We start from the raw sequence: 220455 nt of genomic DNA, 5'->3' as shown, positions 1-220455 counted from the left end.
CGCCAGACCTTGTCAAATAATTGGTGGCTGGCACCAATTTGAACATTTGTGGCTGGCACAATATCAATTCAGTTGGTGGGTGGCACCAAATTAGATTTTGGTTTGTGTTGGGGGTTTTGGGGTGGGGGCGAGGCCGATGGCGTTTTTGATGGCGTCCAGTTCGGTTCGCAGGTGCTTTTGAAAGAGCGAGATGTCGCCGCTGTGGATCAAGAGGTTGGCGCCCAATTCGACCAGCCGGACTTGTTGAGCAACGTCGCCCCAAAAGTGGATGCCGGCACCAACGCCCGCCGCCCGTGCCTTGCTAAAGATGGATTCGCAAGCGGTCAGGAAATCCGGGTGATCGTATTGCTCGGGGATTTCGAGGCTGCAGGAAAGGTCGTGCGGGCCGATCAACACCGCATCCAACCCCGGGACCGCCAGGATCTCATCCAGGGCCTCGATCGCGGGAACACTTTCGATGTTGACGATCAATGCCCGCTGAGTGGCTCCCTGCCTGAGGTAATTGCCAAGGCCCGGCGCGGACGCTTCCCCGCGAAGCAGCCCCTGCAGCTTGGCTCCCTTGATCGGCCGGAATTTCACCGCGCCCCGCAAGGCCTGAACCTGCTCGGCCGATTCGACATAAGGAGCAATCACCCCAGCCGCTCCCCCATCGAGCACCATCGTTGCGGCGTAGGGGTCCGGTGAAGGAATGCGAACCAGCGGGGGCAATCCCATCGACGCGTAGGTCTGACACATCCAACTGAGCTCGGATCGCCCAAGAGCGACATGCTCGGTATCGATGAACACAAAATCCAACCCGCAAGTCCGGACCGCCTCGGGCCACCGGGGCGATGGCGAGACGACCAGCGTTCCAAAGACGTGACGTGATTCATGTAGGGCTTGAAGAAATTCAACGATCGTCATGGTGATTCAATTTCCATCGGATGGAATCGCACAGCGGTGGGGGTCAAAGGATTCACTGCGAGAGCAGCCGGATTGGGATGATTGCCAACTCGGCCGAATTCCGGTTGGCGCCGCGACCGCCGTTGTTGGAAAACGCAACGTACAGCTTTCCTTCGTGCTCGACCGCAGACGGGTAGGATAGAGCCGCTGTCGGATCAGATTCGCCCGGCCCGGCATGCACTGCGTCTCGGATGCGGTAAACGCGGGAAAGCTGCTTGCTCGTCGAATCGCTGACCGCGATGGTCAGTGGCCGACGGCGATTGCGATTGTCACGTGTCGTGTTTCCGATCAGATACCTTTGTCCCGTGGACAGCACGCCAGCGTCAGGCTTCGATGCGGCCATCGGCAAATTCGTTTCTCGCATCGTCGTCCATGTCCGTCCGAAGTTGTGACTCTTGGACATCAATGCGACGGGGTCGCGATAGCGGGAAATGTTGACGACGTCGGATCCGTCCACGACAACACAAGATTCTCCCCAAAGATTCAGGTCTTCTGGTTTGGGGATCGTCACGAGGTCCCATTTCAGAAAGTCGTCGCCGTGGCTGATCGCGACGGCGGCCGGATTGTTGGGCATTCCGATCCCGTCAATCACGCGCAGTCCCGCCATGATCCAGTTGCCATCGTCCATCTGACGCGGAGCTTGCATGGGCCAGAACCCGTCTTCCACAACCGTGCCGAGTTTCTTCCAGACCCCGGACGGACCGTCCCAGCGATAGGCTCGCGTGTGGACCTGTTGCATTCGCCCGCGAAATGCTCCGTGGAATGCCCAGAGCTCACCGCCTGCGCTCAGCAGGATGCCATGGCTGACGGCAAGGTCCGGCCCATCGCCGTCATCGATCAGCCGCGGCTTGGTCCACGTTTTCCCGCCGTCGCTGCTGACGGAGAAGCTCGCAATCTCAGAGGCGGTGTTTTCCTTTCCTGGATTTCGACCGTAGCTGGCGAATAGCTGGCCGCCGTGCCACGCCAGTGCAACTCCATGCATCCAGTCAAATTGGTCGACCTCGGGTTCATGCTTCTTGATCACGTGAAAGTCAACGCCATCAAGGTCACGGAGTGCTTCCGCAGATGGAACGGGAACCTCTGGGGCCCAGAGTTCTTCGACCGGTAGCAGTTGGAGGCCGTCGACGGACACGTATCCGTCTGCGAATTCATTGGACACGATGATCCGAGCCGAGTCTCCGCGTTCAAAGCGGAAAACGCCCAGCGATCGCGGCATGCCGTCTATAATCGCCGACCGTCGTTGATTGAGATCGATCGTTCGCTCTCCATCGGCGGCCCGCACGATTACCTTTGTTTTCGTCGATCGGTTCTCGTGCGACGTGTACAACAGGCGTACTTCGTAGCGTCCGGCCGAATCGATCTGCGGAGCAAACGTGGCGGTTTTACGGCCACGTTCCAGGTTGCCATCGTGGCGATAGGTCGAACCGACCCACGGCGGTTGTGCGGAACTTTTGATCCACTCGCCCTCAAATTGCGCCTGATCATCATCGAGGACCAAGCCCTGCAGTTTGAGGGCCGATCGCTTCCGCCGCGAATGGGCTTGGGGATCGAAAGTCCAGTTCAAGACCTGCCCGTCATCAACCAAACGCATGCGAAGTTGGTCGTAGTCGATCTGTTGGACGGAGACCCCGGAATCAATCGCCTGGCAAGCCGCGGTGCCGGCGGACTGGCTGAGCACCATCAACACCGGTTCCATGCGGATACTGGCAAAAGCGGTGTGGCTGGCGGAAAGGGCAAAGGTGACGAACAGGTTATCGCATTCAGACTGCTTCGGCACCACGGCCCCGTAACCGATCTGGTACGGACCGAATCCACCGCGACCACTGGCGACTTTGCCCTCGCGGGTAACCACGCCGTCCTTCACGATTCGACGAATCTCATGAACGTCGGTTCCGTAGGAGCCCAAGCCAATGCTGTTGGGGGCGATCGTTCGTCCGAAGGTGTGGTGTTCGGTCATCACAAGATCGCTGACCATTCGGCGACCCTCTCGAATGTACAACTGGTGCGGCCAGCCGCCATTGTCGGTGAACTCATCTTTGGGTAGCCCAAAGCCCTGCATTTGGCGACGGACCTTCTCCGGCACCCTTGGGTCGGTTGCAAGGAAGTGCAGCAGGCCGCGATGGTAGTCCTCGATCTCTTGGGCGATCTTCGCCCGTTGCTCGTAGCTCGCTTCAGGCCACGCCCAACTCGCACCGGGCAAATTGCCGCCGAAGGTTGCGGTATTGAAGTCCCATTTGGAATGAGGCAACGGATCGTGTTTGCTGAACCATCGCAGGTCCATGTCGTCCCCGTTGGCGATACAGGCCTGGATAAAACGGGCGACCAGTTCATATCGCGCACGGTCATAACGCTCCGGTCGGCGGAGCGGAATCCGATTTGCGGGGTCAGTGGTCAGGCAAAGTCGGAAGCAGTATGCCATCAGTCCTGGAGCCGGTTCACCGGGCGTTCCGGGAGAACCTGCGTTGACTAGCGGAAGCAGGCCACTGGCGGAGTCACCCGGGATCACATACGGATCGAGCGGAAAATCACGATCCCACACACCTTGGCCTCCGGGAACCCGGCCATTATCTCCCGGTTGCTGATGCTCGGCGCGGGGGCGGTACTTGTCGGCGTAGTGAATCCCATTGTAATGCTCCCCGTATTTTGCATTTCCTTCGCGTTGCAAAGTAAAGGTCACACCGGCGGCGGCCATCAAGTCGCCTTCGTACGTGGAGTCGATGAAGATCTTTGCGCGGATGGTTCGGCCATCCTCGGTCGTCAACTCCGCAATGCGTGCACCGACTTTGTGGACGGATTTCAAACGCGTCTCGCGCAGGACCTCCACACCGGCTTCACGGGCCATCGTGTCGAAAAGTTCTTCCGCGACGTGAGGTTCGATTGAATAAGCTCCGCCAGTCGCGGGCCCCCCTTTTCTTTCGAACGCGGCGGTCCAGTCGAGTTGCTTCCCGTAGTTCGCGACCAGACGTGTGAAGTATTCACGAGCGATTCCCCCGACACTCCGCGGGTCGCCGATGTCCACCGCGCTAAGTCCGCCGGAGGTCATCCCGCCCAGATGGCTTCCCGGTTCGACCAGCACGACTCGCTTGCCCATCCGAGCGACCTGCACGGCAGCGACGACGCCCCCGGAGGTTCCGCCGAAGACGCACACGTCCGTCTGGATCTCATCCGCCGCGGTTGGCGATCCGAGAATGCAAGGGAGAAGAACAACAATGACCGCGAACGGAGACTTCAATGGCATGGACCGAAACATCGCTTGGGTGCCGGAATGGTGCTTGATCAAGGTGTCAGTCAAAGCATCTCCGACTGATTCTCACGTTTGTTGCGCCATCGTCTTAACCGCAACAATGGACGCGCGGATTCTCAACACGACAGATGGCATTGACCGCCCTGCCAGGATGCGTCCGCTGCGCAGGGCCGCTGGCCGCTAGCGACGCTCTGTTTGGATCGGCTGCGCAGGGACCTGCGGTGAGTCGACGCCCCAGTGACCGATGGGGCGACCCGACGGCAGTCGCATCACGCCGTTCTCATCGACCCACCAACCGAAGCCATTGCGTTGTTGCGTTTGGATCGCCAGCAATTGCCGCTCGATTCGGTCTAGCCGTTTTAAGATTTCGTCCAGCCGATCGGCAATGTTCGCCGCCGCGGGAACGCCTTCGGTCGACTGCACAGCGTGGACCGGACCGAGCGTTCCGAACGCCAAAAGCAAGAGCAGAGCGAAGCGGCTTGTCATCGGGGCGTCCTACAAATTCCGAGTGGTGAATGCGGCGGAGCGAAACGACGGCATCAAATGGAACTCGGGCGGGATGATGGATCTCAATCCGTCGAGCACGAGTCGTCGCTTCGGTCACTGTATCGTAACCCAATCGTTGGCTCAACGTTTCATCGTTTCCGGTGCGCTAATGCTCGGTCACGAATCTTCTGGCTTTCACGTATTCATAGAGCAGTTCGGTCTACCACGATTCCGTCACCGCACCCCAGAGGTGAACCGACAATCCGAAGCTGACCAACCCGATCAACAGCACCAATAGCCAGATCACATCCGTTGAGTCGGATTCCTGGCCGGAAGGCGCAGTGTCAGCGGGCGCATCGCTGGAGTCGGACGGACGTTCTCGGTGATCGCCGATGGGGCGATAGGGATTCGGTGAATCGGTCATGGAAGTTTCAGGCGGAGTGTCGCCCGTTTTCTTGCTCGATGAAGAAGAGGCGTCGCTGTGGCGTTCGACGTCGCGACCGTCGGAAGGATTTGATGACGCCGCTCGGCGGCTGTCTTGCCGTCAGGCATTCAACGTTCCTCATCATACAAAGAATGGATCCGTCGACCGATTGTGGCATCCCCCACTGGATCGGGTTATCATGCGGGCCACTTCTCGCATCTTGATCGACGCTTCCCAAGCGTCCAGTTCTCCGGGGGCACTCGTTTTGCTTGATCGCACCGAACATTCGCAGGCGTCGGATGCAGAGCGTGGCGACGATGTCTCGCGTGTGGAGAATCGAGATTCCGGTGGAACGGATGAATCGAACCTGGGGCGCGATCCGACAACGAAAAGTTTCAAGAAACCTGGCAGGTTCAAGCTGCGGATGCCATCGTCGCGTACCGCCGTGTGTGCCTTGCTCGCTGTGTTTTTCGTTGTCTTGAATTGGCCGTTTCAATATCAGCCGACCAGGGGCATCGTCAGTTCACAAGAACCGGCTTACGACCTGCCAGTCGAAATCGGGGATCACGTCCTTGCCTATCCGCTGCAAGCCGGTTGGCCGCAGCGGTATCTGATTCGGCATTCGTTTGACGATGCTCCGACGCACACTCGGTGGTCGGTCCGAGCGCTTTTGGTGGACGTTTTGATCGCCGTGGGATTGTTCGCGGCTGCGTTTTGGCACCTGACACCGAAACGGGCGGGCGTATCAGACCCACCGGCCAAAAGAAACTTGTCCCTGGCAGATCTCTTGGTGTTGGTCACGATGATCGGAGCCGGCTTCGGATACTACGAATTGCAGACGCGTCGGCAGGCCGAGGATGAGGCGATCGCCGAGCAGTTACGCAGTGGCGGCGATGTTGTCCGTCAGACGATCTTGCCCGTCGCATTCAAAGACTATTTGCCAGTCGCGCTGCAGCGTCAGTGGGTGCGAATCACCGGCGTGACATTGGACAACCCGACCGAAGAACAGGTCGAAATGGCGTGCCGCTTACCCTATTTGCGGTCGCTGCGAATCGGCGGTTCCGGCTACGACCCTGAAAACCTTCGTCGCTTGCCGTCGATGCGTTATCTGCAAGACCTGCGAATCTCCGGGTGCGAACTGGATTCTCCGACCGTGTTGGCGATCTCGGCATGCCCTTTGGTGCGTCAGTTGAACTTGGCGCATACGAACAGCAACGAAAGCACGGTCGCTCAATTGGCCAAGATGCCAAGGCTGCGCCGGTTGGTGGTGTTTGGGTCGACGATCCCCGATGCGGTTTGGAATGATTGCGGTTTGAAACCGCAATTGCGTCAACTGGTGCTCTCGCGGCCGGAAACCGGTCACTCGGGAAGCGTCGCGATTTCCGGTTGGCCTGAACTGGAAAAGCTCAGCTTTCGTTCGCTCGACGGCATGGCGAATCCAAAAGCGTATTCGATTGACGTGAGCGACATGCCAAAGTTGACGGAACTGTCGGTCGACGCGTTCCAGTTAATTGACTTGAAGCTGAAGAGTTTGCCCCAGTTGGCAAGCTTGCAGCAAGAAAAGTATCACCGGCTATCTCGAAGGGCCAAAGGAGAGAAATTGCCGAGTTTGCTGTGGCTTCGAAATGTCGTGTTGGAAGACCTGCCGATCAGCAACTTCGCGTTCTACTTGGGCGGTTTCGAATCAATTCGCGTCCGCGATTGCGATCAGCTGGCGCAGATCGTTGTGTCGACGCACGAACTGTCCGAGATCGGAAAGGGCGTGCCAAACCCTGGCTTGGACCCGGATCGTCAGCAAGAGTTGTTGGATGATCTCGCTGAAGTGAAGGGGAACCTGCGAGTCTCGCTGGCCGGCATGCGTTTGACCGATCTGGACTGGACACAGTTCGCGGCCAACACGTCGGTCAGCCAGCTTGATCTGACGGATTCGGTCGTCGGGAGCAGCTTCATGCGCCAGGCGAGAACGCTGCCGTTGAAGCATTTGCAAGCGGGATCAGCCACGATGCCTGGATCCTTCATCAACGACCTGAAAGGTGCGTTTCCGGATTTGGAGTTCCTGCGCATCAACTCGGGAATCAATGCGGTGCGGATCGAGGACAAGGCTCACCTGAAATTGCTGGAATTTGACCAGCATCGAAAGTCGAACCTGACCGCATTGCGGCTCGTCAATGTGCCGGAGCTGACGTCCCCGATGGTGGTTAATCCGATGGGCAATTACGTCTTTGTTGACAACGCACCTTCGTTGGGTGGATTGGCGATCTTGTCGAGTGAGGCGCAAGTCAAGCTTGCCGGGATCACGGGAATGCGATGGTTCGTCGGCGGTGGCAAGTCGATGACCGGTGAGAACGTTCGCGAGGTTTTGCGGTCGACAGGATTGCGGAATCTGACGATCGCTTACCCCGATCCTGAGGTGGGCGCCGAATGCTTGGCTGGCCTCGCCGATTTGAATTCCCTGTCGGCGTTGCGGATTCCCGGGTCTCGATTGGACGACGACTGGGTGACGGCGTGGACCCTTCCAGACACTCTTGACCGAATCGATGTTCGTTCATGCGGGCTTTCGAGCGAATCGACAACCCATTTGATTCGTCACGGCCAGTGGAGGGAACTGATGCTCAGCGGGAACGAAATCGACCCGGCGTCACTGCATTCGCTCGGTGACCGATGTCGGCTGACACGTCTGGGATTGGGCGGCATGTCGCTCGATCTGAAAACCATTCATGCCATGGGCTCCATGGATGAGCTTTTTGGTTTGGATCTTTCCGGGGCCACGATTGCTGCGGGAGGTTTGGCGGCGCTAATCAAGCTGGCGCCGAATTTGCGAGAGCTGAATCTGCGAGGCGCGACGGTCGATTGGTCCGACGTCGGACAAGTGTTCAACAGCAATAGCAATTTGCGAATGAACATCGATCCCGCCGCGGCGCCGGTCCAACTGATGTCCATGGTACTGAATAGCGATCGGCTGCTTCGCCAGCCGGATGCGATGGAGAAATGGTTCCAACCGCAGAGCCGTCGTCTGATGGGATACTTGCCGACGGGACAACCCGTGTACGCCGACGAGGACGAGGGGCCGGACCAATTCGAGCTTCCCGACTGGTCTCCGGATTATTTCCAGGTAGCTGCGACAAGCAATCTCCTGTTTCCCATGATGTTCTCCAGCGGCCCGAATCGCCTGAACGGCGTCAACGTCTCCAGCGACCAAGCGGAGGATTCCGATGAGTAGACCATGCTGCGTTCTCGGGACCGCTGTTGTGTTGATGTTGACGGTCGGGTGCGAGCCGCAACCGGAGCTGGCGGATCTTCCCGCGATTGCATCTGGGACCGCCCTGGTTGCAGCGGATGTGAACCCACAACAACTGCGTTGGCCAGTGGAAGCCGATGAGTGGCAGGTCTCTCCACCGAGCGACTACGCGTTCTTGCGGCGGATGGAAAAAGGCGAAATCGGGAAAGTCGCGGAGCAGATCGTTCGTGAGCGTGAAGAACGGATCGCACAAGCCGATCAGTCCGACGATCCGCCTCCGTGGAGCGTCGCTCACTACGACTTTCCCGTCGAAGAGGTCATCTCGGTCAAAGCCGCCGTGGATGAATACTCGGGAGAGTTGATGAAACGGCTCCGCGTCGACATTCCGGACCACATCCGCGAGCCTCACGTGACCTTCGACCCGTCGGAGAAATACTTGGTGCTCGCGGACGAGAATCTGTGGTTCTGTCAACTTCCTTACCGCGAGCACTGGGCGACACCGGACACGCCACCCCAGCCCTCCGACATCGCTGGTTCGCCGGACAAATTCGTCCAGATCCCTTTACCCGCGGCGGAAACGGATGCCCCAGTGCACGTCGAGTTTTTTCTTGACGACGCGCGGGCGGTGGTCGCGAAAGGGGCCACGGTGTGTGTGGTGGACTTTGGGACGCAAAAGATCCTCACCAAGGCTGAGCTCGAAGGAGCCGTTCAGCACCTGAGCGTTGCGATCAACACCGGCGACGCGATTCTGGTCGACCAGCAGGGAAACCTGTATTGGTCCGACAAGTCGCTGCAGCGTTTCGTCCGTGTTGGGAAAGTGCCGACGGACTTACCTATGCCAACACTTTCTCCGGACGGCGACCGAATCGTTTCCTATCGAAACCCGGAGGTCGGTCGGGTGCAGATGATTGGACCTGGTGGGCCGGCGCACGCTTTCGACGTCGAATTAGCTAATGCCGATCAACCCTTGGCAATCTGGTGCAGTCGCGATGTTGATCTTTGGATCGAACCGAATCGCATCTACCGAAGACAGAATGATCGTGACGGCAATGAAAACCGCCGCCGGGCGGATCCGATCACGTTGTACTGGGAGTTGGAGCAGGTGTTCGCTTCGCATTGGTTCCCCAGTCGCCGGTGGCAAACATGCATTGCCAGCCGACCGTCGGCCGACGGAAAGCGTCAGCGAGTCCTCTTCGATGCCAATTTAGATAGTCGATGGCCTTATCGGCCCGTCGAGTTGCCTGATCTCGAGGGAAAAACGGTTGTCAGTGCCACGTCGGGCACCACCGTTGCGATTCACGATCACCGTCACATCGACCTGTACTACCGCGTCTCCGGACTGACGGATGACGTCCGTAACCTAACCTCACTGGCTTCAAAGTGGGTTATGGCACGCCAATTTGATGACATGGAACGACTGCATCGACTGTTGCGTGCTTTACCGGAGGACCGATTTGATCGCACGCCGGAACAACTTTACACCTCGCTGATCGACGGAGTCTCCAATGGGTGGTGGAGGACGTTGAAGCAGAGTGAATACGAGGACGGGGAAGCGGAGCAGCGCGAGGCAGCACGGGAGACGCTGGCGGCAATCGAAGCGTGGTCCGCCAAGGAGTCCACGTTGGGACTCTGCTGCCGGATTCGCCTTCATCTCAATACCGCTTGGGACGCTCGGGGAACGGGCTGGGCCAACAGCGTCTCCGCTCAAGATTGGCAAGTATTTGAAGACGAAAACATGAAAGCGGCCGCCCTGCTGCGGACCTTGTTGCAGCGGGACGATGTGCCGGTGTATTCGTATGAGGCCGCGATTCCGGTCGCGCGTGACACCGGGAAAACCTATGAGTCGGTCGCAGCGCTACTGGAATCGGGGCTGCGACGCCATCCTCGGGAATTCGCCTGGCATCAAGGCATGATGTCTTGGAAGTTGGAAAAGTGGGGCGGATCAAGAGACGGCAGCGCGATCTATGCGGCGTCCATCGCTGATGCACTCGGGGCCCCCGAAGGCGATTTCTTATACGCGCAGTGCATTCAGTCCATTCAGTTCCATTTTGGATTCCCTTTCTTTGACTACTGTGGCGTCCAGGAGAACCGAATTCTGTCGGGAGTTCGACACGGGCTCGAGACGGGGTACTACAGGTATTCGTCGGCGGCACACAGCATGTACCTGTTGCATTCTTCCCACGGGCAGCGGCCGGCTCCTCCGTCCACCGGAGCCTATGGGATCAAGGCCATCGAACTGACGCGGCGGCTGGCAGACTACTACAAGCAACGCTACCCGCTGTTGACCTACGACGAGCTACGCAATCAACGTTTTCAAGAATTGAGTTCGTATCTTCCGAATTGAACTTCTTGCAAATGGCCCCTGATTTTCGGTGCTCAAGCGACCAAATCGGTAACGGCTTATCGGGTGCCATCGGATCTGCCCGAGTCGGCGACGCGTTCGACGGGGCCGTTCGGGCCCCCGGACTTTTTCCGGAGGCCCGCCGATCGTGCACATCAGTTTCGGAACAGTTCGCTGACGCCGAAGGTGAAGAACGTTCCCAACCCGAAGTTCAGCAGTTCTTCGTGCGGCTTGAATCGCAGGATCAGCGTGTCGCCTGGCTGCACCAGAATGTTGTGATTCGAATCGTTCATTGCCTGTTGGACGTCCACCGCGATGTTGAAGGTTCGACCACAGGGCAGTTTTCGAATGATGTACAGCATGGTCGGGCTGGTTCCACCCAGGCCGCGAGCCAAGCCGCCCATTCCGCCACCACCACCGCCGCCGCGGCCGCCGGATTGCGAGTTCAGCAGGCCTTGTCCGGCGAGCGCCATGGCGCCCAGGACATCCAGGTCATAATCGCGCGGCAGCGGGAATTGGCCACCGGGCAGCAGGCCGCCGGTGTAGAAGAACTCCGTTTCACGCGACTGGACCATCACGATGTCGCCGTCATCCAGTTCGACATCGGAGGGCCGGATGTGGGGGACCTGTCCGGGTGGCAATCGCAACGGGATCCGGATCAGGAATCGCTCTTCGATCAGCCCGTCGTCCATGACGTAGGAGCCTTCTTCCAGAGGGATGTCCGATGCCGGTAGCAAGTTGTAGGGCATCTCGCCGGCGCAAGGGATCTCCCCGGCCATCAGCTGGTTCATGACTTCGTTGCGTCGCTGATAGGGGATCCGCGACGTTTTGAAGATCAGGACTTCATTCTTTTCGTTGAATCCAGGCAGACCCCCGGTCAATGTCAAAGCGTTGAGCACGTCGGACTGGTAGGTCGGCAACTTCAGGGAATAGCCTGCGGCGGTGCCGTCGGCGCCGACTGCGGCGCCCGCGTTGTAGCGGATGACGGTCACGTTGTTCTCACGCTCCTTCATCAGCGAAACGATCGGGTAGGTGTCTTCCGACCGGAGGATGTCGCGCGATTGGTATTCGTCCGCGATACGGGTGCGGGCCTCTTCGACCGTCATGCCTTCCACGCTGAACGGTTTCAACAGCGGCAGGTTGACGATGCCGTGTTCCTGAACCGCGACCGGGTAACCAAGTGACGGGGGCAGGTCACTGTTGCCATCGGGAAAGTTAACTGGGGGCGGCGTCGGAACCGAAGCGGGACTTGAGAATGGCATCACCCCTTCGATGTAAACGCCAAGAATGTCGCCTTCGGCCAGGATGTAGTCGTCGCCGGAGTGACGGGCCAGCATCACGACCGGAACCGGGACATATTCGCTGCGCCGAACGCCCAGCAATTCAGGTGGCAACCGTGAGGCCGGTGTTCCGTCGATCGGCGTCAAGATGCTGGAACAGCCGGACATCGCGGTGATCAGCATTGCCGTCGCCATCAGTGTGACTGAACGGCGCAGTCGCGGTTTTGAATTTCTGTTGAACATCCTGGCATCCCTGCCTTCGGTGAAAGTCGGCTTGCGCCGGGGGAATCGGTTGGTCCGCAACATGGGCCGATGATTTGTCAGCCTGGACGGGCGAATTCATCCGTTGAATTCGCGTCGGAACTTGGTCCGGAGACCGTTCAAGTTCCTGCCGTAAGCGGAAGTATTTTATTCAAAGGGGTTGGTCGTGATATAGGAAGGAAGCGAATCGGTGGCTTTGGTGGTATCCAGATCGCTCGGTGCTTGTGGAGCATCGATGGTTTCGGGCGCTGGCACGGGAGCGGGCACTCCTTCCGCCGGGACCGCCTCGGCCGGAATGGCTTCGATCGGGACGCCGTCACCCGGAATCGTTTCGACTTCGATCTCCGAGTAGGCGGGCAGCACGGGGTGGCCGGCCATCGGGCGGCAAGCGCACGCGGCGGCAATCAGATCGGGATCGATGGGGGCCAGACGCCATTTGTCGACTCCGTGGGCAACCGCCGATGCGTGCCCAAGGTGGTAGCCCTCGTACCACGGAACCGCGGCCGGATAGGTGTGAGTCAAGGTGTGCCGGCTGAGCAATGGGCTGGTCGGCATCGGCGGCGGGCAGCCGTTTCCTCCCAGTGCCGTTTCCGCGTAGGCAGTCACGAAGCCTTGCTTGACCTCGTCGCGACATGCGTTGTTGGCATACTGCGATGCGTAGCGAGTTGCCCACACGCGTCGCCCTTCGCGCCGGCCCTGACGTTCCAGCTTGTCCTGTTCTTTTAGCTGTTCGTAGGGCTCACAGGTGGAACGGATCATCTCTGGAATGCAGCTGCAACCTGCCGCGTGGGCCGTCAACAGGGCCAGCAGCGCGAAAGATTGAACGGATCGGAGCGATCCGGCTTTTACCGGTCGCGACGCACTACCGAGATTCGATCGATCATTGTGGGGCATGTTACCGCTCCTTCCTTGATGCTGCGGCCGGTCGAGTTGGCGTGGCGATTTGCCGGCGACACGCATCCGTTTTCGCCTAATGAACGGATGACCCCGGGAGTCCCGTCCATTCGGGTGTGTTCCGCGCCATTCCGTGACGACGGACTTGATTTACAAGACCTTCATTCGGACGACCGGGGGGCCGGGGCGCCCATTTTCGGCCGCGTCAGATTAACCCGTAGGACCAGACCGACTGCGACAACCGTTATGTCCGGTACGTCCGTTGTGACACGATCGGCGGGGCCGCGGTGCGACGACTCTCGTTGCCGGGCTCTGCCCGGGTACCCACTGTGGTCTGGCTTTGCCAGCCGGTTGGAATGGAAGCCTGGTTGGCAACGCGACGGGCAGAGCCCGTGGGGCATCGGGTTCCAAGGCGGGAGCCTTGGAACCAGGGAGGAATCTCATTTTCAGAATCTGCCAGCCGCACACGATGGAAGTTTGGGCTAGCAACGCGACGGGCAGAGCCCGTGGGGCATTGGGTTCCAAGGCGGGAGCCTTGGAACCAGAGATTGGGCCGGAAGGCTAAGGCTGTAGCGTGCGGGCGACGCGGAAGCCGTCGGCATTGGTGTGATGGCCTGCCGGATTCCAGTTCTCCGCCGACGACCCCAGGAAAACCGGGTCGGTCAGGTAGGTGCCGCCCCGCAACGCAAAATGATGGTGATTCTGGATTTCCTGCTCTTCCCACGCCCCCACCGGCTGACCGTCTTCGCTTCGGCGGTCGTGGCACCATTCCCAAACGTTTCCGTGCATGTCGAACAGTCCCCACAGGTTGGGGCGGAGCCGAGCGACGCTGCGGGAGTGGATCCCGGAGTTACGAAGCGACCACGCGTACCGATCGAGAAGTTGCTCGCTGTTGCCCAGTGCCCAGGTGGTCGTGGTGCCCGCTCGGCAGGCGAATTCCCATTCCTCCACCGTCGGCAAACGGTAACCGGACAGTTGCAGAGCGTTGCGACGAATCTTCATGCCCTGGCCGTAGTCACCGTCGGCGTTGGGCAGGTAACACCACTGATCTTGGGGCACCTTGTCCCGTTCACTCAGCCAATTGCAGAAGGCCGCCGCGTCGTACCAGGTGACCTCATGGACGGGACACTCAGCGGTTGGCGCCGCACGGCGATCACACGCCTGGTCCTTTCGGTAGTGTCGGAATTGTGTGAACGTGACCTCGGTGGCACTGATTTCGAATGGTTGGGCGATGACCAGAGATCGCGTTGCGCCGTCGGCAGCCGGGACGTCCAATTGTCCGGATGGGACAGCGACCATTTGTGGCCAGTCTGGCTTCGCGTCGGTCGCCACGTCGGCATCCCATCGACGCAGGGTCCAGGCGATTGCCTGGCGGGCTCCCTCGCTCGGTTCGCCCCGGTGGAATTGCTGCAGTCGAGGAGTCAGACGTGATTTCAAAGTCTTCGACCTCCGGTCATCGGGCAGATCACCCAACACCAGAGCGATGGCTTGGCGAACCGAGGCGTCCGGTTCCAATCCGGGATCGAGATGATCGGCCAGGCTGGAGGGAGCCACCGCATTGGCACCCAGGTTGGCAATCAGGTGCGACCGCAGCGTGGGATCGGGGCCGCCGCTCAATAGGGGCCAGATATCCGACCATTCTCCGGCAATCGCCAGGGCAGCGGCGACATTTGCGGTTTGTCGCGGATCGAGCGAAGGCGCTCCCTGCTCCTCGCCAGGCTGGTCGCTGACGGTCGAGTCGGCGTTGGGCGGTTGGAGCCGTGATTCTAATGAAGCAAAACCGTCGGGCGTTTCACCCACAAACTCCGCGTAGACTTCCGCGAGCGTCTTCAGTTCGGCCGGTTGGACGTTTTCGGCGATCAAGCCGGCGACCGCGGGCAGCAGATTTGCCCCCGCCGGGCGAAGCAGAGCGACCCATTCTTTGATCTCCAACGGATTCTCGGCTGTCATCTCCGTCAGGACGTCCTCGGCGACGGCTTTCCAGCGTTCATCTTGTGGTGCGAAGGCTGCCAACAGGCATGCGGCGCGGAGTCGTCGATCGAAGCTGGTATCCCGCTGCAGCACCTCCCACATCTGCGGCAACAATCGATCACGGTGTTGATCCAAGCGGGATCGAATCACCCGCAGTTCTTCGGGCTTGGAACGCAGCGCCCGTTCGAACAGCCAGTCGGCCTGCCCCGGTTCGGTCGGAAGCAACGCCAATCGGACGTGGAGTTCGCGCCGGTCGTCACCGGTGACTGCAAGGTCAGAGAGTTGATTGTGAAGGGCCGGTGAAACCCATCGTTGGTAGTCGGACATCTGATCGACCAGCGAGGGGACTTCACTGGTTGGAGCGTGCGCCAGGCTGTTGACCAACCGTGCTGACTGACGGTGACCATTCCACTGCCATCCGGCCCACAACAGTGCCGCCACGCCGGCGGCCAACATCAAACCGCGGGAGCTAAAGTATCGATCGGTGCGACGCATCATCAGCGTTTGCGCGTCGTTCCAGTCGCCGGGTCGCGTCAGCAGACGAAATCGGAGCCACTCCCACCAAGCCGGCAGCAAGCGGTTTTCCTGCCTGGATTTCCACAATGCCGTTCGCTCGGCAAGTCGAATTTCGGTCCGGCCGCGAAAGGTTGCTTGCTGTTTGCGCGTCAACCACTTCCTCAGTGACGGCACCAGGTAATCATGGGTCAGCTGGTAATAGGCCTGCGAGGATTCGTGCCGGGAAGCAAGGTTCTCGGCGGGCGTTTCAGCCGTGGCGGGATCGATCGAACTTGCGGGGTCGGTGGGAGCGATCAAGCGGACCTCACCGTCCAGCATTCGGATCAGTCGCTCAAAATCTTGCGGGCGGTCCTGGTAACCAGACCGCTGTTTCAGTTCCGAATAGGATTTCATTTCGCCTTTGATGTCCACCCCGGCTTCGGGAAGTAGAGCCTTCAGCAGGGCGCATGCGGCGGGCTGGTGGAAACGGTATTCGGGAGGCGCGTTGGACGATTCAAACGTTTGTTCCAGGAACGCAGCTCCCAGCCCGGTCGTCCCGCCCAGGGTTTCCAGTGAAGCGGGTGTCCAGGAACGGCTTTTCATCATTTCGGCAAAGAGCGCCAGACGCACACTGATCACCTTGCCTTCGTCGATCAATTCCGCGATTGCCAGTTCCAGGAATCGGTCCTGTTCGCTGCTGATCTCGGCGGGCTCGGGCAGTTTGCCATACGCTCTGCCGAACGCCGCCAGCACCCGCTTAGCATGATCGTGATCGAACAGGTCGACCATGCCGCTGTTGTGCCCTTCGGCCAACGGGATTTCCAACGCTCGGAAAAAGCGACTGATCGGCAGCCAGAAATCGTCCCGCACCAACAGCAGGCATTGCACGTGATTGCCATCACACTGACGCAACGCCGCAGTCAATTCGGAATGTTCCAACCGCTTGGCGGCATGCAGCCATTGCTCGAATTGGTCCAGGACGATCAGCACTTTGGGAACTCCTCCGGCAAGTTCTCCCCGCCGGATCGCCGCGACCGTTTCGGGCAATCGACGCGGATGCCCATCATCCCCGACGCGTTGGAGCAGCGCCGAAAGTAGATCGGATTCGGTTTGTCCGGGGGTCGCTTCAACAACCACCGACACGACGTTCGGCGACAGCCGGGGAAGAATGCCGGCTTTGACCAGCGACGACTTTCCGCATCCGGAAGGCCCATAAATCAAGCCCACCGGGAAACTCGGTTCATCGCCGGACACGTCCAGTCGATGTTTCCAAAATCGCACCGTCTCGGGCAGCCCCTGGCGGTCGCGGGGGCCCGGCAGCAGTCGCAGGAAAAAATCCGCGTCATGCGACTCAAACGATCGCAGGCCTTTGGGAATCACGTTGCCGCATTGGCTATCCGACCGCTCGCTGGGCGAGGTTTCTACCGTGATGGCATTGCGACTGGTATCGCTGGCGTGCGGCCCGGAGGTCACGGCCGAGTCGGCTGCCCAGGTTGCCTCGCTGGCGGAACCGCCTGTACTCAATCTGCCGGAACCCGGTTCGCCCGCGATAGAACCGCTGGGCGTTGACGCCTCGGACACGAAGTGCCGCAGATCCTGGGCCATGTCCATAGCGGTCGTGTAACGCTCCGAAGCCCGCTTTGCCAAAGCCCTCAAACAGATGCGCTCCAACTCGCGTGGAACGGCGTCGTTGATTTGTCGTGGCGGCTTGACCTCCTGCAATTTCACCTGCTCCAGGATTTCGGCTTTGGAGGTCGCCGAGACCGTCTTGCGGCCCGTCAGCAGCTCGTAGAGCACACCGCCCAGGTTGTAGATGTCGCTGCGTCCGTCGACGCGGTGACCTTCGCCGCGCGCCTGCTCCGGACTCATGTAGGCGTAGGTTCCGGCATAACAGGGGCCTTTGACGGCGTCTTGCTCCGAAAGCGCCAGGCCGAAGTCGACGACGCACGGTTCATCGCGGCCATCGATCAAGATGTTGCCCGGTTTCAGGTCACGATGGACCACGCCCTGTTTGTGCGCCGTGTGCAGGGCTTCTGCCACTTTCGCGATCAAGGTCGCCGATTGGTGAAAACCCAGGGGCGTGCGACTGATCCGGGTCCGCAAATCCATCCCCTCGATGTACTTCATGACGATGAAGCAGGGGTAATCTTCGGTCGTGCCAAAGTCGTAGACCGGGACGATGTTGGGGTGTTCCAGGTTGGCGACCGTTCTGGCCTCCCTCAGATAAACTTCCGCTGCGTGTGGCCGGGCGACCAGGTCGGCATGGGGCACCTTCAGCGCGACCCGGCGATTCAGTCGTTCGTCAAAGGCCAGGTAGACCACACCGAATCCGCCCTCGCCAAGTTGTCGCTCGATGCGGTAGCGGCCGATCGTCTCGGGGGCTTCGCCCAAGCCACGCATCCCGTAGGGTTGGGATCCGTCGCTAGATCGCGTCACGGAACCGTCGAGATAACCGGCGGAGTTGAAGCGAGTTTCGTCATTGTCATCCATCGACATTGCACTTCCGGTCGTCGGGTGATGATTAATGAATTCGGCTTCAGAAAACGCTAAATTCGGAGTCGTTCCAAAAGTCGAACTCAGAGGCTGATCCGAGCGACCGGGGCGGGCGGGGGCCCGAACTCCGAATCACGCGGTCCGGTTGATCAGCATCCGAGTTTGCAATTCAAGGGTGGTGCGTGCAGGGGGGAAATGGTTGATGCAGTCCAAGATTCTACTCAACGAGGAAGTGCGGCGCGGGTACCACAGCGGGTTATCCGGCAAAGCAAACCGGGCCGATCGAATCATCCCGCCGGCGGATCGGGGGACGCAGGACAAGCGGATCTCGTTCGAAACCTCCAAGTATCTCGGCGGTCCGTACAAGGTCACCCTGCGATCGAGCGCCAACGGCTGGACCGATCTGGAGGGCGAATTCGTCGACAACACACGCTGGGAATTCCTGCTGCCGGCCGCCACCTATTCGGACACTTTTTGGATGAAATTTGTGCTCCGCGATGTCGGTGCAGAGGTTGAGCCCGGTGATTTCTGGATGGCCGGGGACAACGTCGAAGTCCGGGCGGACGAACGGGAACGCCACTTCACCGACGCCAATGTCTTCTTCGGGTACGAAGTCAAATTTCGAACGTCCCGGTGGGTCCCCAATTTCCTGGTGACCCTGCGGAACAACGTCGACGGTTGGGGACGGGACCTGTTTGGCGTGTTCGCCGGCGACGCCTGGACGTTCTTGCTGGATCGCGATCTTTATCCCGAACAGGTGCAGACACGTTTCGCACTGGAAATGGGCAGGGAGATTTCGGACGAAACTTTTCCCCTGCAGGCCTCCCAGCAGTTCTACGAAGTCGACGACGGAGCCGTTTCATTTCCGGACCTGCCCAATAAATATCGCCACGGATACGACAATTTCGTCAGCCTGGAAAGTCGGCTGGAGCAAATGACGGTCCAGGCCATCGGACGGCCGGAGGATGAATTCGACGTGATCGTGATCGGTTCGGGGATGGGCGGAGGCTCGTTGGCCGACGCGCTGTCCGATCAAGGCGTCAAGGTGTTGGTCCTGGAGGCTGGGGGCCTGCATTTTCCCGTCCACATGAACGAATTGCCCCGCAGCGAAACCAGTTTCGTCGGCCGGGATCAACTGGGACATTTCAACAATCGCGGCGAAGCCCATTTCAATCCCGGCGTTCATTTCAACTTGGGCGGCCGGTCGGTGTACTGGTCGGGATTGATTCCTAGGATGCAGCCGTGGGAGTTCCGCGAATGCTGGCCCGTAGTGGTTCGCGACTACCTGCTGGACGGCGGCGGCAGCGAATCGGGCTACGAGAAAGCGGAAAAGTTGATGCGGAAACGCAAGACACTCGGGCGCTACCAGAACAAAGTGGTCGATCATCTCAACACCGTGTTGGGCGATTCAATGCACGCAATTGATCTGCCTCGCTCGCTGCACCAGCCCAACCTGAACGAGAACCTGTTGCTGGAGAACGTGATCGAACGCAGCACCGGAGGATTTTCCACGGCCGACTTGCTGTTGGATTCGCTGGGATTCAGTGACAAGGCCGGCAAGAACTTCTTGCGAGTCAATCTGCACCACCTGGTCACACATTTGGAAACCGAGGGCGATCGCGTGACCGGTGTGGTGTGCCAGGATTTGGTCGGAAACGTCCAGCGACGATACCGAGCTTCCTATGTCGTTCTGGCCTGCGGATCCATCGAGAGCCCCAAGCTGGCGCTGCAAAGCGAACTATCCGATCCGAATGAGAAGATCGGCCGCGGACTGACGGACCACCCAGCCTACTTCTACACGCGTCTGCACGAACTGCCGCGTTGCGGAGACCTCTGCTGGCTTGGTGATCCTCATGGCCATGCCAAAGTGATGTTGCGACACAATCACGCTTCGTCGGTGATGCACCCCTACAACATCGAACTGTTGATCAATGCCGAGTTTTGGGACACGCGTCACGCGGATGACGACCTGTGGCGACGTCTGGTGGACCGGGGCGAGACGGCGCAGGTTGAGATCAAATTCATCTTTGACAGCCCGTTGAACGAGTGCAATCAATTGACTTTCAACGGCGAAGGGAACAAGCCGGATGTATCCGTCGCATTGAACCTGCACGCGGAAGGCTACAAACAGGAAATCGTGGACATGCGGAATCAGGTGCTCGGCGCGCTCGGGGTCACCGGGCTGACGACGACCTACCAGTCGGAAGAATGGAGCGAGGGGATCCATGGCAGCGTGCATCACGCCGGAGGAACGCTGCGGATGAGCGACAACGGGACCGGTGTCGTGGACCAGAACCTGAAGTTCGAGGCCTATGACAACCTGTATTGCTGCGACGTGTCGGTCAATCCCAGCATCCCGGCGGCGAATCCGTCATTGACGCTGGTCGCGTTGTCACTGCGTTTGGCGGATAAACTTGTCGAACGTCTGGGCATCGCCAGTTAAACTGGCCCCCGCTCGAAGACTCGTCATCGGGCGACGCGACGACACGCTGCTCGATCGGGTTCTCAACGGAGCTGAACATGTCTGAACCGTCTTTGCGACCCGGTCTGGGAGCGATTCCCTACACCGGTGGAACCACGTTCCGCGTCTGGGCGCCCCACGCACCTTGGGTTCGCGTTGCGGGAACCTTCAACGGATGGGACCCCACTGCGACACCGCTTGCGCCCGAAGGCGGCGGGCATTGGTCCGCCGATGTCCCCGGTGTGGTCGTCGGAGATGAATACCGGTACGTGATCGGAGACCTGAATCACTGGCGGGTCGATCCCCGCGCGCTGGATGTGACCCACTCCGCCGGCAACGGTGTGGTCTGGAAATCGTCGTACCAATGGCAAGTCAACGACTTTGACATGCCACCCTGGAATGAACTGGTCGTGTACGAATTGCACGCCAAATCATTTCCGCCCCAACCGGTGCCGTCGGAGCAGGTTTTCCGCGCGTTGGCCCAGTCGTTGAACTATCTGCGGGAACTAGGCATCAATGCGATCGAGCTGATGCCCTCAAAGGAGTTTCCCGGGGATGATTCCTGGGGATACAACCCGACGCACGTGTTTGCCCTGGAGGACAGCTACGGCGGGCCGGATGCGTTGAAAGCTTTGATCGATGAAGCGCATCGCTTGGGCATCGCGGTGTTCTTGGACGTCGTGTACCAGCATTTTGGTGGGGATAGTTCCGGCGGCGGCGATTTAAAACATTCCCTATGGCAGTTCGACGGCTGGTTCCAACACGACAACGGCCACGAAATGGGCGGTATCTACTTTTACAACGATTGGCGGGCCCAAACGGAAGTCGGCAGTCGGCCCGACTACGGCCGCCAGGAAGTGCGCCGCTTCATCCGCGACAACGCCCTGATGTGGTTGGAAGAATACCGCATCGATGGCCTGCGGTTGGACAAGGTTTCCGGCATTCGCAACGCGCGGTGTTACGACGACGTTCCGGCAGATGATCCGACCAACTTGGGCGGGTGGGGCTGGAACCTGTTGCGGTGGATTAACGACGAAGTCGACCATCGGCAGTCCTGGAAGCCGATAATCGCCGAAGACATGCAAGATAATTCTCGGATCACCCAATCGACCTCGGAGGGTGGTGCCGGATTTGATTGCCAGTGGGACGCGAAGTTTCATCACACGTTGCGCGCTGCGCTGGTGACCGTCAATGACCAGGACCGGGACGTCGGTGCCGTCGCTGCCATGATCGGTCGTCGATTCAACGAAAACGCCCTTCATCGTGTGATTTACACCGAAAGTCATGACGAGGCCGGTGACCTGGAAGGGGATGCCGATGGCAAGCAGCGGCTTCCGGAACATATCTGGCCGGGAAACGCCGACAGTTGGCATTCAAAGAAACGGTCGACGCTGGGGGCCGCCGTCGTGTTCACAAGCCCCGGGATTCCGATGATTTTCCAAGGCCAGGAAATGCTGGAATGGATCCAGTTCTCAGGGTTCAGCCGGATGGATTGGACCAAGCGAGACCGTTTCTCGGGAATTGTCAATCTGTACCAGGACCTGATGCATCTGCGTCGCAACTGGTTTAACAACACCCGCGGACTTCGTGGGCACCATACCGACGTCTTCCACGTCAACCCGACCGACAAGGTGATTGCCTTTCGACGTCACGAATCGGATCAGGGTGGCCCGGGGGATGATGTCGTGGTCGTGTTGAACTTTGCCAATCGCGCCTACGCGGATTACCGCATCGGGTTTCCGCGCGAAGGCACCTGGCACGTCCGCTTCAACAGCGATTGGCAAGGTTACAGTCCCGATTTTGGCAATCATCACAGCGGCGCCGCCTACGCACATCCGGGTTGGCGCGACAAGCAGTCCTTCGAAGGGGGCGTCGGCATCGGGCCCTACACCGCGATCATCTTGTCTCAGTAGCCGCAAACAACCTTCACCCTCTCGCCAGGAACGTCGCGCAACTTCGTTTCACCCTTCTTTCCAAGCAGAGGCCAGCGCAGCGAGGGAGAGTTGTCCCACCTCTCGTTGAAGCGGATTGCTGTCGCCGCTTCGCGGCTGGTGTTTTAGGCAGCCGTTTCCGTCCGCTTGCGCCGACGGCAGGGAGCTGTCGTCGCTTTGCAACTGGAGTCAAAGAAAACTCCGTACTCGGAAAGCTGCACGACCTCCAAGTGGGAGGGTGAAGTTCGTTTCTGAGCGATCGCATTGGTCTCGATATCAAGGGGTTCCCGCAGACCGACGGCGAGTGCCGCGCCGCTGACGAGAGCACGCGGGCGACGACGGCATCCGACCTGTCCGACATCCTACGGTTTCCAGGACTCATCAAAGAATCCTGCACTTCGGACCTGGCCGGCGTCCCTGGCAGTCGCGCCCCGGGTGATGTCCAGGATCGCCCAATCGGGAAGCTTGGGCGTCTGTCGAGCGTTGTTCAGGTAATCGTACTCACGAAACGTGAATCCGCTGTTCAGGACGATGTAGCGATCCGGGTTCAGCGGGTTGGGATAGATCAGGACGACCGCGTGTCCCGCTTTGGGAACCTGTTGATCGCCCAAGCGAATCGCATCGTCGCTCCAACGGACCGGGAGCCGATCGGCGATCGACGCCAGCACGGTGTTGCTCTCGGCATCGCCAAACAGAATCAGGTGATTCTCCGCGATCTGCTGGGGCGAAAGATCGACATCCCGGACTTGGCGGACGTCGCCGCGGAAATGTTTTCGCCAATGGGTTTGTGCGTGCTTCAATTCGGATTGGCACCATGTTTCGAAGGCGCGGTCGCTGCTGGTCCCCGTGGGCGTGACGAACAGAAACGAATCCATGAAGGCGTCGTCGATCGGTCCCTGCAGCCCCGGGCGTTTTCGCAACGAAGTGTCTTTCGAGTCGGCAACCGCCCAGTGGCCACTGTCCAACTGCAGTCGGACTTTCCAGGAGCGATCCGAACCGACCGCGCCACCGGAAATCGTGTCGCCGTCGATCGTGATCTCCGGTCGTCCCGGAAACGCACCGCTCCATTGCCCGGCGGGGAAATTCAACGTCAGGTGGGTCACGTTGTTGGTTTGCACCGCGATTCGGCTGCCGGCGGCGTCCGAGGAAAGCGTCGCCCGCACCGTTGCCGGTTTCCAGTGTTGTTGCAAACCACGAACGTCCACCCAGTGCATCTTGTGGTACCGCAACATCGTCGTGGTGAAGTCCACGGTGGTGGGAAAGCGGGCATCGGCCGTTTGCGCCAATTGGTTCATCCGGCGTTCGATTTCAACTTTGGAATCGGGGTGGATTTTGTGCGCCGTTTGCGGACCGATGATGTGCATCAGATCGATGCCTTCATCGGCCAGCGTCGCTTCCATCACGTCAGCGGCCTGCTTCTGGCGGTCGATCTCTCCGCTGTAGGCGACCGTGGGGCACTGGATCAGGTTGCGTGCCCAGGGCGGGCAGTCATACCACTGCCACAGGGTGCGTTGGTAAGCCGGGGTTTGCGACAGGTCTTCGCCCTGAAACGATTTCAAGAACTCGGGGGTCTCCGAAAATCCCGCGCCGGGATTGGCCGCGAAGAATCGATCGGCATAGTGCGTGGCGAACTGCCAGCAGGCCGCGCCCCCCATCGAGAATCCGCGCGCACTGATTCGCGACGCATCCACCGGAAGGTGGCTGGCGACATGGTCCAACGCCTCCAGCACATCGATTTCCCCGGCGAACTTGAATGCGTTGCTGTAGCGTCCGTAGGGATGCAGGACAAAGGTGTCTTCGGGCGTGTATTGGCCGGCAGAGTTGCGGCCGCCCTGCAGGAAATTGACCTCGCTCAACGTCTCCCCGCGACCGTGAAACCACAGGTCCAATCGCCGCGGACGAACATCGGATGCGCCAAAACCGGCTGGAACGACCAGGGCGTAGGGTTGAAACGAATCGTCGATCTTGGAACGGTAGCCGCCGACGATCAATTGCCGCTGGTCACCCAATTGCTGCTGGTCCCCAGCGTCCAGGCCGACGACGTGTCGCCAATTTGCCTGCTGTGAAGCCTTCGTGATGCGCTCTTCGGCCAAGTCCAACAGCAAGTCGGCGGACGCGATGTCACGTTCGTGATGGAACTGGTCGAACTCCAGAGCCAGTTCGACCGCCCGCGGGAACACCAGGATTTCCGCGGCTAGATCGGTCAACGCTGCCAGCCGTCGCTCGTTTTCCGCTTTTTCGAATCGATTCCCCCGGCCCGCCCGGTCGTGCACTTGTTGCACTTGAGTGGACCAGGCTTCGCGAACCGACAGGCAACGTTGACGCAGATGTTCGGCTTGTTGCTTGGGAAGTTCGATGCCCGGTGGCGGGATCGGGCGGACGGAAGTCGCGTCGTTGTCCGCTGGACCATCGCCTCGGCAAACACCAACGAAGCACAAACAAATCAAGACAAAAAGGAAGCGGGTCATGGCGTGGGGGAAGGTGGGGGAAGGTGGGGGAGGAAGTGGAGAATGGACGCGGTGTTGAATGCGTCAAGGGACGTTTGGCCGGCCTGCGGGATGATCGTTTTGCCACCGTCACTGGGATGTGAACGTGCGGAGCCCACGCCACGGAATGCCGGTTGCGTTAGGGTTGTTGGCATTCAGCCAAGATGGAACGATACAGGTCCGTCGCCTGGTCGTAGGCGGCTTTGGCGGCGTCGCGTTCGCTCTCGCGGATCATCCCCTGTTTGGACTCCCAACACGTTTGCACCGCATCGATGCACCATTGGGCGCTCTTGGCGTTGGCCCGGATGGGCTGGTCAGCGACGTGCACGAAGATCGGATTGGTGTGGACCGATGGCAGGATGCGAACCGCGATCCAAGAGGATTGATCGATCTGCACGGGGATCGACAACTGGTTGATGTTGCCGTCCGCCTCGATCTCGCGCGTCGCGACGACTTCGCCGTTGACAATGACTTCCACGGGGACTGTCCGAGTGTTACCGATGCGGCACCGTTCCAAGTGCCAATAGGGTTTTTCATCCAGCCGCAGATTGCGAATCCGTTCGGTTTCATCGGTCGGTTCCGGCTTCAGCAGGGCGGCGACATCGAACGAGACGTCGATCGTTTCGGGTTGATCCAGGTCCAGGCGGCTGGGCGGCGAATCGGGCGATTGACGCTGGCCAACTTCCACACCACCGGCGGTGAAATCCAACACGTGACTCAAGCCGTCGCCACAGTAGCTGCGGCCGTCTTTCAGCCCCGCGATCCAGTTCTCGTAGTTCAGCGGAACGTCTTCGTCCAGCTTCACGTAGATCCGCCCCAATCCCACTCGATCGCCGTAGATGCAGGGGAAATCAGTTTCGCCGCTGATTCGGGAAGTCATCCCACAGTTCAACGTGTGGTACCAGATATTCAATTCCCAAATCGCCGGTGTGTCGACCGCGGAGATGAAATCACAAACGCCCGCGGCGGTGGCAACGATGTATTCGTTGGCGCCGATCCCATCAAACTTGGGCATCGCATAATCCGGCAAACTCTTCACGGCCTGGCCTTTCCATTCCGATCCGGCGCCACCCCATTTTCTTCCCGGGAATTGTCGGGATCCGTCCGGCATCCGATCCGGCAGGGCCAGCCCCCATCCGCTGTGGCTGTACCCGACCACGCCCCCTTGTTCCTGACCCCATTGCAGGACCGGAAGCGTCCAACTGGGCCAATCTTCCAGTGTTTCGGTGCCGGGATAATCGTCTTCGGACAGATTCAACAGACACAGGTGGCCGGCGTGGGAGCTCGGAAAGCCGCTGACTTCGACGTCATAACGCATCAAGTGCTGTGGGGTTGAGAGCGCCGACGTCTGGCCGTTGAAGAATTGCTTTTGCGTGTACCAGCACGGCCCCCAGCTGAGCACACAGCCGACGTTCAAGTCCTCGCCCAGCAGGTGCCGCATCATGTCTTCGGGGCCGACGCCTTCGGTGGGGCTGTCGTAGTGCGCACACCCGGCTGCGTGCACGTGGTGATCCCCGGAAAACCATCGTTGATCGGCGACGTGGATCCATCGCTCCAGTTGAAACTCGACTTCGTCTTCGCCGGCGTCGGAGACACTGATCCAAGTTTGAATGGGACGATACTCCGGACCCCGCGTGACCGTGACCTGGTATTCTCCCGGCGGCAGATAAACCGACTCACCGTCGGCGCGATACACCTGTTCGTGAAAGAAGAAGTCGGGCGCCAACCGCTTGGCCGGGTTGGGGTACACGCGACCAAAATCGTCCTTGATGATCAGCGACGCCATGGTGCCGCTGCCGTCGACGTCTTTGATTCGCAAACGCACGTCGACGGCGGGCTGACAATCGAACAGGATGGAGACGCTGTTTCGGAATCCGATGTCCTGGGTGCCTTGCCCGACGTTGAATGCCAGTTCGGCTTCACGCTTGCCAGCGTCGCGGCTGTACAGCAGGACGATCCGGTATTCCAGACTCAGCCCGCTCAGCCGCGGTTTTAGTGGACGCCGATTCAGCATGGAAACATCCAGCCAACGCTCGGCGGATTCGTCCGCATCGACCAGGTCTTGCTCGGTCCGCGGCCGCTGACGGGCGCCGCGTCCTTGCTGGTAGACCGGAGCGGCGTGTGGACTGCTGACGACCAGCTCCGGCGTGATGCCCGCTTCATTGTGAACCTTGACCAGGAAAGCTCGCCAACCCGATTGAACAAGCTGTTTCTTGACCGGTCCCTCTGCGACTTTGACGCGGCTTTCCGCATTGATGTTGATTTCGGCCAGACACAGCGGATCCAGGATTCGCTGGATTTCCAGCGAGGTTTCCTTGGGATCGGACTTCCGCCGCGCTTCGGCCAGGTCACGCAGCGTTTGTTCTTCCAACGGCGCGCCGGCAAACTCCATCGCTTCGATCAATCGGTCCGTTGCCGCGATCAGCGGCTGCTTGGGAACCCCGAAGACCGTGGTCAATTCGTCAGCTGCGTTGGAAGGCGACGGACCCGACAGGCCGATCAGACAACAGGACAGGCACACGGCGAAGATCATGCGCCGATGCGCATTCCGGACGACATTCATCACTGGCTCCGTGAGACGGCGGTGGGTTGGCGGAAGGGCGGGAATTGGGAACGCGGAGAACGAGAGCGGGCGGCCAAGCCGGCCGGTGGGATGGCTTGATTATGGTCGTTCCGATGGTCGTTGTGCGCCGGCGGCGGATGCTTCCGCCGATTTTTTCGTGCCAGCAAGCTGGCGTCTGTTGCGGAGGATCGTGCCGCGATCCTGGAACGCCGTGACGCGAAATCGGGTAGCCTAATAGTAGGACTGTGCTGCTTCTGTGGGTCAGTTGCTTGGCTGTCATGCATTCTCGGCTTCACCCTCCCGCGAGCGGGAGGGTCGCGAAGGAGCGTGCGACGACGCGGGGAGGGTTGTTGTTAAGTCATGCGTTCTAAACATTCGCTTCCGATTCTGACCCTCCCCGGAGCCTCGTTCCTCGCCTCCGACCCTTGTGAGCGGGAGGGTGAAGGTTGCGAGTGGTCACAAACGCAGAATGGAAGAACCGCTAGCTGAAGGTGGTGGGCGCGCCCGACGAGCGCACGGCGGATCGAGTTTCAATGAACGGGGAGCACGAGGGCAAATGTCTTGGGACCTGAATCAACCGACCGTTTGCCCAGTCGGGTTGCTTGCCGCGGTCGGTGGACCGAACCCGATAAAGTGGGGCTTGATCCTGTTCGGGATCTGTCTGCTGCTGGTTCTTTTGGGGATGTTCCTGTTCTTCGTGCGGCTGTTCCGTCTCTGGTTGCAAGCCTTTTTAGCGAACGCCCAGATTTCGGCACCCGAACTGGTCGGGATGATGTTTCGCCGAGCGCCCCTGGAGCAGGTGGTCCGTTGCAAGATCATGGCGGCGCAAGCCGGGCTGCCCTTGACCACGGCGCAAATTGAATCGGCCGCCCTGCAAGGTGTCGATATCGAGCGTGCAGTGTTGGCGATGATTCGCGCCAAACAAGACGACCTCGCATTGAATTGGGAAGACGTGATCGCCGAAGACACCGAGCGGCGTTATCGGTCCCGGTCGGATGGATCCTGATCCAACCAACGGCGCGCTCGCTGTGGCATCACCTGGTCTGCACCTTCGCTTGGCCGCTCATGCCGGCAGCGATTCCTCCGGGAGCGGTCCGGTGATCTCGGAGCGCATCCGCTGAAGTTCGGTGATTCGTCCCTGCAGCCGCGCGATTTCGCGATCAATCGAATCGACGTTCCGGGCATCGACGGGCATCAGCAAATCGCCTCGATTGGGATCCATCTTTCCGATGCGGTGCAGGATGGGGATCACGAATGAGATGGCTGCGACGACGATCGAATGGGCCGCGACGAATTGCCAGACGCCTTGGGAGTCAAATTCAAACACGATGATGGCCGACAGCAAGGCAGCCAATCCGTAAATGATCTGCCAGCTGATGAAGTACACCCAGCGAAACCGGCTGGGCAATTTGGCAATCGACAGCAGGCAAACATGGACCGTTGCAACGGTGAAGATGGAAACGATCCAGGTGCACTTCCAAAACTCGATCGCGTGGATCTCGACCCACATTCCCACCAGGATCAAGATTGCCGCGAGCAGTGTCAGCAACAATCCGGAACGGGGCAGCCAGTTTCGACCGCCGGGTGTTCGAGACAGGTCACACGCCAAGCCGCAAAGGCTGGCCACCGCCACGACCAGGGTGGTCAAAATCACTCGGACTTCGAACCAACCCCAATTGTTGCGCAGCACGACAATGATTCCCAGCAGCGCCGCCAGAATCACCGAGCCGATCAGGGCGTAAAGCAGGGGACGTTTCAGACGGCTGCTCGATTCCATCACAATCTCCGTGCGGCTTCTGATCCGCGAGGGTGGGCGCGGCGGGCGGAGAAAACGTCCGCGGGCGGGGTTACGACCGACGTTGGTGGCGGGCGCATTGCAAAAGAGCCTTCGTGGGGCGAAAACTTCGCCGAAACCTTCCACATTGTCGTCGATGCGTTCCAAGATTCGCAAGTTTTCTCAGAACCGTGCCTGACCGTTTCATCGCCTCCGGTCTCCAACCGCCGTCCGTCCTGGTGCCCGTCGAGTTGTTGATCGAGCGGTCTCGTTTTTTTAAGTCCCGAGCGTTTCGCGTTTTCACGCCCAAGGTCGTCGGCCTGGGAAATCATGATGTATGAACCGTCCGCGGGATCGGCTGTTGTATTTGGCACGCCTCGCCGCCAGGCTTGTCAGGAATCACGTTTGGTACTCAGTTCCGTCGGGATCCCCTCCGAGATCGTCCATCACGATGCGACGTGGTGGCTGGTTGTGGCGGCCGAGGACCGGGCCGCGGCGACGGACGAGCTGGCTGCCTACCGAAAAGAGAACGCGGCCGAAGCGGCGGAAGTGACGCCCCGGGTTCCGCAGTACGGAGGTTCCGTGATCGGTGTGGTGTTGTACGTGGCGACCGTCACGGCGATCGCGTTCCAAACGGCCCAGTGGGCATTCGGATGGGATTGGTTTCTGGCCGGTCAGATGCACGCCGGACTGACGCGAAACGGTCAATGGTGGCGGGCGGTGACGGCGTTGACGCTGCATTTGGATGCCCGGCACCTGATGTCGAACTTGGTATTCGGTGCCATTTTCGGATTCCTGGCCGGCCGGAATCTGGGCGGCGGAGTCGCTTGGCTCGCCATCCTGGTCGCGGGGGCCATCGGCAATGGGCTCAACGCGTTGGCCCAGCCTGCCGAGCACGTGTCGATCGGGGCGTCGACGGCGGTCTTTGCGGCGCTCGGATTGTTGGTGTCGCACGCAATGCGGTACTGGAGTTTGGCGCCCAAGCACCGGTGGCGGCGGTGGAGCCCGTTGATCGGAGGGACGGTGCTGTTTGCGATGACGGGCGTCGGCGGCGAACGCACCGACGTGTTGGCGCACGTGATGGGGTTCCTGGCAGGGTTGTTGATCGGCGCCGCGGTCAGCCGGCTTCCCGCCCGATGGTTGGGCAGTTCCCGCTTGCAGAGCCTTGCCGGGGGTCTGGCATTTGCGCTGCTCGCCGTCGCTTGGGCATGCGCGCTCGCTCGGGGACAGAAAGTCCGCACCCCTCGTTCCCAGGCTCCCGCCTGGGAACGCACTGTCTTGCCGGCTCTTCCGGTCGTTGTTTGCTGGTGGGCAGGCGGAGCCTGTGTTGCAGCCGGTTCCAAGGCGGGAGCCTTGGAACCAGGAAGGTTTGTTGCACCCCTCGTTCCCAGGCTCCCGCCTGGGAACGCACTGTCTTGCCGGCTCTGCCGGCCATTGTTTGCTGGTGGACAGGCAGAGCCTGTGTTGCAGTCAGTTCCAAGGCGGGAGCCTTGGAACCAGGAAGGTTTGTTGTACCCCTCGTTCCCAGGCTCCCGCCTGGGAACGCAATGTCTTGCCGGCTCTGCCGGCCCGCCAAGCACCAGCCCGATCACGGCCAGAAGATCAACACCAGCACGCCGCCGAGAAATGAGAGGCCGAACAGCACGGCAATCCGCCGGAGCAACTGACGGCTGCCCAGGAATGCCACGGCAAAGCCTTTGAAGACCAGGTTGGACATGCCGCCGACCAAGATCATTCGCCAACCCGTGTCGACGTCCAGCCGATCGGCCTTGATCATTCGCGCCGTCGATAGCGTGATGGCGTCCATGTCGGTCAATCCCGACAACGCGGCGACGCCGTACAGGGTGCGGTCACCAAAGTGCTCCTTGACGATTGCGACCGCGAACAGCACGGCGGCGTACAAGATGCCGAACAAGATCGCGGCTTTCAGGTCCGCCGGGTCTTCGGGTAACGGGATCTCACGATTCTTGTTCCGCGTGATGAAGTACAACACACCGCAGATCACGACCATGATCAACATCAGGGTTGCGATCGGCGGTACCAGCAGGCGCAACGTCTCCGGGGCCACGACGGCGATTTCTAAAATCACGCGGGCGAACACGATGGTCGAAGCGATCATGATCACCAAACTGGCCAGATTCGATGCCTCCGGTGACCGCTTCGCGTGGCGGCTGTTGCTGACGGTGGTTGCCGTGCTGGAAATCATTCCGCCGAAGATCCCGCTCAGCACGGTGCCGGCTTTGGCCCCCAAAAACTTTTGGGCCAGGTAACTGCCCACGCTGATGCCGCAGATCAGCACGACCATCAACCAGATTTCGTACGGGTTCAAGACGCCGTAGGGGCCGAACGCACGGTTGGGCAAGACCGGCAGCACGATCAGCCCGATCAGGACCAATTGAAAGATCGCCCGGATGTCCTTGTCACCGATCCGCTGGACGAACACGTGCAGCGGTTGTTTCCAGTGCAACAGCATCGCCACGCCGGCGCCCACCAGAACCGCCAGCGCGAACTGGTCGATGGCGACGGTCACACCGACGGCGTACATCACCAAGGCGGCCACCTGGGTCGTCAGCCCGTGAACCTCGTGACGTCCGGCGGATTTCATGACATTGACGACGACGATCATCGACGTCAGAGCAAGCACGCCTGCGATCACGATCCACTCTCCCAGCGAGGAGAGCAGCAGCCCCATCACGGTGCCGAACAGCGTGACCAGTGCGAAGGTGCGGATACCTGCGACGTGCGGCGCGCTCCATTCACGCTGGAAGCCGACCAGCAGGCCCAGCGCCAAGGAGATCACAAGTTTTTGAACGACCGACCATTCCACGGTCCGTCTCCGGCATGACGAAACAAAGGCAGGGGAGCAATCCAAGTTACTCGCACCGCCTATGCCGTGTGGCTCAGGCGGCGACGCGCGGAGCAATTTCCGCCGATTCTTCCTGGGCGATCACCTCTTCGGCCAGGGCTTGATAGTCGATCGATCCGTTGCTGTCGGCCGAGTAGTCGAAAATCGGTTGCCCGAAGCTGGGGGCTTCCGCCAGGCGGATGTTGCGGCGAATCCGCGTGTCGAAAAACTTCGCCTTCTGAAAGAAGTCTCGACCGCCCTGCGCCGCCTGGAAGAATTCGTCGATGTCGGTGCTGACTTCCGCGGCCAGACGCGTGTTGGAGTCGTACATGCAAAGCACGACGCCCGACAGACGCAGTCCTTCGTTCAGCCGCCGCGAGACGATTTCGATCGTCCGCAACAGCTTGCTCAATCCGTGCAACGCCAGGAAATGCGGCTGCAGCGGCAAGAAGACTTCGTTGACGGCAACCAACGCGTTGATCGTCAACACACCCAGACTGGGTGGACAGTCCAGGATCAAGTAGTCGAACGACTCCGGATCGTCGGCCAGTTTGTCGCGCAGGATCATTTCGCGTCCGACTTCACCGGCCAACTCCAGTTCGGCAGCGGCCAGGTCCAGATTGGACGGCACCACCGAAAGCTGGTCGTTGTAGTGGTGACGGGCTTCGGCGATGGTGGCGTCGCCGCACAGCACTTCGTACATGCTGGGCTGGTCCCCGACGGCGGTGATGCCCAGGTGCAGCGAGGCGTGCGCTTGGGGATCCAAGTCCATCAGGCACACGCGGCGGCCGCTACGGGCCAACGCCGCGGACAGGTTGACCGAACTGGTCGTCTTGCCGACGCCGCCTTTCTGATTGATCACTGCAATCGAACGCATGGTTTCGCTTCCTTTTCGATACGGGGGAGGCCGTGTTTCTGGATCGCCGCGGGCTGGTACGGTGTCTTTCGCGGCGGCCTGGCGCGGTGTCGCGGCGCGCTGGCGCGCGAAGCGTGCATCGCCCGCCGGCGACGTCACGCGGCTTTGCGTTGACCGTCACCGTGGCGGCGGACGCTTCGGTAGGCCAGCAAAACTTCGTGCAGGTCCGCGTCGATGACGACGGTGTCCTCCGCAAAGTCCTCCAGCCAGGTGCTGTTTCTCTCTTGGGCGTCGATCAGGAGCGGTACGATCGTCTTCAGCGGCACCGTGCGGGTCCGCCGTGGCCCCGTCCCGGCGATCAAGTCCAGTTCGCGGATCCAACGCGGATCCGGGTCGGAGCCTTGATCGGCGTGCGGAGGAAGCTCCGCTTCGGTTGCCGGGTCGGACCAAACGTTCCAGCCCGCGGGCAAAGAAGGATCGAAGTCGCTCATCCAAATCTCAGTCGAACGCATATTGATGGAGTTTCTGACGGACGCATTCAATCGCGCCCTGTGACCGTATCGACTTTGACGACTGGGGAAGTAAAGCCGAAATGGAGGATTTTGACGGTTCGTTCAGTTTCACGGGGGGCCGGCCGTTTTCCTGGCTCGGTTGACAGCCTGACATTGCGGCGCTATTCTCGCGCGGCGATTTTCGGCGTCAAACAAGCGTGAAACGACGAAACCATCGCGCGGGTGGGACTTTCCTGCCGCGGACGCCGCCACCCGGATTGGCGGGGCGCTCCACGCGGCACACGAACAATTCCTGGATCGCCGAACCAATGCCTCCGGAAGAGCGAGGCGAAGCCGGCGTCCGGACCAACATCGAGACCGACTGATCATGGCTGTCGATCTAGAAGCCATCGCTCGACGCGGGCGGTGCGACGCATCCAGTTTGAAACTCGCGATGCCTCTGCTGGAACAGGGTTACACGGCGCCTTTCTTGGCCCGCTACCGCCGCGACGAATTGGGCGGATTGGATGAGGCGACGTTGTGGAGTCTGAAAGCGGCGATGGACGCCGAGACGAGCCTCGCCGAGTTTCGCGACGAACTGTACGAAACCTGGCAGTCCACTCCGCTGGCGGATCCCTCCATCGGCGATGCGATCAAGAAAAGCGGGTCCAAGCGGACTCTGCAGCGGTTGCACAAACGATTGCGGGGTGAAACCGGGACGTCCGTGGAAAACGATGCCAGCCGCTTGGCGGTCCGTTTGTTGAATCCCGAAAAGGGAGACCCGGCGGACCCCAAGGAACTGGCCGAATCGATGCCGTCGATCTCCGACGCCGATGCCGCGGTGGAAGGCCTGCAGGAAGCACTGCCGGCACGCTTGGCCGGAGACCCGCGGGTGATCAACGCCGCTGTTCGCTGGCTCAGTCGCAATGCCAAGATCCACGTTTCCAACGTGCACGACCCCCACATCGAGGCGGGCGACGCGCAAAGCGGCGGCAAGTCCAAATCGAAGTCGGGCGGGAAGAAGAAAAAGAAATCCGCCAAGACCGACGCGACCGCTGAACCGGCGGGAGCAACCGCCGAGCAGTCGAGTGGCGAGCAGTCGACTGCCGAGCCAACGACTGCCGAGCCAACTGCCGAGCAGTCGGCGGGCCAATCACCGCCGTCGGCAGGCGAAACTGCCCAAGCCGTCGGCGAATCCTCATCGTCGTCCTCAGCGGCGCCCGGAACCGCCGACGCGGCGCCCGGTCAGCAAGCCGACTCCCAATCGGAGTCTTCGAGCGGCCCCGCGGCGGAGTCTTCGAGCGGCCCCGCGGCGGAGTCTTCGAGCAGTTCCGCGTCCGAAAGCGAACCGACCAAACCCGCATCGGATGCGTCCGGTCAGGAAACTGCGGCGCAAGATTCGGACTCGGATCGCCATCCCGGTGGCCGTCAGGAATCGGCTAATCAGGAGCCGAACGAACGACAACCGGCCGATGACGGTTCGACGTCGTCGAACACGGAGTCGTCCGATGCAGCGGCATCCGATGCGGCGGTGTCGGAATCGAGCGACACGCCCCCCGAAGCGGCTCCGACGGCAGCGTCAGCGGATCCACCGGCCAACGCTGAAGCTACTCCCGCCGAGTCGGATTCATCGGACACGGCGACTTCAACCGACGCGACTTCAACCGACGCGCGGGCCGGATCCGACAGCGAAGCCCAGTCGGAGCCAGCGTCGGAAGCCAACGCCGATCAAAAGTCCGGCGAAGACTTGCCCGGCTTCCAGCCCGATCCGGATAGCAAGCCGGCGGACAAGAAGCCCGCAGAGAAGGAAGCCGCGGGGAAGAAATCGAGTTCCAAGAAGCCGAAGAAGATTTCGCCACGTCAACGGCGGCGTCGTTGGCTGGTCAGCGTGCTCAAGCCGCTGGAGGGCAAACGTCTGCAGGCGACCAAGCTGAGTGCATTCCAGATCGTGATGCTCGGGCGCGCCCTCCGCAGCCAGGTCGCCGTCTGCGCCTTCGAATACGATGCGGCAAAGCTGGTCGCCGAGATCAAACGTTCGGTCGTCGGTCTGAACAAGAGCATCGAACCGCTGTTGGACGACATCGTGATGCGGCACGAGGCCGACATTCGCGAAGCCGCCGAAGCGGCGTGGTGGGATGAATTGCACGAACGTGCCAGCGCGCGGCTGGTTGGCATCGCGGCCGATCACCTGCGACGTCACGTTAATCGCGGGCCGGTGGACGCCAAGGTGGTGATGAGCATCGACGCGATCGGTCCCAAAACCGCCGCCACCGCGATCGTTTCGGCCGACGGACGCGTGCTGGAGGGCGAGGACTTGCCGTGCCAATTGTCCGGTGCGGTGCGTGGCCAAACCGTGGCCAAGATGGGTGAGCTGATTCACCAGCACGGGGTTGATTTGGTCGTCGTCAGCAACGGGCCGGCCCGACGCGCCTGCCTGATCGCACTGGGCGATTTGATCGCGCAATCCCCCGAAGGTTCAATTCGGTGGACGGTCGCCGATCGGACCGGCGCCGATGCCTACGCCAGCAGTGACGTGGCGAATTCCGAAATGCGTTCCACGCCGCGCCGGTTTCGTGCCGCCGCCTGGATCGCTTTCTCGATCTTGCACCCGGCCCAGGCATACGCCAAGGTCGATCCGCTGCGTCTACGTCTGGCGTCCTTCCAAAGCGAGTTGTCCGACGAGGCACTCGAGATCACGTTGGGCGACATCATGGCCAGCGGTGCCTCTCGCGGAGGTGTCGATGCGAACGCCGCTCCGCTGGGTTGGCTCCGTCAATTGCCCGGGATGAGCGACGCAACCGCGCAAGCCTTGGTGTCACGCCGTGAGCAAACGCTGCTGAAATCGCGGCAGGAACTGTTGGCACTCGAAGGCTGGGCCGGCGCCGTGGAAACCCGTCAAGCGTTGCCATTCTTGCGAATCTTTGAGAGTGATGAACCGTTGGATGCGACGCTGATTCATCCCGACGACTATTCGCTGGCCAAAAAGCTGGCGACGGCGTTGGAGATTGAACTGCCACCGGCGGCGCCTCCCGGCTATCAGGCACCCGACTACCAGCAAGCTTCGGAAGAAGCGAAAGCGGCGGAACTGAAGTTGGTCGACGCGACCACGCCCAAACCGCAACCGGCCGTCGAAGATTTTGACAAAGCCGGCGAGAAAGCCGGTGAGTTCACGTTGCCGGATGATGCCGATTCGTCCGCATCGGATTCCCAGGCCGACGCGGCGACCAGCGAGGCGTCGGCGATGGCCGCATCCGATGCCGACTCCGATGCATCGCCGCAGACGGAACCCGTCCAGCCCGCCGGCTCTGCTGACGAATCGCCAGAAGGCGAGCCGCAAGCGGCATCGGATTCGTCGGAAACATCGGACGCGGAAACGGAGGCTCCGGAAGCGGACGCCACGTCGGAGCAAGCATCCGATCAATCCGCGGGCACGCCGGAAGCGCCTGCGGAGGAAACGCCCGCCGCCGTGCAGGTGGTCAAACGGCCCCGTCCGGAACAGGCCAAGATTGATAAGTGCATCAAGGAATGGCAGGTCGGAAAACACCGCGTGCACCAGCTGGTGGGCTGGCTGTGCGATCCGTTCGGCGAGACCGCCGTCAGTGACGATCCGCCGGGCGTGTTGACCACGATGCCGACCCTGAAAACGTTGAAGACCGGCGACCAGGTGGTCGGCGTGGTCGTCGGCGTGATGGCCTTCGGCGTGTTCGTCGAATTGGCACCGGACTGCAGCGGTCTGATCCACGTCAGCCGACTGAGTGACGGGTACGTCGAAGATCTGAACGAAGCCATCCAAGTCGGTGATGTCGTGACGGCGTGGGTGACCGGGATCGATGAGAAGCGACGCCGCGTGGGACTCAGCGCACTCTCGCCGCAGCAGGAAGCCGCCGCCGAGCAGGCTCGGCAGGACCGCGGCGATTCGCGACGCGATTCTCGCCGGGGAGGAAAACCCGCTGGCGGGCGTGGTCGCGGTGGAGCCGGACGCAGCGATGACTCGGGGCGAGGCCGTGGCCGAGGTGCCGGCGCCTCCTCCGGCGGATCGGGACGTGGCGGCCGAGGCAAGGCGTCCGGCGGACCGCCGCGCGGTGGCCGGTCTCGCGATCAACGCGGCGGACGAAAGTCTCGTCAACCGGAATCCTACCGAGTGGTCGCCAAGCCCGAAGCCAAACCGATCAGCGACGCCATGCAGAAGGGCGACGAGCCGCTTCGCTCCTTCGGCGATCTGCTGCAGTTCTACTCCGGCAGCGAAAAGAAGTCCGCTGAGAAGCAGAGCGACGGGAAGCCGCAGCAAAAATCCAAGCCCAAGGCGGAAGAGTCCCAGGCAGCCGGTGATCCCCCAGCATCGGACGCGACTCCGGCCGCCAAGGAGTCACCGGCCGAATCGGCACCGTCGGCTGAAAGCAAAACGGGCGACGCAAACAGCTCGGGGGCCTCCGAATGAGTGATGATTTCAAGTCGCGTTTGGAATCGGCGATCCAACGTGGCCATCAGCGACGGGAGCAGCACGCTTCAGAGGAGAAGCGAAAGGAGCTGACCGAAGAAGAGTTGAAGCGGATGCACACCTCGTATCGGTTGGCCTTGTCCGACCGCATCGAAAAAAAGGTGCACAGCATCGTCGATGCATTTCCCGGGTTTCGTCAGGAATCGCTGTTCGGGGAAGTCGGTTGGGGAACCGCGTGTTATCGCGACGATCTGCAAATTGAAAGCGGGCGGCGGTCCAATGCTTATAGCCGGTTCGAGATGGTGATTCGCCCCTACAGTGATCTGCGGGTGCTGGATTTGAAGGGCAAGGCGACGGTCAAAAATCGCGAATTATTCAACCGCGCGTTCTTCCGCAGCATCGACGAAGTGGACGTTGCCGAGTTCGAGAGCATCATCGATGCCTGGACCATCGAATACGCCGAACAGTACGCGTCTCGATCGGCCTGATCGCTCGGGGCCAGGATCATGCAAGTACGCCAACTCAATCATGTCGCTCTGCACGTCGCCGACGTCGATCAAAGCGTCGATTTCTATCGGCGGGTCCTGTGCCTGCCTGCCTTGGATCGACCCGACTTTGATTTTCCTGGGGCTTGGTTCCGATTGGGCGTCGATCAGGAATTGCATTTGATCGGCGACCGTGACCAGGCCGTGCATTCCGGGCACCGCGGCAATCACCTGGCACTGATCGTTGATGATTTGGATCAGTGGGAAGAACATTTGGATTCCCAAAATGCCACGCGTCTGCCGCGTCGCGTGCGGCCCGATGGCGCGCATCAAGTGTTCGTCCAAGACCCGGACGGCCATTGGATCGAACTCTGCGTCCCGCCGTCGTAGGCACCACGCATTGTCCAGAATTGAGTAGCTACGCTCGCCAGAGCGTGGCTTTCAGCCGCAAACACGACGGCAGCGTCCAGGGGGATGCGAGTTTTCAGATAGGGCCTAGCTGGACAGCGCCCCTTCAATCAAAAACACCGTGATTTGCAGTGCCATGAGCGGCGAGGCGTTAGCCGCCGCTGGAGGCGCGAAAACACGCGGCGCACACAAAGAGTCGCTGTCCGGCTAGTGCGTCAACTGTCCTGCTTTATTGGTGGGCGATTCCGACGTCGCTTCGCGGCTGGAGTCGAGCAAAGTCCAGCATCCGCGTGCCGCTTCACGGGCATCAAGAATTCATCTTCATCACCACGGCGGTGATCAGACCGCCTAGCACGCCTCCCAGCAGGATGCCCCAGGCGAACCCGAACCCCCAGCGGTTTTTGCGGGCCGCGGCCATGGCCGGGTCGACCGGTTGGTCCAATAGCGGTGGCAGACGCGAATCCGACGGTGTGGTTCCGCTACCGCTGCCGATCGGCTGGGGCTGAATCACCGGCGGCGGCTCGGCGGGATTCAACGAAGCCCAACTGGTTTCTTCGCTTTCCACGCCGATCGGCGGTGCCGTCCACGCCTGGCGATTGATCGGGCGATCGACGTCGAACGAGGTCGTGCACCAGGCTTCCAGCCGTTCGGCGACTTCCGACGCGGATCCGATTCGCCGCGCCGGGTCTTTTTCCATCATGTCGGCAATCAGGTCGACAAAGTCTTCGGTCAGGTCCGGTGCAAACTTGCGGGGGTGCCACGGAGTTTGTTCGCAATGGCGCTTGCATTTGCTGCGTGAATCGCCACCCGGGAAAGGAACCTTGCCGGTCACGGTGTAATACAGCGTGCACCCGAGCGAATACAAGTCGCTGGCCGGGCCGACCGAGCGCGGGTTGCGGATCTGTTCCGGAGACAGGTAGTCGGCCGTGCCAACGATCTTTCCCGCCCGCGGATCGTCTTCCAATCCCATGGTCCAGGCCGCGAGCCCGATGTCGGAGACTTTCGCGTGTCCATCCGGAGTGACCAGGATGTTCCCCGGTTTGACGTCTCGATGGACCAGCCCCAGGTCGTGGGCGTACTGAAGTCCGCGGGCCGCTTGGGAAATCACCATCGCGGCATGATGCATCCCCAGCGGGCCGCCCCGCCGGATCAGTTTTCTCAGGTCGGTGCCGGGGACGTATTCGGTGACCAGGTAGTGCACGTTGCCGTCCTGGCCGGCGTCGAAGGCGCGGACCACGTAAGGACAGTCCATTCCGGCCTGCAGCCGGATCTCGCGGGTGAAAGACTCACGCGAAATTTCCGTCGCCTTTTCCCGCGGCAAGACCTTGATGGCGCACTGTCGACCCATGACGCTGTGAACCGCCTTGAAGACCTGGCCCATCCCACCCTGGCCGATCCAGTCGGTGATCAGGTACGGACCCAGCGTCAGCTTGGTGCGGCCGGCGTGCAGTTGCTGCGCCTGGTACTCGGTCAGGATGCCACTCTTAACCAGGGTCGCGGCGATCAACGCGTCGTCGGTGTCCGATTGGACGTTATCGATCACGGTCTTCATTTGCCGCTGGGTGACCAGCCCGCTGCGGATCGCCGATTCTTGAAACACGCTGGCCATCGTCATTTCTCGAAAGTCATCGTCTCCGTGAAGGTCGTTTTCCGGTCGCGTCTTTGTTTGTTCGCGATGTCTTGAAAGAACCGGGCCCGGCCGATCAATCGCCCCGAAACCTCGCGGCTGGCCGAAACCTCGCGGTTGGCCGGAACCCTCGCGGCTGGCCGGTGGCGGGTTCAGCTCTCGAGCGTCATTTCGCCGGCGCTGTGCACCAGTGCCACCCGCGGCAAGTCACCGACCAGTTGTTCCAACCGTTCCAGGAACTGTTCTTCTTCGCCCTCATCCGGCGTTGTCAGTCCCAAAAACACGAATGCGGCGTTGCGGCTGGTGGATTGAATGGCATCGACCGCATTGGATGATACCACCACCTTGGTCTTTCCGGTGATTCGAGCCCCTTTGAGCAACCGTTCCAGGTGCGATTTAACTTCGTCGATCCCGGATTCCTTTTGAACGACTCGCAACAACCGCAGCTGACGGCCGCGCCAGGTGGGATGCGACAGCATCAGGTGAGCGAGCAAGACCATCAATTCGCCGTTGGCTCGGCCGCGCCACCAGACATCGATCGTGCCTTCGGGAGCGGTTTGTTCGTTCCCCGCATCATCGACTTGGCGCAACACGACCACGCTTCGATCCAAGCCTTCCAGGTCGCGAAGCAGTTTTCCGAAAATCACCATCCGCTCGGCCGACAGCGGACAGCCCATCAGCACCACGTTGGGACGCAGACGGCCCAGCCCCTGGCACTGGACCAGGGCGTGAACACCGGCGACGTAATCGCTGGCGACGACCACGGCGGGAAAAGCGTCCAGCCCACGTTCCTGGATCATCGAGTGCAGAATTGCTTCCTGGTTGGCAAGCCGCTCACTCTGGTTGTCCAGACCGCCGGGGATCACCTGTCCCAGACTCAGCACGCCGGTTTCGCGCGTCAGCCAGCTTCCAAAGACGACCAGGTGCGGGCGGGAGAATCCGCTGCCGCTAAACGCCAGCACGAACGGACGCCAGTTCTTGGGGTGGTACAGGCTGTCTTCCAACTTCAGCAGATTGCGGCGCGTCCGCTCGAACAGCAGTCCGCTGTTCAGGTCGCCCCAGTCGGCGTCCAGGTTGGCGCGGGACAGATAGTAGTGCAGCGCGCCGACCAGGCCGCTGGCCACCACCGCCCATCGCCAATCGATCAGCAGCATCACAATGCCACAGCCGATCGCACCGGCCAGGGACGTCATCCAATTGCAGTAGCGGAACTGAGGCCGGTAGCTGGGGTTCTTGGTGATCGATTCGTAGAACGTCGCCAGGTTTAGCAGACCGTAGGTCAGTAGGAACGCCATCGTGATCAACGGGGCGATCGTGTTCAGATCGGCTGCCACGATCCCGGCCTGGGCGATCAACGCGGTGGCCAGGATGGCCCGTCGTGGTTCGCCGCGACCGCTGCTGGCGCCAAACGGTACCAATCGAAGAAAGACTCGGTCGCGTGCCAGCGACTGCAAGATGCGCGGCGCACCCATCATGCTGCCCAAGGCCGACGACAGGGTTGCGGCGAACACGCCCAAGCTGATCAATGCGGCCAGGGACGCCACGTCCGCGATGATCAGGTTGTTTTCGACCAACTGCCGATGGTTCGCCGCGCCGCCCAGCAAGACCGCCTGCGATGCATAAACAAAGCACGTGACGGCGATGGCCGCCAGGGTGCCGCGGGGAATCGAACGGGCCGGGTCCTGCAAGTCGCCGGACATGTTGGCACCGGCCATGATGCCCGTGACCGCCGGAAAGAACAGGGCGAACACCGTCCAGAAACTCTGGTTGCCTTCGAATTGCGGGTTCCAGTTGGCGGCGAACGTCGCCGTGCTGAAGTGCTCGATCGCTCCGGTGTAAAACGACAACAGCGACACAAAGACGGCGGCCAGGATCAGGAACTGCACCTTCAGCGTCCATCCGGCTCCGATCCATACGCAAACGCAAACGACCAGGTTGGTCAACGAGGCGACCAGGATCGGCGAACTGTCCGCCGGCAGATAAGCCATCAGAGCTTCGGTGAATCCGATCACGTACATGGCGACCGAAAGTGCCTGGGCGACAAAAAACACCAAGCCGATTGCGCCGCCAAATTCGGGCCCCAAACTGCGGCTGATCAAAAAGTAGGCCCCGCCGCCCTCGACGCGGGTGTTGGTGGCGATGGCCGACAGGGAAAGCGTTGTCAGAGTGGTGATCGTCTTGCTGGCAAGCACAATCAGCAGGGTCGCCCACACCCCGGCGTTGCCGACCACGAACCCGAATCGCAGGAACATGATCACGCCCAGGATGGTCAGCACGCACGGCGTGAAGACACCCCCAAATGTCGAAAACGAATTCCCTTTCTCGCCCTTCACGCGATTCTCCGAAAAAGCCGTCTCGTACGGCCGGTGGTTCTTACATCCGCGGTCGGCGCACTTGGCAGATCGGCGGTCACCGATTCACCTGGGCACCGACTCACCTGGGTTGCTGCCCACCTGGGCACCTGCCGGCCGGTGCGGGTGAGGGATTGGTTTTCGCGTGGGGATTGACGTTGGCCGGGACCCGCACAAATATAGGCAATCGGCCGCTAGAGCGGGACAGAGGTTGTCAACGTCCAACCGCGAAGTCGGCGTCGCGGGTTCAGTTGCCAACAGGTCCGCTTGTGGCGGGCCAGGACGCCCCTGTGGGGGTCCGGATGCATTGGATGGTCGGCATGACACTCGCACAGCGACCCGATCGCCCCCCCGAAATCGCGGCCCGACGTCAAGCGTCGATCGGTTGCGGTCGACGGCCGGGCGGCGAGACAAAAAATTCCGCGACGAACCTGTCCAGAACGGCCGGAGTCCTATTCATCAGTCGCAAGTGAATTGCTAAACTGACGCGTCCAACGACCACTACCCCGTGGTGTAATTGGCAACACTACTGATTTTGGTTCAGTCATTCTAGGTTCAAGTCCTAGCGGGGTAGCTGAAAGCCTGTTTTTGTATAAGCAAAAACAGGCTTTTCTCTTTGGGTGACCCAATCGGTTCCCCTGTGAAAACGCTTGTTCTGCATCCCACGCGGTCCCCCGATGGACAGCACGGGACAGATCGAGAAGCAACCGTCCAGGAACAGACCAGCCTTCACACAACCGGACAAGAAAACCCGGCGTCTTTTCAGCCCCAGCGAAGGGCGGCAGATCTCACGAGGGCATCAGGGCAGAGGATCCTCCCAGCTGGCTGTTTCCAAGGAATCGGCGGCACAACGTCAGTCGGTTTCAGCGAACACGATCGTCTGGTCTATTCTGAGTGAAAGGCTCGCAGTAGCTGGACGGCCAGACGGGACAGATTTTGATCCGTGTAAAATTTCTCACCGCCGTGTTTGCCCCCAGCGATTACGGTGAATTCGACCGACAGATTGTGTTTTCTGTAGACGGATTCTAGTTCAACCGATTGCTCGATTGGCATTTGTGGATCGGCGTCGCCATGGATCAACCAGAGCGGCGGGTCCGAGGGATCCACATGAATTACGGGACTGGCCAACTGAGCGAGGTCCGGAACGTCATCCGGCTGTCCCCCCAACAACAGTTGCAAGGCGGGAACGCGAACACTCAGGCCATGTTGGGTGGATTGGGAAAGAATCGACTGCAGATTAGAGGCACCGTAGAATGAAACGGTCGCGCCGACATCCGAACGGAAATCCTGGCATTGTCCTACGGTACCTTCAAGGTCCGTGACGCCATTCGACACGCCTACCAATGCGGCCAGGTGACCGCCGGCCGAAGAGCCGGCAACAGCGACGCGTTCTGAATCAATTCCGAAATCGTCTGCGCGAGAACGCAAGAAACGAATCGCTGCTTTGATGTCGTGAATCTGGGCAGGGAATTTCGCTTCACCGCTCAACCGATAATCGACACTGGCGATTGTGAAATCATGCTCAAGCCAATGCTTGACCGGAACGCTCTTTTTGGAACCGGACCTCCAGGCACCGCCATGCACCCAAACGATGAGCGGAGTTTTGTCCTGACCCGAGCGAGGCCGATAGAGATCCAGGCGCAAGGATCGATCACCGATCTTGGCATATTCGATATCTGGATGAGTCGGAGATTGCGCCAGGGACGTTTGAGTAAACGCAAAGGTGCCCAATAACGCAATCAGGCTTAAGAATCTCATGCGATCACCTCATGGACCACATTGCCATAGACGTCGGTGAGTCGGAAGTCTCGTCCAGCGTAGCGGTAGGTGAGTCGCTCGTGATCCAGGCCCAGCAGATGCAGGATGGTTGCGTGCAAGTCATGCATGTGGACCTTTTTTTCAACAGCTAGGTAGCCGAAGTCATTGGTTTCCCCGTGGCTGTAACCTGGCCTCACGCCGCCGCCCGCCATCCAGATCGTGAATCCATGGGGATTGTGATCGCGCCCGGGAGCACCACGATCAATCTGCGAGACGGGAGTGCGTCCGAATTCTCCGGCCCAAACCACCAGCGTGTCGTCCAACAGGCCGCGCCGGTCTAAATCGTTGATCAGCGCCGCGACGGGCTTATCGGTCTTAGCCGCACTTTGTGGAAGGTCTTTCTCGATATTGCCGTGGTGATCCCAGTGATAGTCGGTGGCCACTTGAATGAACCGCACGCCGGCTTCTGCCATTCGGCGAGCCAATAAACACTGACGGGCATAGCCATCACACGGCTGGTCACCAACGCCATACATTGCCAACGTTGCTTTTGATTCTTGGCCGAGATCCAAGATTTCCGGGGCGATCGATTGCATCCGGTAGGCTAGCTCGAACGATCGAATGACACCTTCGATGTTCGGGTCATGGACAGCATGTTGGCGGCTCAGTTCGACGATTGCGTCGACCTGCTCGCGCTGACGCGATTCGGAGAGCAAGTCGCTGTGAAGGTTTCTTATTTCCGCAACTTTGTCAGGCGTCGTTCTCAGCTTGATTTGCATCGCCTGGTGTTCGGCGGGTAAGAAAGAACTGCCGTAAAGCCGTACTCCACCGTGCATCGGTGGGTAGTCGAGAGCGACAAAGGCTGGCAAATTCTCGTTTTCGTTGCCAAGGCCATAGCTGACCCAAGAGCCCACGCTGGGCCGGTCGAAGGCTGCTTCACCGGTATGTAAACGCAAGACCGCCTGGCCGTGTGCTTCGCCTTCGGTGTGCATGCTTTTGATGAAGCAAAGCTTGTCAACAATTTTGGCGGTGTGCGGAAAAAGTTCCGTGACCCACTGGCCACAGTCGCCGTGCCTTTTCCACTTCCAATCGGTCCCAAAGACTTTCCCTAGTCGATCCGGCCGAATCAGCCCAGGCAATGCGTAAGGCAGCGGGTTGCCGTGTTGTTCGTTCAAGGTGGGCTTTCGGTCAAACGAATCCATTTGGCTGACGCCACCGTGCATGAACAGAAAGATCACCCGTTTTGCTTTGGGGGTGAAATGCGTTGCCCCAGCGTTCGCAACTTGGTTCGCCAAGCCCGCGGCGGCGAGCCCTCCGAATCCGCATGCCGCTGACTTCAGCATCGAGCGACGATCGCAGGGCTGATAATCATTCCTGTGTTGCTGCTTCATCTCATCAATCCAAAAACTGAAATTGCGTGCTGGCAACGATTGTTTGACACAGCTTCATCACGTCATGGTGAGAAAGGCCCCTTCGGCCGTCGGCTTGATTGACCAAGTACCTGGCCAAGATTTCTCGCTCTTCAGCATTCGGCTGCCGGCCGACGATACGATGAAACGCATCCGCAGCGATCATTCCGATCTGGACGTCATCCTGAGTTCCGACATGCGCCTGCCGGAGGAATCGCTGGGCCATGTGGTGACAAGCATCCTGAACCGCTTGACTATTCATCAGGTACAACGCTTGAGGTGCGACGATCGTCTGGGCCCGTTGCCCCGTCGCCATCGTGTTGACCGGCGCATCGAATACCTGTAGCACCGTCGGTTCGAGTGTGCGGATCACGGGCTGGTAAACCGTGCGCCGATTGTCCTCCACTGCAATTGCATCCCCGAGATTACTGACGTCACCAATCGGCAGATGATCGATCATCCCGGTGCCTTGCGACCGATCGAGTTGTCCGCTGAGACTTAACAACGTGTCTCGAAGCTCTTCCGGTTCGAGCCGCCGCCGATTTTGGTGTGAGAGCAGTCGATTCTCTGGATCCGTTTCCGAGGATATTGCTACGGAGCGTCGATACGCACGCGACAGCACAATTTCCCGGATCAGTGGTTTCAGCTTCCAGCCGCTCTCGATGAACCTTGCCGTCAGGTGTTCGAGCAACTCTGGGTGCGTCGGCACTTCGCCCATCACGCCGAAGTTGTCCACACTTCGCACGATGCCTTCGCGAAACAGGTGCTTCCACACGCGATTGACGAATACGCGAGCGGTGAGGGGATTGTCATCCGCTGCAATCCAGTCGGCGAGTTCCAATCGGCCGCTGCCGCCCGATTGGATTTTTGCTGCAGCGTCGCCGCTGCAGGTGACTTGCAGAAACCCGCGTGGAACGACATTGCCACGACTGGCGGCAACGCCACGAATCCGTATTGCTTCGTCACCTATCGAATCAGCGTCGCGGACGGCCATCACGTAATCGGGCATCTGCCGGTTGAAATCTTCAAGTTTGGAAGTCCATTCCTCCAATGACTCGCGTTCTTCTGCAATCTTCTTTTCAAGCTCGTTGACCTTCATCGCATCGTCCGCGTTCGCCAACTGCTCCTCCAAGCGACCAAGGCTCCGACGGCCGTGAAAAGTCTTTTGCGTCGCTTTGACCCACGCGTAGTTGTTCTCTTGCAAAAACTGTCGGAGCCTTTCATCTCCATCCTTTCCAAGGCCACGTCGACTCCAGTCTGACTCGTCTTCTTTGGGTCCCCCCATTCGGTCATCCAGTGTTGTCGTGCTGGTGAAGAAGCCGGCTAGTGCGTAGTAGTCACGCTGCGGAATGGGGTCAAATTTATGGTCGTGACATCGCGCGCAGGCGACCGTCAGGCCGAGCAGTGATTTGCTGATCGTGTCAATCTGCTCGTCTACGACGTCCATGAGCAACTGCTCTTTGTCAAACGTTCCCAAGACCTTTGAGCCCAGCATCAGGAATCCCGTCGCTGTCAGATTGCTGTCACGTTCTTGCTGCGTTTGATAAGGAAGCAAGTCGCCGGCGATCTGCTTGCGAATGAATTGGTTGATCGGCATGCCATCGTTGAACGCGTCGATCACCCAGTTTCTATACTTCCATGCACGGCGGAATGGAGGGTTGAACGACGATCCGTTACTGTCGGCGTAGCGTGCTAAGTCCAGCCAGTGCCGTCCCCACTTTTCGCCAAACTGCGACGAATCAAGGAGCCGATCAACAATCAGTTCGTAATCGGACTCGGTGAGCTCAGAATCTGCGACTTCAGCGACGTCGGCGTCCGGCGGCAACCCAGTCAGATCGTAGCGAAGCCGTCGTCTCAGAACGGACGCCTCCGCAAGCAGCGCGGGTTCCAATCCTTCAGCTTTCATTCTTGCTTCGATGAACGAGTCGATCGACGACGCCGGCTGGTCGACCCTTCTCTTAACAGGTTGAAATGCCCACCACTTTCGCCCCGCTTCGATATTGATTGCCAATCGAGTCGCCGCCTTTCCGTCGCGAGGGTCGTGTGCTCCATCGGAGATCCACTTTTCGATCAATTGCAACTCGTCTTCGGAAAGCTTCCCGTCAGGCGGCATCTTCAAGCCTTCTACTTCATGGTTCACGACCTGGAAAAGCAAGCTCTTTGCTGCTTCACCAGGCAGAACTGCCGGCCCCGAGTCACCACCGACGGACCAGCCGGCTTTTGAATCGAGCACGAGCCCGCCGTTGGCTTCTCCAGCATCATGACTGTGGCAGTCGAAACAATGCTGCTCAAAAATTGGCTGCACGTACTCACTGAAGAACGTGGTGTGCTGCGTGTCGTCAGAGAAGGCGGTTGAACCAAACGTGAAAAAGATCGCACAAGCGATCGCCGTACGGCGTAGAATCTCAAAGCCCATCGTAGTTCCTCGATCGAGTCAGAGTCGGAGCAACGACGAGATTCGGGTTGGCCGCCTTCAATTGATTTATCGCAGTTCGGTTTGTCGAGGCGGGATGTGATTCAATCTCAAGACGCTCGAGATGCGGCAGTTTCGTGAGTGCATCCCACCCACCCTCGAAAGGCAATTCATTGCGGAAATGCTGAGGACTGTAGATACGCAGCCGTTGGAAGTTGGACAAAGCGGCGAGATGCTCGGGCATCAGGTTTCCGCCACGGGGCTTGAACCACAACACTTCCAGTTTGGGCAACAGCTCCCCGATCTCAGCGACCTGGTCCGCTGTGATACTCGTTCGGTGCAACTGCAGATCCCTGACACACGGGCAGAGGCGTATCAGGTGCATTGTTTGCTCGGCGGTAATTGGAGTGTCGATGACCAATCGCCATGCCTTGGGGAACGGGCCCGTGAGTTTGTCGACGGCGATCTCATCCACTCGGAAGTTGTGCTTGATCTCTAAGATCTCCAACTCCTTCATGCCGTCGATCACCGTGATGAAGGCCGGTGAGACGGCAGGGGTACCACGATCGGCAGCGAACGTTGCCCGAGCCTTGCCCATGTAGTGAAACCCCATTTGCTTCATGTTCGGAAAGCGTCGCAACACCTCCAATCCTCCGTCGGTCACTGGCTGCGACTCCAGGTTCAACGCAGATAGCTTGGGGAAACTTGTCAGCTTCAAGAGATCGTCGTCATCGATCCCTGGTTTTGCACCTGCGGACTTCGTGAGGGCTTGGTGATTGATGAAGAACAGCCCGGTGACATTTCCGTCGTCGTCCGTCCACATTTCGAATCGCTGCACCTTTTCGCCAAGCTGCTCGGCAAGCCTCTGCTGGGCGAGCGGGGGATTCTTAGCCCCCAATCGCAGCGACGGCGACAGAAAAATGAGGAAGAGGAGAGTAAATCTCACGTGAGCACCTCGGCAATTCGTCCGGTGCTATCGGCAAAAGTATCCGCTTCGGCACCAACGCCTTGCAGGAGCGTCAGCCAGAGGTTTGCAAGCGGAACCTTCCCGTCGAACTTGTAGTGTGCCCCGGGGCTGATTCGCCCGCCCAATCTTCCCGCCGTGATGACAGGCAGGTTGTTGTAGTCGTGCACTCGGCCGTCCCCCATACCTGACCCGAGCGAAATGAGGCAATGGTCCAGCAAGGTGCCGTCAGCTTCTTTGATCTCGGCGAGCCGTTTCACCAGGTAGGCGTATTGTTCGACGTGAAAACGATCGATTTTGCGAAGCTTCTCTTTGGCCTCGTCGCCTTTGGTGTGGGTCAGAACATGGTGGTTTTCCGGACGGTCGAAAACACCGTGATACATACGGGGAGTGTCCCAACGTTCGGGATCGATCAGCAACGTCGCGACACGGGTTAAATCTTGCTGAAATGCGAGAGCAATTAGATCACCCATCAGCCGAATGTACTGGCCACGATCGTCGGGGATGCCTTTGCTGCTCGTCTCTTTGACCGGGAAAAACTGCGGACCGGGGTCCGAAATCCCAGAACCGGTACGTTGTTCGGCTCGCTGAATCCGCTTTTCGAGTCCTCGCACACTGTCGAGATATTCGCCCAGTTTTTCTCGATCTCCCGCGCCGAGCGTCTTACTCAGACGACTCGCATCCTCGCGGACGATGTCCAAAACACTCTTGGTTGATTGTCTCGGCTTACCGAACAGTAACTCAAAAACTTCCTTCGGATCTTTTTGTGGCCCAACCGCATATCCGGGCCCCCGCCACGAAAGGGTCTCAAAGTATCGCGTTTCTTTTTGGTTGGCGTGATCATTGCAACTCAAACCGAGCGTCGGCAGAACAGTGTCCCCGCTGATTTGCTCGGAAATCAACCAGTCGAGCGTCTTGTTCGTGGGGAACCCACCGTCGAGCGCTTCGGTCGGTGGCGAGCTTGTCAGCCAGCAGCAACCGGCTTGAGCATGGACGCCGGTGCCGCCGCGGAATTCGCGATCCAGCCCGGTAAAAAGATTCAATGAGTCGCGGACATCTTCCAATGGTTGTAACGACTCCGTCAGCTCCCAAGAGCGGCCTTCGCGGGTCGGGTGCCAGGAATCTTGAACCACGCCATTGGGAATGTACACCCACGCCAGACGCATCGGCGGACCGGCACTAGACGAAGCCAGGGCGGGTGTCATCGCATCGAGCCACGGCAAGGCAAGCGACGCACCAGCACCTCGCAACAGAGTGCGTCGCGAAAGTCGGCAACGCTTGAGGATTTCGAACCTGTTATTCAACCTTCTGTTCCTCTCGAATCATATTCCGAAATGGATGACTGGTTGCAACCTCGACGATGATCCTGCTGAGACGATAGTCGTCATCAGCCGCAGCCCGGACGATCTTGTCGATCGCGGCTTGATCGTAGTACTCCAACTCACGAGCCAACGCGTAGCTCAGGATCTGTTCAACGAAACCACGGACAAAGCGATCCTTCTCGGCAGACAACTGCCGCTTGAATTCGGTCGAAGACGCAAACGCCCCAAGACCCCGCAATGAACCAGAGGAATCAATGGGGGCGTCGCCATCTTTCTCACGCCAACGGCCGATAGCGTCAAAGTTCTCCAACGCGAATCCCGGCGGGTCGATGCGATCGTGGCAGACCGCGCAAGCGGGATTCGCGCGATGCAGTTCGACCTTCTCGCGGAGTGTCAAGTGCTCGACGTTCTCTTGATCGTCGATGTCAGCTACGGCAATCTTGGGTGGCGGCGGAGGACGATTGAAGACGGTCTCCAGCACCCAAGCACCTCGTCGGATAGGACTGGTTCGGTGCGGAAAGGATGTCAGCGTCATCACAGCACCGGTGGTCAACACGCCACCCCGGATCGCCTCCGCGTGATTCTGCCCACGAAGCTCAATCCTTTGCCAATCGCGGTCGCTACCGGCATTTGTCTCGATTCCATAGTGTTTCGCCAGCCGGTCATTAATGTAGGTGTAGTTCGAATCGATCAGATCGAGTATCGATCGATCTTCAGTGAGAATCGTTTCAAAAAACAACAGCGGCTCACAGAACATGTCGCGCGCAAGCGTGCGTTTTCCTTTCGGACCCTCGTAAAACGAGCGGAACTTTCGCTCATCCGGTTGAGCCGACCAAAGCTCGCGGAGATGTAGCCACTCAACGAAGAAATTTTCTGAAAGCTCGCTGACGCGTGGATTTCGAATCATGCGGTCAACTTGCTTCTCGATCTCTGTCGGATCGCCCAGCTGACCCCGGTCGGCAAGGCTGAGCAATTCATCGTCGGGCATGCTGCTCCACAGAAAGTAGCTCAACCGGGAGGCAAGCTCATGATCGGTCAAGCCGCAAATTGACGAGTCGCTATCCGAATCGCCGTGCTCCAGCAAATAAAGAAAGCTGGGAGACGACAAGACGCCATGAATTGCAGATCGCATCGCCAGCTCATCGTCAACGCCGCTAGAGCGAGCCTGCTCATAGAGTCTCAGGTAAAGGTCCGTCTCCGAATCTTCAACGGGCCGGCGGAAGGCACGCTGCATGAAATGGCGCAAACGCTCGCGTGGCGTCCCGTCAACGACGGTGAGATCGATCTTTTTGGCGTAAGTTTCTCGCTTGCGGTTTGTCGGATCGGGATTCGCAAGCTGGAAGAATTCGCCACGGGGCGTTTCGCGCCCGACGATATCGGCTTGCTTTGACGGGGAGTCGCGGGTGATGAAAGCCAAGTCATCAAGCAGTACATAATCGCCCGAAAAGTCACTTCCATCGACACGCAAACGCCGGATGGACCTCCCGCTGGGTGCCGCGAATGAAACGAAAACGTTGTCCGTTCCAGCTCCTTCGTTGAGCCGCACTTCGACCGTTTTTGATTCATCAGCGTCAAACTCGACGCTAACTCGAACGGTACCCGATTGACCGCGTCGACTCAGAACCACCACGCCGATCTCGGCGATTCCGCTAAACTCCTGGCCGCCGCTGCGCTGAAAGCCAAAGAAGAACTCTTTTTGATTCTTCACTTTGTTCGTGAACAACACATCACCAGAGCTTGCTTCCGCAGTCGCAAACGCGGCGTTCCAAATATCCTCGCTAGGATTCACACCGAACGAGCGATTGGCATTCTTTCCGTATGCCAGATGCAACACGCCTCCCTTGCCGGCGATCGTGGTATTCGCGTTTTCCGACACGTCATAGACACCGCCACGGTCTTCATCGAAGGCGACGGCCAGTCGTTTGCGAAAAACATCGAGTGTGAAGTCACTTCCATCACCCGTGCGTGAAACATTGTCATTGGGGGCCAGCTTTCCCGGTGAGGTCGCGACCTGGTTGACTTTCGGACTTGGCTGTGACGGCTCTGGCAGCGATCGAAACGTCGCCCCAGGAAAAATCTCCTGCAACCTTTCGGCTCGGCTCAACAACTCCGGGTGAAACGAAATCTGCTCCGCGAGGGCAACGTACACATCAAGGCTGACGGCAGTCAGATTCTGCGCATCGCCGCGGTTGGTGAAGCCGTGTTCGGCGCGGGTATCCCCGGGCAGTCCGGCGTCGGGCAGCAGCACGGGATACTTTGCACCGTACTCGCGAGCATCGATGTGCAGCTGATCCGGCATTTTTCCGCCGGCCGGGTCGAAATAGTCCTTATTGAATGGAAGCCGCTCCGAAAACATGAACACATCGGTTTCCAGGCCGAGCAGGTCACGTACCGTGTTGTTGTATTCAAGTCGAGTCAATCGCCTTGGCACCGGTTTTCCTGGATTGACTTGGCCGTCGATCTCAGGCTCAGCCAACGCGCCACGAATCCATTCCAGTAGCCGACGACGATCAATGTCGCTCAAGTCTTCGGCATCTTCCGGCGGCATCTCGTGACCCTCGACCACATCGAGGATCTTTTTCCAGTCGCGACGTGCCCCGAGAACGGACTCTCGCTTCGTGTACTTTGCGATGCTGAAGTCACCTTCAGGGAACTCGTCAGGCATGCCGTGGCAGTCTGTGCAGTGGTTCTCGATGATCGGCAGGACAAGGTCGTCAAAGTCGGCAGCGAGGACGTCAGACGAGGCAAATCCAGATACCAGCCAGAAAAACAGCATCGCTAGCTTGGCCGCCGCCACGGCAACACCGTTCGGAATTTGCGGCGAGCCTTCGGAGGCTTGTGATTGACCACAAGGCCGTTGGATGCGGGGCCAAGCATAGCTGCCCGGCTTCACGATCAGCTCCATCGATTCTCCCCCGCCGGTTTTCAACCCAACCACGCCGTCAGCAAACCAGTGGGAAACGGTAAGACGTTTCCACCCACATCGTCTTGCAAGGGTCGAGGCTGAGCGGCCGCCCTCCACCAAGAGATGGTCAATCTCCTTTTTCAGCACGAGTTCCCGGGCGATTCCGGCCATCACTGACACAACGTCATCTTGTGTGGACCGATTGTGTGAGCAATAGATTCCGACTCGATCGCCCTCCGACAGCGCAGCCCGAATCGTGTTTGCGGTGCATCTCGAATCTGCGAGATCAATCGTTTTGCTGACAAGTCTGGCATTGCCTTCATGAAGAGAGCCCGCCATCGACCCGCACACTAAAAGCGTTTTTCCAGGCTGCGTGAAATCGGCCTCGGATCGTACGGGTTGCAGCCCGAACTGGATCCGCAGCAACGAAGCAAAAAAATCGGCGCCGCCGCACAGCAATGTGCCGTTATTGAATTGGGCCGATAGCGAATCAAGATCCATCTGTTCTCGTGCATCCGCGACTTTTATCGGCACGCCCGTGTGTCCTTGCACTCCCAGCAAATCCGCTGCATCGCAAGAGAACCGCGGATGTTCTGGGTCCGCCGAAAAATGGGTTTGGTCGATCGGCACCCCATCGATCCGCAAACAACCGTTTTCAACCGTTCGCCCACGGCTCGGATTCGCGTTCGCGATCAGTACACGCTGTCGATCCAAAACTCTAGCCGTCGACTCCGCCTCAGCCAAAATGGGGCCTCGCAACACCGAGTCGACCTTCTTGAAAATGAAAGCGGGTTGGGAGTCGCGGACGTGTCGCGCAATGTCCGCTGAGTGCGATGCGGCGTCGCTTGCGGTAAGCGATCGCGTATTGCCGTCGACGACCACACAATCAACACCGACAGGTGCGAACTCAGTCTGCACCTCTGCCGACAGACCATAGCGGTGGGCGATCCCGGCAATCTCTGAAGCGCCAGAAAAGTCGTCAGCCAAAACAACGATCATCCACTTACCTCCTGCACCTGCTGTATTCGCCCCGATGCCAGTTTCGTCGCCAATCGAATCGCTTCGACCATGCTTTGCGAATCAGCAACTCCCTGCCAGGCGATGTCGAGTGCCGTGCCGTGGTCGACCGACGTACGGATGATGGGTAAGCCAAGTGTTGTATTGACGGCGACGTCAAATGCCAGCGTCTTCAGCGGAATGTGTCCCTGGTCATGGTACATGCAGACCACACAATCCGTCTCTCGGCGGCGGGCCGGCAGGAATGCTGTGTCAGGGGGCAAAGGCCCGGTAATTTCGATTCCACGACGCTGAGCAGTCTCAATCGCGGGAAGAATGAACTCTTCCTCTTCGCCCCCGCCAAACAATCCGTTCTCGCCCGCATGTGGATTCAGACCACAGATTGCGAGTCGCGGTTGTTGACCACGCACTCGTAACATCGCTTCATGACTCAACTCGATCACATCAACGATTCGATCGACGCTCAGCAACGACGGCACATCGCGATATCCAACATGTGTCGTGACAAACGAGCAAGTCAGTTCACCGCTCGTCAGCATCATGCACGCTCGGTCCGATTTGGTCCGGGCTGCAAAGATCTCCGTGTGCCCCGGGAAATCGACACCGGCTAGCCTTAACGCTTCCTTGTGAATCGGTCCCGTTGCGACGGCATCAACTTTGCCATCTAAAGCAGCATCGATCGACGCCGTGATGTAGCTGTGAGATGCTTTTCCTGTGAGAGCCGAGACCTTCCCCGGAGATACAAGCTCAGGACTTACCGCTTGCAGGTCGTAGACCACGGCAGTTTCGGGTCGACGAGAAACGTGGCCGATCGCTTGTTCCAGCGAGACCGCGACTGGCGGCATCGGCAAATCCAGCTGACGAGCAACTCGCTCAAAGATCCCCGCGTCACCGAACAGAATGAGCCGCGCATTGCCACGCAGCCCGTTCTGCGCTGCCTTCAGGCAGACTTCGGGTCCGATTCCTCCGGGGTCTCCGGCGGTCACGGCGATGAGGGGGGAGGTATTCATGAGGCTAGACTGCATGCCATCGAGCAAAACTGCATGCAGTGTAGCCGGTCGGTGTTCCACTGTCAATTTCGGCAGCTTTCATCTACGCTGACGTCTTCCATTCCGCTCCGAGGACCTCAACCGCGTGCCAACAGCTCAGCCAGCGATCAACGAAAAGCGTTTGAGTGAGTCGGTTTACGAACAGCTGATTCAGATGATCGTCAGCGGAGAGCTAGAATCGGGCCAAGCCGTGAGCGAATCGGAGCTGTCTCGCCGGCTCGATGTGAGCCGAACGCCGATCCACGAAGCAGTCGGGCAACTGGTCAAAGATGGATTGGTCATCCAAGAGCGAAATCGCAGACCGGTCGTCGCCGCTTTCAGTACCGACGACATCTTCGACGTGTACGAAATGAGACGAATTCTTGAGAGCGAAGCAGCGGCGAAGGCGGCGTCTCGAATCGACAAGTTGACTCTGGCCCAACTTGATGATGCAGCGAAGAAGTTTAAGTCCGCGAAGGGAAAACCGGCGATTCTTCGTCGGTGGGTCGAATTCGACGATCAATTTCATACGGCCATCGCCGCCGCCTGCGGCAGCTCGCGTTTAGAATCCGACATTCAGCGTTACCGTTTGCTCCACCGTGTTTTCAACCGAACCCACGATGACCCGAGTGTTTTGGAACAGGCTTACGACGAGCACGCGTTAATCTTAAAGGCGTTAAAGAAACGTGACGAATTGGCGGCGCGCAAAGCGATGAATGATCACATCGCCGAATGGCAACGATTCTTCGTCAAACATCTGGCGTAATGGCCAACATCGCGGCGTGCCACTTTTCCTGTCGCTTACTCCAACGCACCGCGACGGCGAGAACGCCAAATCAATTCGTCGAGAGGACCGACGCTGTCGCCGAAGCTGGGTAAGCTGACTCCCATCAGCTGAGCAATCGAAAGATACAGATTGCAAGCCCGCTGCTGCTCTTCCGGCTTGCTGCTGAAGTCAATCGCGCGTCCCCCGGGCAACCCGACGCCCCCGTGTCCGGCCAGCACCAACGGCAAGTTGCGTCCATCGTGGCTATCGCCATTGAACATGTTGCTACCGAAAAGAAGTATTACATTGTCCAGCATCGTCGTTCCGTTCCCTTCGTCTATTTGACTCATTTTTGACAGCAAGTAAGCGAACTGTTCGACATGGAACTGGTTGATTCGCTGGTACGAAGCGAGCTTCTCTTTGTCGTCCTTGTGATGCGAGATGCCGTGCAATTGGTCGTTGAGCACACCGTCAAGGAAGCCAAATTTCATGTGGGAAACGTCTCGATTGAAGATCAAGGTTGCCACCCGCGTCTTGTCCATCTGCCAAGCGAGAAGTAACAGGTCGAGCATCATCTTCATGTGTTCACGGACATCCTGAGGAAGCGTTTCAGGTGGACGATCCATGTTGGGCTCCGACAATGAAGGTCGCCACCCCTCGAGGCGATTCTCCGACGTCGCCCGTTCGATCCGGAGTTCGAGCTCCCGAACGCTGTTCTGAAACTCTTCCAGCTTGCGATGGTCGCGGGCACTGAGATTTCGATCGACCGTCTTCGTCTGCTCGAGCACGGCATCAAGGACGCTGTGCTGACGCAGCAAGCCGCTGGTATCAAACAGCCGGTCGAACACCGCTCGCGGGTAGACTTCCGGCGGGATCGGGGTGTTCGGCGAACTCCATGACATCGTACCGTAATAGACACTTGGCACTCCGCCACGCAGACCGCTTTCGGCCGGCTCGACCGCCAGCACCAAACTGGGCACAGGTGTCAGCTTTCCAGTATGCCGAGCGATCACCTGGTCGATCGACTCGGCTCCCCGGGGCAGCAGCGTCGGTTTGAACTGAGCGCCGCTGAGCATATTGCTGAACAGCGGCCAGTGCGGACCGCTGGTGTTGTTGAACACGTGCAATTCATTCAGCACCGTGATGTCGCGTCTAAACGGCTGCAGTGGTCGGAGCGTTCGGGAAAGCTGCAACTGATCGCCCTCGCCCTTCGCCCACCATTCGTACGGGTTCACGCCATTGGCAAAGACCAAGGTTCCAAACCGCACAGGAGCTGCCGTTGCCTCGGTGGCTCCGGCAGGCCTGCCTAGCGATTCCATCCAAGGTAGAGTCAACGATGCCCCGATCCCGGCCAGGACGGTTCGTCGTTTGAATTTTCGACGACTGGATTGTGGCATTAGTATTCTCGTTTCGTGCGAAATTGAGGGCTGAGAACGATCGTTTCCACCAGAGAACTGAATCGGTAATGCTGCTCGATAAGGTTTTGCTTCATTTGGTTCAACAAAAAGTGGTCACCGATCGATACCGCCCGGCCAAGCGCGTAGCCAAGCAGTTTGCGGTTGAAGTGATCGACAAATTCGTCAGTGTTCTGAATGAGGTATTCCTTGAGACCGGCAGCGCCGCGCAGTTCAAATCCGTCGTGAGTCGTCGCAACGGTCGAAAGCGGGCGACCCTCTCGCTCAATCTGACGCGTTCGGCCGATGGCATCGAAACCTTCCAGGCTGATTCCCAGTGGATCGATCTTGTCGTGGCAACTCGCACAGGAACGATCGGCTCGGTGACGCTCCAGCTGCAGTAAGATGCTCTCGCCAGCCGTGTTGGTGTCGTCCTCTGAGAGCGGCGGAACGTTTGCGGGAGGATTTGGCAAATGGCGACCAAGCAGACTTTCCATCACCCAAACACCACGCTGCACCGGACTGGTGCGCAGCGGCAAAGATGTCTTCGTCAAGAACAGTCCCATCGTGGCCAATCCGCCACGTTCGGCCGTTAGCTTCACGACGCGATGCGAAGATGGCTCGGAAGACAATCCGCGACGTTCGACTGCCCCAGCTGACTCGTCCGCGGATTCATATTGCGCTTCCAAGTTGTAATGCTTGGCCAATCGCTCATCAAGAATCGAATCATCCGACACCAATAGATTGGTGAGCGGTCGATTGCCTTGAAAAACATCTGCCAGAAAAAGCTCAACTTCCGCTTGCATCGATGCCCGTAAATGCTCGTCAAACTCTTTGAATCGCTCCGCATCCGGATTCACGAAGGTCACGAAGTCCGAAAAGCCCCAGAGTTGTCCGGCAAAATCGGTTGCGAGAGATTTTGCTCGCGGATCCTTCAGCATGCGACGTGCTTGCTGGACTAGGACGTCGGGATCACGCAGTCGGTCCGTTGCGGCCAGTTCCCGCAGCTCTTGATCAGGAATGCTGGCCCACAGGAAAAAAGACAACCGAGTGGCCAAGGCTTCGGTGGACAGTGGGCGACACGGATGGCCGTTTGAATCCGCAACACTGGAGAGTTCGTTGCCTTTCGTATCGCCACCAGAACGGGACAGTCCGCGAAGCAGAAAATCGGGCGAGATCATCACGGCCATCAGGGATGATTTGATGCTGCTATCAAAACTGAATCCGTTCGCACGGCTCTCCCGATACAGCTTGATCAAACGTTCGGTATCCTGGTCGCCGATCTGACGACGCCATAACGATTCGGCGAATTGTTTGATCGTGCGACGAACGAGCTGCTCTTCCGCGTTGCTCACCGCGGGGCCAGTCGACGGGTGTGACCTTGCCAGCGCTTCGAGTCGATTTTGAAAATGATTCAGTTCGGCCAGGTCGTCCCGCGTCGCATTACGCACGACTTCGTGAACAGTGAAATGATAGGGGAAGTCGGCTTCGAACTTGTCCGCTTCCTGCTCGGGCCAAGGGCCGCCAATTGCTTCCAGCGAAGTTCGCTGCCAAGCGGCGAACACGTTGCGTTCGGCGTTCAGACCGATCTTGGTCTTGTTCGCTTCCGCGATGTTGCGTTTTCGTAGCGCCCGCTCCTGCTCTTTCTTGAGCCTGGCCGCTGCGGTGACGGGACGTTTCTTACCGCCAAAAACGAAACGCCCCGGAACATAGCTTTGCGACTTCGGCTTCTGCTTCAATACCAAGGCCTGGATGCTGGCGGTTTCGGTTCTTGCTCGATCGAGGGTCAGGTCGACTTCAAAAACAATCGCGTCTTCCGGGACTTGAAACTTGAGAGCTCCCGGCGGCTTCGCCCCCAATTCATCGTCGCGGAGCGACTTAGTCTTCTCGCCATCAAAGCCAAACGGGTATTCCCTGCCGCTGTTCGCTCCCACGATCGTCACGACATCCTGCCACTGTCTGGAAGTTCCGTCGCGGAAGATAAATCGTCCCCGTCGCCAAACCGCGTATTCTCCTCGGCCTCCATCACCGGCATCCGTCACGATCAGGAACAACTCTTCCGCGTCGCCAATATCGATTCGGAATGGCCAATGTCCTTTCTCCTCCGCCGCCTGCAGAACCTCATTTTTGGCTTCGTGAAAGCTGATTTCGTAAGCCGGTGCGTAGTCTTCGGTTTCGACGACCACGTTGTCATTGCCGGAAACTATCTCGACACAGCGAGTGCGAACGTCGGCCAGGGGGACGGCCGGATCTTGGGGGAGTTGTTGCCAGGCGCTTGCCCAGTCACGGTGGACGGAATTGGAGACATCGCCGATGAGAATCTTGAACCACTTTTCTAGCGCCACCGGCGACAGTTCTATTCGCTCTCCGTCCACGTCTGTTGCATCAACCGGCACCCACGCGAATTCCGATAGTATCTGCTCTCTGCTTTCCCGAACTTGGTATCGCCATGACGATTCAAGATAGGCGGGATGGGCAAAACCTAGTTGCCGTTCGAGATCTCGACGATGTTCTTCATTCCACTTTTGTTGTTGAGCAACGTGCCACTGGATGATCTCGTCAGCGACTTCTTGACGCGCGTCGACTGGCTCGTCAGAGGCGGAACGCGGATAGGTCGTCCAAGCCGAATCAGCGGCTTCGTTGTTGTTGGCGAGCGGATAAAAGCGGACGTGCGCAAGTGTGTTCCGCGCCGCATCGACATACTTCTCGTACTGTGCCAGCGTCATCGATTGAGCAGCGCCGACGTTGGCGAATCCTTCACCGGCACCGCCTTCGTTGGGCAGGAATCGCCCAGCACCGACGAACACTCCACCACTGATGTCACGCATGATGTTGCGATACTCGTAGGGAGTCAGTCGGGTCAACTCGACACGTCCCGGATCGTCGCGCAATGCATCGGCCAAATCACTGAGTCGCTTGTCGACGTGACGAAGGATCGAACGGCGCTCTTCGTCTGAGAGGCTACTCGCATCGTCGGGGGGCATTTCGCCGGCGGCAACTCGCTCGGCAACACGTTGGTAAATTCTTGCTTGCGATTCGCCATCCACCTCAACCATTGACGCAAGGTTCAACTCCCCTTCAGTTGTACTGCCGTCATGGCAATCGAAGCAGTGATGCGACAATAACGAGACGAGCTGATCTTCGGCCATCACTTGCGGTGCCGAGAGGGTGGTGAGCAGGTAAACGATCACCCCAGTTGGAAACGGGCAACGTTGCACGCGCTTTCCAAAACTCATTCTTCGATCCTCCCGGCGACAACGCGATTGATTCCCATTTCCGTCTGCTCGTTACCAACTTGCCACGTTGCCCAGGATGGCGCGGGGTATCCTGCGAGAAATTGGGTGCGGTGCCCTGCGCGAGACTGGTAGGTATCCTTTGCAATGTTGGCTCCGCCTGGATCTACGGCTGTCGGATTTGCTGAAGTCATGTTCAATACTGATGTCCATGGGATGGGCCAGCAAGCCACTGTTCGATCTTGAAGTCTCATCGCGTGACCCAAATCCGATCGACGGTTAAACCGATTTCCTGGTTCATCGAAGTGAACTGCACCGTGAAAGCCGCCAGACCTTCGAGCTTCTGTTTGCCATTTTCAAAGTTGCCTCGCTTACCGAAGTAAGAAGTCTCTGAGAGCGGAACGGAGATCGTGTGCCACGTTTTCGAAGCAAGGTGAGCATTCCAGGAAGAATCCTCGTAGTACAAATTCACTCCCCGTCGACCGTTTCCCGGCGGATAGGCTCGCGTAACCAGCATCAGTCGCAGTGGGGCAACGCGTTGTTGCCGAAAACGAACGTGGAGTACCGAGTCATCGGACAAGTTGAACAGACCATGCTGGCCTTCCCGCCATGCGTTTTGCGTTGTCACGGCGATATTGTTCTCCCTACCGTGTCCGTCACCCGCAGCCAGCACGGCCCATCCCGTTTCGGTTTCAATCCGCTGTCCTGCCCACCACCCGGACGGCAACCCCTCTTCGAAGTCCACCGACCATGCATACGGCAACGAAGGAAACGTTTTTGAATTGAAGGGAATCCCCGAGGCTTCCGTGACGGTTGCCAGTTGGCCGGCTGCGACCTCGATCCGCTCGCCATCCGACCGACGCGTCATCGACACTAATCCGCTGGCGACTTCCAACTGCGTTGAAGAATCGTCGACGTCCACACCCAGTGACGTGCCAAGCACTTCCAACGTCGCGGTTGAGGTTCGGATCAGCAATGGCAAATCTGGTGGCTGTGGTGATACGTCTGCCTGAATGAGTCCGGATACAACGTAGATTCCTTTGGCCCCGTGTTTCGTTCGCGCGAGAGTTACAGTGGTGTCGCCCGACAATTCGACTTTCGTTCCATCTTCATAAACAATTTCAGCCGAGTCGATTGTCCGTGGAGTCTGGATCGTTTGGCCCGAAATCAGATCGGCCGTTTGCCCCGGGATTGGGAACGACAACAAGTCGCCGCCGACTCCAAAAAGCTGGACTCCGGCACCATGAACGAGAAGGCGCGCCTCGGCGCCTTGTTTGGCAGGTGGGCGCCGCCAGAGAGACATTCCCAGCACTAGGCTTGCGGCCATCACGCCGGTCACCGCGAGCCACTTCAGGTTGCTCCGGCCTTGTACCAACGGTGTCCCGGGCAACGACGGACTGGTACCTCTGGACGCGTCCTGTTGTAAACGCAGCAGCAAACGCTCAATCCGGCGATTATTTGCTTCCTCACTGTCGACCGCCAGGCTGAGCAACAAGCCGTGAACGACTCTTTCATCTGCCACTTCGCTGGCTTGATCGTAATCATCGTTCATTGGAAATCCCCCGAGGCTGAAAACACCTTTTTTCTTGTTAAGCATTCGGCAAGCAACTTTCGTGCTCGAACCAAACGCTTTTTGCAAGCGTCGACCGATGTCTCGAGCAGATCTGCTAGCTCTTCAACGCTCAGCCCTCGAAAATAGCGACCGCGAATCGCCTGCCGATGAGCTGTCGAAAGTGCTTCAACGCATTCATGAAGCGCTATGATTTTTTCTTCCCAAGTATCGCCAGCCCGGATCGAAATCGCCCGAAACTGCCCTTCGATATGAGCCAGTACTTCTTCACTCCAGAAACTGGGGAGTGCTTTTTGCTTTCGGTAATGAGCGAGGACCAGTTTTCCGGCAACTCCTCTCAACCATGGACCAAACGGCTTCGAAAGATCCACTTCCTCAAGCCGCCGCCAGGCAACGAGCATCGTTTCCTGGTACAGGTCGTCGATGGTCGCAGGATCATCGACGATCGTGCGCAAAAACGCTAACAGCATCCGCGAGTTCTCGCGTGCCAATATCTCGAATACAAATTCCGCCTTTCTTCTTGTCAAACAGACTTCTCCCAACGAGGTTTCCTAACAACGAACTGTCAGCAATCCGGCATTGGAGGACAACAATCTCGAAGATTTTTCTCGAATGTGCCGGCGCACAGGAAGCGATTTCTTCGGGCGAGCCGCTTCTAGGGAGCGGTGTGGGACCGCAAACGTTTTGAAGCCCGAGGCGATTGGCGTGGGATCTGAGGAAAACTGTGTGCCCATCGAGGTCGGATCCGAGATCGCACGTTTTCGTGAAACCATCGCTGAATTGTGGTCCAATTTCGCTTGCACGATGAGCCGGCAACCCGCAGAATTCTGCGTGCCTTCAAACCCTCCACGTGGAAATCAAGGCTGAAGCATGAGTGAGTGCCCACGCACCGACGACTTGAGTCTTCTGGCGTCAGGGAGCCTTGCGGGCGACTCGCAGCAGGAGTTGATTGCTCACGTTGAGAATTGCTCCTTGTGTGCCAGTGCGTGGACCCAGATTGGAAGCATCGCAGAGGCGGACGCCGAATCGCAGCCAGCGACGGTTTTGGAACCCGAGCGGGCGCCTGCTTCGGCTCCGCCCGGATTCCCGCTCAAGGCCGGGACAAAGATTTCCTCCTATCAAATCGTTCGTCCGGTCGGGCGGGGTGGGATGGGGGAGGTCTATGTGGCCAAACATTTGCATCTCAAGCGGACCGTCGCTCTCAAGGTTCTACCAAGAACGGCAAGTGTCTCCCCGGAGGCGGTTGCGAGATTCACACGCGAAATCGAAGCCGCCGCTCGGGTGATTCATCGCAACGTGGTCACGGCGTACGACGGAGGGGTGTCCGACGGACAGTTCTTCCTTGTGATGGAACTCATTGAAGGGCGCAACCTGGCGACCGTGTGTAAGGAAGATGGACCTCTGCGACCGGCCAAAGCAATCGAGATCGTGCGACAAGCCGCTCTGGGCCTGAAGGAACTGCACCAGCACGGGTTGGTGCACCGTGACATCAAACCGTCCAATCTGTTGATGAGCTCCGACGGAACCGTGAAGGTCGCCGACATGGGGTTGGCGAGAATTGAAGCTTTGCAGGGACTCGAGCCGGGGTTGACGGAAACAAGTCAGACGCTGGGCACCGTTGACTTCATGGCGCCCGAACAGGCGGCGGACTCGAAACGGGCCGACGTGCGTTCGGATGTGTATTCGCTCGGGGCGACCCTCTGGTTCCTGCTGTGCGGGCGGCCGATGTACCAGGCAGATTCGCTTGTCTCCAAGTTGCTGGCTCACCGCGAGGCTCCCGTTCCGGAATTGCGACACGCCAACTCCCAATGTTCGTCCGCCCTGGAACATGTTTACCAAAAGATGGTGGCAAAAGCGGCCGACGAGCGATACCAGAGTATGGAAGAGCTATTGCTGGACCTGGATCGGGTGGACGAGGAGCAATTCACCGAGCCGTCGATTCGAGAAATGCCCAAGCCGAAACGCAGACTGCTGACGCAACCCATCCCCCGATTCCTGCTCGTCTTGCTTACTGGAACCTTCTGTTTCCTCATCATGCGAAGTTTCCGTGGGGGCGGTAACGATGAATCTGCCGCTGACGACGGACGCGTAGCAACCGGAGCATCGGCGGTCATTTCGGAGACGTCAGGCGATCTGCTCTCGAATGCCCCAGAGCGCCCGATCGAAGCCGCGGCCGAACCACCGGTGCCGAGCGTCCCAAGTGGCTCTTCCATGGGCGAAACTGCCCAGTGGATTCTTTCTCGCGGGGGAAAGATTACCGGGCAAGCCGATGGCGTCTACTACTACAACGTCGACGGAGTGCCCCCGGGGCGATTCTTGCTTTGGGGGGCGCGTTGGGAAGGACAGCCAATCTTGGCGAAGGAGATCGCTTGGCTGCATCAGCACCGGGACCACGTGTCGATGGCCTACTTCCATTTCGATGCGCTGACACCCGAGCATCTTTCGGAGACCGGGAAGTTATCGAATATCGATATTCTGCATCTCCAGTCCAACCGCGAACCGACGTTCTCACCCTTTCAGCTGAAGGTCTTGCTGCACTCGTTGCCGAACCTGTGGGGGCTGCGGCTGTTTGATGTTCCCGTCTCAGGAGACGACTTGGCCGACCTTCCCAGCCTCGGGGGGCTGATTCATTTTGGATTGGGGAGCCGTCGGCAGGCGGAAACGAATCGCTGGTTGGAAATCGATGAGGGGGGCATCAACGTGATCGCAAAAATGACTTCGCTGAAGAGTCTCGATTTGAGCTTCTGTCAAATCACGGCAAAGAACCTGTTGCCGATCGTCCATAGCCCGTCGCTCAAGGAACTTGTGCTCACGGGCGCGGAAGTCGCTGACGAGTCATTCGAACTGCTCGCACAGAACGTGCAGTTTCTCGAGATCGATGAGATTCAACTTTCCAGCCAGCGGTTGGAGACGCTTTCCAGGTTGGTGAATTTGCGGAGGCTCACGATCCGCTCTTCGGGAGTCTCTCGCCAACAGGTTTCCTCGTTGGCAATGTCACTTCCCAATTGCCGCATTGTGAGCGATTTCGGAGAAACTGGACCGGATCCGCCTGAGCATCCAATCCGGGGTTCTTGGTGGAAGGGCGGCACCCTGATCAGCCGTAAGTGAATTCCGCCCGTCGGGCTCCCACCAAGCTTCTTTCGGGTTATCTGCGTTTGTGGATATTTTACGTGTCGGAATGCCGTCAAGCGTTGCCGAATAAGGACCGCCGTTGCATCGGCGATTTGAATTTGGCAATGAGGTAGTAAGGTGCATCGGCGGGCTACGTGGTGGGCCGTCGATGGTGTACACTGATTCTGGGCATAGGAATTTTACGTGGCCCTGCCAGGTGGACTGTGATGACACGTCGCTCCGTTGCTTTGCTGATCGAAACCTCCAACGGGTATTGCCGCGGGCTGCTCGAAGGCATCTGCCGATTCGCCCAGACGCGGGGAGATTGGTCGATTCAGCTCAATGAGCAGGAACGCGGCGCGTCACCGCCGGGTTGGTTGAAGGACTGGCGGGGCGACGGCATCATTGCCCGGATTGAAACCGACCAGATCGGGTTGCAGCTTCAGGAGCTGCGGCTGCCGATCGTCGATCTGAGTGCGGCCAGGCTGTTGCCCGGAATCCCCTGGGCCGATACCGAGGACCGCGCGATCAGCCGTCTGGCGGTCGAACATTTTCTGGACCGCGGCTTCGTCAATCTGAGCTTCTGCGGCGATCCCGGATTCGCCTGGTCGAATTCCCGCAGGGACTGGTTCCGGCAGTTCGCCGAGGAGGCGGGGTGTCGATATTTCGAATACCAGACCACTCACCGTTACGACGCGGAGTACCAATGGGACAAGGTGCGATCCTCACTGAGTCGCTGGTTGAAACAGCTTCCCAAACCGGTCGCGATCATGGGCTGCAACGATTACCAGGGGCAACTGCTGCTGGACGTCTGTCGTACCGCCAGCATCGAAGTCCCCGAAAAGGTCGCGGTCTTGGGAGTGGATAACGATTCGCTGATCTGCAACCTGTGCCAACCGCAATTGTCCAGCGTCATCCCGAATACCTTTTCAACCGGGTTCGAAGCGGCGGAGCTTCTGGAGCGGATGATGAACGGTGAACCAGTGGATGCCAACAAGCCCCTGGTGACGCAGCCGCGCGGTATCGAACTGCGCGCCTCGACCGATACGATCGCGATCGAAGATCCAGATGTCGCCAAGGCATTGATCTACATCCGACGACACGCTTTCGAGAATATCCGCGTTGCCGATGTGCTGCGCGAAAGTTCCATCTCGCGACGCGCGTTGGAGCATCGGTTCACGAAAGTCCTCGGACACACCCCTCACGAAGAGCTCAGTCGGATCCGCCTGCAACGAATCAAGCAACTGTTGAGCGATACCAACTATCGTGTGACCGACATCGCCAAACGGACCGGTTACGAGTATCCGGAATACATGACCGCCGCCTTTAAGCGCGCCGTCGGAGTGACGCCCAGCGAGTACCGAAATCAATCGCAGGGACAAGTTCTGATGGAGTGATGCCGCGATCGGAGGGGCGTTCGCAGAGGAGGCGTGTAGGGCATGCTGTGCATGCCGGCGTCCTTGGGTCAAACGTGAAAGCGAACCGCCGGCGAGGGGAGGGGTGCCAATCTTCTCGTTGAGGCGATGTTGCTGTCGCCGCTTCGCGGCTGGGATGTTTGAGACGCCGGTTCCGTCGGCTTACGCCGACGGCAGGGGGCTATCGCCGCTTCGCGGCTGGAGGTCTCGCCGATTCATTTGGATTTAACGGTCGACGCGCCGACGCAAGGTTGCCGTCGCCGCTTCGCGGCTGGGATGTTTGAGATGGCTGGTTCCGTCGGCTCACGCCGACGGCAGGGGGCTGTCGCCGCTTCGCGGCTGGAGGTCACTCCGATCCATTTGGAGATGCCGGTCGATGCGCTGACGCGGTGCTGCTGACGTCGCTTGACGCGTCAGGCTTTGAGCTCCCGTCGCATGATCTTTCCCGTCGGGTTGCGTGGGAGTTCTTCGATGGCACGAATTTCCTTGGGGACCTTGAACGGTGCGAGGTGTTCGCGCAAGAACGTCTTGAGTGCTTGCTCGTCCAGTTCGTACCCGTCGTTCAACTCCACAAATGCCAACGGAAGTTCGCCCCGCAGCTCGCTCTTGATACCGATGATCGCGGAGGCTTTGACCGATTCGTGTTGGTCCAACACCTCTTCGATTTCACGCGGAAACACATTCTCGCCGGACACGATCAGCATTTCCTTCTTGCGACCGGTGATGCTCAGGAAACCGTCTCGGTCCAGGTGGCCGATGTCGCCGGTTTTGAAAGCCCGCACGGGCTTTCCGTCCAGGTTGATCTGCGTGATCACGTCGTGCGTTTGCTGGTCCAGCTTGTAATAGCCTTTCATGATGTTCTTGCCAACGATCAAGATTTCGCCGTCTTGGTCGGGGCCCAGTTGATTGCCTTCGTCATCGACGATGACGTTCCGCACGCCCAGCAGCGCTTTGCCAACGGTCCCCTCCTTGATTTTTCCCGGCACGTTGCAATTGGTGACCGGGGCGGTTTCGGTCAATCCGTAGCCTTCGTAAACCTGCAGATGGAATCGCTCCTTCAAGCTGGCGGTCACCGAGCGAGGAAGGGGTTCGCCCCCGGCGACGGAAAACTTCAGGCTTTCAAAATCGGCCGGCTCGGCTTGTTTGAGCGACAGCATGGCGTTGAACATTGCCGGTACACCGAAGAACACGTTGGGGCGGTGCTGGCAGATCAGCTTGTGGAGCTTTCGCGGCACGAAGCGGGCCGAGTACACGATCTTGTTGCCCCGGCTGAGCGGCCAAAGGGTCAGTGCCGTCAGGCCGAAACTGTGGAACTGGGGAAGCACTCCCAGGAAGGTTTTGATTTCCAATCCGTGGGCGGCATCGTCGATGGCCTTGATCTCGGTCAAGAAGTTTTCCTCGGTCAACATCACCCCCTTGGGTTTTCCGCTCGTCCCCGAGGTGTACAAGATCACGCTGCCGTCCTGGGCGTCGACGGCGCGGGGAAAACGTGGCCGCGGGAGGCCCTTGAAATCCAATTCGTCGACGCAAACGACTTTGACGTGATCGGGAATCACGCCTTCGGTACCCACCACCTCCAAAAGCTTGCCGACGGTGAACAGGGTGTCGATGCCGCTGTCTTCGATCACATACCGCAATTCGTTTTTTCGCAGCAGGTAGTTCAGCGGGACGGCGGTCCGGTTGAGCAACCAGGTGCCCAGCAGCGTCATGGGAAAACTTCCGCTGGGCGGCAGCATGATGCCGACGTGCGGATTGTCGGTATGTTTCTCGATGTGGCTGGCAAGGTGCCATGTTCCCAGCAACAACTTCCCATAACTGTACTCGGCGCGATCATCCACAACCGCAGTCTGGCGTGGTCGGAACAGGCCGTGACGCAAGATGGATCCGACCAAGGTGGGCATGAACAGGCTCCGGAAAAGGGAAGAAGATCTGGTCGACGGGGGTGAGCAGCGCCTGCGAACGCAGCATCGGTGGTGGCCGATTCAGTTTAACGCTTTGGCGCAGGTCGTTGATCCCCGGCAGTACTTCGCGTCTTGGAGGCCCTGGTATCGACACCAGTTGCTTCATCTTCCCGCGAGGAGGTCGTGCCCGTCTAGTTCAGGCTCCTTGGCAAGGAGGCTCGAACACAGAGAGGGATCGCCGCTGTTCTCGCTGGCGGTGTTGCTGTCGCCGCTCCGCGGCTGGTGGCGGTTTGGGGCAGCCGTGTCCGTCGGCTGACGCCGACGGCAGGGGGCTGTCGTCGCTTGGCGACTGGAATCTCCGCGGTGTGGGCGGCTTACGCCGACGGCAGGGGGCCGTTGTCACTTCGCGACTGGAGTTCGTGCCTCGCCTTTGATCCTCGCGGAGTGCAGGTGAATTCCTGATGCACGACGGTCAGGTCACAGGGGGACTTCTCTCATGCAGCCCGCCGGGCCGCATGATCCGCGTACAGATGTTCGCGTGTCGGCGGCATCCCGGAGTGTCCTTTTTCAACGCGGTTGGAGGCCACGGTTTGAAAGATTCTGGCGGTGCCATCGGTCAACGCCATGCAGACGCCGGCCAAATACAGAATCCACATCCGGTACTTTTCTTCGCCCACCATCGCAATCGCCTGATCACGATTGGCTTGCAGACGCTCTGCCCAATGGCGGCAGGTCAGTCCATAGTGGTCACGCCAGCCCTCGACGTCATGCACTTCGAATCCGGTGGACTCCATGCAATCCAAAACGTGCCCCTGGTGGTCCAGTTCGCCGCCCGGAAAAACGTACTTAGTCAGCAAGCGGCGCTCGGCCGAATTGCGTCGAAACGCTTTTTGCGTCCGCTTCGCGGGCCGAGTGATGGCGTGGTTCAGAAACAGGCCGCCGGGGACCAGCAGCGAACGAATCTTGTTCATGTAGGCCGGCAGGTTGTCGATGCCCACGTGTTCGGCCATCCCGATCGACGAGACCTTGTCAAACTTGCCGCCGAGGTCGATGTAGTCGCGAAGCTCGGCCGTGACGCGCCCGCTGAGACCCCGTTCGGCGATTTTTTTCCGGGTGATCTCCAGTTGCGCGTCGGAGAGGGTCACGCCGTGGGCCGTCACACCGTAGTGTTCCGCCGCGTGACACAGCAGAGCGCCCCAACCACAGCCGATGTCCAACAGACGATCGCCGGGTTGCAGCCGGAGTTTGCGGCAAATCATGTCCAGCTTGTTTTGCTGGGCCTGCTCCAGGCTCTCGTTCCAGTCGCGGAAGTAAGCGCAGCTGTAGACCATCTCGTTGTCGAGAAACAACTTGTAAAAGTCGTTGCTGACGTCGTAATGAAACTGGATGAAGGCGCGATTGTCGGCCGGCTTGTTCGGGAGTCGGCGGTCCTCGCTTCCGAACCGGAGCTCGTTTGATGCTTCCGTTTTTTTCGCGAAGGCGAACCCCAGTGCGACACGGGCGATCAGGGACTTGGAAATGGAGCGTGATCGCCGCCGCGATCCCTTGACCCGGGCCAGCTCCATGAACGAGACGAGGTCCGTTCCATGAAAGTCCAGGTGGCCTTGTGCGTAATGGGCTATCAGGTTGTCAGGGGTTGGTCGACGAACCAGCGATCCGATCACGCCCGGATCGGCGATGGAGAGTTCCACGCCTGGTTGTGGGTCGTGGCCGAGCGGAACCACCGATCCGTCCCACAACCGGATCGAAATCCGACTGTCCAGCTTTTCTGCGAGTGCCGCAAACAGTTCCCGCGCCAACGCGAGTTGATTCGCTTGAGCTTTGGTTTTTCGGGACACGTCGTTTCCTGTTTGTTTGAGGACACCTGGGGCCAGCCGACAGGGTGCTTGGAGCAAAATCCGGGGGGAGGCGTCAAGTCGGATCGGTCTGGAGCCGGCAGCTGGGTGGGTGACGGAAAGACGTTTGCTGGGTTGCCGGTGTTGCTGGGGTGGCCGTGCTCCGGATTGCTGTCGCCGCTTCGCGGCTGGCGGAATTGGCAGGCGGTAACCGTCGGCTTGCGCCGACGGCAGGGAGGCTGTCGTCACTTCGTGACTGGGGGCGAAGATCGGCGATGCTGTTGCTGTGGCTGCTTCGCGGCAAGCGGGACAACGCCACTTAGATTCAAAAACACCGTGATTGGCAGTGCAAGGAGCGGCAAGGCGCTAGCCGCCGATTGAGGCGAGAAAACCCACGGCTAACGCCGAGTGGCTAACGCAGAATTGCGCAGCCAAGGTAGGAGAGACTCGTCGCTTTCTGGCCGGAGGGGAAATGTCGCTTTGCGAGACCTGATCAGACGCCAGATCCCTGCGCCGCCGGTCCGGCTGCCAGGACGGCCTTGGTGACGCCGTCGGCAAAGTTCTTGAAGTTGTCGTGGAAGAGAGTGGCCAGCTTTCGCGCCGTGGCGTCGTAGGCCGCGGGGTCCTTCCAGGTGTTCCGCGGGACCAAGATTTTGTCAGGGACCCCGGGACAGGCGGTGACCACCGACAAACCGAACCAGGCTTCCTGCTCCAGCGGGGCGTCGGCGAGTGTCCCGGAGTGGATCGCATCCAGGATGGTGCGGGTGTGTTTCAGTTCGATCCGGTGACCTTCACCGTAGGCTCCGCCGATCCATCCGGTGTTGATCAGCCACACGTTGGCGTGATGGTCGGTGATGCGTTTGGAAAGCAATTGAGCGTACTTGCCCGGATGCCAGACCAGAAAGGGACCGCCAAAGCACGGCGAAAACGTGGCTTCCGGTTCGGTGACGCCCACCTCGGTTCCGGCGACCTTCGCGGTGTAGCCGCTGATGAAGTGGTATTCGGCCTGTTCCCGCGTCAACCGACTGACCGGTGGCAGCACGCCGAACGCGTCGCAAGTCAGAAAAATGACATCGCTGGGGTGCCCCGCCGTGCAGGGAATGCGTGCGTTGGGAATGTAATTGATCGGATAGGCACCGCGCGTGTTCTCCGTGATGCTGCTGTCGTCAAAGTCGACATGGTGATCGGCTTTGTCGTACACCACGTTTTCCAAAACCGCACCGTACCGCAGGGCGTCAAAGATTTGGGGTTCCGCTTCGGCGGTCAGGTAAATCGCTTTCGCGTAGCAGCCGCCTTCGATGTTGAAGATCCCCTGGTCGGTCCAACAATGTTCGTCGTCGCCGATCAGTTCTCGTTGGGGGTCGGCCGAGAGGGTCGTCTTGCCGGTGCCGGAAAGCCCAAACAGAATCGACGATCGCTCGCTGTCGCGGGCGGCCGTGGCCGAACAGTGCATCGGCAGGACTTCCTGACGGGGCATCAGGTAGTTCATCAGCGTGAACACCGCCTTCTTCATTTCGCCGGCGTACTGCGTGCCCAGAATGACTACTTCGCGGCGTTCTAGGCTCAGGTCGACGCTGGTTTTTGACGTCATCCCGGTGGTGTATCGGTTGGCCGGAAAGGCTCCGGCATTCAGAATCACACAGTCCGGTTCACCAAAATCCTGCAGCTCTTCGTTCGTCGGTCGGATCAACATGTTGTGCATGAACAACGCGTGATAGGGCCGAGCGCAAATCACCCGGACCTTCAATCGGTAATCCGGATCCCAACCGGCGAACGCATCGACCACGTACAACCGCTCGCGGGTGTTCAGGTAATCGATGGCGCGTTCGCGATTGACAAAGAATGCCGTTTCGTCCAAACCGATGTTGATCGGACCCCACCAGACGTCGTCGGCCGAATCGGCGTGTCGGACCACGCGTTTGTCCTTGGGTGACCGCCCGGTCTTGTCGCCCGAGTAGGCGATCAAGGCGCCCGTGTCGGCCAGTGTGGCCCCTTTCTCGTAGCGGAGCGATTCTTCTACCAGCGTTGCCGGCGAGGCGTTGCGGAAGACGTTGGTCACATCGATTTTGTAATCGGCCAAATCGAACATCGTCGGCTCCATCGGGATGTCTGGCAACAGAACGCCGGCGCGCGGATCGCGCGATCGGAGAACAAGAGGGCGACCAGTTTACGCTCTCTGACGGCGTCGCCTAGCGAGGCGTCGTCGAAAAAACGTCCCGGGAGCGAAAGTCCAGATCGAGTCGGCGCGTCACAGCGTCGGCCTGGTCAGACGTCGAAACTTTCGCGGACGAAGGTCGGTTCCGGCGTCCCGCTGCCGCGCCGATCGCACTGGAAGAATTCGGAGACGTAGCGGACGGTTTGACGTTTCTCCGGGATCTTGAACCGATCGCCCTTTTGCAACACCGGACGCGTTTCGTCCATTCGTCCGAATTGTCGCGTGCCGGCGGCCTGGCAGGGAAACCAGGTGCCGTTTCCTTCGCCGTCTTCCAGATAGAACTCCGGGTAACAGTGGTCCGGGATCCAGACCACACGAGCCGGAATGTCCAGGTTGCGGCACAACGCGACGAACAAACTGGTCATTTCTTCGCAGTCCCCTTTGCCATCCTCCAACGCCTGGGACGCGTTTTTTAAATCGCCTTCGACGTATTCGACTTTGTCTCGGACGAAATCGTAGATTTGTTCGACACGCTCCCAGGCGGTGGCCGCCGGGCGTTCCTGGATCTCGGCGGCCGCCGTGCGGATCGCTCGGTGCGACGCATCGATGAAGGGGCTATTGCCGGTGTACAGCCGCAGGTCGCGCGAGATCCGGGGCGGGATCACGAACTGATCGGTGGATTCGGGGGGCAAAATCCGGGCGCGTTCGATGTCGACCTCGAACAGCATTTCGGTTTCCGATCCGGCTGGGATGCGTTGGGCTTGCAGCACGACCTGCTTGGTCCCGCCGCCCAGATCGCGGACCTGCCAGCGACTGATTTTCGGATCCACCGTCTGGTTTCGCACCGTGACCTTCTGCTCCGGCCAATCCGTCGGCACCGGAAACGTGGCCAAGACGTTGGTGCAAGTCACCGGAGTTTTCAGGACCAGCCCGATTCGCCAATGGGTCACCGGTTGCGGTTCGTACGTCAGCACCTCTGCCGACGCCGCGCGGGTCGTCAGCGCCGCGGTGGCGCTCAGGCTGGCCGCCAGGCCCTGTTTCAGGAATCCACGGCGTCGCATCGACACCGCCGGCACAGGAGACGAAGCGGGAGAGATTTGGCGAGGTTTTTGGCTAGCTGGGGCGGAGATTGGCAAGGCGACCGAGAGGGGAATTGGGGTTCGAAACAGCGATCGATGGCATGGCGGCCGGAAGCAGGTGCCGACGCGAACCGGGAGCTGCGAATAGGCCACTGACCAACTCACATTATAGATGACGACGGTGTCGATTCACCCTCCTAGACGCTCGCGCTTCGCGCGTTACGTGTTTCGAGGGCATTCGCGTCTAATTCCGCGGTACCGCAAGGAGGCCGTACATTTTGATTTCATGCACTTTTTCAAGCACGGTCGAGCGTCGGCGAGGGGAGGGGGGCCCTCTTTTCGGTGGCGGCGTTGCTGTCGCCGCTTCGCGGCTGGGGATGTTTGGATGGGCGTTTCCGTCGGCTCACGCCGACGGCACGGAGTTGTCGTCACTTCGTGACTGCAGTCAAGCAAGATTACCGCGATTCTCACTGACATGCGATTCTGCCGGCGCGTCAGGGAAGAAAACGCGTGCTTGGGGGCAGTGTCGGGAAACCGAGGATGGCTGCCAGACGAAGCGCATCCGGTGCGCGTCGTCTGGCAGCCAGTGTGCTGACCGAATTCGTGGAAGGTTGCGGTCCCGCGGACCGAGGGTCCCGGCCGCTTGGTCGCTCAGTTGACGTTCATGGCGCCCGGCGGCAGCGGTTCTTCGTGCAGAATGCGTGCGCCGTCGGAATCCACTTTGTATCCGGTATCATAGGGGTCGCCGTAATTGGCCCGATAACCTTCCGGCGTCGTCGGAGCCGGTTGCCAATTCTCGCCGTAGATCGGTTGGCCTTCCATGACCGTGCCTGATCCGCACACGCCGCCTTGATAGGGATCGTTGCGGTAACAGTTGTTCGTCGGTGCGGGGCCGTATCCGGATCCGGTGTTGCAGGAGTTATTGCAGGGAGCCGGGCTGCACCCGCAACCGGTTTGCGGCCCGCCGTAATTCGGTTGGACGTAGGTCGGCGTGTTGCAGGTCGGCGGGGCGGGGGCGGCCCGCGGCAAGAAAGGCGCCGTCGGCAGGGAGACTCGGTTGCACAGTCCGCAACGGGCACCCCGTCCGAACAGGAAGTTCTTCATCGATGTGCAGCCGGTGCTCGCTGATACGAGCAGAGCAGCCATCAGGACCGTCATCATACGATTGTTCATTGGAGATTCCACGACTTGCAAAGTGAGCGTATTCGGTGGTCTCGGCTTGAGAACCAAACAAAACTAGGACGCAGTGAATGATGTGCAAACGCAACATCGTTTTTTTTCAGCAACAATTCGTTGCCGGTCCTCAACACTGACTTTGAATTCTTGCGAGCTTCCTTGGGCTGCCGTATGACGCGGATGTTTCCATCGCTGCGAATCCTGCTAACGATCCTGTTCGCCACGGGTTTCTGTGTGCCGCTGGTCGATGATGCCGGGATGCGCTTCGCAAACGCCGTGGAATCCGCGGCGGTCGGGGCGGTGGAGAAGGAATCGAATTCCCGAGCCGCATCCGCGGAGGATGTACCGGAAGAGAATTCTGCGGCCACCGAACAGGTGGCTTTGCTGGAACGTCCGCAGAGTTCGGTCCTGGCCGCCAGCGAACCCGTGATCTCGGGGGCCGACATTGCGGTCCTGCCGACCGATACCATGGACATTGAGGCCATGGACACCGGCAGCGTGGACACCGCGACCGTGGACACCGCGACCGGCGAGTTGGCGTGTCTACCCGATCGCGTCTTTCTCATCTCCACACATCATCTGGCTCACGACGCGTGTTGTGCCTCGCTGGAGAATCCCGCGTTTCGAATTTGGAAGATGGAATGCAACCGCTTCCAAGCGATCGATCTGGCGACCTACGAATCGATGCTGACCCCCGAGCGGACGGTCGTCATCTACGTTCACGGCAACCGAATTGAGTTTGACGAATCGATCGAGCGCGGCAACAGCGTCCGCCGTCGCGTGCGGGCCTGTCGTCAGGGCGGCCCGGTGGACTGGGTGATTTTCAGCTGGCCGAGCGCGCGAGAAGGCTTGGGGCTGCGAGACTTTCGTGAGAAAGCGGATCGCTGCGACGCCCAAGGGCTGTACCTGGCGTGGTTTTTGCGCCGTCACATCACGGCTTCCTTGCCGGTGGCGATGATCGGCTACAGCTTTGGCGGACGCGTCGCGACCGGCGCGCTGCATGCGCTCGCTGGCGGTCATCTGGGCGGACGCAAGCTTCCCCAGCCCACGATCACCGGTGCCGAAGTCCGGTTGGGACTGGTCGCCCCGGCGCTTGGATCGGGCTGGTTGTCGCAGTGCGGAAAGCATCGGCTGGCCACCCAGAACATGGCCAAAATGGTGCTGATGTACAATCGACGGGATGCGGTTCTGAAGCGGTATTGGCTGGTGGAAAAAATCCGCCACGAGACCGCCTTGGGTTTTTCCGGACCGACCACGTTTGCCCCGCGGTTCGATGGCAGTCGGTTGCCGGTCAAATCCCGCGATTGTTCCCCCAGCGTTCGGATCCGTCACGTCGAATTGGATTACTACAACAGCCGATGTCGCGCCGGGCTGGATTTCGCCCAGATGATTCAAGCGACCGAACCGATGGAGTTCTGAATTGAATTCCGACGACACCGGTGCCGACGGTTCGTCGCGTTGGGCCTGGCATAGCGGATCCTGGCGGCCTTCAGATCAGTTGTCGCTGTCGATTCAGGATGCGGCCGTCACCCAGTCGGCCACGGCCGTCGAACGCATCCGCGCCTATGGTGCAACCCTGTTCCAGCGCGACCGGCATCTGCAGCGCTGGCAGCGCACGATCACGGCATTGAACATTCAGGGATTGCCGAGTAAGGATCGCTTGTGCGAGTTGCTGGATGAATTGATTCGACGTAATCGTGGCTGGGTTGATCAGAACCCGTCCTTCGGGGCACTCCTGCTGGCTTCGCCGGGCATCACTGGGGGTGACCAGCCGACACTGATTGCCGATCTGTACCCGATCAACGCCGCCGCGATGCGGGATCGAATGGAACACGGCAGCCCGGTCGTCGTGACGTCCGTCCAACAACCGTCGCCGCAATGTTGGCCCCGCGACATCAAGGTGCGATGCCGATTGCACTACTACCTGGCCGATAGCGCCGCCGCGGCGGCGGTGCCAGGAGCGTTGGGGATTCTGGTCGATCAGGACGGCAGCGTCACCGAGACGGGGATCTGCAACGTGCTGGTCGTCGATCGCGGCGCATTGATTTCCCCGCCGGCGGACCAGATTCTGCCTGGCGTTTCGTTGCAGGTGGTGCGGGAATTGGCCGCGCAACTGGACGTTCCGTTTCGCGAGTCGCGGATCACGCCGGACCAGCTGAAACAAGCCGCCGAAGTGTTGCTGACCGGGACCAGTTGCGGCGTGTGGTTCGCCAATTCGGTGGACGCCGGACCCACGCGCACGGCCGGGCCGATCTACCGCCGCCTGCGAACCGCATTCGATCAGCTGATCGGACGGCGTCCCGATTGAGACCCGCGATCGAGAATGCGGCACCTGACATTTTCCGGCGCAACGGTCCGGTGGGATCTGGGTTAAACTGAACCGTCCTTCCCGCCGCTCCCCCCACCCGCCTTTCCGGTCTGTCCATGGCTGTTCGTCTGCTGCTGTTCTCCCTGCTGGCAACGCTTTCATCGGTCGCTGGTTTCGCTGCCGACCGAGTCGACTATGCCCGCGACGTTTATCCGATCCTGGAGATGTACTGCGTCGGCTGCCACAACACCGATGACGCCCAAGGCGGATTGGTGATGGACGCGTTTGACGGTTTGATCCGGGGAGGCGATTCGGGTTCTGCCATCACGCCGGGCACCCCGGGTAGCAGTCGCTTGCTGTTGATGGCCAGCGGGAAGCTGGATCCGGTGATGCCACCCGACGATGCCGAAGGACCGGATGAGCAGGAATTGGCAACGCTGGCCGCTTGGATTGAGCAGGGGGCAAATGGGCCGGAGGGTGATCTGCCGGTCAAACGCCAGCTTCGGACTCCCAAAATCAAGCCGACCTTTGAGGGCAGTTCGCCGATCACCGCGATCGCGATCTCGCCGGACGGACGGTGGACCGCGCGGGGACGTTTTGGAGAGATCGAAGTTTCGGGTTCGGGCCAAGAGGTGACAACGATCACCGACACGGATCTGGGAAAAATCAATTCACTCGTGTTCTCGCCCGATTCGAAGCAGTTGCTGGCGGCATCTGGATTGACCGGAGCCTACGGCCGGGCGGCGATCTATGAAGTCGGCGATGGAAAGCTGGTGCGCGAATTGGTCGGACACCGGGACACGCTTTACGCGGCCACGTTCTCTCACGATCGGTCCTTGATCGCGACGGCGGGATACGACCGGGTCATCGTTCTTTGGGACGCGGCAACGGGCGAACCGCTGCGAGAGCTGAAAGGGCACAACGGTGCGATCTTTGACTTGGCGTTTTCACCGGACGACAAGATCCTGGTCAGCGCGTGCGCCGATGAAACGGCGAAGGTTTGGCGGGTCGCCGACGGGCAGCGACTGGACACGCTCAGCCAACCCGAAGGCGAGGTGTTGTCGATTGCGGTGACCGCGGACGGTCGCTTTGTGGTTGCCGGCAGCGGGGACAACCGGCTGCGAGTTTGGAGACTGGTTTCCGTGGACCGGGCAAGGATCAACCCGCTGGTCGCGACACGCTTTGTCGATGAAACGCCGATCGTCAATTTCGCCATTTCTCCAAACGGCGATGCGTTGGTCACGATTGCGCAAAGTGGCAATCTGAAAGTTATCCGCACAGCGGACTGGCAGCCGGTGGCTTCGTTGGAACCACTGGGCGAATCGGCGACCGACCTCGTGTTTTCTCCGGATGGGAAAACCGTCACGGTGTCGCTGATGAGCGGTGAAGTCGTCCGGCGGGACGTCCCGACGTTGGAAAACACGGGGACGACGGCTCCGGAGTCGGACCTGCGGACCGTGTACATGGATCTCGGCGATCCCGCGTCGCTGACCGAAACGAAGCTGCGGCAATCCATGGCCACGAACTTGCCACAGAGTTTGGATCAGGATGCCGGGGCGACAACGTCAGAGAACGCTTCTTCGCTGGTGTTGGACGTGGAGCGCCACGTGGTGATCGAGGGTGTGATCTCGGAACCCGGCGAAGTCGACGTCTATCGCTGGCCGGCCAACCGTGGCGAAGTGTGGGCCATCGACGCCGATCACGTCGATTCCGGTCGTCTGGATCCGATCGTGACGGTGACCGATGCCGCCGGCGTTCCGGTGACACGCGTCCGCTTGCAGGCGGTCCGTGATTCGTATTTCACGTTCCGCGGCAAAGACAGCACGCAAGTGGGAGACTTTCGGATCTTCAATTGGCAGGAGATGAAACTAAGCGAATACCTGTACGCCGGCGGCGAAGTCAGTCGGTTGTGGATGCATCCCCGCGGACCCGATTCGGGGTTCAACGTCTATCCGGGTGAAGGGACTCGTTGGACCTATTTCGGGACCAGCGGGACAACGCACGCGTTGGGCGAACCGGCCTACATCGTGCGTCCGTTGCCTCGCGGGGCGACGCCGCTTGCCAACGGGTTGCCGGTGTTTGACATCACCTATGAGAACGACGACGATCCGTTCCGGAAGCATGGCAAGGACAGTCGGTTGCTCTTCACCGCTCCGGAGGACGGCTTGTATCGCGTGCGAGTGACCGACACCCGTGGGGAAGGCGGTGCGGAGTATGGGTACCGGCTGGCGATTCGTCCCGCCGAACCCGGTTTCGAGCCGCGCGTTGAAAAGATCGGCAAGCCGCTGCGTCCGGCAACCGGACGTGAATGCAAGGTCACCGTCGATCGCGTCGACGGCTACCAGGGGCCGGTGACGTTTGAACTGGAAGGGTTGCCCGATCGCTTGTCCAGCAATTTTCCCGTGACCGTCCAGGAAGGCCAAGCGTACGCGGTGGGAATGATTTGGGCCGGTCCGAACGAGACCGGTTGGGATGACACGATCGAGCCACGCGTCAAAGCCTGGGCCATGATCAACGGAAAACGAGTTGAACGCAATGTCGGTACCGTCGGCGAGTTGGCCTTCGATCCTGCGACCCCATCGGTGGTCCCCAGGATCGTTCCGCTCGGAAGCGAGGTCGGGACTTATGAAAACTGGACGCTGCAGGTCCCGCGTGGTCAGACGGTTTCGGCGCGCGTCGCGATCGACCGCAAGGAAGGATTCAACAACGAGGTGTCGTTCGGCAAAGAGTTCTCCGGACGGAATGCCAGCCAGGGCGTGTACGTGGACAACATCGGGTTGAACGGATTGCTGATTCTGGCCGATGCAACCGAGCGAGAATTCTTTTTGACCGCGGACGAGACCGCCGTGCCGGGAAAACGATCCTTCTTCCTGACCGCGGGCGTCGAGGGCGGTTTGACCTCGCATCCGATCACGGTGGAAGTCTTGCCCTGAGGGACGCTACTCGCTGCCGAAGAAGCTTTCGTCGACCATCGGCAGGTCTTCGATCGATTCCAGTCCGAAGAGCGTCAGGAATCGTTCGGCGGGATAGTAGTGCGGGACTTTGCGTCCGCCATCGGCGGGCGTTTCACGTTTCATCTCCAGCAGCCGGCGGCGAACCAACTGGTTCAACAGGGTGCCGCTTTCGCGTCCCCGCTGGTCTTGAACGGTTTGAGCGGTGACGCCGGGTTGATAGGCAACCAACGCCAGGACTTCCACGGCGGCTTGGCTGAGCCGCGCCTCGCGGACCCGGCCCAGAAAGGATTGCCGAACGTTTTCAACGGCGGGGGCAATCGTCAATCGGTAGCCTTGTTCGTCTTCGACGATCCGAAACGCTTGCCGGGTCTGCTTGTAGGACGCGTTCAGGGAATCGATCATTTCGACCACTTCCTCCGCAGAGACGTTCCGCATCAGCGACGCCAAGCGGTCGGCGGTAAACGGTTCGTTCTCCGGGTGCCCCACAAAGAGCGCCGCCTCGATGATGCCTTCGGGATGGACGGCATCCGGTGCATCGTCCGGCAGGGTCTCCGATTCCGCATCCTCATCCTGTTCGGGTTGCGCCGAATCGGACTCGGGCCCTTCCTGCTGCGGCGCGGCGAAGGATTCCGGGTCGTGTGCCGCAGCGGCGCGAGCGTAGGCGGTTCCGAGATCCTCCAGCGAGAATTCGCCAAACGATTCGTCGTCCCCGGGATCGTCCTCGCGGCCTGCGGTCTGGTCTTCGTTGCGGTCCATCGATTGGCCTGTCGGGCTGCTGTCTACTTTCGATCCCGCACCCAGGCGACGAACCGACCGATCTGCTCGTGTTCCATCAGGGTCGCCACGGTGTTGTGGTAGCGTCCCAGGTCCTTCTCCCTGGGCACGAACCGATGAATCGCCTGGTGGCAATCGTGGCACAATGAAATGGTGCGCTGCATTTGAGCACGGGTGAACCGTTTTTTAAACCATTTGTTGCGGTGGCAGCGACGGGGGATCAGGTGATGTTCGGTGGTTCCCCGGCGGGTCAGGCGTCCGCACAACTCGCACGGTTTCGGTTGTTTGGGGGATCCGGGCATGTTGTTGAAAAGGTTCTGTCGGCGGGACGTCATCCGGTCGCGGAGCATCCGAGGGCGATGGGGGACCGGCGAATGCCTTGATGCCGACACGCGGAAGCTGACATCAAGTGATTGTCGGGTTAACCGTCCAGACGGGCAATGCTTCACCGCGGTCGGCGTCACGGGGCGAAACGCATGTGTGCGAAAGCTGATGCGGGCCACAACTCAGTTCACTCTCCCGCGAGCGGAGGGGACAGGTTGATTTCGAGAGTTTGAACTTGTGTCGATCCCAAGGCTTTCCAAGGGAGCGGAAGATGAGGCGACGGAGAGTGATGTCGGTGTCCAAACGACCCGCATCACACGCTATCATGTCGCCTGCCGGATCATTTCCGAATTGTCCCCGAACGCTGATTGTCGCCGATGTCCACGAAATTACGTCTGAATGTGATGATGTTCCTGGAGTTCTTCGTCTGGGGGGCATTTTTCGTCCCGATGACGAGTTACTTGCAGCAGATCTTCGCTGACGAAGAAAACCTGAACACCATCATCGGCGACGTGTATTCGACGCAAACGTGGGCCGCCATCTTCGCTCCGATCATCGTCGGCTTCGTGGCCGACCGGCTGATCAACAAGGAATACATCAACGGGGTGCTGCAGATTGTCGGTGCGGCGATGCTGTGGTGGTGCAGCACGATCACGGAATCACCGACTCAGTTCTACTGGGTCATGATGGCCTTCTTCTTGTGCTACATGCCCACGCTGGCGTTGGTCAACGCGATCACGTTCCAGAACGTGTCGAGCATTGAAGACGAATTCCCCAAGATCCGGTTGTGGGGAACGATCGGCTGGATCGTCTCCGGCCTGGTGATTTCGGAATCGCTGTTTGGGCTGCTGCCGATCCCGGTGTTGCCCGGTGTGGAGAACGCGGGAAGCACGAATTGGCCGCTCCGAATCTCAGCGGTGGTCGGATTCGTCTACGGGCTGTACAGCTTCACGCTGCCCAAATCGCCGCCGCAGGGTCGGGACGCGCCGTTCAGCCTTTCCAACATGATGGGGTTGGATGCGATCCGCCTGTTCCGCAACCCCAGCTACCTGGTGTTCGCGATCTGTTCGTTCCTGATTTGCATTCCGTTGGCGTTCTACTACGCCCGCACGTATGACTTCGTGGAGAAAATGGCCTTCGGCAGTTCCAGCGCGGGGGTGATGGCGTTGGGCCAGGTCAGCGAAATCTTTTTCATGGCCCTGGTCCCGTTCTTTCTGGTGCGATTGGGCGTGAAATGGATGTTGCTGGTCGGCATGCTGGCGTGGGCGTTGCGGTACGCACTGTTCGGCTTGATGCCGGGAACGCCGTCGATGTTGGTGCTTGGAATTTTGTTGCACGGCATCTGCTACGACTTTTTCTTTGTCACCGGCCAGCTGTATACCGACCGCAGTTCGCCACCGGAGATTCGCACCAGTGCTCAAGCCCTGTTGGGATTGTTGACCTACGGAGCGGGGATGCTGGTTGGCAACCTGTTGCACGGACCTTGGGGCGACTATATCGGGCTTAACCCGACCACAAAGGCGGGTTGGGCAGCGAGCGCGGCTGAATTCTGGTTGATGCCGGCGGGGCTGGCCTTGGCGGTCGCCGTGTTGTTCTTCGCGACGTTCTGGGATCGATCCAAGGCGGCCACTGGTGTGGCGGGAAAGACGACACCGACCGAAGATGTGACGGTAGTCGAGCCGGTTTGACCGGCGATCTGCTCGGCAATCTCCTCGGCGGCTCGATTCGCGATTTGAGTCCGCCGCGGCCGCGGTTTTCCCTCGCGAGATCGATGTCGAATGGACGTTGCGGTGGCACCGGAGGGAAAAATCTGGCGCCCCCCGTCCTACGCAACCCGGTGGTCGATCTGATATTCTTCCTGAAATTTGGAAGGTATTCCCGTTTCTAACCGGTAGTAGACGTGCCAAGACGCGACGACATCAAAAAAATTCTTCTGATTGGCAGCGGGCCGATCGTCATCGGCCAAGCGTGTGAGTTCGATTATTCGGGGACTCAGGCGTGCAAAGCGCTCCGCGAAGAGGGCTACGAGGTCGTTTTGGTCAACAGCAACCCCGCGACGATCATGACGGATCCGGCGACCGCGGATTCGACCTACATCGAGCCGCTGACGTGGCAGATGGTCGAAAAAGTGATCGAGCAGGAGAAGCCCGACGCGCTGCTGCCGACCCTGGGCGGCCAGACCGGGCTGAACGTCGCGATGGATTTGGCGTCCAACGGCGTGTTGAAAAAGCACGGCGTGGAGATGATCGCTGCCAACGAGGATGTGATCGCCAAAGCCGAGGAGCGAGACCGGTTCAAATCCGCGATGGAAAAAATCGGTCTGGACGTTTGCAAGGGGCACATCGTTCATTCGCTGGAAGAGGCCCGCGAAGCCATGGCGGACGTCGGACTTCCGACGGTCGTGCGACCGAGTTTTACGATGGGCGGAAGCGGCAGCGCGATCGCTTACAACAAGGGCGACTTTGACGCCCTGGTCAAAAGCGGATTGGACCAGTCACCGGTCCGGGAAGTGCTGATCGAAGAATCCATCATCGGTTGGAAAGAATACGAGATGGAGGTGATGCGCGATCGGGACGACAACGTCGTGATCATCTGCGCGATCGAAAATTTGGATCCGATGGGCGTGCACACGGGAGATTCGATCACCGTCGCGCCGGCGCAAACCCTAACCGACAAAGAATACCAGCGGATGCGTGATGCTTCGCTGGCGGTGATCCGCGAGATCGGCGTTGAGACCGGTGGCAGCAACATTCAGTTTGCCATCGAGCCGAAGACCGGTCGGATGATCGTGATCGAGATGAATCCGCGGGTCAGCCGCTCCAGTGCGCTGGCCAGCAAGGCAACCGGATTTCCGATCGCCAAGATTGCCGCCAAGTTGGCGGTCGGCTACCGGCTTTGGGAACTGCCCAACGATATCACCAAAGAAACCAAAGCATGCTTCGAGCCGACCATCGATTACGTGGTCACCAAGATGCCACGGTTCGCCTTCGAAAAGTTCCCCGAAGCCGACGCGACGTTGACGACGCAAATGAAGAGCGTCGGGGAGACGATGGCGATCGGTCGGTCCTTCCGGGAATCCTTGCAAAAGGCGCTGCGGGGGCTGGAAGTCGGCGCGTTCGGACTGGGCAGCGACGGCCGGGATCTTTGGGGCACCGAAGACCAGCCCGATCAAGACACGATCCTGGCAAAATTGAACACGCCTAATGCCGAACGCATTTTCTACGTCCGGTACGCGCTCAAGTCGGGCATGTCGATCGAGCAACTGCACGCCATCACGCACATCGATCCCTGGTTCCTGGATCACATTTCGCAAATCATCGAACAGGAAGACGAGATTCGGGCGCTTTCGACGGTCGACCAACTCGGCCCCGAACAGATGTTGGAAGCCAAACGAAGCGGTTTTTCCGATCGACAGCTGGCTCAGATGCTCGGGTCCACCGAATTGAAGGTCCGCAAGCACCGGCTGGATCAGGGCATTCGCCCCGTGTTCAAGAGTGTCGATACTTGTGCGGCGGAATTTGAAGCCTACACGCCGTATTACTACAGCACTTACGAAACCGAGGACGAACTGCCGCCGCGGACCGAAAAGAAGCGGGTGGTCATTTTGGGCGGCGGTCCGAACCGCATCGGTCAGGGAATCGAGTTCGATTACTGCTGCTGCCACGCCAGTTTCGCACTCCGCGAAATGGGCTATGAATCGATCATGGTCAACAGCAACCCGGAAACGGTCAGCACCGACTACGACACGTCGGACATCTTGTTCTTCGAGCCGTTGACGATCGAAGACGTTCTGAACATTTGCGATGCAACCCAGCCCGACGGCGTGATCGTGCAGTTCGGCGGCCAGACGCCGTTGAACCTGGCTCGCGGATTGAAAGACGCCGGCGTGCCGATCATCGGGACCGCGGTCGAAACGATCGAGGCGGCCGAAGACCGGGAACGGTTCCAAGCGTTGATCAATGAATTGGGTTTGCGGCAACCGCCCAGCGGCATCGCCCGCAACATGGAAGAGGCCCGCAAGGAAGTCGAGCGGATCGGGTTTCCCGCCCTGGTCCGCCCCAGTTTCGTGCTGGGCGGACGCGCGATGGAGATTTGTTACGACAAGGCACAATTCGAACGCTACGTCGCCGAGGCGTTCATCGTCGCCGACGGTCAGCCGGTGTTGATCGATCATTTCCTGGAAGATGCGATTGAGGTGGACGTCGATGCGGTGGCCGACGGCGAGCAAGCGGTCGTCATGGGCATCATGGAACACATCGAAGAGGCCGGCGTGCACAGCGGTGACTCGGCCTGTGCGATCCCGCCGTTTTCAATTTCCGAAGGCACACTGGATGAACTCCGCGAAGCCACGCTGAAACTGGCCAAAGCGCTCAACGTGGTCGGACTGATGAACATCCAATTCGCCATCAAGACCGAGAACGGGACGCCGACCGTCTACATTCTGGAGGTCAACCCGCGGGCCAGCCGGACGGTGCCGTTCGTTGCCAAGGCGACCGGGATTCCCGTCGCCAACGTGGCCACCAAAGTCATGGCCGGGATGAAGTTGTCGGAACTGGGAGTGACAGCCGAACCGCTGCCCAAACACGTCTCGATCAAGGAAAGCGTGTTCCCGTTCCGCAAGTTTGCTGGAGTCGACATCGTGCTGGGGCCGGAAATGCGTAGCACCGGTGAGGTGATGGGCATCAGCAAGAGCTTTGAGTTGGCGTTCGCTAAAAGCCAGCTCGCCGCCGGTGTCACCTTGCCGACCGAAGGCAAGATCTTTGTCAGTTTGAGCAAGCGTCACAAAAGCGCCGCGGTCAAGCTGGGCAAGGAGTTGCGTGAACTCGGGTTTGAAATCCTGGCCACCAGCGGGACCGCGCAAACGCTCGAGGACGGCGGCGTGCCAGTCACGCGGGTCAAGAAATTGGCCGAAGGACAGCCGAACTTGATCGACTATCTGAAAAATGAAGACGTCGCGCTGATCCTGAACACGCCCAACGGAAAGGGCGCCCGCACCGACGAAGGAAAGATTCGGGCCGCAGCCGTCCAGCACGGCGTGCCCTGTATCACGACCGTCGCGGCGGCCGAAGCCGCGGTGCGTGCCATGCGGGCCGAACGACAAGGCGCGATGACGGTCCAGTCGCTGCAAACCCGATATGCGGAATGATTCGGTCCGATGAATGAGGCTCCCTCCAGCAGCAAGGGTTCCGGGAAACCGGAGTACGACCCTTCGTCATTTCGGTTGTTGGTCGTCGATAACGAGGCGGCCCACGCGAGGGCGATGACCGAAAGTCTGGAAAAAGTCGGCTACAAGTGCACCGTCGCCACCAGCGGTCCCGAAGCGGCGACCCTGATCGAACGCGACACCTTCGACATCATCATCACCGACATGGTGATGAACGACGTCGACGGGATGAAGATCTTGAAGCTGGCGGGCGAGCGGCTGCCGGATTCGGAAGTCGTGATGGTGACCGGTCACGCGACGGTGCCGATCGCCGTGGAGGCGATGCAGCAGGGCGCCTTCAATTTCTTGGAAAAGCCGATCACGCCCAGCCGCTTGCGGGCGATCGTTGAAAAGGCTGTCGGTGCGGTCAGCCTGCGGCGTCAGAACACCGAGCTGATGTCGCGGCTGGACGAACGCTTCGGTTTCGAAGGCATCGTCTACGCCAGCAAGAAGATGCAGCAGGTGATCGATCGGCTGCGCCGCATCGCGCCCACCGACGCGACCGTGCTGATCACCGGCGAAAACGGGACCGGCAAGGAAGTGATCGCCCAGGCGATCCACCAGAACAGTCCGCGCCGGAACAAGAGCATCGTCGCGATCAACACCGGAGCCATCGCCGAAAACCTGGTGGAAAGTGAGCTGTTTGGGCACGTCAAAGGCGCGTTCACCGGTGCCGATGCGGATCGCGTGGGCGCCTTTGAATATGCCAACGGCGGCACCCTGTTTTTGGACGAAGTCGGCGACATGCCGGCGAGCACGCAAATCAAGTTGCTGCGCGTGTTGGAGGAGAGCCGAATCACGCGAGTCGGCGACAACAAGCCGATCAAGGTCAACGTGCGTCTGGTTTCCGCCACCAACCGTCCCTTGGAGGAAATGATCGAAGCCGGGACGTTCCGCAGCGACCTGTACTTCCGATTGAAGGTGGTGACGGTCGAAATACCGCCGGTTCGCGAGCGTCGAGAAGACGTGATTCCGCTGATGGACCACTTTCGCAAGATGTTCTTGCGGCGGCATGGAAAACCCACCGCCCATTTCACGCCCGCCGTCACCAAGCGGTTTTTTGCTTACGATTGGCCCGGCAACGTTCGCGAACTGCGAAACTTTGTCGAAATGATGGTCGTGCTGGATACCGATGGCAAGCTGGATCTGGACGATCTGCCGCCGGAACTGGTCGACGACGATCTGGATGTGGCTCCCACGGTGGAAGATCCGCCGCCGGCGATGACAGGCGGCGGAGATTCGGGGCTGATCGGGCAACCGTTGAGCGTGATCGAGCGGTGGGCGATTGAAGAGACGTTGAAGCTGACCAACGACAATCGCGAAGAAGCTGCCAAGATTCTGGGGATCGGTGCGAGGACCTTGTATCGGCGTCTGGATCAGTACAAGAACGAAGAAAAGTCGGAAGAGGCGTGACGGCGTCGCCACGCTCGCCAAAGCGTGGAAGATGCAGGCACCAGGACGTAGCCACGCTCGCCAGAGCGTGGAAAAGGTCCGAACGCTTTGACTTAGCCACGCTGACCAGAGCGTGGAAATCGCCTGGCGCCGACATCGACGCGTCTGAAATCCGGGTCAACAGAGATGGATCAGCCAAAGACTTTTTGGACCGAGCGAGTAAACTGTCTGCCTCGCCCGACAAGTCCCCCTCCCCACGCCCTCCCCGGCGACTGATCGGACCGCCTTGATGTTACGTGCCGAAGCCTATCAACCGTTCTTCCGAAAGTTTCTTTGGATCTTTCTCGGTTGCGTTGCCTACTCCCTGTGGTGCTTGTACGACGGCCTGATCGCCTATCCGCACCAGTTGACCATCGCGGAAGCCTATGAAGCGTTGCCCGAGGAAGGGCGTCGAGAGGCCTGGCAGGTATTGGCCGCGGAGAAGGGCTGGCCGACTTTGACGCCCCAGAAATCTGCCAAGGAGATCAGCAACAATATCGGCAGCCAGTTCTTCATGATTGTGCTGTGCATGTTGATCGGGGTTCCGGCGCTGCTGAAATGGATGTCCGGTCGCGGCGCCTGGGTCGAAGGCGATGCGACGCTGATTCGCAATCACAAGGGCCAGGAAGTGCCGATCGATGCGATCGAAAAAATTGACAAGCGGCGATGGGAAAGCAAAGGAATTGCCAAGTTGCAATACAAGGTCGATGGCAAGTCCAAGACGTTTGTGATGGATGACTTCAAATTCGATCGGGAAGCGATGGGCACGCTGATGCGATACGCCGAAGCCAATCTTTCCGCCGATCAAGTCGTCGGAGACGAGTTGGAGCGAGAGAAAGAGCCGGAAGACGTCCAGCTGGAATCGCAGCCGTAGCGCCCCGAGAAGAACCCATGACTCAGGGCCCTCCCCGCGTCGTCGTAAACTCCTCCGCGACCCTCCCGGACGCAGGGTGAAGTCAAATCGCGCTTGCCGGCAGGCCCGGAGGGCCGATAGCGGTCTGCCGGCGGCCTTGGCCGCCGGTTCTTCCGCCTCCGGGTGCGTCAGCCCCGAAGGGGCGACAGCGTCCGGGTGCCCGCGGCTGTTGATCGAATGCTACTGCGCCGGAAGTTCCCAATGTTCGTCAAAGAACCCCTGGGCGGCGATTCGACCGGCGAAGATCGAATCGTCTTCTTCGGTGACGTCCATCACCGCCCAATCGGGCAACATCGCGATCTGCCGCGAATTGCTAACGTTGGAAAAATCACGAAACGTCATCCCACTGTTGACCACCACGTAGCGATCCGGATTCAAAGGATTCGGATAGCACAGCACGGGCGCGTGCTTGACGGGGTCAAACGTTTGTGTGCCAACGGTGAGCGTGTCACGCGTCCATCGCACCGGCAGCGATGCCGCAATGTTGAACAGGTAGCGATTGCTGGAAAAATCGCCAAAGCAGATCAGGTGGCAGGTTTCGATTTGATCGTCGGTGAGATCGCGATCCAGGACCACGGGCGCATCACCCCGCATCAGTCTCGACCAACGATCCATCGCGTATCGGGTTTCGCGATCGATCCAGCGTTGCACACGGCCGTGCCGGGCGGGGCGGCTCGGCAGGACAAAAACGAATCGGTCGCAAAACGCGTCGTCGATTGGGCCTTGCAGCCCGGGCCGTTTGCGCAGCCGCGTCGCGTCTTCCTGATGTTGCGACCAGTGGCCGTCGGAATCGCGGGCCAGACTGCACTGGAACCCGCCAACGTTTCCGGTGTCGTCGAATTCCGACGTCACGCCGTCGATCGTGATCTGAACGGCCCCGCGACGATGGGGCCAACCCGATTCGGAGAAATCGATCTCCAGATGCGTGACGCCGTCGGTCTCCAGGGTCACCGACTCCGCAGCGTCGTCCAGCACCGCATCCACCGAAGCGGCTGTCCATTGTTCGCGCATGCCGGTGACACGCACCCAATCGGCGGAGTCGTAGTGCAACGTGTAGGTCACGAAATGAATCTCTTTCCGCGGCAGCGGCGGCAGATCCTCGGCCCAGCGAGCGATCTGAGCATCAATCTTCTGGCGTGAAGCGTCGTCGATCTTGTGCCCCATATCGGCGCCGATGATGTAGGGGAAACTCAGCCCCAATTGCGAGGCTTTTTCGACCACCCGATCCGCAGCTTGACGTTGTTTGTCGACTTCGCCGCTGTACGCGATCGTCCGTGTTTCGCCCAGGTTCGCGGTCCAGGGAAGCACGTCGTACCAGTTCAGCAATTTCCGCGCGACGGGAGTCAAAGGGAACGGGGGCTGATCATTCCAGCCTTGGTAGACCAGGGTGTCGACGAATCCGGCGCCGGGATTGGCAGCCATCCAGCGTGTCGGATCATGGACGGCGAAGTGCCAGCAGCCGGCGCCACCCATCGAAAAACCACGAATGCAAACCCGGCGGGGATCAACACGAAAAAGTCGACTGGCTGCGGCCATCGCTTCGTACACATCTGTTTCACCAGCAAATTTGAATGCGTTGCAATGGCGGCCGAAGGGATGCAGCACGAAGGTGTCGCGGGGGGCGTAGGTGCCAACTTTCGACATCCGCTCGGTCAAGAAAGGGATCTCCGTCTTGTTGTCCCCACGGCCGTGCAGCCAGACGTCCATCCGGTGTTCTGCGGGCGCATCGTCGGCACGCCAACCGGCCGGAACGACGATTCCGAACGGTTGGACCGAGTCGTCGATGCGTGAGACAAATCCGCCGACCAGTGGTTGGGGGCGACCGACCGCCGATGGGTCCCAGCCCAGCAATTCGAGACCTCGTTGGCCGTCCACGGCGGAATCGATCCGTCGCTCGGCTTCATCAAGCAACTTTTTCGCGTCATCGACCTGGCCGGGTTTGAAGAACAGGTTTTGCTGCAAAGCCAAGTCCACCGAACGGATCAAAACCTGCACATGGCTGGCCCAGTCCGCACCGACGGTCGATTTCTCCAGCGCGGCGGCAAGTCGATCGCGGATCGATTCCACGCGGTCTTGCAGCGTCTTGCGGACCGCTGCGTCCAGTTCGATTCCGGCAGGCGGCAGTGCTTTGTAGCGTGCTGCGGCGGGGGTGGTGTTGTCCTGGGACACCGCGGGAAGGGAGTGGACGATCGCCAACGCCCAGGCAAGGCACACGGTGAAAGCGATTCGGTACCCCGGTCGCTCCATCCGTGAATTCCCGGGCGATGGCGTCGGCATGTCAGTTGTCTCCAGCGATGTCGATGACTTTGTCCAGTTGCATCACCCCATCATAAATCGAGCGTCCGACGATTGCTGCCGGCATCTCCATTTGCACCAGTTTCGCGACATCCTGGTAGGTCGTCACACCGCCGCTGGCGACCAGCGGGATGTCGGTGGCTGCGGCCATCGCCGACAGAGCATCAAAATTCGGACCGCTCATCATGCCGTCGCGGGCGATGTCGGTGTAGATGATCGCGGCGATGTTGGCGGTGCGATCGCGCAGATCGCGGGCCAGATCGATCGCCGGCGTCGAACTGGTTTCCAGCCACCCGTCAGTGGCCACCATCCCGTCTCGGGCGTCGATGCCGGCGGCCAACTGGTTGGGGTACTGGTCGCACATGGATGCGAACCACTTTGGCTGCTTGAGGGCCGCCGATCCCACGACCAGACGAGTCAGCCCGATGCCCAGCAGGGTCTCGATCGCGTCCGTGCTGCGGACGCCGCCACCCATTTGGCACGGCAGCCCCGTTTCGCTCACGATGCGGGCGACGGCTTCGCGATTGGCCGCGCCGTCGTCACCTTTGGCGGAATCCAGGTCGACCAGGTGCAATCGCTTCGCGCCGGCCTGCTTCCATCGGATGGCAAACTCCACCGGATCATCACCAAAGACGGTTTGGCGATCGTAGTCACCCTGGCGCAGGCGGACGGGTTTTCCATGTCGGAGGTCAATGGCGGGCCAGATTTCCATGGGGCTGTTTTGCAAGGGGGATCGAGAGGAAGGAAACGGAGGGTCAAGCGTGTTGAGACGCCCCGTCGGCGGGCCACCCGGCGTTAGGACGGCGGTTGGCATGCCCGGATCGCCAGAATATCCTTTGAACCGCCCGGACCCAATCGGTCGTCATCGCTCCTCGATCACCTGAAGTCTTCATGCAACGCTCGGCAACGATCACGGTGCTCGGGTCGATCAACCTGGATCTGCTGGTCCGCTGCCAAGCCCTGCCGGCTCCGGGGCAAACGGTGGCCGGGGAGTCGTTGACCGAAGTCTCCGGTGGGAAAGGTGCCAATCAGGCGGTGGCGGCGGCCCGCTGCGGTGCGGCGGTGCGGATGATCGGTTGCGTCGGTGACGACGGATTCGGTGATCAACTTCGACAGAACCTGAGTTCGGAGGGGATCGATTGTGGCGCGGTCACGACCGTCCCGCATTGCGAGTCGGGCGTTGCCATCGTGCAATTGGAAGCGAGTGGCGAAAACGCCATCATCGTGGTGCCCGGAGCCAACGGGCGTTTGACTCCCGATCACGCGGAGCAGGCGGCGGAGTTGATTCGCGGCAGCGACGCTTTGATGTTGCAACTGGAATCGCCACTGCCGACCGTGGCGGCGGCTGCCCGGTTGGCTCGTCAAGCGGGCGTCAAAGTCATCTTGGACCCGGCGCCGGTTCCCCGACAATTGCCGGTCGAACTGCATCAGGTGGATTTGTTGTGCCCCAACGAAACGGAAGCGTCAGCGCTGACCGGATTGAAGTTGTCATCGATCGAAGATGCCGAGCGGATCGCTCGAAAGCTTCACGAGCAGGGTGCGGCCAACGTGTGCATCACCCTGGGGCCGCGGGGAACGTTGCTGTTTGACGGGCAGCAAGCCCAACTGTTGCCGTCAATCCGCGTGGACGCGTTGGATACGACCGCAGCGGGCGATGCGTTCGCGGGCGCGTTGGCGGTCCGATGGGCGGAATCCGGTTGCTTGGAAGACAGTGTTCGGTTCGCGAATGTGGCCGGCGCGCTGGCGGCATCACGATTGGGCGCCCAGCCCAGTCTGGCGCGTCGAGAGGAAATCGACGCGGCGCTGGTCGGCGACTGAATTCAACTTGTGCCAGCCTGGGCAGCCGACGGTGATCGTCCCGGTCGTCCATCTTGGTACAATACGCATCGCTTCTCGCGATCATCGCGTCTCCCACCTCTTTAACGCCCACCTCGATCGATCATGCGTTCGTTCTTCTGTCTGCTTGCCCTGCCTTTGTTGTTGACAGGCTGCGCTTCAAAATCGGAAACACCGACGGGAGGTCAGGCCGCGTTGGAGTCGGATCGCCCCAAAGTGGCGTTGATCATGAAGTCGCTGGCCAACGAGTTCTTTTCGACGATGGCGGATGGGGCCAACTCGCATCATCAAGAACATGCCGAGCAGTACGACCTGATCGTCAACGGCATCAAGGACGAACGAGATCTCAGCCGCCAGGTAGGACTGGTCGACGACATGGTCGCTGCCGGTGTGGACGCCATTGTGATTGCCCCGGCGGATTCCAAGGCGCTGGTGCCGTCGTTGCGGAAAGCAAAGGAAAAGGGGATCGTTGTCGTGAACATCGACAACCGTCTGGACCGCGACGTGTTGCAGGAAGAAAACGTCTCCATTCCGTTTGTCGGTCCGGACAACCAAGCCGGCGCAAAGAAAGTCGGCGATTTCCTGGCGACGCGACTGAAAGAAGGCGACAAAGTGGCGATCCTGGAAGGCATCCGGACGTCGTTCAACGGCCAGCAGCGACTGGCCGGATTCAATCAGGCGATGGAACAGGCGGGCGTGGATGTGGTGAGCAGCCAGAGTGCCGAGTGGGAAATGAGCAAGGCGAACACCATTGCCGCTTCCATGTTGAGCGAGCACCCAGACATCAAGGCGATCCTGGCGGCCAATGACTCGATGGCGCTCGGGGCAATCGCGGCGGTCAAGGCTGCCGGACGATCCGACGACATCTTGATCGTGGGATTTGACAACATTTCCGCCGTCCAGGCTGCCATTCGCGAGGGCAAGGTGCTAGCCACCGCCGACCAGTACGGGGACCAGCTGGCGGTGTTCGGCATTGAAACCGCGTTGCAACTGATCGAGGATCCGTCGGCGACGGCGGATGACGTGGAGACACCGGTGGATCTTGTCACCGCCGAATCGTTGGCCGAATCAGGCACCCAGGAATGATGACGGTCATGCTCCGGACACCGACGGCGACCGGCGGCAAGGCAGCCTGATGGCCGAATTGTTGCGTGCTTCGGGAATGACGAAACGTTACGGCAACGTGACGGTGCTGCGTGATGTTTCGATGGAAGTCGATTCGGGCGAGATCCATGCGTTGCTGGGCGCCAACGGCGCCGGCAAGAGCACGTTGTGCAAGATCATCTCCGGCTTGACCCCGGCGAGCGGGGGGACGATGACTTTGCAAGGCCAGGATTTCTCGCCGAGCAGCAAGCACGAGGCGGAATCGCGTGGGGTGCAGGTCATTCCCCAGGAGCTGAATCTGATTCCGACCCTGAGCGTGGCAGAGAATCTGTTGCTGACACGCTTGCCCTCGACCGCCGGCGTGATTCATCACCGTCAGCTGCATAACCGGGCCCGCGTGGCGTTGGACCGATTCGGGTTGACCGAGGTGCCGAGCGACGTGCCGGTCGGTTCGCTGGGGGTGGGGCGGCAGCAGATGGTGGAGATTGCCGCCGCGCTCGACCGTGATGCCACGCTGTTGTTGTTGGATGAACCGACCGCCGCTCTCAGCGGCAGTGAAACGCGGCGGTTGTTTGAGTCCCTGGACCGATTGCGGAATCGTGGCGTGGGGATGATTTACATCTCACACCGCTTGGAAGAGATCAAGCAAATCGCTGACCGGGTGACCGTCTTGCGGGACGGCCGTTACGTCTGCACCAGCCCCGTATCTGCACTGAGCGTTGACGCGATGGTCGACCTGATGAGCGGAGCGGCGACGGTCGTCGACGTTCAAAAAAACATGTCGCGGACAGAAACGGAGGTTGACCGACCGACGACGGATCGACCGAAGGCGGATCGACCGAAGGCGGATCGACCAGAACGGCCGCGGGACGACCTTGACGCCTCCGCCGACGCATTTGCTTCGCAGGTGTCTGACGGCGACGTGTTGACGGTGCAGGGGATTCGCCGTGGGATGCTGCGCGACATCTCGTTTCGCGTGCGCGCGGGCGAGCGGTTCGGAATCACCGGATTGGTCGGGTCGGGACGAACCGAGTTGCTGCGGGCCATTTTTGGTGCCGACGTGGCCGATGACGGCACCGTTGCTGTCGGTCAACGGGAACCGCGTCGGTTCACGCATCCCGCCGAAGCCAGTGCCGGCGGATTGGCAATGGTTACCGAAGACCGAAAGCAGAACGGCTTGCTGCTGCAGCAATCGGTGCGTTGCAACACCACGTTGGGGGCGTTGCGGAGTCGCTTCTCTCGCTGGGGGCTGATTCGTGGCGCATCTGAGGTGCAGCAAACAGAAGCGATGTGCGCCGCGATGGACACCAGGTGTGCCGGGATCGAGCAATCGGTCGGAACCCTTAGCGGTGGCAATCAGCAAAAGGTCGTGATCGCGAAATGGCTGACCAGTGGCGCCGACGTGTTTCTGTTCGATGAGCCAACCCGAGGCATCGATGTGTCGGCGCGTCGCATGATCTATCGCTTGATCGCCAAGCTGGCATCGGACGGCAAGGGCATCGTGATTGTCAGTAGCGACCTGGAGGAGTTATTGGAAAACTGTGACCGGATTGCGGTCATGGCCGCCGGACGGATGGTCAAAACATTCGACCGTGGCGCGTGGAGCGAAGATGCGATCCTGCAGGCAAGTTTCGACGCGTTGGACAAGATCGACGGTGCACAGAGAGAGACGGCTTTGAAATGAACCCATTTGAGAATTGCCGCGATTGCGGCGCGCCCGACGAGGTTCGGTTTCGGTCATGACCCGACGCAAAATATTTCAATCGGTGTTGCAGTACGCGGGATTGATCGGGGTGCTGGCGTTCCTGGTGCTCACGTTTTCGCTCTCGACCGAGAACTTCTTTCAGACGCAAACGTTGGTGACGATTGCCAACTCCAATCCGGACCTGATCTTTATCTCCGTCGGAATGACGCTGGTGCTGATCGTTGGCGGCATCGATCTGTCGGTCGGATCGTTGCTGGCGTTGGGTTCAGCGGTGATCGGCGTTTTGATGGTGCGGCATCAGTGGCCCGTCTACGCGGCGGTGCCGGTGTGTTGCCTGGTGACAGCCGCTTGTGGCCTGCTGAACGGATTCCTTTCCGTCTGGTTTGCGATCCCGTCCTTCATCGTCACGTTGGGGATGTTGGAAATGGCCCGTGGCGCAACCAAGGTCGTGACCGATTCGCAAACGATGTACATCGGCAGCCGGGTCGAAGGATTTGGCGAGCCGATTTCGGTGGTGTCACTCTCGCCGGCGTTCTTGGTTGCTTTGGGCGTGGTCATCTTGGGCCAGTTCCTACTGACCCAAACGGTTTTCGGTCGCTACTGCGTCGCGATCGGCACCAACCGGGAAGCGGTGCGGATGAGCGGGATTCGGACGAAACCGGTCATCATCACGGCATTCGCGATCAGCGGATTTCTGTGCGGACTGGCGTCACTTTCACAGACCAGCCGCCTGTCCAGCGCCGATCCCAACGCGGCGATCGGGCTGGAGTTGTCCGCGATTGCTGCCTGCGTGATCGGGGGAACCAGTTTGATGGGGGGCCGTGGCAGCGTGGTCGCTTCGTTTTTCGGGGTGCTGATCATCGCCGTGCTGCAATCGGGCTTGGCTCAACTGGGGGTCGAAGACGCAATCAAACAGATCGTGACCGGCGGGGTGATTATCTTGGCCGTTTTGTTCGATGCCGTTCGTCAAAAGTTTGGGAAAGTGAATTGATGGAAATTCTTCACAAGATGCGTTGGAAACCGGCACACCCGGCGAGCCTTCCGATTACGAATTGGATTTGGCTTCTGGTCCTGGGTGTGGCGGCGGTCACGTCTCGGACCGTTCCGGCTCAAGAGGCGGCGGATTCGGCGGAACCGATTCCGATCATTTTTGACACCGACATCACCGGAGATTGTGACGATGTGCTGGCGCTGGCGATGCTGCACGCGTTGGCCGATCGCGGAGAGTGTGTGATTGAGGCGGTCACGGTTTCGAAGATCAATCCCTTGGCGGCTCCCTTCGTCGATGCGGTCAACACGTTCTATCATCGCGGCGACATTCCGATCGGAGTGACCCGGGACGCTCAGCGCCGCGAAAGCAAGTATGTGAAGCTGTGTGAAGTGAAGGACGGCGCGACCGAACGCTATCCGCACGATTTGCGAAGTGGCGACGACGCCGAGGATGCGGTGACGGTGCTGCGTCGTACGCTGGCGGATGCGCGCGACGGCAGTGTGGTGATCGTGCAGGTCGGGCTGGCCGCGAATCTTGCCGACTTGCTGGATTCGCAGCCCGACGCGATCAGCGAATTGACGGGAGCAGAGCTGGCGCGTCAGAAATGCCGCAGCGTGTCCGTGATGGCGGGCAGTTTTGGTCCGGTGCAGGGAAAACAGCGACACGGTGAAGCGAACGTGATCAACGGTATTGATGCCATGCAGCGGTTTGCCGACAAGTGGCCGGATTCGGTTCCGGTGTACTGGAGTGACTATCGGATCGGATTGTCCGTTCCCTACCCCCGAGAAAGCATTGCCCGCGACTTTGGCTACGTTCCCCATCACATCGTGCGAGAAGCGTACCTGCTGCACAGCGGCCCCAATCACGATCGTCCGACGTGGGATTTGACCAGCGTGTTGTTCGCCGTGCGGCCGGAGGAGAACTACTTTGGACTGTCGGCACCGGGACGCGTCAGCGTGGATGCGAAAGGATTCACGGAATTTCAAGAAGGGGGCGGAGGACGCGACCGACTGTTGACGTTGGATGCCAACCAACGCATCCGCGTCACGGAGGTTCAACGGACGCTCGCCAGCCAGCCTCCGGCGCGGTGACGATTGCCGTTCGTCTTTGTTGATGGTGTTGGGGTCGCCGCTTCGCGGCCTCGGCATTTGCGGAACAGTGCCTAGCTGGACAGATCCGCGTTGGGTGAGCCGCGTAACGCTAGCCGCGGGTTTTCTCGCCTCGACCGGCGGCTAGCGTCTTGCCGCTCATTGCACGCAAATCTCGTGAAAGCAACCTGGGCGGCTACTCTCCACGGGCCATTTCGCGAGCCAAGATCTTGCCGGTTTTGCTTTCGGCCTGGTTGATCAGATCCGCGACGGTTCCCTCGGCCACGATTCGGCCCCCCTGGTTTCCGCCTCCCGGTCCCAGATCGATCAGGTGATCGGCCGACAGCATCAACAGCGGATTGTGTTCGACGGCCAGCAACGAATGCCCGTCGGCGATTAGGGCGTCAAAGCAATCCACCAGACGAACCAGGTCGTCGAAGTGCAATCCCGTGCTGGGCTCGTCCATCACGAACAGCGTCCGCTTCCGACGCGCCGATGCCAGGAACGCGGCGAGCTTCAACCGCTGGCCTTCGCCGCTGGAGAGCGTCGTCGCGGGTTGGCCGAGCGCGATGTATCCCAGACCGACATCGATCATCCGTTTCAGCCGGGCCTGAACTTTGACCGAGCCGCGGAAGAATTCGTACGCTTGCTTGGCGCTCATGGCCAAAACGTCCGCGATGTTGCGGTCCCGGTAACGAACCTTCAAGATGTCATCGCGGTACCGGCTGCCGCGGCAAACCGGGCATTGCATTGAGACGTCCGCCAGAAATTGCATGTCGATTTCCAGAACCCCGGCGCCCTCGCATTCGGGGCAACGTCCTTTGGCGTTGTTGAAGGTAAAGTGGCTGGCCGACAATCCGTGAGCCCGGGCATCCGGACTTTCCGCGAACACCTTTCGGATCGGATCGAAGGCTTTGACGTAGGTCACCGGGCAACTGCGTGGCGAGCGGCTGATCGGGGACTGGTCCACCAGGGCGCAGTCCTCGATTTGTCCCAATCCCGAGATGGAACGGTACGGCAGTGGCTTGCCGCCCTGGTGCAACTTTTCCACACGAATGGCTTCGACCAGGGTGTCTTGAATCAGCGAGCTTTTGCCGCTGCCGGATACACCCGAGACGACGCACAGCACACCCAGCGGGATATCCACGGTCACGTCTTGCAGGTTGTGGCCGGAGGCGCCGCGCAGCGTGATTCGGCCTCGTGACGTTCTGGGTTCATGGTGCCGCAGTGTCTGGCCACGCCGCCCACTGAGGAATTGTCCGGTCAGGCTGTGGCGATCCTTCTGCAACTGTTTGGGCGTCCCTTCAAACACGACCTCACCGCCATTGGCACCGGCGCCCGGCCCGATCTCGACCACGCGATCGGAGGATTCGATCATGGTTTCGTTGTGTTCGACCACAACCACCGTGTTGCCGCGGTCGCGAAGGGATGCGATGGCCTTGGAAAGTTGTTGAACATCGCTGGGATGCAGGCCGGCGGTCGGCTCGTCCAACACATACAGCATGTTGACCAGGCTGCCGCCGAGGGCTCCGGTCAAGGAGACACGTTGCGTTTCTCCGCCCGACAGGGTTCGCAACGGTCGATCCAGTTGCAGGTAACGCAATCCGACGGCATCCAGGTAGCCCAGGCGATCCACGATCTGCCGTAGCGGCTCGGCGGCGATTTGACGTTCACGTTTCTCCAGCGGCGCATCGGCAAAGAATTCAGCCGCCTGGCCGGCCGGCATTGCGAACACGTCCGCGATGTGGTTGTCACCGATTCGATAGGCCAGCACGGTCGGCTTGTACCGCAATCCGCCACAGGCGTCGCAGGTTCGATAGCTGCGATACCGGGATGCGAACACGCGGATGTGCATCTTGTACTTCTTGCGATCCAACCAGGCGAAGAAACCGTCCAGCCCACCAAAGTTGCGTTCCGGGACGCCGTGGTGGATCAGGTCCAGGTGTTTCTTTTTCAGATCCTGGAAGGGAACGTCGACCGGCAGGCCGTAATCCGGCGCGAGCTCCAGCAGTTCTTCCAATTCGTGTGCGTAGGAGGGCGTGTTCCAGGGGGCGATCGCGCCCTCGGCCAAGGACAGCGTCTTGTCCGGCACGACCAGATCCATGTCGATGTCGACCAGTTCGCCAAAGCCCTCACACGTTTCACAGGCTCCCAGCGGGTTGTTGAAATTGAACAACCGCGGGACGGGGTCCGGGTAATCCAGATCACAATCGTCACAGCGTCGGTCCACACTGATGACGCGTCGTCGCCAACGCTTCTGGTCAATGATTTCGATTGCGTCGGTCTTCGGTATCCCGCCGTCCGCAGACGAGTTTCGGGATCCCGTTCTCTTGGACGCCGCTTTGCTGTGCGACGTGTCGTCTGGATCGGTCGCCGTGGCATCGGTCAGCACGACGGCGCGGCCGTGGCCCTCGGCCATCGCGGTTTCCAGCGATTCGGTCAGCCGCGCCACCTCGGTTCCGGCCGAGAACCGGTCCACGATCACCAGGCAGGGTGTTCCCTTGCGGCCAATCTTTTTAGCCAGCGGCGATCGGTCCTCGTCGGACAGATGAAAGGTTTGGTCGCCGACCACGATTCGGACGTAACCTTCTTGTTGCAGCCCGTGCAGGATCTCGCCGCCGGACTTGCGATCGGGAAGCCACACCGAGAAGGCGATCATGCCGCGCGAGCGGTCCTTCGCCAGCGACTCCGCCACGGTGCCGGGATCGTCGGCGGTGACCGGCCGCGAACAGCCGATGCAGTACAGGGTCGCGCATTTGGCGAACAGCAATCGCAGGTGATCGGCGATTTCGGTGGCGGTGGCGACGGTGCTGCGATTGGTTTTTGATCCGCCGGCCCGGGTCACTGCGACCGCGGGCGGGATCCCGGTGATGCCGTCGCAATCGGGCTTGTCCAGCCGCTGGAGGAACTGGCGGGTGTAGGCCGAGAAGCTTTCGATGTACTTCCGCTGGCCTTCGGCATACAGGGTGTCCAAGGCCAAAGAGGTCTTGCCGCTGCCGGACAGGCCGCAAAAGGTGATCCATTTTCCGCGTGGCAGATCCAGATCGATGCCACGAAGGTTGTGGACGCGACAGCCTCGGACGGAGATAGGGATTGCAGTCAACGAAACGACTCGATCGGTGGAAATGTCGATTGTCCGGGACCGGATTCGGCTCCGGGATGGTATCCTTAAGGCACCGCTGGAAAACACCACCCGCAGTGAAAACGGCTGGACCATCGTTGTGGTCGACCGCTTGGCGGACAGCGACGGCAATCCGGTGGACGTCGGTTGGAGAAAAAACGTCCGTCGGGAAGGCGAATTCGGCATCCCCGAAGTTCGGCTCGACCGATGTCTGGGAGCAGGTGCGACCTCGGACGCCCGCCGCCGTCCCCGATAGGGCGACCGGAGTCAGCGACGTCGCCCGCCGAAGGCTCCGCCGTCCCCGGTCCCGGGTTGAACGACCCAAATTGAACCACCCGGGTTGAACGCCCCCAGGTTCAATGGCCCGGGGCGACCAAGGTGTTGGCGTTTTTTCGTGGTCTTTTCAAACGTCTGTCTTCCCCGCCGTCGAAAGCCTGAACATGAGTCAAGCCATCCAAGATTTCACCGACCTGCTGCTTCGCAAGGGCGTCATCAGCTTGGACCAATTGTCCGAAGCCGAACAGGTCTCCAAGGACACCAGCAAGCCGGTCGGCGAGATTCTGATCCAGATGGAGTACGCCACGCCGGAAGAAGTGGCGATGGCGGTCGCGGAGTTTCACAAGATTCCGTTCGTCGACCTGAGGGAGGAGCGAATTCCGGACGAGGTGATCGAATTGGTCCCCGAATCGGTCGCGCGGGAAAACATGGTGTTGCCGTTCAGCGAGGAGGACGGGGCGCTGCGGATTTTGATCGCCGACCCGTTCGACCTGGAGACCATCGAAAAGCTCCGCTTCATTCTGAACCGCAAGATCGAAACGGCGTTGGCACCCAAGGAGGCCATTCAGGGGGCAATCAACCAGTACTACGGTCAGGTGGAAGGGGAATCCGCTGACTCGATGCTGCAGGAGTTCACCGACACGGCGATCGACTTTACCGAGACCGAGAGCGGGGGTGGTAGTGAGCCCGAAGGTGGGGATTCCGACGAGAGCAGTGCGCCGGTCATCCGGCTGGTCAACTTGATGATCCAGGAAGCCGTCCAGTTGCGGGCCAGCGACATCCACGTCGAGCCCTTCGAAGAGCGGGTCCGGATCCGGTACCGGATCGACGGCGTGTGCGTGGAGCGGGAAAGTGCCCCCCGACGGATGTTGTCGGCCCTGATCGCCCGGATCAAGATTCTGTCCAAGATCGACATCTCCGAGAAGCGGCGGCCGACCGACGGCCGGATCAAAATCACCGTCGGCGACAAGCAGCTGGACCTGCGGGTCAGCATCATCCCGACCAACCACGGCCAGTCCTGCGTGATGCGGCTGCTGGACAAGGACAACATCAAAGTCGGCGTCCGGCAATTGGGGCTCAGCCAGCGGGACTACCGCACATTCAACTCGCTGATCCGTCGTCCCAACGGGATCATCCTGGTGACCGGGCCGACGGGGTCGGGAAAGACCACCACCCTGTACGCGGCGCTCAACGCGCTGAACCGTCCCGACCGCAAGGTGATCACCGCCGAAGACCCGGTGGAGTACTACCTGCCGGGGATCAACCAGGTGGAAGTCCGGCACTCGATCGGGCTCGACTTCGCCCGCATCATCCGTTCGATGCTGCGGCAGGCACCCAACATCATCCTGGTCGGCGAGATGCGTGACCACGAGACGGCATCGATGGGAATCCAGGCTTCTCTTACTGGACACCTGGTTTTTAGTACCCTGCATACGAACGATGCGCCCAGTTCTATTAGTCGAATGGTGGACATTGGTGTACCATCCTACATGGTGGCAAGTTCGGTCATCGCGGTCCTGGCCCAGCGCTTGGTGCGGACGATTTGCCCCCGCTGCAAGGTGCGGTACCAGCCACCGGAAAGCGTGATCGCCGATGCCAAGCTTCCGCCGGAGATGGTGGCCCAGGCGGAGTTCTCGCGTGGCAAGGGCTGTCCCTACTGTGGCCGCTCCGGTTACCGCGGCCGGATCGGCATCTACGAGCTGATGGTAATCAACGGCAAGCTGCGCGAGATGATGTTCCGCAGCGCGAACACCAACGAGATCCGTACGGAAGCGATAAATAGTGGCATGTCAACGCTTTACGCCGACGGGATGCTGAAGGTGATCCGCGGAATCACGACCTTCGAGGAGGTCTATCGGGTGGCCAAGCAGACCGAGCAGGAGGAATTGGCGTTGGACCACCTGGTCAAGGATTTGGACTCGCTGTAACCGCCTTGGCGGCCCCCACCGCCGGCGTCGTTTTCATCCCGGCCGCCCGTCCTGGCGGCCGATTCTGGCGCCTCGCCGGCCGGCCGCTCGGTCGGCCCGAATGGGCGGGGCTGGTGTGACCCGTCGATCCCGGCGTCTGGCTGTAGGGGAAGATCGGTTTCCGTTGCCGGCCCGGAGCGGAAACTGACCGAAAGTTACGTCCAAAGCCGGCGTTTTTTGGCGTTTGGGCAATCCCCGGTCATAATGCCTGCAATCCGGGAGCAATCTTTTCCACTTTTCGCCTTCGCCATCGTCTCCCCGGCCGGCGGACAATCGATCTGCAAGGTGGCAAGGATGCACTTGGCGGCTCCGCCAGCAGCGGCATCGCAAATCCGCAGCGCAGCAAATCCGCGACACAGCGAAACAACGACCGACGCATTCGAGTCCCAGGGTGACTTCAGATGGCAAACGTACTGATCGACAAACTGCTGCAAGCGGCGGTCAAGCAGGGGGTGAGCGACATCCACATCGTCGTCGGCCAGCCGCCGGTGTTCCGGTTGCACGGGCGGATGCGGAAGTTGGAGACGAAGACGTTGGAGGCCGAGGATGCCGTCGGCCTGATGAAATCGATCACCCCCGAGCGGTGCCAGCGCGAATTGCAGGAATCGGGGAGTACCGACTTCGGGTTTGCGTTTGGCGAACTGGCCCGGTTCCGGGTTTCGGTGTTCAAGCAGCGCGGTTTCATTTCGATGGTGCTGCGTCAGATCCCCAACGACAAGTTGACGCCGGAGCAGCTGGGGCTGCCCGAATCGGTGGTCAAGATGGTCCACCGGCCCCGGGGATTGTTCCTGGTGACCGGGCCGACCGGGTCGGGGAAGTCAACGACGCTGGCCAGCTTGATCAACCTGATCAACGAGACCGTCGACCACCACATCATCACCATCGAAGACCCGATCGAGTTCTACCACGATCACAAGATGAGCACGATCAACCAGCGGGAAGTGGGGGTCGACGTGCCCAGCTTCTCCGAGGCGATTCGGCGGGCCCTGCGGCAGGACCCCGACGTGATTCTGGTGGGCGAGCTCCGCGACTTGGAAACCATCGAAGCGGCGATCAGCGCGGCCGAAACCGGTCACGTCGTGTTCGGCACCCTGCACACCAACAGTGCCCAGGGGACGGTCAACCGGATCATCGACGCCTTCCCCGGCAACCTGCAGGACCAGATCCGGACTCAGCTGGCCAGCACGCTGATCGGAGTCGTCGCCCAGACGCTGTTGCCCAAGATCGGCGGCGGGCGCTGCGCGGCGTACGAGGTGTTGGTGGTCACGCCAGGGGTTTCCAACCTGATCCGCGAAAACAAGACCTTCCGAATCAACAGTGCGATGCAGACCGGTGCCAAGTTCGGGATGCAGCTGATGGACGACGCCCTGTTCAACCACTGGAAGGCGGAGACCGTGACCGTGGAAGACGCTTTGGGCAAGGCGCACCGGCCGGACGACCTGGCCAAACGCATCGTTCAGGCCCGCCGCGGCTTGGACGATTCACCGGCGCCCTACGAAGACCAGGAACGACAAACCAACAAGTAGCGTCGCCGCCGAATCACGCGGCAGGCAACCTGTCGACCAACCGCGATTCACACGGCTCCGATTCACACGTCCCCGATTGTCACACCGCAAACGCACGATCAACTTTTGATTTGAATTCCGTTTGACCCGTTTCCCCCAACGACAAAGTTTCCCATGGCCCCACGTCGCATAGGACAGATCCTTGTTGACCTCGGTTTTTTGACCGATGAGCAACGCGACATCGTTCTTGAAGAACAAGAGCAGCAGCCCGGCGCCCTGTTCGGCAAAATCGCCGAGGACATGCAGCTGATCACCGACGAGCAGCTGATCCAGGCGCTCGCCGAGCAGATGTCGATGCAGACCGTGTCGCTGGAAGAAGTGACCTTACAGCCCGAGCTGGTGGAGCGGATTTCGGAGACGATGGCGCAGCTGTACCGGGTGGTTCCGATCCGGTTCGAAGACAACCGTTTGACGGTGGCCACCTGTGATCCCCAGAACCTGAGCGTTCAAGACGAGCTGCGGACGTTCCTGGGTTACGACATCGACGTGGTCGTCGCCACCGAACGCGACATCAACCAGACGATCGGCCGCTACTACGACAGTGAGGCCGAGAGCGTCGAGAAGCTGGTTGCCGAGTTGGAGGAGGATGAGGAGCTGAAGGCGGCCGCTTCGGCGCTGGACAGCGAGAAGTTCAACATTACCGACGCCGAGGCGTTGGCCGATTCGGCGCCCGTCCGCAAGCTGTTGAACATGGTGTTGCTGTTGGCGATCAAGGATCACGCCAGCGACATCCACCTGGAACCGTTTGAAGACGAATTCCGGATTCGGATCAAGGCTGAAGGGGTGCTGTACGAAATGGTTCCCCCGCCGCGTCACTTGGCGTTCGCGATCACCACGCGGATCAAGGTGATGGCGGACCTGGACATCGCCGAACGGCGGCTGCCCCAGGACGGTCGGATCGAATTGATGGTTGGCGGACACCCGGTCGACTTGCGTGTCAGTGTGTTGCCGACAATTTTTGGCGAAAGCGTCGTGATGCGGGTATTGGACCGATCGGTCGTGAACCTGTCGTTGGAAAACGTGGGGATGGACGAAAACACGATGGCCACCTTCCGCAAGGCCATCGACCGCCCCAACGGGATCATCCTGGTCACCGGCCCGACCGGCAGCGGAAAAACGACGACGCTGTATTCGGCGTTGTCGGAGATGAACGACATCAAAGACAAATTGATCACCACCGAGGACCCGGTCGAGTACGACATCGATGGGATCATCCAGATCCCGATCGACCACGACGCGGGGGTGACGTTCGCCAGCTGCCTGCGCGCGATCCTGCGACAGGACCCGGACATCATCCTGGTCGGCGAAATCCGTGACTTGGAAACGGCCGAGATCGCCATCCAGGCGGCGCTGACCGGTCACCTGGTCTTCAGCACCCTGCACACCAACAGCGCCCCGGCGACGGTCACCCGTTTGAAGGACATGGGGATTCCCGCGTTCATGACGTGCGCGACCGTGGAGGCGGTGCTGGCCCAGCGTCTGGTTCGGCGGATTTGTACGAAGTGCCGCGAGGAAACGAAGATCAACATGGACCTGCTGTTCGAACTGGGCATGACCCAGGAAGAAGTGGCCGGCAAGAAGTTCTTCAAGGGCGCCGGATGCGACCAGTGCAACAACACCGGTTACAAGGGACGGATCGCGTTGTTCGAGCTGATGATTCTGAACGACAAGATCCGCGACATGGTCATGGGCAATGCATCGACCGACGAGCTGCGTGACGAGGCCGAGCGCCACGGCATGATCACGCTGCGGGAGGCCGGCATGAACATGGCCTTTGACGGAATCACCACGCTGGACGAAGTGGTCCGCGAGACGGTCTCGGAGTGATCGTCAGTCATTTTTGTTTTTGTTTGTTTTCGATTTCCACTGATTTTCCAACGGCTTTACCTGAGCCTGCACGTCGCAGCCGACCGCTCCACTAAAGCCAAACGCAACGAGCCAGAAACCAGGGCGAAGTAAAAATGCCTACTTATCAATTCGAAGCGATGGACGCGGCCGGTCAGGAGATCCGCGACGAGATCGATGCGGCGACCGAAGAGGAGGCGCAAACCACCATTCGCCAGATGGGGTACTTCGTCACGAAGATCTCCGTCAAGAAACAAGCCGCTGCCAAGAAGGGCGGCAAGGGCGGCAAGAAGCGTGGCTTCGCCATCGGGGGTGCGAAAACCAAACACCTGTGCGCCTTCACCCGCCAGCTGTCGATTCTTCAGGACGCCGGCCTGCCGATTTTGCGGTCGTTGAAGATCCTGGAAAACAACCAGAAGCCCGGCAAGTTGAAGTACGCGTTGATGGACGTGTGCGAGGAGATTGAAAGCGGGTCCACGCTGAGCGAAGCGATGGCCAAGTCGCCGAAGATCTTCAGCCGGCTGTACGTGAACATGATCAAGGCCGGCGAGGCCGGTGGGGCGTTGGAAACCATTTTGCAACGTCTGGCGGAGTTTCTCGAACGCGCCGAATCGCTCAAACGAAAAGTCAAAGGTGCGTTGATCTACCCGATCGTGGTGGCTCTGGTCGCGATCCTGATTCTGACCGGGATCATGATCTTCATCGTGCCGACGTTCGAGGAGATGTTCGAAGAGTTCGAGCTGAAACTGCCCGCGCCGACGCTGCTGTTGATCGCGATGAGCAACTACCTGGCGAACTATTGGTGGCTGTTGATTGTGATCCCGATCATGTTCCTGCTATTCGTCAAGCTGGTCCGCAAGTTCCGGCACGGGCGGACCGGGTTTGACATGTTCATCATCAAGGTGCCGATTTTCGGCGGCCTGCTGGAAAAGAATATCCTGGCTAGAACGACCCGGACGTTGGGAACGCTGGTCAGCAGCGGGGTGCCGATTTTGGAGGCGTTGAACATCACCCGCGAGACCGCCGGAAACGCGGTGTTCGAGAAACTGTTCATGCGAGTCAGCGAGGCGGTCCGCGAGGGGGAAGTGATCAGCAAACCGCTGAAGGACCACAGCCGGCTGGGCTTCCACCCGATGGCGTTGTTCTTCTTCGCGCTCTTCGGGGCGTTCCCGGGGATGTTGCTGCTGTCGGTCGCGATCACCAGCCGTGGGACCAAATTGGATGACGGCGTGATGGTCCAGACGTTGACGTTCATGGGAGCCTACGCGATCGGCATCGGGGCGGTCGTCGCCGGACTGTTTTACGCCATGAAGATCAAGGGCCGCGTCGTCAACGACTTGGTCGTCAACATGGTCGACGTCGGTGAAGAAACCGGTGAGTTGGACACGATGTTGTACAAGGTCGCCGACACGTACGACGAAGAAGTGCGAACCATGACCGACGGTCTGACCGCCCTGATCGAACCGTTGATGATCGTCTTTCTGGGGGTCACCGTCGGTTTCATCGTGATCAGTTTGTTCATGCCGCTGATTTCGTTGATCACCAGTTTGTCCAACTGACGCGGGCCCAGGCCGAGAGCCCAGCCCGAAAGCTCGGCCCGAAAAGGCAAGCACAGCCGTGCGGGATGACCCCGTCGGCAGCGGAAAACCGCCGGGGAGTGTCCCGGCGGCCGGCCGGTCGCGCGACGACGCGTGATTCGGCTCCGCAGAGGGTCCCTACGTGGGGCTTTTCACACCCGTTCCGTCTCGACCACCACCACCCTCGACCGAGCAAGATCGGTAGCCAAGCGAAGTCAAATCCACGACCGACAGGCCCAATACCCACAGGGAAGTATTCCAGCGGGGAACTGAATCATGAATCGCAAACAATCAACTTACCGACCGTCCGCCGATCGTCGCGGTTTCACGCTGGTTGAACTGCTGGTGGTGATCACGATCATCGGCGCCATCGCTGCGCTATCCATCCCGGCCATCGGTCGCGTGATGCGGACCGTGCGTCAGGCGTCGATGAAAGCGGAGATGACCAACCTGGCCAGCGGGATCGAGAACTACAAGACCAAGTACGGCGACTATCCGCCGGACTTTTCCGACTGGAACCTGGTCAAGAGACACTACCTGAAGATCTTTCCCGACATCGCGACGACCGAATTGAACTTGCTGTATCGGTTGTGCGATGACGTGGCCGACAACGATCCCACGCAGCTGACGGCCACAACGAATTACAACCCGGCCGCAATGGACCGGGCCGAAGCCGTGGTGTGGTCGTTGGGAGGATTCAGTTCCGATCCGCAGTATCCGTTCACCGGTGCGGGCGGTCCGTTGGTCGCGATGCCGGCGCCGAACGCTCCCACCGCACCGGACGATCCGGCCGGCTACGAGTACAACCCGACCCGCAATTCGCCCGAGATCGAATTCGACCCGGCTCGATTGTCCCTGGTGACGTTCGATCCAAGCGCGACCAAGTCGTTCACCAATCGCAATCAGAGCGACGACGACACCTATTCGCCCATCGATGTGTTTCCGACGTACAACCTGCGTGAAGAGGCCAGCCCGGTCGTGTACTTCGACGCACGGACGTACGCGTGGAACGATGGGACCACCGTGTTCAACGGGTACGTGCGTCAAACCAACGATTCATTGACCGGCTACGACGGCGTCCGTCCCGTCTATTCCACCGTTGCCAACAATCCGCCTTCGGGCAGTTATGGCACGTTGGCCGCGGCGGCAACGGGGTGGCAGTTTGCCCAGCCGAATTCGTTCCAACTGCTCGCGCCGGGCCTGGACGGTTTTTACGGCGAGGTCACCGACGCCGACGGCGGAACCAACCCTCAAAATGTCGCGCCGGTTTATTTCCAGGTCGATGGCGGCCTGATCGTGCTGAACGATGCGGCCAGCACGCCGCAGGCTTTGAAGAGTCCCAACGTCAGCCGTTTCGACATCACGTCGATCGTCAACAAGTCGGACAACCCGTTCAAGGACAACATGTGCAACTTCATCGAGTCCACCTTTGAGAATCAACTGCCTTAGCAAGTATCCAGAAGACGTGTAGCCACGCTGGCCAGAGCGTGGTTTTCCACCGCCCGGCGACGGCAGGGCTTTATCGACACCGCCTGGCAGCTGGCGCGGAAGGTGATTTCGGACAACGAGTGAAACCAGAGATGCAAACGCAACGCAAAGCGAAACGAACTCCGCAACGGACGACCCCGCGTCGCGCCGGCGGCTTCACGCTGGTCGAATTGCTGGTCGTGCTGACCGTGATGGTCTCACTGGCCGGCATGCTGACCTACGCGCTCGCATCCGCCACCACCGACGCGCGGATCAAACGCACGCAAGCCGACGTGCTGACGATCGGCCAGCTGTTGCAATCGCGGATGAACGAGGTGTCGTTGTCCAAGGTGGAATTGGTTTACGCGCCGATCAACCCCGCCGCGACGGCCGGGTCGGTCGGCGGACTGGGCAGCGCGGGGGCCGCCAGCCCGGCCGCCTTCGAAGCCCAGGAGCGGAGCCGTTTGGTGCTGGCCGCCCGCCGCGATTTGATCCGCATGGTCATCCCGGAGTGCCGCGCCGATTTGTTGTACCCTCCGGCATCGTTGCAATTTCGGACTCGGATTCCATCGGGATGGCAGGCCAACCTGGCGCAGGTCAAACCGCCGTCGCAGTGGAACCGGATGCGAACGCTGGCCGGTCTGGATTCGGCTGCCACGCTGGATTCTCAGGTCGCCGCGAATAATCCCTGCACCGATCCTTCGGTCGACGCGATTGCCGCCGCTTACAACGGTGGAGCATTCCAGCCGCCGTTCAACCGCTTTACCAGCGGTGATCCTATCGACGATGGCGCCGGACGGGAGTGGACGCGGACGAATGAATCGGCCGAGTGCCTGTACTTGATCCTGGCGACGACTCAATTGTTTGGCCAGAAGGCGATCGACAAGCTGCCTTCCACCAGCATCGGTGATACGGACGGCGACGGATTTCCGGAGATTCTGGATGCGTGGGGAGTTCCGTATGAAATGATCCGCAATCCCGCGGGAATCAGTGCGGCGGCGATCAAAAACTTTCGGCCCGCGGCCGGAACGCCGGCTGATCAGTACCCGTCCGATCCCGATCCGTTTGATTTTCTGCTCGCGGACTGGCGGTTCGATTCGGCGAACTTCTCAACGCCCCCGACTCCGCCGCAGGCCTATCACCCGTTTTACCTTCCGCCGGTCGTGATCAGTGCCGGACGTGATGGAGAGTTTGGCATTCGGCGGACGTACGACCCGGAGACGTCACAAGACGTCGGCGATTATTACAGCGCCTCAGCCATACAGATCACCAACAACACCCCAACTCCACGCGATCCCCGAGTGGTTTATCGGTATCCAGATCCATTCCATGATGTGTCTATTTCGCCGGTGCCACTTGGGTTCAATCTGATCGAAGTGCCGCCTAACAACATCAGTATCAGGACGGCACGTGAAGGCGGTGGTCTGGGCGGAACGTTGGACCGCGGCGCCGCGGGCGACAACATCACGTCGCTTGATGGAGACCTTTAGATGAGAGCCATGACACTGCACCGCCGAAGTTGCCGAGACGCTTTCACCCTGGTGGAATTGCTGATCGCGCTGACGATTGCGTCGGCGTTGACGGCGATCGCCCTGCCAACGCTGAAAGACAGCATGCGTCAGAACACGCTCAGCCGCAGCGCGTCTCTGGTCAAGGGTGCGTTCATCAACGCTCGGGCGCAAGCGATCCGCACAGGGCGACCCTACGGGATTGTGATCGAACGTCAACGCCATGACATCGGGTCGGGCAACCCCTCGGCGCTGAACTATTTGGGCGGCAACTACGCGACCCGGCTTTACTATGTGCAGTCGCCACTGGAGTACCGTGGCGACGTCGCTGCGTCAGCCGTTTATCCGGTGTTTGACCCGCCAACCGGGTCCACACCCGTGCCGAAGTTTTTCTTTCCGCAAACCTCTGCGGGATTGCTGTACGCGGTGGCAAATTCCAGCGGGACCAGTCCGGCCGCCAGACTGATCAATGTTGGGACCCAGTTTTCCGTCGGCAAGTCGGACTACATTTTCAAAGTCGAGTCAGCGGTCACGTACACCGTGACGGGAGGGAGTCCGTTGAATGCGCAGGGCGTCCCCGCGGGGCCGGGCACGTTGGTGGAGTTCAACTATCCACATTTCTCGCCGCAGAACACCGGCTTTCCTGGGACTTTGACGACAACGGGCGTGAGCTCGACCTTTCCCGCCGGATTGGCTGTCTATCAGCCGCATGACTTCAAGTTTCGGGTCAATCCGGTCCGAGCTCCGCTGGCGCCGGTCAGCTTGATTGGACGCACGGTGGTGGATCTGTCCGTCTCAGGGCCTTCCTCCAATCCGTTGGCGTTCAATGTTCAGCAGATTGTGGATCCGATCCCCACGACGCAGATCCCCAACCTGGCCGCGAATCGGTTGCTGAACGACGTCTACGTGATGTTTGCTCCCGACGGACGGCTGGACGGGATCTATTCCGATCAACGCATTGTCAACGGCGGGGTGATTGACGGATTCAACCTGGTGCGTCTGGATCCGTCGACGACGGTGTCGTTCAACGTCGGGTATGTCGATGGCATCTTGGACAACATCGATGACGGTGCCCGCTATCCGGACGTCGTCGGTACCACCGATTACAACATCACGACGGACGACCCGCCGCTGGCCACTCCCGCCCCGCCGGCGGCGCTGACGCCGACCAAAGTACCAAATTTTGCCAACACCGATTGTGCCTGGGTCAGCGTGCAACCGCTCAGCGGTGCGATCCGATTGGACACGGTGGCATCGCAGCCTCCGGCGACCGTGTTGACCAACTACTACGGGCTCGGGACGACCCCGCCCGCTCGAAGCGTGATGAACGCGCGTGTCCATCAGTCACGACGACTCGCTTCAGGAGGTGCGGTCCAATGAGCAGTAAGCAACGAATTCGAATCGGCAGCGGAACCTTCGGTCGTGCCACCGCAATCGCCGCGGGGCCCAAACGTTCGGGGCTGTCGATCATGGAGGTCCTGTTCGCGATCGCCGTGTTGACGATCGGTCTGCTGGGCGTGGCTTCGATCCTGCCGGTGGCGACCAACAATGCGGCCAACGCCATTCAGATCGACCGATCGATTGAAGAGATCAATAACCGCGTCGCGACCGATATGGCCAACCTGGAGAGCGCGTTCACGGAAGTGATCGTTGCCAACAACTCCCTGCAAGCCTTCAACGCCTCGTCGCTGCGTTTCAACCAGCTCAGCACTCAGGAATTTGGCAATCACCTCACGCAATACGAAAACAATCTGGCTGCGGGCGCACCGGCGCAGCCGCAGATGCCAGATGCGTTTTGCATCGACCCCTGGTTTTTGAGTGCTTCGAACACGTTGCGGAATGACCTTGCTGCGGCGCCCTATGACAACCGCAACAATTACGACCGCACGGTGTTCCCGTGTTACGACCCTCGCTATCAACCGATCGATGTTTCCCCGTCGGCGGCGCTGAGCGCATCGATGACTTTGGATTGGGACACGCCGCGGTTCACTCGAATTGCGATTCCGTTTGAAGGTTCCACGGGTGTGTTGTCGGCGGCCAGCGCCCAGTCGACCACGCGTCGCAGCGATGACTTTTCGGTCGTGATCCCCGATGACACGACGCGGGGGCCTGGCTTGTTCGTCCAACGCGGCGGCAACGCGGCGGGTTCGCTGGCAAAGAACACGGTCAGTTCACGCTACAGTTCGATCGTGCTGATGTCGCGTTCGGCACCCGGCAGCAACTTGTTTGATGGCGCCGTGGTCACGATGCGGGATCGCCAGGTGGTGACCGTCCCGGGAGGCGGTGCCGGACTGGCGCACAACCTGGCACCATACACCGCGACCGATCCGAGCGTGGTCAACGGCCCACCGCCAGCGGACAGCGAATTGCTGTATCCCGGCGAACAACTGGGCTACGTCACGCTTTCGGACCGTCCGATCGTCGGTGGCGGAGGCGGTGAGTTTGTGTTCCGGACCAGCCGCTATGTCAAACCGGAACTTAACGACGGTGACTGGCTGATGTTGATGCGTCGCGAATACGTCCGTGACCCCGCATCGGGAGCGACACCGACGATCATCCCCGGGGCGCTGAAATTTGCCTGGTATCAGGTCTCCGACGTGATCGTCGCGCCGACCCTGGTGACGGTCGGTGGTGTGACTTCTTATCAGACTCAAATCGCCGTTCGCGGCCGGGATTGGGTGTTTCACCCGATTCAGCAGCAACCGTTCGCATCGTCCTATGCCGCGCCTTACTACGGAAATCCGACACAGCCCAGCTGGGGTAACGCGCCGGCATTCGACTACGACGTGATGCCACGCACCGGCAACCCCGCCGGCTACGAACACCAAGATTATGGAACCCTGGTGGTGATCGTCCCCAAAGTGGTCAGCGTGAAGCGGTTCCAGACCCAACTGTGATAGCAAGCAAGGCGTGCCGGACGTTTCCCACGGTCGGCACCCAAAAGATGAACCCAAGCAGAACAATCACCGACGAGAGCCGGATACGAACGCTACGGACCACTCGGTGACTTTGCAGCAACGGAGGTGCGACGCACGAACCGCGTCGTACGGACAACGCACGAATGCCAGCACTTTTGGCGCTGAGTCGCCAGAACCTTTCTTTTCTAGGAACTGAACCGAAACGAGCAGCCGATGGCCCCGCCACGGCATTGAACGCGAGTGACGGTCAATGGATCAACTTGTGATGAAAACTCAAATCCCCCACCACCGAATGATCGACGGATCGCGCAGAAGCCGGCCCCGACCGAACTCGGGGATTGTCTTGCTGATTGTGCTCGGCATGTTGTCGCTGTTCACCGTGTTGGTGGTCAGCTTCGTCGTTTTCAGTTCCCAGATGGCCGACTCGTCCTACGCCAGCCAACAGCGGCGGCAAGACGAAGTGCTGCCCAAGCCGCCGCTGGACAGCGCGATCATGCAATTGGTCATCGGCACCAATGACTCTCGCAGCGCCGCCTTCGGAGCCAGTCTGCTGGAAGACTTCTACGGTGTTGACGGAATGCAGATGCGCGTCGGTCACCGTCGTGGTCGGGTCATCCCGCCACCGAACAACACCAAATTGATTCCGGCAATCCCCGGTGGACAGCTGTTGTTGCCAATGGTCGGTGTCCGTGCTCCGCAACCGCAAAGTACGCTCTTCAAGTTTCCGACCAACCTGGTGTGGTGGCACTTTGACGGAGATCCGTCGGTTGTGACACCGCCGCCCGGGGCTGTTGATCCCGTCAATCAGCCGTTGCGTGACCGTCTGCGAACGTACCTGGATGATGCACTGGCCGGTCGGATCGTGACCTTTGATGAGGGACCGCTGAAAGATCAATCGTTCCGAATCGTGCGTTCGCTGGGAACCGACAACGGGACACCCGACCAGGGCAACTCGATCACCGACCCGCCGGAATTCAATATGGCCGGAAATCTGGTGATTGATCTGTCCGAACTGGGTGACGAGATCGTCACGATCAATGGCGTCCCGGAACAGCTCTACCTGGTTGCGGCCAATTTCCCCAACCGACTGCTGTACAGTCCCGGACCGGATGATGCGCCCGGTCAGGCCGGGGTGGACGATGATGGTGCCAACGGGGTCGATGACGCTGGCGAGTTGGGCGCTCCCGGCTCGGATGACGTCGGGTTCCGTTTTGTCGTCAACGGGGCCGTGTTCAATGGCCGCGGCATCAACCCCGCCGGTGTGACCGGTCTGGTTCGTAACGGCACCGTTCTGGACCAAGGAAGCGATATCGAATTCACCTTGAACTCGCGGTTGACCGGAACGGTTTATCAAGGCGGTGACGGCACGGTGGGTGCGTTTCCCGAGCCCGATGAAGGCTGGGACGTGGCCGACATGGAGAACATCTTTTTGGCTTGGCAGCCCAGTGACCACCGCCGGTCCGCGCTGCAAGCGATCTACAGTGGCGTGGATGCCGCGGAGTTGAATCGACAGTTGGGTCAATACGTGATCCCGTCGTTTCACCGTCCTGCGATCATCAACTACCTGATGAATGCGCCGATCCGGATTCCTGGGGACATTCTTGACCCGTCCGACGCGCGGTACATCGAGCGACGCTTCGCCGACATCAAAGCGGCTCCCGACAACAATTCTCCCAATTTTGACGGGACCCGTCTGCAGTACCTCGTGACGCGGTTGCGTCGCGCCACGCTGCGGCCGTTGAACTTTCCGCACCAGTACGTCAATGCAGCCAACAGCGATTTGAACGGTGACGGGGATCCTTTCGATGGATCTCCATTGTTTACGGGGTCCAATCAGGCCGCGATCCTGAATCGTCCGCTGGATCTGACCGGTTCGCTGGCACAGATCGTCTCGCAGGTGGAACAACTGGCGGTCTGGTTGGTCAACGGACCTTGGGACGTCGACAACGACTTCGACGGTTTGCCCGACAGTGTGTGGGTTGACCTAAACCTGCCGACGGTGGTCGCATCGGACGGTCAGATCTTGAGGCCGATGGTGGCCCCGCTAATCGAAGACTGGGACGGACGCATCAACGTCAACCACACCGGCAGCTACAACCAGCTGACGAGCGCCCGCTTCTCAACGGGACCGCTGCAGTACCGCAACGACACCGACTACTTCAACGTCAACACGGCGCTCGATTCGTTCGGACGCGGTGGTGGGCTGGGCCCGGCCGAGATCGACTTCTCCCATTTGTTCGCATTCGAACCGGCGTTGCCGCCGCGCTTCATCGGGCCCGTGTCGACCAATCAGGTGGGCGCCCCGTTGTCGATCGACCAGGTCCTGACCACGCGTTACGGGAACCTGCTGAACACGCGATACGGCGGTCAGGTTTACAACTACGCGTTCCCGTATCCCTATCCGGCACCGGCCGACATCCGATCCAGATTCCTGCGGCTTCCTGGTGCGGGAACCCGATTTGATCCCGAAGTCGGCTCGGACCTGTTGGCGCGCATCCCGTTTCCCGGGCGTGCGGTCAATCACCGTGCCGACTCCATCTCCGGTCGACCGGTGGACATGGCCGGTGTGATGAAGACGCGAAAAGATCGCAACGGGTCGCACCGATTCACGCAACTTCCCGCGGGCGACGACATTGTCAATCAACCTTACGAATTCGGAGCGTCGGAAGTCCGCGGAGACGACGAACCATTTTCCGCCGCCGAACAGATCGACTTCATCAACGGCGGGGCGCTCGATGGTCGCTTGACCCAATTGTTGGGAGATGCGGCCAACCGAAACGAGGCGTTACGTCGATTGCTGGTCACCGACAGCCGCAGCGTCGATTCACCGGAACTCCCCGGCGGCATCAGCTTTGTGCACTTGTTCGCCGACAAGTTCGGTCCCGCCGCCAGTCCGACGCTTCCGTTGAATCAACAACCGACGCATTTGCAACGGATGTTGGCCGTGGAGCTGCGGAAAGGTTCGAAGCTGAATCTGAACCGCCAGATCGGCAACGAACAGGACGATACGATGCCCGCCGGCACGTTGTCCGTCGGGTTCGCCGGAATCGGTGACGAAACCGCAGAAACCCAAACGGTGCTGGCAAATCGGACGACGACCCCGACTGTCGTCAAGGAAGCGAACGAAGCGAACAACCGCGCGTCAACCGAACCGGCTTTCCCACAGATTGCAGCCGCTTTCCCGAATAAGGCGACGGTGACGGCTCACTACGCATCCAATTCCATGACGCCATCACCGGCGGGTCCGGTCGATTTCGATGGTCTGGATACCGATGGCGATGGGGTGCTGGATCAGGGCACGCCACTGGTTGACTTGGACGGTGACGGAACCAACGATCGGGTCAAGATGGCCGACGGATCGGAATTGCTGGCCCGCAACCTGTACTGTTTGATGTTTGCGTTGATCGAAGACGAAACCGGTGGCGAGTTGGTCCCCAACTTCCCCTACCCGGTCGGCTTTGTCGATGCCGGCACGCCCGCAAACGTTGACATTCGCAATCGGTACGTCGCCAAACGGCTGGCCCAGTGGGCCGCGAACGCCGTCGATTACCGAGACGTCGACGCCAAGTGCACCCGGCTGCGGTACGATCCCAACCCGTTCGACGCTAACGGATTCAATCTCGCCACCGCCGCGCAGAACACGGTGTGGGGAATGGAACGTCCGGAGTTGCAGCTGACCGAAGCAATGGCGATGCACGACAAGCGGCTGCGTCGCAATTTGGACAAACAGCCCAGCGCGGCGGACCCCTCGGTCACACCCGATGGTGAATTGTTTGACGACGACGACACCAGCGATCCGGATACCGCATCCGATAGCGACATGGACCAGTTCCGCATTCCGCAGGCGAGTGCGTTCGTGGAATTGCAGGCGTTGGCTCCGCAGATCGTCGGCAATGGTGAATCGCAGCCCAGTCTGCCCGGTGAACTCTATACGTCGAACGCGTTGGATCTGGGACGCACGATCGGTTCTGGCAACCGGATTAGCCCGGTGTGGCGGATGGCGGTCGGCGAGCGGACTCAGGGTGATCCCAACAAGAGTACCCGGTGGTTGTTCGATGCCGACCGGATGGTGGAACTGGCAACCAATCCGGCGGCGCGCCAAGACGTGCCGAACTACCTGGACGACGGCACCATCGATTGGACAATGCCCGCCGACATGACGGCCGCGGTGGATAACTGGAATCTGTTGCCCCGGCACGCCGCCGACATTCGTCCGCGGTTGCGACTCTCGACTGATCCGTTGCAGACTGAGTACGTGACGCTCTCTGACGATGATTTGAACCCGGCCAACGATGCTGCGTCGCCGAATCCGACGCGGATCCGTCTGGAACGGTTCGTGTGGTTCGCCAACCTGGTGCCCAATCCGGGGCTGACGGTTGTCAGCGATCCCAACAGTGGGATGCGTCCGGACAACGTGTTCTTCAATAAACCAAACAGGGGTGCGCCCGGTGATCTGACGTTGCCGGAAAATGCCACTCCGCTGTTGCAGCCGGGGCAGTATGCCATGGTCGCCCCGCGGGCGGTGACACGCTTCGGTCAGAAGTCCACCTCGATTGCTCCCAATTATGAATACTTCCCGTCGGACCAGCGACTGGAGTTCGTCACGCAGACGCTGACGCCCGCACCGGCCCAACCGGTATTCCGGCTGGACTATTACCGAAACGGCAATGCAAATCCGCAAACGCCCAACTACCTGGAGGATGCCACGGCGACCGTTGGCCACGACGTGGGACATGTCCTGCCTTTGGTTTGCGAATCGTTGTATCCCCACGAGGTCGATCCGGCCGCGATGGATTGGGCGACCTACGCGTCGACCTTTGCGGTTGGCGAGCAGGTCGATATGGGATTCAACATCAGTGCGCCGCTTCCGAACGTGAACTACTACACCGCGCCGACGCACCGGATCACGACCATGGATGCCGGCGGCGGAGTTTATCCGTACGTCGATGGCTATCGTGATTACGAGAACGCGGTCGGGTATCACCCCGATACGCCCTTGGACCACGTCGCGGGGACGCCGTTGGAGCAGAACAACTTCGAATGGGCGGCCGTGGGGACGCACCAGGAAGCTGCCACGATCTTCCTGCAGCGTCTGGCGGATCCGTCGATCCCGTGGCACCCGGTCGATAACCCTTACGTCACGGTCGACTTCCTGCCGATGGACCTGACCACGTTCAACGGTGAACACGATGTGCGGGAAAAGATTGACCGCATGGTGATCGATCCCGCCGCGGGACCTCCGGGAGCCGTCAGCAACCAGCCGGTCGACAACGTCACCGATTGGGACACAACGGTTGCTGGTGACTTCGTCCCGGCGATCCGTTTGGACACCCGTCGGAAGATCCCCGACGCGGAAGAAGACCGCGGCATTTCTGTGTTGCTGCCGACGGTGGCTTCGCCCTCGACGCTTGCCCAGCGTGAACGCGTGGTGATCGCCAAACGGTCTCCACTGTCGATGACGACGAACCTGCTTCGTCCCAGCAATCCGCCGGCCATCGCTGCGCCCGGTGCCGACTATTTTGGCTACGAACTGGGATCCATGTGGGACAACGGCAGCTTGACTGCTGCGGCGAGTGCCAACTTGGATACACGTTACGGAAAGGACACGTCGGGCAACTGGTTGACCTTTGACCGGGTGAACGATCCCTTCACGCAATCGCTCGGTTTTGTCAATCGCGAATACGGGGTTCCCGTCCGATCGACTTCGCCGCGGGCCAACACGTTCGGCGTCAGCGCGCCCGATGAGGTGTTGTTCATGACGGTGCCGTGGATGAACCGTGAGTTCCAGTCGGTCTACGACTTGATGAACGTGCCCGCCGTCTCCCGCACCAGCCTGCTGGCGACCTATGGGCCCGGCACCCGGTTGGAAGACGACTATCGCCGCGAGGTGCCGATCCCGTTCGACCACTTGCTGGGATTTGACCAGGGATACGCAACATTCCGGCCCGAAGACCTGAATCTGACGGACGGTTCGCGACCGCGGCGCCCCCTGGGCGTGGTGGAAGATGCCGACGGAAACTTGGACACCTTCACAGGTGAACGGGCCGGCTTCGAACAGATCTTTGACTACGTGGATGTCGGTCCGGTCTGGTTCGACAGCCAACGCTGGTTTGATCCGGAGAAGGTGCAGTTCCGCCGCGATATTACCTACGACTCGGGAACGACACGCAGCGTGCAGGTGCACGAGATGTTCAACCGTGCCGTGGAAACGTTGCAACCGCCGTACAACTACATTGGACGGCACCGCACCCCCGGCAAGATCAACCTGAACACGACGCCGGATTACATTCGCAAGGGCCCGCGTTACACCGGACCGAACAACCAGATGTTGGACGGATACGAGGATCCGGCGGACACCAGCCCCAACCCTCGGTTGTTGCTGGAAGATCCGACGAATGTCGATTCGCTGCCGAACGCCGCCAACTTGATTTCCGCCAATCCGTCCAACTTCCCGGTCAACGGAAATGGCTTCACCAACGAGTTTGGGACTTCCGAGTTGTTCGGTAACGGCTCGGTCTACCGTTCGTTGGCCTGGGGCATTTCGACGCCGTATGAGTTGGACAGCAGCTACGGTGCGCCGGCGACGATGGGCGAAAACAATCGCTACGAAGAATCGGTCGACACCAGTTTCGGCCGTTCGTTCAAGGCCTACGTGGAAGCCCGTCGCGGGTACAGCACGACGCTGCGTGGGTCGACCTACCTGGGGAACCCGGATCTAGATGCGCGTTACCCGACGCGGTTTGCCGGCGTCTTCGGACCGGCACAGGCCAGTTCGACTCCGTCGTTGCAGCGATTCATGCGTCAGGGAGATCGAAGCGGTGTCGGAATGCCGCGGAGAACCCATGACATGACGGTGCTGCGTCCGCACCCGGACTTCGACATTCGAACGATGTCCAACGCTCAGCGGACTGCGGTCAACCAACCGACCGACACTCGGTTCTCTCTGGAAGTGGAATTCGATGCCGCGACCTCACCGCTGAACGACGCCACGCAGAATTCGACCGATTCGGTCGTCGTTCCCGGTCTGACGCCGAACAAGCAGGAAGTACGGGAATTGCGGATGCCGCTGGTCAATACCGGGCTGTTTGAGCGACCCGAGGCCGAGTTGCACATGAACCTTCGTAACCTGGATCGCGATTCGTACTATCGATTCCAGAACGCGGCCAGGATGTCGGGGGTCACGACGCACCACAGCAACGTGTTCCACATCCGCTTGACCTTGGGGTACTTCGTGGTCGATCCGACCACCGGAGCGGTGGGACGCGAATACATCAACGAGACCGGCGAGCCGATCCGTAGCCGTGCCAGCTACGTCGTCGACCGGACAATCCCCGTCGGGTTCTTGCGCGGCAAGAACATGGATGCCGAACGAACCATCTTGTACAGCGAAGTGGAAGAATGATGTTCGCTGGGAAGTTTCACAACCGCAAGACGCTACGCTCGATGGCCACCCTGCCGCTTGGAGGTCGAGTCATTTTACAGCGTGTTAATTCACCCTCCCTCCGGGAGGGTCAAAGGCGAGGCACGAGCCTTTGGGGAGGGTGTCTTCGACAACAAAATGATTTTATCTCGTCCGCAGTGTCCCCTCCCCGCGTCGTCGCAAGCTCCTCCGCGACCCTCCCGGAGGGAGGGTGAAGTGAGGCGATCGCCAGCTACCAAAAGTATCGAAAACGTCGAAGTGTTATGAGTATTGATTTCACGCGTCCGCACCCCGCAGCTTCTCTCTCGGATCTTTCGAGAAGGGAGGCGGTCGTGCACAGGAATCGGATGGGGCGTCGATTGCGACGGCCTGCGTTGGCGTTCACGATCTTGGAGGTGCTCATCGCGCTGACCGCATCGCTGCTGCTGATGTTGGGACTGGCCCGCGCCTACAAACTGCTTGGTGACAAGATCACGGAGCAGCAGTCGGAGCTGGACTTGAGCAGCAAGCTGCGTGACATCGCGTTGCGGTTGCGGGACGAGCTGCTACGGGCAACGTGCGAGATGACTCCGCCGGCGAAGGATGCAGCGGCCGAAGGCTACCTGGTGTACCACGAGGGCCCGTTCACCGATTCCACCACGATCCTGGGCAGCGTGCCTCACCCAACGCCCCGGACGGTGACCTATTTCCCCGACAGCCGTTTCGGAGACATCGATGATTTCTTGGCGTTCACCTCGCAGGCCAAGGACGGAGCTCCCTTCGTGGGATTCATCCCCCGCGGGGTGCTGGACGCGAAGCGGTTTGCCAACGGGCAGATGACGGGTATCGAGATCACCAATTACACGAACATCCAGGCGACCCAACTGGTGCCTTTTTATTCGGACGTTGCCGAGATTGCGTACTGGTTGTCGCCGCAGTGGGAGCGAAACGGTGATGGCTCGCTGCTATACGAGAATCAGACGGCTGACGGCAGCGGGGCTTTCTCACTCTATCCCGTCTACCGTGATCGCAACGACGACTTGTTGCCCGATCGATTGCGGCTTCACCGCCGAGTGCTGCTGATTCGGCCCGATCTGAACATGACGCAGGCGGAGATGAATTCGGCCAACGGGGCCACGGCGCCTACGCCGACCCCGTTGATGTGGAACGTTCCGACCGTCCCCTTCCTCCGTCGTAACGGCTCCGGGGCATTGGAGGTCGTGCCGATTTCGGACACCACCGGTTCCAACCGATCGATCTTTCCCGATGCCGGCTTCGTGGCCGCTCCCGGCTTGTGGCTGAACGGCAGCAATGCGGGGGCGCAGAACACCGCCGCGCCGCACTGGTTGGCCGGTGTAGGGCGGATCCAGCAGGTGATGGACCTTTCGATCAGCCGTGTGACGGATTATTGGAGCCCACCGGTCACCGGCACCGTCACGCCGCCCCCAACCTTTGGCATGCCAACGGCCCTGCTGAAAGCGAATTCATTGGCACAACTCTCGCGGCCGGAGAATCGGTTTGCCCATGTCCGCATCCCGCATCAGTTGATCTCCGGTTCCCAGGGGTCCTCGATGCCGCAGATCGCGCTCTGCCCACCCCACCCTTATCTGTCGGCCCGATCCTCGACGCCACCCGTTTTGGTCGACCCGAGCGATCCGCTGATGAACGCCGGCTCAACACCCACCACCTTCCCCTCCCAGGCCGACCACGTCGTGGGAACGCCGCCGGGGGGCACTCCCTATCTGAATGAGTTCGGTCGGTTCACGATGACGACCTTCTTGCGGCCGGAATTCAACCTGGCCGACCGTGTCAGCGATTTCGGAGCCGGGGGCACGTCGGTCGCACTGGTCAATCGTGGTGGTTCGGATGTCATCGCCGACGATGTGGTCGGGTTTGACGTTCAAGTGTTTGATCCGGCGGCGCCGCGATTTATTTGGGTCGGTGGCGACGGAGTGCCGGGCGCTGCCGGCGACGATGATGGCGACGGTGTGATCGACAACGAAACGGAATTGGGTTGGCCGGGAACGGACGATGAAGTGGTGACCGTCAATGACCCACGCATCGACGAAGCGCTGGTGAACAATGGCAACAAGACTCAAGGAGATTGGTACGCGACACCGACGACGCCGTTCTTTGTCGTTGACCAGGGCGATTTCGTGGACGTCGGCTATCCGCGTCTGGCCGGTGGTCCGATGCGTGGGCTGGCCCAGTTCGATGAATCCGGGACGCTTCTGACAACGCCTAACTTGGGTCTGTTCTGTAGCGGGTTCAGTGGCTTGCTGCCGTCTGGCGTCGCCACGGTGAATTATGGAACCACGCCAACTCCGCTAGCATCGCAGTTTCAATCTTCCTGGGAACAAAGCGGTCGGATGATCGTTTCCAGTTCCGGCGGGTTGTCGACGGTTTCGTCGTTCTATCAACCGGTCTACGACACTTGGACCGACACGTACACGAAAGACGTCTTTGACCAGGAGGGATCCTACTACGGCAGCTTCGCGGGGAACCCGTTTGCATTCGAGGTTGGTGGTTACTCTTCTGGCGTGCCCGGGTACACCGAACGTCGCGTTGCCCAAAATAACTCTGGTACCGTTTCCTCCGTGCCTCGTCCGGTCAGCATTCGCCGGTGGAGTTCGTTTGATGGCGCGATTTCCAACGAAGGCGAGTTCGTGGATCAGAATGCGGGCAGCGAGCAGACTCCGAACAACCTGTCCACCGTGCCAATCGGCTTGACTCCGCCGATTCGCGATCCGTTGCGGGCAATCAAGATCTCCATTCGGGTCAATGATGTCGATGCCGATACGATCCGCCAGCAGACGGTCATTCAGGACTTCTAATCTTTGCGGGTTTCGATGCGACGTTCGACGTTGATCGCGGTTTGGACGGTGTTGGGGATCGGGGTGATCGCCCGCGTTGTTTCGTTGGCTTCGTTGTCGGATCAGCCTCCGACGGAGTCTTTCGATCGGGCTCCGGTGTTGACGCAGATCGAACGGTTGGAATCGCAACGTGGCGATGCCGCCGGACCGCTGCGTGTCGGCGAGGCCTCCTACCTGGGCCAACGGGGCGTGGAGCAGGTTGAGCGGTTTGTGTTTGCTGCCGACGCGGCCATCGTGCTGGGGCCCGGCCAGGATGGGGAGCCCGGCCAAGCGGGCATCGATGACAACCTCAACGAGGTGGTCGACGATCCCGGTGAGATGGGAGCCGTCGGGAGTGACGACACGTGCCTGGCCCCGGCCGATCCCGGGTACGACGCGGCTTCCGAAAACCAGGGGGCGCTGGTGATTTCGCGCGGCGGATTCGTCCCGGCCGAACAGTTTGCCGCGGATCGCTACCGCATGGACCGACTCGGTTGGTTTGTGCCCTAGCGGGGAAAGTCAACCGCATCGGTGGGTGGCGCTGGTGTGGAGCCTTCAGGCGACCTGGGTGCGAAGCCATTTGAGAGTTTGGGATCTGAGTTTGAGCCCGGCGAGTCGTGTGGAGGAGTGGTGACTTGTCGCCTAAAGGCTCCACACCAGCGCAGACCACTCACAGCTCGGGTGGATCCCAACCGTCCCCGTATTCGTGCAATGGGTAGGCGTTCCATTGACGTCGTGCTTGCTCCCGTCCCACTGCTGCCAGGTACTGCTGGACGTTGCTGTGAGGCCATTCCGTCCATCTTCGGCAGTATCCGTGGCGCACCGGATTGTGAAAGATGTAGTTCACCGTCGCGAAAAAGTGGCCTTCAGATTTCATCGCCGTTTCTGCGGCCTTGCACCAAACTCGTCGGCCACGTCGTCGATCCTTCAAGTTCCATTGATAGGAACTTCTTCCATGCAGTTTTCCCAGTGCGGCCAGCATGCAAGCGATGGACGGGCATTCGACGAGGGCGTGATAATGGTTCGCCAACACGACCCAAGCGGTGACGGACCGGGAGTTCTCGGTTAGCACTTGGCAAAGATGCTGTGCGAAGTCGCTCAACCGCTCGGTCGACTGGCCAATGATGCGTCGATGCTCGTAGCACGCGGCGGTGATCAGAAACCAATCCGTCCGCGCGTCTCGGTTGGAAAGGTGAAACGGTGAATGAAGCGGATGGTTGCGTGCCGCCCTGTCCGCGAGAATGGCTTGGCGATCCTTCTCGGAGGCCCTTCTCCACCGGTACATCGCATCCCGATGACTCATCAAGCATGCCCCATGCCGTAAGAGTTGAATTGGTAAGCGTTTCGTTCAAGCGTATCGGTTGATTTCGCTGGTGTGGAGCCTTTAGGCGACAGGAGAGGCAAAAAAGGGTGTTTTGAATCCCATGTTGGAGGTTTTGAGGGACCGTGAGGTGGTGGTGGCATGTCGGCTAAAGCCTCCACACCAGCGCGTCGTTGGTGTGGAGGCTTTAGCCGACGGGTGTTGAAATGACTTTGGTTCCGGCTTGGGGCGGTGGCAATTCTGATAGGCTCTTGGGGTGTTTGGGTGTGGTTTCGGCTTGTCGCTGAATGCTCCACACCAGCGGAAGACTCGTGCCGGATTGGGTTCATGATGTTTCGATTCTTTGTTTTGCTTGTTCTCAATGGGCTGCTCGCCTGCGTGGTGCATGCCGAGCGTCCCAACTTTCTGTTCCTGCTGGTCGACGATCTGGGATGGGCCGATGTGGGGTGCAACGGAAGTGACTTTTATGAAACGCCACACATCGACGCCCTGGCTCGGTCCGGAATGCGATTCACTCAGGGGTACGCGGCCTGTCCGGTTTGCTCGCCCACGCGCGCGAGCATCATGACCGGACGGCACCCGGTGCGAGTCGACATCACCGACTGGATCCCGGGGATGGATGCCAGCCGCGTCAAGGATCGAAAATTCGAACACGTGGAGGATCGCGACAACCTGGCGCTCTCCGAAGTGACGCTTGCCGAACAACTGAGGCAAGCCGGGTACCAGACCTTCTTCGCCGGCAAGTGGCATCTGGGAGACGTCGGGCATCTGCCGACCGATCAGGGGTTCGATTTCAATCGGGGCGGTCACGATCGGGGAAGTCCGCCGGGCGGATACTACGCACCCTTCAAGAACCCGTTCTTGCCGGATCACGAAAAGGGCGAGTACCTGACCGAGCGTTTGACGGAGGAGTCCGTGCAGTTTCTGGACACGCGAAACACCGAGCAGCCCTTCCTGCTGTTTCTGGCGTATTACAACGTTCACACGCCGATCCAGGCCTACGACAAGCGGATCGAACATTTCCGGACGAAACGCGACGAGAGGTTTGGGGATTCGCCGACGCCGACGATTGCCGAACGCAGTGGCCAATCCCGCGCCCGGCAAGACTTTCCCGATTACGCGTCGATGGTGGCTGCCGTTGATGACAGCGTCGGAGAACTGCTGCAGACGCTCGAGCGATTGGGGCTGTCCGAGAACACGTGCGTGTTTTTCTTTTCCGACAATGGCGGCTTGTGCACGAAAAAGACGGCCGGCCCGACCAGCAATTTACCGCTCCGTAGCGGCAAGGGCTGGTGCTACGAGGGCGGCGTTCGTGAACCGATGATCGTGCGCGCCCCGGGAGTCACTCAGGCTGGAAGCACGTGCGAGTTTCCGGTTGTCAGCATGGACTTCTTTCCCACGATGTTGGATCTGGCGGGGCTGCCGCTCGCGCCGGAGTTGCACGCCGATGGAACCAGCCTGGTGCCGCTGTTGAAGGGGCAGGCGCAGATCGAACATGAGCCGATCGTGTGGCACTATCCGCATTATCACGGATCAACCTGGACGCCCGGTGCGGCGATCCGCGACGGGAATTGGAAGTTGATTGAGTTCTACGAGGAAGGACGAGCGGAGCTGTACGACCTGTCGCAGGACGTGGGGGAATCAAACGACTTGTCCGAGCAATTGCCCGAGCAGACGGCGGAGCTGCGACGCAAATTGAAAGATTGGCAACAGAAGATGGGAGCCAAGATGCCACAGCCGCGGCAGCTGGATTGAGATGGCGGCGGTTGCCCGGGATCGTGCCTTGCTGAGCTGTCAGGTTTGTCGCTGCGGAAAGCTACGCTCTGGCGAGCGTAGCTACTCGTGGACGATCAGAGCCCTGTCGCCTAAAGGCTCCACACCAGCGGGTTGTTGGTGTGGAGCCTTTAGGCGACCGGTGTTGTGAAGCGGCTTGATCACGCTCCCAGTTCGGGGGTGGACAGTGCGACCGGTTCGGCGCGGGGACGGCTTTGCGCCGGGGCGGTTTGCAGATCGGCCAGCAGCAGTTTGGTGGTGATGCGGCTGGATTCGTAGATCACCGGCAGCCCGCTGCCGGGATGCGTCCCACCGCCAACCAGGTAGACGCCCTGCAGGTCTTCGAACCGATTGCGCGGGCGGTTGTGAAGCATCTGGCCCAGGTTGTGCGCCAGGTTGAAGGTGGCGCCTTTGTGGATCGCGTAGTCTTCGCTCCAGGATTGCGGCGTCAACACGTGCTCGACTCGGATCCGGTCGCGAAGGTCGTGCAGACCGATGGCGCTCAATCGGTCCAGCGTCAGCTCACGAAAACGCGGCGCTTCGACAGCCCAGTCGATCGACCCGGTCTGGTGCGTGACCGGGACCAGGACATACAGCGTGCTGTGACCGTCCGGAGCCAATGAGGGGTCCGTCACGCAGGCATTCTGAACGTAGAACGAAGGGTCTTCGCTGAGCTGGTGGGTCTGTTCGATCTCGCGAAGGTTCTGGTCGTAGTCTTTGCTGATGTGGATGTTGTGGTGCGGAAGATCCTCGTAGACGCCTTCGATTCCCAGGTACAGCATGAAGGTGCTGCAGGAAAACTTTTTCTTGGCGATGGCTTCGTCGGTCCACCGTCGGCGTTTTGCGTTGGGGACCGTCCGCGTGATCCAGTCGGCAAAGTCCGCGTTGACGACGAACGCGTCGGCATCGTAATGGGCTTGAGCCGTTTCCAGCGACGTGACGCGTCGGCCGCGCATTTGGACCGATTGGACCGGTTCGTTGTACCGAAAGGTGACACCGAGTTCGGTAGCAATCTCGGCCATCCGTTCACTGACGCGGCTGCAGCCTCCGATCGGGTGCCAGACACCGTGTTCGTATTCCAGGAACGAAAGAATGCTGAACAGGCTGGGGCAGTTGAAAGGAGACATCCCCAGGTACTTGGATTGAAACGCAAACGCGATCACCAGTCGTGGGTCAGCGAAGTAGCGACCCAATTCCTGCCCCAGCGACCGCATCGGGTGCACGTGCCGGGCGGCTCCCAGCAGGGACGGACGCATCAGATCTTTGAAGGATGAAAACGGCGACTCCAGGATCGGCCGGAATTTCTCCAGCTTGATTCGGTTGTCGTCCATGTATCGCCGCAGGGCACCCACGTCTGCCGGCGAGATCGCGGCGATTTGGCGATCCATTTCATCCATGTCGGCGGTGCAATCCAGCTGTCCGCCGCCGCCGAAAGTCAACCGATATTGCGGATCCAAACGCCGCATCGGGACTTCTTCCATCAGGTCGTAGCCGACGCTCTGAAAGATCTCCGTCAGCACCCGGGGGTACAAAAAGAAGGTTGGCCCGCAGTCAAAGCGGAAGCCTTGGCGTTCGATCGCCGACGTCCGTCCGCCAGGACGATCCCGCCGTTCCAGGACCGTGACGTCACAGCCGGCGTGGGCCAGCTGCATTGCGGCGGCCAGCCCACCCGGACCGGCTCCGACCACCACCACCTTTTCTTTCGCCACGTTTGATTGTTCCTGCCGATGCTAAAAACTGCCTTGCTCCATTCCGGCTTCAATTTGTCGCCGCACGAGCGTGTCGATGGTGACGTCCCCCTTGGGATTGTCCGCGACGCCGCCGCGATCGGCCGCCTGGCGGGCCAGCTGAACCACTTCCTGGACGGCGCTCGTTTCCAGAGGCTCGATCAGGATCGTTCCGTCGCTTGTGTCGTCGGCACGTGTCACCGGGGATAGGATATGACGGAAGTCAATGGCGGTCAGTTGGCCGCGTTCGACGCCGTGGCGGAGTCGGTCAAATTGCTGGGACGCGTCGTCCGCAAAGTCTGCGGGATCGGTATCGACGAAGGCTTCGACCGCGCGGATCTGGCCCCATTCCAAGATCGGCAGACGTGTCAATCGCTGCATGACGCCGGCGGCCTGCCAATCTTCGACCTGGCGATTCTGTAGCTTGTCGCCGAACTCCGCCAGCAGCTGCGCCGTGGGCTGTTTCTCATCCGGCGGTAGCCGGCTCTGTTCGATCAACGGCAGGTAGGTGCCGCGGACGGTGCGCAAGGCCAGTTCGCTTCGCTTCTGATACAGCACCCAGGTGCCGAAGGCACAGGCAATGAACGCGAGGATGCCCGACAGGACCGCGGCCGCCATGCAGCCGGGAAGACATCCGGGACCCTCGTCGGTGACGCGTTCGATCGGCTGGCGGCCGGTGGGATCGGCGACGCGGGATTCGGCCGAGACCCCGGCGGACGGTTCTCCGGGTGCGGTCGGGTCGGAGGTCGAATCGTCGTGATCGTGATCGTGATCGTGATCGGGGGACATGCGGCGTTCAGGGGCGATGGACGCGTGGGCGATCGAGCGGGGCGGAAAGGATTCGATCGTCGATCGAGCGCGGGGAGCGGACGGCGAACGGCCCGCGTGGCGGGCATCAGGCGTCGGGGAATTCGATCTTCATCACTTTCAGCTTCATCATGCCAGCCGGCACCTCGATCTCGGCGACTTCGTCGACCTTCTTGCCCAACAAGCCTTTGCCGATCGGGCTGGTCACCAGGATCTTTCCCGACTTGTAGTCGTCTTCGCCGGCGCCGACGAACGTGAACTGTTCCTCCATGCCGTCTTCCATGTCTTGGACGGTCACGGTGCAACCAAAGACGACTTCGTCGCGGGGCAGCTCGGACATGTCGACGATCGAAGCCCGCGCCAATTTGTCTTTCAGCAGGTTGATTCGGGCCTGGGTCTTACCTTGGCTTTCGCGCTGCGCGTGGTATTCGGCGTTCTCTTTCAAGTCGCCTTCTTCGCGGGCGGCCGCGATCTTCTCGGCGATCTCGGGCATCACCTCGCCTTCCAGGTGTTCGATTTCGGCTTTGATCTTGTTGTAGCCCTCACGGGTCATCGGTACCGATTCAACCATGACAGGTCTCCGCTATTCGTTCAAAAAAAGAAACCTTCCCCGCACCGTCTCGGGAAAGGCTTCGCTGGTAAGCCCAATAGCATCGCCGCTTTGCCGGGGCCTGTAAAGGTCGCACGGTCCGGTGCGTTCCCGGGCGGGAGCCCGGGAACGAGGTTCTGGTTCCAAGGCTCCCGCCTTGGAACCCGCTGTGCTTCCAGGCTCCGCCTGTCACTTCGAACGCAGCTGGCGGAGCCAGCAGTCAGGATTCTCCCCGTCAGTGCGTTCCCGGGCGGGAGCCCGGGAACGAAGGAGGTCCGGCGGGGCAGCCGTCGCTCAGGACCCGTCGCCGTCGACCAGGTTGCGATCGATCGTCTTGGGCGATTCGTCCTCGCAATGCGGCAGGCCGATGTCTTCATCCAGCCAGCGGCCCAGATCGATCAGTTGGCAACGTTGGCTGCAAAACGGAGGTGCCTGGGTTTCGTCCATGCGAAATCGATTTCCACAGGTGGGGCAGGGGATCTTGTCGTCGGAGCGTTGATCGCGGCTGGACATCAGAGCAATGGAGAGTCGGGAGTGGGGCAGGGCGGCAGGCGAACCCTTCCATTTTGCGGCCACGTTGCCAATCGGCAACCACGTTCCTGTTTTCCGGCCGGCCGTCTTTCCGGATGCCAGCCTGGCAGAGCGTGGGTGTCCGCGGCCGCTGAAGGCGTGCCAGACTGTCGAAAAATGTGAAGATAGACAAGCTGGGTCGGCCATTGAGGCATTGGTATTCGATTTGCTAAACCTGCGGTCGTTCGCCAGCGGACGGTCGGCGAATCCGCCCGTGTGTGACCTGTTTCGCCCGCGCGTGCCCCGTCTTGTCAGATTCCTCTTTGCAGCGAACACTGTCCTGCTTCCCCGATGCGCCGGTCGCTCTCACGCCGGTTCTCGTCGCGAACCATGCTTCCAACTCCGAAAGACACTCTATGGATTCACCGCTCACGCACCCGATTTCCGGCCGTCAACTGACGAACGCCTCCGAGATCGTCGGCAGCCACGCGTACCAAAGCTATCAGCGGCAGCGCCAGTTGACGCTCGGTGATTTGCTGCTGGAGAACCGGATCGTTTTCCTGCAAGGCGAGATTCACTACGGCAACGCCAACGAATTGGTGATGAAGCTGTTGTACCTGCAAAGTGAAAACCGTCGCAAAGACATTCACTTTTACATCAACTCGCCGGGCGGAAGTGTGACCGCGACACTGGCCATCTACGACACGATGCAGATCCTGTCGTGCCCGGTCGCCACGTACTGCGTCGGTGAAGCGTGCAGCGGCGCCGCGGTCCTGCTGGTCGGCGGCAGCAAGGGCAAGCGTTACTGCCTGCCCAACAGCCGCGTGATGATGCACCAGCCGATGGGCGGAGTCGGAGGGCAGATCAGTGACATCGAGATCCAGGCGGCGGAAATGTTCCGCTATCGCGATGTGCTTAACGAAATCATTGCCAAGCACAGCGGCCAGTCGGTCGATCAGATTGCCAAAGACACCGATCGCGACTTCTTCCTGGGCGCCAAAGAGGCCATGGAATACGGGTTGGTCGACAACATCTTGACCCGTCCTCCGGAGGAGGACGAGGACGAGGACTGATCCGCCAAGCGGCGCTCGTGCAGTCCGACCTGCAGGCCAGCGTTATTGCGGCCGCGGTGATCCCGTTTCCCCCGTCAACTGAAAGAACCTCGATATGCCACTGATCCCCTACGTCGTCGAAAAGAGCGGACGCGAAGAACGCACCTACGACATCTACAGCCGTCTGCTGAAAGATCGCATCATCTTTCTGGGACAACAGGTCGATGACCAGATTTCCAATTCACTGGTCGCCCAGATGTTGTTCTTGATGAGCGATGATCCCAAGGCGGACATCCACCTATACATCAACAGCCCCGGCGGAAGCATCACCGCGGGCATGGCAATCTATGACACGATGCAGTTCGTCTCGTGCGACGTCGCAACGTATTGCATCGGCCAGGCGGCTTCGATGGGCGCCGTGCTGCTGACCGCCGGTGCCCCCGGGAAGCGGTTCGCGCTGCCCAACGCGCGGATCATGATCCACCAGCCGTTGGCTGGGATGCAGGGAACGGCGCGTGAAGTCGAAATTCACGTCGAGGAGCTGCGTCGGATCAAGAAGCGGATGAACGAAATCATGATCGATCACACCGGCCATTCGCTGGAGAAGATCGAAGAAGACACCGATCGCGACCGCTTCATGAGTGCCGAAGAGGCGCGAGATTACAACTTGATCGACAAAGTCTTGAAGAACGCCGAAGACGCATGATCTCGGTGCCATGACCCGCAGACGGCCGTCGAAGAACCTCTTCGGCGGCCGTTGTTTGTTTTGGGGCGATCTCTCCTGCGTCGCTGCACAGCGGCATCCTGGGTGAGCCGCGTGGCGCTAGCCGCGGGTTTTCTCGCCTCAACCGGCGGCTAGCGCCCTGCCGCTCATTGCACGGCAAATCACCGTGTCTTTGCTTGAAAGTGGCGCTGTCCAGCTTGTCGCCTAAAGGCTCCACACCAGCGGGTTGTTGGTGTGGAGCCTTTAGGCGACGGCCGGTGCGAAGCGGCTATTCTCGGCACCACAGTCTTTGCCGCGCGGCCCGGGCCTCCAGTTGCAGCGCCCGCTCGCGCTCTTCCAAGCTGGCTTCGCGGCGATCCAACGCCATCGACCAGGCGGCCAGCCGTTCGATCAGATCCTCGGCGTGGGCGGCCAGCCAGGGCGTTTGGGGCTTGGGAGCGTCCGGGGGCGGTTCGGCAGGTCGCTGCCCTGGTTGCCGTTGCCGACGCGATGCGACGGGTTCGTGGGGCGGCTCGTGGGCGGAGTCGATCCGCAGCTGCAGGTCGCGCAGGCGAAACAGCGTCGGCGGTGCCCGACCGGGGACACCGGTCTTCCTGGCATTGGCGGAGGAAACGGGCATGGGATCGACGGGTTCGGGCGATCGAAATGGGAGGCGATCGACGGGGCCAGGTCCGGCCAAAAAGGCGACTCACAGCGACCTGCACGTCGACGACCTTCACGGCGGTGAATATTTGGCCGCCGGTGGCGAATATTCCACAGGGCTTTGATCGGACCGGCCTGGGCGACGACTGCAAATCGAGGATGGCGGAACAGCGACTTGGCCGTCTACAGGCTCGTGTTAGGATGATGATGACGCTCGCGAGACGTGGATTTGCCGGCCGGCCGCAGTCGGCCGGGGACGACACGGCAACATCGATGCCAGCCCGGTCCGGTTTAGGGGCCGCTCCATGGCACGACGTGTGCATTGCTCAGCAAGCTTCCTCGGGGACCGCAGCCGCCGCCGTCCCTTTCCAACTCTTTCCCACTTGAGAAGCAGATGTCTTTGGAATCCTTGTTTGCTCGTGTTGTCTCTCCCCTGGCCCTGGGGTCGGCCGTCGTGGTCGCGGCGTGCAGCGCTCCGGGCGCGCTTGCGCAGGAGAAAGCATCGATCGAATTGAATTCGCCCGAACAGACCAACGCCGCGATTGATCGCAGCGTTGCGGAGGGGATCTCGTTTTTGAAGAACCGGGGGCAGGGCGACGACGGTGCATTCAGCCCCGAGACCGGCGTCGCGGTGACGGGGATCGCGGTCCGTGCAATCCTGCAGAATCGCCCCGAAGAGTTGAAGTCACCGCCCGTGCAGAAGGCGATCGAGTACATCTTGGAACACGTCCAGCCCGATGGCGGAATCTATGCCCGCGGGTCGACCCACCGAAATTACGAAACCTCGGTGGCCGTCGGTGCGCTGGTTGCGGCACAGCAAGACAACGAGTACGAGAGCCAGTTGACTCGCGCGGAAGCCTTCTTGAAGGGCTTGCAGTGGGATGAGGGCGAAGGCGTCGAATCGTCGGACCCGGCCTACGGCGGTGCCGGATATGGCAGTCACTCTCGCCCGGACCTGTCCAACACCTCCTTCATGCTCGATGCGCTGCGTGATTTGGGCAACGGATCCGATGACGAAGCCGTCCAGAAGGCGTTGCGATTCATTTCTCGCACCCAGAACCTTTCCGGCCATGGCAATGACACGCCGCACGCCGACAAGATCAATGACGGCGGCTTTTACTACACGCCGGCCGCTGGCGGTGAAACCAAGGTTGTCAGCGATTCGGACGACGACGGCGGCGGTCTGCGAAGCTACGGTTCGATGACTTATGCCGGGCTGAAGAGCATGATTTACGCCGGCTTGACGCAAGACGACCCGCGGGTGCGGGCGGCCATGGAGTTCATCGAAAAGACCTATTCGTTGAGTGAGAACCCGGGCATGGGGCAAGCGGGGCTGTATTACTACTACCACACCTTCGCCAAGGCGCTCGATGCCGCCGAAGTTCAGGCTGTCACCGACGGACAGGGCAACGTCCATGATTGGAACCGCGAACTGGCTCGAACGTTGATCGCTGCACAGCAATCCGACGGCTCGTGGGTCAACGACGGCAATGAGCGATGGATGGAAGGCAATCGAAACCTGGTCACCGCCTACGCACTTCTGGCGTTGGATTACTGCCGCGAGTGATCGGCCGTGCCGGGGGGGCTGGCAGAGCCAGCGTGCAGTGCGTTCCAAGGCGGGAGCCTTGGAACGAGTGAGAGTATTTCCCCCCCTGGTTCCAAGGCTCCCGCCTTGGAACCGGCTGAGTTGCCGGCTCCGCCGGCCGCTGTCGGTTTTTTGCCGAATGTCCGGAGGTGAGCGGCGATGCCGAGGGCTGGCAGAGCCAGCGGAGCAGTGCGTTCCAAGGCGGAGCCTTGGAACGAGTGAGAGGGTGTTGGCGGCACGGTGCACGGCGTTTCCGTTTGCCCGATGGGGCGGTTTCGGGTTCAATACCACGCGTGTTTTGATCTCCAGCCGTTCCCGCGGTCCTTCGCACCCTTCCCCCGCATCCCGATGCAACTGCCCGTCGTCAACCAATCTCAATCCGCAGCCGCTCCCTCCCCGACTGAACTGGAGGGGACCGCCCGAGGCAGCTACGCCGTGGTCTCGCTGGGATGCCCCAAAAACCTGGTCGATACCGAGCAGATGCTCGGCCGGCTGAATCACGACGGGTACCGGATGGTCGACTCGGTCGATTCGGCGGACTTCGTCGTGGTCAACACGTGCGGGTTCATCGATTCGGCGCGTGAAGAGTCGATGGGGGCGATTGACGAGATGCTGTCGCTGAAGCGTCAGGGCAAGATTCGGGGCGTGGTCGTGACCGGCTGTCTGGCTGAGCGTCAGCAAGGCAAACTGTTGGAAGCCCGCCCGGAAATCGACGCGATGGTCGGTGTGTTCGGGCGGAACGACATTGTCGAAGTCGCGGATCGGCTGCAAAGCGGCGTTCAGGAGCAACAGCGGGTCTTTCGCCCGGCGCCGATTCGGCCGCTTTCTGATGCCGTGCGGGCGCCGGTGACGCCCCGGCACTTCGCCTACCTGAAGATCAGCGAAGGTTGCGATCGATTGTGCACGTTCTGTGCGATCCCCCGGATGCGTGGCAAGCATTACAGCAAGCCGATCGAGCAGGTGGTCGACGAAGCCAAGCGGTTGGGGGACAGCGGGGTTCGCGAGGTGGTGGTCGTGGCCCAAGACACGACGTATTACGGCAAAGATCTGTACGGGCAACCGCGGCTGCGAGACCTGTTGGTCGAACTGGACAAGATCGATTCGATCGACTGGATCCGGTTGATGTATTTCTACCCGATGTACATCGATGACGCCCTGATCGACACGCTGGCCGGAGCGCAGCGGATTCTGCCGTACATCGACATGCCGCTGCAGCACGCCAGCGATTCGATGTTGAAACGCATGGCCAGGAAGACCACCCGGGCGATCCAGGAAGATATCGTCGGGCGGTTGCGTGAGCGGATCGATTCGCTGGTGATGCGGACCACGATGATCACCGGTTTTCCCGGGGAGACCGAAGACGATTTTCAGCAGTTGGTGGAGTTCGTCACCGAGCAGCACTTCGAACACCTGGGCGTGTTCACCTACTCGGTTGAAGAAGACACGCCTGCCGCGAAGTTACCCAATCGGGTTCCCGCGAAGGTCGCCCAGCGGCGGATGGGGGAATTGATGTCCGTGCAGCAGTCCATCGCGTTTGATTGGAACCAGAGCCGCGTCGGTCAGACCGAAGGCGTGTTGATCGACTCGCCATTGGCCGACCAGGAAGGCGTCTGGATCGGTCGGACGCGCTCGCAGGCCCCCGAGATCGATGGCGTTGTGTACGTCAGCGGAGTCGAAGAAGGCGGCTCGGTGGAGGTGGGCGACATCGTCGACTGTGAAATCGTCGCTTCACAGGGATATGATTTGATCGCAGCGCCGGTCGGCTGACGGCGGCGGGTTTGCGGGAGGCGACCCAGCTAGACTTCTTGAGGATCCAGGTTGTTGCGGATCACGTCGACCAGGTGACGGGGGCTGAACGGCTTGTGCAGAATGGCCGTCAAGTCGAAGGTTCGCTGCAACATGTCCGAATCAAGTTCCAGACCTTTGGCGGTGCACAGGATCGTGGGTGGACGTTGATAATCGGGCAGGCGGTCCAGTCGCTGTAGCAGTTCCAAGGCGCCGCACACCGGCATTTGGTAATCCGTCACGATCAGATCAAAATCGCCGCGCATCAAGCGGTCATAGCCTGACTGTCCGTCGTCGGCCGTTTCGACGCGCATGCCGTTCTTCTCGAGCGTGAATCCGATGACGCGACGAAAGACGGGATCGTCTTCGATGATCAGGATCGTTGGAGAATCGTGCATCGCGTGAGGCTAAGCAGGTTGGCGGGAGAGGCGTTCGGCGGTTCATCCAATCGCGGGGCGGGCCCGTTCGAAGTTGATTGCCGACAACAGAGTGTACGACGGGTTTTCGTCCATCCGACGATTCCGCCGGTCGAAAACCGACCTCGATGGCCACCCCGGCGGGTGACTCGGCCGGCAACGATCGCGTTAATCGGTACGATCGGCACGGCGGGATCGCCGCGAGTGTGGCCTTGGGGCAACGTTTCGCTTCGTGCGGGCAACGGTGCTCGGTGATTTCGATCAACGCCCTGGCATCGGCGAGCCACGGTGTGCCGAGATGCCCGTCCGCCGAACCGCGGGTTTTCCGCCGTTTGACGGGATCGCCGCAAAGCTTTTTGTCGCGCACCCGGCCCACGGGTCTGGGATTTGCGACTAGTCTGACTCAGCGAGCTTGCGCCGTCCTGACTTCGATTCCATTGAGGCCCGTGTTGAACCGTCACCAACGTCCATTGTGGATCATCATTTTTGCCATCTTGCTGGCCAGCATCGCGATCCGGACGGGAGGTTGATGTCGCTGTCGTCGTCAGACGGCGGTACGGCTTCTTCCACACTCTGGCGAGCGTGGCTACGGCCGTGGCGATGTCCAGTCGCGCGGCATCCCGTAGCTGCCGTCGCCAGACGGCGGCACGGCTTCTTCCACACTCTGGCGAGCGTGGCTACGGCCGTGGCAATGTCCAGTCGCGCAGCATCACGCAGCTGCCGTCGCCAGACGGCGGCACGGCCACGCTCCAGCGAGCGTCGCGACCGGTCAACCCAGCTGGCGGTCTTGGTTGACACTTCAAAGCGGGATCAGTAACTTAAACCGCTACAGCACTGGTACACGCAATTGCCCGGTCCTGCCGAAAGGTCCGGGCAATTTTTTGTAGCACAGACAGCGCTGTCGGCAAGAGACCTCGTCATTCTCCGCGTTTCACGGCGCTTCCCGCGACGCCCGTTATGAATCCACAAGACATTCTGCGATACGTTGATTCGCTGCACCGCGAAAAAAACATTGATACCGAATTGGTCTTTTCGGCGATCGAGGCGGCGTTGCAGACCGCTGCCAAGCGTCAATATGGGGAAGATGCGGACATCAGTGTTCAGCTGAATCGTGAGAACGGCCGCATCATGGCGACCTTGGACGGAGTCGCTCTGGGAGACGACCAAATCGGCCGGATCGGTGCCCAGACCGCCAAGCAGGTGATCATCCAGAAGGTCCGCGAGGCCGAGCGTGATTCGCTGATGGCCGAGTACCGCGAGCAAATCGGCGACATCGTCGCGGGCATCATTGGTCGAGCCGATGGTGGGGTGGCGACCGTCAATTTGGGTAACGTTGAAGCGATTTTGCCGCGAAGCGAACAGATTCCCGGCGAGACCCTGCATGCGGGCGAACGGGTGCGCGCGGTGGTTTTCGAAGTCAAAGCGACCGGGAACCGGGTCCGTGTCGTGCTCAGCCGGACCCGGCCGCAGTTGGTGCAGCGGCTGTTTGAACAGGAAATTCCTGAGCTCAGTGAGGGTGTGATCGCCATCAACTCGATCAGCCGCGAACCCGGGTATCGCAGCAAGGTTGCCGTCAGCAGCGAGGACAGCCAGGTCGACCCGATCGCCGTTTGCGTCGGATATCGGGGCAGCCGAATCAAGGCCGTCCGCGAGGAGCTGGCTGGTGAGCACATCGACGTGGTGCGTTACAGCGACGACCCGGAGGTGTTGATCCCCAACGCTTTGCAGCCGGCCGAGGTCGAGCAGGTGTTGTTGTGCGACATGATCGGTCGCGCGATCGTTCTGGTCCAGGAAGATCAGCTTTCACTGGCGATCGGACGCCGAGGTCAGAACGTTCGCCTGGCCAGCAAGCTGTGCGGCTGGGATATCGAGATCATGACCGGCGGTGAGCTGGAAGAGCAGATCGAACGGGCGGTCGAAGCGTTCAGCATGCTGGACGGGATGACACCCGAAATTGCCCAAATGTTGGTCGAGCAGGGCTACCTGTCCTACGACGACCTGTCGGTCATCGAGCCCGACGCGTTTATGGAATTGGGCGGGTTGAGCGAAGAGCAAGTCGATTTGATTGTCGAGCAGGCTGAGGCGAAGGCGGAAGAAGCCGAAGAGGCGGCGGCGGCCGAACGCCAGGCCCGGCGCGAACGCGAACGGCTGCAGCGCGAAGCGGAAGCGGCCGGAATTGCCGAGCCCGAACCGGTCGCCGTCGAAGCGTCACCCGCCGGCACGGACGCAACCGCTGCCGGGACAGAGGGGGGCGACAGCGAAGGGACCGAGACCGAAGGAAGCGAGGCAGAGGGAGCCGGGCAGTCCGAAGCCGATGCGGAGGAGGCGAACTCCGAAGACGCAGCCGAGGCTGAGGAAGCGGTCGAGGTCGAGGAAGCGGCCGAGGCGAGTGCCGAAGTGGCTTCGCAGGACGAGCCGCAGGCCGCCGCAGAGGCCGAGGAGCCGGAAAACGAGTCCCCCGAATCACCGGGGTTGGCAGGCACCTCACCCGATGCCGCCGATCCGCTGCGATCGGAGAGCAAGCCGGCCGAATGAGTTAAAAAACGGGAAAAAGTCGCCTGAAATGTGACTTTGCCCCCTCGTCGGACCTCTGCGACCGCGTTTTTTTTCGCTATCCTTTGCGACGACGAACATGTCTGCCGGACCGTCCACCGCGGCCAAATGTGTGGCGGCGGTGACCCCTCCGGGTTTCCGGCAAAAAAATGATCCTCAGTCCACCGTAACTGTTGATGTCGGTGCAACCCAAGCACCGGACCATTTGGCTGCCGCCGATCGCCAGTCCTGATCAAAGGACCGGCTGCGGGCGAGCCGATGGAGGACTCTTTATGTGATTTAGACGAAGCGAACTGGAATGTGGCCTCAAGTGAACGCATGAAAACCGGGCCCCCTTCCAAACAATTTGACAGGATTTCGACCCAGTGGCACGCATTTACGCGCTCGCAAAAGAACTTAAATTAGACAGTAGAGAACTGGTTGATCTCGTAAAAAAGGTTGGCATTCCCGGAAAGGGATCGGCCCTGGCCAGTTTATCTGACGACGAGGTGCAGCGGGTACGCGATCACCTGAGCGGAGGTAGCGGCAGCAAGTCGTCCGCCGCTCCGGCTCCCGAGGAGAAAGCACCTTCGACGCCCGTGGCTGTTCGTGAACAGGTCCAGCCGGAGCGGCGTCCGATCCAATTGGAACGCCGCGGACGGACCGGCGACGAAAAGCCGGCTGCCGAGTCCAAGCCAGCCGCCAAACCAGCCCCCCGGGTGCGTGCTCCCGCCCCGTTGCCGCCCGCTCAAGAGCCGGAAGAGGCTGCAGCCGAAGAGGCGGGGCAGACTCCCGATGTGCGGCTGCCCAACACTCGGCGGTCCGCCGGTGGGCTGTCCGACCGGTTGCGGCGCAAGCCCGGTGATGCCAGCAAGCCTGATTCGTCTGCCCCCGAGCCGTCGCCGAGCAAACGCGATGATTCCGGTGGAGCTTCTGAAGCCGCTGCCAGCCGTGATTCCGGCGGACGTGATTCCGCCGGATCAGGACGGTCGGGAGCGGTTGAGCCCCCGTCGCGGCCCGCAGGTCCCCTGTCCGTTCGCGGCGGTGCCGGTGGTGCCGGACGCGTTCGCTCGCTTGATAAACGCGGGACGCCCGGTCGAGGCGATTCCGGTAAGAAGTCCGATGGGAAGCCCAAACGCGCCGAGCCCCGGATCGGGATCAATCTGGCTCCGCTTCCGGAGACGCCGCAAAACCAGCCCGCCGCGAAGAATGAGCCCAAGGCCCAGAAGCCTGAGATTAAGCTCAGCCGGGACGTCATTGCCGGTCACAAACAGGGCATGAAGGCGCCGCTGGAAGAGCTGGCTGCCGAATCGGTCGAAAAGAAACGCCCTTCGGGCAAACGTGGCGGCCTGTCTGGATTTACCGAGAAAGGGAAACGCGGGACCGAGGAAGAAGATCGTCCACGCCGCAAGAGTGGGCTGGCCGGAATGTCCAGTGCCCGGGTCGATCGCGGGAACCGTCGGAAACGCCCCGGTGATCTCTCACGCAGCTATGGACGTGATGACCGCGGACAGCGCCGGACCTTGCAACACAAGGGCACGAACACCGCCGCGCCGCGAAAAGAGCCGGTTCAGATCGAGTTGCCTTGTACGGTGCGAAGCTTCTCCGAAGCCGCAAGTATCCCGGTCGCTCAGGTCCTGAAGGCGCTGATGGGCATGGGCATCATGGCCAACATCAATGCCGAGCTGGAATTCGAGACGGCGGAGATCGTCGCGGCCGAGCTGGATTTGGAACTGCAGCTGAAAGAAACCGAGACGCTTGAAGACGAGTTGATCACGGAACTGGATGAGCAGGCCGACGATCCCGATTCGCTTAAACCGCGTCCCCCGATCGTGACCTTCCTGGGACACGTCGACCACGGGAAAACCAGCTTGCTGGATCACCTGATCGGTATCAACGTGGTCAGCGGTGAAGCCGGTGGAATCACGCAGCACATTCGTGCGTATGAGATCGACAAGGACGGCAACAGCATCACGTTTGTCGACACCCCGGGTCACGAAGCCTTCACCGAAATGCGGGCCCGCGGGGCAAACGTCACCGACATTGCCGTGCTGGTCATCGCCGCCGACGACGGCATCATGCCGCAAACCGAGGAAGCGATCAGCCACGCAAAGGCCGCGGAGGTTCCGATCGTCGTGGCGCTCAACAAGATCGATTTGGAAGGCGTTGATGCCAACCGCGTGCTGACGCAATTGACCGAACATCAACTGACTCCCAGCGAATGGGGCGGCGACGTGGAAGTCGTCCGGACCAGTGCGATCAAAGGCACCGGGATGGATGAACTGCTCGAGACGCTGCTGACGATTGCGGAGCTGAACGAATACAAAGCGAACCCCGATCGCGCGGCGATGGGGGTCTGTCTGGAGGCCGAACAGCAGGGCGACCGCGGTGTGGTCGCCAAGCTGGTTGTCCGCAACGGCACCTTGCGTGTCGGCGACGTGATGGTCTGCGGTCCCACCTACGGCCGCGTGCGTGCCATGAGCGACACCCTGACCGGTGAGCCGATCAGCGAAGCCGGCCCCAGCACGCCGGTCAGCGTGATGGGCTTGGAATCGCCTCCGGGGGCCGGTGACCGGTTCCACGTGTTGGACGACATCGCCGATGCCCGAGCGATCGCCGGCAGCCGAGCCGACGAGTCCAGCCGCCAGTCGCTCTCCGGCGTCACCACCAAGGTCTCCTTCGAAAACTTCCAGGAGATGCTGCAGGAAGGGCGTTTGGGGCAGACCGAAGAAAAGGTCAAGCTGAACGTCATCATCCGGGCCGACGTCAAAGGATCCCTGGAAGCGATCGACAAAGAGCTCAGCAAGTTCGATCATCCGGAGGTGGAGATCCGTGTCTTGCAGCGGAGTGTGGGTGGAATCACCCTGGCCGACGTGACCTTGGCAAGTGCCTCCGACGCGGTGATTCTCGGATTCAACGTGATCCCCGACGAACAGGCGCGATCCCTGGCCGACGAACGCAACGTGGAGATCCGACGATACGACGTGATCTACAAGTTGACCGACGACATCAAGGCGATGGTCGAAGGTCGATTGAAGCCCGAAGAACGCGTCGTGGAACTTGGCCGTGCCCTGGTCAAACAGGTCTTTTCGATCAGCCGCGTCGGTACGATCGCCGGCTGTTACGTGGCTCAAGGTTCGATCCAACGGGGCTGTCGCATCCGCGTCAACCGTGAGGGGCGAACGATCGGAGATTACGCCTTGGACTCGCTCAAACGGATCAAGGAAGACGTCAAAGAAGTCCCACGCGGGATGGAATGCGGTATCCGTTTGCAAGGGTTCAACGACGTCAAACAAGACGACGTCTTGGAAGCTTATCGGATCGAAGAAGTGGCACGAACCTTGGATTGATCCGTCCGTGCCCCGATGCCCCCGATTCCGTTTGATGCGGTCGGGGGACAACCGGATTGCGGTGTCCCATCGGGAACTCTCCCGCCCCGCGGCGATGTAGCGAATCCGGCGGGGCGTTTGAGCGGCCGGAATGAATCATGAAGCACCACCCCGAATTGTCCTTGCCAGCCTCGCGAAGTTACGCCGGCCGGCTGCATCCGCCGAACCAGGTCGGGCTGCGTCCGCCGGACACCCAAAGCGGCCCCGCTGCCGGCTCCTTTTCGTCTCCCCTGGTTGAACCCCTCCCCCTCAGGTCGTCTGTGTCTAGTCGTCGTTTACTGAAAGCCGCCGAAGCAATCCGCGAAGTCGTTGCATCGGCGATCCTGACCGAGATTCGCGATCCCCGCGTCAAAGATGTGACGGTGATCAGCGTTGAAGTGACACCGGACATGCGCGAAGCGACCGTTTCGGTCAGCGTGATGGGCGACGAAGCTCAGAAGACGCTGTCCCTCCGTGGGCTGCAGAACGCGGCCGGCTTCTTACAATCCAAGATCGCCAAGCGAATCGATACGCGGTACACGCCGCGATTGCAGTTCGAACTCAACCGGGGTGCCGAGAACGCGTTGGTGGTTGGAGAACTGCTGGGAAAAATCCGCCGGGAACGCGAAGCGGACGGGCGCAACGAAGATGGCTTGGCGGCCGATGCCGATTCTGAGCCGGAGGAGATTCTGGAACAATCCGCTCCGTCGGCCAACGAGGATGCGGCCGTGGACGAAGACCCGGATTCGCCGCGCCCTTGATACCGTCCCTGAAGAGTAGCGTCACTTAAGAATAGCGTCACTTAAGAATAGCGTTCCGAAATACCGTGTCCCCGAGGACGCGCGGTGCCAACGAATACGAATCTGGCCCTACCAATTTCAAGCCAACCAATAACACTGCGGCCGGCGGAACGAATCGACACGTCCGTTCATCAGCCCCACCACTTCCCCTGAATCACCAAAAAGATGGCTGCAAGCAACCGCGCTAAGCTGATCACGAAACTGCACTCCGAGCTGAAGAAGAAATACACGCTTCCCCCATCCCAGCCGTCGCGTCCCTTACTGGAGCACTTGCTCTACGCGTGCCTGCTTCAGGACGCCCCCTACGATTTGGCGGACGAGGCGTTGGCCAAGTGCGAGCAGGAATTCTTTGATTGGAACGAGATCCGTGTCACCACGGTCACGGAATTGACTCAGGTGCTTTCGGCCATGCCGGAGCCGGCGAAAACCGCGCGACGTTTGAAGGAAATTCTGCAGGCGGTATTCGAAGAGTTCTATGCGTTTGATTTGGATCACCTGAAGAAGGAGAACCTGGGCAAGGCGGTGGCCAAATTTGAAGCCATGTCGCCCATGACCCCGTTCGTCCTCAGCTACACCATCCAGCATGGCTTGGGCGGACATTCGATTCCGGTGGATTACGCCGCGATGGTCATCATGCTGTCGACCGGGATCGCGACGCAGGGGGAAGCGGCCGATGGGAAAGTCCCCGGCCTGGAACGCGCGGTTCCCAAAAGCAAAGCGATCGAGTTCTCCGGCTTGCTGCACGAAGCCGGCGTCGCACTGATGCTCGATCACAAAGATAAAAAGGCCCGGGCCCTGATGGACGCCGTCGCCAAAGGATCGTCGGAACGCTACGACGAATGGGAGGCGAGCAAGAAGGCCGCCATCCGTCGGGTGAAGAAGCGGATCCGCGAGGAAAAGGCGGAGGCCGAAGAGGCCGAGGCGGTTGAAGCGGAGGCACCGAAGAAAGCGTCAACCAAGTCGGCGAAGTCGTCGTCGAAAACCGCTCCATCGAAGGCTGCCGCCAAGGGCAAGTCGGCCACAAAAGAATCTGACAAGCCAGCGGCAAAAGCCGAATCGTCCGAATCGGAACAAAAGTCGCCGGCCAAAAAAGCGGCCCCCAAGAAGGCGACTAAGTCTTCCGGCAGCAAGTCGTCCACCAAGAAGGCCAGCTCAAAATCGGCGGACAAGAAAACGACCAAAAAGACAACCAAGAAATCCGCCGGATCGACGTCCAAATCGAAATCGGCGAAAACGACCAAGAAATCCACCAACCGCAAACTCTCCAAACGAAAACCAAGATAGGTCATGGCAGGTCATTCGAAATGGGCCAACATCCAGCACCGTAAAGGACGCGTGGATGCCGCCCGTGGAAAGCTGTGGAGCAAACTGAGCAAAGCCATCATCCTGGCCGCACAATCCGGCGGAGGTGATCCGGCGGCGAACTTTCGGCTGCGAAAGGCGATCGATGATGCCAAAGCGGTCAGCATGCCCAAGGACAATATCACCCGCGCCATCAAACGTGGCACCGGTGAGTTGGACGGCGGACGTGTCGAAGAGGTGCTGTACGAAGGCTATGGTCCCGGCGGGGTCGCCATCATGTGCGAAATCCTGACCGACAACCGCAATCGCACGGCTCCCGAATTGCGTTCGCTGTTTTCCAAGTTGGGCGGCGAACTGGGCAAGACCGGCTGTGTCTCCTACCTTTTCGATCGCAAAGGTCTGTTCGTCTTCGAAGGTGAGGACGTGGACGAAGAACGGATCACCTTGGTCGCGTTGGAAAACGGCGGTGAAGATGTGGAGCGAACTGACGACGGAAAGCTGCAGGTGACATCGTCGCCGGACGACTACCAGCAGCTGGCCGAAGCGTTCGAAGCGGCGGAGCTGAAGCCGGACTACAAGGAAGTCACGATGATCCCGCAAACCACCGTGGATGTGGACGCCGATACGGGACGCAAAACGCTCAGTTTACTGGAACAGTTGGACGATCACGATGACGTCCAAAACGTCAGCACCAACCTGAACATCACCGACGACCTGCTGTCGGAAGAATCGGCGTCTTAGGCCGTCGGCACGCCACCGGTCACTTCACCTTCCCATTTGCCGGTCGTGTTGCTTTGCTTCGCCCTTCATTCCAAGGCGAGGCGAGCGCAGCAAGCGAGGATTGCTTCGTCTCTCGCTGAAGCAGATTGCTTTCGCCGCTACGCGGCTGGTGGTGTTTTGGGCAGCCGTTTCCGCCGGCTTGGGCCGACGGCAGAGGGCTGTCGTTGTTTCGCGACTGGAGTTCGTCCAGTTTTGTTTCGCCCTCCTTTCCAACAGCGCAAGAAAAAAGGGCGATGCGGAAACTGAATCCGCACCGCCCATCGATCGTGAACCAGGATTCGCAGGTCCGGTGGGTCGTCACCGGACGTTGCGAGACCCGCGGGTCAGTCAGCTGCAGCCCATGCTGGCGCCGCAGTTGTGGCAGAGGTAACAATTGCCGTTTCGGACGGTGATGCTGCCGCAGTTGTCGCAGCTGGGGGCGTCCATCTGGAAGCGGGCAAACTGATCCTGGCGGCCGGCATCCTTCTTGGCCAAACCGTTGCCGTTGCTGCCGATGCTGGCCAGCAGGGCGGCACGCTCGGAGGCCGCGACGGCCGACTCCGGCGAAGCGACTTCGGGACCGTTGGCGTCATTGACCGTATCCTTGCTGCCGTTGGCCGTCTCGGTCGGAGCGGCGGGGCCACCGGTCGGGACGACCGAGTTGTCCTTGCTCATGAAGGTCAGCCCCAACCAACGGGCGATGTAGTCGACCACGCTCTTGGCGATCCGGATGTCCTTATTGCTGGTGTGTCCCATGGGCTCAAACCGGGTGTGGCTGAACTTGTTGACGAGCACTTCCAGCGGCACACCGTACTGCAGAGCGATCGACAGGGCGGTCCCGAAGCTGTCCATGATGCCACCGACGGTGGAGCCTTCTTTGGCCATCGTGATGAATACTTCACCGGGACGGCCGTCCGGGTACTGACCAACGCACAGGTAGCCTTCATGGCCGGCGATCGTGAACTTGTGGGTGACGCTGGAACGGGTATCGGGCAGCCGTTCGCGGCGTGGCTTGTAGACGATCTTTTCGACGGTCTTGGTCACGACTTCTTTCTTGCCCGCATCTTCGCCTTCCTCCGAACGAGTGTTCAGCGGTTGTGACTGCTTGCTACCGTCGCGGTAGATGGCAATGGCTTTCAAGCCCAATTCCCAACCCCAGAAGTACGCGTCGGCAATGTCCGACGGCGTGACGTCGTTGGGCATGTTGACGGTCTTGCTGATCGCGCCGGAAAGGAACGGTTGCGCGGCCGCCATCATGGTCACGTGGGCTCGCCAGGAGATGCTGCGGACGCCGTTGGCGGGCGTGAAAGCGCAGTCAAAGATCGGCAGATGCTCGGTTTTCAGTTCCGGGGCGCCCTCGATGGTGTCGTTGACGTCGATGAATGCCAGGATGGCTTCGATCTGTTCCTTGCTGTAATCAAGCTTTTCCAAGGCCGATGCGACCGTCTGGTTGACGATCTTCAGCATGCCGCCACCGGCAAGCTGTTTGTACTTGACCAGTGCGATGTCGGGTTCGATCCCGGTCGTGTCGCAGTCCATCATGAAGCTGATCGTGCCGGTCGGGGCCAGCACGGTCGCCTGGGCATTGCGGAAGCCGTACCGGGAACCGATTTCCAGGACATCGTCCCACAACTTTTGGGCAGCCTGTTTCAGCTCCGGCGGGCCGGCGTCGTCGATCTTGTCGGCCGCTTCGCGGTGCATCTGCATGACACCCAGCATCGGCTTTTCGTTTTCCCCGTAGGCTTCAAAGGGGCCGACCACGCCGGCCAGTTCGGCACTGGTGCGGTTCGCTTCGCCGTGCATCAGGGCCGTCAGGGATCCGCACAATCCGCGTGCGGCGTTGGAATCGTACGCCATGCCGCGTGACATGATCAGCGATCCCAGGTTGCTGTAGCCCAATCCCAGCGGACGGAATTTGTGGCTGTTGCGGGCGATCGGCTCGGTGGGGTAACTGGCGTGATCGACCAGGATCTCCTGGGCGATGAAGAAGGTGCGGGCTGCGGCGCGGAATCGCTTGACGTCAAACGACCCGTCGCGCTGGGCGAACTTCATCAGGTTGATCGACGCCAGGTTGCACGCGGTGTTGTCCAGGAACATGTATTCCGAACAAGGGTTGGATGCATTGATCGCGCCACTGTTGGGGCAGGTGTGCCAGTTATTGATGGTGGTGTCGTACTGGACCCCGGGGTCGCCGCAATGCCATGCGCACTCCGACATCTTGTTCAGCAATTCCTTGGCATCGTAGGACGGCGGATCGCCGGCGGCTTTGTCGGTGATCCATCGCGTTTGCCAGCGTTTTCCGTCGCGCACCGCCTGCATGTAATCGTCGGTCACGCGGACCGACAGGTTGGCGTTCTGGAAGCAGACGCTGCTGTAAGCTTCGCCGTTAAAGTTCGAGTCGTATCCTTCGCGGATCAGCGCGTGCGCCTTTTTCTCTTCGGCCCACTTGCACTCGATGAACTCCATGATGTCCGGGTGCGAGACCTTCAGGGATTGCATCTTGGCGGCACGGCGCGTTTTGCCACCGCTCTTGATGACGCCGGCGATCGAATCATAAACCCGCATGAAGGACAGCGGTCCCGAGGGCGTGCCGCCGCCGGAGAGTTTTTCGCGTGACGAGCGAATCGTCGACAGGTCGGTCCCGGTGCCGGATCCGAATTTGAACAACATCGCCTCGGCACACGCCAGACGCATGATGTCCTCCATGTTGTCCTCGACGGCTTGGATGAAGCAGGCACTTCCTTGCGGGAACTCGTACGGGTTCTCCGGCTGGAACGTCTGCTCGGTGGTGCGGTCCCAGGCCCAATTGCACTTCGCTCCGGTGACGTTGTATTGCTGATGCAGTCCGACGTTGAACCAGACCGGGCTGTTGAACGCCCCGTGCTGGTGCAGGCACAACCAGGTCAGGTCCCGGTAGAAGTTTTCGCCGTCCTCGGGGGTGTCAAAGTAACCGTCGGCCAAACCCCAGTCGGCGATCGTGCGGGTGACGCGATGGATCAATTGGCGGACCGAACGCTCACGTTCCTCGGGCCGCTTCGGGTCCCCGTAGAAATACTTGCTGACCACGACGTTGGTCGCCAGTTGGCTCCACTTGGCCGGAATTTCACAATTGTTCTGCTCGAACAGAGCCTTTCCGGTTTCGTCTTTGATGGCCGCCGACCGCAGTTCCCACTGCGTCGTTTCGAAAGGGCTTTTTTCGTCAGCCGGGCAAAACGTCGGGTCGACCTTCAACCCGGGTCGGTCACCACGGAGCGTGGTGCCGAAGACGCGCGTGGCGTACTCCAACCCGTGCTGCTCGTTGACTCGGTCAAGGTCTCGATCGCTGGTCGTCGAGGACTGCGCATTGTTTGGGAGAACAGTAGCCATCGCTTGAAAAGACTCCTTGAATCGTCCGTGGGACCCTCACTTCCCGACCCGTCGTCTCAGCGAACACGTCTGGCATCACCTCCTGGGGTGGCTCCAACATCGCATCCGGTGACACCGGTCCAACCAAGCCGCGATCAGTCGCAGCCGGGCAAAACCACGTCCGAGAATCAGTTTGGATCGTCCATTAATGAAAGGGAACAATAAGACAGCAGGGCGTCTGACCCACCGAGAGCGCCATGGACAGCGGCAGAGATATCCCCCGGGGATCCATCCCAACCGTGCTAGCTTCCCTTCACGCGCCAATCGCGAAAAACTCACCAAACCTTCTATTGGTAGCACTACCGGTAGTGAGTTTTGTCGCGAAAGGCACTAAATGTGGGCGACGCGGGAATCTTAGAGATTGCCGGCGGGGTGTCAATGAAAATCTCTTGGATGCCTTAAGTTGTTTCCTGCAAACGGGTTCCGACGCGAATCCGGTCGTCCCTCGCGGCGTCGCGAGACCGCGGAGATCGTCGTAAGCCGTGTCGCGATGAAGGGTTAGTGAAGATTCCGCGGATGCGTCGGGCGGCCGTGGAAAAGTTGTTGATGAAGGAAAACTTTTCGGGGTAACGGGGCGTCTGGTGGAAACTTGGGTCGACTGCGGGAGAGGGGGCAACATGAAGGGGTGTGCCGGTTGCGAAACGAGGCCGATGGAGCTTGGCAGGATCGTTCTCTGAGCCAGTAAAAGGTCTACCGTCCTGAACTCACCCGTCCTCCGGGAGGGTCAAAGGCGAGGCACGAGTCTTTGGGGAGGGTGTCTTCAAAAACCAGCTGAAATCCATGGCGGCGGACGTCCCCTCCCCGCGTCGTCGCAGGCTCCTCCGCGACCCTCCCGGAGGGAGGGTGAATTGAAAACTGCCTGATCTCTTCGCGGGAGTTCGCTGGCGAGCCGACGGCCGGTTGTCCCGCTCTGGCGGCAGGAGGATGATGTCACGACCTGAGATGGAGAGACCTGAGATGAATGAGCCGGACGCGAAACACGACCTTCGGCCCGAGCCGCCTTTGCCAGACCTCGCTCTGGTTCGAACCGACTTGGCCAACGAGCGAACGCTGCTGGCCTATGGCCGGACCGCCCTGATGCTTGCCGGGACCGGCGTCTCGCTGATCAAGTTCCTCAAACCGTCGCCGGAGATGCTTCTGCTGGGGTGGTTCCTGGTGGCGGCCGGCTTGGTGGTCGGAGTCATTGGAGTGATCCGGTTTACCGGCTTGAAACGCCGTTTGAAACGATCGCACGAGATGCTGGGCGGATGAGCGTTTCGGGACAGCCACGTTGGTCGACCAGCGCGGTCGTTTGACGCTGCCACAGGCGGTCGGCTGAGTCCGCTATGGCTCGGGCAACCGATACATCACCCCGCGGCTCGGACGCTCCGGAGCATGACGGGGTGGACCGGCGCCTGATGAGGCGGACCAGTGCATCGGGAGACCAGTGCATCGGGAGACCAGTGCATCGGGAGACCAGTGCATCGGGAGACCCGCGCATCGGAAGACCAGCGCATCGGAAGTTTGGGTGGTCGAGGGATCGGCAGGCGGTGCGTTATACTTAACGCATCGACGTGCCTTTCCCTGACCGACAACGAGCGACGAAATGACGGCTGGCGAATCTCATCCGCAGCGCACCGCCGATGCGGTGCTTGAGGAATCCTTTCTGCAGCTACGCGCCAAATTGCTGGAAATCGGAGCGACGCTCGATCGCTTGGATCGCTGCGGTGGGGCCGGCGAGCTGAGCGGGGCCAATTCGCAGAAGCGGGCGCTGTTGGATCAAGCCTTGGAGATCGTTGGCTCCGAGCAACCGGACCGTGCCGAAAGGTTGCAGCAACTGTTTTCGCGAGAGTACCAGCAGGATTGGCGTCAGAAGTTTGGCATCGGATCCGATTGAAGATCGATCGAATCGTCCCCTTTCCTTCCTCCCTGTTTCACCGCACATGGACTACATCGATCCCCACATCCACATGGTGTCTCGGACGACCGATGACTACGCCACGCTGTCCCGCATGGGGTGCGTCGCGATGAGCGAGCCGGCGTTTTGGGCGGGGTATGATCGCGGAAGTGTGGACGGTTTTCGCGACTACTTTCGGCAATTGACCGAAACCGAACCGGCGCGGGCCGCGCAATTCGGAATTCAGCACTTCACGTGGCTGTGCATCAATGCCAAGGAGGCGGAAAACGTTTCGCTCTCCCGCGAGGTGATCGCGATGATCCCCGAATTCCTGGATCGTCCGAATGTGCTGGGAATCGGAGAAATCGGCTTGAACAAGAACACCAAGAATGAAGCCACGGTGTTTCTGGAGCATGTCGATTTAGCCGTCCAGCATGACCAATCGATTTTGATCCACACACCGCACCTGGAGGACAAGTTTCAGGGGACCAAGATGATCCTGGACATGCTGTGTGACGATCAACGGATCGATCGCGGGCGGGTGTTGGTCGATCACGTCGAAGAGCACACGATCAGCGAAGTGCTGGACCGCGGTTTTTGGGCGGGCATGACGTTGTACCCCGTCACGAAGTGCACGCCCGAGCGAGCGGCCGACATGGTCGAGCGGACCGGCGGAGAACGACTGCTTGTCAATTCCGCCGGCGATTGGGGTCCCAGCAAGCCAACCGCCGTCCCCGACTTCATTTTCGAAATGCGCCGGCGGGGGCACTCCGAGGCATTGATTCGCAAGGTGGTTTATGAGAACCCGGTGGCGTTCTTCTCGCAGAGCAAGCATTTTCAGTTTGCCCCGCGAAGCTAAAGGGTGACGGCAGGCCAAGCTCCCTATCGCGGAGGGGCGAGCGCCGGTGAGCGGAGGAATGTCCGACTTCTCACTAAGGCGTTGTTGCTGTCGCCGCTTCGCGACTAGCTGGACATCGCCCCTTTGCGTGAGCCGCGTGGCGCTAGCCGCGGGTTTTTCTTCGCATCGACCGGTGGCTGGCGCTTTGTCGCACGAGCTTAGATCGGCTGCCCGTCGGTGGTCGCCGTGGCACCAAGCCGTTCTGATTCGGGCTCGTGGGTGATCTTCAGCGTGTGCAAGGTCTGGACGCCGAAGGCGTGGGCCTTCAAGTACAGGGCGTAAAAAACCGGTACCAGAAACAGCACCAGGACGGTTGCCAGGGCCAGACCGAAGGCCAGGGACGCCGCCATCGGAATCAACAGCTGAGCTTGGAAGGACCTTTCCAACATCAGGGGAATCAACCCGGCGACCGTCGTCATGCTGGTCAGCAGGATGGGGCGGAACCGTCGTTGTCCGGCTTCGGTCAGGGCGTCCATCGGGGCCTGGCCGCCGCGAATCCGCGCGTTGATGAAATCGATCAAGACGATCGAATCGTTGATCACGACGCCGGAGAGCGCCACCAGCCCAAACATGCTGAACAGCGTCAGCGGGAGCCCTAGAATCGCGTGGCCCCAAACCGCACCGATCATTCCGAACGGGACAATCATCAGAATCAGGATCGGCTGGACGTAGGAGCGGAATTGCAACACCAGCAGCACGTACATGGCGACGATCGCGATGGCAAACCCCTGCATCAGGCTGCCCACCGACTCGCGGCTCTGTTCGGCCTGGCCTTCCCAACGCACGTCCACGCCCGGGTACTTCTTTTGCAATTGCGGCATGAAATCCGATTGCAGGTCCGCGATGATCAAAGAAGAGTTGGCAGTTTTCCAATCCAGGTCGGCGCTGATCGTCACGGACCGCCGTTGGTCGACGCGGTTGATTTCTGAAAACCCACGCTTCAATGTGACTTCGGCCAATTCGCCGATCGGATGCTCGTTGCCCTGCGGATCGGCGACGCGAATCTCGCGAAAGTTCACCAGCGAACGCCGTTCGTCTTCGGGATACCGGACCATCAGCTTGACTTCGTGGCGTCCCCGCTGCAGTCGCATCGCCTCGGCTCCGAAGTAAGTGTTGCGGACGGTGGTTCCCAGGTCGGTGGGGGTGACTCCGGTGGCCAGGGCGCTGTCTTTGACGCGAAACTGAAACTCCCACTTTCCTGGAGTGTTGTCATCGGCGATGTCAAAGACGCCGTCGTAGGTGGCCAGTTTTTCTTTGACCGCTTCGGTCGCGGCCAACAGTTGCTCTTCATCCTTTCCGGCGGCAAGCAGTTTGAACTCAATCGCTTTACCTCCCGGGCCCACGCCGACGCTGCCGTACGTCACACGCTCGGCCCCGGAGAAGTCTCCCGCCGCGGCACGCCACCTGGCCAGCAATTCCTTGCTGTGAATGTTTCGGATCTCGGTGTCGTGAAGTTCCGCGAAGATCTGCCCGACGTGGCTTCCGGACGATCCGCCGCCGGTCGGGTTCTGCGCGTTGGTCGCGTCGCCCACTTCTCGGTAGGTCAACCGGACCGGACCGGAGATCACGTCGTTGCTACCCGGGTAAATCTTGTCAACGCTCAACCCTTCCTGTTTGGAACGCTGGAGCGCGATGTCACGGCTGACATCCCGCAAGGCTTGTTCCATCCGACGCGTGGCCATGTCGGATTCGATGGCGGGCGTGCCATCGGGGAACACGATGACGGCCTGCAAAAAGTTGTTGTCCGATTCGGGAAACAGCACCGAGGGGACGACCCCGCCACGAATCATTCCCGCGGTCCCCAGCCCCATCATCACGGCCGCAGCGACGGGGATCAGCGGATAACGCAGACTGAACGCCAGGGCCGGCGCGTACACGCGATCGCAAACCACTTGCAGCCATTCGGCAAAGTGTCGGCTGAGCCAGCCGAGCAACAAGCCGAGTGGACGCAACGGGTAGCCCACGATGCCCAGGAACCGAAAGAAGCCGGTGTGGCTGTGGGCCAGGTGACTGGGCAACACGAAGATGCTTTCCCACAACGAAATCACCAGCATGGCGATCACGGCAAACGGGATCACGGCCATGAATTTGCCCATCACGCCGGAGACGAAGAACATCGGGGCAAACGCGATGATGGTCGTCGTGACCGACGCTGCCACGGAAGGAAAGACTTCGATCGTTCCATCCAACGCCGCTTGGCGTCTCGGTTTTCCCATCTGGCGATGGGCGTGAATGTTTTCACCGATCACGATCGCGTCGTCGACCACGATCCCCAATGCCATCAGAAAACTGAACAGCGACAGCATGTTCAACGTTTGGTCGCCCAGTGCCAGAACGGCTCCGGCACCCAGGATGGAGATCGGAATGCCCAGCGCCACCCAGAATGCCAGTCTCATTTCCAAGAACAAGGTCAGCACCAGAAAGACCAACAGCAGGCCCTGCAGACCGTTGCGGCGGAGCAGGTTCAACCGCCCCCGCACTTCGGTACTGGTGTCATTCCAGACTTCGAACCGATAGCCCGTGGGAAGATCCTTCTGGTCGACGTACGCACGCACATCGTTGACCATCGCCAGCAGGTCCTCGGTCTTGGTGCGTTCGACGTTCACCACCATCGCGGGTTCGCCGTTGATCTCGCCGACTTTCGTGACGTCTTCGAACTCGTCTTTGACGGTGCCCAGGTCATCGACCGTTAGGACGACGCCATCGCTGCGAGTGACCAGCGGCAGTTTCCTGATCTCATCACCCACGCGTCCCTTGTTCTTGGCTCGCAGCAGGATCTCCTGGCCTTCGCCCTTGAGCTGTCCGCCGGGCAATTCCACGTTGTGTTGGCGGATGATCTGGGCGACGCCATCGAGCGTCAAGTTGTGGCTACGCAGCGTGGCTTCGGAAATCTCCACGTCGATCTGGTACGGTCGCGTTCCCATGATCGAGGACGACGAAACGCTGGGAAGCATCAGGATGTCGTCACGAACGTCCTCGGCAATCTCACGAAGCTGCAGCTCCGCTTCCTGGGACCGGTCGTTCGGGCCGATGATGCCGACTCGGATCGCGGCATCACGAAACGTGATCTGTTGGATGATGGGATCCTCGGCCAGCTCCGGGAAGCTGGGGATCCGATTGACTTCGCGATCGATCTCCGCCATCACCTTCTGGACGTCTTCGACGTCGCTGCGGAGTTCGGCCAGCACGTACCCGCCGCCTTCGCGCGCGATCGACGTGACCTTCTTGATGCCGGTGATCGAACGAATCGCCTCCTCGACCTTTTGGCAAATCGCTTCTTCGGCGTCTTTCGGTGTCGCGCCCGGATAGGGGACGTCGACCATGACGACTTCCAATTCGAACTCCGGGAACACCTCGCGACGCATTTGCATCAGCGAGACTCCTCCGATCGCCATCAGGGCGATCATCAAGACGTTCATCCCGGGCGCATTGGAAATCGCCCACGCGATGGCTCTTTTCATAGGTCGCTAAGGTTGGATTTCGATGCGGGCGGGCAGCCCGCTGGGCGGGATCGAGTTCAATGGCGAAGTGACGACCAGCGATCCGCTGGTCAGATCAGTCTCGCCCGCTTCGCAGACCCAATCGCGTCCGGCGACCTGGACCGCGGCGGAAACCTCCTCGGTCGAAACTTCGTCCGAAGCAAGACGCAACGATTCAATCGGATAGACCGATTCGGTTCGCCGAACCAGTCCCGACCGCCAGCGGCTGGGATCCAGTGGCGGTGCGTCCGACGAGGCCGAGGAATCCGATTCGCCGGGTTCCGGCTGGTCCGCGTCCGACGGCGACGTTTCCAAAGCGGCTTCGCGTTTGGCTTGCAGTTCGACAAGCCGCTGGTCAAGCACGGATTCGTCAGGAACGAAGGTCCAGACGCGGTTTCCCGGACGCAACGCACGCGCCGGAACGACGACCAGTTCACTGGTGGGACTCAGTTGCAGCCGCACCCGAACAAACATGCCCCGCACCAACGCGCTGGTTCGGTCGGAATGTTGTTCGTTGCCTTTCGAATCTTGGTAATGGCTGGGGTCCTCCACGATCACGCGCACGGGAACGGTTCGCGTGTTCGGGTCAATTCCGATGCCGTCGTAAGAAACAAGCGTCCCCGACCAACGTCGGACCGAATTTGGCCGACCGGCAATTGCATATTCGATTTTTGCCGGCGTGTCAGGTAAATCGTACCCATTACTCGACACGGCACGATCCTGGTCCAGCACCCACTGCAACTGGTCCACCCGCATGCTGGCCGCGACTTCGACCCGAGACGTGTCCTCGATGATGACCAGCGGCGTTCCGCGGCTGACAAAGGTGTTCAGGTCGGCTTCTTCGCTGACAATCACCCCGCTGATCGGAGCCGCGATCTCACAGCGTCGAAGATTCAATTCGGCGACCCGCAACTGTGTCGCGGCCAACTGTTCGCTGGCTTCCAACCGGGACCGCCGCGTCTTGAGCAATTCCAATTGGTTTTCCAGGCTGATCAGTTGTTGGCGGGCTTGAAGCAACGCACCCCGCGCCCGGTCCAATTCCGTTTGGCTGGTGAATTGTTTCAATCGCTTTTGGCGTTCGACTTCCTGCTCTTGCAAGTCGACGTCTTGCTCAGCGACCTGGATTGAGCGTCGGGTGTTGGCCATTTCCTGGTCGACTTCTCCCAGGGCCCGATATTCCTGGTCGCGTTGTCGCGAAAGACGCTGGACTTCCAATTCGTAGTCGGTCGGATCGATCCGCATCAACACGTCGCCCTCGCTGACGATCGAACCCGCCTCACAGTCATCCGATTTGTAGATCACTTGCCCGGCGACTTCCGAGGAGACCCGGGCTTCTCGGTACGGAACGACGGTTCCGTCGATGACCAGTTCCAACTGCTTTCCGGTCTCCTTCAAAGATTGAATCCGTTCGACGCGCACCGAAGGCAGGGACTGCAGGGCTGCCGCAGCGGTCGCTTCAGGAACCGGCACGGGCTTGGCTCCGGCTTTCCCCATCACCTGAATGACGACGAACCCGACCAGCAGCAGCAGGATTGGAATTGCGACATTGAACAGCAGGTACTGGTCCCAGCGTTTGGGCTTGCGACCGGTGTGGGTGGAGGCCGACAGGTTGCGACCCGCGTCTGAAGCGTCACCGGCCTGCGTCGCGGACTCGCCATTCGGACTGCCCGAACTGGCAGTCTCGTGCGGCGCGGCGGAATCGAGTTCGGTCAGCGACATCGTGCGTTTTGGGGGCGATCAGGAGTTGGAAAAGTGGTCAATCAGCTGAATTCTGTGAACAGATTACGGTGCGGACGCAAATTCCGGCAGGTCGGTTCGCCAGCAGCACGCCGCCGACGCAGTCAGCCTGCTGTGATTATAGGATAGAGGCGAAAAACGACCTCACCGGCCCGCACACTCCGCCTCCCGGCGAACGATGTCGGCGGTCGTCTGGTGCTCCGCCGCCAGCCGTCGCGCGTCGTCGTCTTCGATTTTGATCCGTTGGTCTCCGCCGGGCAACGTCGACACTTTCGCTCGCACCGGGCCAAACTTGGTCTGCACGGTGGTGAAATGCCGCGGCAGAATGTCGCGCAGGGCGGTCGACCGCCGGATTCCAATGGTGGAGGTGTGGGTGAACATGATTTGCTCCATCGCCGCCACGTCGGCGGGCTGGCAGATCACCGACAGAATCACGCCGCTGCGTCCCTTTTTCATCATGCAGGGGGTCTGGGTGACGTCGAGGGCTCCCCGCTGGACCAGCCGCGACACGCAATCGGCCAACTGTTCACCGCTGGTGTCGTCCAGATTGGTTTGCAACACGGACACGGTGTCTTGCTCGGCAATCTGGTGGGCGCTGCCCGCGGATGCCGGACTTCGTTGTCCCAACAGGACGCGGAGCAAGTTGGCTTGTTCGGGCAGGTCCATCGTTCCGGCTCCGTAGCCGATCCGATCGACCGTCATCGCCGGAAGCGGACCGAATTCACCACACAGTTCCTTCAGGATGGCGGCCCCGGTTGGCGTGGTCAGCTCAGCCCGGATGTCGGTCGACACGACCGGGATCCCGGTCAAAATCTCCGCCGTCGCCGGTGCGGGGACGGACACGGTGCCGTGGGCGATGCGGATCGATCCGGTCCCGGTGGGAACGGGGAGGGCCATGGCGGATGAGATGTTCAGGGCGGTCACGGCGACCGCAACGCCGACAATGTCGCCGATCGAGTCGATGGCGCCGACTTCGTGGAAATGGACTTTTTCCAGCGTCGTCCCGTGAACTTTTGCTTCGGCAACGGCGACGTGGCCAAAGATTCGCTTGGCCAATGCTTTGGCGTCCGGATCAATCTGGTCCGCCCGGTCGATCATCTCGGTGATGTGGTGCAGATGTCGGTGGGCGTGCTCCGGGGGGTGTTCGATTTGCACACCCAGGGCCCGAAAACCACATTTCTTCGTCTCCGCGACGCGGATGTTCAGGTCTGGCAGACCCATCGATCTGACCGCCGCCTGGATCTGGGCTGGGTCGGCGCCCAAATCGATCAACGCCGCCAGTGACATGTCACCGCTGATTCCACTGAAGCAATCGAAAAACGCGAATCGAGTCATGACGTGAGGGCCGCTGAGAAACGGAGCGGATCGCTGATCAGGAAATAAAGCTCGGACGCGACGTCGGCGTCACGGTTTGCAGTTGAAGGGTAGCGGTGGGCCGGTATACTCTGCGACCCGAAATTAGCGTTTCCGGGGAGTGTCTCCGAAACCTGTGACAAAGTACCGCGTTCCGCAGGAACGCCCTCCGGTAAGAGTTTGCGATGAAAGTTGTCAGTAGCATTGGCGCATTGAAGTACCGACACCCCGATTGCCAGGTCGTTAAGCGTCGCGGCCGAGTCTATGTGATCTGCAAGAGCAATCCGAAGTTCAAGGTCCGTCAGGGCGGCGCGAAGGTCAAGAAGACCCGCCGCTAAGCTTCGGCGGCGATGCCGCCGTCTTGGTAGGCGAGGCCGCGCGGGGGGCTCGCCGATCGCTGCAGAGGATTGCTGTCGCCGCTTCGCGGCGAGGGTGTTTTAGCACCCGGATCCGTCGGCTTGCGCCGACGGCAGGGGGCTGTCGCCGCTTCGCGGCTGGAGTCAACGACTCGCTATTGAACTTCGACGGCTTCGAAGATGGCGATCTGGCCGTCGTTGCGTTTACCGGCTTTGTTCTCGCCGCCGTTGGGCCAGGAGAGCGCCACGCCGAACAGCGTGTCACCGACTTGCACCGGGCAGAAGCCGTGCATGTGGTGCATGAACTGCAGGCCCTCGTGGTTGGCGGGGATCAGACGTCCCACGGGCTTACCGTCCTTCATCACCAGCACGGGAGCGACGCCGTCGGTATCGGCCAGGGGGTTCAGTAGCGGCAGAAACATCTGCCCGCCCAGGTGCGAAATGTTGCACGGCGTGGATCGATCCGGCAGCTGGATAAAGTATTCCTTGGCGGTGCCCGGCAGACGCACTTCGGCGCCGTCGGGCGTGAAGCCGTAGACGCGGCCATGAGAGCGCGAAGCGATCTCGACGATTTCCTGGTCGTCCATCTGCTGAACCTGCACGCCGTGGGCGGTGTTGAAGGGGCCACCGACGTTCACCTTGCCGCCCCAGGCGGCGCCGCCCCAGGACCACTCGCCATCACTGATCTTGGCGGACATTGCAAAATCGCCGGGGGCGTAACCGATGACGCACACCAGCGATTGCGTCTTGGGCAGGAAGACCACATCGCAGGGCGTGAAACGCCCACCCTTGGCGAAGTAGGCGTTGACCGTCGGGTTGTCGAATTCATCTCCCTTGGGCTGACGCAATCGGGCGACGATCTTGCCGCGCTGCGAGACAACGATCTCGCCCGTGTTCGTTGACGCGAATGCCCAATACGACTGGCCGTTCAGGAGGAAGCAATCGGCGCCGTGGGCATTCATCCCCTGGGCAAAGAGTTCGTCCTGGTCCTCCACCAATTTCCACTGACCTAGCTCGGGGTCCAGCGAGACCAAGCCGTAATCCTTGACGACCGTCACCACCTCGCCAGATTGCAAATCTCGATCGGCGTTGTTGTGCAAACCACCTTTGGCCGCGGCGACCATCGCCTCGGGTTGTTTGCCAAGGTCGGCCCGGTGTTTCCAGCGGTAGGTTTTTCCATCCTTGGTGAAGGTTTCCCCGATGTCGGAATCGGCGGCCAACGTGGTGGCGGTTTGAGCCGCGGAGTGCTCGCCGTGTTTGTGGTGGGTGTGTCCCTCGTGGGCGGACGCCGCTGCCGACAGCAGGGGCGCCGTCAGGCAGGCGATCAAGATGCGGAAGGTTCGAATTCCAGGCACGTTGCAGACTCCGGGTGGGGGAAATGAGAAAACGGGGCGTGGCCGCTCCTGATTTTGGTCGCCAGCGCTCAAGTCGGCAACTCCAGGGACTGTCAGGCCCCGTCGATGCCGTTGCCCGACGGCGGCCTGCAGAAAACAAACGCTACAGGTTTCTGGTCGCGACCGCATGTCGCTGGCGGCGACTGCCGTGGCGGGATCAGGGGATGTACTCGACGTAGGCGTAGTAGGCTCCGTAAACCTGGCCATCGTCGGTCTGGAACGTCGCCGACAGCGTGGTCGTCTGCGGCTGCAGGTCCAGGTCAAAGACGACCTCTTTGGCGCCGTCGGGGACCGATTGTGTTCGCGTCGCCTCACCGATCTGCAACGTCGCTTTGACGGGGGTGATGGCTTTGCCCGGTGTTTCCCGAAAGGCCCGTTGGCCAGGGACGGGGTCCCCGGGGGGAAGTGCGGTGGCAATCGGCTGATCGGTTTCCTTGGGCCATCTTCGCAGCCGCACCTGGTAATGCCCGGGGCGTGTGACCTTGACGTTCCAGAAGCCCGTGTTCGCCGGGCCGTTCATCGCGGCCCGCACCTGGCTTTGGTTCCACGGCGTCATCCGCGTGGTGATCCAATCATGGCTGGTCAGCCGGCTGGGATTCTCGGCGGGATTCCCCAAATGGATCGCGGTGGATTGCGCAAATGTCGGTTCCAGTTCCTTCCACCAAGCTTCGTAAAACGCCCGCAGTCGCTGAACGACCTCGGGGTGTTTTGCGGCAACATCGGTCCGCTGCCCCGGGTCCAGTTCGATCTCGTACAGCTCCTTCCCGTTGCACAACCGCCAGCGGTCCGTCATCACGGCGGAACTTTTCCATTTGATCGGATCCTTGACCCGCTGGGAGTCGGTGACCAGGATCCGATCGGGCCACGCGTCGGCGTTCTCAAACAGTAGTGGTGACAGGTCGACGCCGTCGAACACCACGTCCTCCGGCGGCGCGATGCGACACAGCGAGATCAAAGTGGGCAGAACGTCGGTGTAACCGGTCAACGTGTTGATGTCGCGTCCGCCTTGCAGCTCCGCGGCCGGCCAGCGGATGAAGAACGGGACGCGGTGTCCGCCGTCATAAAAGCTGCCTTTCTTGCCACGCATCCCCGCGTTGAAGACCTGGTCGCCGCTGGACGTTCCGTTATCCGTTGTGAAGATCAAGATCGTGTTTTCGCGGATCCCCAATTCCGTCAACAAATCTTCCAACTGTCCGACGTTCTGATCGATGTTCGCGATCATGCCGTAGAAGTTGGCCAGCTTGTCCCCCAGGTCCGCATAGGGTTTGCTGAATTCCGGAGGACAATGCATCGGGCCGTGCGGTGCGTTGGTGGCGATGTACGCCAGAAACGGTTGTTGCGCGGCGGCTTGTTTGCGAATGAACCGTTTGGCGTAATCGAAAAAGACGTCGGTGCAAAACCCTTCGACCGGCGTCACTTTGCTGTTGTGCCAGTAGGCGCCGTCAAAATAGGCGTTGTCCCAGTGGTCCGGCGTCTGTCCGACGCCACCGCCGCCATGCCGCATCACTTCGCCAAACCCGCGATCTTCAGGCCGGTAAGGATAGTTGTCACCGAGATGCCACTTGCCGAACATCGCTGTTAGGTAGCCACCGGCGGTGAACACATCTCCCATGGTGACTTCATTCTCGCGCAACATCGATCGTCCCATGATCGTGTGCCACACCCCGGTGCGATTGGTCCAGTGGCCGGTTAGAAACGCGGAGCGGGTCGGCGAGCAGGTCGGAGCGACGTGGTAGTCCGTCAAGCGAACGGACTGGTCATGTACCGCGTCGATATTGGGGGTTTTCAGCCGCGGGTTTCCCAGGCAGCTCAGGTCCCCGTACCCCTGGTCATCGGTGATGACGATCACCACGTTGGGCCGCTCGGGACGGTCCCCGTTGTCGGCGGCCAAGAGTCCCGTCGCGGCAACCATGGACAACATCAGTAAGAACCATCGGAAACGGTTCTGCACGTTGGCACGCATGGCACGAGTCGCGAGGCAGGGAAGCTTGGAAACGTTTGGCCGTATCGGGGAACCGGTTCGGATCAACGTGGACGGGCGCAGGAAGCGAATCATGGCGACTTGGAATGAGGCGGTGCTGGGGAAGAGTCGGGCGGCAGATCTTGCCAGGTCGCGCAGGCAGAATTAGCCAGGTGGACCTGACCGGGCCGGTTCGACCAGGCAGCCCTGAACAGGCAGAGCAGGGGGGAGGCTCCAGCGGAACCGCGTGTCCGCGGTCGCCCGCCTGCGACGTGATCGCCCATGATAACCCGTCCGGCCAAGCGTGCGGCGCCCGCCGCCCTGACGCGGGCGACGACGGTTAAGAATTCTGGCTTTGCGCGAACAGCGCTCCCGAGATGCCGCCCAGGATCAACATGACCAGGAAGGCGCCGATGCGGCCTTTGGGTTTTTGAAAGACGAACACGAGCAAGTACACCACCGTCAAGCTGAGAAAGCCTTTGGTGCGGTCTTCGCGAAAAGCCTGGACAACCAGTTTCATGAAGGCGCCAAAGGCGACCAGGCCACAGGCGGTGCCAGACAATTGCAAGAACGTCCGCATCGCATTGAAATTGCTTTCGCCGGTGACGCGGTTGGCCGACATCACGGCCATCACCGCCAATGCGGTGGCGCTTCCCAACACAAACAAGATCAGCCCCAGCATCCACCACGGCATGCCCGCCCGCTCGGTCATGTCACGCTGCATCTTGTCGGCGGCGCGCATGTCGTCGGCGGCCTTTTGCAGGGCCAAGGTTCCCGAGGAGATATCAACACCGGGGGTCAAGTGCCCGGTCATTTTCTGGCCCGTGGCTTTGTTGAATCCACATTTGGTGCACAGGACGGCGTCGGCGGGCATTTCCGCGCGACACGACGGGCAAACGGCCGCGATGTTGCTGCCGAATCCTTCTTCGTCGAACAGGTCATTCAGCGGGTCCCCGGCGTTCGGTTGCCCGACCGGCTGGGCCGCCGGGGCCGGACGCCCGGCGCCCGCGGAACCGGACGCCGCTGCGCCCCCACCGACGGGCACACGAATCGGTTTCCCGCAGGCCGGGCATTTGACCGCCTTCCCCGCGAATTGGTCTTTGACGGCCAGCGCCTTGCCGCATTGGCATTTGATTTGGATCGGCATGTGCGTGCGAAAAGATCTCAGGTGAGCGAGGGGAGGGCGGAGCGGAATGTCCGTCGACAGATCGTCCGAATCCGAACGATGGGGCCGTCCGGATCCAGGGGAAGCAACCAATCTATTTTCCCCGCCAAATCCCGGTTGTCCAATCGATTTGGATGACCGTGGAGGCGAAACAAGAATCCATCAGGTCGAATCCCGCAGCCGATCGGCAAAATCGGGAAAGGCGGCGCGAACCCGTGTCCAATTGGGAATCGCCTCGGCACCGTTGGGATCGGCGCGAAACATCTCGGCCGAAGTCGTGACGCAACTGGCGAAGGCGTCGATCATGGTTTCTTCGCCGTGCCGATCGTAGTTTAGTCCGTTCACTCGGGCGTCGGCGGCGTACTGGCGGATGCAGTTCTGGGCCGTTCTGAGGTACAGGCTGCGAAGGGTGATGAAAGCGTCCTGGCTGAGCACCACTCCCTGGCTGGCCAGTGTTCGGTAGATCGTCGTCAGGATATCGATCGCCATCTTCATCAACCCGCCCTGCTTGTTGTCCAGAGAAGCGGATTGGTGTTTGTGTTCGTACAAGCGACAGAGGTCCGCCTGGCAAACTCGTTTGTGCGATGTGTTGCGAAAGACCTCGGCCAGCGTGCCCACTTCCAATCCCCAGTCGCTGGGGATCCGATTGGTTCGGGCCAGGTTCCGCGTCAATGAGAATTCGCCCGAAAGCGGGTAGCGGAAATTGGCCAAGAACTGGACGAAGCGGCTGTCGGGGTACAGCTGCTGTAGCGCCCGCAGCAACGGAAACACCAACAGCCGGACGACGCGGCCGTGCATCCGGTCCGTCACCCGGGCGTAATAGGCTTTGCAGAATTCAAAGTCCAACGCCGGGTGGACCATGGGCAGGCAGAGCCGGGCCAACAGGAACCGGTCGTAGTCCACGATGTCACAGTCGTGCAACACGAACACATCGATCGTCGGGTCGGCCAGCAGGTAACCAAAGGCGGTCCACACGCTGCGTCCCTTCCCGGCCGTGGAAACCGGGATCCCGGCATGGATCAGCTCGTTGTACAGCGACTGGATTTGGGGGCCGTCGGTCCACAGGACACGACAGCGGTCACCCAGCATCGCGGTCTTGGACTTTGTTTCCTGGTAGTCCGCTTCACTGGGGGCCACGCCCAGGGTCACGACGATCGTGTCGATGTAGTCGGCGTGTTGAAGTTCGTGAAGGATCCTGACGAACGGATCGGCACGCATGTCCGCGGCCGTGACCGGCAACACCAGCCCAATCTTGCTTTGCTGGGTGGCGGTCCGCAGCATGTCCTCCAGCTGTTCCAGCTTTCCGGTCTGCAGGTCATGGATCGTCGTGATCAATTCATGCTGGTAGAAATCTGGCATACGAAGGATCCGCTGAAACGCCTGCTAGGATGACATCGCAAGAGTTTCAGCGTATTGGGCTCCCTTAGCAAGCCCAGGACCGGCGTCGTCGGCGGTCCTCCGCACGAGATTGACCGGCGTCGTCGGCGGTCCTCCGCACGAGATTGACCGGCGTCGTCGGCGGTCCTCCGCACGAGATTGACCGGCGTCGTCGGCGGTCCTCCGCACCAGATTGACCGGCGTCGTCGGCGGTTCTCCATCAAAGATTGACGGGCGAAAGCATCATTCGACGAACGGGTTGGCCTTCGGTCCCGGCGGAGGCGCCGGTTCGGCGGCCAGCATTTCATCGGTCGTGTTTTCGCCGACCCAGGCCGTCAGCTGCTCGGCCGACATGAACCCGACTTCGTCTCCGATGACGCGGCCGTGATGCATCAGGATCAATCGCGGGATGCTATTGACCTGGTAGCGGGCTGCCAAATCCGGACGCTGGTCGACATTGATTTTCTCGATCCGGGCTGGAAAGTTGGAGTGTGCGAGTTCCTTCAATTCTTCGTCGATCATCCGACAGGGAGGGCACCAGGGGGCGCCAAATTTCATCAACACCAGTCCGTCGACGGGACCCGATCCGGAAAACGTCGTTTCGCTGCCCGCACCCTGTGATCCGGGTTCGGTGAAGGATGTCAGGTCGGAGGAGACGATCAGAAGACCGATGCATCCGAACGCGATCAGTGTGATGGGGACGAGGTATTTCATTTCAGACGATGCGGGTAGAACGAGTGGCCGGAATCGAGCCTGGTCGTCAGTTTGGCAGTGTGTCGCTAGTGCGGATTTTCTCAGATGCAACAGTTGCGCCGATATTCAATCGACGCGTCGCGCGTCCGCCCCCTCGCGCTTCCGTGTCGTTGTGAATCCGCGTTCTCGCGGATCCATCCGCCGCACATCGGAACCGTAGCACACCGAAGACCCTTCAACGGATAAATGTCGGATTGCCGGTGGGGACCGACACGTCGGTGAAAAGGTGCCATCAATTTTGCCCGATTTGCTCCTCCGGAGGCGTTTGCAGCAAGCGGGGTAATTGTCGCAGCAGGAAGCGAGGTATCACCGCGATGCAGCGGCCGCTGGCCGGATCGATCGTCACGCCGCCGACCGGCCCCTGTTCGGTCCCCGCCTGTTGCAGGATCGCTCCGATTTGGCCCGCCATGCGTGCGGGGTCCGCGGCTTGCGGGAACCAGACCACGACGGGAAACCGGTCGAAAGAGGCATCCGATCCGACCCACCAGTGTCCGTCGTCGACCGTACGGACCCGCAAAGACGTGTGCTCGAATGCCTGGTCGAACGCGTCGGCCGCCGACACCGTGTCGCCGGTGCGTGGCATCACCTTGTCGGTTGGCCCCCGCTGCTGAAATGCCAGGTCCTGCCAATTCACAAAACAGGTGGCCGAATTCAGCCGCGCCGTCTGTCGGATCAGGGAAGCCAACGTGACCGGTTGCAAACGCTGCGGCCCGGAAACGCCCCCGGCCAGCAGCGGCCACGCATCAACCTGTTGTTCGTAAGTGCCCGCCCAGCGAAAGAAAATCGGGTCGGGCAGTTTCCCAGGGGCTCGGCGTGCACGGCGGATCGCGTCACACACCAGCACCGCCAACTGTTGCGGTCCCGTCTCCGCCGGCACATTCACCGCGGACGGATCACCTTCGTCGCCTTGTCCCAACAAGGTTCGCGCAACGGTCACCGCAGATTCCGCCTGATCGCCAAGGTCGGAGAAATCCAGGATCTCGCCGACCGCTTGGGACAACGCCGCGTCACTTGGCCGCAGCACGATCGACCCGGCTCGCTTTTCGAACGTTGCGCCGATGGAATCGCACAGCGCCGTCAAGATCTCTTCCACGCTGAGCCAACCGCGGGGCAACTGGACCGGTTTGGAAATTGGAAAACCGACGATGTCAAAAGAGACCCATTGCAGTTCGATGGGCGCCCCGGAAACCTGGCCCAGTACCAGCGTCAAATCATTCAGCGGGTAACCGGCTTCGTTGCCGGCATCGAACGCCACGCTGATGCCGAGGGCTTGCCGCATATTGATCGGATCGATCCCTTGGACCGCCACCTCGGGTGTGACGTCGCTGGTCGCGGCACGCTCCAAATCCATTTGGTCGATCGAGGGCGGTGCTTGTTCGGTCGGCGCAACTTGGGGCTGGCCGAGATCCAGTGTGGAGAAGATCTGGCGCAGGTCGTCGGGCAATTCCTTCATCGTTGCGGAATCATCGTCCGGCTGCTCGCCGGCATCCAGCGGTGAGCCTTCCAAGCCGGGGATACCGGCCAGCGGATTATCGCCCAGCAACCCTTCGGGCAGTCGCGGACCACTTTCCGCGGGAGCCTGCTCCGGATCTTTTCCGGGTGCGGTCGGCGACTCATTTGTTTCGGCGGCGTTGTCATCGGATTCGGACGACGCCACCGGTTGGGCATCCGCATCCTGGCTTGCTCCGGTTTCGTCGGCAGTTTCCTGGGAAGGCGACTCGGATGCCGGCACCGCAGCATCATCGTCGCCTGAATCGCTGGCGTCGGAAACATTCGATTCAGACGGGTCGACATCCGCTTCCGCCGGGTCAACGTCGCCGGCTCCTGGGACCGATTCGGCGACGTCAGGAGCGGCTTGGGTGATCGGTGCCGGGGTGCGGTCTCGGGTCAGCACGCCGAACAGGATCGTCGCCGACAGAATGCTGGCCAGCGTGACCGCGACGACAGCCGCCCAGCGTCGTGACTTGGCCGCCTTTTCACTGTGCCAGTCGCGGGGCACGCCGGCGTCCTGATTCGCGTCGCCAGGAAGCCCTGCGGCGGAAGGCTCCTTGTCGGTTGATTCGTGGTCGGTCGATTCGTGATCGGTTGATTCGTGGGGGGCAGCGGTCGCGACCGGTGGCGGTGCGACCACGGGGGCTTCCGGCCGGCCCGGCGATGTCCCGCCGGTGAGGTGCTCACCGGATGGCAGTTGTCCGATCGAATCCTCGGTGACCGCCGCGCTATCAACGCGGTCCCGGCCGAGAGCGACATTCTGGTGAACCGGCGGCTGCTGTGGATCCGCCGGTGCGTTTTTGGGGGCCGGTTCCGTCGGACGCGTCAGTTGGACCATCGAATGGCACTTGGGGCATGCCACGATGTTGTCGACCAACTCGGGACGCCCAACGCGAAGGCGGCTGCCGCAGGTGACGCAGGAAACGGAAAACGGTTGAAACTTCAAACGAAAAGGCCCAAGGCGCGTGGGAATGCGGTTCCGGGATGTTGTCAGTTTACCACTGGTTCAACGATTCCGCATGAAAGTCTGGTGCGCGTCAGCGACCGGCGGCCACATTGGTGTGGGCGATTCGCGTCCGGACCATTAGGATTGGTTTAGTGGATTGTCGATCCGCCGACCCGATCGACTTGGAACGTTTGCGGGCGGTGCCGCTTACGCCGGTTGCCGGGACTGATTTGCGTCTTCGTTTTGGTTTGCCGTGACGTAGGCTGTTTTGACCCAAGTGCCCTGGTGGGGCCTTCCGTTCCTGCACCGACGGCTTGACTCCATCATGACGGGCTCCGGCGGCTGGACCTTGAGATTCCGTTCCTGTTTCCCGATTTTCCGTGGCTCCGCAGTTGACCCCCATGCTGGACACCCGGCGATACGATGACCGCGAACACCTGCTGCTGGCCCAGTACGCGATGCACAGCCGGGACACGGAGGGACGGAAGTACGCCGAACCAGAACACCCCTACCGCGGGCCGTTTGCCCGCGACCGTGATCGCGTCTTGCACAGCAGCGCCTTTCGCCGGCTTTCCGGCAAGATGCAAGTGTTCACTGGCGAAATGGGGATCTATCATCGGACACGGCTGACGCACACGTTTGAGGTCGCCTCGCTGGCGCGCACCATGTCACGCGTGTTGCGTTTAAACGAAGACCTGACCGAGGCGTTGGCGCTGGTTCACGACATCGGGCATCCGCCGTTTGGACATTGCGGTGAAGACGCGCTCAGCGAATGCATGCAGCGTGTGGGTGGATTTTCCCACAACGGGTTTGCGCTCGTCATCGTGGAGCAGTTGGAGCAACGTTATTCGGCGTTTCCCGGATTGAACCTGTCGCTGGAGATCCTGGGCGGCCAAGACGTTCGGGCCCACAAGGCCGAAGCCGCGATCGGCCGCAGCCCCTTGCTGGAGGTGCAACTGGTCGATGCGGCCGATTCGATGGCTTATGACGCCCATGATGTCGACGACGCCTTGCAGATGGGTTTGCTGTCGATGGAGGAACTGTTGGAGCTGGCGATCGTCCGTCGGGCGATGCGAGGCGTCCGCGAAAAACTGGGGGATGGTCCGGTCCGACGCGAGCGTCAACTGCTGGTTCACGAATTGATCGATCTGCAGGTGACCGATTTCCTGAACGAAGCGCTGGAGCAATTGGTCGAATATCAGGGACACACCGCCGACGAAGTCCGTGACGCTGGCGTGCGTCTGGAACACAGCGAAGCGATCCGTCGCGAACGCGGTGAGCTGGAAGCGTTCTTATTCGAAGCGGTTTATCGGCATCCCCGTTTGATTCCGGTTCGACGGGCCGCTTACCACCGTTTGCAGGACATGTTCGAAGTGCTCAGCCGCGATCCGTCGCGACTGCCGCTGCGGTTTCGGCGGCGGGCCGAAACTCGACCGGTCGAAATGGTGGTCGGTGAATACCTGGCGGGGATGACCGACACCTTTTGTGATACCCAGTACAAATACGCGACCGATGGCAGCACCGGACCTCTGTCCGACTGGTAGCATCCGTCGGTCGACTTCGGGATCGGCTCAGGAACGCGATTCTTCGATCTCGTAAAGCAGGAACACAATCACGTCTCCGCCCGAGAATGTGTTCAGCGGTCCGCCGCCCGCGGTCGGCGAGCTGGACAGATTGCCGTTGATCGAAAGCACACGGATCCCGTTCTTGCGAATGAAGCGGTTGATCCGTTTTTCCATCTCGTCGGTTTCCGTGTCGACGCTTTTGAAGATTTTGACCTGCTGCACAACCTGGCTCGGGGCGAAGAGGGAGGGTGAAGGGGGAAACGTGTTCCCACTATACCGGTTGTCGCACCGAAGCGTTGAGCGTGGCAAACGCGTTGACGCAGTCCGCTGCCTTCTCGGGCGATCGCTTCATCAATGCAAGTGCACTATCGGGGGAAACACGTTCATCGAGGCAAGCGCGTTCATCGGGGCAAGCGGGGCGGGGTGAACGCTTGGCTGATCGCATGGGCACCGGCCAAGACCGCGATGCTGCGACGGATCCCGGCCTGGGCAAACAGTCGACGCATGCCGATCATCAGCGCATGCCACTGTTGAATCGTTTCCGGGACGGAGACTTGGCTGGCGTCGCTGCGATCAAACCCTCGTTGGCTGATTTGCATTTCCGTCGGCAGATGCAGCAGGGCTTCCAGCATCAGGTGCCGGCGGCAATCCAATTCATTCAAGTCAGGGTCGTCGTAGATCCACAGATGGGGGGACAAGACGCGGTCGATCATGCTGAGCGCCGCGGATTCAGCCGAGTCGCTGGTTTGGATCAGTCGAAGTTGACCACACTGGACGTAAAACTTTGCCATTGAAGCGTTCTTCCGTGATGAAATGTGAGATACTGCCAAGACGTGCGACGTTGCGTGTCTCCGGCGTTGACATCATCGCGGGGAACGTGACACAGTCGGTCACACCCGTCCCATTCCTGCATTGCCACAAAGATTGATGCTTATTCGTCCTTTTTCGTATTCGGGCTGGAGATGCCTGACGCTCGCCTTGTTTTCCTTGGCTGTGATCGCCGGTTGTCAGAACGAGGCACCGGACGTGGAGAACACCGAAGCGGGGGACGCGGTTGCCGACAGCGATTCGGTGGAGGCAAGCGGCGAAGACACGCGGGTGATGTACAGCCCGGAAGCGTTTCGCAAAGCCGCCTTCGACGGCAAGCTCCGCGTGGTCGAGGTCTGTTTGGACGAGGGGTTGGACGTCAACGAGCCGGACGAGAATGGCTTCACCGCGTTGGCGATGGCGTCGTACAACGGCCACACTCAAATCGCCAAGCTGTTACTTGAGAACGGAGCCGACGTCGATTCGCGCGACGTGGAAGGCAAAACACCACTGATCCATGCCAGCAGCGGGCCGTTTCCGGAAACAGTGAAGGTCCTGTTGGATGCCGATGCAAAGATCGATGCCGTCGACTCCGGCGAGCATTTCACACCGTTGATGACGGCCGCCGCGTTGGGGAACGTGGAAGTCGTCAAAGTCTTGTTGGACGCCGGAGCGGACAAAACCCTGGTGGACGCCGACGGAGAATCGGCGGCGGACTTTGCTCGCTCGGGGGGTCACGAAACGATCGTCCAGCTGTTGGAAAAGTAATCAGCCTGTCCGGGAATTGCGGTCGGCCGCGTTCACCAGCGGGCCTCCGGGCGGTCCAGAATCTCTCGCAGCAGGAAGGCTTGCCGAACGCCGCCGGGGCTGCGGAGCATTTGCAGCAGTTGATCAGCCGGTGTGCCTTCCAGGGTCACCGGTTTGGCCGACGGCTGCGGCTGTGGAGACGAGCGTAGCTTCTTTTTCTGTTCCGCCAACTTCCGCTTGGCTGCTTCCGCTTTTCGTTTTGCTTCTTCCACCCGCCGTTGTTGTTCGGCAAGCGGGTTCACTTCTTCGACAATCTCGGCGACCGGAATGGACTCGTCGTCGTAGTGACGGATCTGCCGCTCACGTCGCGAATCGGTGTACTCCGACCGGCGTTTGGGCTCGGGTCTGGCACCGGCCTGCTGTTGCTGTTTTTGGGCGCGACGCTCGGCGGCACGTTTTAGAAACTCTTCCAGGTCGCCTGCCATTTGAAATCAGTCTGCCAGAGCGTGGGGGAAAGCGGCACGGCCACCGTCTGGCGACGGTGTCGATTCGCGGTTATTGGTGATCGAAGTCTCGATTTTAGCTGGACGACGCGACTTTGCCTGAGCCGCGTGGCGCTAGCCGCGGGTTCTTTCGCTTCAACCGGCGGCCCGCGCCTTGCCGCTCACTGTACCGCAAATCACGCTGTTTTGGATTGAGCGTCGCGCTGTCCGGCTAGTGATTCATCCGCGGGTTCACGCTGTCGTTTGTATCAATCGAGCGATTTTGTCCTGCCGAGGCAATTGATTTTCGCATTTCGGTGTCAGCGCTGACATTCTGCAGTTTGTAGTAATCCAGAATGTGCAGCTTGCCGGTGCGGAACGCTTCGCTCATTGCTTCCGGCACGGCCGCTTGCGCTTCGACCAATCGCGCGCGGCTCTCCTCGATCTTCGCTTCCATTTCCTTTTCTTCGGCCACGGCGGCGGCACGTTTTCCTTCGGCGCGGGCCCGGGCAACCTGGGTATCGGCCTCGGCCTGGTCGGCCATCAGGCGGGCGCCGATGTTTGCGCCGACGTCGATGTCCGCAATGTCGATCGATACGATTTCAAACGCCGTTTGAGAATCCAACCGTTTTGCCAACACGGCTTTACTGATCACGTCGGGATTCTCTAACACCGCTTTGTGATTGGCCGCGCTGCCGATCGCGCTGACAATCCCTTCGCCGACGCGTGCGATGATCGTCTCCTCGGTCGCCCCACCAATCAATTGTTGCAGGTTGGCTCGGACGGTGACGCGGGCACGGACCTTCAACTGGATGCCATCTTTGGCGACCGCATCAAGCGACGACTTGACGCTGCCGCGTGGGGGACAGTCGATGACTTTGGGATAAACGCTGGTCTTCACGGACTCCAGCACATCGCGACCCGCCAGATCAATGGCTGCTGCCTCGCGGAATGTCAGGGAAATTGTTTTGGCTTTTTTGGCCGCGATCACCGCGCGGACAACTTGCTGGACGTTGCCGCCGGCCAGGTAATGGGCTTCCAACGCTTCGCTGGTCATGGCCGGATCGTCCAGGCCGGCTTGAACCGCCATGATCTTGCTGCGAACGATCGAACGGGCGTTGACCTTTCGAAAGGTCATCCCGATCAAATCTCCAATTCCCACGCCCGCCCCGGTCAACCAAGATTGGACCCAGACGCCGAAGTAGCTGGCGAAGATAAAGAAAAAGACCAGGAGGATCCCGATCAGGATCAACGCGCCGATCAATGCCGGAATGGTTAAGTCACTTGCGTCGGCCGCGAGCAGGGCAAGCGGTGATGAGGCGACGACCGATGCGATTGGCCTTCCGAAAATCATTGTGTCCTTCCGTCCTATCGGTGCATTGGGAGCTCAGCCAGACTCCATACTTTCGTGCCCCCCGCGGACGGTGTCAACTCACCAACGCCGTTTGAAACCGCGATCGGACGAAACCGTCAGTCGTCCAACGGACCAAGGTCCAAAGACTCCAGCGACGATTCAATGGCTTCGGTGCTTTCTCGTGCAGCCGCCTGCTGCGGATTCAAATCGGCTTCGCTGGCGGCACGGACCCGAATTTTGCCGGCCGAGGTGTTCACGACGATAACTTGAGTCCCGGCATCGATGGGCGATCCATCCGTCACGGCGTCCAGGCGTTGATCATCAATGATGACCAGTCCACCGGGCAACAGGTGGGTCTTGGCGACGCCGATTCGACCGATCAAGTCTTTTCGTTTGCCGCCCGAGCGGAGCAGGCTTTCGGTCGGTTCATCCAACTGCCCCGGCCGGCGATTGAGAATCCGACGCCCGATCGCCGTGTGCGGCCAGAACAAGACCATCGCGTACAAGACCGCCGGTGTGCACAAGGCGATTGTTCCGCCAAACGCCAGTCCGGCGGGAACGCTGTGCGTGAACGCGATCGCGATCGACGAAAAAGCGGCGATCGCTGCGGCCAAGCCCAGCAATCCCCCGCTTGGCACCAGGAATTCTGCGACCAACAGCAGGAAGAACACGGCCAGCAGGCCAAACGAATAGGTCAGCGGCATGGCGGTTACTGTTGTTCCACGACAATCTTCGCGCCCTGAACGTCGATCACCCGCACCTGCACCCCTTTGTCGATCATCGATCCGTCGCTAACGATCTGAACAATCTCGTCTCCGAACCTTGCTTTTCCGCTGGGTCGCAGAGACGTGGTCGTGATCCCCGTCTGATGCAAAAACCTTGTGTAGTCGACCAGCTTTTCCGCCACGTCGATGGCCTGGGAATCGGGCATTTCCATGACCAGGTGACGGAACAACGGAACATGCGGAAACAATTGCCGCATCAACACGAACCCGCCGAACAGGCCCAACAGACTTCCCAAGGCCGCCCACAGGCCGCGGGTGATCACGGACAACTGGTAAGAGTTCTGGGGAAGCACGAACGTTTGGCTCATCAAAACGATGGCCGCGATCGTCATGATCAATCCTCCAATGCCGAACACGCCAAAACCGGGGATCACAAAGACCTCCAGCGCGATGCAACTGAGCCCCAGTACCAGCAAGACCAATTCCAACCATTCCGCGGTGCCGGCCAAATAGTTCATCCAGAAAAACAATCCGAAGCACACCATCGCCAGGAATCCCGGCACCCCCATCCCGGGCGCGTTCATCTCCGCCGAGAGAGCGACGAAACCGACCATCAACAGAATCATCATCAGCCCTTGGCTGCGACCGAGGCGTTCGACGAACCGCACCAGTCCGCGGTCGGAGACGGGTTTGGGAACTTCGTCCAGCCCGGATCGAATGGCGACGTCTTCGATCGATTCGCTGCTGGCATCGGCCAACCCCAATCCGATCGCCTGTTCCGTCGTCAGCCCATCGGCCAGCTCGATCCGGTCGCCGCGTTCCCATCGCTGTCGCTCCAACGCCGGGTCATCGACTCCGGAAACCAGGTCGTCCGCGGTGGCATAGCGGATCTGGCCGGTCTTCTTGTTGGTGAATCGGTAGACTTCCAAATCACGACAAAGCAGTCCGCGAATCAGCCCCACGGGACGCTTGGTGTTCTCGGCGATCGACTCAATCAGTTCGGCGTGGTTGTCCAAGTCCTGCAGCGAGATCGCATCGGAGCCGGGACCGCCCAACGTCGCATCGGGATGCATGTACAACGGCTTGCAGGACAACGCCATCAACGCGCCGTCGGCCCGCGCCTCACCACGGACGAAACCCACGACGGATCGCAACGGTGGTTGAGGCATTGCGAACAAGCTGCTCAAGCTGGCGCTCTGATCGATGTCGCCCCCCATCGAGTCGAAGGTGACCAACCAGGTATTGATCTGGTCGTCCGTCAAGCTGCCGCTCAGATTGCTGATCCAGCGGCGAACACGATTGCGGGCGATGGAACCGGAGATATCCAGCAGGATGGCTTTGGCTTTTCCGGAAACTTGTTCGGAGGCGACCGGGGAGATCGATGCCAGGTCCAACACCTGTGCCGCGTCGTCCAGATCGCCCACGATGCCGGCTGCCACCCGAGCCGATCGCAGCCGGTCCGCGTCAATTTTCGCGGGTGCGCCGGCGGCGCTCCAAACCTGTTCGCCCAGCACGGCTCCGGTTTCACGGAGTTTCACGAGTTGGTCTCCGGCGGCCAACGCTTGCCCACCGTCGACCTTGCTGACCCACGCCAGTTCGGTGTCCGGATCGACCAACGCTTGAACCAGCGCCGGAGGAAAGAGGCCGCGGCGTTTGGCAATGCTTTGGTAGGCCAAGCTGATCGTTTCGTCAGCCGCCGATTCGCCCGCGGTGGCGTCGGCAAGTACGCCGGCCGGCGAGAGCAGCAGGGCATCGGAGGCCAGGATGGGCAACACGCTGTGGCCGGACACTTCGCCCTGGACCAGCGAAATGATTCGAACGGATCGAAACCGATCCCCGGTGATCGCGCGGGCCAGCTTCAACGCATCCTCAAATGCCGTTGCTTGCCCCCCGGAGGCGTCCTCGGGGTAGCGCAACACGACATCCAGGCGCGCGCCCTCGGGGGCCGACTCGGCGAGCCGTCCCAACTGGCCCAGCAGGGTATCGGCCGATCGGGCGGTCAGCGGAACCGGGACGTCCAGCACGTATCCGGATTTCGCCTCCTGGGCCCGAGCCGACACGGCCGTCAGGGAGGTCAGGCAGCTCAGCAATAACAACGCTCGAAAGCTCACTCAGTCGACTCCCAATCCGACGGTAAATGGACTTGCCGTCATTATAGGGCACTGGAAGAGTTCGGGCATGGCGCCGAAGTTGCAGAAGACCGTCGCAAACACGCGAATGCAGCGGCAGCGTCCTGCGTGGAGGTCGCGCAGTTCTCCGAGCTTAGAAGGAGAAAGGATGCGTTTTTTTGAAGTCGACCCTCCCTCCGGCAGGGTCAGTGGACAAGGCACGAGCCTTTGGGGAGGGTGTCTTCATCAAACAGCTGAAATCAATCGCGCCGGACGTGTCCCTCCCCGCGTCGTCGCAAGCTCCTCCGCGACCCTCCCGGAGGGAGGGTGAAGCGAAACGGCAGGACCTCCAAGCGGGAGGGTGAAGTGCCTGGATTATCCGGCGACGCGAAGCTTCGGAGCGGACTCCTGGTTGAGCATCGCTCGCAAACGTTCGAATTCGTTCGCATCGCTGAAATGAATCGTGATTTTTCCGCGACCACGAGCGCTGCTTTTGATCTCGACCTTGGTGCCAAACACCATCCGCAATTCCTGCTGCATGGCTTCAATCTGCGGTGAGGGCTGGCGACGCTTTTGCCGGGTCGCATTGACGACCTTGCGGCCGGTCTCCTGGTCCTCTTCCGCCTTCAACATTTCGGCCACCAGCGTTTCGGTCGCTCGCACGCTGAGCTTGTCGTCCATGACGCGCTGCGCGGTCCGGGCCTGGATCTCCTCGTCGCCGATCGGCAACAGGGCCCGGGCGTGGCCGGCGGTGATTTCGCCGGATTGCAGCAGATCCAGAACGGCTTCGGGAAGTTCCAGCAAACGCATCAGGTTGGCGATCGTGCTGCGATCGATGCTCAATCGCCTGGCCAAATCTTCCTGCTTGCACTGGTGCTCTTCGATGTAGCGTTTGAACGACAGCGCCTTTTCGATCGGATTGAGATCTTTCCGCTGCAGGTTTTCGATGATCGCCAATTCGGCGACCAGCCGGTCGTCCGCTTCTCGGACCTCGGCGCGAATCGTTTTCAGCCCGGCATGGATGGTCGCCCGCAGCCGCCGTTCGCCACTGATCAGCTGGTAGCGGCCGTCGACGATCCGAACCAGAACCGGTTGCAGTTGCTGGTGGTTCTTCAGGCTTTCCGCCAGCGAGGCGATTTCGTCGGGATTGAATTCGCGACGTGGCTGAAACGGGTTGTTCTCGATCTGGTCGACCGGCAGTTCCAGCGTCTGGACGCCGGAGGCGTTGGCGGGGCCGTTTTCCCCGTTGCCACCTGCGGGCGATTGCAGCGGATTGCCGTCCTCGTCCAACGGACTTCCGAGCAACGCTGCCAAGCCTTTTCCCAACCGACGATCCTTCGCCGAAGCAGATGAACTAGTCACGCTGTAGCACCTCCATGCACAACTGCGTATATGCGAAAGCACCGCGCGATCGCGGAGCATATTGGAAAACATTTTCGCCGTGGCTGGGCGCCTCGCTGAGCGAGACGTCGCGGGGCACGACGGATTCGAACACGATGTCGCCGAAGAACTCGCGGACTTCCGCGTCGACCTCACGGGTCAGTTCAAGCGTGGGATCGTACATGGTCAGCAGGATCCCGCCAAAGGTCAGTCGGCCATCGGTGGCAACGATGACTTTCTTGATCGTTTTGATCAGCTGGGTCAGCCCTTCCATCGCGAAGTACTCGCACTGAATGGGCATCAACACTTCCGTGCTGGCGGTCAAGGCCGTTTGCGTCAGCTCGCCGACGCTGGGCGGACAATCGATCAGCACGTAATCGTAGCGGTCAAAGACGCTGTCCAAATGCTTCCGCACGCGGTTGGCCTGCTGGTCGTCCGAGGTCGCCAGCAGGTCGATGTCCTGGAAGGTTCGGCTGCCCGGCAGCAGCGCCAGCTTGGGCTGTTTGGTGTCGACAATGGCTTCGCTGAGCGCGGCATCGCTGACCAGCGCGTGCCCGACGGTCGGTTCATGGCCCATCGAACTGGTCGCGTTGCACTGGGGATCCATGTCGACAAGCAGGCAGGACTGGTCGGCAATCGCCAGGGCTGCCGCCAGGTTGACCGCCGTCGTCGTCTTCCCGACTCCGCCTTTCTGGTTGACCACGCACAGGATCCGTCCCACCGCCTTGCTTCTCCGCGAACGAGTGTTGTTTGTTTCGCGGGAAACTAGGCAAAGTACGTCTGGTGAAACAAGATCGGTTTCACAAGAAACTGGGGTTGACCCGGTTGCAGCAGCGAGCGCAGCCGGCGGTGTCGGGAGCTGGCGGAGCCAGCGTGCAGCGCGTTCCCGGGCGGGAGCCCGGGAACGAGTGAGAGTTCTACCCTGGTTCCAAGGCTCCCGCCTTGGAACCGGCTGCGAGACAGGCTCGGCCTGTCCGCGACGCCAGGGGCTGGCGGAGCCAGCGTGCAGCGCGTTCCCGGGCGGGAGCCCAGGAACGAGTGAGAGTTCTACCCTGGTTCCAAGGCTCCCGCCTTGGAACCGGCTGCGAGACAGGCTCGGCCTGTCAGCGGTGGCAGGGGCTGGCGGAGCCAGCGTTCAGTGCGTTCCCGGGCGGGAGCCCGGGAACGAGAGAGTTCTACCTTGGTTCCAAGGCTCCCGCCTTGGAACCTGCTGCAAGAACAGGCTCCGCCTGTCAGCGGTGGCAGGGGCTGGCGGAGCCAGCGTTCAGTGCGTTCCCGGGCGGGAGCCCGGGAACGAGAGAATTCTACCTTGGTTCCAAGGCTCCCGCCTTGGAACCTGCTGCAAGAACAGGCTCCGCCTGTCAGCGGTGGCAGGGGCTGGCGGAGCCAGCGTTCAGTGCGTTCCCGGGCGGCAGCCCGGGAACGAGAATCTGGTTCGGCACTGCAAGCCGGGATCACTTCAACGGGTTGAAGGTCAAGCCGCTCAGCAGTTTTGGATAGAAATAGGTGCTCTTGGCCGGCATGCGTTCTTTGTGCAAGCTGATCGCCTCGACGTGCTCCAGTTTGGCCGGCATCACGAGCGCGGCCAGCGTGTAGGGTTCGTCGCCTTCGCTTTCCGCCTGGCTGCCTTTGCCTTGAAGTCCTTCGATGGTTTCGGACACCTCGTGCACGTAGGTCGGCTTGGGGTGCCCGGCGCAACCGAGCAGATCATCGATGACCAGGCGATGCAGCAGGCTGACGCCCAACGCCCGCCAATCGTCGCTTTGCGACGGTGCCAATTCCTTCATCCGCTGAGCGGCTTGGTCGGTTGCTTTGGCCAATACCCAGGTCTGGTCCTTGACGCCAAAGATCGCGATCAGCCCCTGTTCGTCGGCCGCTTCCATCTTGCCCCATGCCGTCTCGGCGGATTCAACGCCGGGCGCCAGCTTCTGGCACTCGAACGCGTCTCCCAAGGCGGCCACGATCTCGTCGGAGGAGAAGCTGCGGGTTCCGCGGAGCAAACGGTGAGTCGGTAACACGATCATCCCGGGATCACTCATCCCCACCAGCATGGTCATCACGAAATTGGCCGGATGATCCTCGTCGATCGCACCTTCGGTTTCGATCACATGCTGCTTGTAATTGCAGGCGGTTTCGTAGCGGTGGTGCCCATCGGCGACGAACATCGGTTTGTCGGCCATCAACTGGCTGACTTTCGCCGCCACGGCCTCATCCTTGACCGGCCACAGGGTGTGACGGACGCCCAGGTGGTCGGTGCATTCGATCGGTGTGACGCCCTCGGTCGCGGCGTCCAGCAATTCGATGATCTCGTTTTCCGGATCCGGGTACAGGCCAAAGATCTGGCTGTTGTTCTGCCCGGTCGCTTTGGTCAACTTCAGGCGGTCGACCTTTGCCTTGGGGTGCGTCTCTTCGTGCGGGTAGACATTGCCCTCGCCGAAAGGTTGAATCCGGACGCGGGCCATGAATCCGCGGCGATTGAAGGTCTTGCCGTCGGCTTCGAATTGCTGATGGTAGACGTAGTAGGCCGGTTTGTCCTCACGCTCCAGCACGCCTTCATCGACCCATTGTTGGACGAACTTCGCGGCCCGTTCGTACTTTTCATCGCCGCTATCGCCGGGTTCGGAGCGGTTCAGGATGATGCGGATCACGTTGGCCGGGTGCTTTTGGTACAGCTGGTCCTGCAGCTTCGGATCAATGACATCGTAGGGCGGCGCGATGACATCCGAGATCGAACTGACGTGATCGAGCGAATAACGCAGGGCAGCGAACGGAGCAATCTGAGGCATCAGAAAGGTGGTGGGTGTGGGGAAAGTCTCAGAAATCGATTGAGTGCGAAATCGTAGCGAATCGCCCGAACGACGCGTAGCCCCGGCAGCCGCCCGGTGGGATCGGCGGGAGGACCCGGTCGACGTTTTGCGGCAGCCACGCTGGCCGGAACAAGCGAACCGAAACCAAGAAAGGTTCGGGTAAAAAAGAAACGCCGGATCGTCCATGACCATCCGGCGTTTTCCAGGTTGCGACGTGTCGTGGCGACGCGGCTCAGTACCGGTAATGATCCGGCTTAAAGGGACCTTCGACCGGAACACCCAGGTACTCGGCCTGCTCCGCTGACAGCTTGGTCAGCTTGACACCCAGCTGGCTCAGGTGCAATCGAGCAACCTCTTCGTCCAGTCGTTTGGGCAGCATGTAGACCTTGACGCCGTACTTGTCGGAATCGCGGTTCTGCCACAGTTCCATTTGCGCCAGGACCTGGTTGGTGAACGAGGTGCTCATCACGAAGCTCGGGTGGCCGGTGGCGCATCCCAGATTGACCAGACGGCCCTTGGCCAAAATGATCACGCTGCGGCCGGAATCGCTGAAGGTGTAGCGATCAACGGCACCGATGTCGGCCGGTTTGATCTCGTCCTTGGTGGCTCGCCCCTGTTCGACTTCGTTTTCCAACCAGGCGACGTCGATTTCGGTATCGAAGTGCCCGATGTTGCAAAGGATGGCATCCTCCGGCATCTCCTTCATGTGCTCACCCAGGATGATGTCCTTGTTCCCGGTGGTGGTCACGAACAGACGCCCTTCCTTGCAAGCCTCTTCCATCGTGGTCACTTCAAAGCCTTCCATGGCGGCTTGCAGCGCGTTGATGGGGTCGATTTCGGTGACCAGAACGCGGCAGCCGTAGCGTTGCAGGCTGTGCGCACAGCCTTTGCCGACGTCGCCGTAGCCACAGACCACGGCAACCTTGCCAGCGAGCATCACGTCGGTGGCCCGCTTGACGCCATCGGCCAGCGACTCGCGACAACCGTACAAGTTGTCAAACTTGCTCTTGGTGGCGCTGTCGTTGACGTTGATCGCGGGGACCTGCAGGCGGCCGCTGCGATTGAGTACTTCCAGGCGGTGAATCCCGGCGGTCGTTTCTTCGCTGATTCCGTGGATGTCTTCCAGCAGTTCCGGGAAGCGATCGTGGACCATAGCGGTCAGGTCCCCACCGTCGTCCAGGATCATGTTCAGCTTCTTGCCGGAAGGGAATGTCAACGTTTGCTCGATGCACCAGTCGAATTCTTCCTCGGACATGCCCTTCCAGGCGTAGACCGGGATGCCGGCTGCCGCGATCGCTGCGGCGGCGTGATCCTGGGTGCTGTAAATATTGCAGCTGCTCCATGTGACCTCGGCCCCGAGCTCCTTCAGGGTCTCGATCAGGACGGCTGTTTGAATGGTCATGTGCAGGCAGCCCGCGATGCGAGCGCCGGCCAGCGGCTTTTCGGGGCCGTACTTTTTGCGAAGTGCCATCAAGCCCGGCATTTCGGTTTCGGCCAAATTGATTTCCTTGCGGCCGTATTCGGCCAGGGAAATGTCTTTGACTTTGTAGGGCTGGGGCGCGGTTTCGACTTGCGACAAGGTTCAACTCCAGATTGTGCTGAAATGATTCACGCACGTATGAGGGGCTACATACCTACCACAGGGACTCCCGCTGGCACGCGCTCCCCCGAACGCGTAGATGGCCCGGTCTCACGCTGACGGCGTCCTTCGAGGACCCGTCGCGGTGCCGACCAGGCTGGACCGAGCTCCGGCAACTTGCCGAGATCTGAACTCGTCCGGGCGGCCCAGTCTAACGAAAAGCCCATTTTTGGTCACCGGGTCCCGGCAAAAAGAGCTAAGGAACGCGAACGAAAACGGCTACCGGTGGCCGAAATGCCGCTGTCGCCCGCCGGCGGGGCGTCTGGCTGGATCGCCCGCTGCCAGCCGACGCCGGGGAAGGTCGTCGCTGCTGAGAGCAGTAGCAAAAACTGAGACCCCTCGCGGAAATCCCGTCAAAGCGATTCTGGAGAAGAAATCAGGCAGAGCAAGCGGTTCGAAAGCGAAAGCCTTGAAACCAGAAGCGGGTTGCCCCCCCGGTTGCCGGGCGCAGCCACTTTGAAGCGGATTGCCCAAAGATCACGATGTCGATGTAACCACCGTCGCCAGACGGCGGTGCGACGGCAGCCTCCACGTTTTGGCGACACTTCCACGCTCTGGCGAGCGTGGCTACCACAGCTCCACGCTCTGGCGAACGTGGCTACACAGTGGCCGCCCGGACGAAGGCCGCGATCCGATCGGCGTTCTTGACCCCCCGAGGGCATTCCACACCGCTGGCCGTATCCACCGCCCGGGCACCACTGACGGACATGGCCTCGGCAACGTTCTCGGGACGCAACCCGCCAGCGAGTGCCCAATCGACCTCTGGGGATTCCTGGGCCCAGGCTCGGACCGAGGGCCAGTGGAGCGTTTTGCCGCTGCCGCCGTGGGCGGACCCCGCATCGGCATCCAGGATCAAGCCGCAGCCCTCGCTGAGCCAGGGTCGGCAGCGCTGCTGAGCGAGGTCGATCGGGAAGGGTCCGCGAGGCAATTTCACCGCGCGGATCACCTGGTAACCCGCCTGCCGCAGCTGTTTTGCCAAATCCGGTGATTCGTCGCCGTGTAATTGCACTGCGTCCAGGCCGACTTGCTGGACGGTCGACCGGATTCCCGCCAGGGATTCGTTCACGAACACGCCCACCCGCATCAAACCCCGCTGGGCGGCGTGTTGGGAAAGCTCGCGGGTGCCGGGCAGTTGTGGGTCGAGGTACCGGACACTTTTGGAAAAAAAATTCAGCCCGATCGCATCGCCGCCTAATCGATCGACCGCGTCGACGTCGCTCTCCAGCCGAATTCCGCAGATTTTTATCCGAAACAAATCACAGACCTCTTTGATCGTTGCAAACCAACAAACTTGCTCGAAAGTGCTGGCCGAACCTCGGCGGGGCGGTCGATGTTTTTTTTAAACGTTGCTTGCCAATTGCTATTGCAGGGCGATTCGTCTTTTCCGCTTCGAACCGCCAACCGGAGCCCGCCGCAATGAAAGATCGGTCCACCCTTGTCGACTTGCTGCTCGCATTTGCGGCTGTTTATGTCCTGACCCTGGCGTGTTGGCCCAAGTCCAAACCGCGCCAAATCGTTCGTTGCCAGATCTCTTCGCCTCAGTCCTCCGGCCCGCAATGGCGCACCTACAGTCTGGCGATTGACGATCCGCAGTTGAAGCAGTTGCACCAGAAACTGGACCAGTGGAATTCCCTGGAGTCCGATCCCGGCTATGTGACGGCCAAATGGCAAAAAGAGTTGGCCGAATTCTACGCCCAGGGAAAGCGGCGGCCACACGCCTCACCGACGGCCGGCGGCGATGGTCCAACCGCGACGACGCGATCCGACTCGATCGCCACGGCGTCCTACGAACTGGATGCTCCGGACGCCCTCGCAACCGAATCCCCGTCGGATCTGCAGCCGATCGATCCCGATGAGGTCGATGCGGTCAGTGATGTGCCCAGTCCTTCGGACGCCGACTATTGGTCTTCGGTGAAGGCATCGGCAGAGCAGTTGATGCGAACCGTCGCGTCCAAGAAATCGCATGCGCCGATCGTCTTTGAGAGGGTCACGCCCGCGGCCAGGCCTCAGCTGGCGTATCACATCGCCTTCCTGCTGGGACTGGCCAGCGCCTGTGGTTACATGCACTGGATGAATCTTTGTCCCACTCGCCGCGAACGCCCTCTCAGCGAACAAACGGTGTCGGTCCTGGTGCGTCTGGGAACCTTCGGCGGCATGATCGTTCTGGCCATGATCGGGTCGGTCGTCGTTTGGCTCTAGCAATTGCCTGATTTGGAAGCCGCAGACATCGGCTTCCGTGGCCTTCTTCCAAGCGGCCGATGCCGACTTTCTGAAGCAGAAATTCGGGGGACCTCGCCGAGGCGAAAAATTCGACTTCACGTGGCGGGGATATTTTGCCGATTATTCCGGTTGCAGGGACGGCACGTCCTGCCGACTGTCCCTCCAGCCAACTCGCCAACTTCGGACAAGACCGAACGATGACAAACTCCCAGCACGACTACACGTTGCCGCCGTTTCCAGGATTTCCTTCGGTCAACCGCTACGTTGCCGTCGGCCCGGTGATGGAGTCAGCCGGTCGAATCGCTCGCAGCATTTTGGCGCGCGAGGCGATATCGGTGGTAATCGGTCCGCCGGGAACGGGAAAATCATTGCTGTGCGCTTTGCTGGCCCAGCAGTTCTCTGAGACTCACGAGGTGGTCGTCGTGGGCGAAACCGCGATCGCCGACGAAGCAGCCTTGCAGCGACTGCTGCTGCATCGATTGGGCGTCACGGTCGACGTCGATCAGGCCAAGAATCTGGAATTGATGTTGGACGATCACCTCAAACGCGTGGACGCAAAGCAGGGCGGCATCCTGCTGATCGTCGACGAAGCGGCATCATTGAGCGAAAACGTGTTGGAAGCGATTCGCCGGGTCACCAACATCATGCGACACGGCCAGCCCGTCATCAGCGCCGTGTTGGCCGGTGGCGTGAAACTTGACGAGACTCTGACGAGCCCGTCGCTGGAACCTTTCGTCCAACGCATCTCCGCTCGCTGCTACCTGCACCCCTTGAACGGCGAAGAAGCTCGCACCTACATCCGGCAAGCCATCGAAGCCTGCGGCTCCAACGCGGACGAAACGATCACCGGCCAGGCAATGTCGGCTATTTTCCATGCGACCAGCGGCGTTCCCCGTCTGATCAACCAGATCATGACCGAAGCAATTGATTGCGCGGCCGAAATGGATGAATCGACGATTGACGAGCACACCATCGATCACGCTTGGTCGCGGCTGCAACAACTGCCGGGCCCGATGACCGTCCAGCCTGATTTGATGCACGAAAGTCCGGCGGTGGAATTCGGCGAATTGACCGATGACTCGACCGCCACGAAAACGGAAGCCGATTCCGAGCCCGAGCTGACCCTGGCTGACACTTCCACTGATGACCGGCAAGTGACATCACCGCCGTCGGTGGCCCCGGCGATCAAGACGCCCGCACCGCTGGAGTTGTTTGGCGACTTCGAATACGAAGAACGCATTGAACTCGCCGCCGCGACATCCGCCGGTGGGGCGGCCAAAGCGGACGATGGACAACCCGAGCGGGACAACACCGACGCCACCTGCGATTCAGCTGCCGAAGCGGTGTTTGACCTGGAAGCCGCGCTGCACTCGGAAATCATCGGGCTCAGCCACGACATGGCGGATCATTTCCTGCTCAGCGACGGAGAGTTCCCTTTGGAAGAAGGGCATCCCGACGACATCGCGGAGTCAGTGGAACCCGACTCGGAGTCGATCGAAGAAACGCTTCGTGAGGTACCGGCCGTGATTTGGTACGACGAACCGGAACCGGAAGCTTCACCCGCTGCCGAATCCACGTGCCGCGACGACAGCGATCTGCTGTTCATCACCGAAGACCTGGATCTGGAACCGCGTGAGCAACCGCGGTCGGGCAGCGACGAGGCGTTGCGCGTCGATTCGGCATCCTCGCTCGATCCGCCGAAGTTGGATGTCGACTACCGAGAGATTCTGGCCCGGATGCGACACCGATCGTAGTTGACGCGAACCGATGAGATCCTTTTGCGAGAAACGCACCGTCACCGCGGTGCGTTTTTTTCATTCTCCGCCCGGGTGTGATCGATCCACCAGGGGGCGTTGCCCGCTCGCCGGAGCGTTGAAAACGCGGGGTAGGCGACGTGGCCCGATGACGGCAGTCTGCGTGGATGCGAGATTCCCCGGAGGGTGGAGCTCAAAGGGGCGTAGCCACGTCCGCCAGAGCGTGGAAAATGCGGCAAGGCCTGCGTTTGGCAACGGAGGCGTTTTTGATTCGTCCTTCCAACCGGATCTCCGTTTCACCCGCCGCTGTCCCGCTTGCCTGAGTTTCCTTGCACGTTCACCAAGATCCCGAACCGTCGTCCCCGATCGCGATGATCGGGATTTGCACCTATCAGGAATCGGACAACATCGAGAACCTGATTCGGCGGCTTTTCCAGGCACTTCCGGAAGCCGTCGTGCTGGTCGTCGACGACAACTCGCCCGACGGAACGGCCGACGTGGTTCGCCGTCTGCAGGCCGAATTCGACCGTTTGGAACTGGTCGTTCGAACCGACGCGCGGGGGCTGGGAAGTGCGATCGTCCGAGCCATGCGGGAGGCGGTTGATCGAGGCCTGCCGTTGTTTCTGAATTTGGACGCGGATCTCAGCCACGATCCGTCGGAATTGCCGCAATTGCTGGACCGGGCCATCGCGGATCCGTCCCTGGATGTCGTGATTGGGTCACGCTACGTCGACGGCGGAAAGATTGTCGGCTGGCCGCTGCGACGCCGATTGATGAGCAAATTTGTCAACCGATTCGCGACCGGCGTCTTGGGCCTGCCGGTCAAGGATTGCAGCGGATCGATGCGATGTTATCGCACCGCGGCGTTGCAACGGATCGGTCTGGATTCGTTGCAATGCACCGGTTATGCGGTGTTGGAAGAGTTGCTGGTGAAGTTCAACCGCAGCGGCGGAAAGATGGCAGAGCTGCCGATCACGTTTGTCGAACGCGAACATGGGCACAGCAAGTTGTCGCTCGCCGAGGCGGTGCGTTCGATCGGGTTCATGATGCGACTTGCGGTGCAATCGCGTCGCTAACTGGGCGGCGGGTTGACCACCGCGGATTCCAGATAAGTTTTCTTCTTAGTCGCGTTGGCTGATCATCTGGTTGCGAGCGGCCAACGTATCGGCGGCCTTTTGCAGCACGGAATCTTCCGTGTCCAGAGTCAAACGCCCCTGATCATTTGGCCGTGCAGCGATGTATTCCGACTGCACAAACAAGTCGGGGTCGACGCCGTTTTGGCTGATCGCTTTGCCGCTGGGCGAATAGAACTTGGCCGTGGTCAGACAAAGTCCGAACTTTGCGGACTGCATCCGAAAAATCCCCTGCACGCTGCCTTTGCCGTAGCTGCGTTCGCCGACCAGGACACCACGACCGCTGTCGGCGATGGCGCCCGCGAAGATCTCGCTGGCACTGGCGCTGTCGCCATCGATCAGAACGGCAAGCGGGACGTCCCAGGTGTTCGCACGGTGGGCGACATAGTCAAAGTTCTCGCGAGAATTGCGGCCGCGGGTGGTGACGATTCGTCCCTGGCCCATGAACCGGTCGGCGACTTCGACAGCGGCCGACAGCAGTCCGCCGGGATTTCCCCGCAGGTCCAGGATCAGGCCACGCATGCCTTGGCGGTGCAAGTCCCACAACGCTCGCTCGACGTCGCGAGTCGTTGTTTTCTGGAAGTTCGTCAGCCGCAGGTAGCCGATGCGTGAAACCGAGTCGACCAGGTGCACGTTCTCCACGCAGGGAACGTCCACGCGCCGCCGCTGGACGTTCAAGTCGCGACGTTGTCCCTGCAGGTTTTCGACGGTCAGCGAAACGTAGGACTGTTCGGGTCCACGCAGCAGGTCGGCCGCGACGTTCGGATCGGACTGTTGCGTCTGGCTATGTTCGACGCGAATGATTCGTTCCCCAGGCAACATTCCGGCTTCCTCGGCGGGGCCGCCGGGGATTACCGACAGAATCCGTAACGCGTCCTCTTCGGTTTTCAGTTCCACGCCCAGCCCGACGAAGTTGCCTTCGATGTTGGAGAACATTTCGTCCAATTGGTCGCCGGAGAGCAGGCGGGTGTAGGTGTCCAAGGTGGAAACGGCTCCACCGACATACTCCAAAACGACCGCCGTGGAATTCAGACCGAGTTCGGTGCTGGCGGTGTTGGCCACGAAGGCGACTGTTGCTCGCAGGTCAAAGCGATTGTTGGACGGGCGATCCGCGATGCGTCGATGGATGGTTTCTCGGAACTGACGCACGCGATCGGCATCGACACCCGACAGCGCATCTCGCAGGAAGGAGTCTTCGGTCAGTGCGACTTCCAGCGAAGCCGTTCCGTGCAACAGCACGCGAGACCAGGTGATCGGTTCGACATAGTGCGTTTCCAGATTCGCCAGGATCTCCGTGTACAGATCCAAAGCCTGTGAGGCGCTCAAACGATGCGCCGACGCGACAAAACTTTTGTCGTTGTAGCGACGGTTCACATCGTAGTGCAGTCGGCTGATGATCAACCGCTGATAAATCTCACGGTGATTCGGATAGGCACGCCAAGCCTTCTCGTAGTGGCGAATCGCGTCGGACCATTGGCGGTCGCGTTCCAGCGCGGCGCCGGTCGCGATCACCTGCGACGGATCCGGTTGATCCAGCGGCGTGGCAGCGGTCTCTTCGATCTGCAGCGTCTGTTGCGCGCTTGCGGGCATGCCGCCCATCAGCACGACGAAGGCGGCGGCAAACACCCATTGCAGGGGCGATCGGAGTCGAACTCCCACCGGACCGGTGACGCGCGAGCCGTCGCCGCAATGATGGGCCACACGATTGTGGCAAGGGACCGGTGGCGGAAGAATGACCCGTGCGAATGTATGCATACCGATCGAATCCAACTGGGTGACTTCAGGAAGTGCGAGGGGAGGGGCGAAGGAAGTTCGTGCCCGAACTTTCCGCCGCGCTGGCCGCGTTGGTCACCCAGAAAAGGCGGCCACGCGAATATAGGTCACAAAAGATGCCCGGTCAAAAAACCGTTCGGTGGGCAATCGCACCAGATGCGCTGACCGGCATGCCTTATCAGCTGACGGTCAACTTGCATCGATTGGTCGAATTGCGCAGCGATAAATAGCGAACTATTTTTTTGCTGCGTGGCCCACCGCTGCGTGTCCAAACGCGGAAAGCAACGATGCCGTTGCCGTGGCCTCAGATTCCTTTAGCCGCTCATTTCGGCGGCACTGCAACGATAGGCATTGTCCACTGCAAAGGCCAGTCGCGGGACGAAGAAAAGTTCCCGACAGCGGGAGTCACCTTGCTGAATAGCGCCCGATCGCGTGTGCCGCGTCGCGCCCCAGCTGTGGTCTTGATCGCATCGACCGGCGGCCAACGCCTTGCCGCTGATTGCACTGCGAATCACGGCTTTTTTGATTGAAAAAGACGCTGTCCAACTTGGGGGCGCGGCGATGGGTGGCAGATGCGCCGAAAGCAGACCGTGACCGCTACAGACGGCCGAAATCGCTTTGCGCTGCAGCCCTGGCGGTGTGTTCACCGGCCGCCGATTCATCTCCCAAGTCTCGGTACAGTTCCGCCAACACGCGGCTGATGTCCGCGCGACCCGGAAGGCGTCTGGAAACCGGTTCCAATTCGGCGATGGCTTCTTGTTTGCGGCCCGATAGCGCCAGGATCCGGCCCCGGGTTGCGCGATAGTCGTCCCGTTGGGGTTGCAATTCGATGGCCCGGTCTACCCACTGCATCGCTTCGTCCAAGCGTGGCGGTTGAGCGGTGGCAAGGTTCCAAGCCAGGTTGTTGGCGGCGACCGAAGACTTGGGGTCGGCACGCAAGGCTTCGCGAAGGTGTCGGCGTTCCTGCGTCGCGTCGCCTTCGTTGGCTGCCGCGATCGACAGGTTGAGGTGGACGATCGATTTCCCGGTGGGTTGGTTTCCAGCGGATTGCGTCAGCAACGACCGGAAGACTTCGTCCACCGGTTCCGACAACCCCTGTGACGAACGTTTGATTTCGAACAGGGATTGGTACAGGCGGTGATCTTCCGGGGTCAACTTCACCGCAAGTTTCAGGAGGTGCAGTCGCTCCGGATCCGTTTCCGATCCGTGGTGGCGTAACGCCAGGTTCCATTGGAAATAGATATCGGACAATACGTGTCGCAGACGATTCAAGTCGTCCGGCGGAATTCGTTGGAACGCCGCGGCGTTGTTCAAGATCCTTGTCGCTTCGTCGTAGATCTCCAAGAACGCGTAAAGCCGCGCCGATTCGATCTTTGCCGCAACATCGGTGTGATCATCGGCGATCCGCTTGGAGAATCGCCGGAGTCCCCGTTCGGCGGCCAGCTCGGCTTGCGCCCGGTTGCCGATCGCGACGTGCAACTGGGCCAACAGCAAATTGACCGAGGGGTCGCGCGGTTCCAAAACGCGATAGTGGGCGATCGCGTCCTGCAAGCTGCGGTGCATCAGCTCGAATTCGGCAAGCATGTGCCTGGCATGCAAATCCGAAGGATTCTTGGCCAGGGCGGCCGACAGGTGCCAGCGTGTTGCCGACTCGGTCTGCGCACTTCCGGCCGCTGCGGACTTCAGCAGTTGGGAAGCAACGAACAAGTGAGCAGGGGGGAATCCGATGGCATCGCGCGGTGCCAGCTCGGCCAGCAATCGTCGGGCGCGAATGGTTTCGCCCTTTTGCATGGCGATCTTGGCCAAACGAAATCGGGCCGCAGGGTCATTGGCATTCAGGTGGGTGACTTTGCGAAGCCACCGCTCGGCAGATTCGATGTCGCCTTGCCGGTGCGCGTGCATTGCCGCGCGAAAGTAGTGCTTTGACAGGTCCCACGACGTCAGCGATTGGCTGAACGTCCATACTGCGACGCAGACGATCGCCGTGAGCAGCGCGGGGAGGCCGACGGCCAGATGCAACCAGCCCGGTTCGCGCAGCACGTATCGAATCAACCGCTCGATCCTATTGATCAACATCGGACATCCTGCTCAGGAGGGCGTGGCGCGTACGGTGATGAGCCGCGACGTAAAGCTCACGGCAATGATTCGATTGTCGATCGGTCAGCGGAACCTCGCTGACGGTCAGCACCTGGACCTGCAAGGTGCTCTCGTCCAGCGGCGACGTGGACGATCCGGACATCGCATCGATCAGCGGGCTGTTGGCGACACGGTTGTGCCAATAGTGCGTTTCACCCGCCAGGGTTTCGCCGTGACGGTCGAGCAAGCTGTAGATCAGGAGCCCGTATTGGCCCGAAGGCCCGACCATCTGAACCTCGACGCATTGAGCCGGATCATCGGGGTTTCCGTCCGGCCGCGGAAATGATCGGATCTGTTCGGAAACAATCGACCAACCGCGTGACGTGTAGCAACGTGTCAGTTGGTGCCAACCACAAAAGGGATAATCGACGGAGACCTGCGCGGCGGCTGACTGTGAAACGTATCGCCAGATCTGACTGGACTCACCCTGATCGGAGTGACGGTCGCGGTGCTGTTCGGTGTACTCTTTCAGTTTCCAGGGGCCTGCTTCCTGCGGCATGGTGTCTTCGGGCAACCAGGACAGCAGTCGAACCAGTTGGGTGTGTCCATGACCGCTTGCCAACACCACCACTTGCAGGGAAGCCAGGATGGCGATCAGTGACGTGAAGACTACCAGCGGACGAGGCGGTGCCACGTTGGTGAAGCGTCGATCGTGTTGCGCCGAAGTGCGGGGGACGATGCAGTGGGTTTGATAGGCTTCACGCGAACCGAAACACCAGTCCGCTGCCTGACGTCTCCACAGTGAGACTGTCTGGATCAAGTCGGACGTCTCTTCCAAACGGATCTGATAGTCCGGAGGTTCCCGCAAGGCGGCGATTCCGCGGAAAAGATGATCGGTGCTCAAAAGCATCGCAAATCCGGCAACGATCAGCAGGAACCCAAGGCATTCATGTGCCCAGCCTTCCGAGATGTCGATGTCGAAATGTGCTGCCGCCAGGACAACAATCATGATCCGTGTCACGTTGGCGGCCAACGACCAGAAACTGGCTGCAACGACCATCAGGATTCCACTTCGGATCCGTCGGCGTTGGTACACCATCAGCACCAGGCAGACGGTGATCAGAACCAATTGGCTGTGGATGCCACTGCAGGCTTCCGCGACGAATAGCCGGTGGCCAGACAACTCGAACGTGTTCCCGACTCGAATGTGCAGCATTCCACCCCATTCCAGCAGTCTGGAAACGCACGTGGAGGTCATCGATTGCATCTGACCGATCATCCATCCATCCAGACCCAACGGCGGTGGAATGACCAACCAGCACAGCATCCAGGGTCCGAGCAAATCACGTGCTGCCGGGCCGAGGACGCGAATCAGCAATCCGCCCAGGTTGATCAGGAACGCAACCGCCGCCAGCCAGGGTGAAACGAAGATGACCGCGGCAGCCATCAGAGCCAATCCGGTCATCAACATTCCACGACAAAGCGTGTTCAAGGATGCGGTGCGCTCGGGCAGTGTCTGAGGCCAACGAGACGCCATCAAACCGCCGGCGGCCAAGAGCACGAACGGAAAGAACTCGTAGTGGGACCGAAACGTCCACAGGTTGTGCAGGTGCACCAGCACGAACGGCAGTTGCATCGCCACGATCGCCACGTACAGTCGGTCGATCGGATGCAGCGAAGCGGCGATTTTGAGGGGGCGAACGGAGGTCATGGTGCGGACCGGTCGAACGATGAACGGCCCCGTGCCGCGCCGTCGCAAATCGGATTGCCATTTCGTGACGCGCAGCGTGCAGGCGCGTCGGGGGGGCTCCGCGACAACAGGTCGGCCTTGGACAAACGCGGTCGATGCCGGCGCGTCAGACCGATCACGGCCAGAATGGCTGCCATCGCAAATCCGGACGGTTCGGGAACCGCCACGGCGACCTGAGAGAATGTGAGCCAGGCCACATCGGACGGGGTCAATTTGTTGCCCTTGAATTCGCCGGTGAGGACGTCGGCTGGCGACCAGTCGCTGTAGTTGGGCTGTGAATCGATGTAGGCAGCGCGGACACGGTTGCCGTTGCCTTCGCCGGCGGCAATGAAAATCGACGTGGTGGGGCCGGAGACGTCTGGAATCCCGCTGACCACCGATGCGATCGTTTCCGCCGCTTGAACGGCCGCCGCGTAATCCGTCGACGACGTTCCGGGAAAGCTGAGCTTGGGAACCGGAAGGTCGCGGTACCGAATGTCATGGTTGAAGGTGACGTCATAAACCGTCCCGTTGATCGTGATGCCGTTGATCGTCGCGATGCGGTTGTCCGAACCAGGCGCGATCAGCGTCACCGTTTGGCCATAGCCTGAGGACGCCAACCACGCGGTCAAGGCGCAGCAGAGCAGGATCGATCGACGGACACACTTCGACATGGAATCGCGGTTGCTTTCGATGCTGGCTGGAAGACGTGTGGATGTGGCAGGATCAACACACGGATCGGCAGCTTTATGCAATGCGGTCCGGGTTCACAAACGGTCACCGCGGTTCTGATTGACCGAGACTTTGTGAACTGGTTCGACGCGGATGCACCGATTGCGCCGGCGCGGATCACCGGTCGGCCCGGTGGTCGCTACAGCGTCGATGCCCCTTCGCAAGCAATCCTCACCCGTGTTTCAAGACGATCGAGATCGGCGACTTTGCGCACCCTTCGTTCGTCACGCCCCGTGGAATCCGAGGTGCCGGTAGGACTCCGTCAGATTCAAAGGCTCTGGCAACCCTACGCTACAGTTAGCCCAGGACAAACAAATTGCCATCGCCTTGCGGGTTTTTCCGTTTCTGTCGTTCGTCGACACGGCATTCGGCTCGGTGGAGCGACCAGTTCGAAGCCGCCCTGGCTGGACAGCGCCACTTTGCGTGAGCCGCTTAACGCTAGCCGCGGGCTTTTTCCCTTCCACCGTCGGTTAGCGCCTGGCCGCTTATTGCACTGCAAATCACGGTGTTTTTGATTGACGGTGGCGCTGTCCATCGAGTGTCCCAATCCGCGACCGGATCAGCGGCGCCCTGAGCGCGTCATCACGCTTTGCCAACCGATCGTGCATGCCGTGTCGATCGGCGGCGGTAGAGAACGCCAACCAGGAATAGCATCCCTGTCGCGACAAAGGTGGATGGTTCAGGAACCGCTGCGGCTTCGGAAAACGTCAGCCAAGCGACGTCCGGGCCCACCGGTGCTGCGGAGAACAGCACCGTGGCACTCGCGTCGGCCGGGGACCACTGGCTGTAATTGGTCTCCGGGCCGATCGAGACCGAGGGAATCAACAACCCCAACACATTCCCGGTGGGGATCAGTACCCGGGTTGTTGGTCCGGCAACATCACTTTGGCTCCCAACGGCCGTGGCGATGGCGTCGGCGGCTGCGTAGCCGTTCGAAAAATCGAACGCGTTGGCACCGGAAAAGGTGATTTGCGGCGAGGGCAGGTCGTTGAAGGCGACTCCGTGATGAAACGTGGCGTCATAGTGTGTTCCGTTGATCGAAACACCTTCGATCGACGAAATCCGATTGTCGTTTCCCGGGTCAATCAACGTGACGGATTGTGCCAGTGTGAATGATCGCGGGCAGAGTAGGAGCAACAACAATCCGCCGAATCGGATTGCAACAGATGGTGTTCCTTTCGAGTGACGCGACATTGATTTCCCCCAGTGATTCTTGATTCCGCCAACACGGCTTACTGGTTGATAGGTCATCAAATCACCGTTGCAGGAAATGGATGTCCAAAAAGACGACCTTTGATGTTGTCCGGCTGCGGCGTACACGGCTCGCCACGCGGCTGCTGGCATGACCCTCACAATCCGATGGCGTCGCCTGAATCCGATTCTTTTCTCAGCCAGACCGGAAAGCCCAGGCGGAAAACTTTCCGATAGCAAAACATGTCCCACCGACGTCTTTTCTTCCCTGGCCGTTCGGTGGACGTCGACCGTCAAGGTTCCACCTGATCAACGAGGCTTGCGGCCGTCCCCAGCGGACGTGACCGATCACGCTTGGCTCGCGCCACGGCGTCATCGCCACCGGTGTCTGGGCAAAGCGTTGAAGCAGGCAGCATCGATAGGGATCGAACCGACACGGCCGTCGACGAACGCTCTGCGTTCTCCCCAACCCGTCAGTCCCCCGGGGCTGTCATCCCGCCAAAAAACCACCCAGGTACCAAGAGAAAGGATTCCCCACATCGCAGGCCCCGACCTCCGGCGTTCACCGGCGCCGTTTGACGACTTCCCCGCAGGATGGAACGTGTATGTTGGCACACGACTCGGGGATGAAGGCGTCGAAACGCGGGTGAAGCGTCGCAACGGCCGCCCGGTCAAAAACGACGGATCCAGGAATGCTTTCAGGAAGGAGCAACGTCACGATGACGATAAACAAAACGATCCGGAAACGGCTTCGACGATATGCACTGTTCTGTCTGATGGCCGCGACTTCAACCGTCGCCCTCGAGCATTCCCGCTTCGCACTGTCCGGCGAGACGCACGACAGCGGTCCCCTTTGCGGTTGGGTCGATCCGCTTCCTCCGTCGGACGCCGGTGACAAACCGATCAAGCCCAGGCCCCAAGCCAACGCCTCGCTTCCGATCGCCTTCTTCTCGGTGGATGTTTCGGAAACGCTGTCGATCGACACCTGCAACTATGACGCCTGGTTGGCCGGCACAATCGGCCGGTTGGCGACGCTGCGCGATTCCGATCCCACGGCCCCGGATCAAGGCAAACTCCAGCGGGACCGCCAGGCAAAACTCGCTGGTGGTGAAGACGATTTGTTGCTCGCCTCTGAGCCGACCGATGCGCCAGCTGCCCCAGGCGATTCGAAGCTCGCTGCTCCACCAACGCGGTCCACCCGGACGTCCGGACATTTCAATTCCACCGTCGCCGCCATCGCGGCCGCCGCTACCGCTGGCAATCCGCTTCCGTTTGGGCACTGGACCGAACCGTTTGCCATGGTCGGCCCCGAGCGAAGTCACACGGTGGAAGAGATTCGTCGTTTTCAGGACTGGTTCCAGGAAAGTCATCGGATGATTTCCGAATACGCTTCGGCTAGGAACCAGGCACCGGCGGATCTTGCGACGGTTCAGTGGCCGACGGCGCAAACTTCGACCACACCGGCATCGGCACCGGTGCCAGCGGGACTCGGCAACGGCGTTAGCGAACAGGTGTGCCAAGGCGAGTTCGCGGTGGATGGCTTTGTTCCGCTGGTCGACTTCGATGGCACGTTGCCCAACGCTTCAACACCGGAAGCAGATCTGGCGCTCAACTCATCGGATGTTGATGTTGTGCCGGAAACGTCTTCGGAAGCTGGCACGCAGCCGGAAGGACCGCAGCCGGATCAGGTCGTGATCTTCGAACTGGTGGAGACGACACCGGCCGACGCTGATTCGCGTCCGGATGCCGTGAAACTATTGGATGGGAAGCCGTCGGATCCTGCGTCGGTGTCCAGTCCGCTGGTGGGCGGCTCGGCGATCATCGCATCGATTCCGGAAGCGTATTCGCCCTACGACTTGGCTGAGCGAGACATTCAATCCGCTCCGTCGACGTTTGACCAGCCGCAGCAGGACGACGAATCCTCCTTCCAGGATTTGCGCTGGGCCGACAGCTTGTTCTCGCCGACGGGTCAGCCGTTTTGCATGCGGTCGATCGTTCTGTCGCGGCAGTCCGCATGGAGTCCCTTGAGCAAATCCGTTGAGCGGGACGACGATGCGAGCTCGCTGCCAACCGAGGGCGCGGTGATCGCGGTGGACGAGGAGCCGCTGCAGGTGGCTGCCAAGGAAAGCTTGCCGCCGACGGACGGAAACGCCTGGCGAGGCTCCGCCGATTGCTTGTTGGATGAATGGGCGTGGCACGCGGGTCGGACGCTCGAACGACTGGCGGAGATCGGCGAGGATTTCCGGGCACCGCGAATCGGCCGGCAAGTCGCCCGTCTGGCATCGGGTGGCGAACGGATCGCAGCCGGCGTCGCCGACCGCGTGGCGACCGTCTGGCCGGCTGCCGCTCCGGCGATGCAGAGAATCGCCCAACCGGTGGTGCAGCCCGTGGCCCGACCGGTTGCCCGGCAGGACGCCCAACAAGAAGCGGAACCTGTGGCGCCGGCCGCCGGGGCCCGACTATTGGCGAGAGCGGAAGCTGCCGAGCGGTTGCCGGACGACGTGGAAGCGGCGTCGGTCGATCAACGACGGCTTGCCGAAGCCACCGCCACGCTGTTGCAGTGGGTTGATGCGGGCCAGGGTATCGTGGACCAGGTTTCGAGCCGTTGGAGTGACGTCACCCGGGTCGCCCGCTATCACGGTGGTCACGGCGACACGGAGCAGCGCTAGGCCCGCGCTGTCATCCTGTGGGCGGCGGTGAGACGAACCGGGCCGATCTTTTCCATCCTTTCGGCGTGCACTCCGGTTCACGTTTCAATCGCGGCATCCGCTCATTCTCGTGGGTTTCCCTCCGCCCGACGAGAATGAGCGGATGAAATCCAGGATCCGGAAAAGGGGACGGGGGTGAATAGTGCGAAGCACCCGAAGGGCCGTTCCGGCTATTGACCCCCGTCCCCATTTCCTCCCGCCGGCTATTCACCCCCGTCCCCTTTTCCTCTGCGATGATTCCTGAAAATGCTTAGACACCCAGGAACATCATCAGGAATCCGGTGATGACCACCAGCACCAGCAGAACGACAAAGATTTTGACCACCACCGGTGTCTTGTACTTGATGTGCGGCGTCCGCTCTCGCACCTCCTGGTACTCCGGCGAAAAGACCACGTTGCCTTTTCGGCCCAGCAACAGATACAGGATGTAGCCGTTGATCAGTGTGCCGAACGGAAAGGCGAGCAGGCCCAGGGCGCTGAAGATGGCCACGATCGACCGGGCTCCGGTCCGAAACTTGCGCAACCCAAGCCCGGCGTAGAGTTGCACCACACCGAGCGCGCCGTAGATCAGCAGCACCGCAATTGCTTCCCCTTCGAGTTGGCCGTTCACCACGGCAGCCAACATCGATACCGCGACTACGACGAACATCAGCGTGAAGAGGGCGCCGCCGAGAACGTACAAAGATCCGACGGACTGAATGGAGGCTTCGTGATTGAGGTAACGCCGGCGAAACGCGTCGGCATCCGACTCGAAGCCCTCGCTTTCGGAGACCTCCGCGGTCGGCGCGTAAGGATTGATCGCCGGATCCTGACGTCGCTGCGACGCGGATGCCGAGAACGGGTTGGCGGGATCATCGGGGAACGGATCGGCACTCACGATGGCTGTTGTCTCTGGTGCGCGGCGGCGGGATCGGCAGCAACGGACGGATCCGAATCAAACGGACACCCCGATTGTAACCAGAGCCCGACGCCCGCGGGATGAGACGCTCCCATCGCGAAACAATCCACCAAGCAGTTTCCGCCGTCGCAGCGGAGGACCAGCGTCGACCGATCCTTAGTATTGTTGCGAGGATCGCGTGTTGACCGGCAATTGCTGCCACGGAGTTGGCGACCGAGTCGCTTGTTGTGGTTCGCCGGGGGCACCATATTGCGGCGTCCCGTTGTAGGAACCGTCGTACGATGGCGGATACTCCATCGGCGATTCGGGAACTTGGTAGGGACCGTTTTGCGGTGCAACCTGATCGCCGTAGCCTGAGGGGACGTACGCTTGGCTCTGTGATTCGTTTAGCAGTTCCCGGCCCTTTTCGATGGCTTTCGCCGCGTCGGCTCGAATTTCCTCGCGATTGAATCGGATGGTCGTCTCACGCTCGTCGCGTTGAACGGTGAACCAGCCAGCCATGAAAGCGGCTGCGCCGACGCAGCCGAGCACCAAAATCATCCGAAACATCTCAAACTCCGTTGATCAGCGGTCTTCTCGCTGCACTGCAGGGCGGTCAGCAAATTTTTTCCGTGTCCCGTGGACGGCGTCAGTGTACTCCCAGATCGCGATGGATCGGAAGGTCACTCCATGGACCCAACGATGGGCCTGCCTCGGCCGGCAGACCTGCCGTGGTCGGCAGAGGTGAGCAAAACCGGTTCCTTTGCGTCTCAGGTGGCCTTTGCTAGCTGACGAACGAAGTCCAACGCCTGTTCGGCGTCTTGCAGTTTCCCGTCCAGTTGTCGGTCTCGAACCGCCTGCAACCACTCGCGAAACTGGGGACCCGGGCGATAACCGGCCTGACGCAACATGTCGCCCGTCACCAGGGGCGGTGGGGCCAACTTCTCGGCGGGCCATTCGGTCGCCTGCCGAGACCGCGCGACGCCGCGCAGCGAGTCTCCCTTGGCGGCCTGAATTGCCGAGGCCACGTCCAGGGTGAAATGCGCGTCCCGGTCGATCAGTACCGGTTGGACACGCGACCAGGGTAAATGCTCCGAATCGGCAACCACCTTCCAATCCCGGAGAGCCGTCCGGACGCGACGGATTTCTTCATTGGACAGTCGCCATCGTGAAGCGAGGTCGCTGAGCAGTGTCTCCCAGGGCCGGTCACCGTCGGATGCGATCGAATGCAGGATCAACGCCAAGGAGGACTCGAAGTGCAGCGAGGGACGGTGGGAGAGCACTTCATGGAGTTTGGAAAAGTCGGCCCGATCCAGGGCGGGCATCACCCGTCGATCCAAGCCGCAGCCTGCCAGCAATCGGAGCCCCTTGGTGGCATGCGGCGAGACCACGACGCGACGCATTTCCGCGCCGACCCGCTCGGGGCTGACCAAGGCAATTTCTGCGGCGCGTTTGACAATCTCCAGTTGGGTCTGGTCGTCCAGGGTCAGTTCCAGCGTGGCGGCGAACCGCACCGCCCGCAGCATCCGCAGCTTGTCTTCGTCGAATCGCTCCGCCGGTACCCCGATGGTGCGCAGGATTCGCCGATTGAGATCGCTCCGTCCGCCGACGAAGTCGATGACATCTTCGGTGGCGGGGTCAAAGAACAATCCGTTGATGGTGAAGTCACGGCGGAGAGCGTCGTGACGGGCGTCCCCGTAGTGGACCCGGTCAGGTCGGCGGCCATCGCTGTAGTCACCGTCGCTGCGAAACGTCGCGACTTCGGTGGGCGACGGTCCGGGCGGCGGCGAATGCGTTGGCGGCGGCCCATCGTCCGATGGCGACCGTGGTGACTTCTGACGTCGCTTCTCCGGAAGCACTCCGATCACGCCAAACGAGGCTCCGAAGGCCAGTGTGCGGCGGAAACCGAAGACCTCACGGACCCGGTCCGGCGTGGCGTCGGTGGCGACGTCAAAATCTTTGGGGGTTCTTCCCAGCAGCGCGTCGCGGACGCACCCGCCGGCGAAGTACGCGATGTGTCCGGCGTCCCGCAGGCGGCGACAAATCCGGATCGCTTCGGCGTAGGCCGCCCGCGTGTCGCTTGATGCGTTTTCCTGAGAAGGTAAAAAAAGACTTTCGTGCGTCAACGATCACGCCGTCGAAAACAAGGTGGAATTGCCAGCCGATTCAGATCTCGATTGTCGATTCGACCGCGGTCGGTTACAAGCTGGTGTTATGAATCACGGTCATGCCAAGCCGAGAACGCGTCGCAAGCGGGGGGTCGTTGCGGTTATTTTCCGCGACGCGAAACTGTTGGTCATTCGTCGTGCTCTGACCGTCACCGCCCCGGGAAAACTGTGTCTGCCGGGCGGCGCGATCGAGTCGGGCGAATCCGAAGAGGTGGCGCTGATCCGCGAAATGCAGGAAGAACTGGCCATCGAAGTCGAACCACTCGAACTGTGCTACCGCAGCGTCACATCGTGGGGCACCAATCTGGCCTGGTGGTATGCTGACCTGGACGCCTGTCAATCGCCCGAAGCGAATCCTGCCGAGGTCGCCGAGGTTCACTGGATGAGCCGTGACGAGGTGCGCGGTGCTCGCGACCTGTTGCCCAGCTTGCCGCCGTTTTTGGTCGCCTGGGAACGTGGTGAGATCACGTTGAATTGCGACTGGTGTTGATCCGGTTGCCATGGCCTGGCCGCCGGCAGAAAGCACTGGCCGGTAGAAAGCACTGGCTGGCAGCCGTCAAAAAGGTCGGTCAAACCCACAGGCAATCCGCAGCGCCGGCAATCAGCAGCGTGACGCTGATCGCCGCATTGGCCGTGAAGAAAGCTTCGCCCACGCGATCCAGATCTTCCGGGCGGACCAAGGAGTGCTGGCGAACCACGAGTGCCGCGATCGCCAGCAGGGCAATCCCGTACAGCCAGCCAAAGCCGACTTGCGGGGCCAACCACGGCAACGCGAACAGCACCAACAACATCAACGCGTGGCAACCGGCCGCGATTCGCAATGCCCGGGCGACACCAAACCGTCCCGGAACGCTGTGTAAGCCGGCCCCCGCATCGAATTCGGCATCCTGGCAGGCGTAGATGATATCGAACCCGGTGACCCAGGCCGCGACGGCGACCGCCAGCAACAGCGGTGCCAGCAGATCCGCAGGCGCCAACAGCGACTCCGGCCCCCGGATCGCCAGCCAGGTGCAAATCGGCGACAGGCTCAAGGCCACGCCCAGCCACAGGTGGGCGGCGGACGTGAACCGCTTGGCCAGACTGTAGCCCAGCAGGAACAACAACACCGGGACCGACCCGGCCAGCGGAACCCAGTTCGGCCAAAACAACCCGGTCGACGCGATGAACGCCACACAGCAGGCGACCGTGAACGCGGCGACGGCCCGCCGAGACAGGATTCCCGCTGGCAGGTGACGATTCTTTGTCCGCGGATTGGCGGCATCGATGCGATGGTCGACCAGCCGATTGAAGGCCATGGCAGCACTCCGGGCAGTGACCATGCACAACAGGATGCCGACCAGCTCCCGCAAGCCGGCGGTGGCGAATTCACCGGACGGCAGTGGTCCGGACGGCAGTGGTGTGGCAACGGCCATCGCCGCGGCCAGGGCGGCAAACGGCAACGCGAAGATGGTGTGGCTGAATCGGATTAGTCCAAGCCAGTCGGACAGCTTCGCAGAGGCGTGGCGAGTCGATCCGATCGCTTCGATGGGTCGTTGATCGGTATCACTCATTGATCTTCCTTCCACCGACGAATCAAGTGGTTCTCGACGTCCAACTGGTCCAGAATCCGGCTGACGACAAAGTCCAGCAGAGAATCCAAGGAGTCGACGCCGTGATACCAGCCGGGCGCCGCCGGCAGGACCACGCCTCCGGCGGCTGCAATGCGTTGCATGTTTTCCAGTTGCAGCACGCTGACCGGTGTTTCGCGAGGGACGATCACCAATTTGCGATGCTCTTTCAAATGCACCTCCGCGGCGCGACTGATCAAGTTGCTCGCTGCGGCGCGGGCGATCGCGCTCATCGTGCTTCCGCTGCACGGGCAGACGACCATCGCGCGGGTGCGGAACGATCCGCTGGCAATCGGCGTCAGGAAATCGTCGTGGCGGTGGTAGTGCAACCGGGACTGAACCGCGGCACGCCAATCTGTCTGTTCGACCCAAGCCCGATGTCGTTCGCTGGACCAATCGGGAAGGAAAGAGACGAGTTTGAGCAGGTCCAAGTCCTGCAAGTTGACCGCCATTCCGGTCTCTTGTCGGATCACCGCCGCACCGCTGGGGCTGACGGTGACGTGCACGTCGATGTCCGCCTGGCACAGGGACTGGAGCAACCGGATGGCGTACATCGCGCCGCTGGCACCGGTGATCCCAACGACCACGGGTGGAGAGTGCTTGGAATCGGGGCTGCGGTTGGACGCCGTCATCGCGCCGATCCTGCGTCGGGTTTGGTTCCTTCGTAGCCGGGCCTGATTCCTTCATAGCCAGGTTTGGTTCCTTCGTAGATTGTGCACACGCCAAAGGTCAGCGGCGTGAACCGGACATCCGTCAAACCGGCCTGGACCATTCGGTCCGCCAGGGCCTGGCCGTCCGGGAATTGGCCGACGGATTCGGGCAGGTATTCGTAGGCAGCTTTGTTGTTGCGGGCGAACCACTGGCCCAGCCGCGGAAGCACCTGCGTGAAGTAAAAGTTGTAACCGTGCCGCAGTCCGAACAGCGTGGGTCTGGAAAACTCCAGCACCATCACCTGACCTCCGCCGCGGCAAACCCGCGTCATTTCTCGCAGCCCCCGATCGGTATCCGCCACGTTGCGCAATCCGAATGCCACCGTCACGCACTGAAAAACGTCGTCCTCAAACGGCAGTTGCTGGGAGTCCGCTTCCAGGAATTGGATCGGTTCGGAGGGGGTGCCGGGGACGCGTTTGTCGCGAGCGATTTCAAGCATGGCGTGACAAAAATCACTGCCGACGACGTCGACGTTCGACGGGCTGTGGTGCGCCATCGCGATCGCCAGGTCGCCGGTCCCGGTGCACACATCCAACACCGGCAGGCCCGGTTCCAGACGCATCCGCCGGACGGCTTGACGACGCCAGTGTTTGTCAATGTTCAGCGACAGCAGATGATTCATCAGGTCGTAGCGGGGAGCGATCTGACGAAACATTTCGCGGACGCGATCGTTGCTCTTGTCCAGCGCCGGTGGGGCCGCGGCCGTCGTGGTGGGCCGTGACGCCGCGAACGGGTTGGACGGATCATCCGACGATGCGGTACCGCCGGGCGAAGCGTCGGCATCGGGGCGAGCGTGATCGGTCGATTCGGGAAGCATCAGGCGGCGATCCGAGAAGTTTTGGCGGAGATTTCCGATGAAACCACTATTTTCTGCCATCCGCGTCGGACTTTGCAAAGGAGTGGCGATAAAAAGGCTGCCGGAGTGAACCGCCAAGCCGGCGGCCGGACAACTCGAACCCGCGTCCGTGGGCGCTCGGGCTTCCGGCCATCCTTTCCCCACACCCGCCCCCCCTGGAGACACTTCGGCCGTGGCAAGGCGAACGCTGTTTTTCGACATCGATGGGACGCTGCTGCTGACCCGCCGAGCCGGGCGTTCGGCCCTGCACCAAGCGATGCGCGAGGAATTCGGATTGGCGGAAGTGGATGACCAAGGGATTCGGTTTGGGGGCCGCACCGATCGCGAGTTGGTCGCGGCGTTTCTGCGTACCGCCGGGATCGATCCGAGCCCGCTGAATCAGGGTCGGTTGCGGCGCCGATATGTTTCGGCATTCCGACAGGCCGTGCGGAGTACGCCGGGCGGCGTATTGCCCGGCGTGCTCGACCTGATCCGTGAATTGTCGCAGCACTCCCAAGTCCGGCTGGCCGTGATGACCGGGAACTTTCCCGAGACGGCGCGGATGAAGCTGGAATGTTTCGGTTTGCTGGAGTACTTCTCGTGGATCGTCGGCGGTGACTTGGACGCCTCACGCTGTGATCTGGCACGCCGTGCCGCTGCTCGCCTGATTCGCCGGGGCGGAGGAGGTTTCACCGTGATCGGGGATACCGTCCACGACGTGCGCTGCGCGCGGGCAATCGACGCCCGCTGCCTGGCGGTTTGCACCGGCTCCGGGACGCGGGAAGAACTGGAGCGTGAGAAGGCTGACCATATCGTGGATGATCTGACGGACCAGTCCGCGTTGGCTTACTTGCTGCAGGCCTGACGGGACTGTTCCGCCGAATCCGCGTCTAGAACGTCAAAAAAACGTCCTTCCGTAGCTGCCGTCGCCAGACGGCAGTAAGTGACGTGCCGGCGAGCGAACTTTCATCCTTCCGTGGCTGCCGTCGCCAGACGGCGGCAAAATCACGATCGCCAAAACGCGGAAAATCCGGACGCCGGAGGGCCCTGGCTTCCGGATCGCGGCGGGAGTTTCTACAACAGGCCGGTCGCGCTGGCCTTCTCCTTTCACGCATCCACCGCTACGGCACGATGACCGACACTGAATCCGACGGACAGACTTTCCCGCCGACCGACGCCCTGGTGGGCGTGATCATGGGAAGCAAGAACGATTGGCCGACGATGAGTCCCGCTTGTGAGGTGCTGGAGCGATTGGGGATCGCCCACGAGAAAACGGTGGTGAGCGCCCATCGGACTCCCGGCCGGATGTTCGCTTATGCCCAGTCGGCAGCCGATCGAGGGCTGCAGGTGATCATCGCCGGTGCCGGCGGCGCGGCACACTTGCCGGGCATGGTCGCCTCGGAGACCCATTTGCCCGTGATCGGCGTTCCGGTTCAGTCGCGGGCGCTCAACGGGTTGGATTCGTTGCTGTCGATCGTGCAAATGCCCGGCGGGATTCCGGTGGCCACGATGGCGATCGGAACAAGTGGAGCAAAGAATGCCGGTTTGCTGGCCGCCCGCATCCTGGCGCTCTCGGACGCCAAGATCCGCAGATCGGTGCAAGAGTTGATTGCCGAACAGACCCGGCAGGTCCTGGAAGCCACAGAACTGGAGTGATGGGGATGCAGACGTCAGCAACCGGATTGAAGTCACCCGTGTTGCCCGGTGCCACCATCGGAATGGTCGGCGGCGGACAATTGGGACGGATGTTCGCTTTGGCGGCGATGTCGATGGGATACCGCGTCGCGGTGTTGACCAAGTCGAAACGCGAGCCTGCCGCTCAGGTGGTCGAATCGGTCTTCGTCGGATCGCTCGACGACGCGTCGGTGGTGTCCGAATTCGCATCGCAGTGCGATGTGATCACCTTGGAATTCGAAAACATTCCGGCCGAGACGATTCGCCGGTGCGGCGAGTCTTGCCCCACGTTTCCCTCGCACCGCGTTCTGGCAACGGCACAGGACCGACTGATCGAGAAACAAACCTTTCGTGACGCCGGTTTGCCCGTGACGCCGTTCGCCGCCGTGGCCTCGACCGAAGACGTGATTCGATTTGCCGAAACGGCGGGATGGCCAGTGATCGTGAAGACGGCACGCAGCGGCTACGACGGCAAAGGACAACACCGACTGGAGGACGCCTCGCAGGCGCGCGAGGTGCCGTGGGATTCCTCCGCCGCGTGGATTGCCGAGCAGTTTATCCCATTTGATCGTGAGGTCTCCGTGGTGGTCGCGCGCAGCGCCGTCGGCGAGGTGCGATGCTTTCCGCCGTTTGAGAATGACCACAGCAATCACATCCTGGATGTTTCGTTCTGCCCCTCGACGCTGTCGGCGGAAGTGGCCGAACAGGCGCTGGCGATTGCCACGCGGGCGGCGGAAACGATTGACCTGACCGGTGTGCTGTGCGTGGAACTGTTCGTCATCAATGAACAAGAACTGATGATCAATGAGGTCGCGCCGCGACCGCACAACAGCGGACATTTGACCATCGAAGCGTGTCCGACCAGTCAGTTCGAACAACACGTCCGTGCCGTTTGCGGGTTGCCACTCGGTGACTGCGATTTGCGCGTCGGAGGTGCAGCGATGGCAAACTTGCTGGGCGACCTGTGGGACCGCCAGGGCAACGCACCGGACTGGACCGGTGTTTTGCGGACACCCACCGTGAGCCTGCACTTGTACGGGAAATCGGATGCCAAGCCGGGGCGCAAGATGGGGCATCTGACCGCAACGGCCGCTGATGCGGAGCGGGCGCGAGGGCGTGTGCTGGCGGCCCGCGGAGCCTTGGAGGCCCCCATTCCTGGCGTTGTCACTGATTCTGGACGCTGAATGCCAAGCGTTGCAATTCGCTGGCCAGATCCACGTTGACCACCGCGACCTTGCGCGGCAGACGCAAGGTGGTGGGGGCAAAGTTCAAGATTCCGTTGACCCCCGAGGCGACCAAGTCGCTGGCGACGGCGGTGGCCTGTTCCGCGGGTACCGCCAGGATGGCCAGGTCGGGTGAAAGCTCGGCCAGCTTGCCGACCATCGTGGCGGCGTCCCAAACCGAAACGCCGCCGACCTGATTGCCGATCTTGCTGGGATCCAAGTCGAACGCGGCGGTCAGCCGAAAGCCCAACCGCTCAAATCCGCGATACCGCAACAACGCGTTGCCCAGCGATCCCACACCGACCAACACCACCTGCCACTGGACGTCACTGCCGAGGACCAGTCCGATCTGATCGATCAAGGTGTCGATGGCGTATCCGACGCCGCGCCGCCCGATCGTCCCCAGACTGCTCAGGTCGCGCCGCACGACCGCCGGAGACACGTCAACCAAGGCGCCCAGTTCTTTGCTGTTGACGTGCGAGACGCCTTGATCGGCAAGCCGGTGCAGTTCACGAAAGTACAGACTCAACCGTCCCACGGCGGGGCGCGGCAGGCGTCCGGGAAGGCCGCTTGAACCGGAAGCGGCTTGATCGGTCGTGGCATTATTTTCGGTCGAACCTGACATGCGTGAATTGTAGCCGGCCTGCGAAGGGGACGTCGTGACGGGTTGGCAACTGGTGTGAAGCGGCGCAGCGAACGGGCTGCCGAGCGGAGGCCCGGGGTTTGGCAAATTCGTTGCAACCGGATGCGCGTTGCGAGCCGGCTTCGCCAAGGAGCGGCCAGCGGGGAACGGTCGGCACGGGGCGGGCTTCCGCCAAACGCGTCCCGCCAACGGGCCGGCGTGTGGAGCGTCTCGGGGGCTGTGCTGGCTGGTTCTGGCAGGCTCATTTGCACCGGCTGCTGCACGGCCGCACAGTTCCACGGCGACAGGAACGCTACAACCGCTACGCCTTGTAATGACGTCACGCATGGACGACCCAGCCGGCTTATTTTGCCGGGATGGCCCTCTTTATTTGGTCAGCCTCTTTTCCGTAGTCGATGAATTGACTGCATAAAGACCCGATTCGTTGATGCGCAAAGTTTGCGTGTCCGATCCATCTTCCTCCCACCATCCGTGCTGGTAGATGGAGTTGAAATGATTGGCACAAGGGGGAGCCGCCCGCTGGGCGGAGACTCGGGGCGCTGTCATCTCAAACGGGGGGTCTTTCGTCGCAGTGCACGTGCACGAACTAGTGCAGGAGGGTGTGAGCAATGGGTCTCGCATCATCCAGTGCGTCCCTTGCAACCCACAAGTTGTTTCCTGGAGAAAGAAGAGATGAAAAGGCTGTGGTTACTGCCCGCCTTGGCGATCATCGGGATCGTCTCGGGGGCTCAATCCGCAGACGCCGCTTATTGCGGTGCAATCAGCTACCAAGGCTGTAGCGGATGCGGAGATTCAGTTGTCAGCGGAGAAGTCGTCGCTGAAGACGGCGCGCCTGCGGAAGCAGTCGTGGTCGAAGGTGCAGCGCCGGCGGCCGGTGACGGCTGCAGCTACACCGTCATGCGTAACGTGACCGAGACGGTTTACGAGCAGGTGGAAGAGACCCGCTATCGCACACGTATGGAGACGTACTACGAGGACAAAGAAGTCCAGGCGACTCGTGTGGTTCCCTACACCGAGCAAAAAGAAGTCAGCTACACCGTGATGGTGCCGACGTACGAAACCAAGACTCGTACGATCAACTACACCGTCATGAAGCCGGTTTACGAAACTCGCACTCGCGAAATCAACTACACGGTCCAAAAACCCGTGTACGAGACTCGCACCCGCGAGATCAACTACACCGTCATGAAGCCCGTTTACGAGCAGCATGAAAAGGTGATCAATTACACCGTCAAGAAGCCGGTGTACGAAACCAAGACGCGCACGATCAACTACACCGTCAACAAGCCGGTGTACGAAACGCGCAGCAAGACGATCAACTACACCGTGATGGTTCCGGTCCGCGAGGAAAAGACTCGTACGATCAACTACACGGTCTACAACACCGTCAAAGAAGAAAAGGTCCGCACCGAGAATTACACGGTGATGGTTCCCGAGCAATACACCAAGACCATCACGGTCAAAGGTGGACACTGGGAAACGACCACCGAGACCGTTCCCGGTCCGATGATGCGTCGTACGGTTCGTGAGCCCGGCACCTGGACTTACGATCCTTGCACCTGCCGTTGCGTCTACACGCCCGGCGAATGCCGCGTCGAATGCGTTCAAGGTTGCCCCAAGACGATCTGCAAGAAAGTCTGGGTCCCGACCTGCGAAGAGAAGGAAATCTGCTGCACCCGGTACCGCAAAGAGTGCCGCGTTCGTGAGATTCCTTACACGGTTTGCCGTCGCGTTCCCGAGTGCAAGACCAAGACCTGCACTTACACCGTCTGCAAGATGGTTCCCGAGTGCCGCACGAAGACCTGCAACTACACCGTTTGCAAGATGGTTCCCGAGTGCCGCACGAAGACCTGTGAGTACACCGTCTGCAAGACGGTTTGCGAACAGCGTCAAAAGGTTTGCAAGTACACCACTTGCAAGATGGTTCCCGAGTGCAAGACCAAGACCTGCACCTACAAGGTCTGCAAGATGGTTTGCGAGCCCCGCACCAAGACCTGCAACTACACGGTTTGCAAGATGGTTCCGGAATGCAAGACCAAGACCTGCAGCTACAAGGTTTGCAAGATGGTCCCCGAGTGCCGCACCAAGACCGTTTGTGTCAACAAGTGCCGCACCGAGTGCTACACCAAGACCGTCAAGGTCGCCAAGTGCCGTAAGGTTTGCGAACCGTACACGGTCACCAAGTGCGTTCCGCGAACGATCTGCAAGCAAGTTCCGGTCACCGTTTGCTGCCCGGCTCCGACCTGCTGCGAAGCTCCCACTGCCGGCTGCTGCGAAGCTCCGGCTGCCGGTTGCTGCGAACCCGCTCCCGCTTGCGGTTGCGGAAGCAAGAAAGCTTGCGGCGGCGGACTGCTGCACAAGCTGTTCGGCGGTTGCCTGGGCGGATGCCACAGCGGCTGCGATGCCGACTGCGGCTGCGACGTGGCACCGACTTGCGGTTGCGAAGTCGCACCCTCTTGCGGTTGCTAGTTGACGCGACCGGGTGATCGGCTTCGGCCGAGTCGCCGGGTCCACAAAACCTGCACGCGACATGCGAAGCGGGGTGGGCTTCCGGAAACGGAAACTCATCCCGCTTTTTTGTTCACGTGCAGTTTTTTTATGCGCCCCCCGATCGGCAGCACGCTCGGGGTTCGTTTGTTGCGGGGGCTCGATTGCTGGGTGGAGCTTGGCCGTTGGGATCAGACTTTTTGTCAGCCTTGGCCAGATCGCATATACTGATGCCCCGGGTCGCGACGGCGATCCGACCGAAGGTGGCCTGAATCCTCGCAGAACCTCTCGCTGGGGTGTCCCTTCGCGAGACCTTGTCCTACCGGCTGAACCTGGCACGTGGCCCAAAAAACGTGGCGCGTGGCCAAAAAAGAACGGGCAGCCGCCCACTCCGCCATCTCGCGAGTCCGGGGTCGGGGCGCCGCCAGAAACAAGCACACCTGCGATACCACGGTTGTCTGCGGTACACTGAATCAGCCCCCCGCACAGGCAAAGTCCTGCGATCTCCTCTTGATGAGCTTAGCGCCGTGTCGCAGTTTCAATCGTCAGGGTTCCTATCGTCAGGCGATTCCTCTTCTGCACCATCAGTGCCATCGGCCGACATGAGTTCTGTTCCGCCCACGCCGCCACCTCCGCACCATGACGGGGGCAGTCGTCCCACACGTCCCGCGGCCGGCGGCAGCCAGCCAGAACCTCAGAAACGCTCCACGCCCTTACCGCCGCCGCCGCCACCGCGCTCCCAGCCTCCTGCCCCACGGCCGATCGTGGAGCGGTCGCCCGGCGGGACCGGAATCGGGTCCGCACGCCACCGTTGGCGAGGGGACCTGCCAGAGGTTTCCTCCGCCGCGACCACCGCCTCGTCCGGCGATGCAGCGACGGCGGCCCCAAGCGGGGCTCCGGACGATGAACCGGATACGATTGAGGCCGTGCAGCGCTCGGCGCCTTCCTGGCTGCTCAGCCTGGTCATCCACTTGATCGTGTTGCTGATCCTGGCGCTGATCAGTTCACCGGCCGGCAAACGCGTCTCCAAGCTGGTGCTGGAATTCGGGATCAGCGATGAACCGTCCGAAGAACCGTTGGATTTGGACCTGTTCTCGACCGATGTCTCCGATCCGCTCGAGTCGCCGGAAGATTCCGATGACACGAAGCTGGTCGAAACCGACATTCCCGACGTTTTCGACGACATCCAGCCGACCGATTCGGCCATCGTCGCACCGGAGTTGTTCGGGCAAGATTCGATCGAGATCGCCAAGCCGATGTTCAGCGGCCGGACCGGTGCGATGCGGCGGGCGCTGATGGCGATGTACGGTGCCACCGACCAAACGCAGGAAGCGGTGGAGTTGGGATTGGCCTGGTTGAAACGCCAGCAGCAACGTGGCGGGTATTGGAATTTGACCGGGCCCTACTCCGGCGGCGCCCGCACCGAGAACCGTTGTGCCGCCACCGCCATGGCCGTTCTGGCGTTCGCCGGCGACGGAAACACGCATTTGGAAGGGCAGTACCGCGAAGAGGTCGAAGCCGGCGTGAAGTACTTGGTCCTGCAGCAGGACCGGGGCGGGTTCATGGCCGCCGAGGCTCGTGGCAATGAACGCACCTATGCCCAAGCGCAGGCGACCATTGCGCTCTGCGAACTGTACGGCATGACCAAGGATTCCTGGCTACGGTCCTACGCCCAAGCCGCGGTCGACTACGCCATGAAGGCCCAATCTTCAGGAGGCGGATGGCGGTACCGGCCGGGTGAACCCGGCGACACCTCGGTCACCGGCTGGTACGTGATGGCCATTCAGAGCGCGATGTCGGCCGGTTTGGAAGTCAACGATTCGAAAGTCCGTCGAATCTCCGATTACCTCGATTCCGCCAGCGTGTACAACGGCGCCGGCTATTCCTACCAGCCGGGACGTTCCGATGCCACCGTGGCGATGACCGCCGAAGGTCTGTTGTGTCGCCAATACCTGGGCTGGCCCCGCGAGCATCCCGCACTCGCTGACGGCATCAATTTGCTGCTCGCCGATGCACCCTTCGATATCCGCGACCAGAATGTTTACTACTGGTACTACGCGACGCAGGTCTTTCACCACTACGGTGGCAGCGCCTGGAAGAAGTGGAATGACGACATGAAGGTCAAGCTGCCGGCGCTGCAGATCAAGGAGGGGCGCGAGAGAGGCAGTTGGGCGGCTCAGGGCGATCGCTGGAGTATCGGTGGGCGTCTCTATTCGACCTGTCTGTCGATCTATTGCCTGGAAGTTTACTACCGGCACCTGCCCCTGTATGACCAGGAATGAGTCGGACGACCTCCAGCTTCGTTGGACTCCAGCTTCGTTGGACTCCAGCTTCGTTGGACTCCAGCTTCGTCGGACGACGCCCCTCCGCTAGCCCCGACGCGACGGTTCCGCGTCATGCAATCGGTGCGGGATCGTGACTCAGGCCCGTAGCAAGCGGTACAACCAATCGACGAAAGTCACTGACGCGATCCCGATCAAAACGATCGCGGCGGTTCGCAAGACTTGCCGCGACGGCCAGCGACCGGTCCAAACCAGACCGGCCGCGATCCCAATGGACGCGATCGCGTAGCCCGCCAACAGCGTTCCTCCGGTGTTGCATCGGGCCGCCTGTATCACGTTTCCGCGAGTCACGTGGGCCCAAGACGTCGTCATGCCACAACTGGGGCAGCGGATCCCGAACAGCATCCGTACCGAACACGGCGGCAGTCCCAATCGTTGATGGGTCCCCAACCCGGAATCGCTCGGCTGCAACTGTGATGCGATCAACAACGGTGTCAGCAGCGTCGCGATCAGCAACAAGCCAACCGCTCGGGCGCACCGACTGCCAGAGGCCCACCGGCTACCAGAGGGCATGCCCGAGGGGACAACCCGGGGCGGGCCAGATCGGATCGGGGACGGTTGGACCGTGTCGCCGTGGCCGATGCGTCGCCCTGACGAGGATCGGCCGCTGTCGGTTGGTTGAATCGCTGGCAAGCGGATTGCGTCGAGTGGAGGGGCGGATGTTGCTGGACGTTCAGCGCTGTTATTCTGGTCGGTTTCGCTTCCGACCCGCAACCTGTGACCCATGACTGCTGTGAAATACGCGATTTGCAACGAAACGTTCGGGGATTGGCCGTTGGAAAAGGCGCTCCAACTGGCCCGTGAAGTTGGGTACACGGGTTGGGAGGTGGCGCCTTTCATGTTGACCGACAACTTGGATCAGTATTCCGCCGCGGACCGAGCCGACTATCGCCGCGTCGTTGAGAATCATGGGCTGCAGATCATTGGCTTGCACTGGTTGCTGGCCAAGACCGAAGGGTTTCACCTGACCACGTTGGACCAGGCCACGCGAGACCGCACGACCAAGTACTTGACGGAATTGGCTCGGCTGTGCCGTGATCTGGGAGGCGACGTGATGGTGCTGGGCTCACCCGCCCAGCGAAACTATCCCGAATCTCAGTCGGCCGAGCAGGCCATGGAAGCCGCCGCGGAGTGCGTTCGAGGTGCCGTTCCGGCGTTGGAAGAGTACGGCGTCCGGCTGGCTCTGGAACCGCTGGGCCGGGCGGAGGGGAATTTCCTGAATACCGCCGCCGAGGGACGAGCGTTGATGCAACGGATCGATAGTCCCCAAGTCGGACTGCACTTAGATGTCAAAGCGATGAGCGATGAGGGCACGCCGATCGACCAGATCATTCGCGACAACGCCGATGCGATGATGCATTTTCACGCCAATGATCCCAATCGACGCGGGCCGGGGATGGGCGACGTCGACTTTGTTCCGATCTTCCAAGCCCTCCGCGACATCCAATATTCCGGCTGGGTCAGCGTGGAAGTCTTTGACTATTCGCCTGGCGTGGAAACCTTGGTGCGGGAGAGCATGGCCAACATGCGGGCCGCTCAAAACTGATCGGCTGACCCTCTTCTTCCGACGCCCACCATCGGCGGAGATTCTCATCGCGTGATCCGCGCACGACTCGCACCTTCCCCCACGGGGGCGCAGCATCTGGGCAATGCCCGGACACATTTGGTGGCGTACTGGGCGTTGCGCAAGGCGGGTGGGCAGATGGTGTTGCGGATCGACGATCTGGATTCGCCCCGGGTCAAAGCGTGGGCGGTGGACCAGGCGATCGAAGACTTGAACTGGCTGGGCATCGACTGGGACGTGGGCCCGTTTCGACAAACGGATCGATTGGGCCAATACCAGGCGACATTGGAAACGCTGATCCATCAGGACCGCGTGTATCCCTGCACGTGTTCGCGAAAGGACATTGCCGAAGCCCTTTCGGCGCCCCACGAAAGTCGGTTTCGCGGTGAAGGCCCGATCTATCCGGGGACCTGTGCCGGCTGGCACGTCGGTGATGCGGTTCCGGAGCAGCCGTTTTGTTGGCGGTTCCGAGTTTCGGACCAGCCGATGGAATTTGAGGACGACGTGTTGGGACCGCTGGTGTGCAACCCGGCGCGGGAGTTGGGAGATTTTCCCCTGACGCACAAAGACGGAAAACCGGCCTACCAGTTGGCGATCGTCGTTGATGATCTGCAGGATTCGATCACTCAGGTCGTTCGCGGCAACGATCTGGTCCCCAGCACGTTCCGGCAACTGGATTTGTATCGACAGTTCGACCGGGAGCCGCCGCGGTACGCGCATGTGCCGCTGGTCCGCGGGATGGACGGGCGGCGATTAGCCAAACGGCACGGAGATACACGGCTAAGCCACTACCGCGCAGCCGGAACCCGGCCGGAGCAGGTCGTCGCGTGGGCCGCCCACAGCCTGGGGTTGATCGATGACCAGCGCCCCCGAGTCGCGGCGGACTTGATCGCGACATTCGATTGGTCGAAGTGCGAGCACGATGACAGCGTGATCGATCCGGAGCGATTGTTCGATCCTCCTGCGGCCGCTTCTTCCTGACGGCGGAGCGGTCGCCCGTTTGCGGCTTTCAGCGGTCGAAGGTCGACTTGTTTCGCAGGATGTGGTGATAGTGCTGGGCAAATCGGTGCGATTCGTCACGCACGTATTGCAGCAGCCGCAACGCGTAGGAGCTCTTGCTCAATCGCAGCGGTTCCGTTTGCCCCGGACGAAAGATCTCCTCGTCGCGTTTGGCCAGCGAGATGACCGTCGGGGGCGTGATGTCTTGGTCGCGAAACGCCGCCATCGCCGCGCTCAATTGGCCCTTGCCGCCGTCGATCAGCAACACATCGGGGAACGCGTCGCCGTCGTCGCTTAAACGTCGAAAGCGTCGCGAAACGACTTCGTAAATGCTGCGGAAATCGTCGACCCCTTGGACGTCTTGGATACGGAAACGCCGGTAGCCGGGTTTGAACGGCAACCCGTCGATGAACTGGACCAGACTGGCCACGGTTTCTCCGCCTCCCAAGTGCGCGATATCGACGCCTTCGATGACGCGTGGGGTTTCGGCCAGGTTGAGCACTTTTCGCAGCCCGGTCAGTCCCTTCTTGGGATCGATGTAAAACACTTCCGGCTGTTCGTGAGTTTCCAGTTCGCCACGTTCCTCCAGCCGCTCGAGCATCTCAATCTCATCGCGCAGGACCGCCGCCCGTTCGAAATCCAGGTTCTTGCTGGCGGCCATCATCTCCTCATGCATTTCCTTCAACAGCTTTCGTTTGCCGCCCTCCAGAAAGGTTTGCAGACGCTTGATGTCGCGACGGTACTCTTCTTTGCCGATTCGAAAGTTGCAGGGGGCGGTGCACTGGTTGATACTGGCCAGCAAACAGGGGCGAAACCAATTCCAGCGCTCGTCGGATTCGCTGATGTCCAATGTGCAGGTCCGAAACTTGAAAATCCGCTGCAGCACCTGGATGGCGCCCCGGAGCGCGCCGGCGCTGGCGAAAGGGCCGTAAAGCTTGACGCCCTTGGTCTTCGGCTCCCGCGTCACTTCCACCCGCGGAAACTCCTCGCGGGTGGTGATCATCAGGTAGGGGTAGGTCTTGTCGTCCTTCAGGTCGCGATTGTGTTTCGGCTGGATGTCCTTGATCAGCCGCGATTCCATCAGCAACGCGTCGACTTCACTTTCACAATCGACGTAATCGATGTCAGCGATCTCCGGGACCCAACTGGCGGTCCGCGCGTCTTCAGCAGCCGCCTTCAAAAAATAGCTTCCGGCACGGCTGCGAAGGTTCTTGGCTTTGCCGACGTAGATCACGCGTCCGGCCGCGTCTTTCATCAGGTACACGCCGGGAGATTGCGGAAAGGTCCTCACCTTGGACGCTGCGTGCTGAAATCCTGCGTCCGCTTCGTCGGCCGTCGATGCGTCATCAGAGGGGCCGGAATCCGAGCGTACAGAACCCGAGTGTTCAGAATCAGGAGGTTCGGAAGATCCGTCGGTGGGGACCATCGGTCATCGACTGGCGTGGACGGGATGGAAAAGCAGAATCTTTGTCCAGCGGAATAAGGCAACGCGTTTCTCAGGAACGCAACCCGCACTGAATCAACGGCTCGATCAATGACAAGCGTGTCCCGCCGTAAACGCGGTGGTCCCAGTCGCCGGGTGGCAGGCGGGATTCGTCAAAGTGCTTGTCGGTTTCAGCGACAATCAGGCTTCCCGGCGGCGAGTGTTCCATGGCCAGACGAATCAAAACACGCAACTGCTCATTCATGCTGTCCCACATCGCATACGGAGGGCAAAGCAGGACCAGACGCGGGGTGTCATCCAGCGGTGCATTGGGGGACGCGGGCCCCAACACGCCGGCTCCCAACCGGAATGCGTCGCCGTTGAGCACCGTCAGCTGGTTCGTGACACCCAAGGTTTCGGCGGTGGATTTCAGAAAGCCGGCCGCGTGCCGGCTCTTTTCGATCGCGATCGCGCGACTGGCACCACGGCTGAGCGATTCGAAGCTGAGTGCCCCGGTGCCGGCAAACAGGTCGATGGCGACGGCACCGCGAACGGCCATCCCGACCAGATTGAACAGATTCTCGCGGACGCTGTCCCTCATTGGCCGCGTGAATGTTCCGCCGTGGTAGACGACCGTCCGGCCACGCATCGATCCGCCGATGATACGGAGCTTTTGCGGGCGAGATTTGGTGGGCTTGGAGGGTTTGCTTGGCAATTCGGCCGCGTCTTCCCCCCGCCGCCGTGAACGGGGCATTTTTTTGGATCGGCTCATCTGCGAGATTATACCGGGCGTCTTGCATTTCGCGATCCGTCCTGCCGAGGGGACGAAACCGAAATCGGGTTCGCCGCGTAACGAACCCCGTTCGGTGACCGTGGGGATTTCCCCGCCCACTCGGCGCGTCTCGGAACCCGTTTCGCTCGATTTGGAACCCGTTGGGTCTGCCTCATGGCCCTTTCGGCTTTGCTGGGTCGGGGGCGGTCGGCCGGAGACCACGTCTCGTTTTTCCTTCGTTACCACCACCATCGGCGTCCGGATGAACTCTCGCTTGCTTGTCGCCCCCTCCGCGTTGTTGTTGCTGGCAATCGCCGCCGGCACCGTTCCAAACCGATCGGCACGAGCCCAGGAGGCTCAGCAGGAAACATCGGGGGCGGGATCGGAAACCGGGCAACAGGCCGAGTCGAACGTGCCGTCGATTACTTTCACCCGACCGACGCAGGAAACCGATCGCGGCGATTCAAAAGTGGATGCCGCCGGCGAGAATGCTGAATCCGAGGGATCCACATCTGGCAAGTTCGATGACATGACGGCCGAGGTGTTGCCGCCCGATGCGACGCCGGTGATCGAGGAGTTCAAAGAAAAGGCGCCGGACGATCTCCGCGAAGAGGGACTGGCCGCGGTCGCCGTTTTCGAAGAGTCGGCCGCGGAGTTGGCGGACGTGGTGATGGCCATGCGGCGCAAGCACACCGAATTCGTCAACGGCCTCGAAACCGACAAGCAGGTTTACCGCGAGGCCCGCAATCAGTCTCGCGAAGCGTTCAAAGAAACCTACCAGGCGGCGATGAAGGTGCTGCAATTCATGCCGCACCCGGTTGCCGCACGCTATGTCGTCACGACGATCGATCATCGTGAAAAGCTGGGCCAGTACGAAATTTCGACGTTGGAGGGCGCCGCCGGCTTGTTGCAAGTTGGCGTCCGCTTGCGTTATGTCGCCTTGGCAGCCGCCCGCTCCGCGATGATGACCGGCAACTTCGAATATGCCAAACAGATCTACGACAAGATGGAACCCGATGAATTGGAGGACACCGATCGCGCACTGATCGCCCAAGCCGAAATCATCGAGAAGCAGTTCAACACCGAACAGGAATTGCTTGCCAAAGATCCCGACGATCTGCCGCGGGTACGTTTCAAAACCACTCGCGGCGACTTCGTGGTCGAACTCTACATCCAGCAGGCACCGTCAACCGTTTCGCACTTCATTCAATTGGTCGAAAGCGGTTTTTACGACGGACTGGACTTCTTCCAAGTCATCGATGGGTTGTTGGCTCTGACCGGAGACCCCCTTGGCGATGGTTCTTCGCGGCCCGATCGATACCTGGCCGACGAGATCCGCGGGCAGGATGTCCGGATGCCGCTGCGAGGCTCGCTGGTGATGGCCAAATTGCCCATCCCCGGCACCTCGGATTTCGTCCCCAATTCCGCCGGGACCCAGTTCGCGATTCTGTTTGTTCCGTTGCCGACCTTGATCGATCACCAAACCGTGTTCGGTCGCGTGGTCGAAGGCATGGATGTCATCGCGGAATTTCGGCGGGTCGACCCCAACAAAGAAAAAAAGAAAAACGAAATCGTGTTGCCGCCGGATCGCATCTTGGAAGCCGAAGTGATCAATCGGCCGGACACCTTGCCGGAGGTCAATTACGCGACACCGGGCGCCATTCCTGAGTGAACCAGATTCCTGAGTGAACCAGGCGGGTCACCCTCCCAGTCGCGAAGCAACGACAGCCCGCTGCCGTCGGCGCAAGCCGACGGACACGGCGAGTCCGTAGCAGACTTACTTCTAACATTCACCCTCCCTCCGGGAGGGTCAAAGGCGAGGCACGAGCCTTTGGGGAGGGTGTCTTAGAGAACCAGCTGAAATCACAGGCGCTGGACAGCCCTCCCCGCGTTGTCGCAAGCTCCTCCGCGACCCTCCCGGAGGGAGGGTGAAGCGACGTTGCGAACGACCGCCGGCTGGCTGGTCGCGACGTTGCGAACGACCACCGGCTGGCTGGTCGAACGGACCTCTCCTTCGTTAGACTGTTCGTCGCAGGTCCCGCGCCCTTCACGCTCCCGCGATTCCACTCATGTCAAAGCCCTCTGAAACGCCTTCACGAACCGAATTTCAGGGCCAGGCCCCCGAATTGATCGACCGCGTGGTCAATTTGATGGACCCTTCGGCGAACGTGCTGCTGAACATGTCACCCGAGCAAGCGAGCCAGGCGGTCCGTAGCGGCGATGCCGAAGCGGTCCGCCGGATTCGCGGCCAGTTTGCGATTTGCGAGCAGTCGGGCAAAACCATCAGGATGGCGCGCTCCATCGGTCGGCCGATGCGATACTTCCTGGCGAAACGTGCCGAGGGCCCGGCCTTGGTTGTCGCCGAGCGGATGGATCAAATCTTGGAGCAATTGAAGCGTGAGGGCTTGGCGGACCAGTTTCATCCCGCCTACACCCGCATGGTCCCGGCCCACTACTTGCTGGAATTGCAATTGGTCGGTTGCCCGGATCCCAATCCGCGTCTGACCCGTTACTTCGCCCCCGAACGCAACCGCTTGCCCGCGGATGTCAATGCGATCGGTGCGGCGTACATCGAGCGATTGGCGGAAGTCGTCGATCAATTCCTGGTCAAGATTCCCGCCGACGAGCCAATCGGGGTGATGTTCAGCGGTGGGGTCGATAGTGGTTCGATCTTGATCCTGGTGGATTATTTGTTGCGACGCCGCGGAGAATCCTCGTCACGAATCAAAGCGTTCAGCCTGGCCGTCGAGGGTAAGCCGGAGGATGTGCAGCAATCGCGAGCGTTTCTGAAAGACGTCAATCTTGAAATGCTGCTCGAGCCGATCGAGGTCGCCGAAAAAGACATCCGCTGGCAAGACGCCATCGCGTCAATCGAAGATTACAAACCGTTGGATGTGCAGTCGGCCACGATGGGATACGCCTTGTTGCGGGAAATCCGGAATCGCTATCCCGATTGGCGGTACCTGATCGACGGAGATGGCGGCGACGAAAACCTGAAAGATTATCCGATCGAGGAGAATCCGGAGCTGACCATCCGCAGCGTGCTGGGAAATCGGATGTTGTACCAGGAGGGTTGGGGCGTCGACGCCGTCAAACATTCCCTGGTCTACAGCGGAGGGCAAAGTCGCGGACACAGTCGCACCAGTGCACCGGCGGCGCAGTTCGGTTTCATCGGCTTTAGCCCCTACGCGGTTCCCGATGTGATCGAGATCGCCGAGGCGGTTCCGTTTGTCGCGCTGACCGACTGGGATCACGAAAAGCTGTATTCGCTGAAAGGCCAGATCGTTGCTGCCGGGATCCGACAGCTGACCGGTGTCGAGATGCCGGTCTACAAGAAACGCCGGTTCCAGCACGGCGCTGCCGATCAGGACACGTTCCAGCGGCTGTTCCCCAGCGACAAGCAAACCTACCGCGACGAATTCGCGCGGATGGTCGAAGCAAAGAAGCAAACGACCTAGTGGTTCTTTCATTTTGGATTTGTGACCAGCGACGACGTGATTGGTCACTTCACCCTCCCGCTAGGAGGTCGTGCAGCTTTGCTTCACCCTCCCTCCGGGAGGGTCGCGGAGGAGCTTGCGACGACGCGGGGAGGGCTGTCCGGCACGATTGATTTCAGCGGGTTCACGAAGACACCCTCCCCAAAGGCTCGTGCCTCGCCTTT

The 220455-nt window shown here is 60.6% G+C and carries 147 protein-coding genes, 1 tRNA gene and 1 pseudogene; 68 read left to right on the top strand and 81 right to left on the bottom strand.

What is annotated here, in order from left to right:
• Positions 1–90 precede the first annotated feature (90 nt).
• The 4 genes from FYK55_RS20460 to FYK55_RS20445 all read right to left on the bottom strand — a co-directional run bounded on the left by FYK55_RS20460 (position 91) and on the right by FYK55_RS20445 (position 5096).
• On the bottom strand, positions 91–903 hold the full coding sequence (locus tag FYK55_RS20460; RefSeq protein ID WP_150078316.1) for an HpcH/HpaI aldolase family protein: 813 nt from the start codon (positions 901–903) through the stop codon (positions 91–93).
• 52 nt (positions 904–955) lie between these two features.
• On the bottom strand, positions 956–4180 hold the full coding sequence (locus FYK55_RS29205; RefSeq protein ID WP_161604652.1) for an FAD-dependent oxidoreductase: 3225 nt from the start codon (positions 4178–4180) through the stop codon (positions 956–958).
• A gap of 186 nt (positions 4181–4366) precedes the next feature.
• Positions 4367–4672: a hypothetical protein gene (locus FYK55_RS20450; protein ID WP_150078315.1), complete on the bottom strand. Its 306-nt coding sequence runs from the start codon at positions 4670–4672 to the stop codon at positions 4367–4369.
• Positions 4673–4892: 220 nt separating this feature from the next.
• Positions 4893–5096: a hypothetical protein gene (locus tag FYK55_RS20445; RefSeq protein ID WP_150078314.1), complete on the bottom strand. Its 204-nt coding sequence runs from the start codon at positions 5094–5096 to the stop codon at positions 4893–4895.
• Positions 5097–5295: 199 nt separating this feature from the next.
• On the opposite strand from FYK55_RS20445, the gene FYK55_RS20440 reads away from it, so the two are divergent.
• Both FYK55_RS20440 and FYK55_RS20435 read left to right on the top strand, forming a co-directional pair.
• Positions 5296–8316: a hypothetical protein gene (locus tag FYK55_RS20440; RefSeq protein WP_150078313.1), complete on the top strand. Its 3021-nt coding sequence runs from the start codon at positions 5296–5298 to the stop codon at positions 8314–8316.
• Entirely contained in the window at positions 8309–10678 is a 2370-nt protein-coding gene (locus tag FYK55_RS20435; RefSeq protein ID WP_150078312.1) for a hypothetical protein, read from the top strand. Before FYK55_RS20440 ends, FYK55_RS20435 begins: the two co-directional genes overlap by 8 nt.
• A gap of 152 nt (positions 10679–10830) precedes the next feature.
• Here FYK55_RS20435 and FYK55_RS20430 read toward each other — a convergent pair whose 3' ends face one another.
• The 3 genes from FYK55_RS20430 to FYK55_RS20420 all read right to left on the bottom strand — a co-directional run bounded on the left by FYK55_RS20430 (position 10831) and on the right by FYK55_RS20420 (position 18072).
• Positions 10831–12198 carry a polysaccharide biosynthesis/export family protein gene (locus FYK55_RS20430; protein ID WP_150078311.1) on the bottom strand — a complete coding sequence of 456 codons (1368 nt, stop codon included), beginning with the start codon at positions 12196–12198 and terminating at the stop codon, positions 10831–10833.
• Between the two features lie 165 nt (positions 12199–12363).
• A complete protein-coding gene (locus tag FYK55_RS20425) occupies positions 12364–13110 on the bottom strand; it encodes a hypothetical protein (RefSeq protein WP_150078310.1) in 747 nt (248 codons plus the stop codon).
• 561 nt (positions 13111–13671) lie between these two features.
• Complete coding sequence (locus tag FYK55_RS20420; protein ID WP_150078309.1) at positions 13672–18072, bottom strand: protein kinase domain-containing protein; 4401 nt, start codon at positions 18070–18072, stop codon at positions 13672–13674.
• A 199-nt stretch (positions 18073–18271) separates the two neighbouring features.
• Here FYK55_RS20420 and FYK55_RS20415 point away from each other — a divergent pair, with 199 nt between their 5' ends.
• The gene (locus tag FYK55_RS20415; RefSeq protein WP_150078308.1) at positions 18272–20512 is read left to right on the top strand and encodes a GMC oxidoreductase; all 2241 of its coding nucleotides are present in this window, start codon (positions 18272–18274) and stop codon (positions 20510–20512) included.
• Between the two features lie 77 nt (positions 20513–20589).
• Positions 20590–22443 carry an alpha-amylase family glycosyl hydrolase gene (locus tag FYK55_RS20410; protein ID WP_150078307.1) on the top strand — a complete coding sequence of 618 codons (1854 nt, stop codon included), beginning with the start codon at positions 20590–20592 and terminating at the stop codon, positions 22441–22443.
• 380 nt (positions 22444–22823) lie between these two features.
• On the opposite strand, the gene FYK55_RS20405 is transcribed toward FYK55_RS20410, so the two are convergent.
• Positions 22824–24929 (bottom strand): prolyl oligopeptidase family serine peptidase, encoded by a 2106-nt coding sequence (locus FYK55_RS20405; RefSeq protein WP_150078306.1) that lies wholly within the window; start codon positions 24927–24929, stop codon positions 22824–22826.
• Positions 24930–25086: 157 nt separating this feature from the next.
• Entirely contained in the window at positions 25087–27510 is a 2424-nt protein-coding gene (locus FYK55_RS20400; protein WP_201743757.1) for a CehA/McbA family metallohydrolase, read from the bottom strand.
• 556 nt (positions 27511–28066) lie between these two features.
• Here FYK55_RS20400 and FYK55_RS20395 point away from each other — a divergent pair.
• Complete coding sequence (locus FYK55_RS20395) at positions 28067–28516, top strand: flotillin-like FloA family protein (RefSeq protein WP_161604651.1); 450 nt, start codon at positions 28067–28069, stop codon at positions 28514–28516.
• Between the two features lie 57 nt (positions 28517–28573).
• Here FYK55_RS20395 and FYK55_RS20390 read toward each other — a convergent pair whose 3' ends face one another.
• Positions 28574–29287, bottom strand: coding sequence for a hypothetical protein (locus FYK55_RS20390; protein WP_150078304.1), 714 nt, complete (start codon positions 29285–29287; stop codon positions 28574–28576).
• A 327-nt stretch (positions 29288–29614) separates the two neighbouring features.
• Here FYK55_RS20390 and FYK55_RS20385 point away from each other — a divergent pair, with 327 nt between their 5' ends.
• Positions 29615–30985, top strand: a complete 1371-nt coding sequence (locus FYK55_RS20385; protein WP_235908847.1) for a rhomboid family intramembrane serine protease — start codon at positions 29615–29617, stop codon at positions 30983–30985.
• On the opposite strand, the gene FYK55_RS20380 is transcribed toward FYK55_RS20385, so the two are convergent.
• From FYK55_RS20380 to FYK55_RS20370, 3 genes are all read right to left on the bottom strand, one after another.
• Positions 30873–32111: an MgtC/SapB family protein gene (locus FYK55_RS20380; RefSeq protein WP_150078302.1), complete on the bottom strand. Its 1239-nt coding sequence runs from the start codon at positions 32109–32111 to the stop codon at positions 30873–30875. The two genes, FYK55_RS20385 and FYK55_RS20380, sit on opposite strands and share 113 nt — an antisense overlap.
• A 73-nt stretch (positions 32112–32184) precedes the next feature.
• The gene (locus FYK55_RS20375; RefSeq protein ID WP_150078301.1) at positions 32185–33006 is read right to left on the bottom strand and encodes a ParA family protein; all 822 of its coding nucleotides are present in this window, start codon (positions 33004–33006) and stop codon (positions 32185–32187) included.
• A gap of 134 nt (positions 33007–33140) precedes the next feature.
• Positions 33141–33476, bottom strand: coding sequence for a hypothetical protein (locus FYK55_RS20370; RefSeq protein WP_235908846.1), 336 nt, complete (start codon positions 33474–33476; stop codon positions 33141–33143).
• A gap of 388 nt (positions 33477–33864) precedes the next feature.
• On the opposite strand from FYK55_RS20370, the gene FYK55_RS20365 reads away from it, so the two are divergent.
• From FYK55_RS20365 to FYK55_RS20355, 3 genes are read left to right on the top strand one after another with little or no spacing between them, the layout of a single operon-like run.
• Positions 33865–37914, top strand: a complete 4050-nt coding sequence (locus FYK55_RS20365) for a S1 RNA-binding domain-containing protein (RefSeq protein WP_150078300.1) — start codon at positions 33865–33867, stop codon at positions 37912–37914.
• On the top strand, positions 37911–38402 hold the full coding sequence (locus FYK55_RS20360; RefSeq protein ID WP_150078299.1) for a hypothetical protein: 492 nt from the start codon (positions 37911–37913) through the stop codon (positions 38400–38402). Before FYK55_RS20365 ends, FYK55_RS20360 begins: the two co-directional genes overlap by 4 nt.
• 18 nt (positions 38403–38420) lie before the next feature.
• On the top strand, positions 38421–38789 hold the full coding sequence (locus FYK55_RS20355; RefSeq protein ID WP_150078298.1) for a VOC family protein: 369 nt from the start codon (positions 38421–38423) through the stop codon (positions 38787–38789).
• Between the two features lie 325 nt (positions 38790–39114).
• On the opposite strand, the gene FYK55_RS20350 is transcribed toward FYK55_RS20355, so the two are convergent.
• Together FYK55_RS20350 and FYK55_RS20345 are read right to left on the bottom strand one after the other, a co-directional pair.
• Positions 39115–40422 (bottom strand): serine/threonine protein kinase, encoded by a 1308-nt coding sequence (locus FYK55_RS20350; protein ID WP_235908845.1) that lies wholly within the window; start codon positions 40420–40422, stop codon positions 39115–39117.
• Positions 40423–40586: 164 nt separating this feature from the next.
• Complete coding sequence (locus FYK55_RS20345) at positions 40587–42767, bottom strand: amino acid permease (RefSeq protein ID WP_235908844.1); 2181 nt, start codon at positions 42765–42767, stop codon at positions 40587–40589.
• Positions 42768–43287: 520 nt separating this feature from the next.
• Here FYK55_RS20345 and FYK55_RS20340 point away from each other — a divergent pair.
• Positions 43288–43359: transfer RNA gene (locus FYK55_RS20340), tRNA-Gln, on the top strand.
• Between the two features lie 311 nt (positions 43360–43670).
• On the opposite strand, the gene FYK55_RS20335 is transcribed toward FYK55_RS20340, so the two are convergent.
• The 8 genes and pseudogenes from FYK55_RS20335 to pdxA form a co-directional block, all read right to left on the bottom strand.
• Complete coding sequence (locus tag FYK55_RS20335) at positions 43671–44543, bottom strand: alpha/beta hydrolase (RefSeq protein ID WP_150078296.1); 873 nt, start codon at positions 44541–44543, stop codon at positions 43671–43673.
• On the bottom strand, positions 44540–45934 hold the full coding sequence (locus tag FYK55_RS20330; RefSeq protein WP_150078295.1) for a DUF1501 domain-containing protein: 1395 nt from the start codon (positions 45932–45934) through the stop codon (positions 44540–44542). The genes FYK55_RS20335 and FYK55_RS20330 overlap by 4 nt, the downstream gene beginning before the upstream one ends.
• A gap of 4 nt (positions 45935–45938) precedes the next feature.
• Positions 45939–48368, bottom strand: coding sequence for a PSD1 and planctomycete cytochrome C domain-containing protein (locus FYK55_RS20325; protein ID WP_150078294.1), 2430 nt, complete (start codon positions 48366–48368; stop codon positions 45939–45941).
• Positions 48358–49311 carry a hypothetical protein gene (locus FYK55_RS20320; RefSeq protein ID WP_150078293.1) on the bottom strand — a complete coding sequence of 318 codons (954 nt, stop codon included), beginning with the start codon at positions 49309–49311 and terminating at the stop codon, positions 48358–48360. Before FYK55_RS20320 ends, FYK55_RS20325 begins: the two co-directional genes overlap by 11 nt.
• Positions 49308–50495: a DUF1552 domain-containing protein gene (locus FYK55_RS20315; RefSeq protein WP_235908848.1), complete on the bottom strand. Its 1188-nt coding sequence runs from the start codon at positions 50493–50495 to the stop codon at positions 49308–49310. The genes FYK55_RS20320 and FYK55_RS20315 overlap by 4 nt, the downstream gene beginning before the upstream one ends.
• A 130-nt stretch (positions 50496–50625) precedes the next feature.
• Positions 50626–53427 (bottom strand): DUF1592 domain-containing protein, encoded by a 2802-nt coding sequence (locus FYK55_RS20310; RefSeq protein WP_235908843.1) that lies wholly within the window; start codon positions 53425–53427, stop codon positions 50626–50628.
• Between the two features lie 663 nt (positions 53428–54090).
• A pseudogene (locus tag FYK55_RS30145) lies at positions 54091–54555 on the bottom strand (four-carbon acid sugar kinase family protein); the annotation flags it as partial.
• On the bottom strand, positions 54552–55583 hold the full coding sequence (pdxA, locus tag FYK55_RS20305) for a 4-hydroxythreonine-4-phosphate dehydrogenase PdxA (RefSeq protein WP_201743756.1): 1032 nt from the start codon (positions 55581–55583) through the stop codon (positions 54552–54554). The pseudogene FYK55_RS30145 and the gene pdxA, both read right to left, overlap by 4 nt.
• Before the next feature lie 160 nt (positions 55584–55743).
• Here pdxA and FYK55_RS20300 point away from each other — a divergent pair, with 160 nt between their 5' ends.
• Entirely contained in the window at positions 55744–56367 is a 624-nt protein-coding gene (locus FYK55_RS20300; protein WP_161604650.1) for a GntR family transcriptional regulator, read from the top strand.
• 35 nt (positions 56368–56402) lie between these two features.
• Here FYK55_RS20300 and FYK55_RS20295 read toward each other — a convergent pair whose 3' ends face one another.
• From FYK55_RS20295 to FYK55_RS20280, 4 genes are all read right to left on the bottom strand, one after another.
• Entirely contained in the window at positions 56403–57686 is a 1284-nt protein-coding gene (locus FYK55_RS20295; RefSeq protein ID WP_261344959.1) for a DUF1552 domain-containing protein, read from the bottom strand.
• 77 nt (positions 57687–57763) lie between these two features.
• Complete coding sequence (locus FYK55_RS20290; protein WP_150078287.1) at positions 57764–60997, bottom strand: DUF1592 domain-containing protein; 3234 nt, start codon at positions 60995–60997, stop codon at positions 57764–57766.
• 247 nt (positions 60998–61244) lie between these two features.
• Positions 61245–62546 (bottom strand): FecR domain-containing protein, encoded by a 1302-nt coding sequence (locus tag FYK55_RS20285; RefSeq protein WP_161604648.1) that lies wholly within the window; start codon positions 62544–62546, stop codon positions 61245–61247.
• Complete coding sequence (locus FYK55_RS20280; protein WP_235908842.1) at positions 62543–63106, bottom strand: sigma-70 family RNA polymerase sigma factor; 564 nt, start codon at positions 63104–63106, stop codon at positions 62543–62545. The genes FYK55_RS20285 and FYK55_RS20280 overlap by 4 nt, the downstream gene beginning before the upstream one ends.
• Positions 63107–63434: 328 nt before the next feature.
• On the opposite strand from FYK55_RS20280, the gene FYK55_RS20275 reads away from it, so the two are divergent.
• Positions 63435–65672, top strand: coding sequence for a serine/threonine-protein kinase (locus tag FYK55_RS20275; protein ID WP_150078285.1), 2238 nt, complete (start codon positions 63435–63437; stop codon positions 65670–65672).
• 230 nt (positions 65673–65902) lie between these two features.
• Entirely contained in the window at positions 65903–67072 is a 1170-nt protein-coding gene (locus FYK55_RS20270; protein WP_150078284.1) for a XylR family transcriptional regulator, read from the top strand.
• A 431-nt stretch (positions 67073–67503) separates the two neighbouring features.
• Here the strand turns inward: FYK55_RS20270 and FYK55_RS20265 are convergent, their stop codons facing one another.
• The 5 genes from FYK55_RS20265 to FYK55_RS20245 all read right to left on the bottom strand — a co-directional run bounded on the left by FYK55_RS20265 (position 67504) and on the right by FYK55_RS20245 (position 75233).
• Positions 67504–68991, bottom strand: a complete 1488-nt coding sequence (locus FYK55_RS20265; RefSeq protein WP_150078283.1) for a class I adenylate-forming enzyme family protein — start codon at positions 68989–68991, stop codon at positions 67504–67506.
• 494 nt (positions 68992–69485) lie between these two features.
• Positions 69486–70829 (bottom strand): SAM-dependent methyltransferase, encoded by a 1344-nt coding sequence (locus FYK55_RS20260; protein WP_150078282.1) that lies wholly within the window; start codon positions 70827–70829, stop codon positions 69486–69488.
• A gap of 490 nt (positions 70830–71319) precedes the next feature.
• Positions 71320–72915, bottom strand: a complete 1596-nt coding sequence (gene pckA, locus FYK55_RS20255; protein WP_235908841.1) for a phosphoenolpyruvate carboxykinase (ATP) — start codon at positions 72913–72915, stop codon at positions 71320–71322.
• Positions 72916–73091: 176 nt separating this feature from the next.
• Complete coding sequence (locus tag FYK55_RS20250; RefSeq protein ID WP_150078280.1) at positions 73092–74042, bottom strand: transglutaminase-like domain-containing protein; 951 nt, start codon at positions 74040–74042, stop codon at positions 73092–73094.
• A gap of 669 nt (positions 74043–74711) precedes the next feature.
• Entirely contained in the window at positions 74712–75233 is a 522-nt protein-coding gene (locus FYK55_RS20245) for a hypothetical protein (RefSeq protein WP_150078279.1), read from the bottom strand.
• Positions 75234–75416: 183 nt separating this feature from the next.
• Between FYK55_RS20245 and FYK55_RS20240 the strand changes: the two genes are divergently transcribed.
• The 3 genes from FYK55_RS20240 to FYK55_RS20230 all read left to right on the top strand — a co-directional run bounded on the left by FYK55_RS20240 (position 75417) and on the right by FYK55_RS20230 (position 80477).
• Positions 75417–76655, top strand: a complete 1239-nt coding sequence (locus FYK55_RS20240) for an alpha/beta hydrolase (RefSeq protein WP_161604647.1) — start codon at positions 75417–75419, stop codon at positions 76653–76655.
• Between the two features lies 1 nt (position 76656).
• Positions 76657–77544 carry an aminotransferase class IV gene (locus tag FYK55_RS20235; RefSeq protein ID WP_150078277.1) on the top strand — a complete coding sequence of 296 codons (888 nt, stop codon included), beginning with the start codon at positions 76657–76659 and terminating at the stop codon, positions 77542–77544.
• Between the two features lie 116 nt (positions 77545–77660).
• Positions 77661–80477: a WD40 repeat domain-containing protein gene (locus FYK55_RS20230; protein ID WP_150078276.1), complete on the top strand. Its 2817-nt coding sequence runs from the start codon at positions 77661–77663 to the stop codon at positions 80475–80477.
• A gap of 6 nt (positions 80478–80483) precedes the next feature.
• On the opposite strand, the gene FYK55_RS20225 is transcribed toward FYK55_RS20230, so the two are convergent.
• Both FYK55_RS20225 and FYK55_RS20220 read right to left on the bottom strand, forming a co-directional pair.
• Positions 80484–81254 (bottom strand): SMC-Scp complex subunit ScpB, encoded by a 771-nt coding sequence (locus FYK55_RS20225; RefSeq protein WP_150078275.1) that lies wholly within the window; start codon positions 81252–81254, stop codon positions 80484–80486.
• Positions 81255–81277: 23 nt separating this feature from the next.
• A complete protein-coding gene (locus FYK55_RS20220) occupies positions 81278–81607 on the bottom strand; it encodes a hypothetical protein (RefSeq protein ID WP_235908840.1) in 330 nt (109 codons plus the stop codon).
• A gap of 366 nt (positions 81608–81973) precedes the next feature.
• Between FYK55_RS20220 and FYK55_RS20215 the strand changes: the two genes are divergently transcribed.
• The 4 genes from FYK55_RS20215 (at position 81974) to FYK55_RS20200 (ending at position 89104) form a co-directional block, all read left to right on the top strand.
• Positions 81974–83284 (top strand): MFS transporter, encoded by a 1311-nt coding sequence (locus FYK55_RS20215; RefSeq protein ID WP_150078274.1) that lies wholly within the window; start codon positions 81974–81976, stop codon positions 83282–83284.
• 212 nt (positions 83285–83496) lie between these two features.
• Complete coding sequence (gene carB, locus FYK55_RS20210) at positions 83497–86742, top strand: carbamoyl-phosphate synthase large subunit (protein ID WP_150078273.1); 3246 nt, start codon at positions 83497–83499, stop codon at positions 86740–86742.
• 9 nt (positions 86743–86751) lie between these two features.
• On the top strand, positions 86752–88212 hold the full coding sequence (locus FYK55_RS20205) for a sigma-54-dependent transcriptional regulator (RefSeq protein ID WP_150078272.1): 1461 nt from the start codon (positions 86752–86754) through the stop codon (positions 88210–88212).
• Between the two features lie 268 nt (positions 88213–88480).
• Positions 88481–89104 carry a hypothetical protein gene (locus FYK55_RS20200; RefSeq protein WP_150078271.1) on the top strand — a complete coding sequence of 208 codons (624 nt, stop codon included), beginning with the start codon at positions 88481–88483 and terminating at the stop codon, positions 89102–89104.
• 219 nt (positions 89105–89323) lie between these two features.
• Here the strand turns inward: FYK55_RS20200 and FYK55_RS20195 are convergent, their stop codons facing one another.
• Entirely contained in the window at positions 89324–91420 is a 2097-nt protein-coding gene (locus FYK55_RS20195) for a prolyl oligopeptidase family serine peptidase (protein ID WP_150078270.1), read from the bottom strand.
• Position 91421: 1 nt separating this feature from the next.
• Positions 91422–92150 carry a 1-(5-phosphoribosyl)-5-[(5-phosphoribosylamino)methylideneamino]imidazole-4-carboxamide isomerase gene (gene hisA / locus FYK55_RS20190; protein WP_150078269.1) on the bottom strand — a complete coding sequence of 243 codons (729 nt, stop codon included), beginning with the start codon at positions 92148–92150 and terminating at the stop codon, positions 91422–91424.
• 179 nt (positions 92151–92329) lie between these two features.
• Between hisA and rbsK the strand changes: the two genes are divergently transcribed.
• The 5 genes from rbsK to FYK55_RS20165 all read left to right on the top strand — a co-directional run bounded on the left by rbsK (position 92330) and on the right by FYK55_RS20165 (position 98165).
• Positions 92330–93256, top strand: a complete 927-nt coding sequence (rbsK, locus tag FYK55_RS20185; RefSeq protein WP_150078268.1) for a ribokinase — start codon at positions 92330–92332, stop codon at positions 93254–93256.
• Between the two features lie 123 nt (positions 93257–93379).
• Positions 93380–94360, top strand: coding sequence for a sugar ABC transporter substrate-binding protein (locus FYK55_RS20180; protein ID WP_150078267.1), 981 nt, complete (start codon positions 93380–93382; stop codon positions 94358–94360).
• Positions 94361–94409: 49 nt separating this feature from the next.
• Positions 94410–96062, top strand: coding sequence for a sugar ABC transporter ATP-binding protein (locus FYK55_RS20175; protein ID WP_150078266.1), 1653 nt, complete (start codon positions 94410–94412; stop codon positions 96060–96062).
• A 55-nt stretch (positions 96063–96117) separates the two neighbouring features.
• Positions 96118–97074, top strand: a complete 957-nt coding sequence (locus tag FYK55_RS20170; protein ID WP_150078265.1) for an ABC transporter permease — start codon at positions 96118–96120, stop codon at positions 97072–97074.
• Positions 97075–97091: 17 nt separating this feature from the next.
• Positions 97092–98165 (top strand): nucleoside hydrolase, encoded by a 1074-nt coding sequence (locus tag FYK55_RS20165; RefSeq protein ID WP_150078324.1) that lies wholly within the window; start codon positions 97092–97094, stop codon positions 98163–98165.
• A gap of 193 nt (positions 98166–98358) precedes the next feature.
• Here the strand turns inward: FYK55_RS20165 and uvrA are convergent, their stop codons facing one another.
• On the bottom strand, positions 98359–101379 hold the full coding sequence (gene uvrA, locus FYK55_RS20160) for an excinuclease ABC subunit UvrA (RefSeq protein WP_201743761.1): 3021 nt from the start codon (positions 101377–101379) through the stop codon (positions 98359–98361).
• On the opposite strand from uvrA, the gene FYK55_RS29505 reads away from it, so the two are divergent.
• The 12 genes from FYK55_RS29505 (at position 101288) to FYK55_RS20105 (ending at position 125167) form a co-directional block, all read left to right on the top strand.
• Positions 101288–101539, top strand: a complete 252-nt coding sequence (locus tag FYK55_RS29505) for a hypothetical protein (RefSeq protein ID WP_201743764.1) — start codon at positions 101288–101290, stop codon at positions 101537–101539. The genes uvrA and FYK55_RS29505 overlap by 92 nt on opposite strands.
• Before the next feature lie 184 nt (positions 101540–101723).
• Positions 101724–103487 (top strand): GspE/PulE family protein, encoded by a 1764-nt coding sequence (locus FYK55_RS20155; RefSeq protein WP_150078264.1) that lies wholly within the window; start codon positions 101724–101726, stop codon positions 103485–103487.
• Between the two features lie 440 nt (positions 103488–103927).
• A complete protein-coding gene (locus tag FYK55_RS20150) occupies positions 103928–105052 on the top strand; it encodes a type IV pilus twitching motility protein PilT (RefSeq protein ID WP_150078263.1) in 1125 nt (374 codons plus the stop codon).
• A gap of 153 nt (positions 105053–105205) precedes the next feature.
• The gene (locus tag FYK55_RS20145) at positions 105206–106918 is read left to right on the top strand and encodes a GspE/PulE family protein (RefSeq protein ID WP_150078262.1); all 1713 of its coding nucleotides are present in this window, start codon (positions 105206–105208) and stop codon (positions 106916–106918) included.
• Between the two features lie 134 nt (positions 106919–107052).
• Positions 107053–108495, top strand: coding sequence for a type II secretion system F family protein (locus tag FYK55_RS20140; protein WP_150078261.1), 1443 nt, complete (start codon positions 107053–107055; stop codon positions 108493–108495).
• A gap of 294 nt (positions 108496–108789) precedes the next feature.
• A complete protein-coding gene (locus tag FYK55_RS20135) occupies positions 108790–109962 on the top strand; it encodes a type II secretion system protein (RefSeq protein ID WP_150078260.1) in 1173 nt (390 codons plus the stop codon).
• Positions 109963–110093: 131 nt separating this feature from the next.
• Positions 110094–111470: a prepilin-type N-terminal cleavage/methylation domain-containing protein gene (locus FYK55_RS20130; protein WP_150078259.1), complete on the top strand. Its 1377-nt coding sequence runs from the start codon at positions 110094–110096 to the stop codon at positions 111468–111470.
• A 9-nt stretch (positions 111471–111479) separates the two neighbouring features.
• Positions 111480–112868, top strand: coding sequence for a pilus assembly FimT family protein (locus FYK55_RS20125; RefSeq protein ID WP_161604646.1), 1389 nt, complete (start codon positions 111480–111482; stop codon positions 112866–112868).
• Positions 112865–114385 carry a hypothetical protein gene (locus tag FYK55_RS20120; protein WP_150078257.1) on the top strand — a complete coding sequence of 507 codons (1521 nt, stop codon included), beginning with the start codon at positions 112865–112867 and terminating at the stop codon, positions 114383–114385. The genes FYK55_RS20125 and FYK55_RS20120 overlap by 4 nt, the downstream gene beginning before the upstream one ends.
• 286 nt (positions 114386–114671) lie before the next feature.
• Positions 114672–121808, top strand: coding sequence for a hypothetical protein (locus tag FYK55_RS20115; RefSeq protein WP_150078256.1), 7137 nt, complete (start codon positions 114672–114674; stop codon positions 121806–121808).
• A gap of 365 nt (positions 121809–122173) precedes the next feature.
• On the top strand, positions 122174–124639 hold the full coding sequence (locus FYK55_RS20110) for a PulJ/GspJ family protein (RefSeq protein ID WP_150078255.1): 2466 nt from the start codon (positions 122174–122176) through the stop codon (positions 124637–124639).
• Between the two features lie 15 nt (positions 124640–124654).
• Positions 124655–125167: a hypothetical protein gene (locus FYK55_RS20105; protein WP_150078254.1), complete on the top strand. Its 513-nt coding sequence runs from the start codon at positions 124655–124657 to the stop codon at positions 125165–125167.
• A gap of 160 nt (positions 125168–125327) precedes the next feature.
• Here FYK55_RS20105 and FYK55_RS20100 read toward each other — a convergent pair whose 3' ends face one another.
• On the bottom strand, positions 125328–125960 hold the full coding sequence (locus FYK55_RS20100) for a hypothetical protein (protein ID WP_201743755.1): 633 nt from the start codon (positions 125958–125960) through the stop codon (positions 125328–125330).
• A gap of 345 nt (positions 125961–126305) precedes the next feature.
• Between FYK55_RS20100 and FYK55_RS20095 the strand changes: the two genes are divergently transcribed.
• Positions 126306–127733 (top strand): sulfatase, encoded by a 1428-nt coding sequence (locus FYK55_RS20095; protein ID WP_150078253.1) that lies wholly within the window; start codon positions 126306–126308, stop codon positions 127731–127733.
• Positions 127734–127912: 179 nt separating this feature from the next.
• Here FYK55_RS20095 and FYK55_RS20090 read toward each other — a convergent pair whose 3' ends face one another.
• From FYK55_RS20090 to FYK55_RS20075, 4 genes are all read right to left on the bottom strand, one after another.
• Positions 127913–129460: a phytoene desaturase gene (locus FYK55_RS20090; RefSeq protein ID WP_150078252.1), complete on the bottom strand. Its 1548-nt coding sequence runs from the start codon at positions 129458–129460 to the stop codon at positions 127913–127915.
• Positions 129461–129481: 21 nt separating this feature from the next.
• Positions 129482–130267, bottom strand: coding sequence for a hypothetical protein (locus tag FYK55_RS20085; protein ID WP_150078251.1), 786 nt, complete (start codon positions 130265–130267; stop codon positions 129482–129484).
• 106 nt (positions 130268–130373) lie between these two features.
• On the bottom strand, positions 130374–130856 hold the full coding sequence (gene greA, locus FYK55_RS20080; protein WP_150078250.1) for a transcription elongation factor GreA: 483 nt from the start codon (positions 130854–130856) through the stop codon (positions 130374–130376).
• A 312-nt stretch (positions 130857–131168) separates the two neighbouring features.
• The gene (locus FYK55_RS20075; RefSeq protein ID WP_150078249.1) at positions 131169–131387 is read right to left on the bottom strand and encodes a DNA gyrase inhibitor YacG; all 219 of its coding nucleotides are present in this window, start codon (positions 131385–131387) and stop codon (positions 131169–131171) included.
• Positions 131388–131839: 452 nt separating this feature from the next.
• On the opposite strand from FYK55_RS20075, the gene FYK55_RS20070 reads away from it, so the two are divergent.
• Entirely contained in the window at positions 131840–132457 is a 618-nt protein-coding gene (locus FYK55_RS20070; protein ID WP_449314227.1) for a ClpP family protease, read from the top strand.
• A 94-nt stretch (positions 132458–132551) separates the two neighbouring features.
• Positions 132552–133142 carry an ATP-dependent Clp endopeptidase proteolytic subunit ClpP gene (gene clpP, locus FYK55_RS20065; RefSeq protein ID WP_150078247.1) on the top strand — a complete coding sequence of 197 codons (591 nt, stop codon included), beginning with the start codon at positions 132552–132554 and terminating at the stop codon, positions 133140–133142.
• A gap of 286 nt (positions 133143–133428) precedes the next feature.
• Here the strand turns inward: clpP and FYK55_RS20060 are convergent, their stop codons facing one another.
• A complete protein-coding gene (locus FYK55_RS20060; protein ID WP_150078246.1) occupies positions 133429–133779 on the bottom strand; it encodes a hypothetical protein in 351 nt (116 codons plus the stop codon).
• A gap of 417 nt (positions 133780–134196) precedes the next feature.
• Here FYK55_RS20060 and FYK55_RS20055 point away from each other — a divergent pair, with 417 nt between their 5' ends.
• Entirely contained in the window at positions 134197–135369 is a 1173-nt protein-coding gene (locus tag FYK55_RS20055) for a prenyltransferase/squalene oxidase repeat-containing protein (protein ID WP_150078245.1), read from the top strand.
• A gap of 366 nt (positions 135370–135735) precedes the next feature.
• A complete protein-coding gene (gene rimO / locus FYK55_RS20050) occupies positions 135736–137154 on the top strand; it encodes a 30S ribosomal protein S12 methylthiotransferase RimO (protein WP_150078244.1) in 1419 nt (472 codons plus the stop codon).
• A 29-nt stretch (positions 137155–137183) separates the two neighbouring features.
• On the opposite strand, the gene FYK55_RS20045 is transcribed toward rimO, so the two are convergent.
• Positions 137184–137570 carry a response regulator gene (locus FYK55_RS20045; RefSeq protein WP_150078243.1) on the bottom strand — a complete coding sequence of 129 codons (387 nt, stop codon included), beginning with the start codon at positions 137568–137570 and terminating at the stop codon, positions 137184–137186.
• A gap of 975 nt (positions 137571–138545) precedes the next feature.
• Between FYK55_RS20045 and nusA the strand changes: the two genes are divergently transcribed.
• The 5 genes from nusA to FYK55_RS20020 all read left to right on the top strand — a co-directional run bounded on the left by nusA (position 138546) and on the right by FYK55_RS20020 (position 146331).
• Positions 138546–140123 (top strand): transcription termination factor NusA, encoded by a 1578-nt coding sequence (gene nusA, locus FYK55_RS20040; protein ID WP_150078242.1) that lies wholly within the window; start codon positions 138546–138548, stop codon positions 140121–140123.
• Positions 140124–140506: 383 nt separating this feature from the next.
• On the top strand, positions 140507–143470 hold the full coding sequence (gene infB / locus FYK55_RS20035) for a translation initiation factor IF-2 (RefSeq protein WP_150078241.1): 2964 nt from the start codon (positions 140507–140509) through the stop codon (positions 143468–143470).
• A gap of 299 nt (positions 143471–143769) precedes the next feature.
• Positions 143770–144249, top strand: coding sequence for a 30S ribosome-binding factor RbfA (rbfA, locus tag FYK55_RS20030; protein WP_150078240.1), 480 nt, complete (start codon positions 143770–143772; stop codon positions 144247–144249).
• Positions 144250–144453: 204 nt separating this feature from the next.
• A complete protein-coding gene (locus tag FYK55_RS20025; RefSeq protein WP_150078239.1) occupies positions 144454–145572 on the top strand; it encodes a hypothetical protein in 1119 nt (372 codons plus the stop codon).
• Between the two features lie 3 nt (positions 145573–145575).
• Complete coding sequence (locus FYK55_RS20020) at positions 145576–146331, top strand: YebC/PmpR family DNA-binding transcriptional regulator (RefSeq protein WP_150078238.1); 756 nt, start codon at positions 145576–145578, stop codon at positions 146329–146331.
• 366 nt (positions 146332–146697) lie between these two features.
• Here the strand turns inward: FYK55_RS20020 and FYK55_RS20015 are convergent, their stop codons facing one another.
• Positions 146698–149634, bottom strand: coding sequence for a vitamin B12-dependent ribonucleotide reductase (locus tag FYK55_RS20015; protein WP_390621748.1), 2937 nt, complete (start codon positions 149632–149634; stop codon positions 146698–146700).
• A gap of 1077 nt (positions 149635–150711) precedes the next feature.
• Between FYK55_RS20015 and FYK55_RS20010 the strand changes: the two genes are divergently transcribed.
• The 3 genes from FYK55_RS20010 (at position 150712) to FYK55_RS20000 (ending at position 152489) form a co-directional block, all read left to right on the top strand.
• Entirely contained in the window at positions 150712–151005 is a 294-nt protein-coding gene (locus FYK55_RS20010; RefSeq protein ID WP_150078236.1) for a DUF202 domain-containing protein, read from the top strand.
• 334 nt (positions 151006–151339) lie between these two features.
• The gene (locus FYK55_RS20005; protein ID WP_150078235.1) at positions 151340–151630 is read left to right on the top strand and encodes a hypothetical protein; all 291 of its coding nucleotides are present in this window, start codon (positions 151340–151342) and stop codon (positions 151628–151630) included.
• Positions 151631–151676: 46 nt separating this feature from the next.
• Complete coding sequence (locus FYK55_RS20000; protein WP_150078234.1) at positions 151677–152489, top strand: TatD family hydrolase; 813 nt, start codon at positions 151677–151679, stop codon at positions 152487–152489.
• Positions 152490–152686: 197 nt separating this feature from the next.
• On the opposite strand, the gene FYK55_RS19995 is transcribed toward FYK55_RS20000, so the two are convergent.
• The 3 genes from FYK55_RS19995 to larC form a co-directional block, all read right to left on the bottom strand.
• Positions 152687–155989 carry an efflux RND transporter permease subunit gene (locus FYK55_RS19995; RefSeq protein ID WP_150078233.1) on the bottom strand — a complete coding sequence of 1101 codons (3303 nt, stop codon included), beginning with the start codon at positions 155987–155989 and terminating at the stop codon, positions 152687–152689.
• A 6-nt stretch (positions 155990–155995) separates the two neighbouring features.
• Positions 155996–157726, bottom strand: a complete 1731-nt coding sequence (locus FYK55_RS19990; RefSeq protein ID WP_150078232.1) for an HlyD family efflux transporter periplasmic adaptor subunit — start codon at positions 157724–157726, stop codon at positions 155996–155998.
• A 162-nt stretch (positions 157727–157888) separates the two neighbouring features.
• Positions 157889–159079, bottom strand: a complete 1191-nt coding sequence (gene larC / locus FYK55_RS19985) for a nickel pincer cofactor biosynthesis protein LarC (RefSeq protein WP_150078231.1) — start codon at positions 159077–159079, stop codon at positions 157889–157891.
• Between the two features lie 203 nt (positions 159080–159282).
• Here larC and ykgO point away from each other — a divergent pair, with 203 nt between their 5' ends.
• On the top strand, positions 159283–159435 hold the full coding sequence (gene ykgO / locus FYK55_RS19980; RefSeq protein ID WP_094417406.1) for a type B 50S ribosomal protein L36: 153 nt from the start codon (positions 159283–159285) through the stop codon (positions 159433–159435).
• 173 nt (positions 159436–159608) lie between these two features.
• On the opposite strand, the gene FYK55_RS19975 is transcribed toward ykgO, so the two are convergent.
• The 6 genes from FYK55_RS19975 to FYK55_RS19950 all read right to left on the bottom strand — a co-directional run bounded on the left by FYK55_RS19975 (position 159609) and on the right by FYK55_RS19950 (position 168455).
• Positions 159609–160808, bottom strand: a complete 1200-nt coding sequence (locus tag FYK55_RS19975; RefSeq protein ID WP_235908838.1) for a hypothetical protein — start codon at positions 160806–160808, stop codon at positions 159609–159611.
• A 196-nt stretch (positions 160809–161004) separates the two neighbouring features.
• Positions 161005–162810, bottom strand: coding sequence for an arylsulfatase (locus FYK55_RS19970; protein WP_235908837.1), 1806 nt, complete (start codon positions 162808–162810; stop codon positions 161005–161007).
• Between the two features lie 337 nt (positions 162811–163147).
• Positions 163148–163954, bottom strand: a complete 807-nt coding sequence (locus tag FYK55_RS19965; protein WP_150078230.1) for a hypothetical protein — start codon at positions 163952–163954, stop codon at positions 163148–163150.
• 180 nt (positions 163955–164134) lie between these two features.
• Positions 164135–165331 (bottom strand): glycosyl transferase, encoded by a 1197-nt coding sequence (locus tag FYK55_RS19960; RefSeq protein ID WP_150078229.1) that lies wholly within the window; start codon positions 165329–165331, stop codon positions 164135–164137.
• A 261-nt stretch (positions 165332–165592) separates the two neighbouring features.
• Positions 165593–166063, bottom strand: coding sequence for a thioredoxin family protein (locus FYK55_RS19955; RefSeq protein ID WP_150078228.1), 471 nt, complete (start codon positions 166061–166063; stop codon positions 165593–165595).
• Between the two features lie 271 nt (positions 166064–166334).
• Positions 166335–168455: a hypothetical protein gene (locus tag FYK55_RS19950; protein ID WP_161604645.1), complete on the bottom strand. Its 2121-nt coding sequence runs from the start codon at positions 168453–168455 to the stop codon at positions 166335–166337.
• Between the two features lie 464 nt (positions 168456–168919).
• On the opposite strand from FYK55_RS19950, the gene dgt reads away from it, so the two are divergent.
• A complete protein-coding gene (gene dgt, locus FYK55_RS19945; RefSeq protein ID WP_235908836.1) occupies positions 168920–170083 on the top strand; it encodes a dGTP triphosphohydrolase in 1164 nt (387 codons plus the stop codon).
• Between the two features lie 27 nt (positions 170084–170110).
• On the opposite strand, the gene FYK55_RS19940 is transcribed toward dgt, so the two are convergent.
• Positions 170111–170326, bottom strand: coding sequence for a hypothetical protein (locus FYK55_RS19940; protein ID WP_150078226.1), 216 nt, complete (start codon positions 170324–170326; stop codon positions 170111–170113).
• Positions 170327–170505: 179 nt separating this feature from the next.
• A complete protein-coding gene (locus tag FYK55_RS19935) occupies positions 170506–170895 on the bottom strand; it encodes a hypothetical protein (RefSeq protein ID WP_150078225.1) in 390 nt (129 codons plus the stop codon).
• A 136-nt stretch (positions 170896–171031) separates the two neighbouring features.
• On the opposite strand from FYK55_RS19935, the gene FYK55_RS19930 reads away from it, so the two are divergent.
• Positions 171032–171679 (top strand): ankyrin repeat domain-containing protein, encoded by a 648-nt coding sequence (locus tag FYK55_RS19930; protein ID WP_150078224.1) that lies wholly within the window; start codon positions 171032–171034, stop codon positions 171677–171679.
• Positions 171680–171711: 32 nt separating this feature from the next.
• Here the strand turns inward: FYK55_RS19930 and FYK55_RS19925 are convergent, their stop codons facing one another.
• The 9 genes from FYK55_RS19925 to FYK55_RS19885 all read right to left on the bottom strand — a co-directional run bounded on the left by FYK55_RS19925 (position 171712) and on the right by FYK55_RS19885 (position 183408).
• Entirely contained in the window at positions 171712–172143 is a 432-nt protein-coding gene (locus tag FYK55_RS19925; RefSeq protein ID WP_150078223.1) for a hypothetical protein, read from the bottom strand.
• Positions 172144–172372: 229 nt separating this feature from the next.
• Positions 172373–173494, bottom strand: a complete 1122-nt coding sequence (gene floA, locus FYK55_RS19920) for a flotillin-like protein FloA (protein ID WP_150078222.1) — start codon at positions 173492–173494, stop codon at positions 172373–172375.
• A 116-nt stretch (positions 173495–173610) separates the two neighbouring features.
• On the bottom strand, positions 173611–174198 hold the full coding sequence (locus tag FYK55_RS19915) for an NfeD family protein (RefSeq protein ID WP_150078221.1): 588 nt from the start codon (positions 174196–174198) through the stop codon (positions 173611–173613).
• Between the two features lie 5 nt (positions 174199–174203).
• Positions 174204–176330: an NfeD family protein gene (locus FYK55_RS19910; protein WP_150078220.1), complete on the bottom strand. Its 2127-nt coding sequence runs from the start codon at positions 176328–176330 to the stop codon at positions 174204–174206.
• Between the two features lie 372 nt (positions 176331–176702).
• Entirely contained in the window at positions 176703–177689 is a 987-nt protein-coding gene (locus FYK55_RS19905) for a ParB/RepB/Spo0J family partition protein (RefSeq protein WP_390621746.1), read from the bottom strand.
• Positions 177682–178428 carry a ParA family protein gene (locus tag FYK55_RS19900; RefSeq protein ID WP_150078218.1) on the bottom strand — a complete coding sequence of 249 codons (747 nt, stop codon included), beginning with the start codon at positions 178426–178428 and terminating at the stop codon, positions 177682–177684. Before FYK55_RS19900 ends, FYK55_RS19905 begins: the two co-directional genes overlap by 8 nt.
• Positions 178429–179161: 733 nt before the next feature.
• Positions 179162–180493, bottom strand: a complete 1332-nt coding sequence (locus FYK55_RS19895; protein WP_150078217.1) for a DUF1015 domain-containing protein — start codon at positions 180491–180493, stop codon at positions 179162–179164.
• A 253-nt stretch (positions 180494–180746) separates the two neighbouring features.
• Positions 180747–182093, bottom strand: coding sequence for an adenosylhomocysteinase (gene ahcY / locus FYK55_RS19890; protein ID WP_150078216.1), 1347 nt, complete (start codon positions 182091–182093; stop codon positions 180747–180749).
• A 658-nt stretch (positions 182094–182751) separates the two neighbouring features.
• Entirely contained in the window at positions 182752–183408 is a 657-nt protein-coding gene (locus FYK55_RS19885) for a phosphoribosylanthranilate isomerase (protein WP_161604644.1), read from the bottom strand.
• A gap of 161 nt (positions 183409–183569) precedes the next feature.
• Here FYK55_RS19885 and FYK55_RS19880 point away from each other — a divergent pair, with 161 nt between their 5' ends.
• The 3 genes from FYK55_RS19880 to FYK55_RS19870 all read left to right on the top strand — a co-directional run bounded on the left by FYK55_RS19880 (position 183570) and on the right by FYK55_RS19870 (position 187203).
• The gene (locus FYK55_RS19880; RefSeq protein WP_150078214.1) at positions 183570–184352 is read left to right on the top strand and encodes a hypothetical protein; all 783 of its coding nucleotides are present in this window, start codon (positions 183570–183572) and stop codon (positions 184350–184352) included.
• Between the two features lie 218 nt (positions 184353–184570).
• On the top strand, positions 184571–186127 hold the full coding sequence (locus FYK55_RS19875) for an ExeA family protein (RefSeq protein WP_150078213.1): 1557 nt from the start codon (positions 184571–184573) through the stop codon (positions 186125–186127).
• A 329-nt stretch (positions 186128–186456) separates the two neighbouring features.
• Positions 186457–187203 carry a polyprenol monophosphomannose synthase gene (locus FYK55_RS19870; RefSeq protein WP_235908835.1) on the top strand — a complete coding sequence of 249 codons (747 nt, stop codon included), beginning with the start codon at positions 186457–186459 and terminating at the stop codon, positions 187201–187203.
• Between the two features lie 45 nt (positions 187204–187248).
• On the opposite strand, the gene FYK55_RS19865 is transcribed toward FYK55_RS19870, so the two are convergent.
• Positions 187249–189015 (bottom strand): S41 family peptidase, encoded by a 1767-nt coding sequence (locus tag FYK55_RS19865; protein WP_150078212.1) that lies wholly within the window; start codon positions 189013–189015, stop codon positions 187249–187251.
• Positions 189016–189074: 59 nt separating this feature from the next.
• On the opposite strand from FYK55_RS19865, the gene FYK55_RS29200 reads away from it, so the two are divergent.
• The gene (locus FYK55_RS29200) at positions 189075–189263 is read left to right on the top strand and encodes a hypothetical protein (RefSeq protein WP_161604643.1); all 189 of its coding nucleotides are present in this window, start codon (positions 189075–189077) and stop codon (positions 189261–189263) included.
• Between the two features lie 84 nt (positions 189264–189347).
• Here the strand turns inward: FYK55_RS29200 and FYK55_RS19860 are convergent, their stop codons facing one another.
• The 5 genes from FYK55_RS19860 to FYK55_RS19840 form a co-directional block, all read right to left on the bottom strand.
• The gene (locus FYK55_RS19860) at positions 189348–189548 is read right to left on the bottom strand and encodes a hypothetical protein (protein ID WP_150078211.1); all 201 of its coding nucleotides are present in this window, start codon (positions 189546–189548) and stop codon (positions 189348–189350) included.
• Positions 189549–189630: 82 nt separating this feature from the next.
• Positions 189631–191109 (bottom strand): tetratricopeptide repeat protein, encoded by a 1479-nt coding sequence (locus FYK55_RS19855; protein ID WP_150078210.1) that lies wholly within the window; start codon positions 191107–191109, stop codon positions 189631–189633.
• The gene (gene xrtU / locus FYK55_RS19850; protein ID WP_150078209.1) at positions 191096–192820 is read right to left on the bottom strand and encodes an exosortase U; all 1725 of its coding nucleotides are present in this window, start codon (positions 192818–192820) and stop codon (positions 191096–191098) included. Before xrtU ends, FYK55_RS19855 begins: the two co-directional genes overlap by 14 nt.
• Complete coding sequence (locus FYK55_RS19845) at positions 192817–193512, bottom strand: hypothetical protein (protein WP_150078208.1); 696 nt, start codon at positions 193510–193512, stop codon at positions 192817–192819. Before FYK55_RS19845 ends, xrtU begins: the two co-directional genes overlap by 4 nt.
• Positions 193513–194152: 640 nt before the next feature.
• Positions 194153–194713 carry a PEP-CTERM sorting domain-containing protein gene (locus FYK55_RS19840; RefSeq protein WP_161604642.1) on the bottom strand — a complete coding sequence of 187 codons (561 nt, stop codon included), beginning with the start codon at positions 194711–194713 and terminating at the stop codon, positions 194153–194155.
• 767 nt (positions 194714–195480) lie between these two features.
• Between FYK55_RS19840 and FYK55_RS19835 the strand changes: the two genes are divergently transcribed.
• Positions 195481–197430, top strand: a complete 1950-nt coding sequence (locus FYK55_RS19835; RefSeq protein WP_235908834.1) for a hypothetical protein — start codon at positions 195481–195483, stop codon at positions 197428–197430.
• A gap of 289 nt (positions 197431–197719) precedes the next feature.
• Here FYK55_RS19835 and FYK55_RS19830 read toward each other — a convergent pair whose 3' ends face one another.
• The 3 genes from FYK55_RS19830 to FYK55_RS19820 all read right to left on the bottom strand — a co-directional run bounded on the left by FYK55_RS19830 (position 197720) and on the right by FYK55_RS19820 (position 200472).
• Positions 197720–198346: a hypothetical protein gene (locus FYK55_RS19830; RefSeq protein ID WP_150078205.1), complete on the bottom strand. Its 627-nt coding sequence runs from the start codon at positions 198344–198346 to the stop codon at positions 197720–197722.
• A gap of 177 nt (positions 198347–198523) precedes the next feature.
• Positions 198524–198916, bottom strand: coding sequence for a hypothetical protein (locus FYK55_RS19825; RefSeq protein ID WP_150078204.1), 393 nt, complete (start codon positions 198914–198916; stop codon positions 198524–198526).
• A 200-nt stretch (positions 198917–199116) separates the two neighbouring features.
• Positions 199117–200472, bottom strand: a complete 1356-nt coding sequence (locus tag FYK55_RS19820) for a CCA tRNA nucleotidyltransferase (protein WP_150078203.1) — start codon at positions 200470–200472, stop codon at positions 199117–199119.
• Between the two features lie 88 nt (positions 200473–200560).
• On the opposite strand from FYK55_RS19820, the gene FYK55_RS19815 reads away from it, so the two are divergent.
• Complete coding sequence (locus FYK55_RS19815; RefSeq protein ID WP_150078202.1) at positions 200561–201004, top strand: NUDIX domain-containing protein; 444 nt, start codon at positions 200561–200563, stop codon at positions 201002–201004.
• Between the two features lie 79 nt (positions 201005–201083).
• On the opposite strand, the gene FYK55_RS19810 is transcribed toward FYK55_RS19815, so the two are convergent.
• Genes FYK55_RS19810 through ubiE form a run of 3 tightly spaced genes read right to left on the bottom strand, consistent with a single transcriptional unit; the run spans position 201084 to position 203649 of the window.
• On the bottom strand, positions 201084–202064 hold the full coding sequence (locus FYK55_RS19810; protein ID WP_150078201.1) for a 4-hydroxybenzoate octaprenyltransferase: 981 nt from the start codon (positions 202062–202064) through the stop codon (positions 201084–201086).
• Positions 202061–202753: a UbiX family flavin prenyltransferase gene (locus FYK55_RS19805; protein WP_150078200.1), complete on the bottom strand. Its 693-nt coding sequence runs from the start codon at positions 202751–202753 to the stop codon at positions 202061–202063. The genes FYK55_RS19810 and FYK55_RS19805 overlap by 4 nt, the downstream gene beginning before the upstream one ends.
• Positions 202750–203649, bottom strand: coding sequence for a bifunctional demethylmenaquinone methyltransferase/2-methoxy-6-polyprenyl-1,4-benzoquinol methylase UbiE (gene ubiE / locus FYK55_RS19800; RefSeq protein WP_150078199.1), 900 nt, complete (start codon positions 203647–203649; stop codon positions 202750–202752). Before ubiE ends, FYK55_RS19805 begins: the two co-directional genes overlap by 4 nt.
• A gap of 211 nt (positions 203650–203860) precedes the next feature.
• Here ubiE and FYK55_RS19795 point away from each other — a divergent pair, with 211 nt between their 5' ends.
• From FYK55_RS19795 to FYK55_RS19785, 3 genes are all read left to right on the top strand, one after another.
• Positions 203861–204532: an HAD family hydrolase gene (locus FYK55_RS19795; RefSeq protein WP_161604641.1), complete on the top strand. Its 672-nt coding sequence runs from the start codon at positions 203861–203863 to the stop codon at positions 204530–204532.
• A 266-nt stretch (positions 204533–204798) separates the two neighbouring features.
• Entirely contained in the window at positions 204799–205323 is a 525-nt protein-coding gene (gene purE, locus FYK55_RS19790) for a 5-(carboxyamino)imidazole ribonucleotide mutase (protein WP_150078197.1), read from the top strand.
• 5 nt (positions 205324–205328) lie between these two features.
• The gene (locus tag FYK55_RS19785; RefSeq protein ID WP_235908833.1) at positions 205329–206525 is read left to right on the top strand and encodes a 5-(carboxyamino)imidazole ribonucleotide synthase; all 1197 of its coding nucleotides are present in this window, start codon (positions 205329–205331) and stop codon (positions 206523–206525) included.
• Here FYK55_RS19785 and FYK55_RS19780 read toward each other — a convergent pair.
• A complete protein-coding gene (locus FYK55_RS19780) occupies positions 206506–207189 on the bottom strand; it encodes a redox-sensing transcriptional repressor Rex (protein WP_150078195.1) in 684 nt (227 codons plus the stop codon). The genes FYK55_RS19785 and FYK55_RS19780 overlap by 20 nt on opposite strands.
• A 690-nt stretch (positions 207190–207879) precedes the next feature.
• Here FYK55_RS19780 and FYK55_RS19775 point away from each other — a divergent pair.
• Together FYK55_RS19775 and FYK55_RS19770 are read left to right on the top strand one after the other, a co-directional pair.
• Positions 207880–209676 (top strand): hypothetical protein, encoded by a 1797-nt coding sequence (locus FYK55_RS19775; protein WP_150078194.1) that lies wholly within the window; start codon positions 207880–207882, stop codon positions 209674–209676.
• A gap of 620 nt (positions 209677–210296) precedes the next feature.
• Entirely contained in the window at positions 210297–211976 is a 1680-nt protein-coding gene (locus FYK55_RS19770) for a prenyltransferase/squalene oxidase repeat-containing protein (RefSeq protein ID WP_235908832.1), read from the top strand.
• 138 nt (positions 211977–212114) lie between these two features.
• On the opposite strand, the gene FYK55_RS29195 is transcribed toward FYK55_RS19770, so the two are convergent.
• Positions 212115–212495: a DUF2752 domain-containing protein gene (locus FYK55_RS29195; protein ID WP_161604640.1), complete on the bottom strand. Its 381-nt coding sequence runs from the start codon at positions 212493–212495 to the stop codon at positions 212115–212117.
• A 265-nt stretch (positions 212496–212760) separates the two neighbouring features.
• On the opposite strand from FYK55_RS29195, the gene FYK55_RS19760 reads away from it, so the two are divergent.
• A complete protein-coding gene (locus FYK55_RS19760) occupies positions 212761–213582 on the top strand; it encodes a sugar phosphate isomerase/epimerase family protein (RefSeq protein WP_150078192.1) in 822 nt (273 codons plus the stop codon).
• A 51-nt stretch (positions 213583–213633) separates the two neighbouring features.
• Entirely contained in the window at positions 213634–214581 is a 948-nt protein-coding gene (gene gluQRS / locus FYK55_RS19755; RefSeq protein ID WP_150078191.1) for a tRNA glutamyl-Q(34) synthetase GluQRS, read from the top strand.
• A 28-nt stretch (positions 214582–214609) separates the two neighbouring features.
• Here the strand turns inward: gluQRS and FYK55_RS19750 are convergent, their stop codons facing one another.
• On the bottom strand, positions 214610–216025 hold the full coding sequence (locus tag FYK55_RS19750; protein WP_201743754.1) for an excinuclease ABC subunit UvrC: 1416 nt from the start codon (positions 216023–216025) through the stop codon (positions 214610–214612).
• 70 nt (positions 216026–216095) lie between these two features.
• Positions 216096–216794 (bottom strand): RsmD family RNA methyltransferase, encoded by a 699-nt coding sequence (locus tag FYK55_RS19745; protein WP_235908831.1) that lies wholly within the window; start codon positions 216792–216794, stop codon positions 216096–216098.
• A gap of 274 nt (positions 216795–217068) precedes the next feature.
• Here FYK55_RS19745 and FYK55_RS19740 point away from each other — a divergent pair, with 274 nt between their 5' ends.
• Both FYK55_RS19740 and FYK55_RS19735 read left to right on the top strand, forming a co-directional pair.
• Positions 217069–218466 (top strand): peptidylprolyl isomerase, encoded by a 1398-nt coding sequence (locus FYK55_RS19740; RefSeq protein WP_161604639.1) that lies wholly within the window; start codon positions 217069–217071, stop codon positions 218464–218466.
• Between the two features lie 397 nt (positions 218467–218863).
• Positions 218864–220252: an asparagine synthase-related protein gene (locus FYK55_RS19735; RefSeq protein ID WP_150078187.1), complete on the top strand. Its 1389-nt coding sequence runs from the start codon at positions 218864–218866 to the stop codon at positions 220250–220252.
• The last annotated feature ends 203 nt before the right edge of the window (positions 220253–220455 follow it).

Origin of the sequence: Roseiconus nitratireducens (assembly GCF_008629675.1) — a bacterium.
Taxonomy (GTDB): domain Bacteria; phylum Planctomycetota; class Planctomycetia; order Pirellulales; family Pirellulaceae; genus Stieleria; species Stieleria nitratireducens.
Note: the sequence above shows the minus strand (reverse complement) of the source record. Positions and strands in the feature narration are given on the sequence as shown.

What these genes read in the sequence shown, in the direction of transcription:
- clpP (WP_150078247.1), top strand. Translation starts at nt 132,552, where the DNA reads ATGCCACTGATCCCCTACGTCGTCGAAAAGAGCGGACGCGAAGAACGC.
- FYK55_RS20200 (WP_150078271.1), top strand. Translation starts at nt 88,481, where the DNA reads ATGTTACGTGCCGAAGCCTATCAACCGTTCTTCCGAAAGTTTCTTTGG.
- FYK55_RS20440 (WP_150078313.1), top strand. Translation starts at nt 5,296, where the DNA reads ATGCGGGCCACTTCTCGCATCTTGATCGACGCTTCCCAAGCGTCCAGT.
- ubiE (WP_150078199.1), bottom strand. Translation starts at nt 203,649, where the DNA reads ATGCTTCCCGAATCGACCGATCACGCTCGCCCCGATGCCGACGCTTCG.
- larC (WP_150078231.1), bottom strand. Translation starts at nt 159,079, where the DNA reads ATGACTCGATTCGCGTTTTTCGATTGCTTCAGTGGAATCAGCGGTGAC.
- FYK55_RS20145 (WP_150078262.1), top strand. Translation starts at nt 105,206, where the DNA reads ATGGCCCCACGTCGCATAGGACAGATCCTTGTTGACCTCGGTTTTTTG.
- FYK55_RS20405 (WP_150078306.1), bottom strand. Translation starts at nt 24,929, where the DNA reads ATGACCCGCTTCCTTTTTGTCTTGATTTGTTTGTGCTTCGTTGGTGTT.
- FYK55_RS20385 (WP_235908847.1), top strand. Translation starts at nt 29,615, where the DNA reads ATGATGTATGAACCGTCCGCGGGATCGGCTGTTGTATTTGGCACGCCT.
- FYK55_RS20155 (WP_150078264.1), top strand. Translation starts at nt 101,724, where the DNA reads ATGAGTCAAGCCATCCAAGATTTCACCGACCTGCTGCTTCGCAAGGGC.
- FYK55_RS20220 (WP_235908840.1), bottom strand. Translation starts at nt 81,607, where the DNA reads ATGACGTCCCGCCGACAGAACCTTTTCAACAACATGCCCGGATCCCCC.
- FYK55_RS20110 (WP_150078255.1), top strand. Translation starts at nt 122,174, where the DNA reads ATGGGGCGTCGATTGCGACGGCCTGCGTTGGCGTTCACGATCTTGGAG.
- FYK55_RS19895 (WP_150078217.1), bottom strand. Translation starts at nt 180,493, where the DNA reads ATGCCTCAGATTGCTCCGTTCGCTGCCCTGCGTTATTCGCTCGATCAC.
- FYK55_RS20290 (WP_150078287.1), bottom strand. Translation starts at nt 60,997, where the DNA reads ATGAGTTTTGGAAAGCGCGTGCAACGTTGCCCGTTTCCAACTGGGGTG.
- FYK55_RS20460 (WP_150078316.1), bottom strand. Translation starts at nt 903, where the DNA reads ATGACGATCGTTGAATTTCTTCAAGCCCTACATGAATCACGTCACGTC.
- FYK55_RS20000 (WP_150078234.1), top strand. Translation starts at nt 151,677, where the DNA reads ATGGACTACATCGATCCCCACATCCACATGGTGTCTCGGACGACCGAT.
- FYK55_RS19955 (WP_150078228.1), bottom strand. Translation starts at nt 166,063, where the DNA reads ATGAAATACCTCGTCCCCATCACACTGATCGCGTTCGGATGCATCGGT.
- FYK55_RS20010 (WP_150078236.1), top strand. Translation starts at nt 150,712, where the DNA reads ATGAATGAGCCGGACGCGAAACACGACCTTCGGCCCGAGCCGCCTTTG.
- ykgO (WP_094417406.1), top strand. Translation starts at nt 159,283, where the DNA reads ATGAAAGTTGTCAGTAGCATTGGCGCATTGAAGTACCGACACCCCGAT.
- FYK55_RS20215 (WP_150078274.1), top strand. Translation starts at nt 81,974, where the DNA reads ATGTCCACGAAATTACGTCTGAATGTGATGATGTTCCTGGAGTTCTTC.
- FYK55_RS20130 (WP_150078259.1), top strand. Translation starts at nt 110,094, where the DNA reads ATGCAAACGCAACGCAAAGCGAAACGAACTCCGCAACGGACGACCCCG.
- FYK55_RS20250 (WP_150078280.1), bottom strand. Translation starts at nt 74,042, where the DNA reads ATGCGACGCCGTGGATTCCTGAAACAGGGCCTGGCGGCCAGCCTGAGC.
- FYK55_RS19835 (WP_235908834.1), top strand. Translation starts at nt 195,481, where the DNA reads ATGACGATAAACAAAACGATCCGGAAACGGCTTCGACGATATGCACTG.
- FYK55_RS19780 (WP_150078195.1), bottom strand. Translation starts at nt 207,189, where the DNA reads ATGTCAGGTTCGACCGAAAATAATGCCACGACCGATCAAGCCGCTTCC.
- FYK55_RS20315 (WP_235908848.1), bottom strand. Translation starts at nt 50,495, where the DNA reads ATGCGTCTGGCGTGGGTGTACATTCCCAATGGCGTGGTTCAAGATTCC.
- FYK55_RS20150 (WP_150078263.1), top strand. Translation starts at nt 103,928, where the DNA reads ATGGCAAACGTACTGATCGACAAACTGCTGCAAGCGGCGGTCAAGCAG.
- FYK55_RS20360 (WP_150078299.1), top strand. Translation starts at nt 37,911, where the DNA reads ATGAGTGATGATTTCAAGTCGCGTTTGGAATCGGCGATCCAACGTGGC.
- FYK55_RS19810 (WP_150078201.1), bottom strand. Translation starts at nt 202,064, where the DNA reads ATGAGTGATACCGATCAACGACCCATCGAAGCGATCGGATCGACTCGC.
- pckA (WP_235908841.1), bottom strand. Translation starts at nt 72,915, where the DNA reads ATGTTCGATTTGGCCGATTACAAAATCGATGTGACCAACGTCTTCCGC.
- FYK55_RS20175 (WP_150078266.1), top strand. Translation starts at nt 94,410, where the DNA reads ATGGCCGAATTGTTGCGTGCTTCGGGAATGACGAAACGTTACGGCAAC.
- FYK55_RS20120 (WP_150078257.1), top strand. Translation starts at nt 112,865, where the DNA reads ATGAGCAGTAAGCAACGAATTCGAATCGGCAGCGGAACCTTCGGTCGT.
- FYK55_RS20225 (WP_150078275.1), bottom strand. Translation starts at nt 81,254, where the DNA reads ATGGACCGCAACGAAGACCAGACCGCAGGCCGCGAGGACGATCCCGGG.
- FYK55_RS20415 (WP_150078308.1), top strand. Translation starts at nt 18,272, where the DNA reads ATGCAGTCCAAGATTCTACTCAACGAGGAAGTGCGGCGCGGGTACCAC.
- FYK55_RS19805 (WP_150078200.1), bottom strand. Translation starts at nt 202,753, where the DNA reads ATGACGGCGTCCAACCGCAGCCCCGATTCCAAGCACTCTCCACCCGTG.
- FYK55_RS20310 (WP_235908843.1), bottom strand. Translation starts at nt 53,427, where the DNA reads ATGCTGTTTTTCTGGCTGGTATCTGGATTTGCCTCGTCTGACGTCCTC.
- FYK55_RS20335 (WP_150078296.1), bottom strand. Translation starts at nt 44,543, where the DNA reads ATGAGATTCTTAAGCCTGATTGCGTTATTGGGCACCTTTGCGTTTACT.
- FYK55_RS20430 (WP_150078311.1), bottom strand. Translation starts at nt 12,198, where the DNA reads ATGTTCAACAGAAATTCAAAACCGCGACTGCGCCGTTCAGTCACACTG.
- FYK55_RS20060 (WP_150078246.1), bottom strand. Translation starts at nt 133,779, where the DNA reads ATGCCCGTTTCCTCCGCCAATGCCAGGAAGACCGGTGTCCCCGGTCGG.
- FYK55_RS20275 (WP_150078285.1), top strand. Translation starts at nt 63,435, where the DNA reads ATGAGTGAGTGCCCACGCACCGACGACTTGAGTCTTCTGGCGTCAGGG.
- FYK55_RS19770 (WP_235908832.1), top strand. Translation starts at nt 210,297, where the DNA reads ATGAGTTCTGTTCCGCCCACGCCGCCACCTCCGCACCATGACGGGGGC.
- FYK55_RS29205 (WP_161604652.1), bottom strand. Translation starts at nt 4,180, where the DNA reads ATGCCATTGAAGTCTCCGTTCGCGGTCATTGTTGTTCTTCTCCCTTGC.
- FYK55_RS20105 (WP_150078254.1), top strand. Translation starts at nt 124,655, where the DNA reads ATGCGACGTTCGACGTTGATCGCGGTTTGGACGGTGTTGGGGATCGGG.
- FYK55_RS20390 (WP_150078304.1), bottom strand. Translation starts at nt 29,287, where the DNA reads ATGGAATCGAGCAGCCGTCTGAAACGTCCCCTGCTTTACGCCCTGATC.
- FYK55_RS20285 (WP_161604648.1), bottom strand. Translation starts at nt 62,546, where the DNA reads ATGAACGATGATTACGATCAAGCCAGCGAAGTGGCAGATGAAAGAGTC.
- FYK55_RS19815 (WP_150078202.1), top strand. Translation starts at nt 200,561, where the DNA reads ATGAATCACGGTCATGCCAAGCCGAGAACGCGTCGCAAGCGGGGGGTC.
- purE (WP_150078197.1), top strand. Translation starts at nt 204,799, where the DNA reads ATGACCGACACTGAATCCGACGGACAGACTTTCCCGCCGACCGACGCC.
- FYK55_RS20420 (WP_150078309.1), bottom strand. Translation starts at nt 18,072, where the DNA reads ATGTCGATGGATGACAATGACGAAACTCGCTTCAACTCCGCCGGTTAT.
- FYK55_RS20375 (WP_150078301.1), bottom strand. Translation starts at nt 33,006, where the DNA reads ATGCGTTCGATTGCAGTGATCAATCAGAAAGGCGGCGTCGGCAAGACG.
- FYK55_RS19970 (WP_235908837.1), bottom strand. Translation starts at nt 162,810, where the DNA reads ATGCGTGCCAACGTGCAGAACCGTTTCCGATGGTTCTTACTGATGTTG.
- FYK55_RS29505 (WP_201743764.1), top strand. Translation starts at nt 101,288, where the DNA reads ATGTCGATTGTCCGGGACCGGATTCGGCTCCGGGATGGTATCCTTAAG.
- FYK55_RS20365 (WP_150078300.1), top strand. Translation starts at nt 33,865, where the DNA reads ATGGCTGTCGATCTAGAAGCCATCGCTCGACGCGGGCGGTGCGACGCA.
- FYK55_RS20325 (WP_150078294.1), bottom strand. Translation starts at nt 48,368, where the DNA reads ATGGGCTTTGAGATTCTACGCCGTACGGCGATCGCTTGTGCGATCTTT.
- FYK55_RS20435 (WP_150078312.1), top strand. Translation starts at nt 8,309, where the DNA reads ATGAGTAGACCATGCTGCGTTCTCGGGACCGCTGTTGTGTTGATGTTG.
- hisA (WP_150078269.1), bottom strand. Translation starts at nt 92,150, where the DNA reads ATGGAAATCTGGCCCGCCATTGACCTCCGACATGGAAAACCCGTCCGC.
- FYK55_RS19925 (WP_150078223.1), bottom strand. Translation starts at nt 172,143, where the DNA reads ATGGCAGGCGACCTGGAAGAGTTTCTAAAACGTGCCGCCGAGCGTCGC.
- FYK55_RS20265 (WP_150078283.1), bottom strand. Translation starts at nt 68,991, where the DNA reads ATGCCCACCTTGGTCGGATCCATCTTGCGTCACGGCCTGTTCCGACCA.
- FYK55_RS20445 (WP_150078314.1), bottom strand. Translation starts at nt 5,096, where the DNA reads ATGACCGATTCACCGAATCCCTATCGCCCCATCGGCGATCACCGAGAA.
- FYK55_RS19865 (WP_150078212.1), bottom strand. Translation starts at nt 189,015, where the DNA reads ATGCATACATTCGCACGGGTCATTCTTCCGCCACCGGTCCCTTGCCAC.
- FYK55_RS20350 (WP_235908845.1), bottom strand. Translation starts at nt 40,422, where the DNA reads ATGACGATGGCCAGCGTGTTTCAAGAATCGGCGATCCGCAGCGGGCTG.
- xrtU (WP_150078209.1), bottom strand. Translation starts at nt 192,820, where the DNA reads ATGACCTCCGTTCGCCCCCTCAAAATCGCCGCTTCGCTGCATCCGATC.
- FYK55_RS19880 (WP_150078214.1), top strand. Translation starts at nt 183,570, where the DNA reads ATGAAAGATCGGTCCACCCTTGTCGACTTGCTGCTCGCATTTGCGGCT.
- FYK55_RS19875 (WP_150078213.1), top strand. Translation starts at nt 184,571, where the DNA reads ATGACAAACTCCCAGCACGACTACACGTTGCCGCCGTTTCCAGGATTT.
- FYK55_RS19825 (WP_150078204.1), bottom strand. Translation starts at nt 198,916, where the DNA reads ATGTTTCGGATGATTTTGGTGCTCGGCTGCGTCGGCGCAGCCGCTTTC.
- FYK55_RS20195 (WP_150078270.1), bottom strand. Translation starts at nt 91,420, where the DNA reads ATGCCGACGCCATCGCCCGGGAATTCACGGATGGAGCGACCGGGGTAC.
- FYK55_RS20450 (WP_150078315.1), bottom strand. Translation starts at nt 4,672, where the DNA reads ATGACAAGCCGCTTCGCTCTGCTCTTGCTTTTGGCGTTCGGAACGCTC.
- FYK55_RS20045 (WP_150078243.1), bottom strand. Translation starts at nt 137,570, where the DNA reads ATGCACGATTCTCCAACGATCCTGATCATCGAAGACGATCCCGTCTTT.
- FYK55_RS19745 (WP_235908831.1), bottom strand. Translation starts at nt 216,794, where the DNA reads ATGAGCCGATCCAAAAAAATGCCCCGTTCACGGCGGCGGGGGGAAGAC.
- FYK55_RS20330 (WP_150078295.1), bottom strand. Translation starts at nt 45,934, where the DNA reads ATGAAGCAGCAACACAGGAATGATTATCAGCCCTGCGATCGTCGCTCG.
- FYK55_RS20140 (WP_150078261.1), top strand. Translation starts at nt 107,053, where the DNA reads ATGCCTACTTATCAATTCGAAGCGATGGACGCGGCCGGTCAGGAGATC.
- rimO (WP_150078244.1), top strand. Translation starts at nt 135,736, where the DNA reads ATGCAACTGCCCGTCGTCAACCAATCTCAATCCGCAGCCGCTCCCTCC.
- FYK55_RS19775 (WP_150078194.1), top strand. Translation starts at nt 207,880, where the DNA reads ATGAAAAGGCTGTGGTTACTGCCCGCCTTGGCGATCATCGGGATCGTC.
- FYK55_RS19845 (WP_150078208.1), bottom strand. Translation starts at nt 193,512, where the DNA reads ATGTCGAAGTGTGTCCGTCGATCGATCCTGCTCTGCTGCGCCTTGACC.
- FYK55_RS20170 (WP_150078265.1), top strand. Translation starts at nt 96,118, where the DNA reads ATGACCCGACGCAAAATATTTCAATCGGTGTTGCAGTACGCGGGATTG.
- floA (WP_150078222.1), bottom strand. Translation starts at nt 173,494, where the DNA reads ATGATTTTCGGAAGGCCAATCGCATCGGTCGTCGCCTCATCACCGCTT.
- FYK55_RS19760 (WP_150078192.1), top strand. Translation starts at nt 212,761, where the DNA reads ATGACTGCTGTGAAATACGCGATTTGCAACGAAACGTTCGGGGATTGG.
- FYK55_RS20370 (WP_235908846.1), bottom strand. Translation starts at nt 33,476, where the DNA reads ATGAGCGACTTCGATCCTTCTTTGCCCGCGGGCTGGAACGTTTGGTCC.
- FYK55_RS20075 (WP_150078249.1), bottom strand. Translation starts at nt 131,387, where the DNA reads ATGTCCAGCCGCGATCAACGCTCCGACGACAAGATCCCCTGCCCCACC.
- FYK55_RS20240 (WP_161604647.1), top strand. Translation starts at nt 75,417, where the DNA reads ATGTTTCCATCGCTGCGAATCCTGCTAACGATCCTGTTCGCCACGGGT.
- FYK55_RS20055 (WP_150078245.1), top strand. Translation starts at nt 134,197, where the DNA reads ATGTCTTTGGAATCCTTGTTTGCTCGTGTTGTCTCTCCCCTGGCCCTG.
- FYK55_RS19785 (WP_235908833.1), top strand. Translation starts at nt 205,329, where the DNA reads ATGCAGACGTCAGCAACCGGATTGAAGTCACCCGTGTTGCCCGGTGCC.
- FYK55_RS20005 (WP_150078235.1), top strand. Translation starts at nt 151,340, where the DNA reads ATGACGGCTGGCGAATCTCATCCGCAGCGCACCGCCGATGCGGTGCTT.
- rbsK (WP_150078268.1), top strand. Translation starts at nt 92,330, where the DNA reads ATGCAACGCTCGGCAACGATCACGGTGCTCGGGTCGATCAACCTGGAT.
- FYK55_RS19930 (WP_150078224.1), top strand. Translation starts at nt 171,032, where the DNA reads ATGCTTATTCGTCCTTTTTCGTATTCGGGCTGGAGATGCCTGACGCTC.
- FYK55_RS20020 (WP_150078238.1), top strand. Translation starts at nt 145,576, where the DNA reads ATGGCAGGTCATTCGAAATGGGCCAACATCCAGCACCGTAAAGGACGC.
- greA (WP_150078250.1), bottom strand. Translation starts at nt 130,856, where the DNA reads ATGGTTGAATCGGTACCGATGACCCGTGAGGGCTACAACAAGATCAAA.
- FYK55_RS20180 (WP_150078267.1), top strand. Translation starts at nt 93,380, where the DNA reads ATGCGTTCGTTCTTCTGTCTGCTTGCCCTGCCTTTGTTGTTGACAGGC.
- FYK55_RS20410 (WP_150078307.1), top strand. Translation starts at nt 20,590, where the DNA reads ATGTCTGAACCGTCTTTGCGACCCGGTCTGGGAGCGATTCCCTACACC.
- FYK55_RS20135 (WP_150078260.1), top strand. Translation starts at nt 108,790, where the DNA reads ATGAATCGCAAACAATCAACTTACCGACCGTCCGCCGATCGTCGCGGT.
- FYK55_RS19915 (WP_150078221.1), bottom strand. Translation starts at nt 174,198, where the DNA reads ATGCCGCTGACCTATTCGTTTGGCCTGCTGGCCGTGTTCTTCCTGCTG.
- FYK55_RS20295 (WP_261344959.1), bottom strand. Translation starts at nt 57,686, where the DNA reads ATGGAATCGCTAGGCAGGCCTGCCGGAGCCACCGAGGCAACGGCAGCT.
- FYK55_RS20425 (WP_150078310.1), bottom strand. Translation starts at nt 13,110, where the DNA reads ATGCCCCACAATGATCGATCGAATCTCGGTAGTGCGTCGCGACCGGTA.
- FYK55_RS20100 (WP_201743755.1), bottom strand. Translation starts at nt 125,960, where the DNA reads ATGAGTCATCGGGATGCGATGTACCGGTGGAGAAGGGCCTCCGAGAAG.
- nusA (WP_150078242.1), top strand. Translation starts at nt 138,546, where the DNA reads ATGAATCCACAAGACATTCTGCGATACGTTGATTCGCTGCACCGCGAA.
- FYK55_RS20125 (WP_161604646.1), top strand. Translation starts at nt 111,480, where the DNA reads ATGACACTGCACCGCCGAAGTTGCCGAGACGCTTTCACCCTGGTGGAA.
- FYK55_RS20115 (WP_150078256.1), top strand. Translation starts at nt 114,672, where the DNA reads ATGAAAACTCAAATCCCCCACCACCGAATGATCGACGGATCGCGCAGA.
- FYK55_RS19995 (WP_150078233.1), bottom strand. Translation starts at nt 155,989, where the DNA reads ATGAAAAGAGCCATCGCGTGGGCGATTTCCAATGCGCCCGGGATGAAC.
- FYK55_RS20400 (WP_201743757.1), bottom strand. Translation starts at nt 27,510, where the DNA reads ATGAATGTCGTCCGGAATGCGCATCGGCGCATGATCTTCGCCGTGTGC.
- FYK55_RS19990 (WP_150078232.1), bottom strand. Translation starts at nt 157,726, where the DNA reads ATGTCGCTGACCGAACTCGATTCCGCCGCGCCGCACGAGACTGCCAGT.
- FYK55_RS19960 (WP_150078229.1), bottom strand. Translation starts at nt 165,331, where the DNA reads ATGCCAGATTTCTACCAGCATGAATTGATCACGACGATCCATGACCTG.
- FYK55_RS20270 (WP_150078284.1), top strand. Translation starts at nt 65,903, where the DNA reads ATGACACGTCGCTCCGTTGCTTTGCTGATCGAAACCTCCAACGGGTAT.
- uvrA (WP_201743761.1), bottom strand. Translation starts at nt 101,379, where the DNA reads ATGGTCCAGCCGTTTTCACTGCGGGTGGTGTTTTCCAGCGGTGCCTTA.
- FYK55_RS20085 (WP_150078251.1), bottom strand. Translation starts at nt 130,267, where the DNA reads ATGTCCCCCGATCACGATCACGATCACGATCACGACGATTCGACCTCC.
- pdxA (WP_201743756.1), bottom strand. Translation starts at nt 55,583, where the DNA reads ATGAATACCTCCCCCCTCATCGCCGTGACCGCCGGAGACCCCGGAGGA.
- FYK55_RS20355 (WP_150078298.1), top strand. Translation starts at nt 38,421, where the DNA reads ATGCAAGTACGCCAACTCAATCATGTCGCTCTGCACGTCGCCGACGTC.
- FYK55_RS20205 (WP_150078272.1), top strand. Translation starts at nt 86,752, where the DNA reads ATGAATGAGGCTCCCTCCAGCAGCAAGGGTTCCGGGAAACCGGAGTAC.
- FYK55_RS20095 (WP_150078253.1), top strand. Translation starts at nt 126,306, where the DNA reads ATGATGTTTCGATTCTTTGTTTTGCTTGTTCTCAATGGGCTGCTCGCC.
- FYK55_RS20245 (WP_150078279.1), bottom strand. Translation starts at nt 75,233, where the DNA reads ATGAACAATCGTATGATGACGGTCCTGATGGCTGCTCTGCTCGTATCA.
- FYK55_RS20395 (WP_161604651.1), top strand. Translation starts at nt 28,067, where the DNA reads ATGTCTTGGGACCTGAATCAACCGACCGTTTGCCCAGTCGGGTTGCTT.
- FYK55_RS19855 (WP_150078210.1), bottom strand. Translation starts at nt 191,109, where the DNA reads ATGTTGATCAATAGGATCGAGCGGTTGATTCGATACGTGCTGCGCGAA.
- FYK55_RS19750 (WP_201743754.1), bottom strand. Translation starts at nt 216,025, where the DNA reads ATGGTCCCCACCGACGGATCTTCCGAACCTCCTGATTCTGAACACTCG.
- FYK55_RS19935 (WP_150078225.1), bottom strand. Translation starts at nt 170,895, where the DNA reads ATGGCAAAGTTTTACGTCCAGTGTGGTCAACTTCGACTGATCCAAACC.
- FYK55_RS19735 (WP_150078187.1), top strand. Translation starts at nt 218,864, where the DNA reads ATGTCAAAGCCCTCTGAAACGCCTTCACGAACCGAATTTCAGGGCCAG.
- FYK55_RS20165 (WP_150078324.1), top strand. Translation starts at nt 97,092, where the DNA reads ATGCGTTGGAAACCGGCACACCCGGCGAGCCTTCCGATTACGAATTGG.
- FYK55_RS19965 (WP_150078230.1), bottom strand. Translation starts at nt 163,954, where the DNA reads ATGCCGATCCAAATCAAATGCCAATGCGGCAAGGCGCTGGCCGTCAAA.
- FYK55_RS20025 (WP_150078239.1), top strand. Translation starts at nt 144,454, where the DNA reads ATGGCTGCAAGCAACCGCGCTAAGCTGATCACGAAACTGCACTCCGAG.
- FYK55_RS20230 (WP_150078276.1), top strand. Translation starts at nt 77,661, where the DNA reads ATGGCTGTTCGTCTGCTGCTGTTCTCCCTGCTGGCAACGCTTTCATCG.